The 169,396-nt window shown below is 64.8% G+C and carries 151 protein-coding genes and 1 pseudogene; 86 read left to right on the forward strand and 66 right to left on the reverse strand.

Annotated elements, in window-relative coordinates; all coding sequences use genetic code 11:
• The 3 genes from CAG34_RS28905 to CAG34_RS17220 all read left to right on the forward strand — a co-directional run.
• Nucleotides 1-2,053, forward strand: a 2,053-nt coding sequence (locus CAG34_RS28905) for a T6SS effector BTH_I2691 family protein (RefSeq protein ID WP_305880216.1), incomplete at its 5' end; no start/stop codon positions are given.
• 91 nt (nt 2,054-2,144) lie between these two features.
• Nucleotides 2,145-2,816, forward strand: a complete 672-nt coding sequence (locus CAG34_RS17215) for a DUF6708 domain-containing protein (protein ID WP_256573561.1) — start codon at nt 2,145-2,147, stop codon at nt 2,814-2,816.
• A 401-nt stretch (nt 2,817-3,217) separates the two neighbouring features.
• Nucleotides 3,218-3,772 (forward strand): DUF6708 domain-containing protein, encoded by a 555-nt coding sequence (locus tag CAG34_RS17220; RefSeq protein WP_256573562.1) that lies wholly within the window; start codon nt 3,218-3,220, stop codon nt 3,770-3,772.
• A 25-nt stretch (nt 3,773-3,797) separates the two neighbouring features.
• Here CAG34_RS17220 and CAG34_RS17225 read toward each other — a convergent pair whose 3' ends face one another.
• The gene (locus CAG34_RS17225) at nt 3,798-4,691 is read right to left on the reverse strand and encodes a DUF2950 domain-containing protein (protein WP_085591415.1); all 894 of its coding nucleotides are present in this window, start codon (nt 4,689-4,691) and stop codon (nt 3,798-3,800) included.
• The gene (locus CAG34_RS17230) at nt 4,688-6,151 is read right to left on the reverse strand and encodes a DUF3300 domain-containing protein (RefSeq protein WP_085591417.1); all 1,464 of its coding nucleotides are present in this window, start codon (nt 6,149-6,151) and stop codon (nt 4,688-4,690) included. Before CAG34_RS17230 ends, CAG34_RS17225 begins: the two co-directional genes overlap by 4 nt.
• 297 nt (nt 6,152-6,448) lie before the next feature.
• Here CAG34_RS17230 and CAG34_RS17235 point away from each other — a divergent pair, with 297 nt between their 5' ends.
• A complete protein-coding gene (locus CAG34_RS17235) occupies nt 6,449-6,694 on the forward strand; it encodes a hypothetical protein (RefSeq protein WP_025338909.1) in 246 nt (81 codons plus the stop codon).
• A gap of 11 nt (nt 6,695-6,705) precedes the next feature.
• Here CAG34_RS17235 and CAG34_RS17240 read toward each other — a convergent pair whose 3' ends face one another.
• A complete protein-coding gene (locus CAG34_RS17240) occupies nt 6,706-7,365 on the reverse strand; it encodes a VIT1/CCC1 transporter family protein (protein WP_085591419.1) in 660 nt (219 codons plus the stop codon).
• Nucleotides 7,366-7,487: 122 nt separating this feature from the next.
• Here CAG34_RS17240 and CAG34_RS17245 point away from each other — a divergent pair, with 122 nt between their 5' ends.
• Both CAG34_RS17245 and CAG34_RS17250 read left to right on the forward strand, forming a co-directional pair.
• On the forward strand, nt 7,488-7,739 hold the full coding sequence (locus CAG34_RS17245) for a hypothetical protein (RefSeq protein WP_025338907.1): 252 nt from the start codon (nt 7,488-7,490) through the stop codon (nt 7,737-7,739).
• An 81-nt stretch (nt 7,740-7,820) separates the two neighbouring features.
• Entirely contained in the window at nt 7,821-8,540 is a 720-nt protein-coding gene (locus tag CAG34_RS17250) for a TorF family putative porin (protein WP_025338906.1), read from the forward strand.
• On the opposite strand, the gene CAG34_RS17255 is transcribed toward CAG34_RS17250, so the two are convergent.
• Together CAG34_RS17255 and CAG34_RS17260 are read right to left on the reverse strand one after the other, a co-directional pair.
• Nucleotides 8,537-9,409, reverse strand: a complete 873-nt coding sequence (locus CAG34_RS17255) for a DMT family transporter (protein WP_085591421.1) — start codon at nt 9,407-9,409, stop codon at nt 8,537-8,539. The two genes, CAG34_RS17250 and CAG34_RS17255, sit on opposite strands and share 4 nt — an antisense overlap.
• Nucleotides 9,410-9,517: 108 nt before the next feature.
• Nucleotides 9,518-9,928: a RidA family protein gene (locus tag CAG34_RS17260; RefSeq protein WP_025338904.1), complete on the reverse strand. Its 411-nt coding sequence runs from the start codon at nt 9,926-9,928 to the stop codon at nt 9,518-9,520.
• A 227-nt stretch (nt 9,929-10,155) separates the two neighbouring features.
• Between CAG34_RS17260 and CAG34_RS17265 the strand changes: the two genes are divergently transcribed.
• The gene (locus tag CAG34_RS17265; RefSeq protein ID WP_085591423.1) at nt 10,156-10,482 is read left to right on the forward strand and encodes a hypothetical protein; all 327 of its coding nucleotides are present in this window, start codon (nt 10,156-10,158) and stop codon (nt 10,480-10,482) included.
• A gap of 44 nt (nt 10,483-10,526) precedes the next feature.
• Here CAG34_RS17265 and CAG34_RS17270 read toward each other — a convergent pair whose 3' ends face one another.
• Nucleotides 10,527-10,739 (reverse strand): PLDc N-terminal domain-containing protein, encoded by a 213-nt coding sequence (locus CAG34_RS17270; RefSeq protein ID WP_013972488.1) that lies wholly within the window; start codon nt 10,737-10,739, stop codon nt 10,527-10,529.
• Nucleotides 10,740-10,962: 223 nt separating this feature from the next.
• Entirely contained in the window at nt 10,963-11,433 is a 471-nt protein-coding gene (locus CAG34_RS17275) for an FAD/FMN-containing dehydrogenase (RefSeq protein ID WP_085591425.1), read from the reverse strand.
• Nucleotides 11,434-11,594: 161 nt separating this feature from the next.
• Between CAG34_RS17275 and CAG34_RS17280 the strand changes: the two genes are divergently transcribed.
• Nucleotides 11,595-12,602, forward strand: coding sequence for a GlxA family transcriptional regulator (locus tag CAG34_RS17280; protein ID WP_025338901.1), 1,008 nt, complete (start codon nt 11,595-11,597; stop codon nt 12,600-12,602).
• A gap of 151 nt (nt 12,603-12,753) precedes the next feature.
• Here CAG34_RS17280 and CAG34_RS17285 read toward each other — a convergent pair whose 3' ends face one another.
• Both CAG34_RS17285 and CAG34_RS17290 read right to left on the reverse strand, forming a co-directional pair.
• Nucleotides 12,754-13,437, reverse strand: coding sequence for a TetR/AcrR family transcriptional regulator (locus CAG34_RS17285; protein WP_025338900.1), 684 nt, complete (start codon nt 13,435-13,437; stop codon nt 12,754-12,756).
• Between the two features lie 139 nt (nt 13,438-13,576).
• Nucleotides 13,577-14,461 carry a hypothetical protein gene (locus tag CAG34_RS17290; RefSeq protein ID WP_085591427.1) on the reverse strand — a complete coding sequence of 295 codons (885 nt, stop codon included), beginning with the start codon at nt 14,459-14,461 and terminating at the stop codon, nt 13,577-13,579.
• A 193-nt stretch (nt 14,462-14,654) separates the two neighbouring features.
• Here CAG34_RS17290 and CAG34_RS17295 point away from each other — a divergent pair, with 193 nt between their 5' ends.
• The 5 genes from CAG34_RS17295 to CAG34_RS17315 all read left to right on the forward strand — a co-directional run bounded on the left by CAG34_RS17295 (nt 14,655) and on the right by CAG34_RS17315 (nt 19,999).
• Complete coding sequence (locus CAG34_RS17295; protein ID WP_025338898.1) at nt 14,655-15,635, forward strand: aliphatic sulfonate ABC transporter substrate-binding protein; 981 nt, start codon at nt 14,655-14,657, stop codon at nt 15,633-15,635.
• A gap of 16 nt (nt 15,636-15,651) precedes the next feature.
• Complete coding sequence (locus CAG34_RS17300; protein WP_085591429.1) at nt 15,652-17,043, forward strand: LLM class flavin-dependent oxidoreductase; 1,392 nt, start codon at nt 15,652-15,654, stop codon at nt 17,041-17,043.
• Between the two features lie 106 nt (nt 17,044-17,149).
• The gene (locus tag CAG34_RS17305) at nt 17,150-17,986 is read left to right on the forward strand and encodes a bifunctional allantoicase/(S)-ureidoglycine aminohydrolase (RefSeq protein ID WP_013972924.1); all 837 of its coding nucleotides are present in this window, start codon (nt 17,150-17,152) and stop codon (nt 17,984-17,986) included.
• A gap of 160 nt (nt 17,987-18,146) precedes the next feature.
• Nucleotides 18,147-18,746 carry an START domain-containing protein gene (locus CAG34_RS17310; protein ID WP_085591431.1) on the forward strand — a complete coding sequence of 200 codons (600 nt, stop codon included), beginning with the start codon at nt 18,147-18,149 and terminating at the stop codon, nt 18,744-18,746.
• Nucleotides 18,747-19,063: 317 nt separating this feature from the next.
• The gene (locus CAG34_RS17315) at nt 19,064-19,999 is read left to right on the forward strand and encodes a LysR substrate-binding domain-containing protein (RefSeq protein WP_085591433.1); all 936 of its coding nucleotides are present in this window, start codon (nt 19,064-19,066) and stop codon (nt 19,997-19,999) included.
• Between the two features lie 133 nt (nt 20,000-20,132).
• Here CAG34_RS17315 and CAG34_RS17320 read toward each other — a convergent pair whose 3' ends face one another.
• Both CAG34_RS17320 and CAG34_RS17325 read right to left on the reverse strand, forming a co-directional pair.
• Nucleotides 20,133-21,551: an amino acid permease gene (locus CAG34_RS17320; RefSeq protein WP_085591435.1), complete on the reverse strand. Its 1,419-nt coding sequence runs from the start codon at nt 21,549-21,551 to the stop codon at nt 20,133-20,135.
• Nucleotides 21,552-21,894: 343 nt separating this feature from the next.
• The gene (locus tag CAG34_RS17325) at nt 21,895-22,317 is read right to left on the reverse strand and encodes an Lrp/AsnC family transcriptional regulator (RefSeq protein WP_012272037.1); all 423 of its coding nucleotides are present in this window, start codon (nt 22,315-22,317) and stop codon (nt 21,895-21,897) included.
• A gap of 187 nt (nt 22,318-22,504) precedes the next feature.
• On the opposite strand from CAG34_RS17325, the gene CAG34_RS17330 reads away from it, so the two are divergent.
• Both CAG34_RS17330 and ctlX read left to right on the forward strand, forming a co-directional pair.
• The gene (locus tag CAG34_RS17330) at nt 22,505-23,557 is read left to right on the forward strand and encodes an ornithine cyclodeaminase (RefSeq protein ID WP_085591437.1); all 1,053 of its coding nucleotides are present in this window, start codon (nt 22,505-22,507) and stop codon (nt 23,555-23,557) included.
• Nucleotides 23,558-23,582: 25 nt separating this feature from the next.
• Nucleotides 23,583-24,521 (forward strand): citrulline utilization hydrolase CtlX, encoded by a 939-nt coding sequence (gene ctlX, locus CAG34_RS17335; protein ID WP_178076941.1) that lies wholly within the window; start codon nt 23,583-23,585, stop codon nt 24,519-24,521.
• A gap of 242 nt (nt 24,522-24,763) precedes the next feature.
• Here ctlX and CAG34_RS17340 read toward each other — a convergent pair whose 3' ends face one another.
• Together CAG34_RS17340 and ggt are read right to left on the reverse strand one after the other, a co-directional pair.
• The gene (locus tag CAG34_RS17340; RefSeq protein ID WP_085591441.1) at nt 24,764-25,645 is read right to left on the reverse strand and encodes a LysR substrate-binding domain-containing protein; all 882 of its coding nucleotides are present in this window, start codon (nt 25,643-25,645) and stop codon (nt 24,764-24,766) included.
• Between the two features lie 70 nt (nt 25,646-25,715).
• Nucleotides 25,716-27,506 (reverse strand): gamma-glutamyltransferase, encoded by a 1,791-nt coding sequence (gene ggt / locus CAG34_RS17345; protein WP_085591443.1) that lies wholly within the window; start codon nt 27,504-27,506, stop codon nt 25,716-25,718.
• Nucleotides 27,507-27,623: 117 nt separating this feature from the next.
• Here ggt and CAG34_RS17350 point away from each other — a divergent pair, with 117 nt between their 5' ends.
• Complete coding sequence (locus CAG34_RS17350) at nt 27,624-28,274, forward strand: ankyrin repeat domain-containing protein (RefSeq protein WP_085591445.1); 651 nt, start codon at nt 27,624-27,626, stop codon at nt 28,272-28,274.
• A 139-nt stretch (nt 28,275-28,413) separates the two neighbouring features.
• Here the strand turns inward: CAG34_RS17350 and pobA are convergent, their stop codons facing one another.
• Nucleotides 28,414-29,601 carry a 4-hydroxybenzoate 3-monooxygenase gene (gene pobA / locus CAG34_RS17355; RefSeq protein WP_085591447.1) on the reverse strand — a complete coding sequence of 396 codons (1,188 nt, stop codon included), beginning with the start codon at nt 29,599-29,601 and terminating at the stop codon, nt 28,414-28,416.
• A gap of 172 nt (nt 29,602-29,773) precedes the next feature.
• Here pobA and CAG34_RS17360 point away from each other — a divergent pair, with 172 nt between their 5' ends.
• From CAG34_RS17360 to CAG34_RS17370, 3 genes are all read left to right on the forward strand, one after another.
• Nucleotides 29,774-30,652: a helix-turn-helix domain-containing protein gene (locus tag CAG34_RS17360; protein ID WP_085591449.1), complete on the forward strand. Its 879-nt coding sequence runs from the start codon at nt 29,774-29,776 to the stop codon at nt 30,650-30,652.
• Nucleotides 30,653-30,852: 200 nt separating this feature from the next.
• Nucleotides 30,853-31,251 carry a MerR family DNA-binding transcriptional regulator gene (locus CAG34_RS17365; RefSeq protein ID WP_013972930.1) on the forward strand — a complete coding sequence of 133 codons (399 nt, stop codon included), beginning with the start codon at nt 30,853-30,855 and terminating at the stop codon, nt 31,249-31,251.
• A 19-nt stretch (nt 31,252-31,270) separates the two neighbouring features.
• On the forward strand, nt 31,271-32,170 hold the full coding sequence (locus CAG34_RS17370) for a hydroxymethylglutaryl-CoA lyase (protein WP_085591451.1): 900 nt from the start codon (nt 31,271-31,273) through the stop codon (nt 32,168-32,170).
• Between the two features lie 532 nt (nt 32,171-32,702).
• On the opposite strand, the gene CAG34_RS17380 is transcribed toward CAG34_RS17370, so the two are convergent.
• Nucleotides 32,703-33,221: an MgtC/SapB family protein gene (locus CAG34_RS17380; RefSeq protein ID WP_013972932.1), complete on the reverse strand. Its 519-nt coding sequence runs from the start codon at nt 33,219-33,221 to the stop codon at nt 32,703-32,705.
• A 236-nt stretch (nt 33,222-33,457) separates the two neighbouring features.
• On the opposite strand from CAG34_RS17380, the gene CAG34_RS17385 reads away from it, so the two are divergent.
• From CAG34_RS17385 to CAG34_RS17405, 5 genes are all read left to right on the forward strand, one after another.
• Nucleotides 33,458-33,697, forward strand: a complete 240-nt coding sequence (locus CAG34_RS17385; RefSeq protein WP_085591453.1) for a DUF3203 family protein — start codon at nt 33,458-33,460, stop codon at nt 33,695-33,697.
• A 121-nt stretch (nt 33,698-33,818) separates the two neighbouring features.
• Nucleotides 33,819-35,222 (forward strand): cytochrome c oxidase accessory protein CcoG, encoded by a 1,404-nt coding sequence (gene ccoG, locus CAG34_RS17390; RefSeq protein WP_085591455.1) that lies wholly within the window; start codon nt 33,819-33,821, stop codon nt 35,220-35,222.
• A gap of 50 nt (nt 35,223-35,272) precedes the next feature.
• Nucleotides 35,273-36,682 carry a GntR family transcriptional regulator MpaR gene (gene mapR / locus CAG34_RS17395; RefSeq protein ID WP_025338884.1) on the forward strand — a complete coding sequence of 470 codons (1,410 nt, stop codon included), beginning with the start codon at nt 35,273-35,275 and terminating at the stop codon, nt 36,680-36,682.
• Nucleotides 36,683-36,739: 57 nt separating this feature from the next.
• The gene (locus CAG34_RS17400; RefSeq protein ID WP_085591457.1) at nt 36,740-38,395 is read left to right on the forward strand and encodes a PAS domain-containing sensor histidine kinase; all 1,656 of its coding nucleotides are present in this window, start codon (nt 36,740-36,742) and stop codon (nt 38,393-38,395) included.
• A 63-nt stretch (nt 38,396-38,458) separates the two neighbouring features.
• Entirely contained in the window at nt 38,459-40,153 is a 1,695-nt protein-coding gene (locus CAG34_RS17405; protein WP_085591459.1) for a response regulator, read from the forward strand.
• 9 nt (nt 40,154-40,162) lie between these two features.
• On the opposite strand, the gene CAG34_RS17410 is transcribed toward CAG34_RS17405, so the two are convergent.
• Nucleotides 40,163-40,909 carry an SDR family oxidoreductase gene (locus CAG34_RS17410; protein ID WP_085591461.1) on the reverse strand — a complete coding sequence of 249 codons (747 nt, stop codon included), beginning with the start codon at nt 40,907-40,909 and terminating at the stop codon, nt 40,163-40,165.
• Nucleotides 40,910-40,985: 76 nt separating this feature from the next.
• Nucleotides 40,986-42,002 carry an FAD:protein FMN transferase gene (locus tag CAG34_RS17415; protein ID WP_085591464.1) on the reverse strand — a complete coding sequence of 339 codons (1,017 nt, stop codon included), beginning with the start codon at nt 42,000-42,002 and terminating at the stop codon, nt 40,986-40,988.
• Between the two features lie 250 nt (nt 42,003-42,252).
• On the opposite strand from CAG34_RS17415, the gene rsxC reads away from it, so the two are divergent.
• The gene (gene rsxC, locus CAG34_RS17420) at nt 42,253-43,653 is read left to right on the forward strand and encodes an electron transport complex subunit RsxC (protein ID WP_085591466.1); all 1,401 of its coding nucleotides are present in this window, start codon (nt 42,253-42,255) and stop codon (nt 43,651-43,653) included.
• A complete protein-coding gene (locus tag CAG34_RS17425; RefSeq protein ID WP_085591467.1) occupies nt 43,650-44,600 on the forward strand; it encodes an RnfABCDGE type electron transport complex subunit D in 951 nt (316 codons plus the stop codon). Before rsxC ends, CAG34_RS17425 begins: the two co-directional genes overlap by 4 nt.
• 47 nt (nt 44,601-44,647) lie before the next feature.
• On the opposite strand, the gene CAG34_RS17430 is transcribed toward CAG34_RS17425, so the two are convergent.
• The 5 genes from CAG34_RS17430 to CAG34_RS17450 form a co-directional block, all read right to left on the reverse strand.
• Complete coding sequence (locus CAG34_RS17430) at nt 44,648-46,183, reverse strand: DHA2 family efflux MFS transporter permease subunit (protein ID WP_025338877.1); 1,536 nt, start codon at nt 46,181-46,183, stop codon at nt 44,648-44,650.
• Nucleotides 46,180-47,373 carry an HlyD family efflux transporter periplasmic adaptor subunit gene (locus tag CAG34_RS17435; protein WP_085591469.1) on the reverse strand — a complete coding sequence of 398 codons (1,194 nt, stop codon included), beginning with the start codon at nt 47,371-47,373 and terminating at the stop codon, nt 46,180-46,182. Before CAG34_RS17435 ends, CAG34_RS17430 begins: the two co-directional genes overlap by 4 nt.
• A gap of 30 nt (nt 47,374-47,403) precedes the next feature.
• Nucleotides 47,404-47,877 (reverse strand): MarR family winged helix-turn-helix transcriptional regulator, encoded by a 474-nt coding sequence (locus CAG34_RS17440; protein ID WP_025338875.1) that lies wholly within the window; start codon nt 47,875-47,877, stop codon nt 47,404-47,406.
• A gap of 225 nt (nt 47,878-48,102) precedes the next feature.
• Complete coding sequence (locus CAG34_RS17445; RefSeq protein ID WP_085591471.1) at nt 48,103-48,741, reverse strand: response regulator transcription factor; 639 nt, start codon at nt 48,739-48,741, stop codon at nt 48,103-48,105.
• Between the two features lie 6 nt (nt 48,742-48,747).
• On the reverse strand, nt 48,748-50,154 hold the full coding sequence (locus CAG34_RS17450; RefSeq protein ID WP_085591473.1) for a sensor histidine kinase: 1,407 nt from the start codon (nt 50,152-50,154) through the stop codon (nt 48,748-48,750).
• A gap of 195 nt (nt 50,155-50,349) precedes the next feature.
• Between CAG34_RS17450 and CAG34_RS17455 the strand changes: the two genes are divergently transcribed.
• The 3 genes from CAG34_RS17455 to CAG34_RS17465 all read left to right on the forward strand — a co-directional run bounded on the left by CAG34_RS17455 (nt 50,350) and on the right by CAG34_RS17465 (nt 55,174).
• Nucleotides 50,350-51,972: an acyl-CoA synthetase gene (locus tag CAG34_RS17455; RefSeq protein ID WP_085591475.1), complete on the forward strand. Its 1,623-nt coding sequence runs from the start codon at nt 50,350-50,352 to the stop codon at nt 51,970-51,972.
• A gap of 135 nt (nt 51,973-52,107) precedes the next feature.
• On the forward strand, nt 52,108-53,877 hold the full coding sequence (locus tag CAG34_RS17460; RefSeq protein WP_085591477.1) for an acyl-CoA dehydrogenase C-terminal domain-containing protein: 1,770 nt from the start codon (nt 52,108-52,110) through the stop codon (nt 53,875-53,877).
• A gap of 289 nt (nt 53,878-54,166) precedes the next feature.
• Nucleotides 54,167-55,174, forward strand: coding sequence for a FecR family protein (locus tag CAG34_RS17465; RefSeq protein ID WP_085591479.1), 1,008 nt, complete (start codon nt 54,167-54,169; stop codon nt 55,172-55,174).
• 13 nt (nt 55,175-55,187) lie between these two features.
• Here CAG34_RS17465 and CAG34_RS17470 read toward each other — a convergent pair whose 3' ends face one another.
• Nucleotides 55,188-56,507 (reverse strand): Na+/H+ antiporter family protein, encoded by a 1,320-nt coding sequence (locus CAG34_RS17470; RefSeq protein WP_025338869.1) that lies wholly within the window; start codon nt 56,505-56,507, stop codon nt 55,188-55,190.
• A 518-nt stretch (nt 56,508-57,025) separates the two neighbouring features.
• Here CAG34_RS17470 and CAG34_RS29500 point away from each other — a divergent pair.
• From CAG34_RS29500 to CAG34_RS17505, 8 genes and pseudogenes are all read left to right on the forward strand, one after another.
• Nucleotides 57,026-57,991: pseudogene (locus CAG34_RS29500) on the forward strand (HAMP domain-containing protein); the annotation flags it as partial.
• 102 nt (nt 57,992-58,093) lie between these two features.
• A complete protein-coding gene (locus CAG34_RS29505) occupies nt 58,094-58,849 on the forward strand; it encodes a methyl-accepting chemotaxis protein (protein ID WP_370290277.1) in 756 nt (251 codons plus the stop codon).
• Between the two features lie 105 nt (nt 58,850-58,954).
• The gene (locus tag CAG34_RS17480; protein ID WP_085591483.1) at nt 58,955-59,971 is read left to right on the forward strand and encodes an ABC transporter substrate-binding protein; all 1,017 of its coding nucleotides are present in this window, start codon (nt 58,955-58,957) and stop codon (nt 59,969-59,971) included.
• Nucleotides 59,968-60,816: a proline/glycine betaine ABC transporter permease gene (locus CAG34_RS17485; RefSeq protein WP_003260645.1), complete on the forward strand. Its 849-nt coding sequence runs from the start codon at nt 59,968-59,970 to the stop codon at nt 60,814-60,816. Before CAG34_RS17480 ends, CAG34_RS17485 begins: the two co-directional genes overlap by 4 nt.
• Nucleotides 60,817-60,973: 157 nt before the next feature.
• Nucleotides 60,974-61,837 carry a LysR family transcriptional regulator gene (locus CAG34_RS17490; protein ID WP_085591485.1) on the forward strand — a complete coding sequence of 288 codons (864 nt, stop codon included), beginning with the start codon at nt 60,974-60,976 and terminating at the stop codon, nt 61,835-61,837.
• Between the two features lie 236 nt (nt 61,838-62,073).
• Nucleotides 62,074-62,991: an AEC family transporter gene (locus CAG34_RS17495; protein WP_085591487.1), complete on the forward strand. Its 918-nt coding sequence runs from the start codon at nt 62,074-62,076 to the stop codon at nt 62,989-62,991.
• A 35-nt stretch (nt 62,992-63,026) separates the two neighbouring features.
• Nucleotides 63,027-63,638 (forward strand): cell wall hydrolase, encoded by a 612-nt coding sequence (locus CAG34_RS17500; RefSeq protein WP_085591489.1) that lies wholly within the window; start codon nt 63,027-63,029, stop codon nt 63,636-63,638.
• A 217-nt stretch (nt 63,639-63,855) separates the two neighbouring features.
• Nucleotides 63,856-64,707 carry a CAP domain-containing protein gene (locus tag CAG34_RS17505; RefSeq protein WP_025338862.1) on the forward strand — a complete coding sequence of 284 codons (852 nt, stop codon included), beginning with the start codon at nt 63,856-63,858 and terminating at the stop codon, nt 64,705-64,707.
• 156 nt (nt 64,708-64,863) lie between these two features.
• Here CAG34_RS17505 and CAG34_RS17510 read toward each other — a convergent pair whose 3' ends face one another.
• Entirely contained in the window at nt 64,864-65,835 is a 972-nt protein-coding gene (locus CAG34_RS17510) for a GlxA family transcriptional regulator (RefSeq protein ID WP_085591491.1), read from the reverse strand.
• A gap of 106 nt (nt 65,836-65,941) precedes the next feature.
• Here CAG34_RS17510 and CAG34_RS17515 point away from each other — a divergent pair, with 106 nt between their 5' ends.
• A complete protein-coding gene (locus CAG34_RS17515) occupies nt 65,942-66,553 on the forward strand; it encodes a LysE family translocator (protein ID WP_085591493.1) in 612 nt (203 codons plus the stop codon).
• A 162-nt stretch (nt 66,554-66,715) separates the two neighbouring features.
• Here CAG34_RS17515 and CAG34_RS17520 read toward each other — a convergent pair whose 3' ends face one another.
• Both CAG34_RS17520 and CAG34_RS17525 read right to left on the reverse strand, forming a co-directional pair.
• On the reverse strand, nt 66,716-67,915 hold the full coding sequence (locus tag CAG34_RS17520; protein ID WP_085591495.1) for an MFS transporter: 1,200 nt from the start codon (nt 67,913-67,915) through the stop codon (nt 66,716-66,718).
• Between the two features lie 105 nt (nt 67,916-68,020).
• Complete coding sequence (locus CAG34_RS17525; protein WP_085591498.1) at nt 68,021-68,926, reverse strand: LysR family transcriptional regulator; 906 nt, start codon at nt 68,924-68,926, stop codon at nt 68,021-68,023.
• 117 nt (nt 68,927-69,043) lie between these two features.
• Here CAG34_RS17525 and CAG34_RS17530 point away from each other — a divergent pair, with 117 nt between their 5' ends.
• The 3 genes from CAG34_RS17530 to CAG34_RS17540 all read left to right on the forward strand — a co-directional run bounded on the left by CAG34_RS17530 (nt 69,044) and on the right by CAG34_RS17540 (nt 73,413).
• On the forward strand, nt 69,044-69,394 hold the full coding sequence (locus CAG34_RS17530; RefSeq protein ID WP_046615410.1) for a cupin: 351 nt from the start codon (nt 69,044-69,046) through the stop codon (nt 69,392-69,394).
• Nucleotides 69,395-69,600: 206 nt separating this feature from the next.
• Entirely contained in the window at nt 69,601-72,018 is a 2,418-nt protein-coding gene (locus CAG34_RS17535) for a glucose/quinate/shikimate family membrane-bound PQQ-dependent dehydrogenase (RefSeq protein ID WP_085591500.1), read from the forward strand.
• 126 nt (nt 72,019-72,144) lie between these two features.
• Entirely contained in the window at nt 72,145-73,413 is a 1,269-nt protein-coding gene (locus CAG34_RS17540; protein WP_085591502.1) for a carbohydrate porin, read from the forward strand.
• Nucleotides 73,414-73,535: 122 nt separating this feature from the next.
• Here CAG34_RS17540 and argE read toward each other — a convergent pair whose 3' ends face one another.
• Nucleotides 73,536-74,696 carry an acetylornithine deacetylase gene (argE, locus tag CAG34_RS17545; RefSeq protein WP_085591504.1) on the reverse strand — a complete coding sequence of 387 codons (1,161 nt, stop codon included), beginning with the start codon at nt 74,694-74,696 and terminating at the stop codon, nt 73,536-73,538.
• Nucleotides 74,689-75,366 carry a DUF1028 domain-containing protein gene (locus tag CAG34_RS17550; RefSeq protein WP_085591506.1) on the reverse strand — a complete coding sequence of 226 codons (678 nt, stop codon included), beginning with the start codon at nt 75,364-75,366 and terminating at the stop codon, nt 74,689-74,691. Before CAG34_RS17550 ends, argE begins: the two co-directional genes overlap by 8 nt.
• Nucleotides 75,367-75,669: 303 nt before the next feature.
• Between CAG34_RS17550 and CAG34_RS17555 the strand changes: the two genes are divergently transcribed.
• Together CAG34_RS17555 and CAG34_RS17560 are read left to right on the forward strand one after the other, a co-directional pair.
• A complete protein-coding gene (locus CAG34_RS17555; protein ID WP_025338852.1) occupies nt 75,670-76,989 on the forward strand; it encodes an NAD(P)/FAD-dependent oxidoreductase in 1,320 nt (439 codons plus the stop codon).
• Nucleotides 76,989-77,405 carry a RidA family protein gene (locus CAG34_RS17560; protein ID WP_025338851.1) on the forward strand — a complete coding sequence of 139 codons (417 nt, stop codon included), beginning with the start codon at nt 76,989-76,991 and terminating at the stop codon, nt 77,403-77,405. Before CAG34_RS17555 ends, CAG34_RS17560 begins: the two co-directional genes overlap by 1 nt.
• Before the next feature lie 158 nt (nt 77,406-77,563).
• Here CAG34_RS17560 and CAG34_RS17565 read toward each other — a convergent pair whose 3' ends face one another.
• The 4 genes from CAG34_RS17565 to pgm all read right to left on the reverse strand — a co-directional run bounded on the left by CAG34_RS17565 (nt 77,564) and on the right by pgm (nt 83,205).
• On the reverse strand, nt 77,564-79,969 hold the full coding sequence (locus tag CAG34_RS17565; RefSeq protein WP_085591507.1) for a TonB-dependent receptor: 2,406 nt from the start codon (nt 79,967-79,969) through the stop codon (nt 77,564-77,566).
• 66 nt (nt 79,970-80,035) lie between these two features.
• Nucleotides 80,036-80,980 (reverse strand): FecR domain-containing protein, encoded by a 945-nt coding sequence (locus CAG34_RS17570; RefSeq protein WP_085591509.1) that lies wholly within the window; start codon nt 80,978-80,980, stop codon nt 80,036-80,038.
• Entirely contained in the window at nt 80,980-81,489 is a 510-nt protein-coding gene (locus CAG34_RS17575; RefSeq protein ID WP_085591511.1) for a sigma-70 family RNA polymerase sigma factor, read from the reverse strand. Before CAG34_RS17575 ends, CAG34_RS17570 begins: the two co-directional genes overlap by 1 nt.
• Nucleotides 81,490-81,567: 78 nt before the next feature.
• Complete coding sequence (pgm, locus tag CAG34_RS17580) at nt 81,568-83,205, reverse strand: phosphoglucomutase (alpha-D-glucose-1,6-bisphosphate-dependent) (RefSeq protein WP_085591513.1); 1,638 nt, start codon at nt 83,203-83,205, stop codon at nt 81,568-81,570.
• 322 nt (nt 83,206-83,527) lie between these two features.
• Between pgm and CAG34_RS17585 the strand changes: the two genes are divergently transcribed.
• The 3 genes from CAG34_RS17585 (at nt 83,528) to CAG34_RS17595 (ending at nt 85,594) form a co-directional block, all read left to right on the forward strand.
• The gene (locus tag CAG34_RS17585; protein WP_075045003.1) at nt 83,528-84,175 is read left to right on the forward strand and encodes a DUF1345 domain-containing protein; all 648 of its coding nucleotides are present in this window, start codon (nt 83,528-83,530) and stop codon (nt 84,173-84,175) included.
• 79 nt (nt 84,176-84,254) lie between these two features.
• Nucleotides 84,255-85,055 carry an RHS repeat-associated core domain-containing protein gene (locus CAG34_RS17590; protein WP_085591514.1) on the forward strand — a complete coding sequence of 267 codons (801 nt, stop codon included), beginning with the start codon at nt 84,255-84,257 and terminating at the stop codon, nt 85,053-85,055.
• A 278-nt stretch (nt 85,056-85,333) separates the two neighbouring features.
• Nucleotides 85,334-85,594 (forward strand): DUF1652 domain-containing protein, encoded by a 261-nt coding sequence (locus CAG34_RS17595; protein WP_013972974.1) that lies wholly within the window; start codon nt 85,334-85,336, stop codon nt 85,592-85,594.
• Here CAG34_RS17595 and CAG34_RS17600 read toward each other — a convergent pair.
• The 9 genes from CAG34_RS17600 to CAG34_RS17640 all read right to left on the reverse strand — a co-directional run bounded on the left by CAG34_RS17600 (nt 85,591) and on the right by CAG34_RS17640 (nt 101,973).
• Nucleotides 85,591-87,681: a bifunctional diguanylate cyclase/phosphodiesterase gene (locus CAG34_RS17600; RefSeq protein WP_085591516.1), complete on the reverse strand. Its 2,091-nt coding sequence runs from the start codon at nt 87,679-87,681 to the stop codon at nt 85,591-85,593. The two genes, CAG34_RS17595 and CAG34_RS17600, sit on opposite strands and share 4 nt — an antisense overlap.
• Before the next feature lie 247 nt (nt 87,682-87,928).
• Nucleotides 87,929-89,416: an efflux transporter outer membrane subunit gene (locus CAG34_RS17605; protein WP_085591518.1), complete on the reverse strand. Its 1,488-nt coding sequence runs from the start codon at nt 89,414-89,416 to the stop codon at nt 87,929-87,931.
• The gene (locus tag CAG34_RS17610) at nt 89,413-92,520 is read right to left on the reverse strand and encodes an efflux RND transporter permease subunit (RefSeq protein WP_085591520.1); all 3,108 of its coding nucleotides are present in this window, start codon (nt 92,518-92,520) and stop codon (nt 89,413-89,415) included. Before CAG34_RS17610 ends, CAG34_RS17605 begins: the two co-directional genes overlap by 4 nt.
• Nucleotides 92,517-95,615 (reverse strand): MdtB/MuxB family multidrug efflux RND transporter permease subunit, encoded by a 3,099-nt coding sequence (locus CAG34_RS17615; RefSeq protein ID WP_085591522.1) that lies wholly within the window; start codon nt 95,613-95,615, stop codon nt 92,517-92,519. Before CAG34_RS17615 ends, CAG34_RS17610 begins: the two co-directional genes overlap by 4 nt.
• The gene (locus CAG34_RS17620) at nt 95,612-96,934 is read right to left on the reverse strand and encodes an MdtA/MuxA family multidrug efflux RND transporter periplasmic adaptor subunit (RefSeq protein ID WP_085591523.1); all 1,323 of its coding nucleotides are present in this window, start codon (nt 96,932-96,934) and stop codon (nt 95,612-95,614) included. The genes CAG34_RS17615 and CAG34_RS17620 overlap by 4 nt, the downstream gene beginning before the upstream one ends.
• Before the next feature lie 348 nt (nt 96,935-97,282).
• Nucleotides 97,283-97,783 carry a thiol peroxidase gene (gene tpx / locus CAG34_RS17625; RefSeq protein ID WP_025338839.1) on the reverse strand — a complete coding sequence of 167 codons (501 nt, stop codon included), beginning with the start codon at nt 97,781-97,783 and terminating at the stop codon, nt 97,283-97,285.
• A gap of 166 nt (nt 97,784-97,949) precedes the next feature.
• On the reverse strand, nt 97,950-99,230 hold the full coding sequence (locus CAG34_RS17630; RefSeq protein ID WP_085591525.1) for a serine/threonine transporter: 1,281 nt from the start codon (nt 99,228-99,230) through the stop codon (nt 97,950-97,952).
• A 295-nt stretch (nt 99,231-99,525) separates the two neighbouring features.
• On the reverse strand, nt 99,526-100,722 hold the full coding sequence (locus CAG34_RS17635; protein WP_085591527.1) for an amino acid aminotransferase: 1,197 nt from the start codon (nt 100,720-100,722) through the stop codon (nt 99,526-99,528).
• Between the two features lie 225 nt (nt 100,723-100,947).
• Complete coding sequence (locus CAG34_RS17640; RefSeq protein WP_085591529.1) at nt 100,948-101,973, reverse strand: Ldh family oxidoreductase; 1,026 nt, start codon at nt 101,971-101,973, stop codon at nt 100,948-100,950.
• A 143-nt stretch (nt 101,974-102,116) separates the two neighbouring features.
• Between CAG34_RS17640 and CAG34_RS17645 the strand changes: the two genes are divergently transcribed.
• The 11 genes from CAG34_RS17645 (at nt 102,117) to CAG34_RS17700 (ending at nt 114,802) form a co-directional block, all read left to right on the forward strand.
• The gene (locus CAG34_RS17645; protein ID WP_085591531.1) at nt 102,117-102,989 is read left to right on the forward strand and encodes a MurR/RpiR family transcriptional regulator; all 873 of its coding nucleotides are present in this window, start codon (nt 102,117-102,119) and stop codon (nt 102,987-102,989) included.
• Nucleotides 102,990-103,011: 22 nt separating this feature from the next.
• A complete protein-coding gene (locus tag CAG34_RS17650) occupies nt 103,012-103,764 on the forward strand; it encodes a transporter substrate-binding domain-containing protein (protein WP_085591534.1) in 753 nt (250 codons plus the stop codon).
• Nucleotides 103,765-103,909: 145 nt separating this feature from the next.
• Nucleotides 103,910-104,629: an ABC transporter permease gene (locus CAG34_RS17655; RefSeq protein WP_085591536.1), complete on the forward strand. Its 720-nt coding sequence runs from the start codon at nt 103,910-103,912 to the stop codon at nt 104,627-104,629.
• Nucleotides 104,626-105,336 (forward strand): ABC transporter permease, encoded by a 711-nt coding sequence (locus tag CAG34_RS17660; RefSeq protein WP_085591538.1) that lies wholly within the window; start codon nt 104,626-104,628, stop codon nt 105,334-105,336. The genes CAG34_RS17655 and CAG34_RS17660 overlap by 4 nt, the downstream gene beginning before the upstream one ends.
• Nucleotides 105,337-105,352: 16 nt before the next feature.
• Nucleotides 105,353-106,597, forward strand: a complete 1,245-nt coding sequence (locus CAG34_RS17665) for an FAD-binding oxidoreductase (RefSeq protein WP_085591540.1) — start codon at nt 105,353-105,355, stop codon at nt 106,595-106,597.
• Nucleotides 106,598-106,619: 22 nt separating this feature from the next.
• Nucleotides 106,620-107,402 carry an amino acid ABC transporter ATP-binding protein gene (locus CAG34_RS17670; RefSeq protein WP_025338831.1) on the forward strand — a complete coding sequence of 261 codons (783 nt, stop codon included), beginning with the start codon at nt 106,620-106,622 and terminating at the stop codon, nt 107,400-107,402.
• A 420-nt stretch (nt 107,403-107,822) separates the two neighbouring features.
• Nucleotides 107,823-108,632, forward strand: coding sequence for a gamma-glutamyl-gamma-aminobutyrate hydrolase family protein (locus CAG34_RS17675; RefSeq protein WP_085591542.1), 810 nt, complete (start codon nt 107,823-107,825; stop codon nt 108,630-108,632).
• 415 nt (nt 108,633-109,047) lie between these two features.
• Complete coding sequence (gene kdgD, locus CAG34_RS17680; protein WP_025338830.1) at nt 109,048-109,959, forward strand: 5-dehydro-4-deoxyglucarate dehydratase; 912 nt, start codon at nt 109,048-109,050, stop codon at nt 109,957-109,959.
• Between the two features lie 104 nt (nt 109,960-110,063).
• Entirely contained in the window at nt 110,064-111,425 is a 1,362-nt protein-coding gene (locus CAG34_RS17685) for an MFS transporter (protein WP_085591544.1), read from the forward strand.
• A 77-nt stretch (nt 111,426-111,502) separates the two neighbouring features.
• Nucleotides 111,503-113,056, forward strand: coding sequence for a galactarate dehydratase (gene garD, locus CAG34_RS17690; protein WP_025338828.1), 1,554 nt, complete (start codon nt 111,503-111,505; stop codon nt 113,054-113,056).
• A 165-nt stretch (nt 113,057-113,221) separates the two neighbouring features.
• Nucleotides 113,222-114,802, forward strand: coding sequence for an aldehyde dehydrogenase (NADP(+)) (locus tag CAG34_RS17700; protein ID WP_085591546.1), 1,581 nt, complete (start codon nt 113,222-113,224; stop codon nt 114,800-114,802).
• A 169-nt stretch (nt 114,803-114,971) separates the two neighbouring features.
• Here the strand turns inward: CAG34_RS17700 and CAG34_RS17705 are convergent, their stop codons facing one another.
• Nucleotides 114,972-115,721, reverse strand: coding sequence for a FadR/GntR family transcriptional regulator (locus CAG34_RS17705; protein ID WP_024087290.1), 750 nt, complete (start codon nt 115,719-115,721; stop codon nt 114,972-114,974).
• A 203-nt stretch (nt 115,722-115,924) separates the two neighbouring features.
• Here CAG34_RS17705 and CAG34_RS17710 point away from each other — a divergent pair, with 203 nt between their 5' ends.
• Entirely contained in the window at nt 115,925-116,254 is a 330-nt protein-coding gene (locus tag CAG34_RS17710; RefSeq protein ID WP_023660807.1) for a hypothetical protein, read from the forward strand.
• A gap of 171 nt (nt 116,255-116,425) precedes the next feature.
• On the opposite strand, the gene CAG34_RS17715 is transcribed toward CAG34_RS17710, so the two are convergent.
• Nucleotides 116,426-117,346 carry a LysR family transcriptional regulator gene (locus tag CAG34_RS17715; protein WP_085591548.1) on the reverse strand — a complete coding sequence of 307 codons (921 nt, stop codon included), beginning with the start codon at nt 117,344-117,346 and terminating at the stop codon, nt 116,426-116,428.
• A gap of 41 nt (nt 117,347-117,387) precedes the next feature.
• The gene (locus CAG34_RS17720; protein ID WP_085591550.1) at nt 117,388-118,362 is read right to left on the reverse strand and encodes a quinone oxidoreductase; all 975 of its coding nucleotides are present in this window, start codon (nt 118,360-118,362) and stop codon (nt 117,388-117,390) included.
• Between the two features lie 452 nt (nt 118,363-118,814).
• Here CAG34_RS17720 and CAG34_RS17725 point away from each other — a divergent pair, with 452 nt between their 5' ends.
• Complete coding sequence (locus CAG34_RS17725) at nt 118,815-119,723, forward strand: LysR family transcriptional regulator (protein ID WP_085591552.1); 909 nt, start codon at nt 118,815-118,817, stop codon at nt 119,721-119,723.
• On the opposite strand, the gene CAG34_RS17730 is transcribed toward CAG34_RS17725, so the two are convergent.
• Nucleotides 119,724-120,242 carry a DMT family transporter gene (locus tag CAG34_RS17730; RefSeq protein ID WP_085591553.1) on the reverse strand — a complete coding sequence of 173 codons (519 nt, stop codon included), beginning with the start codon at nt 120,240-120,242 and terminating at the stop codon, nt 119,724-119,726. It abuts the gene before it with no gap.
• Nucleotides 120,243-120,446: 204 nt separating this feature from the next.
• Between CAG34_RS17730 and CAG34_RS17735 the strand changes: the two genes are divergently transcribed.
• Nucleotides 120,447-121,211 (forward strand): hypothetical protein, encoded by a 765-nt coding sequence (locus CAG34_RS17735; RefSeq protein WP_085591555.1) that lies wholly within the window; start codon nt 120,447-120,449, stop codon nt 121,209-121,211.
• Between the two features lie 4 nt (nt 121,212-121,215).
• Here CAG34_RS17735 and CAG34_RS17740 read toward each other — a convergent pair whose 3' ends face one another.
• Nucleotides 121,216-121,797 carry a hypothetical protein gene (locus CAG34_RS17740; RefSeq protein ID WP_085591557.1) on the reverse strand — a complete coding sequence of 194 codons (582 nt, stop codon included), beginning with the start codon at nt 121,795-121,797 and terminating at the stop codon, nt 121,216-121,218.
• A 226-nt stretch (nt 121,798-122,023) separates the two neighbouring features.
• Here CAG34_RS17740 and CAG34_RS17745 point away from each other — a divergent pair, with 226 nt between their 5' ends.
• Complete coding sequence (locus tag CAG34_RS17745) at nt 122,024-124,156, forward strand: TonB-dependent siderophore receptor (protein ID WP_178080890.1); 2,133 nt, start codon at nt 122,024-122,026, stop codon at nt 124,154-124,156.
• Between the two features lie 166 nt (nt 124,157-124,322).
• Nucleotides 124,323-124,622, forward strand: a complete 300-nt coding sequence (locus CAG34_RS17750) for a hypothetical protein (RefSeq protein WP_085591561.1) — start codon at nt 124,323-124,325, stop codon at nt 124,620-124,622.
• A 17-nt stretch (nt 124,623-124,639) separates the two neighbouring features.
• Here CAG34_RS17750 and CAG34_RS17755 read toward each other — a convergent pair whose 3' ends face one another.
• A complete protein-coding gene (locus CAG34_RS17755) occupies nt 124,640-125,452 on the reverse strand; it encodes a class I SAM-dependent methyltransferase (RefSeq protein ID WP_085591563.1) in 813 nt (270 codons plus the stop codon).
• 368 nt (nt 125,453-125,820) lie between these two features.
• A complete protein-coding gene (locus tag CAG34_RS17760) occupies nt 125,821-128,007 on the reverse strand; it encodes an OsmC domain/YcaO domain-containing protein (RefSeq protein ID WP_085591565.1) in 2,187 nt (728 codons plus the stop codon).
• A 347-nt stretch (nt 128,008-128,354) separates the two neighbouring features.
• Between CAG34_RS17760 and CAG34_RS17765 the strand changes: the two genes are divergently transcribed.
• The 4 genes from CAG34_RS17765 (at nt 128,355) to CAG34_RS17780 (ending at nt 133,586) form a co-directional block, all read left to right on the forward strand.
• Nucleotides 128,355-128,810: a (2Fe-2S)-binding protein gene (locus CAG34_RS17765; RefSeq protein WP_003259224.1), complete on the forward strand. Its 456-nt coding sequence runs from the start codon at nt 128,355-128,357 to the stop codon at nt 128,808-128,810.
• Nucleotides 128,810-131,059, forward strand: a complete 2,250-nt coding sequence (locus CAG34_RS17770) for a molybdopterin cofactor-binding domain-containing protein (RefSeq protein WP_085591567.1) — start codon at nt 128,810-128,812, stop codon at nt 131,057-131,059. Before CAG34_RS17765 ends, CAG34_RS17770 begins: the two co-directional genes overlap by 1 nt.
• Nucleotides 131,060-131,076: 17 nt before the next feature.
• The gene (locus CAG34_RS17775; protein ID WP_085591569.1) at nt 131,077-132,420 is read left to right on the forward strand and encodes a cytochrome c; all 1,344 of its coding nucleotides are present in this window, start codon (nt 131,077-131,079) and stop codon (nt 132,418-132,420) included.
• A gap of 146 nt (nt 132,421-132,566) precedes the next feature.
• Nucleotides 132,567-133,586, forward strand: coding sequence for an XdhC family protein (locus CAG34_RS17780; RefSeq protein WP_085591571.1), 1,020 nt, complete (start codon nt 132,567-132,569; stop codon nt 133,584-133,586).
• A 21-nt stretch (nt 133,587-133,607) separates the two neighbouring features.
• Here the strand turns inward: CAG34_RS17780 and CAG34_RS17785 are convergent, their stop codons facing one another.
• From CAG34_RS17785 to CAG34_RS17800, 4 genes are all read right to left on the reverse strand, one after another.
• Nucleotides 133,608-134,396, reverse strand: coding sequence for an ABC transporter substrate-binding protein (locus tag CAG34_RS17785; protein WP_085591573.1), 789 nt, complete (start codon nt 134,394-134,396; stop codon nt 133,608-133,610).
• Between the two features lie 166 nt (nt 134,397-134,562).
• The gene (locus CAG34_RS17790) at nt 134,563-135,204 is read right to left on the reverse strand and encodes a LysE family translocator (protein WP_085591575.1); all 642 of its coding nucleotides are present in this window, start codon (nt 135,202-135,204) and stop codon (nt 134,563-134,565) included.
• A gap of 50 nt (nt 135,205-135,254) precedes the next feature.
• Nucleotides 135,255-135,455, reverse strand: coding sequence for a DUF1289 domain-containing protein (locus CAG34_RS17795; RefSeq protein WP_012271937.1), 201 nt, complete (start codon nt 135,453-135,455; stop codon nt 135,255-135,257).
• Nucleotides 135,456-135,463: 8 nt separating this feature from the next.
• Nucleotides 135,464-135,781, reverse strand: coding sequence for a hypothetical protein (locus tag CAG34_RS17800; protein WP_025338810.1), 318 nt, complete (start codon nt 135,779-135,781; stop codon nt 135,464-135,466).
• A gap of 315 nt (nt 135,782-136,096) precedes the next feature.
• Here CAG34_RS17800 and CAG34_RS17805 point away from each other — a divergent pair, with 315 nt between their 5' ends.
• The gene (locus CAG34_RS17805; RefSeq protein ID WP_075044977.1) at nt 136,097-137,845 is read left to right on the forward strand and encodes a BCCT family transporter; all 1,749 of its coding nucleotides are present in this window, start codon (nt 136,097-136,099) and stop codon (nt 137,843-137,845) included.
• Nucleotides 137,846-138,013: 168 nt separating this feature from the next.
• Here the strand turns inward: CAG34_RS17805 and dddP are convergent, their stop codons facing one another.
• Nucleotides 138,014-139,360, reverse strand: a complete 1,347-nt coding sequence (gene dddP, locus CAG34_RS17815; protein WP_085591578.1) for a dimethylsulfonioproprionate lyase DddP — start codon at nt 139,358-139,360, stop codon at nt 138,014-138,016.
• Between the two features lie 260 nt (nt 139,361-139,620).
• Nucleotides 139,621-140,100, reverse strand: coding sequence for a VOC family protein (locus CAG34_RS17820; RefSeq protein WP_085591580.1), 480 nt, complete (start codon nt 140,098-140,100; stop codon nt 139,621-139,623).
• Between the two features lie 271 nt (nt 140,101-140,371).
• Here CAG34_RS17820 and CAG34_RS17825 point away from each other — a divergent pair, with 271 nt between their 5' ends.
• A complete protein-coding gene (locus CAG34_RS17825; RefSeq protein ID WP_025338806.1) occupies nt 140,372-141,022 on the forward strand; it encodes a TIGR04211 family SH3 domain-containing protein in 651 nt (216 codons plus the stop codon).
• A gap of 126 nt (nt 141,023-141,148) precedes the next feature.
• Here the strand turns inward: CAG34_RS17825 and CAG34_RS17830 are convergent, their stop codons facing one another.
• Together CAG34_RS17830 and CAG34_RS17835 are read right to left on the reverse strand one after the other, a co-directional pair.
• A complete protein-coding gene (locus CAG34_RS17830) occupies nt 141,149-141,421 on the reverse strand; it encodes a hypothetical protein (RefSeq protein WP_085591583.1) in 273 nt (90 codons plus the stop codon).
• Between the two features lie 106 nt (nt 141,422-141,527).
• Complete coding sequence (locus tag CAG34_RS17835; RefSeq protein ID WP_003259239.1) at nt 141,528-142,436, reverse strand: LysR family transcriptional regulator; 909 nt, start codon at nt 142,434-142,436, stop codon at nt 141,528-141,530.
• A gap of 124 nt (nt 142,437-142,560) precedes the next feature.
• Here CAG34_RS17835 and CAG34_RS17840 point away from each other — a divergent pair, with 124 nt between their 5' ends.
• Both CAG34_RS17840 and CAG34_RS17845 read left to right on the forward strand, forming a co-directional pair.
• Nucleotides 142,561-143,295: an SDR family NAD(P)-dependent oxidoreductase gene (locus CAG34_RS17840; protein WP_085591585.1), complete on the forward strand. Its 735-nt coding sequence runs from the start codon at nt 142,561-142,563 to the stop codon at nt 143,293-143,295.
• A gap of 16 nt (nt 143,296-143,311) precedes the next feature.
• A complete protein-coding gene (locus CAG34_RS17845; RefSeq protein ID WP_061551649.1) occupies nt 143,312-143,518 on the forward strand; it encodes a 4-oxalocrotonate tautomerase family protein in 207 nt (68 codons plus the stop codon).
• Nucleotides 143,519-143,674: 156 nt separating this feature from the next.
• Here CAG34_RS17845 and CAG34_RS17850 read toward each other — a convergent pair whose 3' ends face one another.
• Nucleotides 143,675-144,523 (reverse strand): LysR family transcriptional regulator, encoded by an 849-nt coding sequence (locus CAG34_RS17850; RefSeq protein WP_085591587.1) that lies wholly within the window; start codon nt 144,521-144,523, stop codon nt 143,675-143,677.
• Nucleotides 144,524-144,631: 108 nt separating this feature from the next.
• Here CAG34_RS17850 and argC point away from each other — a divergent pair, with 108 nt between their 5' ends.
• Nucleotides 144,632-145,573 carry an N-acetyl-gamma-glutamyl-phosphate reductase gene (argC, locus tag CAG34_RS17855; protein WP_085591589.1) on the forward strand — a complete coding sequence of 314 codons (942 nt, stop codon included), beginning with the start codon at nt 144,632-144,634 and terminating at the stop codon, nt 145,571-145,573.
• A 79-nt stretch (nt 145,574-145,652) separates the two neighbouring features.
• Entirely contained in the window at nt 145,653-146,339 is a 687-nt protein-coding gene (locus CAG34_RS17860; protein ID WP_025338801.1) for a GNAT family N-acetyltransferase, read from the forward strand.
• A 111-nt stretch (nt 146,340-146,450) separates the two neighbouring features.
• Here the strand turns inward: CAG34_RS17860 and CAG34_RS17865 are convergent, their stop codons facing one another.
• From CAG34_RS17865 to CAG34_RS17885, 5 genes are all read right to left on the reverse strand, one after another.
• Nucleotides 146,451-147,206: an ABC transporter permease gene (locus tag CAG34_RS17865; RefSeq protein ID WP_085591591.1), complete on the reverse strand. Its 756-nt coding sequence runs from the start codon at nt 147,204-147,206 to the stop codon at nt 146,451-146,453.
• A complete protein-coding gene (locus CAG34_RS17870; RefSeq protein WP_085591593.1) occupies nt 147,206-148,411 on the reverse strand; it encodes an ABC transporter substrate-binding protein in 1,206 nt (401 codons plus the stop codon). Before CAG34_RS17870 ends, CAG34_RS17865 begins: the two co-directional genes overlap by 1 nt.
• The gene (locus tag CAG34_RS17875; protein ID WP_025338798.1) at nt 148,398-149,219 is read right to left on the reverse strand and encodes an ABC transporter ATP-binding protein; all 822 of its coding nucleotides are present in this window, start codon (nt 149,217-149,219) and stop codon (nt 148,398-148,400) included. Before CAG34_RS17875 ends, CAG34_RS17870 begins: the two co-directional genes overlap by 14 nt.
• Nucleotides 149,216-150,280 (reverse strand): acyl-CoA dehydrogenase family protein, encoded by a 1,065-nt coding sequence (locus CAG34_RS17880; RefSeq protein ID WP_085591595.1) that lies wholly within the window; start codon nt 150,278-150,280, stop codon nt 149,216-149,218. Before CAG34_RS17880 ends, CAG34_RS17875 begins: the two co-directional genes overlap by 4 nt.
• A 99-nt stretch (nt 150,281-150,379) precedes the next feature.
• Nucleotides 150,380-150,940 (reverse strand): carboxymuconolactone decarboxylase family protein, encoded by a 561-nt coding sequence (locus tag CAG34_RS17885; RefSeq protein WP_003259243.1) that lies wholly within the window; start codon nt 150,938-150,940, stop codon nt 150,380-150,382.
• Nucleotides 150,941-151,042: 102 nt separating this feature from the next.
• Here CAG34_RS17885 and CAG34_RS17890 point away from each other — a divergent pair, with 102 nt between their 5' ends.
• The gene (locus CAG34_RS17890) at nt 151,043-151,954 is read left to right on the forward strand and encodes an AraC family transcriptional regulator (protein WP_085591598.1); all 912 of its coding nucleotides are present in this window, start codon (nt 151,043-151,045) and stop codon (nt 151,952-151,954) included.
• Nucleotides 151,955-152,082: 128 nt separating this feature from the next.
• Here the strand turns inward: CAG34_RS17890 and CAG34_RS17895 are convergent, their stop codons facing one another.
• Nucleotides 152,083-152,622, reverse strand: coding sequence for an Rrf2 family transcriptional regulator (locus CAG34_RS17895; protein WP_003259245.1), 540 nt, complete (start codon nt 152,620-152,622; stop codon nt 152,083-152,085).
• Between the two features lie 258 nt (nt 152,623-152,880).
• Here CAG34_RS17895 and CAG34_RS17900 point away from each other — a divergent pair, with 258 nt between their 5' ends.
• Nucleotides 152,881-154,083 (forward strand): NAD(P)/FAD-dependent oxidoreductase, encoded by a 1,203-nt coding sequence (locus tag CAG34_RS17900; protein WP_085591599.1) that lies wholly within the window; start codon nt 152,881-152,883, stop codon nt 154,081-154,083.
• A 234-nt stretch (nt 154,084-154,317) separates the two neighbouring features.
• Nucleotides 154,318-155,943: a methyl-accepting chemotaxis protein gene (locus CAG34_RS17905; protein WP_085591601.1), complete on the forward strand. Its 1,626-nt coding sequence runs from the start codon at nt 154,318-154,320 to the stop codon at nt 155,941-155,943.
• 151 nt (nt 155,944-156,094) lie between these two features.
• On the opposite strand, the gene CAG34_RS17910 is transcribed toward CAG34_RS17905, so the two are convergent.
• Nucleotides 156,095-157,501: a cytosine permease gene (locus CAG34_RS17910; RefSeq protein WP_025338792.1), complete on the reverse strand. Its 1,407-nt coding sequence runs from the start codon at nt 157,499-157,501 to the stop codon at nt 156,095-156,097.
• 317 nt (nt 157,502-157,818) lie between these two features.
• On the opposite strand from CAG34_RS17910, the gene CAG34_RS17915 reads away from it, so the two are divergent.
• The 10 genes from CAG34_RS17915 to CAG34_RS17960 all read left to right on the forward strand — a co-directional run bounded on the left by CAG34_RS17915 (nt 157,819) and on the right by CAG34_RS17960 (nt 167,202).
• Nucleotides 157,819-158,304, forward strand: coding sequence for a flavin reductase family protein (locus CAG34_RS17915; RefSeq protein ID WP_063913663.1), 486 nt, complete (start codon nt 157,819-157,821; stop codon nt 158,302-158,304).
• Nucleotides 158,305-158,379: 75 nt separating this feature from the next.
• A complete protein-coding gene (locus tag CAG34_RS17920; RefSeq protein ID WP_025338791.1) occupies nt 158,380-159,420 on the forward strand; it encodes an LLM class flavin-dependent oxidoreductase in 1,041 nt (346 codons plus the stop codon).
• A 322-nt stretch (nt 159,421-159,742) separates the two neighbouring features.
• Nucleotides 159,743-160,339, forward strand: a complete 597-nt coding sequence (locus CAG34_RS17925) for an amino acid synthesis family protein (RefSeq protein WP_003258678.1) — start codon at nt 159,743-159,745, stop codon at nt 160,337-160,339.
• 68 nt (nt 160,340-160,407) lie between these two features.
• Complete coding sequence (locus tag CAG34_RS17930) at nt 160,408-161,241, forward strand: alpha/beta fold hydrolase (protein WP_025338790.1); 834 nt, start codon at nt 160,408-160,410, stop codon at nt 161,239-161,241.
• Entirely contained in the window at nt 161,238-162,719 is a 1,482-nt protein-coding gene (locus CAG34_RS17935) for an aldehyde dehydrogenase (RefSeq protein WP_015270730.1), read from the forward strand. Before CAG34_RS17930 ends, CAG34_RS17935 begins: the two co-directional genes overlap by 4 nt.
• Nucleotides 162,720-162,732: 13 nt before the next feature.
• The gene (locus tag CAG34_RS17940; protein WP_003258675.1) at nt 162,733-163,218 is read left to right on the forward strand and encodes a flavin reductase family protein; all 486 of its coding nucleotides are present in this window, start codon (nt 162,733-162,735) and stop codon (nt 163,216-163,218) included.
• Between the two features lie 208 nt (nt 163,219-163,426).
• The gene (locus CAG34_RS17945; RefSeq protein WP_008100863.1) at nt 163,427-163,816 is read left to right on the forward strand and encodes a carboxymuconolactone decarboxylase family protein; all 390 of its coding nucleotides are present in this window, start codon (nt 163,427-163,429) and stop codon (nt 163,814-163,816) included.
• A 90-nt stretch (nt 163,817-163,906) separates the two neighbouring features.
• Complete coding sequence (locus CAG34_RS17950; RefSeq protein WP_013973031.1) at nt 163,907-164,653, forward strand: GntR family transcriptional regulator; 747 nt, start codon at nt 163,907-163,909, stop codon at nt 164,651-164,653.
• A 21-nt stretch (nt 164,654-164,674) separates the two neighbouring features.
• Nucleotides 164,675-165,238 (forward strand): NUDIX hydrolase, encoded by a 564-nt coding sequence (locus tag CAG34_RS17955; RefSeq protein ID WP_013973032.1) that lies wholly within the window; start codon nt 164,675-164,677, stop codon nt 165,236-165,238.
• Nucleotides 165,239-165,420: 182 nt separating this feature from the next.
• The gene (locus tag CAG34_RS17960; protein WP_085591603.1) at nt 165,421-167,202 is read left to right on the forward strand and encodes an ATP-binding protein; all 1,782 of its coding nucleotides are present in this window, start codon (nt 165,421-165,423) and stop codon (nt 167,200-167,202) included.
• A 3-nt stretch (nt 167,203-167,205) separates the two neighbouring features.
• On the opposite strand, the gene CAG34_RS17965 is transcribed toward CAG34_RS17960, so the two are convergent.
• Together CAG34_RS17965 and CAG34_RS17970 are read right to left on the reverse strand one after the other, a co-directional pair.
• Nucleotides 167,206-167,838, reverse strand: coding sequence for a LysE family translocator (locus CAG34_RS17965; protein WP_023660833.1), 633 nt, complete (start codon nt 167,836-167,838; stop codon nt 167,206-167,208).
• A 168-nt stretch (nt 167,839-168,006) separates the two neighbouring features.
• Complete coding sequence (locus tag CAG34_RS17970) at nt 168,007-168,621, reverse strand: LysE family translocator (protein WP_015270734.1); 615 nt, start codon at nt 168,619-168,621, stop codon at nt 168,007-168,009.
• A gap of 112 nt (nt 168,622-168,733) precedes the next feature.
• On the opposite strand from CAG34_RS17970, the gene CAG34_RS17975 reads away from it, so the two are divergent.
• A complete protein-coding gene (locus CAG34_RS17975; protein ID WP_015270735.1) occupies nt 168,734-169,186 on the forward strand; it encodes an Lrp/AsnC family transcriptional regulator in 453 nt (150 codons plus the stop codon).
• Nucleotides 169,187-169,396: the final 210 nt, after the last annotated feature.

A 169,396-nucleotide genomic window follows, 5' to 3' on the forward strand; every position in this document is an offset into this window, starting at 1 on the left:
GCAGTCGATGATCGACCAGGTTGGCGATCTGTATGCGCGGCACTATGCCAAGCGGGCGTTTCAGCAGATCGGCTACTACGACTATGACGCGACCTCCCCCGTTTCGGTGGAGTACTTCATCCAGATGATGGCCGCCTGCCTGGCCGGCGGGCCTACCGAAACCCTGCCGCAGGAGGGTCAGCCACTCGGGATCACCCAGCATATCTGGCAGCAGCTGCTGGAAGACGACCGCAGCCTGCTTTACCAGGCACTGCTGGCCAAGAACCAGAAGCTGATGCAGCAGGTGGCCAGCGCGCTGTCCGGGGACGACTTCGGCAAGGTGTACGACATCATCAAGGGCATCGCCGGCACCGCCGATGGCCAACTGCTGATGATCAAGCCGATACAGGATGCCGTTGGCCAGTTGCTGGCCGCGACCAACAGCGCAGGGAATGCGCTCAGCCAGCACCTGAGTGAACGGACCAAAACCCTGATCGGCCATGTGCATCGCTCGGCGTTTGCCCTGTTTGCCGGGCAGCAGGTAACGCCGCTGCGGGTGTCGCTGACAGTGGGCGAATACATGAGCCTGCTCAATGAAGCCCTGGAGGCGCGGACCGATGCGTTTCTGCAGCAGGTAGACAAGCAGTTCCGTGACCCACTGGGCCGCAAGGTGCGGGCCATGGTGCTAAGTGGGGCGATCAATATTGCGGCAGCGGGTAACCGTAGCCAGATGATCGAAGTGATGCTCTGGACGTTGGAAAGTGCTGAAAGTTTACAGGCGCGGCTGGTGCAGTTGCGCGAGGGTGCAGCCGGTGGCGTCGGGGCGCTGGTACGCAATGTTGCAATTGGTGCGGGTACGCTGCGTGCGCAGGTTTCCGATGGTTTGAAAATCAGCTCGATAGCCGCACAAAACATGGCGAGTGATGCTATGCGCAGCATGCGGGATGCGGCGACTAGTACCGGAAGTGTAGGCCTGCTCCTTACCTTGGGCAGTATATGGTTTCAGCAGGACAGCCTGGGCAAGAACTATCGAGCGCTGCATAAAACAAATACAAACAACCCGGAGGCGCTCGCAACAATCTGGTCATCATCGCTTGGGGTACTTGGGGCAAGTGTTGAAACAGCAGGTTTCACCATAGCGCTGGTACGTCCCAATCCAGAATGGCCTGGAACAATCACCAATTCATCGTTGGCAAGCAAATTAGCCAGGTATGGTGGTGCTATCACAGCTATGGCAGGCCTCATGGATGGAGCCCAGTATGCCTTTGCAACTTTCCGCACAATTGAAAATGGCGACAATACGGCCTCATCAAAATATCGTATTGCCAGCGCAACAGCGTTTCTATCGACATTTTCTGGAGTAGCTGTGGCATTCGGAAAAGCCGCTCTGCTCGGCCCCCTTGGCATTACGATAGTGCTAGTACTGGCCACATACACATTAGCCACAATAGCAAAACGGAAAGAGTCAACGCCTACGGAGCTATGGTCACGGCGCTGTAGATGGGGCATTCCAACAGCGCAACGTGCGTGGTCCGAAGCCGAGCATCTTGACGCTGCGATTGGAGCTCTCAATGCAGCAACTCTTGGTGTCCAGGCAGATGCTAGGGTCAACCTTAGCTTGGCATCGAATGTTCATCTTGATACTGCCGCTCCGGAAGGAACGATCATTAGCGATGGTCACGCGGTACCTGCAGTTTTCATGCTCGACTTCCACTTTACCTTACCAAACTATCAAACCAACCGATCTTACTATCGCTGGGAATTACATCTTTATCAATCCGGGTTACACGAAAACACAATAATCCTCTCAGGCGAGAGCGCACCAAACTCCGCACTAACGATCACACAACCCAGCAATGTAAATATTTTTCCACTTGACAATGACAAACGACACCAGAGCAAATTCGACAGCGAACGAGGAGTATTTACCACCCAATATTCCTTACCGCTGCATGACAACCACCACATTCGCGACATCAAATTCATCTTAGATTATCGCCCAAATAAAAATGACGATACAGGTAATGCACGCCTGGAGATCAAGGAAAATAAAATAAAAATCAAGGACCTCTGACAATATGAATCGCCCACTATTAAATCCACCTAGCCCACGCTGGATAAAGGACCTACCCACACCTTGTGAGTCGCCTACTGTAGAACCCCTCATGAAAAAACAAGCACCGAATCATCAGTGTGCAATCTACTTAGAGATCGCCCGACAAAGCACTACACCGCGATGTGCAAGCTCAATACTTACCGTGATACTATGCATTCCACTCACGCTCAATATTTATTTAATGCTCTCGTCACTCGACATCAAAAACCCAGAATCCATAATACATTCGACCCTTGAGCTCATGCTGATAACCTGGGGAGTTGCCACAGGAATTCTTATTGATACTACGCCACCACTCGACGAACCTATCAGATTCAACCGCCTCCGCCAAAAAATCTACGCCTACAATTTTATGCGCCAGTGGTGGAATCCTTTCGACATGGGCAAAATCGCAGCCGTGAGTTACGACTGGTCGCAAGTCCGAGCTGAATTGTGGGCACAAACCAGAAGTGGGCTCATTGTCAGATGGGGCGTCATGCTTTCAATCGTCGCACCGGGTACGAACAATGTTATCGATCGTTTCCACCTGAGTATGATGGGTACCGATGAGCTTACGTGGGCCTATATCTGCACCTACATGCAAGAAGGCCCCTCGGCACTACCCCCGCCCGGCACACCTAAAGACCATGACGATATTCTCTGGTGTGAGTTCGCCCTGCGCTTGGCCCCCCGAGTAGCGTGGCCAACGGAAATGGATCTGGAGTCGAGAACCGCCCCCTGAGGTTGGAACAGAAGGAAAGTGAAACAGTCATCAGTGATAGCAGTACGGTGGCCGTAGGCTTTGTACTGAACGCTTATCAATGGAAGCTGGACTTGCCTTGTTTATTGACCTGGTCCTGATTACAACTCAGCTCGAGCACAGATAACAATGAAAGAGAACAATATCAGATCTTTGGAGCACCTCAATTGGCCTCCCCATTACTAGTCCCTCCTTGCGCTGGCTGGAAGGAGGATCTGCCTGGCCCAGCCGCTCCTCCAGCCGTTGACAGGAATTTGGGCAGGCAGATACCAAACCATCAAGATACGATTTACCTTGAAGTACCTCGGTCCCCTATTTCACCTAGAGGTATCCTCTCGGCACTCTCCGTACCTGCGGCCATATTTACGCTGCAGGTTCCTCACATGATCTTCAAAAGTTGGAGTATTGGCAGCATAGAGCTAGTCATCATTGGAATTCTTGTACTGTTCCTTGGCGTCTGGTGTACGTTTTTTGGATACCAAGTTGATATATGCCCCCCTCGCGACCTACCCATCAGGTTCAACCGTGCACGCCAGAAAATCTACGCCTACAACTTCAAACGCCAATGGTGGAACCCCTTCGACAAAGGCAAGGTCGTGCCGGTCAGTTATGAATGGTCCCAAGTCCGCGCCGAGCGCTGGTCACAAACCGGCGCCCTGCCAAACGGTGGGGTCATTTTCAAATGGGGTGTCATGCTGTCCATCGTCGCGCCGGGCACGAACAACGTCATCGACCGTTTTCACCTGAGTACGATGGGTGCCGACCAGCATGCCTGGGCCTACATCTGCACCTACATGCAGGAAGGCCCCTCAGCCCTGCCACCACCCGGCCCCCCCAAGGATCACAACGATGTGCTCTGGTGTGAGTTCGCCCTGCGCCTGGCACCCAAAGTGGGCTGGCCAGCTGATATGGACCTTGAATCGCGAACCGCACCTTGAACCGGCCACGGCGGGTGCGCCTCACTCAATCTCCCGCCGGCACATCCACCACCTTCCAGCTGTCATCCGGGTCGAAGCGTTTCATCTCCTTGGCCAGTTTGTCCCCGTGCGGCCCGAGGTCTTTCTCGAACACCTCGCCGTCATGGCTGATCATGAAGCTCATCACCCCGGTGTCATCGTACCTGGCCGGCCAGGCAACCATGGCGAAGCCACGGCTCATCTGGTTGCCGATCAGGTAGCTGTAGGCGCCGCCGGGGGCGGATGGGCCCTGTGCATCGAGGATGCGGAAGTGGTAGCCATACCAGGCGTCGCCGACCATGTCCTGGCCGAACAGCGGGCCCAGCGGGCTGACCTGGCCATCGCCGTCGTCGTCCCAGTACAGCCCGTCATGCTTGCCGGGCTCGCTGAATATCTTCTGCGCGTATTCCAGCGCACCGTTGCCGTTGTGGTCCTGGCTGGCATAGTCCATCTGCGCATCGTGGTAGGCCAGCATCGACTGCATGGCGCCCAGCTCGTTGCGGCCAATACGCCGGGCGCGGATTTCAGAGCTGCCGGCCTTGAGGTCGAAACGCCAACCCTCGCCGCCTTTGGTCAACGGTATGGGCAACGTCCAGTGATCACTGCCCACCGCGAGGATGGCCTTGCTCGCCCCCGACATGTCGATGCTGTGCTGCGCGCGATACTGCGCCAGGAACGTGTCCACGTCACTGCGTTGCACACCGCCGCGCGGTATGTAGGTACGCCAGTCATCGCCCAGCAACCGGGCCAGGCGGGCTTCATCAGGTTTCTCCTCGCCCAGCGCCGCGACAAAGGATTCCACGGCCTTCTCCGGTGTCGGGAAGACTTCCTGCGCAGCGGCCAGGGTTGACCCGGCCATACCGGCTGCGATTACCAGTGCCGCTATCGATTGACGGTTCATCGACGGCCACCTCCCCCGCGGCGTGCGGGCGCACTGGGCCGGGAAATCTGGTGCCCGGCGGCACGCGATGCGCTCGGGCGCTGGGCGAACGACTGGCTGGTGCGGCCACGGCTGGCCTGCGCGCTGGTGCGCGAGGGTGAACGCACGCCGTCGAAGGCATTGTTACGCGCCCGGCCGGCGGTATTGGAAGGCCGGTTTTGCGCAAGCTGCCGCCCCTGGCCTTCACCCTGCCTGCGCTGGTTCACCTGGTTGTTCTGCTGCCGAGCCTGGGTGTTGCGGGTTTCCTGTCGGCGGTCGGTCGCCCGCGGGTTGTCGCTACGAGGCTGCATGCGGTTGCCGACCGAATTGCCCGCCTGCGCCTCGCGCATCTGCTGGCGTGCCTGGCGGTTACTGGTGGCCGGCCGTTCGATGCCGGCCCGGTCCATCGACGCCCTCGCCTTGTCCCGCGCCTGGGCGCGCTGGGCGTCATCGCCGCGGAAGGCAGTACGCTGGGTGGCACCGTCCAGCTGGCGACCGTACTGCTGGCGGCTGCGGGAGTCGCGGTACGGCACGCCGTCGCGGTTGGCGGCGTTGTGCTGCCATTTGTTCTGGTTGTTGGTGATGCGGTTGTTGGCGTTGATGTTGTTGTAGCGGTTGACGTCGATGTCGATGTCGTTGTTGCCCCAGTCGCAGTCACCCCACAGCGAGGCAACGATCGCCACGCCGGTACCGAAGGCCAGGCCCGCCACCAGCGCGGAACCGGGGTAGTACATGGGCGGTGGCGGGTAGTACGCCGGCGGCGAAGCCGGGTAGGCCCAGGTGCCGTAGGTGGTGGTCGGGTTGTAAGTGGGCACATACACCACTTGCGGGTCGGACGGCTCGATGATGATGGTGGTGGGCGGGCTGCTGGCCGTAACCACCTGGGTGCTGCTACCGCTGGAGGCCGGTGCCGGTGCCGGGGCGGTCTGCACGGTCACGTTCTGGTACTGGTTGCTCTGCAGGTTGCCGGCGGCCTGGGCCTGGTGACGCAGGCGCTGCACGCCGCCCATGACATCGTCGGGCTGCGCGAGGAAGGCGTCGCCCAGCCGCTGCACCCAGACCGGGTCCTGCCCCAAGGTTGCCAGCACCTGCGGGAAGGCCACCAGCGCTTGTACGCTTGGGTCCCAGGGTTGATTCGCCACCTTCTTGACGGCATCGTCGCCGGTGGCCTTGGGGTTGGCCTTGGACCAGGTCACCGCTTCGCTCACCTGCCCCGGATAAGTGGAGGCCATCAATACCTGGGCCAGCAGCGCATCGGGGTACAGCGCGATGGGCGCGAGCATCTGGTCCAGTTGCTCCTGGGTGAACACCGGGTCCTTGGCCGCGACCGTGTCGGCTTGTGGTGCCGGGTCGGGGGCAGGTACGTCTTCTGCCAGCACCAGGCCGGGCGTGGCGCTCAGATACAGGATTACCGACAGGACCGCTGACAGTGGGATGCGCATCGCTTCTCTCCATGAGATCAGACCGCGTGGATTAAGGGTAGCAATGGCGATGCTTTTGGCCAGATGTGCGGGCGCAAACTTTTCGCGCTCTAAAGGTGAGGGTGGTTGCTGCTTTTGAATCTATATCAGGGCTGGGCTGAGATCTGTAATTGACTGTACCGGCCCTTTCGCGGGCACGCCCGCTCCCACAGGGCCACCACAGGCTCGAACATTGTGGAGTACCTGTGGGAGCGGGCGTGCCCGCGAAGAGGCCGGCGCATGCACAAGACCGTATCCAAAAAAAAGGAGCCCACCCTGATGAACACGCCCCGCCTCATCGCCGTGATCATGCTGGCCGTGCTCTGCACCTCGGCCTGGGCGGCCACCGACCGTGCCGAACGGCGCCGCGAGGCCCGCGATGTGCGGCAGGAAACCCGCCAGGACGCGCGGCAGACCAAACAGGACTGCCGCCACGCCGACCAGCAAAGCAACGCCGGCTGCCGACAGGACAAACGCCACACCAAGCAGCAAGGCCGTGAGCGCGCCCGCGACATAAAATATTGAGCGGGCGGTGCTCAGCCGCCCAAGGCGATGATCGCCAGGATCAGTGACGCACCGACTACCGCCAGGACCACGCCGGTCAACAGCGTACGGCCACCGGAATAGCGTGCCAGCAGCCAGCCCGCAAGGAAGAGCATGGCCAGGGCGACCAGGTTCGATACACGGATGGCCGTACCGGTGGTCTCGATCAGCAGGAACGGAATGACCATCGGGAAGGTTGCCAGTACCACCAGCAGGAAAGTGGCCAGGGCAGCCTTGAAATCATCCAGCCCCAGGCGTGCCGGCAGCGGGCGGCCAGCATCACGCAGCATGCACCCGCGCAGCATCTCCAGCCCGTCTTCATCCAGCGCCAGGCCGATGCGCTCTGGCAGCGTATCGGCAATCAGCCTGCGCCCCTGGGTGATATCACCGGCTTGCAGGCGGGCCAGCAAGGTCCGGCTGCGGGTGCGTTCGGTCCAGGTACGCAGCAGGTAGATGACGGCATCGGCCAGGCCCCAGGCCAGGTTGCAGCCGAGCGCGGCAATCAGCATCAGCCGCGCGTCTTCGCGCCCTGCGGTGGCCACGCTCAGCGAGCCGATGAAGGTCATCGCCATCAACAGGCCGAAGATGACTTCGGTGATCCGGTCGATCGGTTCCAGCACGCCCCATTTACGCGGTTGCTCGTCTTGCCCCATCGCACCCTCCCAGGAACCATCGATAGTCACTATCGAGAATGGCAATTTCTGCCGAACGACATGGCCGAATAACCTAGCTCCATCGACTCGCCGCCCACCACCCCGGCCCCTGGAGCTACCTGATGAACACCTTGGCCCGCCTGCTGTCCGCCACCCTCGCCGTTATTGCCATCGCCATCATCAGCGGCTGTGCCAGCCACCCCGAACTGCGCCCTTACACCGCCGAAGAAACCCGTCAACTGCAACTGGAAGCCTTGCAGCGTCGTGGCCTGTCGCTGGACGACTACGAGCAGCAACGGCGGGTAATCCAGCGTGCCGGCAACCTGCCTGTGGTGACCGAAGCTGCCGACGCCGACCGTTCGACCAAAGGCTGAGTGGGCTAGTCAGCGGTTCCCTCCCGTTACCTGCACAGGTATGCTCTACCGCTCAACCGCAAGCCTTCCAGGACGGAGACCATGACCAGGCCCCTTCTGTTGCTGAGTGCTGCACTGCTGTTCAGCCCCATGCTGCTGGCCCAACAGATAAAACGCGAACTGGGCGGGTTCGACTTCACGCTTGGCACCACCCCCTCACGCAGCATGGCCCAGGGGCTGATATCGCCCAGCGCCATCGGTGCATTCCACGGCGGCCTCGACTTCAGCCACCCCAGCGGCTGGTACCTTGGCCAGTACGCCCCGAGCATGGGCGTGACGCCCGACTCCACCCTGCGGCTGGACAGTTACCTGGGCTACAAGCACCAGTTCGACAGTAGCCTGGGTTACGAGGTGGGGTTGATCCATTATAGTCAGCCAAACATCTCAGGCCCCGACAGCTATGCCCTGTACGGCGGCGTTTCGGTGCTGGGCAGCCGTTTCGGTGGAGCGCTGCGCAACAACCCCGACAACCGCACCGGCACGCTATTCGCAGACTTCGGCCAATTGCCACTGTTTGACGTCGACCTGAGCGTCAAGCTCGCCCATCACCGTCTGGGGACGCCATTCACCATTGGTGATGGCAGCCAAGTGAATGCCTTTTCCGATTGGTCGCTGGAGCTGTCCCGGCCCTGGCTCGGCATCGACCTGAACCTGATCTACAGCAACTCCAACCTCAGTGGAGGCGGGTGTGATGCGTACTCGGGCATCAACACCTATTGCAACAGCATGGTCACGCTCAAGGCGCAACGCAGTTTCTTTTAACGCCGTGGCGCCAGCGCCAGGGCGATACCGCCCAGCACCACCACGCAGGCCACCAGCAAGCGCAACGACAATGGCTCGCCGATCAGGCCAACCCCGCCCAACGTCGCAATCACCGGGACGCTGAGTTGCATGGTCGCCGCCTGCTGCGCGCTGACTTGCCTGACCACGCCGTACCACACGGCATAGCCCGCACCCGAGGCCAGCACACCGGAGCCCAGCGCATACAGCAAGCCGAGCGGGCTCAGGTGCAAGCCAGCGCCCAGCAACAGCATCGGCGCCAGCAGCACCAGGCACGGCAGGCTCCGGGCGAAATTGCCGGCAGTGTCGGCCAGCGGCCTGGGTGAGCCTTTGCCCAACAGCGTGTACACGCCCCAGGCCACGCCGGACAGGGCCATCAGCAAGGCACTGGCAAAGGGTGGCGCCGCGGTACCGGGCAACAGCAGCACCAGCAGGCCGGCGAAGGCGATCAGCATGCCCAGCAGCATCCGCGCGGTGATAGGTTCGCCTTTGTACCAGGCAAAGCCGAACATGGTGATCTGCACCGCGCCGAACAGCAGCAACGCACCCGCGCCTGCGCCCAGCTGCAGGTACGCCGCAGAAAACAGGAACGCGTACAGGAACAGTGCCAGGCCGCCGCGCCAGCTGCCCCCCATGGCAAGCGCGGGTTTGCGCAGGCGGATCAACAGCAGCAGAAACAGTGCACCACTGGCCAGGCGCACCACGGTGAAGGATGCCGGGTCGATGGCCCCGTCCTTCAGCGCCAGCCGGCAGAACACCGAGTTGGCAGCGAAGGCCACCAGGCTGAAAAGCGCAGGCCAGACCCAGGCCCGGGCCTTGCGGTCGGTGAGCGTGGTGGTGCCGCTGCTCATGGTGTGGTCACCTCTGAGATCAATTGTTGTCATGGCGGCCATGCTGGTAGGGCCAGCACCGATATACAACATAGTATTTATCTGACGCCACCACCGAATCGCCCGGACCTATACCGCTGCCACCGCCTCGATCTCCACCAGCATGCCGTCCAGCGCCAGCCGGGGTACCGGTATCAGCGTGCAGGTCGGCTTCATGCAAGGGCCCCAGGCCCTGTCAGCCTCGGCTACCCACTCACGCAGGCGCGTTTCGGAATGCTCGACGATCAGCAGGGTCAGCTTGAACACCTGGGCCAGGCTGGCGCCTTTCGACGCCAGGGCAACCTCCAGGTTGGCCAGTGCCTGGCGCGCCTGCTCGGCGAACAGCGGCGACAGCTGCCCGTTGCGGCCCTCCCCGCCCTGGCCGGCGATGAACAGCAGGCGGCTGTCAGCATGCACCTCGGCGACATGGGAATAGGCATTGCCGCTGGGGTCGTACAGGCCTTCGGGATTGCTCAGCTGAAACGCGGTTGAATGGCTCACGGTAAACCCTCGATCAGTTGGAAGAGGGACGGAGTATCGAACCTTGAGTTAACTCGAGGTCAAGTGCGGTTTTCAGGGGCGGGCTTGCCCGCGAAACAGGCGTCGACTGTAGGACGTTTCGCACAGCGCACGAGCTTCCGTGAACCACGCGTTCATATGCGAAGCGGCCGTCAGGCGCTAGATTGCGAGGCCCGGCATGGAGGCCTGTACGTAACAAGGATAAAGCGATGAGCAAATACAATTTTCAACTGGCCTACACCATCAAGCCAAACAACCCTGCCCGAGATGAAACCGATGCGGCGCAGGCCCGTCTGCACCTGCGCGAGAAAATTGGCCTGGACACCGTCGAGCACATTGAGACCACCCTGCTCGGGATGGTCACACTCAAAGGCGCCACACTTGCAGAGCGCAAGCGCGAAGCCGAAAAGCTGCTTCACGACTACATCCATGAAGCGCTCAAGCAACTGCGTGTGCTGTCGACCGTGAAGTTCTACGGTTGCCTGATGGTGGACGGGCTGGGGTCAGCCATTCGCTTCGACATCCTGCCCAAATGAACAGCGATGGCATCAGGCGCCCCCGCGCCTGATGCCGCGCACCGTCATTTTTCCTGCAGTACCGCCCTGCCCTTCACCGCCCGAGGCCCGCGCCAGGCCCAGAACAGCAAACCGGGGAATGGCGCGTAGACCACGAACACGATCCACAGCATCTTGCGCTCGGCGCGCCGGTCACTGCCGATGATGTGCCAGATGGCCCAGATTTCCAGCAGGATCACAAAGGCCGCGACGATGATCCAGATCGTTCCGATTTCCATAGCGCTCTCCCATTTGGCATGTAATGGGTTGGGTTGCAGAGGCTGCCGAGGGTTCAGATTGATTTGGCTGGCGGCATGGCACCGCGGCCCGTTGTAGGAGCGGCCTTGTGTCGCGATGGGCTGCGCAGCAGCCCCAGGATTTTTGCCCTACGAAAGACCGCAGGGGGCTGCTTTGCAGCCCATCGCGACACAAGGCCGCTCCTACAGGGTGCAGTGACAGCTCTCAATGCCGTGGTGCAGTCTCCAGCGCCGCCTTCAACGCCGGCGCATCGGCAAAGGCCCGCTGGCTCACCAGCGTACCCTGCTCCAACTGCAACCACTGCACCTGGCCATCCTGCCCGGGATAACGGCTGGCCACCCGCCCGTCACGGTCCAGCAGCACCCGGTAGTTGTAATCGCGCATGGCGGGGATGGCGAACAGCTTGCTGATCAGTGCCGGCATGCGCCGGATATCGGCAACAAACACCGCATCGCGCGCTTCCAGGTACCCCTTGGGCTGTTCGGCCAGCGCCGCCTTCACCAGCTTGGCACCGTCCATGTCGCGCGCCACCAGCAGGATGTGCGTACCGGCGCCGAGGCTATAAGCCTGGTCGTGCTGGTCGAGCAGCGTCCACGGCGCAAGCTTGTCGCCCGGTTCCAGGGCATTGGCCAGCAATGGCATCAGGCAAAGCAACAGGGCAGCGGCGTACTTCATCAAGGGTATCCTCAGTCACGGGAGCATCAGCATAGCGGCAACCGGCCAAGCCAGACAGGTTGCCTGAACACGACCTGGAACACGACACGGCCACCCGGGAGATTGTCTTTCCCCCGGCCACCCGCCACACTCTCGAGGCCAGCCAGGAAGCGGAGTCCAGAGTGCCCACGCCACGCCAGTTCAGCAAGAAGACCAGTACCAGCAACATGCTGCGGCTGAAGTCCACCAGCGCCAATGCCCAGGCCCCCTATCGGGTCGATTTCGTATTGCTCGAACACTTCTCGATGGCCAGCTTCACCGTGGCCATGGACGTGCTGGTCACGGCCAACCTGCTGCGCGCCGACAGCTTCCAGTTCACCCCGCTGTCGCTGGAAGGCGACCGCGTGCTCAGCGACCTGGGGCTGGAGCTGGTGGCCACCGAGTTGTCCGCCGAGGCGCTGAAGGAGCTGGACCTGCTGGTGATCTGCGGCGGCCTGCGCACGCCATTGAAGTACCCCGAGCTCGACCGCCTGCTGGGCGATTGCGCGGCCCACGGCATGGCCCTGGGCGGGTTGTGGAACGGCGCGTGGTTCCTCGGCCGCGCCGGGGTGCTGGACGACTATGGCTGCAGTATCCACCCCGAACAGCGCGCCAGCCTGTCCGAGCGCAGCCCGCAGACGCGGATCACCCCGGCCAGCTTCACCCTCGACCGCGACCGCCTCAGCGCTGCCAGCCCCAATGGCGCCATGGAGCTGATGCTCGGCCTGGTGCGCCGGCTGTATGGCGACGGCCTGGCCGAAGGCGTCGAGGAAATCCTGTCGTTCTCCGGTGCCCGCTACCGCCAGGTCGGCCCAGGCGCGAAGAAATCCATGAGCCTGCACCTGCGCACCATCGTCGAACTGATGGAGAACAACCTCGAGGAAACCCTCAGCCTCGACCAGCTGGCCGCCTACAGCGGGCGCTCGCGCCGGCAGATCGACCGCCTGTTCCAGGCCCAGCTGGGCACTTCGCCGCGGCGTTACTACATGGAGCTGCGCATCACCAAGAGCCGCCGCCTGTTGCAATATTCCGACCTGTCGGTGATGGAAGTGGCAGTGGCTTGCGGGTTTGTTTCGGTGTCGCACTTCAGCAAATGCTACGCGGCTTACTTTGGCTACCCGCCGTCGCGTGAGCAGCGGTTGGGCGAGTGAGCACGGGAAAAATGTCAGATATGTATGGCCTGGACGGGCCTTTTCGCGGGCGCGCCCGCTCCCACAGGATCACCACAGCATTCAAGGCAGATGCAGTACCTGTGGGAGCGGGCATGCCCGCGAAGGGGCCAGCCCAGGCACTGGAAAACCTTCAGGGGCGGCGCTCGATCTGGATGTACCGCAACACCGCATCACAGATCATGGCCTTGTGACGCAGCTTGACCTGCTCATCGGACAGGTCGATCTGGAAGATCTCGCCAAAGGTATGGCGGTTCGAAACCCGGTAGAAGCAGAACGAGCTCATCAGCATGTGCAGGTCGATGACCTCGATGCCGGCGCGGAACACACCTTCCTGCACCCCACGTCGCAAGGTACTGCCCAGGGCCTCGAGCACCAGGCTGCTCATTTCGCGAATCGCCGGCGACTGCTTGACGTACTCGCCGTAGTGGATGTTTTCGGTGCAGATGATCCGCACGAAATCGACGTTGCGGTCGTGGTGATCGAAGGTGAACTCCACCAGCCGGCGAATCGCCTGCTCGGCCGGCAGCGACTCCAGGTCCAGACTTTGCTCGGTCTTGCGGATGTCGCCGTACAGCTTGATCAGGCACTCGCAGTACAGCTGCTCCTTGCTGCCGAAGTAGTAGTAGATCATGCGCTTGGAAGTGGCGGTGCGCTCGGCGATGGCGTCGACGCGGGCACCGGCCAGCCCTTGCTGGACGAACTCGTTGATGGCGGCCTGGAGGATGTCCTCGCGCGTTTTCTCGGGGTTGTTCTTGCGCGTCTTGCGCCCCCCTTCGGTTTCAGGCTGGCCGAGGCTGACTACGGAATCACTCATACCCACTCACAGGCTGTTTATTGGAATGGAGGGATTATCCGCGAGCGCGGCCATGCAGGGAAGCGCGCTGTTGGTCGGGTAGCCATCACCCGCGGCAGCTGCCCACCCGCAAACGGCCTCTGCCCAGCCAGGCGCGGGGTCAGTCGCGCTGGGCGGTATTGCGCTCCAGCGGCGGGGTCAGGTGCAGCACACGGTTGCGCCCGCCTTCGGCCAGCAGGTAGCCGCCCTTGCCATCGGCAACGATCGACTGCGGCGCCTTGAGGAACGACAGCACGGTCTGCCGCGTGCCGTCGGCGCCGATGCGCAGCAGCCGGGCCCGGTGAGTGTTGTCTTCGCTGATCCACAGGCCGCGCGGGTCGCAGAACAGGAACGTCGGGTTGCGCAAGCCATCGACCACCACCGGGTCCCGGCCATCGTCGGACAGGGCGCGGACCTTGCCGTTGGCCTTTTCGGTATACAGCAGACGCCCGTCGCTGCAGCGGGTCAGGCCTTCGGTTTCGGTCAGGCCGGAGCGCAGCACATCGAGCTGGCCGCTGCGCCAGTCATAGCGCATCAAACGGCCATTGCCCTTGCGGTCCTCGATGGCGTACAGGTGCTCGCCGTCGTTCCACAGGCCCTGCACGCTCTCGCCATCGAACAGCCGCGTGATCTGGCCATCGCGGGCCAGGCTCACCGGGGCAAACCCGCCTTCCTGGCTGAACACCCAGCCTCCCTGCGCCGCCACCATGCCGTCGGGCTTGGACAGGTTGTCGATGACCACCACCCGATCACCTTGGGCGGTGATCCTGAGGATGCTGCCACGGCCATCGTCCAGTTCGCGGCTGACCAGCAGGCTGCCATCGGCTTGCGGCAACAGCGACGCGGCCTTGGTCACGTCGCGGTGCAGCACCTCGACGCCCCAGCCGGAGGCGGCCTGGACCGGGTAGAAACTCTGCCAGGCAAAGAAGCCCAGGGTGGCCGTGAGCAGGCCGGCGGTGGCGGCCAAGGCGATGCGGGTGCTGCGCTTGCGCAGGATGTGCGACATGTAGGGCTCCTCGGAAATGCCGGGGAGCCTAGCAAGCGAATGTGAAAAAAATGTCGTGGACCAACCATTACAAAACAAAAGGATATAAAAATAACAAAACAATCTAACATACAGGAATATAAAAATTGAAAGCCAAACGCCACCTCCTTAGTCTGGGCACATCGTTTCCCTTCCAGATCAAGGAGCAATGCCCATGCCCGCCCGTGCCTTCTCCCCCCTGCGCCGCCTGTTGATCGGCGGCTTGCTGGCCAGTGTCGCCAGTACCCTGTTGCCTTGGTCCCAAGCCCTGGCCGACGAGGCCAGGACCCTGCGCATCGGTTACCAGAAGTTCAACAGCATCAACATCCTCAAGGGCAGCGGCGCCCTGGAGAAGGCCCTGGCACCGCAAGGCGTGAAAGTCAGCTGGCACGAGTTCGCCGCCGGCCCGCAGTTGCTCGAAGCCTTGAGCACCGGCGCCATCGACCTCGGCCATGCCGCCGACGCACCCTCAGTGTTCGCCCAGGCCGCAGGCAAGCCGGTAGTGTACCTGGCTGCCGAGCAACCCTACCCACGCGGCATCGGCCTGGTGGTGCGCGAGCAGGACCACCTGGCCAGCGTGCAAGACCTCAAGGGCAAGCGCGTGGCCACCGGCCGCGGCTGGAACGCCCAATACCTGCTGGCCGTTGCCCTGGAACAGGCCGGCCTCAGCTACCAGGACATCACCCCGGCCTACGTCAACAACGCCGCCGATGCCGTGGCTGCCCTGCAATCGGGCAGCGTCCAGGCCGTGACCCTGTGGGACCCGTTCCTCGCCGCGGCAGAAAGCCAGCCGGGCCTGAAGAACCTGCGCGACGGCAGCGGCCTGTCCAACAACCGCACCTTCTACCTGTCCACCGCCAGCTTCGCCGACCAGCATCGCGCCTTGCTGAAGACTTTCTTCGCCGAACTGGGCAAGGTCAGCCAGTGGGCCAATGCCAAGCCTGCGGAAGTTGCCGCGCTGCTGGCCCCGCAACTGGGGATCAACGCCAACGTGCTGCAAGTTGCCAGCGAGCGGCGCAACTACAACGCCGTGGCCATTACCCCGCAGATCGTTGCCGAGCAACAGAAGCTGGCCGATACCTTCCAGGGCCTGGGCCTGATTCCACGCAAGCTGCAGGTGGCCGACGCGGTCTACCCGGCTTCCGTATTGCCTTGAGCGGAGCGCGCCCACCATGCCCCGCCCGATTCGCTTCAACGCCTTCAGCATGAATGCCGCCAGCCACCAGTCCCCCGGCCTGTGGCGCCACCCGCGCAACACCAGCGTGGCCTTCAACCGCCTGGGCTACTGGACCGACCTGGCCCGCCTGCTCGAACGCGGCCTGTTCGATGCCCTGTTCATCGCCGATGTGCTGGGCATCTACGACGTCTACCAGGGCGGCCCCGAAGCCGCCCTGCGCGGTGGCGTGCAGGTGCCGGTCAACGACCCGCTGCTGCTGGTGCCGGCCATGGCCGGGGTTACCGAGCACCTGGGCTTCGGCGTCACCTTCTCGCTCACCTACGAACACCCCTACCCGTTCGCCCGGCGCATGTCGACGCTCGACCACCTGAGCAATGGCCGGGTCGGCTGGAACATCGTCACCGGCTACCTCGACAGCGCCGCACGCAACCTGGGCCTGGCGCGCCAGCTGGGCCACGACCAGCGCTATGACCTGGCCGAGGAATACCTGCAGGTGCTGTACAAGCTCTGGGAGAAAAGCTGGGACGACGATGCGGTGCTGCTGGAGCGTGACAGCGGGCGCTATATCGAACCCACCCGGGTGCACCCCATCAACCATGTGGGTGAGCACTTCCAGGTGCCGGGCATGCACCTGTGCCAACCTTCGCCGCAACGCACGCCGGTGCTGTTCCAGGCCGGTGCTTCGGCACGCGGCCAGCAGTTCGCGGCGCGGCACGCCGAATGCGTGTTCATCAGCGGGCCGACGCCCACGGTACTGCGCCGCTACGCCGACGGCATCCGCCAGGCCAGCGAGGTGGCCGGGCGTGGCCGGGACGAGGTGCTGATCTACGCCCAGGCGCTGTTGATCGTCGCCCCTACCCGGGAGGAGGCCGAGGCGCGCTTCGCCGAATACCGCCGTTATGTCGACCTGGACGCCGCCCTGGCGCTGCTGTCGGGCTGGACCGGCATCGACTTTGCCGGCCTCGACCCCGATGCGCCCATCGAATACGTCGAGAACGATGCCGGCCGCGCGGCCCTGGCCGCCTTCACCGCCGCCGACCCGAACCGCCGCTGGACCGTGCGCGAGGCTGCCGAGTTCGTTGGCCTGGGCGGCCGTGGCCCGGTGCTGGTGGGTGCTGCCAGCGAGGTGGCCGACCAGCTGGAAAGCTGGCTGGACCAGACCGGCATCGATGGCTTCAACCTGACCTACGCAGTGCAACCGGACGACCTGGCAAATGTGGTCGAGCTGCTGGTGCCGGAGTTGCAACGCCGTGGCCGCTACCCGCTGAGTTATGCCGAAGGCACCTTGCGCCACAAGCTGTTCGGCCAGGGCGACCGCTTGCCGGAAGGGCACGCTGGCCGGCAGGTTCGCATTCAGCCGGCAAATACCGGGTATTCCAACATTTAATTTGTGGATGGCGCACACTCGACCCTATTCTGTCGCCACATCCCCTGCGCCGCACCGGCCGGTGCGGTTCACGGCATGGGGAGAGAACAACAAGTCGAGATCGTCCATGTCGAACCATTCGTACTTCGCCCCCCACGGTGGGCACCCGGCTCAGACCGAGCTGCTGACTGACCGTGCCATGTTCACCGAAGCCTATGCCGTCATCCCCAAGGGCGTGATGCGTGACATCGTCACCAGCCACCTGCCGTTCTGGGACAAGATGCGCATGTGGGTCATCGCCCGCCCGCTGACCGGTTTTGCCGAAACCTTCTCCCAGTACATCGTCGAAGTGGCCCCGGAAGGCGGCAGCGAACGCCCTGAGCTGGACCCGAACGCCGAAGCCGTGGTGTTCATCGTCGAAGGCGAACTGGACATCACCGTCGAAGGCAAGCACCACACCCTGGTACCGGGCGGCTACGCCTTCCTGGCCCCGGGCGCCGAGTGGAGCCTGCGCAACAACAGCAAGTCCAACGTCACCTTCCACTGGCTGCGCAAGCACTACCAGAAGGTCGAAGGCCTGGACGTTCCCGAGTCGTTCGTTACCCACCGTGACAACGCCACTGTCATCGAGATGCCGGGTACCGAAGGCCGCTGGGTCACCACCCGCTTCGTCGACATGGCCGACATGCGCCACGACATGCACGTGAACATCGTCACCTTCCAGCCGGGCGGCGTGATCCCGTTCGCCGAGACCCACGTGATGGAACACGGCCTGTACGTGCTGGAAGGCAAGGCGGTGTACCGCCTGAACCAGGACTGGGTCGAAGTGGAAGCCGGCGACTTCATGTGGCTGCGCGCCTTCTGCCCGCAAGCCTGCTACGCCGGCGGCCCAGGCAAGTTCAGCTACCTGCTGTACAAGGACGTGAACCGTCACGTGCACCTGACGCTCAACCCTAAGCGTTGATGCATTGGGGGCGCTTTGCGCCCCTTTCGCGACACAAGGCCGCTCCCACATAAGTACGGTGTACGCCGAACCCTGTGGCAGCGGCCTTGTGTCGCGAAAGGGCTGCAAAGCAGCCCCATTAGCCGCATACTGAAAATCCTGCCCCCGCGCGGTACCAGCCATGAACCGCTGCCTGCTGCTCGCCGCCCTGCTGCTCTGCCCCCCCGCCCCAGCCGCCGATGACTGGAACCTGGCCTACGACCGCGAAGGCATCCGCGTTTACCTGAGCGCCGCCCCCGACTCGCCCTACCAGCAATTCCGTGGTGTCAGCACCATGAAAGCCAGCGTTCGCACGCTCACCGACCTGCAGGAGAACCTGCGGGTGGCCTGCAAGTGGCTGTACGCCTGCGCCGAGATGCGCTTGCTGGATGTGCAGGGCGAAAACACCTGGGTGTACCTGACCACCAACCTGCCGTGGCCGACAATGCCGCGGGACATCGTGCTGAAGGTCACCACCGAACGCCTGGACGACGGCACGCTGTTGCGCCACCTGAGCGCCGAGCCAGACAGGATCCCCAAGGTAGATGGGCTGATCCGTGTGCAGCAGCTCAACGGCGAGTGGCGGATGAAACCGCTGGGTGAGCGCAGGACCGAAGTGACCTACCAACTGCAGGCCGACCCTGCGGGGGATGTGCCGGGGTGGCTGGCCAACCGGTTTGTGGTGGATGCGCCAGTGGTGACGTTGCGGACACTGCGAGCGGTGGCCGAGCGCCAGCCCTAGAAAATATTGAAAACCTGCACCGGCCTCATCGCCGGCAAGCCAGCTCCCACAGGTACAGCGTTGCTCTCGAGGTTGTCGCTGTACCTGTAGGAGCGGCCAACTTTTAGAATTTGAGCAAGACAGTTGCTCCCACAGATACTGTGCAAAGCTCGAGGTCGATGCAATCGAGGTGGGAGCTGGCTTGCCAGCGATGAGGCCAGAACAGGCAACACAAGACAGTTGCTCCAACGGCCCTTTCGGGCTACCGCCATCGCGCTTTTTCTGCCACTGTGCCCGCGCGGCGCGGACCAGCGCGCCGCGCCTGGCCAGGACGTCACATGAAAACACAAGAAAATGGCAACACGCACAAAGGCTACCGGCGCATCATCCCGTCGATGACCGCGCTGCTCGAATTCGAAGCGGTAGCCCGCCACACCAGTTTCACCCTGGCCGCCCAGGAGCTGGGCGTCACCCAGGCCGCGGTCAGCAAGCAGGTCAGACAGCTTGAAGAAAACCTCGGCCGCCAACTGTTCCAGCGCCTGCACCGCGGCATCCGCCTGACCAGCGAGGGCCAGGCGCTGTACGCGGTGGTTTCCGATTCCATGCAGAAGATCGCCTCGGTCTTCGACCGCCTCAGCGAAGGCGACAGCGAACAGGAACTGGTGCTCAGCTCCACCGCCACCTTCTCCCAGTTGCGGGTGATGCCGCGCCTGGGCAGCCTGCGCAGCGCCCTGCCCCAGGTGCGCCTGCGCCTGGCCACGCAGATGTTCACCGGCGACCTGCGCAACCACGATGTCGACCTGCTGGTGCGCTATGGCAATGGCCGCTGGGAAGACGGCATTGCCCTGCACCTGTTCGATGAAGAGATCTTCCCGGTGTGCTCGCCGGCCTGGCTGGCGCACAACCCGCTGCCGGACTCGCTGGAGGCGCTGTACCGGGCCGACCTGCTGGATGCCGATGCCACCACCGAAGGCTGGATGACCTGGCCCACCTGGTTCCGCGCTCTGGGCGGCAACCCGCCGAAGCTGCACTACAACCTGCGCTGCCAGCTGTATACCGACACCATCCAGGGCGCACTGCATGGGCATGGTGTGGCACTGGGCTGGGGGCGCATGCTCGACCACCTGCTGGCGTCCGGCGAACTGGTGCGCCTGACCGACCTGGTGGTGCGGCCGCGAGAGGCCTATTACCTGGTGGTGCCTCACGGGCGCACCACTACCCCGACCATTCTGGGGCTGGTGGACTGGCTGCGCGATACTTTGCCTGCCAGCTGAACAAGTAACTGGGGCCGCTTTGCGGCCCATCGCCGGCAAGCCAGCTCCCACAGGTGGACCACAGCCCTTAAACCTGCGCAGTACCTGTGGGAGCTGGCTTGCCGGCGATGGGCTGCACAGCAGCCCCAAAGTGCTAAGCGGCAGTAGCTGCCTGCGGCCGAGCACAGGCCCTGGCTCTGCGCCGATAGGCCAGCAACAGGCCTGCGTACCACAGCGGCGTCACGTACAGCGCGGTGCGGGTGTCCGGCTCCAGCGCCAGCAGGCATAGCACGAAGATCAGGAACAGCTGCGACAGCGCAGCGGTGACCTTGCCACCAGGCAGCTTGAACGTCGACTGCTCATGCGCCTGCGGATCCTGTCTGCGATAGGCGAAGTAGGACAGCAGGATCAGCGACCAGGTAACGATGATCATCACCGCGGAAATGGTCGACACCAGGGTGAACACGGTCATCACCTCGGGGATCACGAACAGCAGCGTCAGTGCAATCGCCATGCACACCCCCGAGAACACCAGCGCGCGCACCGGCGTACCCGAGCCCGACAACCGCCCGAACGCCAGCGGTGCCTGCTGCTGGTGCGACAGGCCGTAGAGCATCCGCGAGCCGGAATACACGCCGCTGTTGGCCGACGAGGCCGCAGAGGTCAGCACCACGAAGTTGATGATGCCAGCGGCAGCGGGCAACCCACCCAGCAGGAACAGTTCGACGAACGGGCTGCGATTGGCCGGCACATTGGCCCAGGAGATGACACTGATGATGCACACCAGCGAGCAGATGTAGAACAGCAGGATACGTATCGGGATGGTGTTGATGGCCTTGGGCAAGGTCCGCTCCGGGTCCTTGGCCTCCGCGGCTGCGGTGCCGATCAGCTCGGTACCGACGAAGGAGAATATGGCGATCTGGAACCCGGCGAGGAAACCGAGGATGCCATGCGGCATGACCACGCCCGGGGCCACCAGGTGGCTGAACGAGGCGGTCACCCCGGCCGGCGAGGTGTAGGAGGTGGCGACCATCACCAGGCCGGTTACCACCAGCAGCACGATGGCCACGATCTTGATCAGGCCGAACCAGAACTCCACCTCGCCAAACGCTTTCACCGCCAGCATGTTCAGCCCCAGCAGCAGGAACATGGTGGCGAATGCCGGTAGCCAGGTGGGTACATCCGGGTACCAGTACTGCACGAACCCCGCCACTACCACCACATCGCCCACCGCCGCGACCACCCAACTCAGCCAGTACGACCAACTGAGGATGTAACCGGCCCTTGGCCCCAGGTAGTTGTGCACCAGGTCGGCGAACGATTCCATCTGCAGGTTGGCCAGCAGCATCTCGCCCATGGCCCGCATGACGCAGAACACGAAAAAGCCGATGATGGCGTACACCAGGATGATCGACGTGCCGGACAGCGCAATGATCTTGCCCGAGCCCATGAACAGGCCGGTGCCAATTGCGCCACTGATCGAAATAAGCTGGATATGCCGGTTTTCCAGCCGGCGCTTGAGCACGCGGCCATCTTCCGGAACTGCGCTTTGCGCGTTGCACGTTTGCTGCATAGTTGACCTCTTATTCTTTTTTTGTAAAACCTCAGCGCCCCGCGCCGCACCAGTTAGTTGGTACTCAAGTGCAGGCTTTTAGTCATTCAAGACTGTCGAAGCGTGGGTATTGACACAGATGAAGAACAGTTCCCGATGCAACTTCGCAGCGGGCTTACTTATTCTATTGAAACGCACCAGAGTGGCGCGCCCGATACAGCCCCGCGAAAGCTGTTTCATTCTGCCAGCGGCCCGGGTCAAGCGGAACGCTACAGAATGCACACAGCCAAAGGGATTTTGTGCAGTGTGAAAAGCCTGGGTGACAGTTTGCACAATGCACCTGCCACAAGGCCTGACCCAGCGGTCACATCTTGTAGGTCGAGAGCAGGATGCTGGTCTCGGTGTTTTCGATGTGCGGTATCGAGCGGATGGTGTTCAACGCCCGGTCGAAGGCCTCGAGGGTGTCGGCACGCAGCTCTGCCATCAGGTCCCAGCGGCCATTGGTGGTATGGATGGCCACCACGTTGGGATGCCCACGCAGCGCGTGCTTGACCTCTGCGGCGTGGTGGCCGCTGATGCCGATGCTGGTGATGGCCCGCACACCCTGCTCCAGCGCATCGGAGCGCAGGCGTACCGTGTAGCCAATGATCACGCCCTGCTCTTCGAGCCGGGTGATGCGGTTTTGCACGGTTGCCCTGGCTACCTTGAGCTTCTTCGCCAGGGTCAGCACGGGGGTGCGCGCGTTGTCCCGCAACAGCGCAATCAGTTCCCGATCGATAGTATCCATGGATGCCTGCCAAATAATCAGATTGCTATTTTGGGGTGGCAGATTGTCTAGAAAGTTGATGAAACTGGCAACCTGCTCTCTTCATCTTGACGCAACCTTTCATCAAAATGTTCACGCCACTTCAACAATCTCAAGCGTTCACCCCGCAGGCCACTGGAGTGAAAGCGCAATAATAAGGTGCAAGAGCATGACGTATTTCATTGATGTTCCAACCATGTCGGACTTGGTACATGACATTGGCGTAGCGCCGTTCATTGGCGAACTGGCCGCAGCCATTCGCGAAGATTACAAACGCTGGCAGGAGTTTGATAAATCCGCGCGTGTTGCCAGCCATTCGGAAGTCGGCGTGATCGAACTGATGCCGGTCGCCGACAACAGCCGTTATGCCTTCAAATACGTCAATGGCCACCCGGCCAACACCGCCCGCGACCTGCATACGGTGATGGCCTTCGGCGTGCTGGCCGATGTCGATACCGGCTACCCGGTGCTGCTGTCCGAACTGACCATCGCCACCGCCCTGCGCACTGCGGCCACCTCGCTGATGGCAGCGCAGGCGCTGGCCCGGCCGAACTCGCGCAAGATGGCGCTGATCGGCAACGGTGCGCAAAGCGAATTCCAGGCACTGGCCTTCCACAAGCACCTGGGCATCGAAGAAATCGTCGCCTACGACACCGACCCGCAGGCCACCGCCAAGCTGATCGCCAACCTCAAGGAATACAGCGGCCTGACCATCCGCCGCGCCGGCTCGGTGGCAGAAGCGGTGAAAGGCGTGGACATCATCACCACGGTGACCGCCGACAAGGCCTACGCCACCATCATCACCCCCGACATGCTCGAGCCTGGCATGCACCTGAATGCCGTGGGTGGCGACTGCCCGGGCAAGACCGAACTGCATGCCGATGTGCTGCGCAGCGCCCGGGTGTTCGTCGAATACGAGCCGCAAACCCGCATCGAAGGTGATATCCAGCAGTTGCCGGCGGACTTCCCGGTGGTCGACCTGTGGCGTGTGCTGCGCGGCGAGACCGAGGGCCGCCAGAGTGACGCCCAGGTCACCGTGTTCGACTCGGTGGGCTTCGCCCTGGAGGACTACACCGTACTACGGTACGTACTACAGCAGACCGAAAAACGCGGCATGGGCAGCAAGATCGACCTGGTGCCTTGGGTGGAGGATGACCCCAAGGACCTGTTCAGCCATACCCGCGGTCGCGCTGCCAAAAGCCGCATCCGACGCGTTGCCTAACCCTGCTCCCAACCTGGTATTTCACATGGCATTTCCAACGCGTTCCATTCAGGCACCTGCAGCAGTGGTCATGGTCAGGCCGCATGCCTTCACCCCCAACCCGGAAACCGCAGCCGACAACTCGTTCCAGCGCAGCAACCCCGACATCGCCGCCCAGGCCCTGGCCGAGGTGGCACGCGATGAGGTCACCCAGGCTGCCGGGAGGCTCGAGGCCGAGGGCGTGCGGGTGCATCTGTTCGACGACTTCGGCGAGCACAACACCCCCGACTCGGTATTCCCCAACAACTGGTTTTCCACCCACCCCGGGGGGCACATCGCGATCTACTCGATGTACTCGCGCAACCGCCGCCGCGAACGGCGCGCCGATGTGATCGAGATGCTCAAGCACGAGTACCGGGTGCAGGATGTGATCGACTATTCGGGGCTGGAGCAGGACGAACTGTTCCTTGAAGGGACCGGCGCCATGGTCTTCGACCACCTGTCGCGGGTGGCCTACACCGCGCGCTCCAACCGCGCCGACCCGATTGCCCTGGAGCGCTTCAGTACGCACTTCAACTTCGAGCCGATGGTGTTCGACACCGCCGATGAACAAGGCACGCCGATCTACCACACCAATGTGCTGATGTGCGTGGCGACGGAGTTTGCGCTGGTGGGTTTTGGCACCTTCACCAACAAGGTGCGGGCCGAGGAAGTGCGCATGCGCCTGCTTGAGTCGGGCCGCGATGTGATCGACCTGAGCAACCGGCAGATCAGCCAGTTCGCCGGCAATGCCATCGAACTGTCCGGGCGTGACGGGCGCATCCTGGCGCTGTCACGCAAGGCCTTCGACAGCCTGACCGGCGAACAGCGCCAGCGCATCGAACGCTCGGCGCGGCTGGTGCCACTCGATGTGCCGACCATCGAGATGGCAGGGGGCTCGGTGCGCTGCATGATTGCCGGGATTCATTTGTCGCCCAGAAGCTAGCGTTGATGCTGCAATTTTTTGGGGCTGCTGCGCAGCCCATCGCAGGCAAGCCAGCTCCCACCTCGACCGCATTGGCCTCAAGCCATACGCAAACCCTGTGGGAGCTGGCTTGCCGGCGATGAGGCCAGGACAGGCAACACAAGACAGTTGCTCCCACCGTGACCGCATTGGCCTCAATGCCATACGCAAACCCTGTGGGAGCTGGCTTGCCGGCGATGGGCCGCAAAGCGGCCCCAACCCTGTCAGATCCCGCCACCCGCAAGCAATTGCGTCATCACCTCGGCCAACGCCTTGACCATCACATCCGCCGTCGGCCGGTGGACGATGACGATTTCATAGCTGTCGACCTCCGGCAACCCTTGCCCTGCCCCCAGCACCCGGTGCTCGCCAGTGGCCGCCCGTGGCGGCAGCAGGCTGATACCCATGCCATCGGCGACCGCTGCCTGGATGCCGCTGAGGCTGGAGCTGGTGAAGCTGATGCGCCAACGCCGGCCCATGCCTTCGATGGCGGTGATCATGTCGTCGCGGTACAGGCCGCGGGGCGGGAAGGTCACCAGCGGGATCGGGTCCAGTTCGAAGGCGGGCGTGCGCGCGCTGTCGATCCACTGCAGGCGCTCGGGCCAGCAGGCCACGCCTTCGCGGCTGTTGCGCCGCTGCTTGAGCAACACCAGGTCGAGCTCACCGTTGTCGTAGGCCTGGCTGAGGTCGCGGCACAGGCCGCTGGTCACTTCCAGCTTCACCTGCGGGTGCAGCCGGCTGAACGCCGACAGCGCATTGGTGGTACGCCCGCCCACGAAGTCCTCAGGCACGCCAAGGCGCACGGTCATGCCAACCATCGCCCCGGCCAAGGCTTCGAGCATCTGGTCGTTGAGGGCCAGCATGTGCCGGGCATAGCCGAGCAGGGTCTGCCCGGCGTCGGTCGGCAGCACGTCGCGATTGCCACGCACCAGCAGACGGTGGCCAACCATATCCTCCAGGCGGCGCACCTTCTGGCTGATAGTCGATTGGGTGGAGTGCAGGCGCGCAGCAGCCGTGGTGAAGCTGCCGCAATCGGCCACCACGACAATGGCACGCAACAGGTCGAGGTCGAACAGGGCCCTATTCGATTTCACGCTGATGGACATCTTGATATTCAACTTCTGAATGACAAGACTGACTTCTATCACGCCACCTGCTGCACCGCAACGCGCACTGCTAGTCGCCGACTGCCACGCCTTCGCGCCGAGGGTCGGCACCACCCGACCAACCCTCGCCACTGCGCAGGATAATCTGCATGCCACTGGTCATGGTCATCGGCGTCACCTCATGCCCCCAGGCTGCCAACTGGCGGATCAGTGCCGGGCTGGCCAACCCCGCCTCTACCTCGGTGCCGGCATTGCGGCTGCCGAAGTTGGGCAGGCCGGCGGCCTGCTGCGGGTCGAGCTGCCAATCCAGCAGGCCGATCAGCGCCTTGTTCACGTAGCCGATGATCTGCGAGCCGCCGGGCGAGCCCAGGCTGGCCACCAGCTCGCCGGAAGCTTGCGAGAACACCAGGGTCGGCGCCATGGCCGACAGTGGCCGTTTGCCCGGTTGCACCCGGTTGGCCACAGGCTTGCCTTGTTCCCGGGGGATGAACGAGAAGTCGGTCAGGTGGTTGTTGAGCAAAAAGCCCTTGACCATCAGGTGCGAGCCGAACGCTGCTTCCACCGAAGTGGTCATGGCCAGGGCCTGGCCGCGGTCATCCACCGCACTGAGGTGCGAGGTGGATATGCGCAGCGGCGAGCGGTCAGGCGCCAGGGCCAGGTCGGCCCCCTGCGGCTGGCCCGGGCGGGCGCGTTTCATGCTGTACTCGCCGACCTGCGCAGCGCGGCTGGCCAGGTACGCGGAGTCGGTCAGGGCCTTGAGCGGCACCGGCACGTAATCGCTGTCGGCCAGGTACTGGGCGCGGTCGGCATAGGCCAGGCGCTCGGCCTCGGCAACCAGGTGCACGGCCAGCGGCGGGGCTTCCAGCCCGGCAACCGACGAAGTGCGCAGCGGCCGCATGGCGGCAAGGTCGCGCTGTGGCGAAGCCCGTTGCAGTGCCTCCAAGATGCCCAGGGTCTGCAGCACCGTCACCCCGCCCGACGACGGCGGCGGCATGCCACAGATGCGCCAGGCCTTGTAGGGGCCGCACAGCGGCTCGCGCATCTTGGCCCGGTATTGCTGCATATCCTGCAACGACAGGTAGCCGGCATTGGCATGGCTGCGCACCTTGGCGACGATGGCTTCGGCGATCTCGCCGCTGTAGAACACTTCGGGGCCGTGCGCGGCAATCTGCTCGAAGGTTTGCGCAAGCTCGGGGTTGCGCAAGGTAGCCCCCACCGCCAGTGGCTTGCCCTGTTCATCCAGGAAGTAGCGGGCCATGGCGGGTGAACGGGCAATGAACGGGTCGCCCGCCACCAGCGTGTGAAGGCGCTCGGAAACCGCGAAACCGTTACGTGCCAGCGCAATGGCCGGGGCGAACAGGTCGCTCCAGGGCAGCTTGCCGTGCTGCTCATGGGCCAGCTTCAGGGCACGCAGAACTCCCGGTACGCCCACCGAACGCCCGCCGATCTGCGCCGCCCTGAATGGCATCGGTGAACCATCGGCCTGCAGGAACAGGTTTTCCGTCACCGCCGCCGGGGCTGCCTCGCGGCCATCGAACGCCTGTACGCGCTGCCCATCCCAGTAGAGGATGAACGCCCCGCCGCCAATGCCGCTGGATTGCGGTTCGACCAGGGTCAGCACCATCTGCATGGCGATGGCCGCGTCGATGGCGCTGCCACCGGCGCGCAGCATCGCCCGCCCCGCCTCGCTGGCCAGCGGGTTGGCGGCGGCGGACATGTGCCGGCTGGCATGCACCGGCTGCAGGCCAGTACGGTAGCCGGAGGCCAGTTCCGGTGGTGCGGGCAGCACCTGGTCGGCACAGGCCCAGCCACTGGCAGCTACCAGGCACAAGGCGCCCATCAGGGGGGTGGAGAATGTCATCGTTATGCTTCCTGCCATTACCTATTCAGCAAGGCACTGTCTGTCATGCGCAAACTTAACTTCAAGCCCTGGCATGTTTTTTCTAGGATGCGGGCAGGTCATCGAGGAGCCTGCCCCATGCGTTCACTACTTGCTGCGATGCTGTTCGCCCTGTGCACCAGCCTTGCCGCCCACGCCGAGAGCACTGCCATGGACAACCGCCTGCACAACGCTGCCCGTCACGATGATGTGCGCACCCTGCAACAACTGCTGGCACAAGGTGCGAAGCTGGAGAGCCGAGACGAGCAAGGGCGCACTGCCCTGCTGGTGGCTACCCACGGCAACCAGGTTGCGGCCGCGAAAGCGCTGATCGAGGCCGGTGCCGATGTGAATGCCAAGGACAACATCGACGACAGCCCGTACCTGTATGCCGGGGCGCGAGGCCTGAACGACATCCTGCGGCTGACCTTGAGCCACGGTGCCGACCTCAAGAGCACCAACCGGTACGGAGGCACTGCGCTGATACCCGCCGCCGAACGCGGGCATGTCGAGACCGTGCAGTTGCTGATCGATGCCGGGGTGGACGTGAACCATCTCAACCGCCTGCACTGGACTGCGCTGCTGGAGGCGGTGATCCTCGGTGACGGCGGGCCGCGGCATGTGGAGATCGTGCGCCGGCTACTGGCGGCCGGGGCGGATCGGCAGATTGCCGACAAGGATGGGGTGACCGCGATGGAGCATGCGCGGCAGCGGGGGTATCAGGAGATGGAGGCGTTACTGGCCCGCTAGGCAAGGTTGCATGGCACGGGCTTCGCCCGTGATCGCCGGCAAGCCAGCTCCCACAGGGATAGCGCCTGGCTCGAGGCCGATGCGGTCGAGGTGGGAGCTGGCTTGCCGGCGATGAGGCCAGGACAGGCAGCACAGGACCTCAGGCCACTTCTTCGAACGGCAGCCCTACATAGTTCTCGGCAATGTTCACCAACCCCGCCGGCGAGGTCAGGAAGTACTCGCGGTCGGCCTCCTGCATCTTCTGGTCCCAGGCGTCCTTGTGGCTGCCGAAGTCATGCAGCAGCTGGGTCATGAACCAGCTGAAACGCTCGCCTTTCCACACTCGGCGCAGGGCCAGCGGCGAATACTGCTGCAGCAGGTCGGTGCGCCCTTCGCGGTACACCTTGACCAGGATGCGGTACAGGTAGTTGACGTCCGATGCCGCCAGGTTCAGGCCCTTGGCGCCGGTCGGCGGGACGATATGCGCGGCATCCCCGACCAGGAACAGATGACCATACTGCATCGGCTCGACCACCAGGCTGCGCAGCGGCGCGATGCTCTTTTCCAGGGCCGGGCCGGTGACCAGGCGCGCAGCCACGTCTGCGGGCAATCGTGCCTTCAGCTCCTCCCAGAAGCGCTCGTCGGACCACGCCTCCACCTGCTCTTCCAGCGGTACCTGCAGGTAGTAGCGGCTACGGGTGTGCGAACGCTGGCTGCACAGCACGAAACCGCGTTCGTGGTGGGCGTAGATCAGTTCGTGGTTGACCGGTGGCGTGTCTGACAGCATGCCCAGCCAGCCAAACGGGTAGACCCGCTCGTACTGTTTGAGGATGCCTTCGGGGATGCTCTGCCGCGAGACACCGTGGAAGCCGTCACAGCCGGCAATGTAGTCGCAGTCCACCCGGTGCACCTGGCCGTCTTTTTCATAGGTCAGGTAGGGCCGTTCGCCCTTGAGTTCGTGCGGCTGGACATTGCTTGCCGAATAGATGATCGGCGCACCGCTGGCTTCACGTGCCTGCATCAGGTCACGGGTGACTTCGGTCTGGCCGTATACCATCACCGTCTTGCCACCGGTCAGGGCCTTGAGGTCCAGGCGTTGACGCCGCCCGCCGACCAGCAGTTCGACACCCTCGTGTACCAGGCCTTCACGGTCCATGCGCTCGGCCACACCGGCTTCACGCAGCAGGTCGACCGTGCCTTGCTCCAGCACCCCGGCACGGATGCGGCCAAGCACGTATTCGGGCGCCTGGCGTTCGACGATGACCGTATCGATACCGGCCTTGTGCAGCAGTTGGCCCAGCAGCAGGCCAGACGGACCTGCACCAATAATTGCGACCTGAGTTTTCATTGTTGTTGTCTCTGTGCGGACGATGCCGGCCCTGGACTGGCAGTGGGGCGGCATCTGCTGTTAGGGTTTGCCCTTGCATTTTTACTGGCAAAAACAGCCATTGAAGTGTGCTATTCCATGCATAACCTGCACTTTTACAAAAAACGTTCGATTAACGGACAGGCCTGCACGCATGAAATCCACCCTCCCCGGCGTCCCCTTGTTCAAGCTGTATGGCGAAAACCAGGCCTGGCCCGGCACCGACCTGCTGCACTGCGAGTCGATCCCGGCGCGCAGCCGTTTGCACCACTGGGAAATCAAGCCGCACCAGCATGCCGAGCTGTTCCAGTTGCTGTATGTGCAACGCGGCCGGGCCGAGGTGGAGGTCGAGGGGGTGCGCAGCGCCATCAGCGAAGCGGCGATCCAGGTGGTGCCGCCGATGACCGTGCATGGCTTTCGCTTCAGCGCCGATATCCAGGGGCATGTGCTGACCTTCGGCACGGCACTGGTGGCCAACCTGGAGCAGCGCCTGGGTGCGCCGCTGGCGGTGCTGGCGAAGGCGGCGTGTTACCCGCTGGGCCGGGACCGGGTGCACCTGCGCAGCCTGATCGAGACCCTGCAGCAGGAGTACCAGGGCAACGCCCCGGCGCGGGCGGCACTGCTCGAGGCGCTGGTGACGGCGCTGATGGTGTGGATCAGCCGCCGCCAGCAGTTGGGGCAGGCGCCGCGCAACCGCGATGAACGCGACCGCCAGTTGCTGGGGCAGTACCTGCGCCTGGTCGAGGCGCATTACCGTGAGCACCTGTCGGTGGAGGACTTTGCCGCGCGGCTGAATATTCCGAGTTTGCAGCTGAACCAGCTGTGCCGGGCGCTGAGTGGGCAGACCGCGCTGCAGGTGGTGCACCAGCGGTTGCTGCTGGAGGCGCGGCGCAACCTGATCTATACGCGGATGAGCATCGGGCAGTTGTCGGATAGCCTGGGGTTTACCGACCCCACCTATTTTGCCCGGTGGTTCAAGCGGTTGAGTGGGCAGACACCGAATAGGTATCGCAGGTCGGGGTTGTCTGAGTAATTTTTTCGCCTGTGCTGGCCTCTTCGCGGGCTTGCCCGCTCCCACAGGTATTGCATTGGCCTTGAGGGCACCGCTGTCCCTGTGGGAGCGGGCAAGCCCGCGAAAAGGCCGGTTCAGGCAACACACATCCTGCGCCCCTGCTTGACGTATACGTCAACCTGCCCTCAGGATACCCGCGTACCCCCACGCCGAGCCCCAGCATGAGCACCCAGACCTACAGCATCTCCGACCTGTCCCGCGAGCTGGACATCACCACCCGCGCCATCCGCTTCTATGAGGAACAGGGCCTGCTCAGCCCCGAGCGCCGTGGCCTGGAGCGTATCTATTCGGCGCGTGACAAGGTCAGCCTGAAGCTCATCCTGCGCGGCAAGCGCATCGGCTTTTCGCTGGCCGAATGCCGTGAGCTGATCGAGCTGTACGACCCCTCCAGCGGCAACCTCAAGCAGCTCAACAGCATGCTGGCGAAAATCGCCGAGCGCCGCGCCCAGCTGGAACAGCAGATGCTCGACATCCACCAGATGCAGCTGGAGCTGGACACCGCCCAGGAGCGCTGCGAACAAGCCCTGGCCGCCACCCTGAACAACAAAGACAACCGCTGAACGCCACAGGAAACCCGCCATGTCCTTGCCCAAACACGTCCGCCTGGTCGAAGTAGGCCCCCGCGACGGCCTGCAGAACGAAGCCCAGCCCATCAGCGTCGCCGACAAGGTGCGCCTGGTGGACGACCTCACCGAGGCGGGCCTGGCCTATATCGAAGTGGGCAGTTTCGTCTCGCCCAAGTGGGTGCCGCAGATGGCCGGCTCCGCCGAAGTGTTCGCCGGTATCCATCAGCGCCCGGGTGTCACCTATGCGGCGCTGGCCCCCAACCTGCGCGGTTTCGAGGACGCCCTGGCCGCCGGCGTGAAGGAAGTGGCAGTGTTCGCGGCCGCCTCCGAAGCCTTCTCGCAACGCAACATCAACTGCTCGATCAGCGACAGCCTCAAGCGCTTCGAGCCGATCATGGAAGCCGCGCGCAACCACGGCGTGCGCGTGCGCGGCTATGTGTCGTGCGTGCTCGGCTGCCCCTATGAAGGCAAGGTCAGCGCCGAGCAGGTCGCCCCGGTGGCCCGAGCCCTGCACGACATGGGCTGCTACGAGGTATCGCTGGGCGACACCATCGGCACCGGCACCGCCGGCGAAACCCGGCGCCTGTTCGAGGTGGTCGCGGCGCAGGTACCGCGCGAGCAACTGGCCGGGCACTTCCACGATACCTATGGCCAGGCCCTGGCCAACGTGTATGCCAGCCTGCTCGAAGGCATCAGCGTGTTCGACAGCTCGGTGGCCGGGCTGGGCGGCTGCCCCTATGCCAAAGGCGCTACCGGCAATATCGCCAGTGAAGACGTTGTGTACCTGCTGCAGGGGCTGGGCATTGAAACCGGCATCGACCTGGACCTGCTGATCGCCGCCGGCCGCCGCATCAGCAGCGTGCTGGGCCGCGACAACGGGTCGCGGGTAGCGCGGGCGCGCAGCGCGCAATAAGTCATACGGGTGTCACATTGGCGTGGGTGAAGTGTTACCGCCCCCACGTTTTGCAGCAAAAAATCGGGTAACAGGGAAACAAATCGGCAGAATTTCAGGCCGGTCGATTTCGACCAAAATCGCCAAGTGCTTGATTTTAAAGGGTTTGCAAAAGTTGGCACGCACCCTGCTATATCTCTGGTACAACAACAAAAAGAATGTGACACCCAATAAAAACAACAGGTAACGGCTCTGACATAACAAGAACAACACGGCAGAGGCGTAGCAAGCAGATTTTTTTGGAGTCGACACGCTTTTCAGGGGTACGCCCCGCGGTCTGGCACAGAACAATAAAACTACCTCCAGGTAGCGGCAGCCAGGTTCGGATCAGCAATGATGAAGGCAGGTCAGCGCTCAAAAAAATACGTTTGCTCTTGACCCCGCATGGGGGTCGCCCGCAACACCAGGACAGGCTGACAAAAACAACAACAGGCCGGTCCCAATAATAAAAAAAGAGCAGGCAACAACGCTTTGAGGGGAGCTTCGGCTCCCCTCAGTGCTTCCTGCCCTCTTCCTCCTCCTGCTTTCCCTCATCCTGCCCTTCGAGCTTGTCCACCAGCAACGGCATCGTGCCCAGCACCAGCAGGGCCAGTATCGTGCTGATCAACGCCGTGGCTTCACGGCCCATGCCGGCTGCCGTACCGATGGCGGCGGTCATCCACAACCCGGCGGCAGTGGTCAGGCCCTTCACATGGCTGGCGTCCTGGCCGTTACCCTTGAGAATGGTGCCCGCACCCAGAAAACCGATACCGGCGACAATGCCTTGGATCACCCGGCTCAGCGCCTGCTCATCGGCCCCGGCCATGCTCGGTGCCAGCACGAACAGCGCAGCGCCCAGCGAAACCAGCATATGCGTGCGCACCCCGGCGGCCTTGCCCTTGTGCTCGCGCTCGAAGCCCAGCACGGCGCCGAGCAGGGCTGCCATCAGCAGGCGTACGAGGATTTGCGTGACCTCGCGCTCGTCGGTGATATCGGCGAATTCGGCCTGGATTGCTTGCCAGATGAGGTCCATTGCGTTGTTCCCATGCTGAGCATTGTGTTGTCAGGCCCGGCCTCTTCGCGGGCACGCCCGCTCCCACAGGTGTTTCTCAGATCCCTGTGGGAGCGGGCGTGCCCGCGAAGAGGCCAGGCCTGCCATCTGCAAGGGTTGACCCCCGAACAAATGACAAAGTGCCGTTCAGCTTGCTGATGCAGCAACCCTCCCCTCAGCACGGTCCACCCTGTAACCACCCTCAGGAGGACCACCCCATGCCCGTTGAAATCGACGAAACCACCCGCCGCTGCACCCTGATCGCCGAAGACCTGCGCCTCGAGGGTGATGGCCCGTCCATCGAAATCGTCACCGACGAACAGCTGCGCATGTCCGTGGCCCTGCTCGCCGGCCAGCGTGTGCCCATCACCGAAGCCGAGGCCGATGCACTGACCGTGGCGGGTGCGGTGGATAGCCGCAGGCATCTGAAGGCCAGCACGCCAGGCTCGGTAATCTGAGGCCTGGCGGGGCCTGCCCGGAAATCTGATACGGTTTTTATCGCAAAATCTGAGCCTGTGCTGATAACAGCCTCAGGGCCATAGTGCTCATGCCTGATCGAGGCCTGATGAGCACCGAGCCATGAACGATAGAATCCCTTTCACAGAGATCGCCACCGCCCCAGCCAGCCCCCAGCCGCGCCGCGCCGACAATGGCATCCATACCCGCAGCTTCACCGGGCTGTACCGCAACCTGCGCATCGGCTTCGCCGGCGCCCTGTTCGTGCTGTTCTTCGGCACCGCCTGGCTGAACTGGAACGGCCGCCAGGCCGTGCTGTGGGACCTGGGCAACAGCAAATTCCACATCTTCGGCGCCACCTTCTGGCCGCAGGACTTCATCCTGCTGTCGGCGCTGCTGATCATCTGCGCCTTCGGCCTGTTCGCCATCACCGTGTATGCCGGCCGCGTGTGGTGCGGCTACAGCTGCCCGCAGAGCACCTGGACCTGGCTGTTCATGTGGTGCGAAAAGGTCACCGAGGGCGACCGCAACCAGCGCATCAAGCTGGCCGCCGCGCCCTGGAGCCTGAACAAACTGGCCCGGCGCACGCTGAAGCACAGCCTGTGGCTGGCCATTGGCGTGCTCACCGGGCTGACCTTCGTCGGCTACTTCACCCCGATCCGCCCACTGGCCGCGGAACTGTTCACCTTGCAACTGGACGGCGTGGCGCTGTTCTGGGTGCTGTTCTTCACCGCCGCCACCTACATCAATGCCGGCCTGCTGCGCGAAGCGGTGTGCCTGCACATGTGCCCCTATGCACGCTTCCAGAGCGTGATGTTCGACAAGGACACCCTGGCGGTCGCCTATGACCCGCGTCGCGGCGAAGCCCGTGGCCCGCGCAAGAAAGGCAGCGACCTCCGCGCCCAGGGCCTGGGCGACTGCATCGACTGCACCTTGTGCGTGCAGGTGTGCCCTACCGGCATCGATATCCGCGATGGCCTGCAAATGGCGTGCATCGGTTGTGCGGCGTGCATCGATGCCTGTGACGGGGTAATGGACAAGATGGGCTACGCCCGTGGCCTGATCGGCTACAAGTCCGAACGCAGCCTGCAAGGTGGCAGCACCCATTGGCTGCGCCCGCGCCTGCTGGGCTACGCCGCCGCGCTGGGGGTGATGATCGCGGCGCTGGTAGTGGCCTTGCAGCTGCGCCCGATGGTGTCGCTGGACGTGATCAAGGACCGCGGCCTGTTCCGCGAGAATGCCCAGGGCCAGATCGAGAACATCTACCTGCTCAAGGTCATCAACAAGACCGAAAGCACCCGGCACTACCAGCTGCGCCTGCTGGACGCCGACGGCTTCAGCCTGCAGGGCAAGACCTCATTCATGATCCCGGCCGGTGAAATGAGTGAACTTCCGGTGTCGGTGGCGATGCTCGCCGAGCGCCCGGCCAGCAGCTCGCAGACGCTGAGCTTCGAGATCGGCGAGCGCGACGACCCCGCCATCCGCAGCGTGGCCCACAGCCGCTTCGTCGCACCGCTGAACCGTTGATCCCTTACACTGACTCCACCTTGCCTGCCAGGCTTCGACAGAAGGCCAGAATGAAACGCTACGAACGCTTTGCCGACGACATCGCCGAACTGATCCGCTCCGGGGTGCTGGGCCCCGGCCAGCGCGTGCCCTCGGTGCGCTATGCCAGCCAGACCCACGGGGTCAGCCCGTCCACCGTGTTCCAGGCCTACTACCTGCTGGAGCGGCGCGGGCTGATCCGCGCCCGGCCGCGCTCGGGCTATTTCGTCAACGCCCACGCCCCGCGCCAGTTCAGCGAGCCGCAGGCATTGCAGCCGGTCAGCGAGTCCACCGATGTCGACGTCAGCGCGCTGGTGTTCTCGATCCTCGACTCGATCAAGGACCCCAACACCGTGCCGTTCGGTTCGGCCTTCCCCAGCCCCGAGCTGTTTCCGCTGCAACGCCTGTCGCGCTCGCTGGCCAGCGCCAGCCGCAGCATGGACCCGCGCATGGTGGTGACCGACCTGTCACCCGGCAACCCGCAGCTGCGCCGGCAGATTGCCCTGCGCTACATGGTTGGCGGGCTGATGCTGCCGATGGAGGAGCTGCTGATCACCAACGGCGCGCTGGAAGCCCTGAACCTGTGCCTGCAGGCCGTCACCCAGCCCGGTGACCTGGTGGCCATCGAAGCCCCCGCCTTCTATGCCTGCCTGCAGGTACTGGAGCGGCTCAAGCTCAAGGCCGTGGAAATCCCTGTGCACCCGCGCGAAGGCATGGACCTGGGTGTGCTGGCGCAAACGCTGGAAAAGCACCCGGTCAAGGCCGTGTGGTGCATGACCAACTTCCAGAACCCGGTGGGCGCCAGCATGCCGGAGGCGAAAAAGCAGGCACTGGTGGAGCTGCTGGCGCGTCATCAGGTGCCATTGATCGAAGACGACGTGTACGCCGAACTGTACTACTCGCAACAGGCACCCAAACCGGCCAAGGCCTTCGACACCCAAGGCCTGGTGATGCACTGCGGCTCGTTCGCCAAGAGCCTGGCACCCGGCTACCGCATCGGCTGGGTGGCAGCCGGGCGCTTTGCGCAGAAGATCGAACGGCTCAAGCTGATGACCTCGCTGTGCGCCTCGATGCCGGCCCAGGCGGCCATCGCCGACTACCTGCAGCACGGTGGCTACGACCGCCACCTGCGCAAACTGCGCTATGCCCTGGAAGGCCAGCAGGCCAACATGCTGGCGGCCATTGCCCGGCATTTCCCGGCGCAGACGCGGGTCAGCCAACCGTCCGGCGGCTACTTCCTGTGGCTGGAGCTGCCCGAACAGATGGACGCCCTCAAGCTGTTCCACATGGCCCTGGCCCAAGGCATCAGCATCGCCCCCGGGCCGATCTTCTCGCCCACCCGGCGCTTCGGCAACTGCATCCGCCTGAACTACGGCAGCCCCTGGCACGAGGATGCCGAACGGGCCATGGAAACCCTGGGGCGGATCATCCGCTCGTTCTGATGGCTGCTGCCCCGGTGGGCGACTATAGTTGCCCGATCCGCTCACCGGGCCCTCGCCATGCAAGCAGATTCGCTCCCGTCATTGGCACAGCTGCAAGCGCGTGTCGCAGAACTGGAAGCTCGCCTGGCCGAGCGCGACGACACTGCACAGGCCCATATCCAGCTGCTGGGCGAACTGCTCGACAACAGCCTGGCCAACGTGTTTGCTGCCGACCGCAGCATGCGCCTGATAGCGATCAACCGCATGGCCCGGGAAACCTTCGAGCATTACCGTGGCTTCGTGCCGCAGATCGGCGATTACGTGCCACAGTTCCTGCTCAACCAGCCTGACATCATGGGCCGCCTGGCACCGGTGTGGCCACGCGTGCTGGCCGGCGAAGCCTTCATCGACACCATCACCCTCGGCCCACCTGACGCCCCCCGCCATTACGAGATTCGCTACCACCCGTTGCACGATGCGCAGCAGCAAGTCCAGGGCGGGTACCTGTTCGCCTATGACATCACCGAGCGCGTGGCCGAGCAGGAGCGCCTGCGCCAGGCCGAAGAAGCCCTGCGCCAGTCGCAGAAAATGGAGGCGGTCGGCCAGTTGACCGGTGGCATCGCCCACGACTTCAACAACTTGCTGGGCAGCCTGCTTGGCGCACTGGAACTGGCAGAGCAACGCCTGGCCCAGCAACGCTTTGCCGACACCGCCCGCATGCTCGAGCTCGGCCGCAGCAACGCACTGCGCGCCACAGCCCTGGTGCAGCGGTTGCTGGCCTTTTCGCGCCAGCAGACGCTGATGCCACAAGCGGTGGATGTGCAGCGCCTGGTCGCCGACATGCATGACCTGATCCGCAGTTCGACCGGCCGGCACATTGACTTCCAGGACCGCACACTGGCTGCCCAATGGTCGATCCGCATCGACCCGCAACAGCTGGAGAACGCCCTGCTCAACCTGTGCATCAACGCCCGTGACGCCATGCCGCTGGGCGGCACCCTGCGCATCGGCTGCGAAAACGCCGATCTCGCAGCGGCCGAGGCCAAGCGCCTGGACCTGCCGACGGGCCAGTATCTGCACATTAGTGTCGAGGACACCGGCATGGGCATGCCCAGTGAAGTGCTGCAACGCGCCCTCGAACCCTTCTTTACCACCAAGCCACTGGGCCAGGGCACCGGCCTGGGGTTGTCCATGGTTTATGGCTTTGTCCGCCAGTCCGGGGGGCAGTTGCTGATCGATAGCGTCACCGGGCAAGGCACTTGCATTCACCTGTACCTGCCCCGGGACCGGAGCGCTCCCGCAACCGGCAATGACGAGCCAGCCGCATCCGCCACCGCGCCCCTGCAGGCGCGCGGGTGCCGGATCATGCTGGTGGAAGACCAACCGGCCTTGCGCCTGGTGCTGGTCGAAGTGCTGACGGAGCTGGGCCACCAGGTGCAAGCTTTCGAGGGCGGCCACTCGGCGCTTGAGTCGTTGCAGGAAGGGCCGCCACCGGACTTGCTGATCACCGATGTCGGCCTACCTGGGCGGGTTGACGGTTACCAGCTTGCAGAGGCCTACCAAAACCTTGTGGAGCATGCCCCGGTATTGCTGATTACCGGCTACGACGCTGCCGATACGGTGCACGTTGCCCGGCCCGACAGGCGCACCGAACTGCTGCACAAACCCTTCGACCTGAGCACCCTCGGCGAACGGATCGAGCGGCTGCTGGGCATTGCGCCACACCCGCGTTGACTGGCTATTCGCCTGTTGCCGAACACGCTAAAGTCTGGGTTTCATCCACTGTCGGACGTCGGCATGCCCTCCCGCGACCTGCTTTCACTGCGCCAACAAGTCGAAGCCCTGCAGCAACAGAACGCGCTGCTGGAAGCCCGCCTGGCAAGCCATCAGCAACACGACCAGGACTTCTACCGCTCGCTCTTCGACACCATGGACGAGGGCTTCTGCATCATCGAGTTCTTCGACGGCCCGCACGGCCCGCTGAGCGACTATGTGCATGTGCTGGCCAATGCGGCCTATGCCAAGCACGCCGGCATCCCCAACGTGGTCGGGCAGAAACTGCGCGAGATGGTGCCCGATGAGGCCGACGATTGGGTCGCTCGTTATGGCGCGGTGCTGCGCACGGGCGAGCCGCTGCATTTCGAGCAGGAGCTGGTCGCCACCGGCCATGTGTTGTCGGTGACCACCTTCCGCGTAGAGCCGGCCGAAAAGCGCCAGGTGGCAGTACTGTTCAAGGACGTCACCGCACGCCGACGGGCAGAGCAGGCCCTGCAGCGCCTGAACGAGGAACTGGAACAACGGGTGGATGCGGCACTGGCAGAACAGGCCAAGGCCGAGGAAGCCCTGCGCCAGGCACAGAAGATGGAAGCGATCGGCCATCTCAGTGGCGGCATCGCCCACGACTTCAACAACCTGCTGGGCGGCATCCTCAGTGCCCAGGAGCTGATGCTCCAACGCTTGGAGCAATCCCGTTTCGACGCCCTGGAGCCGTTGCTGAAGCTGTCCAGCGGCTCGGCGCAGCGGGCCTCTTCGCTGGTACACCGGCTGCTGGCATTCTCTCGTCAGCAGACCCTGCAGCCCTGCTCCACGCAGGTGGCCACGCTGGTGGGCGGCATGGAAGAGCTGCTGCGCCGCACCATCGGCCCCTCCATCACCCTGACCAGCCAATTCCCCTGCCAGCTGTGGCCGACCTTCATCGACCCGCCGCAACTGGAAAGCGCCCTGCTCAACGTGTGCATCAATGCCCGCGATGCCATGCCCGCTGGCGGCGTGATCGATATCCTCGGTGACAACCTGCTGCTCGACGACCAGCAAGCCCGTGCACTGGAACTGACAGCTGGCGAATACGTGCGGCTGAGCGTCAGCGACAACGGTAATGGCATGTCGGCGGAGGTGGCCGAGCGCGCCGTCGACCCGTTTTTCACCACCAAGCCGATGGGCCACGGCACTGGGCTGGGCTTGTCGATGACCTATGGTTTCGTGCGCCAGTCGGGCGGGCAGCTACGGGTGTTGTCGACACTTGGCGAAGGCACCCGCATCGAGCTGCTGCTTCCCCGCCACCACCAGCACCCCGAAGCCCCCGCACCCAGGCCACCGCGCACATTACTGGAAAAAAGCAGCGGCGCCACGCAGCGTATCCTGCTGGTCGAAGACCAGGCCGCCTTGCGCGTGGTCGTCTGCGAGGTGCTGGAAGAACTGGGTTATCGGGTCGATGCATTCGAGAACGGCCCGGCCGCCCTCGCCCACCTGCAAGCTGGCGAGCGGCCAGACCTGCTGTTGAGCGATATCGGCCTGCCCGGCGGCCTGAATGGCCGCCAGTTGGCTGAGCGTTGCCGCGAGCGCCACCCCGACCTCAAGGTGCTGTTCATCACCGGCTACGACGAAAGCGCGGCGCTCAGTGACGGCCAGTTGCTGCAAGGCACTCAGGTGCTGACCAAGCCGTTCGAGCTGGAAGTGCTGGCCGAACGGGTACGCACGCTGCTGGAGGATTGACCGGCGCGCTCAGCGCCCGCCGCCCAGGTCGATGAAGCTGCCGGTGGAGTACGAGGCTTTGTCCGAGAGCAGCCAGAGGATGGCCTCGGCCACTTCCTCGGGGCGCCCGCCGCGGCCCATGGGCAAGCCGGGCTCGAGCTTGCTGACCCGGTCGGGGTCGCCCGACAGCGCGTGGAAGCCGGTATGGATGTAGCCTGGCCGCACACCATTTACCCGCACACCCTCGCCTGCCACCTCCTTGGCCAGGCCAATGGTGAAGGTGTCGAGGGCGCCCTTGGAAGCGGCATAGTCCACGTATTCGTTGGGCGAGCCCAGGCGTGCGGCCACCGACGACACGTTGACGATGGCCCCGCCCGGCCCGCCGTACCTGCGTGCCATGCGCTTCAGTGCGTGCTTGGCGCAGAGCATGGGGCCGACGACGTTGGTCTTCATGACCTTGAGCAGGCGGAATTCGGACATGTCCTCGACCCGGCTTTGCTGGCCGATGGTGCCTGCGTTGTTGACCAGCGCGGTGACCGGGCCGAGTTCTTCGTCCACGCGCTGGAACAGCTGGATGACTTCATCCTCGACACTGGCGTCGGCGCGTACGGCGATGGCCTCGGCGCCCAGGGCGCGGACCTGGCCGAGGATGTGCTCGGCGGCCTGGTCGTCGGTGTGGTAGTTGATGCAGATGCGGTAGCCCTGGCGGGCGGCCAGCAGCGCCGTGGCGGCGCCGATGCCGCGGCTGGCACCGGTGATGACGATGACTTTCTCCATGGGTCTGCCAATCGTTTGGAAAGGGAGCATCGACAATAGGGGAAAAGGCTGCGCGTGGGAATGACCTTTCCTTCTGCTACTGCCTGGGCGTGCCCTGCTGGGGAAACAACGTCTCGAATCGCGGCGTCGCCCGCGCAACGAAACCCAGCCCCTGGTGCATGATGAAATAGGCAGCTATTTCATGCCGCTCGGCAAAGGCATAGCCTTCCTCCGGGCCGAGCACCATCAACAATGTATCCAGGGCATCGGCACGCAGCACCGAAGGGTCGACCACCGACACTGCCGCCAGCGCGTGCTTGACCGGCCTGCCGACACGGGGGTCGAAGGTGTGCGAATAGCGCTGGCCACCTTCCTCGAAATAGTTGCGGTAATCGCCGGCAGTGGCAACGCCGTAGCCATCCAGGGCGATGGCGCGCTCCACTTGCTGCTCGCCCCCGCCACTCGGTACCTCGAGGGCGATGCGCCAGGGCGAGCCATCCGGCTTGCGGCCGACACCCTTGAGTTCGCCGGTGATCTCGACCAGATAGGCCTGGATACCCAGGGCTGCAAGCCGGTCACCCACCCGATCCACTGCATAACCGGCGAGCATGCTGTCGAAATCCAGCTGCGCCGCCACATCCTTGCACAGCTTTTCTCCATCCAGGTGCAAATGCTGCAGGCCTACCCGGGCCTGTTCTCGCGCCAGCGTGCTGGCGTCCGGCACCTGCCTGCCTCGTGACTGCGGGCCGAAGCCCCAGAGGTTCATCAATGGCAAGACCGTCAGGTCGAAAGCACCGCCACTCTCGCGGAACAGGGACACACCGTACACCAGCAAATGCTGCATCTCTTCCGGCACTGCCTGACAGGCGCCGGCCGGCAGAGCGTTGAAGCGGGCAACCACGGAATCGCCGCGCCAGTTGGAAAACTGCTTGTCGAGCGCCTCGAGAATCCTCTCGACTTCGGCCTTTACCTGCTGCGCGCCGGGCGCCTGCGCAGTGGGTACGTACTGGATCGAATACGTGCTGCCCATGGTCGGCCCGCCAAAGCGTTCGATCCTTTCGCCGCAGCCATACAGCAACGTCACCAGCATCACCAGCAGGCTCGCGCGCATCATTCGACACCTCGCCAACTCTGGCCGCCCGTTCGCGGCGCAGGCTATTTCACCAGAATTGCGAGATGGCAATTGGCCTACCGTTCATCAGCAAACCTGGTCAAAAACCGAACAAAATCCTCATTGAGCACTCTGATCTGCGCGGGTGATCAATCATCCCCCTCCCTTTCCGCTTAACGTCCCGGAAGCAATAAAACCATCATGCGCATAAGCGCATAGGGGCGTTCTTTGCCCAAAAATTGGAGGACAGTAAATGTCTAGCCATTCGTTGCAGAGCGTCGAACGCCTGCAGAGCCGCATCCGCGCCCAGCGTCAGCCGCAACAGAAACCTTTCTGGCGGCGCCTGCTGGCCATCGCCTCATCTTCTCAGCGTAGTTGGCATGGAGGGATCGAGCTCAGGGGATACAAGGAACTGTCCAACGCCACGCCGGTTGCTCCGGTCGCAATCGGAAAAATCCAGCTGGCGATCCCGCTCGGGCGGGGTCGGCGGTTTGTCCAGCCTTGCGTGCAGCCGGGGCAGTACGTGCGCAAGGGCGAAGTGATCGGTATTGGCGACAACACCACCGCTTGGGTGCACGCCAGTACCTCCGGCATCGTGGAACGGATCGATCACGTCTTCGCGGCCGACTCGGCCGAGCCGGTCATGGCCGTCATCCTGAACGCAGATGGCCTGGATGAGTGGCTCGAACGCCCGGCGCCGGGCCTGCCGCAAACGCCAGAGGCGCTGGTCGAGCGCGCATTGCAGATGGGCATAGTCGGCCTTGGTGGTGCGGGTTTCCCGACTGCCCTCAAGCTGGCCGGCGCACAGCAGCCCGATCTGCTGCTGATCAACGGTGCCGAATGCGAGCCCTTCCTTACCTGCGATGACCGCCTCATGCGTGAGAATGCCGAAGCGTTGATCGAGGCCGCCGACTATGTCGCCGCGCTGCTGGGAATAACGACAACCCGTTTCGGCATCGAAACCAACAAGCCGGAGGCGATGGCCACGTTACGTGCCGCCGCTCGCCAGGCGCACACCCGGGTCGAGATTTGTCCGCTACCGGAGCGTTACCCGGCAGGTGGGCAGCCGTTGATGATCAAGAGCCTCAGTGGCCGCAACCTGGCCCCGGGGAGCCGCCCCGCCGATATCGGCGTGCTGGCGCTGAATGTCGCAACCCTCTACGCACTGGGCCGGGCCGTCTTCCAGGGCGAACCACTGACCAGCCGCGTGCTGACACTGACCGGTGACTGCGAGCGCCCGGGCAATGTGCGGGTGCCGGTGGGTTACCCGGTCAGCGAACTGCGCGCGATTGCTGGCGCGTCCCCCACTGGGCAGCTGACCCAGGTCGGCGGCCCGATGATGGGGCAGCCGCTACCGAACGCCAACGCCTTCGTCAGCAAGACCAGCAGCTGCCTGATATTCGGCGCCGAGCGCTACCTGCCAGCTGCTCGCCCCGCCAGCAGTTGCATTCGCTGCACGCGCTGCGTGGATGTCTGCCCGATGTCGCTGCGGCCGCTGGACCTCTACGCTGCCGCCGAACGCCTGGACAAGGCCAGCCTGCAAGAGCTGCGCCTGGACGCCTGCATCGAATGCGGCAGCTGCAGCAGCATCTGCCCGAGCAATATCCCGCTGCGCGAACGCTTCCGCCAGAGCAAGACGGAGGTCCGCGCATGAGCCTGATACGCCACCCCATCCCGCAACGGCTGCGCACGGTGATGCTGCTGGTCGTCCTGTGCCTGCTGCCGGGCACCGTCCTGTATGCCTGGCAATTCGGCGTCGTGGTCTGGTTGCAGGCCTTCTGGTGCGTGCTGTTCGCCCTGGGCTTCGAAGCCGCCCTGCTGCGCCTGCGCGGGCATGACGTACGCAAAGGTTTGAGCGACCTCAGCTGGCTGGTGCTGGGCCTGATACTGGCTCGGGCATTGCCGCTGATGGTGCCGTTGTGGATGATCGCCCTGGCCAGCTTTGCCGCTCTGGCACTGTGCAAGCACGCCAGTGGAGGCCTTGGTCGCAACCGCCTCAACCCTGCCATGGTTGGCCTGGGGGTGGTTGCCATCTGCTTCTACCAGCAGTTGTACCCCGCGCCATCGAACCATGCCCCCTGGACCGCAGCCCTGGACGCCAAGGCGGTTCTGCTGCAACAGCTACAGTTGGCGCCACGCCTGGATCTCGATGCGTTCGCCGGTGCCACACAACTGGCGCAGAACGAGTTCACCCATGTCACCCACAACCTGTCGGGGTACGGCTACATTGCCGGCGGTTTGCTGCTGGCTTTGCTGCGGGTGATCCGCATCGAGATTCCGCTGGCGATGGTCACGAGCACGGTATTGCTGTGCATGGCCGCCGGCCACAGCCTGCAGGAAGCCGTGTACAACCTCAGCCTCGGCGGCTACCTCTTCACCGCCTTCTTCATCGCCACCGATCCGGTCACCAGCCCCAATACCCGCGCCGGTCGCATCCTCTTCGGCGTGACCGTCGGCACGCTGACCGAGCTGATTCGCGAATTCGGGCTGTATGCCGATGGCCTCTGCTTCGCCGTGCTGGCCGGCAACCTGCTGGTGCCGCAAATCGACCGGTTGGTGCTGCGCATGCAGCGGCCCTGGTACGCAGCAGCGAGTGCCTGACATGGCATTTGGCAAGGGCAAGAGCCTGGGCCTTGTTCTGGCCCGGCTCAATGCCCTGCCGACGCCGGCCCCGCCTTGGCGGTAAAGGGCGGTTTGGCGAACCACACCAGCAGGATCAACCCGGCAAACACCCAGGTCATCAGGGTGAAGTAGTCCACCGTCGACATCATGTACGCCTGCCCGTTGAGTATCTGCTCCAGCTGCGCATAGCTCTGCGGGCTGGCCCCGCCCAGCTGCTCCAGGGTATGCCGCGTGGCCGGGTCGAACTGGCTGATGTGCTCGCTCAGGTATGCATGGTGCTGGTCCGCCCGGCGAATCCAGATCCAGGTGGTCAGCGACGCCGCGAAACTGCCGCCCAAGGTACGCAGGAAGGTCGCCAGGCCCGAGCCATCGGCAATCTGCTGCGGTGGCAGGTCGGACAGCAGGATGCTCAAGGTCGGCATGAAGAACAGCGCCACGCCAATGCCCATGAACAGCTGCACCAGCGCCACATGCTGGAAGTCCACCTCGCTGGTGAACCCGGCACGCATGTAGCAGCTGCTGCCGATCGCCAGGAACGCCAGCCCGGCCAGCACACGCAGGTCGAAGCGGTGCGCGTACTTGCCCACGAACGGCGACATGAGCACCGGCAACAGGCCGATCGGCGCCACCGCCAGGCCGGCCCAGGTAGCGGTATAGCCCATCTGCGTCTGCAGCCACTGCGGCAGGATCAGGTTGATGCCGAAGAACCCGGCATAGCCCCCCACCAGCACGATGGTGCCGACGCGGAAGTTGCGGTGCGCGAACAGGCGCAGGTTGACCACCGGGTGACGGTCGGTCAGTTCCCAGATCACGAACACCGCCAAAAACACCAGCGAGATCAGGCTGCCGACAATGATGAACGACGACTCGAACCAGTCCAGGTCATTGCCTTTGTCCAGCACCACCTGCAACGCGCCAACGCCGATGACCAGCGTCAGCAGGCCGATGTAGTCCATCGGCTGGCGGCTGGTGACCACCGGCCGGGTGCGCATCTGCTGGCGCACCACGGCGGCGGCGAACAGGCCGATGGGCACGTTGATGAAGAAGATCCACGGCCAGCTGTAGCTGTCGGTGATCCAGCCCCCGAGAATCGGCCCGGCAATCGGCGCCACCACCGTGACCATCGCCAGCAGCGCCAGGGCCATGCCGCGCTTGGCCGGCGGATAGACGGCGATCAGCAAGGTCTGGGTCATCGGGTACAACGGCCCGGCCACCACGCCCTGCAACACGCGAAAACCGACCAGCTCCGGCATCGACTGGGCAATACCGCACAGGAACGAGGCCAGCACGAACAGCAGCGTGGCCCAGATGAACAGCTTCACCTCGCCGAACCGCCGGCTGAGCCAGCCGGTCAGCGGCAAGGCGATGGCGTTGCTCACCGCGAACGAAGTGATGACCCAAGTGCCCTGCTCGTAGCTCACCCCCAGGTTGCCGGAAATGGTCGGCAAGGCCACGTTGGCGATGGTGGTGTCGAGCACCTGCATGAATGTCGCCAGTGACAGGCCGATGGTGGTCAGCAGCAGGCTCGGTGGCGTGAACTGGGCAGCAGCGTTGTTGCTCATCGCTGGGCCGTCTTGCCGGTTGCGCTGTTTTCGTGGATCAGCCGGGCGATCAGGTTGTCGGCTTCGACCAGCTGGCGGTCATACACCTGGGTGGTGTAGCTGGCCTGCTGCGGTGGCTGCTGGGCCAGGGCCGGGCCGCTCTGGTCGTGCAGGTCGACCTCGACCACGGTGGACAGGCCGATACGCAGCGGGTGCTCCTTGAGCTGGTCGGGGCTGAGGTGGATGCGCACCGGCACGCGCTGGACGATCTTGATCCAGTTACCGGTGGCATTCTGCGCCGGCAACAGGGCGAAGGCGCTGCCGGTGCCGGCGCCAAGGCTGTCGACCGTGCCGCTGTACCTGACCTCGCTGCCGTACAGGTCGGCGCTGATCTGCACCGGCTGGCCGATACGCATGTCGCGCAGCTGGGTTTCCTTGAAGTTTGCGTCGATCCACACCTGGTCCAGCGGGATCACCGCCATGGTCGCGGTGCCCGGTTGCAGGCGCTGGCCCAGCTGCACGGTACGCTTGGCGACGTAGCCGGTGACCGGTGCCACCAGGGTGGTGCGGGCATGGTCGAGGTAGGCCTGGCGCAGGTCGGCGGCGGCGGCCATCACCTCGGGGTGCGAGGACACCACGGTATCGTCGACCAGCGCGCTGCTGGTGCTGAGCTGCTGGCGCGCACTGTTGACGGCGGCCTCGGCCACGCTCAGGTCATCGCGGGCATGGGACAATTCTTCCGCGGCAATCGCACCGCTGTCGGCCAGCACCTTGCGCCGGTTGAAGTCCTGGCGGGCCTTGCGCAGCTCGGCCTGGCGGGTTTCCAGCTGCGCCTTGAGCGCGTCGACGTTGCTGTACAACCCGCGCACCTGGCGCACGCTGCGCGCCAGTTTGGCTTCGGCGGACTGCAAGGCCACCTGGCTGTCGGCCGGGTCGAATTGCAGCAATACCTGGCCGGCGTGAACCAGGTCGCCGTCATCGGCACCGATGCTGGTGACGGTGCCGGTGACCAGCGGGGTGATCTCTACCACGTTGCCGTTGACGTAGGCATCGTCGGTGCTTTCGTGCCAGCGCCCGACCAGGCTGTACCAGGCCCAGGCACCGACGCCGGCAAGGATCAGCAGCAACACCAGGCCAAGCAGCCAGGCCTTGCGCTTGCGCGACGGTTCGGGCGCGGCGGAGGGAGTCGGGGTGTCTGCGGGAGTGGCCATGACAATACCTTGGATAATTCGTGACAGGGTTCAACGATCGCCGAAGCGGCGGATCGTCAACGGGTCGCCGGCAGCGAGCAGGACCTTGGCCAGCAGGCCTTCCAGGGTCTCGAGCTCTTCGGCTGCCAGCGCGCCGCACAACTCGTTCATGGCCGCCGCGCCGATTTCCGGCAGGCGGTCAGCCAGGCGCTGGCCATCGGCGGTAAGGGCCAGGCGCACCTGGCGACGGTCGTCGGCGCAGCGGTTGCGCACGATCAGCTCCTTCTGCTCGAGGCGGTCGAGCATGCGGGTCATCGACCCGCTGTCCAGGCCCAGGTAGCGGCACAGCTCGGCCGGGGTGTCCACCTGGTACTGGGTGACGATGATCAGCACCTTGAACTGCGCGGCGGTGACGCCTTCGGATTCAAGGTGCCAGTCGAGAATGCGGTCCTTGAGGATCGCCGCGCGGCCAAGCAGCATGCCGATGGCGCAGGTCTGGAAGTTTTCGGGGGAGAAATGGGCCATCGGAGGCTGCTCGGGCAATTGTGTAAAAATATTACTGCCTAGGCAGTGAATGTCAAAGCTTTGATTAGGTTGCTATGGAAAATTTCATGAATTGCTTAAGCACACCTAAAACCTGCGCGCCCTTGTGGGAGCGGGCATGCCCGCGAACACGGGCGAAGCCCGTGCCATCCTCCGCGGTGCCTGCTTCGCGGGCACGCCCGCTCCCACAGGGAACTGTGACTGCTGTCACTGCCGCAATCGCAGGCCCAGTGCCTCCACCGCCCCGCAGGCAATGGCCATGCCCACCAACTCCGCCAGGCTATCGGCCTGCAACCGCTTCATCACCCGCCCCCGGTACAGGTCCACCGTCTTCACGCTCACCCCCAGCCGCTCGGCAATCTCGCGGTTGCTCAACCCTTGGGCCAACGGCACGAACACATCGCGCTCGCGCGGTGTCAGGCCATCGATGCGCAGCTGCACCTCGGCCAGCGCCTGGTCGTCCTGGCGTGCCCGCCCGGCGCTCTCCAGCGCAGCCTGTACGCTGTCGAGCAGCAACTGGTCGTTGTAGGGCTTTTCGATGAAGTCGCAGGCGCCGGCCTTGAATGCCCGCACCACGATCGGCACATCGGCATGGCCGCTGACGAAGATCACCGGCAACCCCAGGCCACGCTCGCGCATCGCCTGCTGCACCGCCAACCCGCCCAGCCCAGGCATGCGCACATCCAGCAGCACACAGGCCGGCCCATCGTCGACGCAGGCATCGAGAAACGCCTGCCCGCCGGCGAACGGCAAGGCCTGCAAGCCCACCGACTGCAGCAGCCACACCGTCGAGTCGCGCATACCCTGGTCGTCATCGACCACATACACTTTCGCTTGCACCGCCATCTCCCCTTATCCCCTGCTGACCGCCAGGCGGCAGCACAGTACCAGACCGCCATTGTCACCGGCTCGCGCCCACAGGCTGCCGCCAAAGCCCTCGATCAGGCTGCGGCTCATGCTCAGGCCAAGGCCCAGGCCGTCGGCCTTGCTGGTGGTGAACGGCGTGAAGATTTCATCCAGGCGCTCGGGCGCCACGCCCGGGCCCTGGTCGGCCACCTCGACCAGCACGCCATCGCCATCGCGCGCGGCGCCCAGCAGGATACGTGACGGCCGCTCGCCATGCTGCTCGCGGTTGGCATCGATGGCGTTGCGCAACAGGTTCAACAGCACCTGCTCCAGCAGTACCCGGTCGGCATACACCAAGGGCAACTGCGCGCTCATGCGCAACTCGACTACCACCTGGTCACGCGCGGCCTCCCAGGCGCACAGGCGCATGGCTTCGCCGGCCACCTCGGCCACGTCCAGCGCCTGCAGGCGGCGTGGCCCTTTGCGCAGGAAGGCGCGCAGGCGGCGGATCACTTCGGCGGCATGGGTGGCCTGTTCGCTGATGCGTTGCAGGCCCTGCCCCACCCGCTCGCGGGCCTGCGGGTCGCGCTCCAGGCCCTGCAAGTAGCGCTGGCTGGCATTGGCATAGTTGACCACTGCGGCCAACGGCTGGTTGATCTCGTGGGCAATGCCCGAAGCCAGCTCGCCCAAGGTGGCCAAGCGGGCACTGTGCGCCAGGCTTTCCTGGGCTTCGATGCGCAGGGTGATGTCGCGGGACACGCTGACCACCTCCACCACCGCGCCGGTGTAGGTTTCGCGGATGGCCCGGCTGGCGATCTCGAACCAGCGGTAGCCGCCTGCGGCCTGGCGCACCCGGCAGGTCATGGTGTGGTAGCCGTCCTGGTCCAGCGCGGCGGCGGCCTGGCGCAGCACCTGCCGGCGCTCGCGCGGGTGCAGCAAGGTATGCACGGCCATGCCGCGCAGCTGCTCGGGCCACAGGCCAAGCAGGCGGAATGCCGCCGGCGAGGCATCGAGGAAACGGCCATCGGGGCTATGCCGGGAGATCAGGTCGGTGGTGTTCTCGATGATCAGCCGGTACAGGCGCCGGGCGCGGCTGGCCTCGCGTGCGCCATGGCGCTCGTCGCTGGCATCGCGGCCACGCGCCAGCACTTGCTGGCCCTGGTCGTCAGGGATGAAGCTCCACAGCACGATGCGTTCGCCGACCTGCACCTCGACATCGGCGATCGCCCGGCGCTGGCGCAGGCAGGCGCGCACCAGTGAGGCGCAGTTGCCCGGCAGCCAGCTGGCCAGTGCCGGGCCTTCATCGACCCAGGCCTGCAGCGCCGGGTTGAGTGCCAGCGGCCTGGCGTCGCCGGCCAGCATCAGGCTGGGTTGCGGGTCCTTGGCGAGCAAGGGATAGGCAGTGTTGTCCACGGTAGGCGGCTCGTTGTTATAGTAGTTTTACTATATTGCTATAGTCGATATTCCTAATACCATAGCGACTCGCGTAAAACTGCGACAAGGGGGAGCGGCCCACCGTCCGCCTCCCTGCACCCTGAACAGAGCTAACAATCAGCCACCGGGGGTCAAGCGCACAGGTTGTGCCTGCCTCCTCTACAGGATTACCGCATGTCGATCTATGCCCAGGGCCTGATGCCCGCTGCCGTCAACCATGTCGCCCTCACCCCGCTGAGTTTCATCGAACGCACCGCTGCCGTATATGGCGATTATCCGGCGGTGATCCACGGTGCCATCCGCCGCAACTGGCAGCAGACCTACCAACGCTGCCGACGCTTGGCCAGCGCCCTGGTGGGCCGGGGTATCGGCCGTGGCGACACCGTGGCGGTGATGTTGCCCAACATTCCGGCCATGCTCGAAGCCCATTTTGGCGTGCCCATGACCGGCGCCGTGCTCAATACCCTGAACGTACGCCTGGACGCCGAGGCCATCGCCTTCATGCTGCAGCATGGCGAGGCCAAGGTACTGATCACCGACCGCGAGTTCCACAGCGTCATCGAGGCGGCCCTGGCCTTGCTCGAGCACCCGCCATTGGTGGTGGATGTGGATGACCCGGAGTACGGCGAAGGCCGTGCGGTCAGCGAACTGGATTATGAGGCGTTCCTCGCCGAAGGCGACCCGGACTTTGCCTGGGAATGGCCCGATGACGAGTGGCAGGCGATCTCGCTCAACTACACCTCCGGCACCACCGGCAACCCCAAGGGCGTGGTCTACCACCACCGTGGCGCTTACCTGAACGCCCTGGGCAACCAGATGGTCTGGGGCATGGGCCATCGCCCGGTGTACCTGTGGACCCTGCCGATGTTCCACTGCAACGGCTGGTGCTACCCGTGGACCATCACCGCGCTGGCCGGCACCCATGTGTTCCTGCGCCGGGTCGACCCGCAGAAGATCCTGACCCTGATCCGCGAGCACCGGGTCAGCCACCTGTGCGGCGCGCCGATCGTGCTCAACGCCCTGGTCAACATGCCCGAGGCGGCCAAGGCGGCCATCGAGCACCCGGTGCAGGCCATGGTCGCCGGCGCCGCGCCACCCGCCAAGGTCATCGGCGCCGTGGAAGAGATGGGCATACAGGTCACCCACACCTACGGCCTGACCGAAGTCTACGGCCCGGTGACCGTGTCTGCCTGGCATGACGAATGGGATGAGCTGTCGCTGGAAGAGCGCGCACGGATCAAGTCCCGCCAGGGCGTGCGCTACCCGACCCTCGACGGCCTGATGGTCGCCGACCCGCAAACCCTCGAGCCGGTGCCGCGCGACGGCGACACCCTGGGCGAGATCTTCATGCGCGGCAACACGGTGATGAAGGGCTACCTGAAGAACCCCGAGGCCACCGTCGAAGCCTTCCGTGGCGGCTGGTTCCACACCGGTGACCTGGCCGTGTGGCACGCCGACGGCTATGTCGAGATCAAGGACCGGCTCAAGGACATCATCATTTCCGGTGGCGAGAACATCTCCACCATCGAGGTCGAGGACGCCCTGTACAAGCACCCGGCGGTGATGGAAGCCGCGGTGGTAGCGCGCCCGGATGAAAAATGGGGGGAAACCCCGTGCGCCTTCGTTGCCCTCAAGCCGGGCCGCGAAGACACCCGCGAAGCCGACATCACCAGCTGGTGCCGCGAGCACCTGGCCGGGTTCAAGGTGCCGAAGACCGTGGTGTTCGGCGAACTGCCCAAGACCTCCACCGGCAAGATCCAGAAGTACGTGCTGCGCGACCGGGCCAAAGCCCTCTGATCCAGTGGTGGCCTCTTCGCGGGCATGCCCGCTCCCACAGGGACTGCACCGGCCTCGAACCCTGTGCTTTACCTGTGGGAGCGGGCGTGCCCGCGAAGAGGCCAGCCCATGTTTCCATTATTCCAAGAGCCCCCGATGACCACCTACACAGCCCCCCTGCGCGACATGCGCTTCGTCCTGCATGATGTGTTCAACGCCCCGGCCCTGTGGGCCCGCCTGCCTGCCCTGGCCGAGCGCATCGACGCCGATACCGCCGATGCCATCCTCGAGGAAGCAGCCAAAGTCACCGGCCAGCTGATTGCCCCGCTCAGCCGCAACGGTGACGAGCAAGGCGTGCGCTTTGCCGCAGGCGAAGTCACTACCCCTGACGGCTTCCGCGAGGCCTGGCACACCTACCGCGAAGGCGGTTGGGTCGGCCTGGGCGGCAACCCCGAACATGGCGGCATGGGCATGCCGAAAATGCTCGGTGTGCTGTTCGAAGAAATGCTCTACGCCGCCGATTGCAGCTTCAGCCTGTATTCGGCGTTGAGCGCCGGCAGCTGCCTGGCGATAGACGCCCACGCCAGCGAAACGCTCAAGGCCACCTACCTGCCGCCCCTGTACGAAGGCCGCTGGGCCGGCACCATGTGCCTCACCGAACCCCATGCCGGCACCGACCTGGGGCTGATCCGCAGCCGCGCCGAGCCCCAGGCCGACGGCAGCTATCGCATCAGCGGCAGCAAGATCTTCATTACCGGCGGCGAACAGGACCTGACCGAGAACATCGTCCACCTGGTGCTGGCCAAGCTGCCGGATGCACCCACCGGTGCCAAGGGCATCTCGCTGTTCCTGGTGCCCAAGTACCTGGTCGAGGCCGATGGCCGCCTGGGCGCGCGCAACGCCGCCCATTGCGGCTCGATCGAACACAAGATGGGCATCAAGGCCTCGGCCACCTGCGTGATGAACTTCGATGGTGCCGTCGGCTACCTGGTGGGCGAACCGAACAAGGGCCTGGCGGCGATGTTCACCATGATGAACTACGAGCGCCTGTCCATCGGCATCCAGGGCATCGGTTGTGCCGAGGCGTCCTACCAGAGCGCCGCCCGCTACGCCAACGAACGCCTGCAAAGCCGCGCCGCCAGCGGCCCGCAGGCACAGGACAAGGCTGCCGACCCGATCATCCACCACGGCGATGTGCGGCGCATGCTGCTGACCATGCGCACCCTCACCGAAGGTGGGCGGGCGTTTGCCGCCTACGTCGGCCAGCAACTGGACCTGGCGCGCTACGCCGAAGACGCTGGCGAGCGCGAGCATGCGCAGCGCCTGGTGGCGCTGCTGACGCCGGTGGCCAAGGCGTTCTTCACCGACAACGGCCTGGAAAGCTGCGTGCTCGGCCAGCAGGTGTATGGCGGCCATGGCTACATTCGCGAATGGGGCCAGGAGCAGCGGGTGCGCGACGTGCGCATCGCGCAGATCTACGAAGGCACCAACGGCATCCAGGCCCTCGACCTGCTCGGGCGCAAGGTGCTGGCCGACGGTGGCCAGGCACTGGCCAGCTTTGCCGCCGAGGTGCGGGCCTTCAGCGTGGATGCGCCGCTGCACCGTGAAGCCCTGCAAGCGAGCCTGGCGCGGCTGGAGGCCACCAGCGCCTGGCTGCGGGCGCGGGCCGGCGAGGATGCCAACCTGGTCAGCGCGGTGGCGGTGGAATACCTGCAGCTGTTCGGGCTGACTGCGTATGCCTACATGTGGGCGCGGATGGCGGCGGTGGCATTGGCCAGGCGTGACGAGGATGCCGCGTTTCATGGGGCCAAGCTTGCGTGTGCGGAGTTCTTCTTCCAGCGGGTCTTGCCGCGGGGGTTGGGGTTGGAGGCCAGTATCCGGGCGGGTAGTGGCAGCCTGTATGGTTTGGAGGCGGCGCAGTTCTGATGAGCTGCTGGGGGCGCTGTGCGCCCCTTTCGCGACACAAGGCCGCTCCCACAGGTATCGCACCAACCCATCGGGCAGCGCTGTACCTGTGGGAGCGGCCTTGTGTCGCGATGGGCTGCAAGGCAGCCCCAACGATTTCAGCCATTGTTTTACCTGCGCGAAGGGTTCTCAAACGCTGGAAAACCATCACCAATCCGACGAAAACCGGCACAACTGATAGTCATTCGCCATTACCTCGGTTCTCGGGAGCCCTCCAGCAAGGGTAGAATGCGCAAAACCCGGAGCCGCAATGAACCACGACCGCCTCAATCCCAGCCCAGACGATGCCATCACCGACGCCGCCGCGCACTGGTGCATGCGCCTGCACGCCGAAGATTGCACGGCGGGCGAGCGCGAGGCGTTCGCCCGCTGGCTGGCGGCCGATCCGCGGCATGCCGAGGAATACCAGGCGATGCTGGAAATCTGGCAAACCGCCGACCTGCTGCCACGCAATGCCACCGTCATCGACTTCAACCCGCCCGTGCAACAGTCCGCACGCCCGCGCAACTGGCGGCCGCTGGCATCCGCTGCCGCGATCGCCCTGGCGGTGCTGCCGCTGGCCGGCTGGGTGGGCTGGGAGCAAGGCTGGCTGCCCAACCACTACCAGCACTTCGAAGCCGGCGCGCACATGCAGACCGTGCAGCTGAGCGACGGCAGCACGGTGCAGCTCAACCTCAACACCGAGCTCACCTACCTCAACTACAAGGACCAACGCCAGGTCACGCTCAAGCGTGGCGAGGCGTTCTTCAAGGTGCAGCACGACAGCAGCCACCCGTTCATCGTGCATGCCGGTCGCGGCCAGACCCGCGTCACCGGCACCCAGTTCAACGTGTGGAAGTACCAGGAGCAGGTCAAGGTCACCCTGGTGGAGGGTTCGGTACTGGTATCCAGCGACGGCAGCGCCGGTGGCTACCGCCTGGGCCCGGGGATGCAGGCCAGCTATCACAAGGGCGACTTCGAGCCGCAACTGGAGCAGAGCGACGACTACGGCAACAGCCTGGCCTGGCGCGACGGCAAGCTGGTACTCGACAACCTGAGCCTGGAACAGGCCCTGCCGATTATCAACCGCTACCTCGACGCACCGCTGTTGCTGGCCGACGCCAGCACCGGCCGCATCCGCATCAGCGGCATCTACAACACCCGTGAGGTGGGGCGCCTGGTCAACAACCTGCCCAAGGTGCTGCCGGTCTACCTGACCCGCAGCAAGGACGGCAGCACCGTGCTCAACCGCATCTCGCCGCCGCCCGACAAGGGCTGACGCCCTCCCCGTCTTACAGCGTCATCGCCGCCAACCAGCCGAACGCCAGCAGTGGCAGGTTGTAGTGGATGAAGGTGGGCACCACGGTGTCCCAGATATGGTGGTGCTGGCCATCCACGTTCAAGCCCGAGGTCGGGCCCAGGGTCGAGTCCGAGGCAGGCGAGCCGGCGTCGCCCAGCGCACCGGCGGTACCAACGATGCACACGGTGGCCAGCGGGTCGAAGCCCAGCTGCACGCACAGCGGCACGAAGATCGCGGCCAGGATCGGCACGGTGGAGAACGACGAGCCGATGCCCATGGTCACCAGCAGGCCCACCAGCAGCATCAGCAAGGCACCGACGCCCTTGCTGTGGTCGATCCACTGCGCCGAGGTTTCCACCAGGCTCTTCACCTCACCGGTGGCCTTCATCACGTCGGCAAAGCCCGAGGCGGCAATCATGATGAAACCGATCATGGCCATCATCTTCATGCCTTCGGTAAACAGGTCGTCAGTGTCCTTCCAGCGCACGATGCCCGACAGCGAGAAGATCAGGAAGCCGACCATGGCGCCGATGATCATCGAGTCCAGCCACAACTGGACGATGAACGCCGAGGCAATCGCCAGCCCGGCCACCAGCAGGGTCAGCGGGTTGTACTGCACGCTCACCTGCTCCACCTGCTCGATGCGCGCCAGGTCGTAGTCACGCTTCTTGCGGTAACTGATGAATACCGCCAGCAACAGGCCAGCCAGCATGCCGGCTGCCGGGATGGCCATGGCGTGGGTGACATTCACGCCACTCACGTCGACACCCGCGCGGGCAACGTTGGCCAGCAGGATTTCGTTGAGGAAGATGTTGCCAAAGCCCACCGGCAGGAACATGTACGGGGTGATCAGGCCGAAGGTGATCACGCAGGCGATCAGCCGGCGGTCGATGCGCAGGCGGGTCAGCACGTACAGCAGCGGTGGCACCAGCAAGGGGATGAAGGCGATGTGGATAGGCAGGATGTTCTGCGACGACACCGCCACCACCAGCATCAGGCCGACCAGCAACCATTTGACCTTGCCGCCATTGGCATGGCCCTGGCGGTCGATCATGGCCAGGGCGCGGTCGGCCAGGGCATGGGCCAGGCCGGACTTGGCGATGGCCACGGCAAAGGCGCCCAACAGTGCATAGGACAGGGCCACCGTGGCCCCGCCGCCGAGGCCGCCGTTGAAGGCCTTGAGCGTACCCTCGATACCCAGGCCGCCCACCAGCCCACCGGCCAGGGCCCCGATGATCAGGGCGATGACCACGTGCACGCGGGACAGGCTGAGTATCAGCATGATGCCGACCGCGGCGATCACTGCATTCATGGTTGGCTTACCTCATTGCGACAGAAAAAAAGCGCGCACTCTGAAGCAGTGGGCAGCAGATGTCAAAAGCGCCATGTTGCGGGGGATTACCAACGCCTCGCGCGGCCTGCGGATTAAATTGAACGTTTGAATAAAGAAAAGCCCGCGCCAGCCGACACATTCGTCAGCCACACTCTTATTACAAGGGACCCACCCCCATGCCTTTGCGACAACTTTCCATCCAGTGGAAGATCACCCTGCTCGCCGGTCTCTGCCTGGCCGGCATCGTCACCCTGCTCGTCGGCCTGTCGCTGTACCGCATGGACCACAGCTCGGACCTGGTCAAGGCCAGCAGCATGCAGATGCTGACCGAGTCGGCGCAGTCGCGCATCGAGTCGCAGGGCGAGGTGCAGGCGCTGAACATCCGCCGCCAGTTCATGGACGCCTACCAGTACGGCGCCGGTTTCGCCCGCCAGGTGCTGTTCCTGCGCGAGCAGGCGGAAAAGCGCTTTCTCGATGCCTTCGACCTGCGCGAGGACATGACCCGCCAGGTGCGCGCCGCCCTGCAGGCCAACCCTGATCTGCTCGGCCTGTCGCTGGTGTTCGAGCCCAACGCCCTGGACAACAAGGACAGCCTGTTCGCCGGCAAGGCGGAACTGGGCAGCAACGAAACCGGGCGCTTCGCCCTGTACTGGTCGCAGCCGCGTGTCGGCCAGCTGACGGCCATGGCCCTGCCCGAGCATGACATGGCCAACACCGAGATCGGCCCCAGCGGCCAGCCAGCCAATACCTGGTGGGTGTGCCCGCGCACATCCGGCAAGGTGTGCGTGGTGGAGCCCTACTTCTACGACATCGATGGCCAGCAGGTGCTGATGACCAGCATCGTCTTCCCGCTGGCAGTCGACGGCAAGGTGATCGCCACCCTGTCCATCGACATCAACCTCAACAGCCTGCAGGCCCTGAGCCAGGAGGCCAGCCGCAGCCTGTACGAAGGCCGCACCACGGTCGGCATCCTCAGCCCGGTCGGCCTGCTGGCCGGCTACAGCGCCGACGCCAGCAAGCTGGCCCAGCGCTTCGACCAGGTCGACACCGCCAAGGGTGCCGAACTGGTGCGCAAGCTGGCTGACGGCAAGATGACCATCGTGCACGACCAGCAGCGCCTGAAAGTGCTGGCCGCGTTCCGGCCGATTCCGGATGCCCAGCCCTGGGGCGTGCTGCTGGATGTGCCGGAAAACGCTCTGACCGGGCCGGCCGAAGCGCTGAAACAGGAACTGGACGCGCTGAACACCAGCGGCACCCTGCTGGAACTTGGCCTGGGCCTGGCGGCGGCGATTGCCGGCCTGCTGATGGTGTGGCTGATGGCCCGCGGCGTTACCCGGCCGATCCTCGGCGTGGCAAGCATGCTCAAGGACATCGCCAGCGGCGAAGGTGACCTGACCCGCCGCCTGACCTACCAGAAGCAGGATGAACTGGGCGAACTGGCCGGCTGGTTCAACCGCTTCCTCGACAAGCTGCAGCCGACCATCGCCGAGGTCAAACGCTCGGTGCAGGCCGCCCGCGGTACCGCTGACCAGTCTTCGGCAATTGCCACCCAGACCAGCGCCGGCATGGAGCAGCAGTACCGCCAGGTCGACCAGGTGGCCACTGCCTCGCACGAGATGAGTGCCACCGCCCAGGACGTCGCCCGCAGCGCCGCCCAGGCCGCGCAGGCCGCCCGCGACGCCGACCAGGCCACCCGCGAAGGCCTGGCGGTGATCGACCGCACCACCCACAGCATCGATGCCCTGGCCGCCGACATGAGCAACGCCATGGCCGAGGTGGAGGGCCTGGCGCAGAACAGCGAGAAGATCGGTTCGGTGCTGGAAGTGATCCGCTCGATCGCCGAGCAGACCAACCTGCTGGCGCTCAATGCCGCCATCGAGGCGGCCCGTGCCGGTGAAGCCGGCCGTGGCTTTGCCGTGGTCGCGGACGAGGTGCGCAACCTGGCCCAGCGTACCCAGGAATCGGTGGAGGAAACCCGCCAGGTGATCGAGGCTTTGCAGAACGGCACCCGCGAAGTGGTCGGGGCCATGGACAACAGCCACCGCCAGGCCCAGGGCGGCGTGCAGCAGGTTGGCCAGGCCGTCACCGCGCTGCAGCGCATCGGCCAGGCAGTGACGGTGATCACCGACATGAACCTGCAGATCGCCTCGGCCGCCGAGGAGCAGAGCGCAGTGGCCGAGGAAATCAACAGCAACGTGGCAACCATCCGTGATGTCACCGAATCGCTGTCGGGGCAGGCCAACGAGTCGGCGCGCGTAAGCCAGTCGCTGAACAGCCTGGCCAACCAGCAACAGGCGCTGATGGACCAGTTCCGCGTCTGAGTCACTTGCAGGCCGCTGCCAATCGCGTGCAGCGGCCTTCCTGCCGGGCCTGGAGCCGGTCGTCTACACTTGCGGCAACTCAGTAGCGCCACTCCAAGAGGCCCCATGAAAAAGATTCCGACGTTGCTGGCCGGCCTGCTGCTCGCCGTCGGCCTGGCCAGCACCGACAGCGCCGCCTCGGCAGAACGCACCACGCCCATCCGCTTTGGTGCCATCGGCTGGGAAAGCGGTGCCCTCACCACCGAGATCCTGCGGCTGATCGTGGAGCGTGGCTACGGCTACACCACCGACACCCTGCCCGGCAGCACCGTCAGCATGGAGGTGGCCCTGGCGCGCAACGACCTGCAGGTAATCGCCGAGGAATGGGCCGGGCGCAGCCCTGCCTGGGTCAAGGCAGAACAGGCCGGCCAGGTGTTCGCCTTGGGCGACACGGTCAAGAACGCCGAAGAAGGCTGGTGGGTGCCGGCCTACGTGATCGAGGGCGATGCGGCACGCAAGCTGAAACCCGTGGCGCCGGAATTGCGCAGCGTCGAGGACCTCAAGCGTTACCCGCAGGTGTTCCGCGACCCCGAGTCACCCGGCAAAGGGCGTTTTCTGAATAGCCCCAGCGGCTGGACATCCGAAACCGTCAACAGCCAGAAACTCAAGGCCTACGGGCTGAATGATCTCTATACCAACTTCCGCAGTGGCTCCGGGGCTGCAATGGATGCCGAAATCGGCTCAGCCATCCGCCGTGGCCAGCCGGTGCTGTTCTACTACTGGAACCCGACCCCTTTGATGGGGCGTTACAAGCTCATACGCCTGCAAGAGCCGCCGTTCGATGCCCAGGCCTGGGCCACCCTCACCGATGCCGGCAACCCCGAGCCCAAGGGCAGCAGCTCGCTGCCGGCCAAGTTGTCGGTTGGCGTATCCAAGGCCTTTCGCGAGGGCTACCCAGAGCTGGTGAGCGTGTTCGAGCGGGTCGACCTGCCCATCGACCGACTGAACAGCGCACTGGCCGACATGAGCGAAAAGCGCACGCCGCCCCGCGACGCTGCCCTCACCTTCCTGCGCGATAACCGCGAGGTGTGGAAAGCCTGGTTGCCTGCGGACATTGCCAGCAAAGTCGAGGGCAGCCTGTGAGCGGCGGCTTCCCCGAAGCCCTGCAATTCTCCTTTGCCGACAGCGTCAACCGGCTGGTCGACTGGCTGGTGCTGCATTACGGCGATCACCTGCGCAGCGTCTCGGACCAGTTGCTGCAACTGCTGGTCGGCCTGGAAACCCTGCTGCGCCTGATGCCGTGGTGGCTGCTGCTGTTGCTGATCGGCCTGCTGGCCTGGCATGCCAGCCGCAGCGTGCTGCGCAGCGCAGTACTGGTGGCGCTGCTGGCCCTGATCGGCATGCTCGGGTTGTGGGACAAACTGCTGCAGACCATGGCGTTGGTGCTGGTCAGTACCGGCCTCTGCGTGCTGGTGGGCGTGCCGCTGGGCATCCTGCTGGCTGCCCGGCCGCTGGCAAAGCGGTTGCTGTTGCCGGTACTGGATGTGATGCAGACCTTGCCGGCCTTCGTTTACCTGATCCCGGTGCTGATGCTGTTCGGCCTGGGCAAGGTGCCCGCCGTGTTCGCCACGCTGATCTATGCCCTGCCACCGCTGGTGCGGCTGACCGAACTGGGCCTGAGCCAGATCGACCCTTCGCTGCTGCAAGCCGCCCATGGCCTGGGGGCCAGCCGCTGGCAGCGGTTGCGGCGCATCGCCCTGCCGCTGGCGCTGCCGAGCATCATGGCCGGGCTCAACCAGTCGGTGATGATGGCCCTGTCGATGGTGGTGGTGGCTTCGATGATTGGCGCCCGCGGGCTGGGCGAGGACGTGCTGTCGGGGATCCAGACCTTGAATGTCGGCCAAGGCGTCGAGGCCGGGCTGGCGATCGTCGCCCTGGCCATGGTGATCGACCGGATCAGCCAGGCTTATGGGCGTGGTGGGCGTTGAGCAGTGCTGCCTGCCCCGGCCCTATCGCCGGCAAGCCAGCTCCCACAGGTACTCCACCGGCGTTGGCCATTGCGGCACCCTGTGGGAGCTGGCTTGCCGGCGATAGGGCCGGGCCTGACAATGCAGCTCTGTCAGCTTGAAACCGGACCTCACCCGCATGTCCCTCAAAGCCTTGCGCACCCTGGTGACCATCGCCCGCCACGGCACCTTCGCCCGTGCCGCCGACCTGCTCAGCCTCACCCCTTCGGCAGTGAGCCTGCATATCAAGACCCTCGAAGACGAACTGCAGGTGACCTTGTTCGACCGCAGCCGCAGGCAGGTGTCGCTGACCGAAGCCGGCCAGTTGGCGGTGGCCCGCGCCGAGAGCATCCTGGCTAGCTATGACGAACTGGCCGACGCCCTGGCCAGCGGCCCGAGCCTGCGCGGCCGCCTGCGCCTGGGGGCGATCCACACGGTGCTGGCGCGGCGCCTGCCCAAGGCGCTGGTGTGGATCAAGGCGCACCATCCGCAGCTGCATGTCAGCGTGGCCTCCGGCATGTCGGCCGAACTGGCACGGCGGGTGGAAGACGGCGAGCTCGATGCGGCGATCACCACCGAGCCGGTCAGCCCCTACCCGCAAAGCCTGGACTTCACGCCGTTGTTCGAAGACCGCTTCTGGGCCATCGCCAGCCCCGACCTGGCCGGGCTAAGCGTGCCGCAGTTGCTGGCCAGCCAGCCGTTCCTGCGCTTCGACAAGCGAGCCTGGGCCGGGCGGCAGATCGAGCAGGAGCTGCGCCGCCAGCATCTGCAGGTGAGCGAGCAGATGGAGCTGGACAGCCAGGAAGCACTGGCGCGCATGGCGGTGATGGGCCTGGGCGTGGCAATCATCCCCATGGCCGATGACGACCTGCAACGCTTGCCACCGGCCACCTGCCTGCCGTTTGGCGACCCGCAGCTGACCCGGCGGGTGGTGTTGCTGGAGCATGAGAAGAGCCAGCGGCGGCATTTGAGTGCGGTGCTGAAGACTGCGCTGGAGGCTTGAGATTGCCGGGGCCGCTGCGCGCCCCTTTCGCGACACAAGGCCGCTCCCACAGCGAACGCGTTGCATTTGAAGGCAGTGGCAAACCTGTGGGAGCGGCCTTGCGTCGCGAAAGGGGCGCACAGCGCCCCCAGAGCAACCATGCATTTTTCCTCAATGGTCAGTGCAGAAAACAACGTTTTTACAGATCGATCCGCACCAGTAGTCTGTGCCCCGTACCCGACCACGGAACGTCGATCATGCTCCACCTGCTGCTGACTACCCTGCTGCCGATCATCCTGCTGATTGCCCTGGGCACTTTCCTGCGCCTGCGCGGCTTCCTCGCCGATACCTTCTGGCCCGGCGCCGAGCGCCTGAGCTATTACGTACTGCTGCCGTCGCTGTTCCTCCATGGCCTGGCCACCGCCAACCTCGATGGCGTGCCGGTGCTGGGCATGGTCGGCGTGCTGATGCTCTCGACCCTGGCCGGGGCCGTGCTGCTGGTGCTGTACCAGGGCGCAATCAACCACGACGGTGCCGACTTCACCTCGGTGTTCCAGGGCGGCATCCGCTTCAACAACTACATCGGCGCCACCCTTGCAGCGGGTATCTACGGCAGCGCCGGCATCGCCCTGGCGGCGGTGGCCAACGCCGCCATCGTGCCGCTGGTGAACCTGCTTTGCGTGCTGGTGTTCGCCCGCTTCAGCGCACGCCATAGCTCACCGGCCACAGTGCTGCGGGCCATCTTCGCCAACCCCTTGATCGTCGGTTGCGCCGGCGGGTTGCTGCTGCGCGCCAGTGGGCTGGGCCTGCCAGCGGGTATCGAACCCACGGTCAAGGCCCTGGGCCAGGCCGCCCTGCCGCTGGGCCTGCTGTGCGTCGGCGCAGCCCTGGGTGGTGCCCGCCTGGGCCAGCAGGTGCGCCCGCTGATGGCGGCGTCGGCATTCAAGTTCCTGGTCATGCCGCTGACCACCTGGGGCTTGTGCCGCCTGCTTGGCCTGGGTGGCCAGGCAGCGGTGGTGGCGGTGCTGTTCCAGGCACTGCCGACCGCGTCATCTTCCTATGTGATGGCCCGGCAAATGGGCGGTAACGCACCGCTGATGGCCACCATCATCGCCCTGCAGACCGTGTTGGCCGCCGCCACCCTGCCTTTGGTGCTGATGCTCGCGCTTGGCTAGACTGTGAACCAGCCCACAGTTCGGGAGCTTGCATCATGCGCCTTTCGTGGATGGTGATCGGCCTGGTTTCGGCCCTGCTCGCAGGCCCCTTGCACGCGGCCGACACGGCCAAGGCTGCCGTCGCCGAGGACAAGGCCGAGGTGCTCGAGGAAAAAGTGGTGAATGACACACCACCCCCGAAAAAGGCCGAAACCCTCACACCGGGCGAAGCGCAGGCAGTGGACCCGGCCGGCCAGGCGCCGCTGGATGACAGCATCACCTGCCTGGCCCGCACCATCTACTGGGAGGCCAAGGGTGCCGACGCCGAAGACATGGCCGCCGTGGCCAACGTCGTGCTCAACCGCCTGGGCCACGATGGCTTCCCGGATACCATCTGCGGCGTGGTCAAGCAGGGTGTGGAAAGCAAGGCCTGCCAGTTCTCCTGGTGGTGCGACGGGCGCCCGGACCAGGTCGAAGAAGCGCAACGCTACGGCATTGCCAAGGAAATCGCGCGCAAGGCGCTCAACCAGCAGTTGAAAGACCGCACCGGGGGTGCCTTGTACTTCCATGACCGCAATGTGCGCCCGGACTGGGCCAAAGCCTACCGCCGGACGGCGCAGACCCGGCATTTTCTGTTCTACAAACCGAACCAGGCGGTGGCGCGCTGATACCCGCCGGGCGCCGGCCAATGGGCTGACAGCTGTGGTTCGATAAGAATGATTACCAACTGTTCGCACTTTTCCGATGATCAGTGGTCTACTCCCTCTTTTGCCGCCAACGAATGCCGGCGTTTTCATTGCTTTGCACGATCCCGGGCCAAAAGCCCCGGGCTTGTGTAGGATGAGCAGCGCAAACCACGACGCTGCCAGTCATAGGGAGATCCACATGCGCGTCCTGTCATCCGTTGCCGCCTTGTCGCTGGGCCTGGTCGTTTCGGCCGGGGCACTGGCTGCCACCGGCGAAGAGGCGCAACTGATCGATTCGATCAATGTCTACCGCAGCAAGGCCCAGCCCTGCGGTGGCGAAGCGTCGTTGGAGCTGCCGCCGCTCAACAGCGATACCCGCCTGGCGCTGTCGCCAGAGGGTACCCGCGACCTGCAGCAGGCCATGACCCGCGCCGCCTACCCGATGGTCAATGTGCAGGCCATCAGCCTGTCGGGGCCGCGTGATGCGCGCGCTGCCATGCATGCCATCGAAGAGAGCTTCTGCCAGGTGGTGCTCGACCCGCAGTTCGTCGATATCGGCGTCAGCCAGGAAGGCCGCGACTGGCGCATCGTGCTGGCCCGGCCGCTGCTCAGTGGCCGCCTGGGCGACTGGCAGGCCGAGGGGCAGAAGGTGCTGCAGGAGATCAACGCCGCGCGCAAGGTGCCGCGCCAATGCGGTGGCCAGCCCTTCGCCGCCGCCCCAGCGCTGAGCTGGAGCACGGTGCTGGCCGGGGTTGCCGCCAACCACACCCGGGCCATGGCCAACCAGAACTTCTTCGACCACATCGACAAGGATGGCCGCACCCCCGGTGACCGGGCAGAGCTGGCCGGCTACCTGTACCAGCAGATCGGCGAAAACATCGCCGCCGGGCGTGACACCGCGCGCAAGGTGGTCGATGGCTGGCTAGATAGCCCGGGGCATTGCGCGACGCTGATGAACCCGGACTTCCGCGAGCTGGGCGCTGCGTATGCAGTGGATCCGAAGAGTGACGCGGGGATTTACTGGACGGGGTTGTTCGGGACGCCGCAGTAGGCCCGCTCTCACAGGGCTGCACATGACTGATTGAATCAGCAGGGACCCTGTGGGAGCGGCTTTAGCCGCGAACACCGGCGCAGCCGGTGCCATGCACCGCGGTGGCTTCTTCGCGGGTAAACCCGCTCCCACAGGGTACGTGGACCGCTTGTGAATTCAGTTCTCTACGTAACAGCGCAGTTCAAGGGCCGTGCAACCAAACCGTCGCCGCACGCACTTGCCCAGGTAACTGGCATCGCCCAGGCCCACTTCATCGGCAATCTGCGCCAGGCTGTGGCTGGAATTGAGCAAGCGCCAGCGCGCCTGTTGCAGGCGCATCTCCAGCCACCAGGCCTTGGCGCTCATGCCGTGGCTGGCGTGAAACTGCCGGTCCAGCTGGCGCCGGCTGATGCCCAGCTCCGCCGCCAACTGCTCCACCGTCAACGGCGTCCCCAGGTGATGACGCATCAACGCCTGCGCTCGCTGCACCTGCCGCCCCTGCCCCGCCCCCAGCTCCAGCGAGCGCAAGGCATGGCGGCTATCGCGGGTTTCATCCACCAGCATGTCGGCCAGGCCCTTGAGCGCCCGGGCCCGCCCGCAGGCGCGTGACAACAGCGCGACGGCCAGGTCGATGGCCGCGGTGCCGCCGGCGCAGGTGATGCGGCTACCGTCGATGCAATACAGCTGCTCACTCAGTACCTGCAAATGCGGGAAGGCCGCACGGAATTCGGCTTCGTGGCGCCAGTGCACCACTACCTTGTGCCCCTGCAGCAACCCGCAGGCGGCCAACAGGAAAGCACCGTTGTCGACCCCCACCAGCTTGACGCCAGCCTTGCCGGCCTGCCTGAGCAAGGCCCGGTAGCGAGGCGCCAGCGCGGCAGTGGCCATGGCGTTGCGCCCGCCGAACACCACCAGGTAGTCGAAACTGGCCAGCTCGAGCTGGCCAGCGACGGCCTCGACCTGCACCACAGCGCCGCTGCTCGACGGCACCGGGTCGAGGGTCAGCCCTGCCACGGTCCAGCTGCAGTAGCGCTGCTGGCTGTAGTCCTCGTCGTCGGCGCTGAACCGCAACTTGTCGAGAAAGGCGCCGAACGGCAGCAGGGCAAAATCCGGTAACGGCAAGATCAGCAAGCGGATATCGGGCAGCATTGGCATCGCGTCCAGAAACGACCATTCAATGTCCGGATCATACCCTTGCCGGCCAAGGTCGGCGCCATAGACTGACGCCCTCCCCATCAACAAGGCATTCCCCACCATGGCACTCGACACCTGGCTCATCTACCTGCTGGCCAGCATCGGCCTGTCGCTGACCCCGGGCCCCAACAGCCTGCTGGCCCTGACCCACGGCGCCCTGTATGGCGCACGCCGGACGTTGTTCACCATCGTCGGCGGGGTGTTTGGCTTCAGCGCCCTGATCGCCCTGGCCATGTTTGGCCTCAGCGCATTGCTGCAGGCCTCGGCCTCGGTGCTGAGCGTGCTCAAGTGGGTGGGTGGCGCCTATCTGATCTGGCTGGGTATCCAGCTGTGGCGCAGCCCGGGTCTGCAGCTGGAACTGACCGCGCAAAGCGCGCGGCTGGGCAATACCGGCCTGTTCCGCCAAGGCCTGCTGTCGGCCATGGCCAACCCCAAGGTGCTGCTGTTCTACGGTGCTTTCCTGCCTCAGTTCATCGACCCGCAGCGTGGGTTGCTGCTGCAGTTCGTGGTGATGGCGGCAACCTTTGCCAGCGTCGAGTTCCTGGTCGAATACCTGTTGGCACGCCTGGCGTTTCGCATCCGGCCATGGCTGGCCAAGGGCGGCAAAGGCTTCAACCGATGCTGCGGCAGCCTGTTTGCCTTGATTGGTGTGGCGTTGCCGCTTGGGCGGTAGCGTCTGATACAGGCGTGTGCCGTTCTTTTTGTGGGAGCGGCCTTGCGTCGCGAAAGGGGTGCGAAGCGCCCCCACGATCTACGCATCACTTCAGAATTGCCGGGGCCGCTTTGCGGCCCTTTCGCGACACAAGGCCGCTCCCACAGGTGACCGCGCTAGCATTCAACCCCGGCGTGCTTTGGTCAGGAAGATGAGCAAGGCCACACCCGGCAACCCCGCCCCCACCAGCGCCACACCCTGCCAGCCAAACTGGCTGAACACCGCACTGGCCACCGCCGAACCCAGCGCCCCACCGAGGAAGATGCTGGTCATGTACACCGCGTTCAGCCGCCCGCGGCTGGCCGGGTCCAGCGCGTACACTTCACGCTGGCCGATGACCATGTTCATCTGCACCGCAAAATCCAGCAGCACGCCGGTCAGGCCCAGGCCGATCACGCTGTAGCCCGGCACCGTCAGCCCCAGCAACAGTGCCGCCGGTGCCAGCAACAACGCCAACAGTGAACCGGCCCGGGCATGCCCGGCATCGGCCAGGCGGCCGGCCAGGGGTGCGGCAACGGCGCCCACCGCGCCCACCAGGGCGAATACCGCGATCTGGCTCTGCGACAGACCATGCTCGGTTGCCAGGGCCATCGGCACCGCCGTCCAGTAAAGGCTGAACGCCGCGAACATCAGCGCCTGGTACAGCGAGCGCTGGCGCAGCAAGGGATAACGGCGCAGCAGCGTGAGCAGCGACAGCATCAGGCCGGCATAGCTGGCCTTGTGCTCGGGCACCCGCCGCGGCAAGGTCAGGGCCAGCAGCAGGATGATCGCCAGCATCACCCCGGCAGCGCCAATGAACACCGCACGCCAGCCGAAGTAGTCGGCCACCAGGCTGGACAACGGCCGCGCCAGCAGGATACCCAGCAGCAGGCCGCCCATGATGTTGCCGACCACCCGCCCACGCTGCTGCTCCGGCGCCAGGTGCGCCGCCAGCGGGATGAGCATCTGCACCGCCACGGAACTGAAACCGATCAGCAGTGCATAGCCGAGGAACAGCTGGCCCTGGCCGCTGCTGCTGGTGCCCGCCAGCAGCAGGCTGACGCAGGCCAGCACGGCGGTAGCCACCATCAAGCGGCGGTTTTCCAACAGGTCGGCCAGCGGTACCAGCAACAGCAGGCCCAAGGCATAGCCCAGCTGCGTGAGCGAAACGATCAGGCTGGCATGCTCGGTGGACAGCCCCAGGTCCGGGGCGATCAGGCCGACGATGGGCTGGGCATAGTAGATATTGGCGACGATCGCGCCGCAGCAGAACGCCAGCAGGGCGACCAGGGCCCGGCTGAGGCCGGTGGCTGCAGGCTGCGCGGCGGCAAGAGAGGGATTCATGCGAGTGTCCTCGGCAATGGCTGGAATATGCCGGCCACCTTACCCAGACGCACTCCTGGCGAGAATCCAGCGCTGGCGCAACAGGGCTTTGCGCACTGCGCAACACTAGGTGCTGCGCTGCAGCAGGTTTTCGCAAAAGTCGATAAAGGCATTCACCCGCCGCGAACCACGATGGTTGGGCAGGTACAGGGCGTTGATGCTGTCATTGGCCGCGCCGGGGCTGGCTTGCCAATCGGGGAACAGCCGTTGCAGGCGCCCGGCCGCCACATCCTCTTGCACCAGCCAGTCGGCCAACAGCGCGATACCGCTGCCCGCCAGTGCGGTTTCGCGCAACATGTCGGCATTGGCGCTGCGCAACGGCCCGCTCACGTCCAGTTCCAGACTGTCCTGCCCACGGGCCAGGCGCCAGGGGCGCCCTTTCTGCCCGTAGCGAAAGCGCAGGCAGGCGTGCTCGAGCAATTGCCGCGGATGCTCCAGCGCGTCGCGCCCGGCCAGGTAGCCCGGGCTGGCCACCAGCCAACGCTGGAAGCGACCCAGCTGGCGGCATACCAGCTCGTCATTGGGCGAGGGGTCGCCCAGGCGAATCGACAGGTCATAGCGCCCGTCAAGCAGGTCATCCAGGCGGTCGCTGAGGTCGATGTCCAGCTCCAGAGCCGGATGTTGCGCCAAAAACGGCCCCAGGTGCGGGGCGATGACCCGCCTGCCGAACTCCACCGGCAAGCACAGGCGCAGCACACCGACAGGCTCCTCGCCCCGGTCGGCGACACTGGCATCGGCCTCGTCCAGGGCCTCGAAAATACCCCGCGCGCGCTCGTAATAACGGGCGCCGGCCTCGGTCAGGCTGACCTGGCGCGTGGAGCGGTTGAGCAAGGTGGCGCCCAACGCCGCTTCCAGGGCATCGACCAGGCGCGTCACCGACGATGTCGCCAGCCCGAGCCGGCGTGCGGCGGCAGAAAAGCCCTGGGCATCGACGGTGGCCACGAACATCTTCATCGCCAGGAGTTTGTCCATTTGTTGCCCGTCTTCCAAATCCCGGAAAGGTCTTACAAACAGCCGGGCCGGTCAAGAAGCGCGGCGCACGGCAATTGCGTCCATAGTGGAACCACCCCCTTCCAAACGAGGTTTTCCATGATCCCGACCAACCTGCTGACCGCCCTGCCCCCTTGCGACCCCACCAGCGCCGAATGGGTCGACCAACTGCTCAGCCGCCCGGGCGTGCGCGTGGAACGTATCGTCTCCAGCGGCCAGGCCAGCCCGCCCGGTTTCTGGTACGACCAGGCCGAAGGGGAATGGATCGTGCTGCTCAGTGGCGCCGCCGGCCTGCGCTTCGAGCACGAGAGCCACACCCGCCTGCTGGCGCCGGGCGATTGCCTGGATATCCCGCCGCATTACCGCCACCGCGTGGAATGGACCGCCCCCGGCACCGCCACCATCTGGCTCGCGGTGTTCTACAGCAGCGGCACTCCGTGGCCGGCGTGAATCCGGTAATCGAAAATCGAACGCGGGTTACCCAGCCGACATGAACACCCTGTTTACTGCAATTTTAAACGCATGATCTAGACTTTTAGCCACACCTTGCAGAGTTCAGCCCTGCGACAATCCGCCCCACAAAATTATGTACCAACTTGTTAATTAGCAAGCTAAGAGATTACACTGCGCGCATTCCACCTGCTGAGATCCCTGGCATGAAAGAAACACCGCGCGCCTCTGGCGCCACAAACATCATCCTGATCGGCCTGGGCGTGATCATCGCCCTGCTCGGCCTCCTCCTGGCTGCGGGCGGCGTCAAGCTGGCCGGCCTGGGCGGTTCCTGGTACTTCCTGATCGGCGGCCTGGCCATGGCCATCGCCGGCGTCCTCATCGCTCGCCGCAAACCGGCTGGCGCCTGGCTGTACGCGGCGTTCCTGGTCGGCACTGCCATCTGGGCGCTGATCGACGCTGGCCTGGTGTTCTGGCCGCTGTTCTCGCGCCTGTTCATGTTCGGCGCAATCGGCATGGTGGTGGCGCTGGTCTACCCGCTGCTGGCCCGTGCCAATGGCACCAGCGCCGGCCGCGGTGCCTATGGCGTTGCCGGGGTGATGGCCGTGCTGCTGGTGATCGCCGCCGGCAACATGTTCGTCGCCCACCCAAGCGTCGCCCCCACCGGCAAAGGCCCGGGCATGACCCCGGTCGAGGCCGACAAGGCGCAGAAGGACTGGGCCCACTACGGCAACACCGAAGGTGGCAGCCGCTTCGCCGCGCTGGACCAGATCAACCGCGACAACGTCAACAAGCTGAAAGTGGCCTGGACCTACCACACCGGTGACGTGGCGCTCAGCGACGGCAACGGTGCCGAAGACCAGCTGACCCCGCTGCAGGTCGGCAACAAGGTGTTCATCTGCACCCCGCACAACAACCTGATCGCCCTCGATGCCGACACCGGCAAAGAGCTGTGGAAGAACGCGATCAACGCCCAGTCCAAGGTCTGGCAGCGTTGCCGTGGCATGGCCTACTTCGACGCCACTGCCGCCATCGCCCAGCCGACCCAGCCGAACAGCTCGCCAATCACTGCGGCCAGCGTACCGGCCGGTGCCAACTGCCAGCGTCGCCTGCTGACCAACACCATCGATGGCCGCCTGATTGCCGTCGACGCCGACACCGGCGAGTTCTGCCAGGGCTTCGGCAACAACGGCCAGGTCGACCTCAAGGCCGGCCTGGGCGATGTGCCGGACTCCTACTACCAGCTGTCCTCGGCCCCACTGATGGCCGGTACCACCGTGGTGGTCGGCGGCCGCGTCGCCGACAACGTCCAGACCGACATGCCTGGTGGCGTGATCCGTGGTTTCGACGTGATCACGGGTGAAATGCGCTGGGCCTTCGACCCCGGCAACCCGGAAGATCGCCAGGCGCCGCAGGGCGACAGCACCTATGTGCGCAGCACCCCCAACAGCTGGGCCCCGATGTCCTACGACCCGGCGATGAATACCGTGTTCCTGCCGATGGGCTCGTCGTCCACCGACATCTACGGTGTCGAACGCAGCAAGCTGGACCACACCTATGGCGCTTCGGTGCTGGCCCTGGACGCCTCCACCGGCAACCAGAAGTGGGTGTTCCAGACCGTGCACAACGACCTGTGGGACTTCGACCTGCCGATGCAGCCGAGCCTGATCGATTTCACCAAGGACGACGGCCAGTCGGTGCCTGCAGTGGTAATCGGCACCAAGGCCGGGCAGATCTACGTGCTCGACCGCGCCACCGGCAAGCCGCTGACCCAGGTCGACGAAGTACCGGTCAAGCCAAGCAACATCCCCAACGAGCCGTACTCGCCAACCCAGCCGAAGTCGGTGGGCATGCCGCAGATCGGCGCGCAGACCCTGACCGAATCGGACATGTGGGGCGCAACCCCGTACGACCAGCTGCTGTGCCGCATCGACTTCAAGAAAATGCGCTACGACGGCCTGTACACCGCGCCGGGCACCGACCTGTCGCTGAGCTTCCCGGGTTCGCTGGGTGGCATGAACTGGGGCAGCATTTCCACCGACCCGGTACATGGTTTCATCTTCGTCAACGACATGCGCCTGGGCCTGTGGATCCAGATGATCCCGTCGCAGAACAAGGGCGGCGCCGCTTCCGGTGGCGAAGCGCTGAACACCGGCATGGGCGCAGTACCGCTCAAGGGCACCCCGTATGCGGTGAACAAGAACCGCTTCCTGTCGGTGGCCGGCATCCCGTGCCAGGCGCCGCCATTCGGCACCCTGACCGCCATCGACATGAAGACCCGCCAGGTGGCGTGGCAGGTACCGGTGGGTACCGTCGAGGACACCGGCCCGCTTGGCATCCGCATGCACCTGCCGATCAAGATCGGCCTGCCGACCCTCGGCGGCACCCTGTCGACCCAGGGTGGCCTGGTGTTCATCGCCGGCACCCAGGACTTCTACCTGCGCGCCTACGACAGCAGCAACGGCAACGAAATCTGGAAGGCTCGCCTGCCAGTGGGCAGCCAGGGCGGCCCGATGACCTACGTCTCGCCGAAGACCGGCAAGCAGTACGTGGTGATCACGGCTGGCGGCGCGCGCCAGTCGACTGACCGTGGCGACTACGTGATTTCTTACGCCTTGCCGTAAGACCGCGTCGCCTTCATCGCCGGCAAGCCAGCTCCCACAGGATCGTGCCACCTGCAAAGGCAGCGCAGGCCTGTGGGAGCTGGCTTGCCGGCGATGAGGCCCTGAAAAACAACCTGAGATTCAGCAATGCCATCCGCAATTCGCATCACCCCCACCCTGCTGCTGGCCCTGGCCAGCAGCACCGCCCTGGCCGACGGCGACCTGATGACCCGCAGCACCCTGACCGGTGACTGGGGCGGCCTGCGTCACCAGCTGGAAGAAGACGGCGTCAAGTTCACCGGCGACTACAGCGGCGAAACCGCCTACAACGCCCACGGTGGCCTGCACCGCTCGGCGCGCTACTCGCAAAACCTGAAACTGGGCGTGCAGTTCGACCTGTCGAAACTGTATGGCCTGGACAACGGCGGCAAGGTCCAGCTGACCATCAACGACCGCCGCGGCAACAGCGCCTCGGAAGACCTGGTGGGCAACCGCCTGCCGATCCAGGAAAACTTCGGCGGCCTGTACACCCGCCTGACCGAACTGAGCTACGAGCGCACCCTGTTCACCCCGGCACTCAACGTCAAGCTCGGCTACATGGCCATGGGCAACGACCTGGGCGGCCTGGACAGTGGCATCCTGTGCAACTTCATGAACGCCGGCTTCTGCGGCCACCCGCTTAACATGTCTGGCGGCAGTGGCTGGACCAATTACCCCAATGCCCACCTGGGCGTACGGGTGAAGTACGACCTGTCGCCGTCCTGGCAGTTGCGTGTGGCGGCGTTCAACGTCGACCCGGAAAGCAACGGCAACTCCAGCCGAGCCTGGCACCTGGGCCCCAAGCACACCACCGGCACCGTGGTACCGGTAGAGCTGGTGTACAAGCTGCAAGGCGAACTGCCTGGCGAGTACAAACTGGGCTACTACTACGACAGCTCCGATGTGAAGCGCATCGGCAGCGACGAGGAAGTGTCCGGCCGTGGCGGCCACTATCTGCTGGTCGACCAGGCCGTGTGGAACGACCAAAGCTTGCCGGGCCGCAGCCTGCATGCCTTCGGCCAGTACTCGGCGTCGAGCAAGGCCGCCTCGCCGTTCACCAAGTGGTATGGCGCCGGCGTGGTGCTGTACAAGCCGTTCGCTGGCCGCCCGAAGGATACTGTGGCGCTGGGCTATGGCCGTGCCGTGCCCAACCCGCGTAGCCGCGACGTGCTGGAAGATGCCGCGTTCGATGCCGGGCAGCAGTTCCCCGATATCGACAGCGCCGAGCAGCTGGTCGAGCTGAGCTATGGCTACCAGGCCACGCCGTGGCTGAACCTGCGCCCGGATGTGCAGTACATCATCGAGCCGGGCGCGTTCTCCGGGAAGGACATCGACAACGCGCTGGTGGTTGGCCTGCAGGTCAAGGCTACCTTCTGAAACCTTGATTGGGGCTGCTCTGCAGCCCTTCGCGGGCACGCCCGCTCCCACAGGTACTGCACAGCCCTCGAGACTGACGAGATCCTGTGGGAGCGGGCGTGCCCGCGAAGAAGCCAGCGCAATCAACCCTGCCTGAGGTAATCCACCAGCCTCAGCAACATGGCATCACACCCCCGCAACTGCTCGACGCTGACGAACTCATCCGGCTTGTGCCCCTGGTCCATGCTCCCAGGCCCACACACCACAGTCGGGATGCCCGCCTGGTCGAACAGCCCTCCTTCGGTACCAAACGCCACCGTACCGAACTCATCCGAACCACTGAGCAACGCCACCAGGCCAGCCGCCTCGCTATCCGCAGGCGTGGCCAGCCCCGGATACGCACTCAACGGCTGCAGGCGAATGGCGCTGGCGGCATTGACCTTGCGCATGCGCGGCAGCAATTCGGCCTCGGCATAGGTTTGCAACTGGTCGGCCACTGCCTGCGCCTCGAACCCCGGCAAGGCCCGCACTTCGAAATCGAATTCGCATTCCGCCGGCACGATGTTCAGCGCCCTGCCCCCTTTGATCACACCAGTCTGCACAGTGGAGAACGGTGGGTCGAAGCGCTCGTCGTGATGCTCCGGCAACGCCAGGGCATCACCGATATCACCCAGCTTGCCGATCAGCTTCGCCGCATACTCGATGGCATTCACCCCATACGGCGCGTACGCCGAGTGGCAGGCCGCGCCATGCACCTGGCAACGCATCGCCAGCTTGCCCTTGTGCCCCAGCACCGGCTTGAGTTCGGTGGGTTCGCCAATCAGGCACAGCCGTGGCTTGTGCGGGCGCTGCTCGAGCGCGGCCAGCATCGAGCGCACCCCCAGGCAGCCGACTTCCTCGTCGTAGGAGAACGCCAGGTGCACCGGCATGCGCAACGGCTGGGCGAGAAACGCCGGTACAGCCGCCAGCACCGAAGCGATGAAACCCTTCATGTCGGCCGTGCCGCGGCCATACAGGCGCCCGGCGCGCTCACTCAGGGCAAACGGCTCGACTGTCCAGGCCTGGCCGTCCACCGGCACCACATCGGTATGCCCGGACAGCACCACGCCGCCAACATCCTGGGGGCCGATGGTGGAGAACAGGTTGGCCTTGGTGCCTTCCGGGTTATGGAACAGTTCGCTTTCCACCCCCAGCTCGGCCAGGTAGTCGCGGATGAAGCTGATCAGTTCGAGGTTGGAATCCCGGCTGACGGTGGCAAAGCCGATCAGCCTGGCCAGCAGCGCGCGGCTGGCAAATTCACTCATCGCCCGGCACCCCGTAGCTTGGCGCGGCAGTCGGGTTGAGGGCGCGGGTGACGTAGTCCTGCATCTGCGGCCGATACGCCTGCCACAGGCCATCGAGCACGCCGATCGGGTCGGCTTCGGCCCAGTCCACGCGCAGGTCCACCAGCGGCCAGGTCAGCTCGCCGGCAATCTTCAACGCCGCCGAGTGCACAGGCCCCGCCTCGCCGCCTGCGGCCATCGCCGCGTGCATGGCCGCCAGCAGGCGGTCGGCCAGATGCCCGCCGGCTTGTTCAAAGGCCTGCACCATCGCCTCGATCACCTGGGTCGAGGCCAACAGGTTGCCTGCCGCCGCACATTGCTCACCGGCGAGGGCGTAGTGCGTGCCCAAGGCTTCCTTGCCAGTGAACAGCGCCACCCGGCCATGGCTGTCGATCACCGTGAGCTGGCGGTACTCGCTCCAGCCATTGGCGCTCAGCACCCGGTCCAGCGCAGCGGCAGGCGGCAACTGGCCCTGTTCCAGGGCATCGAGAATCTGCGGGCCCAGCGCCGGCAAGGTGATGTTCTGGGTGGCGACCGCCCCCACACCGGCACGCACCCACGGGCAGCGGGCGCCCACGGCGATGCTCGAAGAGCTGATGGCGATACCGACCTGGCCGGTTTCCTGGCAACGACCGATGATGGAAAAAGTCATGTCATGGTTCCTGTTGTGCTGTGCGATACACGGCATTCTGGGTTGAACCTTTCGGCCGGCGAAACGACCTTTTTCCGAGGGTTTGCAGAGGAAAAAACTATGACCACGAAACGTTCGGAAAAACCCCGGCAAAGCTGCTGCGGGAACCGCTGCAGGCGGCAGGAATCAAGGCCTTCGCCGTTTTATCGGCAAGCCCCAGCTAAATACTATTTTCGCCATTTCCACGGCATCCCTAGTCTGGCCCCAGGCAACGGCGGTCCTCCAAACCGACCTGACAAAAACCGCCTGAACAAGGGCTCGGACATGACACTGAACAACCTCGAAATCGACACCCTCGTCGTCGGCGCCGGCCAGGCCGGCGTGGCCATGAGCGAACACCTGAGCAAGCTTGGCGTGCCGCACCTGGTGCTGGAGCGCAAGCGTATCGCCGAGGCCTGGCGCACCGGCCGCTGGGACTCGCTGGTGGCCAACGGCCCGGTCTGGCACGACCGCTTCCCGGGGCTGGAATTCAACCTCGACGCCGACGCCTTCGCCGGCAAGGACCAGGTGGCCGACTACTTCGAGCAGTACGTACGCAAGTACAACCTGCCCGTACGCACCGGCATCGAAGTGAAGAAAGTGCTGCGCAACAGCGACCGCCCCGGTTTTACCATCGAAACCAATGAAGGCGTGATTCGCGCCAACCGCGTGGTCGCCGCCACCGGCCCGTTCCAGAAGCCGGTGATCCCGGCCATCGCGCCGAAAGACAGCAACCTGCACCAGATCCATTCCGCTGCCTATTACAACCCCGAGCAGTTGCCAGAAGGCGCTGTGCTGGTGGTCGGCGCCGGTTCCTCGGGCGTGCAGATCGCCGAAGAACTGATGCGTGCCGGGCGCCAGGTGTACCTCTCGGTCGGCGCCCACGATCGCCCGCCACGCGCTTACCGCAACCGCGACTTCTGCTGGTGGCTGGGCGTGCTGGGTGAGTGGGATGCGGAAATCGCCAAGCCTGGCCGCGAGCACGTGACCATTGCCGTCAGTGGCGCCCGTGGCGGCCACACCGTGGACTTCCGCGCCCTCGCCCACCAGGGCATGACCCTGGTCGGCCTGACCCAGTCGTTCGAGAACGGCGTGGCGCGCTTCCAGGACAACCTGGTCGAGAACATCAACCGCGGCGACGAAAACTACCTGGCCCTGCTGGATGCCGCCGATGCCTACATCGAACGCAACGGCCTGGACCTGCCGGAAGAACCCGAAGCCCGCAAACGCCTGGCCGACCCTGAGTGCATGCGCAACCCGCTGCAGCAACTGGACCTGGCCAAGGCCGGCGTCACCAGCATCATCTGGGCCACCGGTTACGGTGTCGACTTCAGCTGGCTGCAGGTAGACACCTTCGACGCCAACGGCAAGCCCCAGCACCAACGCGGCGTGGCCCGCGAGCCGGGTGTGTACTTCCTTGGCCTGCCGTGGCTGTCGCGCCGTGGCTCTTCGTTCATCTGGGGCGTGTGGCACGACGCCAAGCACGTCGCCGGCCACATCGCCACGCAACGCACCTATACCGCCTACCGCGACCGCGAACAACGCGCAGCGGATGAGCAGCAACAACCCAAGATCAGCAACGTCAGCACCCTCGGAGCCCACTGATGCCTACCCATACCCGCATCCGCATGTTCAACACCAAGGTCACCTACCCCAACCAGACCCTGGACAACGACCTGTGCCAGGCGGTACGCGCCGGCAACACCATCTACGTGCGCGGCCAGGTCGGCACCGACTTCGAAGGCAACCTGGTGGGCCTGGGTGACCCACGGGCGCAGGCCGAGCAGGCGATGAAGAACGTCAAGCAACTGCTCGAAGAAGCCGGCTCGGACCTGTCGCACATCGTCAAGACCACCACCTACATCACCGACCCGCGCTTCCGCGAGCCGGTGTACAAGGAGGTAGGCAAGTGGCTCAAGGGCGTGTTCCCGATTTCTACCGGGCTGGTGGTGGCTGGGTTGGCCCAGGCCGAGTGGCTGATGGAGATCGATGTGATCGCCGTGGTGCCTGATTCGGTCTGACCGATCGGTCCAACCTGTAGGAGCGGCCTTGTGTCGCGAAAGGGCTGCAAAGCAGCCCCAGCAATTTCAGCTGTTGCGCATCAATCCTGGGGCCGCGTTGCGGCCCTTTCGCGACACAAGGCCGCTCCTACAGGGAATGCGCCAGCATTTAGAATGGGCTAGAAACCCACTGTCGCCGACAGCAGGTAGGTACGCGGCGTAGACAGCGTCAGCCCCGGCTCGCTGTCATCCGAAGCCCCGGCCGAACTCCAGTAGCGGTCGTCCAGCACGTTCTCGACACTGGCGCGCAACGTAACCTGGGTGGTATCCACCTTGAACGCATAACGCGCCCCCAGGTCGTAACGCTCCCAACCCTCGATCTGCTTGCTGTTGTTCTGGTCCAGGTACTGCGAGCTCGAGTGGATGCCCCGCGCCGTCAGGGTCAGGCCGTTCACCCCAGGCACGTCCCATTCGGCGCCGAGGTTGACGTTGTACTCGGGCGTGGCCGGCGCGCGGTTGCCATCGTAGGCGCCACCGATGGTGTCGGTCAGTTCGCTGTCGATGTACATCACCCCGCCCAGCACGCGCACGCCTTGCACGGGCTCGCCGAACACGCTCAGTTCGATACCGCGGTTGTCGCGCTTGCCATTGGGGCCGAACACCCGCGACGTGGGGTTGGTTTCGTAGGCGGGCTGGCGGATGCGGAAGGCACTGGCGGTAAAGGCGACCTGGCCCAGGTCGTACTTGGCCCCCACCTCGACCTGGCGGCTGGTGAACGGCGGAAAGATCTGGTCCTCGTTGACCGATGTCGACGGCGCGATCTTGCCCTGGCTCAGGCCCTCCATGTAGTTGGCATACAACGACAGCTGGTCGGTAACCTTGAGCAGCACGCCGCCCGAGGGCGACACCTTCTCTTCATCGTAGGCGGTATCCCCCTTGATACCGTCGCTCCAGTCATCCACCTGCACCCGCTGCCAGCGCGCGCCCAGGGTCAGCAGCAGGCGGTCGTCGAAGAAGCCCAGGGTGTCGGCCAGGGCCACGCCGGAAAAGCGGTTTTCCGTGTACACCTCAGGGTCGATGCGGGTTGGCGTGCCCGGTGTCGGCGTGGCCACCGGGTGGTAGAGGTTACTGGGCGCCGAGGCATAGCGGGCGCCGCCGTTGGTGAAGTCCATGTAGAAGTAGGTGGCGGCCAGGTTCAGTTCGTGGCTGACCGGCCCGGTATGGAACCAGTTGCGCACGCCGGCCATGGCGGTACGCACGGTTTCATCCCGGGTGAAGTCGCGCGGCTGCACGGTGAAGTCGCCGGCATCGTTGCTGATGGACACGTTGTGGCGCAGGAAGTCATGGTTGCTCTTGCGCGTACCGACCGCGCCATAGGCCAGCAGCGACTCGCTGATATCGTACTCGGCATGCAATGCACCGAAGGTGTCGTTGGTGCGCGCCTTGCTCCAGGCCTGGGCATAGTTGTGGCGTACGTCGTTGGCATCCGGCACCTTGGCATTGGCACCGACCAGCACCCGCTCCTGCGGTGCATCGGTATCGCGCTCGGTATGGCCAAGGTCTACCGAAAGCCGCAGGCGCTCGCCTCGAAAGTCCAGGCCCAACACCGCCATTTCACGTTCGACACGCTGGTGCTCCCATTCGGTATCGCCCGCCTGTTTCACGCCATTGAAGCGCACGCCGAACTGCTTGCCTTCGCCAAAGCGCCGGCCAACGTCCACCGCACCGCCTGCCTGGCCGGCCGAGGCATAGCTGCCGGTAAACTCGGTGAGCGGCTGGTCGCCGGCCCGCTTGGGCTGCACATTGATGCCGCCGCCGACACTGCCTCGCGGCGAAATGCCGTTGATCAGCTGGCTGGGGCCTTTGATGATGTCGACCCGGTCGGCCATCTCCATGTCGATCGAGTAGGTCGGCAGGATGCCGTACAAGCCGTTGTAGGCTACATCGCTGTTGAACAGGCTGAAGCCACGAATGGTGAACTGCTCGAAGCGCCCACCCGCCGGGTTGGTGGCGCGCACCGATGGGTCGCTGGCGATCAGTTCGCCCAAGGTCCGCGCCTGCTGGTTCTTCACCAGTTCGCTGGTGTAACTGGTGATGCTGAACGGGGTTTCCATGAAATCGCGCGTGCCGAGCAGGCCCTGTGAACCCTGACGGGCCACTTGGCCACCGGCATAGGGTTGCGTTTCGTTGCCTGCGGCCAGGCCACCGACGATGCTGGTCGGGGCGATTTCAAGCGCACCACCCGCCTGGGGTGCCGGCATCAATGTGAAAGCGCCCTCGCCCACCGGCAGCAGCTGCAGGCCGCTGCCGCGCAGCAGCTGGGTGAAGCCTTCGTCGACGCTGTAGCTGCCGGACAGGCCATTGCTCTGCCGGCCGTTGACCAGCGCCGGGTCCAGCGACAGGCTGACCCCGGCCTGGTCGGCAAACTGGGTAAGTGCCGCACCAAGGTTTGCAGGCGGCACCTGATAGCTGCGCCGGGCGGGTTCTTCGGCCCAGGCCGGTGCACACAACAACAGGCTCATGGCGAACAACGGATGTGCCGCACGCGCCAGTGGGCGCAGGCGGCTGGACATGACAACAGGCATTGAACAAGGCTCCCCTTTATTTGCTCCTACCGGTAATGACCGGTGAGCGAAAAAAAGGGGACAGCCTCATGCGCGATTTTCCCGCGCGGCCAGGCTCACCCAGTAACGCGTGCGCGTGTGCACCTGCAACGGCAGACTGGCGGCGAGCAAGGCCAGCACCCGGTCGGTGTCGTCGAGGCGGAACGTACCGGTCACGCGCAGGGCCTCCAGTTCGGGCGCCCAGCGCAGCACGCCGGGGCGGTACCTGCGCAGCTCGTGCAGCAGCTCGCCCAAGGGGCGATCCTCCAGCCGCAGTACCCCTTCGCGCCAGCCCAGCGGCCAGGCGTCCAGGCCGGTGACAGGGCCAACCCCGGCCACTTGCAGGCTGGCCTGCTGCCCGGCCTGCAGCAACAGTGCCGGGCCTTGCCGCGGCTGCAGGTTGGCCGTGCCCTTGAGCACCGATACCCGGCAAGCCTGATCGACCAGGCGCAGGCACACCTCGCCGGCATCCAGCGCGACCTGGCCATAGGGCACCTGCAACGTCAGGCTCAGATTGCCGGGCAACCTGACTGCCACTTCGCCACGCAGCAATGTCAGGCGACGCGCGCCCAGGTCGATATCCACCGCACTGTCGGTGTTCAACTGCACGAAAGTGCCATCGCTCAGCAGCACTTGCCGGCGTTCCCCGACCGCGGTGTGCATGTCGGCGGTCCAGGCCTCCAGCGGCAGTTCGCGGCTTGCCAGCCAGGCCGCCGGCAACAATGCCGCCACGCCCAGGGCCTGCTTGAGCAGCGCCCGGCGGCCGCTATCCGGGCGGTCCAGGGTGGCCATGGCCAATGCGCCGGGTAGCGCGGAAAAGCGCTGGCGCAACAGCAGTGCCTTTTGCCAGGCGTGTTCGTGCAAGGTGCTGCTGGTGCGCCATTGTTCCAGGCGCTGCAGGTCACCCTCGCTGGCAGCGCCAGAGTCCACCAGCGCCAGCCAGCGCGCAGCGGCCTGCAGTGCCTCGCGGGTTTCGGGGGAATGGCTGGTCATTACAGTTCGGCCAGCAGGCAATGCTCGTAGGCCTGCGCCATGTAGCGTTTGACCGAGCGCTCGCAAACGCCCAGGCGCTTGCCGATCTCGGCATAGCCCAGGCCCTCCAGCTGGCTCCAGAGAAAGGCCTTGCGTACCGGCGCCTTGAGGCCGTCGAGCAACTCGTCGAGGGCTTGCAGGGTTTCCAGCAGCAGCCAACGCTGCTCTGGCGAGGGCACATGCTGCTCGGGCAACTGCGCCAGTGCATCGAGGTAGGCTTGTTCCAGGCTGCGCCGCTGGTGGAAGTTGCTCAGCAGGCGCTTGCCCACGGTCAGCAGGTAGGCACGCGGTTCGCGAATGTCTGCCAGCGGCTGGGCGCTGGCCAGGATACGCAGGAAGGTATCCTGGCTGAGGTCGGCGGCATCCCAGGCATTGCCCATGCGCCGACGCAGCCAGGTTTCCAGCCAGCCGCGGTGTTCCCGGTACAGGGCAGGCAGGCTATGCTCCGGTGGCGGCGCGGCGTCGATCATGGGGAAGGCCCTGCGGTGGCGTAAATAAGATTAATTCTAATTTACACCATGCCGCAGAACCAAGCGGTTTGTTACCTGTCAGGCAATCGCCGCATCCACCAGCACCTGCGCTTCCTGCACCAGGCGCTGCAGGTGCGCCTCGTCGATGAAGCTTTCGGCGTAGATCTTGTAGATATCCTCGGTGCCCGAAGGGCGCGCGGCGAACCAGCCATTGGCGGTCATCACCTTCAGCCCGCCAATCGCCTGACCGTTGCCCGGTGCATGGCTGAGGATCTGCACGATCGGCTCACCCGCCAGCTCGGTCGACTTCACCTGCTCCGGCGCCAGCTTGCTCAGCAAAGCCTTTTGCCGGGCATCGGCCTTGGCTTCGACACGGGTGGCGAACGGCTTGCCCAGCGCCTCGGTCAGGTCGGCGTAGGCCTGGCTCGGGTTGCGCCCGGTGCGGGCAGTCATCTCGGCAGCCAGCAAGGCCGGGATCAGCCCGTCCTTGTCGGTGGCCCAGACCGAGCCATCGCGGCGCAGGAACGAAGCCCCCGCACTCTCCTCGCCACCAAAGCCCAACGTGCCGTCGAACAGGCCCTGGGCGAAAAACTTGAAGCCCACCGGCACTTCGTACAGCTCACGGCCCAGGCGCTGGGTGACGCGGTCGATCAGGCCGCTGGAGACCACGGTCTTGCCGACGGCGGCATCGCTGCGCCATTGCGGGCGGTGGCGGTACAGGTAGTCGATGGCCACGGCCAGGTAGTTGTTCGGCTGCAGCAGGCCATCGGGGGTGACGATGCCATGGCGGTCGTGGTCGGGGTCGCAGGCGAAGGCTACGTCGAAGCGTTCGCGCAGGCCGATCAGGCCCTGCATGGCATAGGGCGAGGATGGGTCCATGCGTATCTGGCCGTCCCAGTCGACGGTCATGAAGCGGAAGGTCGGGTCGACCTCGGTGTTCACCACTTCCAGGTCCAGCTGGTAATGCTCGGCAATTGCCGACCAGTAGCGCACCCCTGCCCCGCCCAGCGGGTCGACGCCCAGGCGCAGCTTGGCGCTGCGGATGACGTCGAAGTCGATGACGTTTTCCAGGTCGGCCACGTAGTTGCTCACGTAGTCGTGGCGCTGGGTGGTGGATGCCTGCAGCGCCTGGGCATGGTCCATGCGCTTGACGCCCGCCAGGTCAGCGGCCAGCAGTTCGTTGGCCTTGGCCTCGATCCACTTGGTCACGTCGCTGTCGGCCGGGCCGCCATTGGGCGGGTTGTACTTGAAGCCACCACTCTGCGGCGGGTTGTGCGACGGGGTGATGACGATGCCGTCGGCCAGGCCCTGCTGGCGGCCACGGTTATGGCAGAGGATGGCATGGGAAACAGCCGGCGTCGGCGTGTATTCGTCGTCCTTGGACAGCATTACCTGCACGCCATTGGCCGCCAGCACTTCCAGGGCGCTGGCGGTAGCCGGTGCCGACAGTGCGTGGGTGTCGGCGCCGATGAACAGCGGGCCATCGATGCCCTTCTCCTGGCGATACAGGCAGATGGCCTGGGTAATGGCCAGGACGTGGTACTCGTTGAAGCTCAATTCAAGCGAAGTGCCACGGTGCCCCGAGGTGCCGAAGGCCACCCGCTGGGCCGCCACGGCAGCGTCGGGGCGGCCGGTGTAGTAGGCGGTGAGCAGTCGGGGAATATCGACCAGCACGCTGGCCGGAGCCGGCTTGCCTGCCAAAGGACTGAGCGTCATGCAGAAACCTCGAGTTCAACGGATGTTGGTGTTGGAGCGTGCAGTTTACTGAGAGTTGCAATGCCGCGCGATGGGCGGCAGCAAAGAATCAGTGAGCACACCGCATACCCTGTGGGAGCGGCTTTAGCCGCGAAGAATCCAACGCGGTGCATGGCACCGGCTGCGCCGGTGTTCGCGGCTAAAGCCGCTCCCACAGGGTACTTGCCAGCCACCGCGGTGGCTGCTTCGCGGGCTCGCCCGCTCCCACAATGGACCCGAGCATGTCCCTCGTCTCTGTAATGACCGTCTAGAGTGGTACCCATACCCCCGAAAACGAGGCCCCATGGCTTTCCACCGCCTGACCCACACCCACCCGCGCCTGAGCATCGCCACTGTGGTCGGCCTGCTCGGCGCCTGGCTGATCCCTGCCGGCGACAGCGTTCAGCACATCCTCGCCGGCTGGAACCTTGGCGTGTGGCTATACCTGCTGCTGGTGCTCTACCTGAGCTTGAGCGCCAATGCGGAAAAGGTGCGCAAGATCGCCCGCGTCGAAGACGAAAACGCCGGCCTGGTCCTGCTTACCGTGTGCATCGCCGCCATCGCCAGCCTCGCCGCCGTCACCTTGCAACTGGTGTCCAGCCGTGGCCTGCAAGGCACGGCGCTGGCCCTGCACTACCTCTATACCGGCCTGACCGTGGCCGGCTCCTGGCTGCTGATCGGCTGCATTTTCAGCCTGCACTACGCGCGGCTGTTCTATACCGGACAAAACCACGAACCGCCGCTGCGCTTCACCGATGGCGAACGCAACCCCGATTACTGGGACTTTCACTACTTTTCGTTCACCATCAGCATGGCCGTGCAAACCTCCGATGTGGGCGTCGCCGGGCGGGACCTGCGGCGGGTGGTGCTGGCGCATTCGCTGGTGGGGTTCGTTTTCAATACCGCGATCCTGGGGTTTACCATCAACATCGCTGCGGGGTTGCTTGGCTGATGCAGCTATCAAATCTGTTAGTTGCAGCCTGTGATCCCTCAGCAGATTCTTGGTGGCATCAGGATCAAAGGGTTCAGTCATGAAATCAGCTAGATCGAAAAGTTTGCTCATTCAAGCTGATATCGCAAACAGTATCCTGGGGACGGCTGCAACCCCCTCCCGCCAGATGTATTCACCTTATGGGGTCAGTAAACCGGGTACATTTGAAGACATGTTAGGTTTTACCGGGCTTATCTATGACCCTGTTTCCGAGAGCTATTTGCTGGGAAATGGCCACAGGGCTTATAGCCCTTCCCTTATGTGCTTTTACCAACCAGACAGCTTTTCTCCTTTTCATGACGGCGGCATAAACTGTTACGCCTATTGCCAAAATGACCCTATAAATTTCACAGACCCGACAGGCCGTTTCAGAATGCCACGCCCACCAATGGCAAAGACTCGAACAGATAGCGTGTCGCAAGATCGCTTCCGCGCATCCCAAGGTTTTAATGGCCAACGCCCTCGCAGGGTTCAACAAAGGGCCGAGCGACGACGCCAACAAGGACAACGTCCGCAAGATCGCCCCCAAAGAGTGCCACAAGATAATCGCGAGGCCCCACCGCACCAAGGTCAGGAAATGAATCTTGCACAACTGGTGCGAGTGATGGATCACGCCGTGTTGCAAGCACGGAATATCGGCCGCCAAGCCATAAACACTCAACAAATCCACCCTTCTGAAGGGTTTCTCATGGTCATGGCGCTCGTCATGGCAGCATCCTCAACCGGGGAAACGGCCTTTACATGGATGACGACGGGAGCTATCAGGAATCCCATGGATACTACCCGTGCGGTGGCAAACTACTCGCCCGGTTATTCACCTCGTCCTCCTCCCGTGGGCTAAGTGGCAATGCCGCTCGTCCGAAAACATCGTGCGGTAGTGTCGATCAAAGTGGCAGAACCTGACGGGTTATCTTCCGACAACATGCCGGGAAAACGTTTGCCTTGCGGCCCTGCGCCAAATGCCCTCCATGACAAGGATGTGACCGCTGTCATGCATTAGCACATTTGTCGTATTTGCAGCCGAGAATACTCCGTGGCAGGTGCTATGGTTACTTTCCCGGCGGCCGCATCGATGTGGCCACCCGCTCACCACGTCCAGGTACGGACAAGGAGGCTGGCATGAACAAGATGACGTTCCCCAACGCCTGCCAGGTGATGCGCTGGCATTTCCACCCGCTGGGCTTCGAAGCCAGCATGGATGCGCCGCGCAGCATGGTCGCGCGGCTGTTCGACCGCGCCACCGGCGAAACCCTGCTGGCGATTGCCGGCATCCCCTGCTCGGCGATCATGGCCGCCGCCGATGTAGAGCGCATCATCGAGGCCGTCGAGGCGGAGATGGATACCTTCATGCCCGCCTTCACCTTGCGCGACGCGGTCTAGCCCGCTGCGGTACTTTCCTGGCGCATGGCCTGCAACTTGCCCATGAACTGCTCGGCCGGCACCGGCTGGCCCAGCAGGTAGCCTTGCAGCGAATCGCAGCCCAGGCGGGTCAGGAAGTCCTGCTGCCTGTCCGTCTCCACCCCTTCGGCGACGATGCGCAGGCCCAGCGCCTGGCCCAGCGCCACGATTGCCGAAACGATCGCCGCATCGTCGCTGTCCTGCTCCAGGTCGCGCACGAAACCGCGGTCGATCTTCAGCTCGTTGGCCGGCAGGCGCTTGAGGTACATCAGGCTGGAATAGCCGGTGCCAAAGTCATCGATGGACAGGTCCACGCCCATGTCGGACAGCCGCTGCAGCACCGTCAGGCTGGCATCGGCGTCGTGCATGGCGGTGGTTTCGGTAATTTCCAGGGTCAGGCAGTTGGCCGGCAGGCTGTTCTGCTGCAGGGCCCGGGCCACGCTCTCGACCAGCCCGGCATGGCAGAACTGGATGGCAGACAGGTTCACCGCCATGCGCCAGCCGTGGTGCCCCCGGTCCAGCCACTGGCGCATCTGCCGGCAGGCCTCGTTGAGCACCCATTCGCCAATGGGAATGATCAGGCCGGTCTTTTCCGCCAGGCCGATGAAACGGTCGGGCAGCAACAGGCCCTGCTGCGGGTGCTCCCAGCGCAGCAAGGCCTCGGCACCGATCGGCTGGCAATTCTGGGCATCGAACTTGGGCTGGTAGTGCAGGCGGAACTGACGCTGCTCCAGGGCCTGGCGCAGGTCCTGCAGTAGCTGCAATTGCTGGCGGGCGTTGCTGTTCATCGACACGTCGAAGAAGCTGTAGCCATTCTTGCCGGCGCTCTTGGCGTGGTACATGGCGGCGTCGGCATTGCGCAACAGCTCGTGCTGGTCCTGGCCATTGCCCGGGTACAGGACGATGCCCAGGCTCGCCGTCAGCTGCAGGTCATGCTCGGCCACGCGGAACGGCCGTGATACCAGATTGACCTGCTTGACCGCCACATCCATGGCATCGTTCGGCTCGCGCAGCTGGACCAGCAGCACGAATTCGTCGCCGCCGATGCGCGCCAACGTGTCCTGGCTGTGCAGGTGCCCGCGCAGGCGTGTCGCCACCGCCTTGAGCAGCAAGTCGCCGACGTGGTGGCCGAAGGCATCGTTGACGGGCTTGAAGCCGTCCAGGTCGATGAACATCAGGGCGAAGCAGCCGCCCTGCTCCGCTACCTTGGCGATGGCCTGCTCGATGCGGTCGGCCAGCAAAGTACGGTTGGGCAGGTCGGTGAGGGTGTCGTGCAGGGCCAGCTGGGTCAGTTCCTGGTTGGCCAGGGTCAGCGAACGGGCCAGCTCGGCGGTGCGTGCCTCCAGGCGGGCGTCCAGCACCGAGGTGAGCAAGGCCACCGCCAGTACCGCCAGGGTGGTGATCAGCACCAGGTAGACCAGGCCGTCGCCTTGCAGGCCTCCCCCGGCCAGCGCACCGCAGAAGCTGCCTTCGGGGAAATTCGCCGCGGCCATGCCGGTGTAATGCATGCCGACGATGGCAAAGCCCATCACCACCGCCGCCAGGCCGCGAATCTGCCGCACATAAGGGGTGTGCGCGCGCAGACGGAAGGCGATCCACAAGGCCGCTGCCGAGGCGCCCACGGCAATCAGCAGCGAGGCCCCGAACAGCGTCGGGTCATAGTCGATGCCCGGCAGCATGCGCAGCGCGGCCATGCCGGTGTAGTGCATGCAGGCGATGCCGGCGCCCATGATCAACGCGCCAAACGCCAGCTGCTGCCACGGCAGGCTCGGCTGGCTGACCAGCCACAAGGCAAAGCCCGAGGACAACACGGCAATCAGCAGCGAGAACGCGGTCAGGGCAAGGTCGTAGCCCAGGTCGATGGGCAGGCTGAAGGCGAGCATGCCGATGAAGTGCATCGACCACACGCCGATGCCCATGGCCAGCGCGCCACCCCCCATCCACAGGCAGGCAGCCCGGCCTTTGGCCGTGGCGATGCGGCCGGTCAGGTCAAGGGCGGTATAGGACGCCAGGATCGCCACGCACAGCGAAATCAACACCAGCGAAGAGGAGTAGCTACCGGTCAGCATTGGGAGTTCCAGCGACGGGACGGGAGGCCCGGAAAAAGCTGACGATTGTACTCAAGCTTAGGCGAAACGCACGGGGTTTTTGCGAATGGGAATGGATCCAAAGCCCGCATGGGGCTGCTGCGCAGCCCATCGCCGGCAAGCCGGCTCCCACCTCGACCGCATCGACCTCAGGGCTTGCACAGTACCTGTGGGAGCCGGCTTGCCGGCGATGAGGCCGGTACAGCAATTCGCTGTACTAAAGGCCCAATCAATCCTGCTCGGCAAACGCCTGTTCCGCATCCCAACCACCACCCAGCGCGGCAACCAGCTGCACGCTTGCCACCAGCCGCCCCTGCAGCAGGTTCAACACACTGCGCTCGTTGCTCAGCGCCGTGGTCTGCACGTTGACCACATCCAGGTAGCCGATCAGCCCGGCGCGGTACTGGTTCTCGGTCAGGCGCAGCGACTCGCGAGCGGCATCCAGTGCCTCCTGGCGCACCACCGCCTCATCGCCATACACCTTCAACTGCACCAGCAGGTTTTCCACTTCCTTGAAGCCGTCGAGCACGGTCTGGCGGTACTGCGCCACGGTCTGGTCATACACCGCCACCGTGCGGTCCACCTCGGCACTGCGCTTGCCGGCGTCGAACAAGGTCAGCGCCAGCTGCGGGCCCACCGACCAGTAGCGGTTGGGCAGTTCGATCCAGTTGCTGAAGCTGCTGCTGGAGTAACCGCCACTCATGCTCAGGCTCAGGTCCGGGAAATACGCCGCCCGCGACACGCCGATGTTGGCGTTGGCAGCCATCACGTTGCGCTCGGCCGCAGCGATGTCCGGGCGTCGCTCCAGCAACTGCGAAGGCAAGGCCACCGGAATTTGCGGCAGCGCCGGAATGGCCTTGCTGTCGGCCAGGGCGAAGTCCGCCGGGACCTTGCCCAGCAACACGGCAATGGCGTTCTCGAACTGCGCGCGCTGCCAGATCAGGTCGATCAGGTCGGCCTGGGTGCTCTTTAGCTGGGTGCGCGCCTGGGCCACCGCATCCGGGCCGGCGACGCCGGCGCGGTACTGGTTTTCGTTCATCCGCAGGGAACGTTCATAAGCTGCCACGGTGGCTTCCAACAGGCGCTTCTGCTCGTCGATCACCCGCAACTGCAGGTAGTTCTGCACCAGTTCCGACTGCTGGCTGAGGCGGATCGAGGCCAGGTCGGCCAGGCTGGCTTCGGCACTGGCTTCGTTGGCATTGAGGGTTTCGCGCAGCTTGCCCCACAGGTCGATTTCCCAGCTGACGCCGAGCTGGGCGTTGTAGGTGTTGCGAATGCCGCTGCTGTTGTTGGACAGGCTCGAGCTGGAGCTGCCGGTGCCCTGGGCCGAGCGGTTCTTGCTGACGCTCAGGTCCAGGCTGGGGAACAGTGCCGCCCGGCTGCTGCGCACCAGCGCCTGGGCCTGGCGGTACTGGGCCTCCGATTGCGCCACGGTCTGGTTGCTGCGGTTGAGCTCTTCGACCAACGCATTGAGCCCGGCATCGCCGTAGATTTCCCACCAGGCGCCGCGGGCGATGGCATCGGACGGCGTGGCCTGGGTCCAGCCTTCGGCATGCTTGAACTGCGCCGTGCTGCTCAGCTCCGGGCGGTGGTAGTCCGGGCTCAGGGTGCAGGCGCTGAGCAAGGCGACGCACAACCCGGCGCCGAGCAGGCGCGAGCCACGCCCACGGGTCAGCGTCTGCAGGGCGCGGTGAAGTGGGGTCTGGGCAAAAGTCATAGCGGGGTTTCCAGGGCGGCGTCGGTGCGCACGCCACGCCAACGGTTGAAACGGTGACGCAGGCGGTCCAGGTACAGGTAGACCACCGGTGTCGTGTAAAGGGTCAGGATCTGGCTGAACACCAGGCCGCCAATGATGGTCAGGCCCAGTGGCTGGCGCATTTCCGCGCCTTCGGCGCTGCTCAGCAGCAGCGGCAAGGCACCGAGGATGGCCGCCAGGGTCGTCATCAGGATCGGCCGCAGGCGCAGCAGGCAGGCCCGGCGGATCGACTCTTCCGGTGTCAGGCCCTGGTGGCGCTCCAGCTGCAAGGCCAGGTCGATCATCAGGATGGCGTTCTTCTTCACCACGCCGATCAGCAGGAACAGCCCCAGCAGCGAGATCAGGCTGAACTCGCCGCCGGTGACGTACAGCGCCAGCAAGGCACCGACGCCGGCCGAGGGCAGTGTCGAGAGGATGGTCAGCGGGTGAATGTAGCTTTCGTAGAGGATGCCCAGCACCAGGTAGACCAGCACCAGCGCGCCAAGGATCATCAGCGGCTGGCCTTCCTGGGTCTTGGCGAAGGCATCGGCGGTACCACCAAGCTTGGCGATCACTTCCTCAGGCAAGCCCAGCTTGGCCACCGCACGCTCCAGCGCCGCCATGGCCTGGTCGGGGCTGTAGCCTTCGGCGACGTCGAACGCAATGCTTTCGGCGGCGAACTGGCCTTCGTGGCTGACCCGGTCGTTGGCCAGGCTGTTCTCATAGTGGGCGATGGTCGACAGCGGTACGCGGGCACCGTCGGCGGTTATCACCTGCACCTGCTCGAGGGTGCTCGGGTCCCAGGCGTACTTCGGGTTGATCTCCAGCACTACCTGGTACTGGTTGAGGCTGTCGTAGATGGTGGAGATCTGGCGCTGGCTGTAGGCGTTGTTCAGCACCGTGGTGACCATGTCCATGTCGATGCCCAGGCGCTTGGCCTGGTCGCGGTCGACCACCAGGGTCACCTGCTGGGTGCCGGCACCGTCGCGGGCGTCGATGGCTGTCAGTTGTGGCAGTGCGCGCAGCGCCGCCACCACTTTCGGGAACCACTCGCGCAGGGCCGCCAGATCCCCGCTCTGCAGGGAGTAAAGGTACTGCGAGGAGGTCTGGTCGCGGCCCCCGCCGCCCAGTTGCAGGTCCTGGTCGGCCATCAGGAACAGGCGCCCGCCGGGTACCTTGGGCATTTCCTTGCGCAGGCGTTCGATCACCTTCTGGGCGTCGAGCTTGCGCTCACTGATCGGTTTCAGGCGCACCAGCACAAAGGCATTGTTGGTCCCGCTGTTGCCCCCGATGAAGCCGGCAACGCTCTGCACTGCCGGGTCGGCCAGCAATGCGCGGCGATAGATCTCCATTTTCGGTTGCATCACGCTGAACGACAGGCCGTCGTCGCCACGGATGAAGCCCATCAGCTGGCCGGTATCCTGCTGTGGCATCAGCGTCTTGGGCACCACCACGTACAGGGCGATGTTGATGCCGATGGTGGCCAGCAGGCTGATCAGCGTCAGGCGCTTGTGGCGCAAGGCCCAGCCCAGGCTTCGGTCATAGGCATCGACCATGCGCTGGTGCAACTGGTCGCTCCAGGGCTGCAGGCGGTTCGGCTCGGCCTGGTGCGGCTTGAGCCAGCGGGCGCACAGCATCGGCGTGAGGGTCAGCGACACCACCAGCGACACGATGATCGCCGCCGCCAGGGTGATGGAGAACTCCTGGAACAGGTTGCGCACGATGCCGCCCATGAACAGGATGGAGACGAACACCGCCACCAGCGACACGTTCATCGACAGCAAGGTGAAACCCACTTCCTTGGCACCCAGGAAGGCCGCCTTCATCGGCGGCTGGCCGTCCTCGATGTGCCGGGAGATGTTCTCCAGCACCACGATGGCGTCGTCCACCACCAGGCCGGTGGCAAGAATAAGCGCCATCAGCGACAGGTTGTTGAGCGAGAACCCGCACAGGTACATGACCGCGAAGGTGCCCACCAGCGACACTGGCACCGCCAGGCTGGGGATCAGCGAGGCCCGCAGGCTGCCGAGGAACAGGTAGACCACCAGGATCACCAGCACCACGGCGATCAGCAGGGTGTGCTCGGCTTCCTTGAGGGTTGCCTTGATCACTGGCGAGCGGTCCATGGCCACGTTCAGTTGCACGCTGGCCGGCAGCAGCGACTGCAGGGCCGGCAGCTGCGCCTTGATCTGGTCGACCGTTTCGATGATGTTGGCGCCGGTCTGGCGGTTGACCACCAGCAGCACCGCGCTCTGGTCATTGAAGAAGCCGCTGTTGTAGCGGTTCTCGACACCATCGGTGATGGTCGCCACGTCGGACAGGCGCAGGATGGTGCCGTTCTGCTGGCGGATCACCACGGGCTCGTAGTCCTTGGCGCTTTCCAGCTGGTCATTGGCGCGCACCTGCCAGTTGCGCTCGGCGTCCTCGACAAAGCCCATCGGCCGGCGCTGGTTGGCGTTGGACACGGCAGTACGTACTTCATCCAGCGACAGGCCGTACTGGTTGAGCAATTGCGGCTCCACGGCAATGCGCACTGCCGGCAACGAACTGCCGCCGATCTGCACCTCCCCTACCCCGGGCACCTGGGCCAGGCTCTGCGACAGGATGGTGTCGGCCAGGTCGTACAGCTGGCCCTTCTGCAGCACGTCCGAGGTCAGCGACAGCACCATGATCGGTGCCTGCGACGGGTTGATCTTCTTGTAGGTGGGCATGCTGCGCATACCGCTGGGCAGCAGGTTGCGGGTGGCGTTGATCGCCGCCTGCACCTCGCGCGCCGCACCGTCGATGTCGCGGCCCATCTCGAAGCCGATGATCACCCGTGTGGAGCCCTGGTTGGAGCTGCTGGTCAGGGTGGTCACCCCGGCAATGCTGCCCAGCTTGCGCTCCAGCGGCGTGGCCACGGTGGAGGCCATCACTTCCGGGCTGGCGCCGGACAGGTTGGCCGACACCACGATCACCGGGAAGTCCATCTGTGGCAGCGGCGCCACCGGCAGCAGGCCGAAGCTGACCCCGCCCAGCAGCATGATCGCCAGGCTCAACAGCATGGTCGCCACCGGGCGACGGATGAAAGGACCGGACAGGTTCATGCCTCGGCCTGCTTCACGTCAGTGGCCGGGCGCCAGCGGCGGGCCAGGCGGTCGAAGTACAGGTAGATGACCGGGGTGGTGAACAACGTCAGCACCTGACTGACCAGCAACCCGCCGACCATCACCAGGCCCAGCGGCTGGCGCAGCTCGGCGCCGGAACCGGTGGCGAGCATCAGCGGCACAGCGCCGAACAGCGCGGCCAGGGTGGTCATCAGGATCGGCCGGAAGCGCAGCAGCGCCGCCTGGTAGATGGCATCGCGCGGGCTCATGCCCTGCTGGCGCTCGGCCTCGAGGGCGAAGTCGATCATCATGATCGCGTTCTTCTTGACGATGCCGATCAGCAGGATGATGCCGATGATGGCGATCATACCCAGGTCGTTGCCGCTGATGAGCAAGGCCAGCAAGGCGCCGACCGCCGCCGACGGCAGGGTCGATAGAATGGTCACCGGGTGGATGTAGCTCTCGTACAGCACGCCCAGCACGATGTACATGGTCACCACCGCCGCCAGGATCAACAGCAAGGTGCTCGACAGCGATGCCTGGAAGGCTTCCGCCGCACCTTGGAAGCGGGTTTGCACGCCCAGCGGCATGCCGATGTCCTTTTGCACCTGCTCGATCACCTGCACCGCCTCGCCCAGCGAAGCGCCGTGGGCCAGGTTGAACGACAGGGTCACCGCCGGGAACTGGCCGATGTGGGAAATGGCCAGCTGGGCCTGGCGCTGCTCAATGCGCGCCAACGCCGACAGGCGCACCTGGCCGCCATCGGTGGCCTTGACGTGGATCGACTCCAGCGCCTGCGGGCCGATCACCGCCGCATCCTGCGACTGCAACACCACGCGGTACTGGCTGGCCTGGGTGTAGATGGTCGAGATCTGGCGCTGGCCGAAGGCGTCGTACAGGGCGTTGGTGATCTGCGACACGCTGATGCCCAGGCGGCTGGCCATGTCGCGGTCGATCACCAGGTACACCTGCAAGCCCTTGTCCTGCAGGTCGCTGGCCACGTCGGCCAGTTCCGGGCGCTGCTGCAGCGCCTGCACCAGCTTGCCGCTCCACTGCGCCAGCAGGTCGGCGTCCGGCGACGACAGGCTGAACTGGTACTGGGTACGGCTGACCCGGTCTTCGATGCTGAGGTCCTGCACCGGCTGCATGAACAGGCGGATACCCACCAGCCGGTCGACTTGCGGCTGCAGGCGGTTGATCACCTCGCTGGCAGTGACATCACGCTCGCCATGGGGCTTGAGGTTGATCAGCAGGCGGCCGCTGTTGAGCGTGGCGTTGTCGCCATCGACACCGATGTAGGACGACAGGCTCTGCACCGCCGGGTCCTGCAGGATCACCTTGCTCAGGGCCTGCTGGCGTTCGCTCATGGCGGCGAACGAGGTGGACTGCGGCGCTTCGGAAATGCCCTGGATCACCCCGGTGTCCTGCACCGGGAAGAAGCCCTTGGGCACCACCATGTACAGGAATACGGTGAGCGCCAGGCTGGCCACGGCCACCAGCAGCGTCAGCGGCTGGCGCTTGAGTACCCACTGCAGGGCGCTGCCGTAGTGCCTGATCAGCCAGTCGATCCAGGCGCCACTGGCGCGGTAGAACCGGCCCTGTTCCTCTTCCTTGGGCTCACGCTTGAGCAGGCGCGCGCACATCATCGGCGTGAGGGTCAGCGATACCACCAGGGAAATCAGGATGGCCACCGCCAGGGTAATGGCGAACTCGCGGAACAGGCGGCCGACCACATCGGCCATGAAAAGCAGCGGGATCAGTACCGCAATCAGCGAGAAGGTCAGCGAGATCAGGGTGAAGCCGATTTGCCGGGCGCCCTTGAGCGCAGCCTGCATGGGCGTCTCGCCCTCCTCGATGTGCCGGGAGATGTTCTCCAGCATGACGATGGCGTCGTCGACCACGAAACCGGTGGCGATGGTCAGGGCCATCAGCGTCAGGTTGTTGACCGAGAAGCCGGCCAGGTACATCACGCCGAAGGTGCCGATCAGCGACAACGGCACGGCGATCGACGGAATGAGGGTGGCACTGAAACGGCGCAGGAACACGAACGTGACCATAACCACCAGGGCGATGGCGATCAGCAGTTCGTGCTGCACATCCTTGACCGCGGCGCGGATAGTCTGGGTGCGGTCGGTGAGCACCGAAACATCGAGGCCGGCCGGCAGGTTGTCGGTGATCGACGGCAGCAGTTCCTTGATACGGTCGACCACTTCGATGACGTTGGCGCCCGGCTGGCGCTGGATGTTCAGCAGCACCGCATGGTTTTCATTGGCCCAGGCAGCCAGGCGCTCGTTCTCCGCGCCGTCGACGATTTCCGCGACGTCCTTCAGGCGCAGCGGTGCACCGTTGTTGTAGGCCAGGATCAGGTTGGCGTATTCCTCAGGGGAGCGCAGCTGGTCGTTGGCATCGAGCATTGACACCCGGGTCGGGCCATCGAAGTTGCCCTTGGGCTGGTTGACGTTGGAGGCGCCGATCAGGGTGCGTACGTCCTCCAGGTTCAGGCCGTTGGCGGCCAGGGCATCGACGTTGACCTTGATCCGCACCGCCTGACGCTGACCGCCGGCGATGCTGACCATGCCCACACCGCTGATCTGCGCGAGCTTCTGGGCCACGCGGGTATCGACCAGGTCGTTGAGCTTGGGCAGCGGCATGGTCTTGCTGGAGATGGCCAGGGTCAGCACCGGGGTGTCGGCCGGGTTGACCTTGTTGTACACCGGCGGCGCCGGCAGGTCGCTGGGCAGCAGGTTGCTGGCGGCGTTGATCGCGGCCTGCACCTGTTGCTCGGCAACGTCCATGTTCATGTCGAGGTTGAAGCGCAGGGTCAGCACCGAGGCGCCGCCGGAGCTGGTCGAAGCCATCTGCTCCAGGCCCGGCATCTGCCCGAACTGGCGTTCCAGCGGCGCGGTAACGGCGCTGGTCATGACCTGCGGGCTGGCACCGGGGTACAGGGTCATGACCCGGATGGTCGGGTAATCCACCTGCGGCAAGGCGGAAACCGGCAGCAGCTTGTAGGCGATCAGGCCGGCCAGGACGATGGCCAGCATGCTCAGCGTGGTGGCAACCGGCCGCAGGATGAACAGACGCGAGAGGTTCATGCGCCCGCCTTGCCTGCTGCGCTACCAGGCTGTGCTTTACCGGGCTGCACATCACCAGTGCTTGCCGAACCCTTGGCTTCCTGGCCTTGCAGGTGCTGGCCCGGGGTGGTCGGCACCTGCGAGCTGTCTTCGACCACTTCCACCTTGGTGCCTTCGCGCAGGCGGTCGGTGCCTTCCAGCACCAGGCGGTCGCCGGCCTTGAGGCCCTCGAGAATGACGCTGTTCTCGCCGTCGCTGGCGCCAACCTTGAGCTTGCGGATATTGACCGTGTTCTGGTCATTGACCACGTAGGCGAAGGAGCCGTCATTGCCGAACTGGATGGCCGCCGCCGGGGCCATGGTCACCTGCTTGAGGGTGTCGGCCAGCAGGCGCACGTTGACGAACTGGTTGGGGAACAGGGCCAGGTCCTTGTTCTCGAAGCGGCCCTTGAACTTGAGGGTGCCGGTGGTGGTGTCGATCTGGTTGTCGATGCTGCCCAGCACGCCGGTGGACTGCAGCTTGCTGTCACTGCGGTCCCAGGCCTCGACCGGCAGGCTGGCGCCGCTGCGGTAGCGTTCCAGCACGGTGCTCAACTCGGTTTCCGGCAGGGTGAAGGCAACGCTGATCGGCTCGGTCTGGGTGATCACCACCAGCGCGGTGGTGTCGTTGGCGGCCACCAGGTTGCCCAGGTCGAGCTGGCGCAGGCCCACGCGGCCGTTGATCGGCGCGCGGATCTGGGTGAAGTCGAGGTTCAGGCGGGCGTCGTTGACCTGCGCCTGGTTGGTCTTCACCAGCCCCTGGAACTGCGCCACCTGCGCTTCGGCGGTGTCGAGGGTTTGCTTGGCGATGCTGTCCTCGGCGTACAGGCCTTTATAGCGGGCCAGGTCGACCTGGGCGTTCTTCAGTTGCGCCTGGTTCTGCGCCAGGGTGCCTTCGGCCTGTTGCAGGGCGATGCGGTACGAGCGCGGGTCGATCTCGGCGAGCAGGTCGCCGGCCTTGACCTGCTGGCCTTCCTTGAAGTGGATCTTGACCAGCTCGCCAGCCACGCGGCTGCGCACGTTGACGGTGTTGGTCGCGGTGACGGTGCCCAGGGCCTTGTAGTACAGCGGGAAGTCACCCACCCGCACCGGCTCGACGCGCACCGGCACCGGGTCGCTGGAGCCGCCGAAGCCCGGGCGACCGCCCATCATGCCCATGCCCTTGCCACCGCGCCCGCCACCGGCTTCTTTAGGCGCAGGCGCCGCTGCGGGCCACAGCCACCAGGCCAGTGCAGCCACCAGCAGCAGGATCAGCAGGCCTACGAGCCAGCGACGAGGGGAACGGGGATTGGACGCTTGCATGGGTTGAACGAACCTTGTTCGGAATGACGACTTGGGGAGGATGAACGATAAGCACTGGCATCGTTTTAGCAAAGCGCCTTTACCAGAGGCTTACCTTTGCCTGACGTTGCCAAGGGGTTGAACTTTAAATGAAAACGGCCCGGAACGCGTTCCGGGCCGTTTACAGGGTGTTGCTTGGAGCGGTGGCGGGCTGAAAGGTTTCGGTTGCCTGTACCGGCCCCTTCGCGGGCTTGCCCGCTCCCACAGGTACAGCACAGGTTTCAAAGGCTGTGACATCCCTGTGGGAGCGGGCAAGCCCGCGAAGGGGCCGGTACAGGCGATAGACGCCCGCCCTGCCCCACACAACCCTTACTTCAGCACAGCCAGCGCTGCATCGTAGTTCGGCTCATCAGCAATTTCGCCAACCAGCTCGCTGTGCAGCACCTTGTCGTTTTCGTCCAGCACCACCACGGCACGGGCAGCCAGGCCGGCCAGCGGGCCATCGGCAATGGCCACGCCGTAGTTTTCGAGGAACTCGCGGCCACGCAGGGTCGACAGGTTCTTCACGTTGTCCAGGCCTTCGGCGCCGCAGAAGCGTGCCTGGGCGAACGGCAGGTCAGCGGAGATGCACAGCACCACGGTGTTGGCCACATCGTTGGCCTGGGCGTTGAACTTGCGCACGGAGGTAGCGCAGGTCGGGGTGTCGACGCTCGGGAAGATGTTCAGCACCTTGCGCTTGCCGGCGTAGTCTTTCAGCGACTTGTCAGCCAGGCCTTCACCTACCAGGGAGAAAGCCGGAGCCTGGGCGCCGGTTTTCGGCAGTTCGCCGTTGACCTGAACCGGGTTGCCTTTGAGAGTCACTTGAGCCATGACGAAATCCTTATGCGGGGTTTGAAAAGGACACTGAGTTAAGCATGAAGGCGGCCGGGTGCCTATGGGGGCAGGTGAAATTGTTCTGTTGCCGGACAATTCTTGTGGACAAAAAAATGCCCGGGTGGCAACAAGCGACCCGGGCATTACTGTTGCAGATGGCGCATCAGCCCAGCAGGCCGTATACCACCGAGGTCAGCGCAACCAGGCCGACTACCACCACGAACACGTTGGAGGCAGCACCGCTGTACTTGCGCATGGATGGCACGCGGCGAATGGCGTACATCGGCATCAGGAACAGCAGCACCGCGAGGATCGGGCCACCGAGCGACTCGATCATGCCGAGGATGCTTGGGTTGAGGGTGGCGACGATCCAGCACACCACCAGCATCAGCGCGGCGACCACGCGGTCCAGGACCTTGGCGCTCGGGCGAGCACCGGCCTTGGTGATGATGCCCTTCAGGCCTTCGCTGGCGCCGATGTAGTGGCCGAGGAACGACTTGGCGATGGCCACGAAGGCGATCAGCGGTGCAGCGAACGCGATGGTCGGGTTGCTGAAGTGGTTGGCCAGGTACGACAGGATCGACAGGTTCTGCGCCTTGGCCTCGGCCAGCTGGGCGCTGCTCAGGGTGAGCACGCAGCTGAACACGAAGAACAGCACCATCACCACCATCAGCAGGTGGGCACGGCGCAGGATCTGGCCGCTACGCTCATCGGCATGCTCGCCGTAGCGGCGCTTCTGGTCGACGGCAAAGGCGGAGATGATCGGCGAGTGGTTGAACGAGAACACCATCACCGGAATTGCCAGCCACAGGGTGTGCAGGAAGGCCGAGGCCGGTGGCACCTGGGTGGCGCTGTCGAGAATGCCACCGGTCCAGTGCGGCACCAGGTACAGGCCCAGCAATGCCAGGGCGACGATGAACGGGTAGACCAGCAGGCTCATGACCTTGACCGTGGCCTGCTCCCCGCAGCGCACGATGGCCAGCAGGCCGAGGATCAGCACGAACGACAGGATGGCCCGTGGCGGCGGCTGCATGTGCAGCTGGTGCTCCATGAAGCTGGACACGGTGTTGGTCAGCGCCACGCTATAGATAAGCAGGATCGGGAAGATCGCGAAGAAGTACAGCACGGTGATCGAGGCGCCGGCGGTAATACCGAAGTGTTCCTTGACCACTTCGGTGATATCGCCGTCATTGCGCCCGGAAAGGACGAAACGGGTCAGCCCGCGGTGAGCGAAATAGGTCATCGGGAAGGCCAGTATGGCCAGGATCAGCAACGGCCAGAAGCCGCCAAGGCCGGCGTTGATCGGCAGGAACAGGGTTCCGGCGCCGATCGCTGTGCCGAACAGGCCCAGCATCCAGGTGGTGTCGTGACGCGACCAGCTGCCGAGGGTGGCGGGGGTCGATTCTGCAAAGCGTTGTTCAACGCTTGGGGCCTGCTCATTCATTCCGGGTGAAGCTCCACTCGCAAGACTGCAACAGGCTGAGAATGGCGAAATAGACGTTTCGCCCAACTCAACCGAAAAAGGGAGCGCGATTGTGCACGGAAAGGTTGCACTTGCGAAGCCCTTTTCCGAGGAGCGGTTGCACTTGTCTTTACAAGCGGATTGCAACCAGAGGCTGCATGCAGCCTGATCGCCGGCAAGCCGGCTCCCACACCGACCGCGCAGTGCTTGAGCCTTGCGCTATCTCTGTGGGAGCCGGCTTGCCGGCGAAAGGGCCGCAAAGCGGCCTTGTGCGGTGTTACTTCTGGACGGCGGCGAAGGCTTCGGCAACCCGTTGCAGGTTGGCCGGGCGCAGGCCGGACATGCATACGCGGCCGCTGTCGATCAGGTACACGCCGAACTCGTCACGCAGGCGGCGCACCTGCTCGACGCTGAAGCCGGTGTAGCTGAACATGCCACGCTGGCGCAGGAAGAACTGGAAGTCCTGGCCTGGCAGCAGCACTGCCAGGGCATCGACCAGCGCCTGGCGCATGTCGAGGATACGTTTGCGCATCACTTCGACTTCCTCGGCCCACTGGGCATTGAGGGCGGCATCGCCGAGCACGCCAGCAACCAGCTGGGCGCCGAAGTTGGGCGGGCTGGAGTAGTTGCGGCGCACGGTAGCCTTGAGCTGGCCGAGCACGCTCTGGGCAGTGGCGTCATCGTCGCAGACCACCGACAGGCCGCCGACACGCTCGCCGTACAGCGAGAAGATCTTCGAGAACGAGTTGCTGACCAGGCACGGCACGCCGGCGCGGGCCATTTCACGGATGGCGTAGGCGTCTTCCACCAGGCCTTCGGCGAAGCCCTGGTAGGCGATGTCGAGGAACGGGATCAGCTGGCGTGCCTTGACCACTTCAACCACCTGTTGCCACTGGTGCTGTTCCAGGTCGGCGCCGGTGGGGTTGTGGCAGCACGGGTGCAGCAGCACCACGCTGTTGGCCGGCAGGGTCTGCAGGGTGGCCAGCATGCCGTCGAAGTCCACGCCGCGGGTGGCCTGGTCGAAGTACGGGTAGGTGTGCACCTTGAAGCCGGCGCCTTCGAAGATGGCGCGGTGGTTGTCCCAGGTCGGGTTGCTGACCCAGACTTCGGACTGCGGGAAGTAGCGCTTGAGGAAGTCGGCACCGACCTTGAGGGCGCCGGAACCACCCACGGTCTGCACGGTGGCCACGCGCCCGCCGGTCACGGCTGGGTGATCGGCACCGAACAGCAGTGCCTGGATCGCCTGGCGGTAGCTGGCCAGGCCTTCCATCGGCAGGTACAGCGAGGCTTCGTGGCCCTGGCCGGCGATGCGTTTTTCCACCGCATCCACAGCCGCCAGTTGCGGCACCACGCCGGCCTCATCGTAGTACAGGCCGATACTCAGGTTGACCTTGTCGGCGCGCGGGTCGGCCTTGAAGGTTTCCATCAACGAGAGGATCGGGTCGCCGGCATAGGCATCGACATGTTTGAACACAGCGTGCAGCTCCTTGGATCAGGACAGTTCGAAAAGGCAGCCCTGAGCATACCCGGAGTGCGGGCTCAGGAACATCAACTATTGTGCAAGGTTGTCTATGCAACATTGCATGGCTGAGGATTGGCGCTGGATTCTTCGCGGGCATGCCCGCTCCCACAGGTACTGCACAGGTCTCAAGGGCGGTGATACCACTGTGGGAGCGGGCGCGCCCGCGAAGAGGCCGGGTCAGCCAAGCAGCTCTTTCAGGCCTTGCAACTCCTGCTCGGTCACCGCCACCCCCTCCTCCTCGGCCACCTCGCGCTCGCGGTAACGCCGCTCGCCCGGCATGCGCGTCAGCCCTACGGCCTGCATCTGCTCGACCAGTTCGCGGCTGCGCTGGGCAAACCGCTCGCCCTCGGCCTTGTTCGGGTCGATGACAATGATCAGCTGCCCGGTCCACGGCGTCTTCGCCCCCGGGTGCCCCGACCAGTCGAACTCCCAGGAAAAATGCCCGCCGGTCAGCGCCGCCGCCAGCAACTCGACCATCATCGACAAGGCCGAGCCCTTGTGCCCGCCAAATGGCAGCAAGGCGCCGCCTTCCAGAATCGCCTTGGGGTCGGTGGTCGGCTCACCATTGGCATCCACCCCCATGCCCTGCGGCAATTGCTGACCAGCGCGCGCGGCAATCTGCACGTCGCCATGGGCCATGGCGCTGGTGGCCATGTCGAAGACGATCGGGTCATGTTCGGCGCAAGGTGCGGCAAAGGCGATGGGGTTGGTGCCGAACAGCGGCTTGCGGGCGCCGTGCGGCACCACGCAGGTCATGCTGTTGACCACGCTCAGGGCTACCAGGCCTTCGTCGGCGAATGGCTCCACATCCGGCCACAGCGCGGCGAAGTGGTGCGAGTTGTGGATCGCCAGCACGGCGATACCAGCATTGCGCGCCTTCGCCACCAGAAGTTCACGGGCCGCCGCCAGCGCCGGCTGGGCGAAGCCGCCTGCGGCATCGACGCGAACATAACCGGGCGCCACATCGCTGACCTTCGGCGTGGCCTGGCCGTCGACCCAGCCACTGGCCAATGTCGAAACATAGCCAGGCATGCGGAACACCCCATGGCTATGGGCACCATCGCGCTGGGCGCTGGCGCAGTTGTGGGCCAGCACCCGGGCCACGCTTTCGCTGCAGCCATGGCGCTGGAAGATGCTCTGCAACAGGACCTGCAGCTCGGTAAAAGGCACACGCACGACGGTGCTGGTGGAAGGTGCGGACATCTGAAGCTCCTTGTTGGAATTGGAATGGCTACAGCGTTGCAACGACAAAAACTTTCCTGCATGTGACAGCTATCTGTCAAATGTTGACTTGATGACAGAAAACAGCCATTTTCTTTCGCAAGCCTTACCCCTGGAGCCGCAGCATGAGCCAACCGATCAAGCAACGCCTGGAAAACAGCCTCGAAGGGGCCGCTGCTTCGGGCCGCAAGATCGCCAGCTACATGCTCGCCAACCTGCATGAACTGCCGTTCCAGACCTCGGCCAGCATTGCCGTCAAGCTGGGCGTCAGCGAATCCAGCGTTGGCCGTTTCTGCCGCTCATTGGGTTATGCCCATCTCAAGGCGTTGAAGCAAGACCTGCAGAACGACCTGGGCGATGGCCCGTGGCTGGTGGGCGACCGCCTGCAAGATTACCGCCAGAACCAGGACGCCAGCGACAACGCCGGCAGCCTGGAGCTGGAAATCGCCGCCCTGGTGCGCGTGCACGAGTATCGCCAGAGCAGCGCCTGGCACAGCGTCGCCCAGCGCCTGGCAAGCAAGCAGCGGGTGTTCATCGCCGGCTTCCAGACCGAGCGCGGCATTGCCATGTGCATGAGCCACCTGCTGCAGTACCTGCGCGATGGCGTGCAGCTGGTGGATATCAGTGCCGGGCACTTTGGCGAAGTATTGCTGGGCCGCGCCGAAGACAGCGCCCTGGTGGTGTTCGAAGCCCGCCGTTATTCCCGCCATGCCCTGCTGTTGTGCCAGAAGGCACGCGAGGCTGGCATTGCGGTCACCTTGGTGACCGACCCCTTCTGTGACTGGGCCGATGCCAACGCCGACGAGGTGTTCCGCATCCCCACCGAGTTCAACCTGTTCTGGGAGTCCACCTCGACCATGCTGTCGTGGGTGCACCTGATGGTCAACGAGGTCTGCAAGAAGCTCGGACCGGATGTTGAAAAACGCTTGGAAGCAACTGCCGCTCTACATAACGAATTCGTCGGCTACACCTCGTGGTCGACGGGAAAACAACAATAGCAAGAGTGCAATGAGGTGCGAGATGAACAAGACCATGGCCTTGGTGGGTGCGTGCGCCCTGCTGCTGTCGGGTGCCGCCAGTGCCGAAACCCTGCGCTTCGCCACCGAGGGCGCCTACCCGCCCTTCAACTATGTCGACGCCAATAACCAGTTGCACGGCTTCGACGTCGACATCACCCACGCCCTGTGCGAGCAGATGAAAGTCGAGTGCACGCTGGTGGCCCAGGACTGGGAAGGCATCATCCCGGCGCTGATGGCACGCAAGTACGACGCAGTGGTCGCGTCGATGATCAACACCGAAGAGCGGCGCAAGAAGATCGCCTTCACCGACCACTACTACCGCACCCCGCTGACCGTCGCCGTGGCCAAGGACAGCAAGATCAGCGACGCCCAGACCACCTTCGACGGCTACACCGTTGGCGCCCAGTCGTCCTCTACCCAGGCCATCTACGCCGAAGACGTCTACGCCAAGGCCGGTGCCGACGTGAAACTGTACCCGACCATGGACGAAGCCAACGCCGACCTGGCCGCCGGCCGCCTGGATGGTGTGATTGCCGACAAATTCCCACTGAACGAGTGGATGACCAAGAACGGCGGGGACTGCTGCAAGATCCTCGGCGACGTGGCCAACACCAAGGCCGATGCCGCCATTGCCGTGCGCAAGGACGACGAAGCCCTGCGCCAGCGCCTGAACACCGCGCTGCAGCAGATCGTCGCCAACGGTACCTACCAGAAGATCGCCAGCAAGTACTTCGCTTTCGATATCTACAACTGACCTTCAAGGCCTCATTGCCTGACCGGGCCTCATCGCCGGCAAGCCAGCTCCCACAGGTAACTCACTGACCTGAAGAACAGCGGTGTACCTGTGGGAGCTGGCTTGCCGGCGATGAGGCCGGTAAGGTCAACACAAGGTGTTCGTCATGCTCGATCAATTGTCCTTGCTGTCCTTCGCCAGTGGAGGCTGGGGCCAGGCGCTGCTGGCCGGCGCGCTGGTCACCGTTTCCCTGGCCCTGGCCTGCCTGCCCATCGGCCTGCCGCTGGGCCTGGTCGTCGCCCTTGCAGCACGCTCGCGCAAGCGCTTGCCGCGCGCCTGGGCCACCACCTTCTCCACCGTGTTCCGTGGCCTGCCCGAACTGCTGACGCTGCTGATCATCTATTACGGCTGCCAGATCGCCGCACAGAAGATCCTCGCAGCCATGGGCTACCAGGGTGAGTTCCTGATCAATACCTTCCTCGCCGCGATGATCGCCTTCAGCCTGGTGTTTGCCGCGTTCTCCAGCGAGATCTGGCTGGCAGCCTTCAAGACCCTGCCCAAGGGCCAACTGGAAGCCTGCTCGGCGCTGGGCCTGAGCAAGCGCACCGGCTTCTTCAAGGTACTGCTGCCACAACTGACCCGCATCGCCCTGCCCGGCCTGTCCAACAACTGGCTGTCGCTGCTCAAGGACACCTCGCTGGTCTCCACCATCTCGCTGGTCGACCTGATGCGCCAGACCAACCTGGCCGTCAGCGTGACCAAGGAGCCGATGTTCTTCTATGGCGTGGCCTGCCTGGGCTACCTGCTCTTCGCCGTCATTTCCGGGCGTGTGTTCGCCTTCATCGAACGGCGCAGCAACCGCCACCTGCAAGGAGCACGCGCATGAGCTTCGAACAACTGCTGGCGCTGGTCCTCGACCCCGACCTGCTGGACCGCTACGGCCCGCGCTTCCTCGATGGCCTGCTGGTAACGGCCAAGCTGGTGGCGATTTCCTTCAGCCTGGGTGCCGTGCTCGGCCTGTTGCTGGCCTTGGCGCGCATGTCGCGCAGCCTGCTGCTGCAGCGCATGGCCGCCGGCTACGTGTACTTCTTCCGCGGCTCGCCGCTGCTGGCCCAGCTGTTCCTGCTGTATTACGGCCTGGGCTCGCTCAAGGGCTTCTGGCAGGACGTCGGCCTGTGGTGGTTCTTCCGCGAGGCGTGGTTCTGCACCCTGCTGGCGTTCACTCTGAACACCGCCGCCTACCAGGCCGAGATCTTCCGCGGCAGCCTGATGGCCGTCGCCCCCGGCCAGCATGAGGCGGCGCGGGCGCTGAACCTGAAGCGCTCGACCACCTTCTTCAAGGTGATCCTGCCGCAGTCGCTGCTGGTGGCCATCGGCCCGCTGGGCAACGAACTGATCCTGATGATCAAGGCCAGCGCGATCGCCTCGCTGGTGACCATCTACGACCTGATGGGCGTGACCAAACTGGCCTTCTCGCGCAGTTTCGACTTCCAGATCTACCTGTGGGCCGCCGTGCTCTACCTGCTGATCGTCGAACTGGTGCGGCACCTGCTGAAACACCTGGAAGCCCGCCTGGGCCGCCACCTGAACTGACCGAAGGATACGTTCCATGCATTGCCAGACCCTTGTCCTCGGCGCCGGCATCGTCGGCGTCAGCACCGCGCTGCACCTGCAGGCCCGCGGGCGCCAGGTGATCCTGATCGACCGCGACGAACCGGGCAGCGGCACCAGCCACGGCAACGCCGGGCTGATCGAGCGCTCCAGCGTGATCCCCTATGCCTTCCCGCGGCAACTGGGCGCGCTGCTGCGCTACGGCCTGAACCGCCAGCCCGATGTGCGCTACAGCCTGCTGCACCTGCCCAAGGCCGCCCCCTGGCTGTGGCGCTACTGGCGCCAGTCGGCCCCCGGGCGCCTGGCCGGGGCCGCCGCCGACATGCTGCCGCTGGTGCAGCGCTGCGTCGAAGAGCACGACGCATTCATTGCTGCCGCCGGCCTGGAAGGGCTGGTGCAGGCCAAAGGCTGGATCGAAGTGTTCCGTGACCCGGCGCTGTTCGAGCAGGCCAAGGCCGACGCCAAGGGCCTGAGCCGTTATGGCCTGCAGTTCGAAATCCTCGAATGCGGGCAGTTGCAGGCCCGCGAGCACCAGCTGGACGCCAGCGTGGTCGGCGGCATTCACTGGCTCGACCCCAAGACCGTGAACAACCCCGGCGCCCTCACCCGCGGCTACGCCACCCTGTTCACGCAGCGCGGCGGGCAGTTCCTGCATGGCGATGCGCGCAGCCTGCGCCAGGTCGACGGCCAATGGCGGGTAGACAGCCGCCGCGGCCCGATCACCGCCAACGAGGTGGTGGCCTGCCTCGGCCCGCAGTCGGCTGACCTGTTCAGCGGCCTGGGCTACCAGATCCCGCTGGCGATCAAGCGTGGCTACCACATGCACTACAGCACCCGTGACGGCGCGCAACTGGAGCATTCCATCTGCGACACCCAGGGCGGCTACGTGCTGGCGCCAATGGCCCGCGGCGTGCGCCTGACCACCGGCATCGAGTTCGACGCCAGCAGCGCGCCGGGCAACCAGATCCAGCTGGGCCGCTGCGAAGCCCTGGCGCGCAAGCTGTTCCCGGCCCTGGGCGAGCGCCTGGACGACACCCCCTGGCTGGGCCGCCGCCCGTGCCTGCCCGACATGCGCCCGGTGATCGGCCCGGCGCCGCGCCACCCGGGGCTGTGGTTCAACTTCGGCCACGCCCACCACGGCCTCACCCTGGGCCCGGTCAGCGGCCGGCTGGTGGCCGAACTGGTCACCGGCGAACGCCCCTTCACCGACCCCGCGCCCTACAGCGCGACTCGTTTCGACTGAACCCCTGCGGGAGAACAACAAGATGACCGCACCACTGAGCCTTGCCACCCTTGCCCCCGAACCCGACCCACGCCCGGTGCTGATCCGCATCGAAGGCTTGAACAAGCACTACGGCGCGTTCCACGTGCTGCGCGACATCGACCTGCAGGTGCGCGAAGGCGAACGCATCGTGCTGTGCGGGCCGTCCGGCTCGGGCAAGTCGACCCTGATCCGCTGCATCAACCGCCTGGAAGTGGCCCAGCAGGGCAGCATCAAGGTGGATGGCATCGACCTGGCATCCACCACCCGCGAAGCGGCGCAGGTGCGCAGCGACATCGGCATGGTGTTCCAGCACTTCAACCTGTTCCCGCACATGAGCGTGCTCGACAACTGCCTGCTGGCCCCCACCAGCGTGCGCGGGTTGTCGCGCAAGGACGCCGAGGAGCGGGCGCGCATGTACCTGAGCAAGGTCGGTATTGAAAGCCAGGCGCACAAGTACCCCAGCCAGCTGTCCGGCGGCCAGCAGCAGCGCGTGGCGATTGCCCGGGCGCTGTGCATGAAGCCGCGGATCATGCTGTTCGACGAGCCCACCTCGGCGCTGGACCCGGAGATGGTCGCCGAGGTGCTGGATGTGCTGGTGCAGCTGGCTGGCACCGGCATGACCATGCTTTGCGTCACCCATGAAATGGGCTTTGCCCGCCAGGTGGCCGAGCGGGTGCTGTTCCTCGAGGGTGGGCAGATCATCGAAGACAGCCCGCCGCAGGTGTTCTTCAACCAGCCGCGTACCGAGCGGGCCAAGGGGTTCCTGGCGCAGATACTGCACTGACACCTGTTCCGGCCTTTTCGCGGGCTCGCCCGCTCCCACAGGATCACCTCGGCCTTCGGGACCGGTGATCAACCTGTGGGAGCGGGCATGCCCGCGAAGAGGCCGGAACAGGCGACACCTTCATTGCACCGCTGCAAAGACCCAACTGCATCGTTAAATATTATTGACCTTAACCCCCGCCAAACCCACGCCACCACAGGCCCGCATCGGTTTCAGCCCCCAAAAACCGGTACATTCCCGGCCATCAAGCCCTGCTCCGTCGTTTGACATATCGAACGGCTCTGGCAAGCTATCTACAAGCCCCGACCGGAATCGTCGCCTCCGACGAGCCGGCAGTGCTCGGGGCTACAGGTTGCACCCATGGCCCCGCGCCGTGCACCTGCACAACAACGACAGGCCGAACCTGTCCCAAGGTGACATATGTCCAACAGCAACATTGGCAACAAGCAACCCTCCCTGCGCAAACCCGTCGTCCTGATGACCATGGGCAGCCAAGAGCGCAAAGGCCATGACTACCAGGTCATGACCCACAAATACATCACCCCGCTGGTCGAGTTTTCCGATTGCGTCCCGGTGCTGGTGCCCACCTGCTGCGGCATCGAAGACCTCGAGACCTATCTGGACATGGCCGACGGCGTGTACCTGACCGGCGCCGGCAGCAACATCGACCCGGCCCTGTACGGCCAGGAAAACGAGACCCCCGGCAAAGGCCAGGACCAGAACCGCGACCTGTTCGACATCCCGCTGGTCAAGGCCGCGATCAAGCGTGGCCTGCCGATCTTCGGCATCTGCCGTGGCATGCAGGAAATCAACGTGGCCCTGGGTGGCGACATCTACCAGAAGGTGTACGCCGAGCCTGGCTTCAACGACCACCGGGAAAACCCGGAAGACCCGGTCGAGGTGCAATACGCCCAGGTGCACGGCGTGAAGATCAAGCCGGACAGCTGGCTGCGTGACACCCTGGGTACCGACGAGATTCGCGTCAACTCGCTGCATGGCCAAGGCCTGCACAAGCTCGGCGCCGGCATCGAGGCCATCGCCCACGCCGAAGACGGCCTGGTCGAGGCGATCCATGCCCCGAGCATCTCGCCGTTCCTGTTCGCCGTGCAGTGGCACCCGGAGTGGCAAGCGGCGAAGAACCCGGATTCGATCAAGATCTTCCAGGCTTTCGGCGACGCTTGCCGGGCCCAGGTACGCAAGGCGCAGATCAAGCGCCAGCAAGCTGCCTGACCCCAGTTTCCTCTGCTTTGATCGCGGGGCGGCGCAAGGCCGCCCCCGTTTTCCCCGGTCACCCTCTGCTGGTCCCAGAACACTTCCCGTGGAAACGGGCGGCGGGCTTGTGCCTGTCTCCGCGATCTTTTTTCCTACCCACAAGAGATACGATGACTGATCGCGGTTAGCCTGCCATCGTTGTCTCGTGCATCCATTGTTGTCGCCTGTGCCGGCCTCTTCGCGGGCATGCCCGCTCCCACAGGGACCGCGGTGCGCTTGTAGGAGCGGGCGTGCCGGCACAGGCAATAACATTCCTTCCGCCCCTCCACAAAAAAATCTCCCAAAGGGACTAGTCATCGTACAAGTTGTACGATAACTTACCTCCAACGCAAAACAACACCCTTCACCCAAGCGCCACAGGATGCCAACAACAATGACTCCACAAGAACTCAAATCCATCCTCTCCCACGGCCTGCTGTCTTTCCCGGTCACCGACTTCAATGCCCAGGGCGACTTCAACCCGGCTGGCTACGTCAAGCGCCTGGAATGGCTGGCCCCGTACGGCGCCAGCGCCCTGTTCGCCGCCGGCGGCACCGGTGAGTTCTTCTCCCTGGCTGCCAGCGAATACAGCCAGGTAATCAAGACCGCCGTCGACACCTGCGCCAAGTCGGTACCTATCCTCGCCGGCGTCGGTGGCTCCACCCGCCAGGCCATCGAATACGCGCAAGAAGCCGAGCGCCTGGGTGCCAAGGGCCTGCTGCTGCTGCCGCACTACCTGACCGAAGCCAGCCAGGAAGGTGTCGCCGCCCACGTCGAAGCAGTGTGCAAATCGGTAAACATCGGCGTAGTCGTCTACAACCGCAACGTCTGCCGCCTGAACGCCGACCTGCTGGAAAAACTGGCCGAGCGTTGCCCGAACCTGATCGGCTACAAGGACGGCCTGGGTGACATCGAGTTGATGGTGTCGATCCGTCGCCGCCTGGGCGACCGCTTCAGCTACCTGGGTGGCCTGCCGACCGCCGAGGTGTATGCTGCTGCCTACAAGGCCCTGGGCGTGCCGGTGTACTCCTCCGCCGTGTTCAACTTCGTGCCGAAGACCGCCATGGACTTCTACAACGCCATCGCCCGTGACGACCACGCCACCGTGGCCAAGCTGATCGACGACTTCTTCCTGCCGTACCTGGACATCCGCAACCGCAAGGCCGGCTACGCCGTGAGCATCGTCAAGGCCGGTGCCAGGATCGCCGGTTACGACGCCGGCCCGGTGCGTACTCCGCTTACCGACCTCACCGCCGACGAGTACGAAAAACTCGCCGCGCTGATGGACAAGATGGGCCCGCAGTAAGCGCCGCCCGCGGCCTGCCAGATGCCGCGCCCGGAGTGGGCCAGCCCCACTCCGGTTACAATTCGTGAGCCCGCACAAAAATAACTAGTGGGAGTACTACCAGCATGCAAGCGACGAAGAAGACGCATGTGCGCTACCTGATCCTGTTCATGCTGTTCCTGGTGACCACGATCAACTACGCTGACCGCGCCACCATTGCAATCGCGGGCTCCAGCCTGCAGAAAGACCTCGGCATCGATGCCGTGACCCTCGGCTACATCTTCTCCGCCTTCGGATGGGCATACGTGGCTGGCCAGATTCCTGGTGGCTGGCTGCTCGACCGCTTCGGTTCCAAGAACGTCTACGCCTTCAGCATCTTCACCTGGTCGCTGTTCACCCTGCTGCAGGGCTTTGTCGGTGGCCTGCCGGTGGCCTGGGCGGTGGTGACACTGTTCACCCTGCGCTTTCTGGTCGGTTTTGCCGAAGCCCCGTCGTTCCCGGGCAATGCACGCATCGTCGCGGCCTGGTTCCCGACCCAGGAACGCGGCACCGCCTCGGCCATCTTCAACTCGGCGCAGTACTTCGCCACCGCACTGTTCGCACCGATCATGGGCTGGATCGTATTCAGCTTCGGCTGGGAGCACGTGTTCGTGGTCATGGGCGCACTGGGCATCGTGTTCTCCATGGTGTGGCTGAAGACCATCTACAACCCGCGCCAACACCCACGCATCAGCCCGGGTGAACTCGAGCACATCGAGCAGAACGGCGGCCTGGTGGACATGGACCAGAAGCGCGGCAACGACGGCCCGAAATGGGGCTACATCAAGCAACTGCTGACCAGCCGCATGCTGCTGGGCGTGTACCTGGGCCAATACTGCATCAACGCCATCACCTACTTCTTCCTCACCTGGTTCCCGGTGTACCTGGTGCAGGAGCGCGGCATGACCATCCTCAAGGCCGGCTTCATCGCCTCGCTGCCGGCGGTCTGCGGCTTCATCGGTGGTGTGCTGGGCGGGGTGATCTCCGACTGGCTGCTGCGCCGCGGCAACTCGCTGACCTTCTCGCGCAAGCTGCCGATCGTCTGCGGCCTGCTGCTGTCGACCACCATGGTGTTCTGCAACTACGTCGACGCCGAGTGGATGGTGGTCGGCTTCATGACCCTGGCGTTCTTCGGCAAAGGCATCGGCGCGCTGGGCTGGGCGGTGGTCGCCGACACCTCGCCGAAACAGATCGCCGGGCTGTCGGGCGGGCTGTTCAACACCTTCGGCAACATCGCCTCGATCACCACGCCGATCGTGATCGGCTACATCATCAGTGCCACCGGCTCGTTCAAGTGGGCCCTGGTGTATGTCGGCGCCAACGCCCTGGTGGCGGTGTTCAGCTACCTGGTGATCGTCGGCCCGATCAAGCGCATCGAGCTGCGTGAAAGCCCAAAGCCTGACGCCGAGCCAGTGGCCGGCGGCGAACTGGCCGGCTCGCGCCACTGAGTGAACACGCCCGCGTCGGCCAACCCGCCGCGGGCGGATGTACAAAAGCCTGAGAACCTGACAAGTAGGGCCCGAACATGCAGTTGATCGAACATTCCGACTCGCCCCGCTACGTCCGCCTGCACGACGACGACAATGTCGTGGTGGTGGTCAACGATGGCGGCCTGGGCGAAGGCGCCCGCTTCGCCGACGGCCTGACCCTGGTCGAAGGCGTGCCACAGAGCCACAAGGTGGCCACCGTAGCCATCGCCAAGGGCGAACCGGTGCGCCGCTACGGGCAGATCATCGGCTACGCGCTGGAAGACCTGCGCCAGGGCAGCTGGGTGCAGGAGAGCCAGCTGGCCATGCCGGCCGCGCCGGAGCTGGACAGCCTGCCACGCTGCGACGCCGTCCCGCAGCCGCTGCCGCCGCTCGAAGGCTTCACCTTCGAAGGCTACCGCAACGCCGACGGCACCGTCGGCACCCGCAACATCCTCGGCATCACCACCACCGTGCAGTGCGTGGCCGGCGTGCTGGAGCATGCGGTAAAGCGCATTCGCAGCGAGTTGCTGCCCAAGTACCCCAATGTCGATGACGTGGTGGCCATCACCCACAGCTATGGTTGCGGTGTGGCGATCAACGCGCGCGATGCCTACATCCCGATCCGCACGGTGCGCAACCTGGCGCGCAACCCCAACCTGGGCGGCGAGGCCCTGGTCATCAGCCTGGGCTGCGAAAAGCTGCAGGCCGGCCAGGTGATGCACGACAACGACCCGTCGGTGGACCTCAGCGACCCGTGGCTGTACCGCCTGCAGGACGCCAGCCTGGGCTTTGTGGAAATGATCGAACAGATCATGGAGCTGGCCGAGACCCGCCTGAAGAAACTCGACCAGCGCCGCCGCGAAAGCGTGCCGGCCAGCGAACTGATCCTGGGTATGCAGTGCGGGGGCAGCGATGCCTTCTCGGGCATCACCGCCAACCCGGCACTGGGCTACGCCGCCGACCTGTTGGTACGCGCCGGCGCCACCGTGCTGTTCTCGGAAGTGACCGAAGTGCGCGACGCCATCTACATGCTCACCTCGCGGGCGGAAAACCAGGAGGTCGCAGACGCCCTGGTGCGCGAAATGGACTGGTACGACCGCTACCTGCAGCAAGGCGCCGCCGACCGCAGCGCCAACACCACGCCGGGCAACAAGAAAGGCGGCTTGTCGAATATCGTCGAGAAGTCCCTGGGGTCGATCGTCAAGTCCGGTAGCGGCGCCATCCAGGGCGTGCTCGGCCCGGGCGAGCGGGTCAACCGCAAAGGCCTGATCTTCTGCGCCACCCCGGCCAGCGACTTTGTCTGCGGCACCCTGCAACTGGCTGCCGGCATGAACCTGCATGTGTTCACCACCGGCCGCGGCACCCCGTACGGCCTGGCCATGGCGCCGGTGGTCAAGGTATGCACCCGCAGCGAGCTGGCCCAGCGCTGGCCCGACCTGATCGACATCGACGCCGGGCGCATCGCCAGCGGCCGCTCGACCATCGAGGAGCTGGGCTGGGAGCTGTTCCACTACTACCTGGACGTGGCCAGCGGCCGCAAGCAGACCTGGGCCGAACAGCATCGCCTGCACAACGACATCACCCTGTTCAACCCGGCACCGATTACCTGATGACCCGGCTTCTCGACAGTGTCGCGATCCCTGTGGGAGCGGGCGAGCCCGCGAAGCAGGCAACCCGGTGTATGGCACCGGCTGCGCCGGTGTTCGCGGGCTCGCCCGCTCCCACAGGTCATGCGACAACCTGCCAGATTTTCTCTCAACCTACAGGAGCACCCCATGCCTGAAATCCTCGGCCACAACTTCATCGCCGGCCAGCGCAGCGCCGCTGGCCCGCAGCGCCTGCAGAGCCTGGACGCCAGCACCGGCGAGGCCCTGCCCTACAGCTTCGCCCAGGCCACCGAAAGCGAAGTGGACCAGGCCGCCAAGGCCGCGGCCGCCGCTTTCGCCGAATTCCGCCAGCTGGCCCCGGCGCGGCGCGCCGAATTCCTCGACGCCATCGCCGCCGAGCTGGACGAACTGGACGACGCTTTCGTCGCCATCGTCTGCCGTGAAACCGCCCTGCCCCCCGCCCGTATCCAGGGCGAGCGCGGCCGCACCAGCGGCCAGATGCGCCTGTTCGCCCAGGTGCTGCGCCGTGGTGACTTCCTCGGTGCGCGCATCGACCTGGCCCTGCCCGAGCGCCAGCCCCTGCCACGCGTGGACCTGCGCCAGATGCGCATCGGCGTCGGCCCGGTCGCCGTGTTCGGCGCCAGCAACTTCCCGCTGGCCTTCTCCACCGCCGGTGGCGATACCGCCGCGGCCCTGGCCGCCGGTTGCCCGGTGGTGTTCAAGGCCCACAGCGGCCACATGGCCACCGCCGACCTGGTCGGCTGCGCCATCCAGCGCGCCGCCGAGCGCACCGGCATGCCCAAGGGCGTGTTCAACATGGTGTTCGGTGGCGGCGTCGGCGAGTGGCTGGTCAAGCACCCGGCCATCCAGGCCGTCGGCTTCACCGGCTCGCTGAAAGGCGGTGACGCCCTGTGCCGCATGGCCGCCGAGCGCCCGCAGCCGATCCCGGTGTTCGCCGAGATGTCCAGCATCAACCCGGTCATCATCCTGCCGGGCGCCCTGGCCAAGCGTGGCGAAGCCATCGCCCGAGAACTGGCCGGTTCGGTGTGCCTGGGCGCAGGCCAGTTCTGCACCAACCCGGGCCTGGTGATCGGCCTGCAGTCGCCGCAGTACAGCCAACTGCTGGCCGAGCTTGGCCAGCACCTGAGCCAGCAGGCCGGCCAGACCATGCTCAACGCAGGTGGCCTGCGCAGCTACGTCGGTGGCCTGGAGCACCTGCACGCCCATGCTGGTATCGAGCACCTGGCCGGCCAGGCGCAGGCAGACAGCCAGGCGCGCGCCCAACTGTTCAAGGCCAATGCCCGCCTGCTGGTGGAGTCTGACCCGCTGCTGCAGGAAGAAGTGTTCGGCCCGACCACCGTTGCCGTGGAAGTGCAGGACAACGACCAGTTGCGCGCCGCCCTGCTCGGCCTGCGCGGCCAGCTGACCGCGACCCTGATCGGCGAGCCGGAAGACCTGCAGGCCTTCGCTTGGCTGGTGCCGCTGCTGGAGGAGAAAGTCGGGCGGATCCTGGTCAACGGCTACCCGACCGGTGTCGAGGTGTGTGATGCGATGGTGCACGGCGGGCCTTACCCGGCCACGTCGGATGCGCGCGGCACGTCGGTCGGCACCCTGGCCATCGACCGCTTCCTGCGCCCGGTGTGCTACCAGAACTACCCGCAGGCGCTGTTGCCTGAGGCACTGCGCGACGGCAACCCGCTTGGGCTGCGTCGTCTGGTGAATGGCCAGTGGAATGAGGGCGCGATCTGATCGCCCCTTGAAACCAGAAAGCCCCGCACATGGCGGGGCTTTTCTTTTGGCTGTACCGGCCTCTTCGCGGGCACGCCCGCTCCCACAGGTATTGCTGCACCCTCAAGATAAGGTGATCCCTGTGGGAGCGGGCGCGCCCGCGAAGAGGCCGGCACAAGCGACGAAGGCCTCAGGCCCCCTGCGCCTCGGCCTCTTCATGCGCCTGGCGCAAGCGCTCGCGGCTGTTGCTCAGGTGCATGCGCATGGCCATCTTCGCGCCTTCGCTATCACGCCGGGCGATGGCTTCGTAGATCGCCTCGTGCTCGTGCATCAGCCGGCTCATGTAGTGCGCCTGGTCATCGTGGGCCAGCCGCGCCGAGTTCAACCGGGTACGCGGGATGATGCTGGTGCCCAGGTGGTTGATGATGTCGGCGAAGTAGTGGTTGCCGCTGGCCTGGGCAATGCGCAGGTGGAACTGGAAATCCGCCGACACCGCATCCGTGGCGTGAGCAGCCCCTTCGTTGAGTTCGTCCAGCGCCGCACGCATGCCGGTCAGCTCTTCATCGCTGCGCCGCTGCGCCGCCAGGCCCGCCGATTCGATCTCCAGGGCAATGCGCAACTCCAGCACCGCCAATACTTCGCGCAGGGTGACCACGGTCGCCGGGTCGATACGGAAACCACCCGTGGCTGGCGCGTCCAGCACGAAGGTGCCAATGCCGTGGCGGGTCTCGACCTGCCCGGCGGCCTGCAGCCGCGAGATCGCTTCACGCACCACCGTGCGGCTGACACCCTCTTCGGCCATGATCTGCGATTCGGTCGGCAGCTTGTCGCCGCGCTTGAGCTGGCCGCTGCGAATGCGCTCGGTCAGCACCGTGACCAGTTCCTGGGCCAGACTGCGCGGCTTGCGCCGGGTCTTTGCCTGTACCTGCTGCTCTGTCATTGCCCTGTATTTCACCTTGAAAGACAGCGCTCATCATAGCGCAAGCAGTTGTACGATCACATACACGCAGTGCGGTATTTATTCGCTGGTTTGCACGCCACCAGTCGATTGCGAGCGACCATGGTCTGACGGCAAATTGCTGGCCCCCAGTGCCTGCTTGTGAAGGCAAACTTCGTTTTCCTTCAGATGCTTAGGACAGCAACATGCGAGTACTTCTAGCAACGATGGCAGGCTGCCTGCTGGCCACGCTCGCTTTCGGCGCCCAGGCACGGGCGCTGAGCCAGAACGATCGCCACACTTGCGGCTGGGGCGCGCAGATAGCCGCCGAGGCGCAGCAGGCCAAGCTTTCCGGGGTAACCCTGTATGCCACGCGCAAGAAGCTGCAGGCGCGCAAATTCCCCAAACCGTGGATGCGCATGACCGCCTTCGGCATTACCGAACAAACCTACAACAGCCGCTCGCGGCTCAAGCCTGCAGCGATCAAGCAGACCTATTACGAGCAATGCGTGCAGCATGCTGTAGCAAGGCGATAAAGCTCTGCAGGAGATTGCCCAGCCCTTTGGGGTACGCTGTGGGAGCGGGCGTGCCCGCGAATGCCACAACGCGGTGTATGGCACCGGCTCCGCCGGTGTTCGCGGCGGTTCGACGCCTCGACATGCCCGCTCCCACAGGTGCCCTGCTAATTCAATTGGTTATGTGCAATTCTATAGCCGCCATGGTGCGCCGGCCTCGAAGCGTGCTTCCAGCCACGCCTTGAAAGCCACCAGGGCGGCAGTGTTGAGGCGCGCGGTCGGCCTTACCAGGTAAATGCCTGCCGCCACATCCAGCTGCCATTGCGGCAGCACCCGCACCAAGCGCCCGGCGGCGAGGTCCTCGCCCATCAGCCAGTCCCCTCCCGCCAGGATGCCAACGCCACGCCGCGCCGCCTCCAGCAGGGCTTCGTTGTCATTGCTGCGCAGGCTGCCGGCAACCTTGACACTCACCTGCTGCCCACCACTCATCAGTCGCCATTCAGGAAAGCTTCGCAAGCCACTGAAACCCAAGCAATTGTGCCCAGCAAGATCCTCCGGTTGCCCAGGTGCGCCATGCCGGGCCAGGTACTCGGGCGACGCACACAGGATGCGCAGGTGATCGCACAGCTTCCTGGCCACCAGGCGGTTGTCAGCCAGCTCGCCAATGCGGATGGCGGCGTCGAAACCCTCGCCGATCAGGTCGACGAAACGATCGGCATACTCGGCCTCCACCATCACCTGCGGGTAGGCCAGCACGAAATCGGCCAGCATCCCGCTCAACCAGCGCCGGCCCATGGCTGCCGGCAATGCCAGGCGCAGGCGCCCACGTACCGTCGCCGCCCCCTCGGCCGCTTCCTGTTCGGCCTCGGCGATCAGCCGGTTGGCCTCGCGCACCTTGGCCACCAGCCGCTCGCCTTCATCGGTAAAGCGCAGTTGCCGCGTGCTGCGCTCCACCAGGCGAATGCCCAGGCGCACCTCCAGTGCACTCAGGCGCTTCGACAGCACCGTGGGGTGGCGCTCCAGCTGCCGCCCGGCAGCGGCAAACGAGCCCTGCTCGTGCAGCGCCAGCAAGGTGGCAAGTTCATCGGCGCGGCGGCTGTCGAAGGCATCCATGGCAAGGCTCGGCACAAGGCAGTAGTGGTGGAAGTCGGGTATCAGGCAGTAAGGACCAGCGCGCCCTCCGACTGCCCTTGCTCCAGGTCCCCGTGGGCCCTGGCCGCGTCGGCCAGCGGGTAGGCACGCCAGACCCGAGGCTGGATGATACCCTCGGCGACCGCCGCCAGCACATCGGCGGCGCGCTGCTGGTACTCGTCGACCGTGCGGGTGTGTGCTGCCAGCGAGGGCCGAGTCAGGTACAGCGAGCCCTTGGCGTTGAGCGTGGCAACCTCGATGGCCGCCGGCGCGCCGGAGGTGCCGCCGAACGACACCAGCAAGCCACGCACCCGCAGGCTGTCCAGCGAGGCTTGCAGCGACACCTTGCCGACACAGTCATAGGCCACGTCCACGCCCTGGCCCTGGGTCAGCTCGCGGACCTGGCCGGCCAAGGTTGCCGCGTCGAACACCAGCACATGGTGGCAACCCGCTGCCTGCGCCCTTGCCACACTCTGCGGGCGTGATACCACGCCGATCACCGTCGCCCCCAGGTGCCGCGCCCAAGGCGCCATCAGCTGGCCCAAGGCACCGGCGGCACCGTACAACAACACTTGGCTACCCGGGCCCACGGCATAGGTAGTCTTCAGCAAGTACTGCGCCGTGATGCCCTTGAACAGCACGGCGGCAGCGGCCTGGTCATCCAGCTGCGGCGGCAGCTTGACCAGGCGCTCGGCCGGGTACAGGCGGCCGCTGGCGTAACCGCCAACCGGGCCCATGGCATAGGCGACCCGGTCGCCCACCTGCACGTCATGTACCCCTTCGCCGACGGCAGCGACCCGCCCAGCCCCTTCCAGCCCCAGCCCGGAAGGCAAGTCCAGTGGGGCACCGCCCTTGCGCTGCAACAGGTCGAGCGGGTTGACACCCATGGCCGTCTGTTCCAGCCAGACCTGGCCGGGCCCTGGGGCTTGTGCTTGCAAGTGTTCAAGCTGCATGACATCGGCGGTGCCGGTGCTGTTGAGAACGATGCGGGTAGCCATGATCGAATCCTGTTGGATGGGTGTTCGAGTCAGGCTAATCAGGCGGGGAAAGTTGAACAATCAGGCGGAATGCAGATGATTTCTGCACCCCTTGCAGCAATTCGCTCAGTGCCTCAGCACCCGGTCAGCGCTACAGGCCGACGCTCGCCGGCAAAGAACAGCGGACGCAGGCGCACGCCGATCAGGTTGCCGGCATAGGGGCGCCCAGGCTACGCGGCTCGGGTGTTGCGGTTGCGGAAAGACCCATCGGAATACTCGGATAACAGTGAAACGGGTGGGGAGTATAACCCCAACGACTGACACGGTCCTTGTAGGAGCGGCCTTGTGTCGCGATGGGCCGCAACGCGGCCCCGACAATGTCAGCCATGATGCCGAAATCCTGGGGCCTCGACAGCCTTGGGCATTTGTTAAGCTGATGAAAACTGCCAGACACAACCAAGACCATTCGCACCATGGATGAACTACGCAAGATCGACCTCAACCTGCTGCTCGCCCTGCACGCCCTGCTGAGCGAAAAGCACGTGACCCGCGCCGCCCTGCGCCTGCACCGCAGCCAACCGGCGGTAAGCCACGCCCTGGCGCAGTTGCGCAAGCACTTCGACGACCCCTTGCTGGTGCGCCAGAACGGCCGCATGGCCTTGACCGCCCGCGCCCAATCGCTGGCCAAACCGCTGCACGACGCCCTGGGCAACCTCAACGGCCTGCTGGCCGCCCCACAGTTCGAACCGGCCAAGGCCCAGCGTCGCTTCAGGCTCTCGCTGTCCGACTATTCCTCGCGGATCATCCTGCCACCCCTGCTGCGCCACCTGCGCCAGGTCGCGCCCGGGGTGGACCTGGCCATCAGCCAGGCCAGCCGCGAAACCATGCTGGCCCAGTTGCTCGATGGTGAACTGGACCTGGCCCTGGGCATCTTCCCGGACCTGCCCCAGGCCATCACGGCGCAGCCGCTGTTCACCGACAGCTTCATCAGCGTTGCCGACCGCCAGGTGCTGCCGGCCAGCGGCGGCCTGCCCCTGGCCGACTGGCTGGCCCGCCCGCATGTGCTGATGGCCATGCACCCGGATGCCTTCGATGAAATCGAACGCGCCCTGGCCGCGCAAGGCCTGCGTCGGCGGATTGCCCTGGCCTTGCCGCACTGGAGTGCGGCAGTCGAAGTGCTGGCCGGCACCGACCTGATCCTGACCGTGGCCAGCCGCGCGGTGGGCTCGCTGCACCAGCACAGGACATTGCGCCAGTTCGAGCCGCCACTGGCGATTCCTTCGTTCGATTACCAGCAAGCCTGGCACAGCCGCAAGGACGACGACCCCGGGCATCGCTGGCTGCGGGAAACCGTGTGGGCGTGCAGCCAGCCGGGGCGCTGATCAGCCTTCCGGCTGTTTCACCACAGCAGTGGCACTGGCCGGCGTGCCTGATGCCCAGGTGCCCTGCACCAGCAGCACGCCGCAGAGGATCAGCACCACACCCGCCAACCTGGCCAGGTTGAGCGGCTTGCCCCCCAACCCCATCACCCCGAAGTGGTCTGCGACCACCGCCGTGATGATCTGCCCCGCCACCACCAGCACCAGGAAACCCGCGGCGCCCAGCCTGGGGGTGAGCGCCGCGGCACCGGCCACGTACAACGCCCCGAGCACACCGCCAACCCACAGCCACCAGGGCCCCTGCAAGGCCTTGCCCATGTCCGGCGCCGGCACCCTGAGGATCAGCAACGCGGCGATCACTACCAGCGAACTTACCGTCAATGACGTGAACGCACCCCACAACCAGTGCCCCAGCGCCCGGCCGACGGCGGCATTACCCGCAGCCTGGAACGGCAGCACGGCACCGGCAAGCAACGCCAGGGCAAAGGGAAGCACCAGAAGGCACAAGGTCTTGCTGAACATGGCAGTCCTCATTCGTGACAGATGTTCAGGCGATGATCGGAAAATTCCCTTTATCCATGGAAATCGAAAGTGTGCACGCATGCTATTCGCCACATGGATACCAGCCAATTGGGCTAGGATGCTGCCCAGCCTCGGCGCCCGCGGCCTGAGCCGGCGGGTTCACGGCTGAGGGCAGACCAAACCGTATGTGATGGAGCACATTCGATGAGAGATGAACGTAAAACCCTGATCGACCATGGGCAGTTGCCCACCCGCAACCTGGCCGAGTGCCTGGCAGTGGATCAAAGGACCTTGGTCAGTGCACTGGCGGGCCAGTTGCCCGACAAGCTGATCGAACAGCTGGCTACCTGCGCCGAAGAAACATGCTCGCAGGGCCTGTCAAAAAAAATCACGGGAATCGGCCTTGCCCTTGGGCAGTGGCTGGAACCCGTACCTGCGCCCCAGCGCCAGCAGGTGATGGAGCAGTGCAGCGCACACAGCTCCGATACGGTGCGCAGCTGGGCGGCCTTCGCCCAGGCGCACCTGTCGCGCACGCTCGATCTCGAAGCCGCATTGCTGGCCCAGCTGCGTTTTGCTCGCGATGAACATTTTGGTGTGCGCGAATGGGCCTGGATAGCCCTGCGCCCGCGCCTGGCTCAAGCGCTGGATGATGCCCTGGCCCTGCTTGCCCGACATGCCGGCGACAGCAACCCACTGGTACGACGCTTCTGTATCGAGGTGCTGCGCCCACGTGGCGTCTGGTGCGAGCACATCGCCGCACTCAAGCAAGCGCCCGAAGTGGCCGAGCCACTGTTGGTGCCGCGCCTGGCCGAAGCAGACAAGTATGCCCAGGACTCGGTTGCCAATTGGCTCAACGATGCCAGCAAGACTCGGCCCGATTGGGTGATGCAGCTGTTCGAACGACATCCGCCGTCATGCAAGGCATCACGGCGGATCCATGCGCGGGCAACCCGTAGCCTGCCCCAATGAAGGGTCAGCGCGAGGTTTCGACGCGCAGCACTTCGGTGTAGATCGCGTCGACCGTCTGGCCGACCTTGAGGTTCTTCATGCGTGCCTGCAGGTCAGGGTTCTCGACCTTGACCACCTGCAGCTTGCCCTCCGGCGGCAACAGGCTCACCTCATGCGTCTCGAGGTCGATCTTCTTGATCTGCGAGGTCACCTTGACCTGGCGGAACGCCTCGCCGCCCGGGTTGGGGTTGTCTGCCGTGGCGCGAATGGTACCGGACTCCTCAGTCGCCTTCGGTGCACCGCCCACCTCGGGATTCAGCACATAGGCCACCGCTCGGGTCACGTAAATGTCGACCTGGTCACCCACCTTGAGGTTGGGCAGCGCCTTGGCCTTTTCCGTGAGCTGGAAGGTCACATCCTTCTTGGCGTCAGGGCCTTTCACCGTGACCTGGCGGCTGGCCAGGTCGATGGCCGTGACCTGCGTGGTGACGTGGCTTTCCAGCGCCTCGCTACCAATGGGAATACCGGCAGCCTGCACCGTGAAGCTGGCGGCGGACGCCAGGGTGGCAAGGGCAACAGCACGAGCGAAAGAGCGAATTGGATTCATAGGCCTGCTTCCATGTGATCAAGACCGGATGGGGGCGTGAAATGTTCACGCGCCAACAAGCATAGCCCTTGCCTGGCACATTGCCGGCCCTCCCCCTTGCGACGCGTTTTGCCGTTTTTTTGCCACGAGCGCCCTTGCAACAGCAAATGCGAACTCTTTACACTTGCTTTACATTTACAAATCATTACTATTCGTGACCTTCAAATACAACAAAGAGTCACCTGTAATGGCAAAAAAGTCTGTTGCACCAGCATCCATTTCCATGCTGGGCCTGCTGGTTGTGCCTGCTGTTCACGCGGCTGTCCAACCTGAATCGCAGGGCTCCCTCGCCTTGCCCGCCACTGCCGTCACCAGCGCCTACGAGCAGCAAAGCTACAAGGCCAGCGAAAGCCGCAGCGCCATGAAGATCGACGCCCCGCTGCGCGACATCCCGCAAACCGTCAACGTCGTGCCCGAAAGCGTGATCAAGGACCAGGGTGCGCAGTCCATGGAAGACGTGCTGAAGAACGTGCCCGGCGTCGGCCTGTCCAACGGCGACGGCCAGCGTGACCAGGTGACCATTCGCGGCTTCAGCGCCATTGGCGACATGTACATCGACGGCGTGCGCGACGACGCCCTGTACTTCCGTGACCTGTCCAACATCGAGCGGGTCGAGGTGATCAAGGGCCCTGCCGCCGTGCTGTATGGCCGTGGCTCTTCGGGCGGCCTGATCAACAGCATCAGCAAGAAGCCGAGCTTCACGCCCAAGCGCGAAGTCGGCATGAGCTTCGACAGCGAAGGCAAGCGCCGCACCCAGTTCGACACCGGCTGGGCCGACCCGCAAAGCAACCAGGCCTACCGCGTGACCGGCGCCTTCGAAGACAGCGACACCTTCCGCGACGATGGCTACATCGACCGCAAGGCCATCGCGCCGTCGGCCTACTTCCGCCTCTCCGACGACCTGGAACTGAACCTGGGCGCCACCTACCTGTACGACAAGCGCCTGATCGACTTCGGCATCCCGGCGCTGGGCAACCGCCCGGTAGATGTGGACCGCGACAAGCGCTTCGGCTCCGGCGATGCCGACCAGGACTACGCCCGCAGCGAGGTGTTCTCGCTGACTGCCAGCCTGGACTACCGCATCAACGACGACTTCACCCTGACCAACACCAGCCGGTACTACCGCTACGACCTGGACCGCAACAACACCTTGGCCGACAGCAGCCCGACGCGCTTCGTCACCGCGCCTGACGGCGAACTGCTGGTGAAGCTCAACCGTGGCAACGTCGCCCGCGACGAGTACGGCATGTTCAACCAGACCGAACTCAAGCAGCAGGCGCAGCTTGCCGGCATGCAGCACAACCTGCTGTATGGCGTGGAGGTGGGCTTCCAGGACAAGCACCAGCGGGTGCTGAGCCAGAACAACGTGGCCCAGGTGCCGGTGTATCGCGACGCCCTGGTGCCGGTGCCGGAGCACGCCGCCAACCTGTCGTCCAAGGGCACCAACTTCCAGCAGACCACCGGCCTGTATGTGCAGGACATGATCGAGTTGAACGAGCACTGGAAGGCCCTGGTCGGCGTGCGTTATGACATCTTTGGCCAGGAGTACGACGACGACCGCGCGCAGAACGTAGACCTCGACCGTACCGACAAGACCTGGAGCCCACGTGCCGGCCTGGTCTACCAGCCGGATAACATCCAGTCCTACTATGTGTCGGTCAGCCGCAGCTACCAGCCTTCGGGCGAAGTGTTCGCGGTCAGCCCGACCAACCAGCACCTGGAGCCGGAAGAAACCACCAACTACGAAATCGGCGCCAAGTGGGACCTGCTCGACAGCCGCCTGTCGCTGACCGCAGCGGTATTCCGCCTCGAGCGCACCAACATGAAGACCGCCGACCCGGCCAACCCCAACCTGACCGTGCTGGCCGGCGAGCAGCGTACCGACGGCTTCGAAGCCACCGTCAGCGGGCAACTCACGGACAAGTGGCAGATCTACGCCGGCTACGCCTACCTGGATGCCGAGATCACCAAGTCCAACAGCAAGACCAACGGCGTTGCCAACGAAGGCCAGACCCCTACCCTGACGCCGCGTAACAGCGCCAACGTCTGGCTGGTGCGCACCCTGACCCCGGAATGGCGCGTGGCCGCCGGCGCCAACTACGTCGACGAGCGCTACACCGCACTCGACAACGTGGTGGTGATGCCGGGCTACACCACCTTCGACGCCGCGCTGCTGTACAGCGTGCCGCAGTGGGACGCCGCACTGCGCCTGAAGAACGTGTTCGACCGTGACTACTATGCCTCCGCGCACGGTTCGGTGGACCTGATCACCCCGGGTGCACCGCGTACGCTGGAAGCCAGCTTCAACTACCGCTTCTGATCGTTGCCCCAGGCGCAAGGCCTTGCCATGGTGCAAGGCCTTGCGCTGCATCTGGTGCAACGCAAGCGTTCACCGCTTCGCTTGAATGCAATATCCTGTGCAGAGTATGGCACCGGCCTTGCCGGTGTTCGCGGCGGGGAGTCATGCGCCTCGGTAAGGAGAGCATATGAGCAGTAAACCGATTCGCCCCTACATGTCCTGGGCGCTGACCACCCTGCTCGCCTTCAGCCTGGCACTCACCGCCGGCTGCTCCAGCAAAGCCAGCAAGGCCAGGTATGCGACGCCCGCAACGGGCTCCAACTGCTTCGCCAAAGCCGTCCCCACCACCGGCGAAGGCGGCCTCGCGTGGGGCAATACGCTGAGCATTGCCCGGCAGAAATCGCTAAACAACTGCGTGCGTTATGCAAGCCGGTCAGGGGGCACACCGAAGACGTGCCAGGTGGTGATGGCCAAGTGCAAGAACTGAGCACTTGGCCCGTGGGCTCAACCTCGAATGATCACCACTTCAAGGTACTCACTCGGCACCACCAACGACGACGTGCCGCCCACATTGCTTTCATTCAACAGTTGCGCCAGATCCCGCTCCAGCGCCCCGGCCGCCTCCGGCTCCAGCGAGGCAAACGCCTTGTGCACCGGCCCGTACCAGGTGCGGAACACCTCGATGAAATGCGCCGCCGAGCGATAGCGGAAATTGAAGTGCTGGCGGCTGACCTTCAATTCGCCCAGCGCCCCCTCGAACATCACGCGCAACTGTTCTTCATCACCCCAGCGTGAAGGCGGCAGAGCCCCGGCTGGTGGCGGTACATGCCGCCCGAGGGTCTTGAACATCTGCCCGACGAACCCTTGCGGGGTCCAGTTGGCCAGGCCGATCCGGCCACCGGGTCGGCACACCCGGCCCAGTTCACGCGCGGCCTGGGCCTGGTCGGGCGCGAACATCACGCCGAAGGTGGACAGCACCGCATCGAATGTTCCATCGCCAAATGGCAGCGCTTCGGCATCGGCGGTCTGGAACACCACATTGAGGTGCTCGGCCCGCGCACGTTCTTCACCGCGCTTGAGCAGCTCGGGCACATAGTCGGTGGAGGTGACACGGCAGCCGCGCCGGGCAGCAGCCAAGGTGGCATTACCGTTGCCGGCGGCGACATCCAGCACCTGCTCGTCCCAGCGCAGGTCACAGGCTTCGGCCAGGCGCTCGCCAACCAGTTGCAGGGTGGTGCCGATTACCGCGTAGTCGCCACTGGCCCACGCGGCTTGCTGGCGGGCTTTGAGGGCATTGGTATCCAAAGGGGTGCTCATGGTCTGCGCCTTCTTGTTGTGCGCGGCCGAGGTCCTTCTGGCGGTCAACGCGCCACGGATCGAGGGGATGGGAGCAAAACGCTACGCGCCTGGCAGGCAAAGCGGCAAGACAGATTGGGGATAGTGGCAAGAACAAAGCGCTATATGAAGGCTACCGGCCCAATCGCCGGCAAGCCAGCTCCCACCTCGACCGCATTCACCTCAAACCATCCGCAGTACCTGTAGGAGCCTGGCTTGCCGGCGATAAGGCCCTGATGAACAACACAAGACAGTTGCTCCCACCTCGACAGCATCGACCTCAAGTCATGTGCTGTACCTGTGGGAGCTGGCTTGCCGGCGATGAGGCCAGAATTGGAGCACTGCGGCTATCAGGCGAACTTGGCCCGGGCCGCGTGCAGCTTCTTGTAGCTTTCGATAAGGCGCAGGTGGCGATCGAGGCCTTCGAGCTTCATGCTGGTCGGGGTCAGGCCATGGAAGCGCACGCTGCCGTCCACCGAACCCAGCACCGCGTCCATGCGCGGGTTACCGAACATGCGGCGGAAGTTGGCTTCGTAGTCGTCCATTTCCAGTTCGTCATCCAGCTGCACCTCCAGCACCACGTTCAGCGCCTGGTAGAACAGGCCGCGCTCGACGGTGTTGTCGTTGAACTGCAGGAACGCTTCGACCAGTTCCTTGGCGTCCTCGAAGCGCTGTACCGCCAGGCAGATCAGCAGCTTCAACTCGAGAATGGTCAGCTGGCCCCACACCGTGTTCTCGTCGAACTCCACGCCGATCAGCGTGGTGATGGTGGTGTAGTCATCCACATCGCAGTTGTCCAGGCGCTTGAGCAGCAGCTTGAGGGAACGGTTGTCCAGGCTGTGCAGGTTGAGGATGTCGGCGCGGAACGACAGGGCGCGGTTGGTGTTGTCCCAGATCAGGTCCTCGACCGGGTAGATCTCCGAGTAACCCGGCACCAGGATGCGGCAGGCGGTGGCGCCAAGGTTGTCGTACACCGCCATGTACACTTCCTTGCCCAGGTCCTCGAGGATGCCGAACAGGGTCGCGGCTTCCTGCACGTTGGAATCCTCGCCGTGGCCGGAGAAGTCCCACTCGACGAACTCGAAGTCGGCCTTGGCACTGAAGAAGCGCCACGACACCACGCCACTGGAGTCGATGAAGTGCTCGACGAAGTTGTTCGGCTCGGTCAGCGCGTGGCTTTCGAAGGTCGGTTGCGGCAGGTCGTTCAAGCCTTCGAAGCTGCGGCCCTGCAGCAGTTCGGTGAGGCTGCGCTCCAGCGCCACTTCCAGGCTTGGGTGGGCGCCGAACGAAGCGAACACGCCGCCGGTGCGCGGGTTCATCAAGGTCACGCACATCACCGGGAACTCGCCACCCAGCGACGCATCCTTGACCAGCACCGGGAAGCCCTGCTCTTCCAGGCCCTGGATGCCGGCGACGATGGCCGGGTACTTGGCCAGCACCTCCTGCGGCACATCCGGCAGGCACAGCTCGCCTTCGAGGATTTCGCGCTTCACGGCACGCTCGAAGATTTCCGACAGGCACTGCACCTGAGCCTCGGCCAGGGTGTTGCCGGCGCTCATACCGTTGCTGAGGAACAGGTTCTCGATCAGGTTGGACGGGAAGTACACCACCTGCTGGTCGGACTGGCGCACGAACGGCAACGAGCAGATTCCGCGCGCGGTGTTGCCAGAGTTGGTGTCGTACAGGTGCGAGCCACGCAGCTCGCCGTCCGGGTTGTAGATTGCCAGGCAGTGCTCATCGAGGATCTCGGCCGGCAGCGCATCGCGCGGGCCGGGTTTGAACCACTGCTCGTTCGGGTAGTGCACGAACGACGCGTTGGCCAGGTCCTCGCCCCAGAACTGGTCGTTATAGAAGAAGTTGCAGTTCAGCCGCTCGATGAACTCGCCCAGCGCCGAGGCCAGCGCGGCCTCCTTGGTCGCGCCCTTGCCGTTGGTGAAGCACATCGGCGACTGGGCGTCGCGCACATGCAGCGACCACACGTTGGGCACGATGTTGCGCCACGAGGCGATCTCGATCTTCATCCCCAGCCCGGCGAGGATGCCCGACATGTTGGCGATGGTCTGCTCCAGCGGCAGGTCCTTGCCGGGGATGTAGGTGCTGGTGTCCGCCACCGGCATCAGCAGGCCCTGGGCATCGGCATCAAGGTTGTCGACCACTTCGATCACGAACTCGGGGCCGGTCTGCACCACCTTCTTCACGGTGCAGCGGTCGATGGAGCGCAGGATGCCCTGGCGGTCCTTCTCGGAAATGTCCTCGGGCAGCTCGACCTGGATCTTGAAGACCTGGTTGTAGCGGTTTTCCGGGTCGACGATGTTGTTCTGCGACAGGCGAATGTTTTCGGTAGGGATGTCGCGGGTCTGGCAGTACAGCTTGACGAAGTAAGCCGCGCACAAGGCCGAAGACGCCAGGAAATAGTCGAACGGCCCCGGGGCCGAGCCATCACCCTTGTAGCGGATCGGTTGGTCGGCGATCACCGTGAAGTCGTCGAACTTGGCTTCGAGACGGAGATTGTCGAGAAAATTGACCTTGATTTCCATGCGGGATTACCGTGATTTAAGCGTGCAAAACGAAATTGGCCGGCATTATCCGGGTTTTTCTGCCGGAAGTCCTGTTTGCCTGTACCGGCCCTATCGCCGGCAAGCCAGCTCCCACAGGAACTGCACATGACTTGCGGTCGATACGGGCGAGGTGGGAGCCGGCTTGCCGGCGATAGGGCCGACACAGACTTGCGCATTTCACCGAATTGCTTGCCTGATCCTCTGAAGCTGCCCCCGCCAGCAGACCAGCGGTCACCCCGCTGTGCTAGCGTTTCTGCACTGGGGAGCACCGTATTCCCCGATCAGAAGAAACCAAGCGACAGCAACCGTTGACGGGCAGGTGAACCATGGAACTACGCATCAACCAGAAGACCTACCAGGTCGAGGCAGACGCCGACACGCCCCTGCTGTGGGTGATCCGCGATGACCTGGGGCTGACCGGCACCAAGTATGGCTGCGGCCTGGCCCAGTGCGGCGCCTGTTCGGTGCTGGTGGACGGCAACGTGGTGCGCGCCTGCGTCACCCCGGTGGCCGGCGTGGTCGGGCGCGAGGTGACCACCATCGAGGCGATCGAGGCCGATGCCGTCGGCAAACGGGTGGTCGCGGCCTGGGTCGAGCACCAGGTGGCCCAGTGCGGCTACTGCCAGTCCGGCCAGGTAATGGCGGCCACGGCGCTGCTCAAGCACACGCCCAAGCCCAGTGACGCGCAGATCGAGGCAGCCATGGTCAACCTGTGCCGCTGCGGCACCTACAACGCCATCCATGCCGCCGTGCATGAGCTGGCCCAAGGGGAGAAGGCCTGATGAACACACCAGTCGATACCCCCGCCGAACTGCTCAAGCTGCAACTGGGCGAAACGGTCAACCTGTCGCGTCGGCGCTTTCTTGCCGGCACGGCTGTCGGTGCCCTGGTGCTGGGCTTCGGCCTGCCCATGGGGTCGGCCCGCGTGCAGGCAGCCGCCGCAGCAACCCCGGAGCGCGGCACCCAGGTGCCGGCGTTTCTGGAGATCCGCCCGGACGGCAGAGTGCGCCTGCTCAGCCCGTTCATGGAAGGTGGCCAAGGCCCCTTCACCGCCATGGCGCAGATCGTTGGTGAAGAGCTGGACGTCGACCCGGCCAATTTCGTGGTCGACAGCGCGCCGCCCGGCGAAGCTTATGTAGTGATGGAAAATGGCATGCGCATCACTGGCGGCAGCATGTCGGTGCGCATGAGCTACCCGACCATGCGCCGCCTGGGCGCCCTCGCCCGGGCCATGCTGCTGCAGGCGGGCGCCGAACAGCTGGGCGTGCCGGTCGAAGAACTCTCCACCACGCCGGGCCACGTGGTACATACCACGACTGGCCGCTCCATCCCCTACGATGAACTGGCCGGGCGGGCCATGGACCTGCCGGTGCCGGACCCGGCCAGCGTCAAGCTGCGCGACCCCAGCCAGTTTCGCTGGATCGGCAAGCCGGTACGTCGCCTGGATGCCTACGACAAGTCCACCGGCAAGGCTGTGTACAGCATCGATATCAAGGTCGACGGCATGCTCCACGCTGCCGTGCAGCACGCGCCGCGCCTGGGCATGACCGTCGGCAGCCTGCGCAATGAAGACCAGGTCAAGGCCATGAAGGGCGTGCATTCGGTGCATCAGCTGCCGGGTGCCGTGGCCGTGGTTGCCGAACGCTGGTGGCACGCCAAGCGCGCGGTCGAAGCCATCCAGGTGGACTGGAAGGAGCCCGCGGCCGACAGCCCGGTACGGCCAATGCCGGCCGACTTCTCCAGCGATGGCTGGCGCGAGCACCTGGCCACGGTCACGGGCCCGGCGCGCGACGACGAAAACCAGGGCGATGTGGCCGGCATGCTGGCCAGTGCCAAGACCCGGGTCGAAGCAACCTACCACAACCAGTACCTCAACCACGCCCAGCTGGAACCGCCGTCGGCACTGGCGCGCTTCAACCCGGACGGCACCCTGGAGGTGTGGCTGCCCAACCAGGCACCGGACATGTTCCGTGACGACATTGCCAAGCGCACCGGCCTGGCCCCGGCGCAGATCACCCTGCATTCGCCGTTGCTGGGCGGTTTCTTTGGCCGCCACTTCCTGTACGACTCGGCCAACCCCTACCCACAGGCCATTGCCTTGGCCAAGGCGGTCGGCCGGCCGGTGAAACTCATCTGGAGCCGCGAAGAGGAATTCCTCCGCGATGTGCTGCGCCCGGTCGCCGTGGTGAAGTTCCGCGCCGGGCTGGATGCCGACGGCCTGCCGGTGGCCCTCGAAGCCGTGAGCGCCACCGAAGGCCCGACCGAAGCCATCGCTGGCAAGCAAGGCGAAAAGCTCGACCCGACCGCGCTCGAAGGGCTGTCGGGCAAGTCCTACGCCATCGCCAACAAGCGCATCGCGCAGATCTACGTGAAAGGCCCGGCCATGCTCGGCTACTGGCGCTCGGTGGGCAACTCGCTGAACGACTTCTTCTATGAGTCGTTCCTCGACGAACTGGCCGACAAAGGCGGCAAGGACCCGTTCGAACTGCGCCTGCACCTGCTGCGCGACAACCAGCGCCTGACCAACCTGTTGCAGGCCGTCGCCGAACTGTCCGGCGGCTGGAAACGGGGGCCGTTCACCGCCGAGGATGGCAGCAAGCGAGCGCGTGGCGTGGCCATGGCCTCGCCGTTCGGCTCGGAGGCAGCGGTCATTGCCGAGGTGTCGATCGAGAATGGCCAGGTCAAGGTGCACGACATCTGGCAGGCCATCGACCCGGGCAGCATCGTCAACCCGGCGATCATCGAGCACCAGGTCAACGGCGCCGTCGCCCTGGGCCTGTCGCAGACGCTGCTGGAAGAAGCGGTGTACGTGGATGGCAAGCCGCGCGCGCGCAACTACGACCTGTACCCGATCCTGCCGCCGTCGCGCATGGCCAGGGTGCATGTGCGCATTGTCGAAAGCGGGGCGAAGATGGGCGGCATCGGCGAGCCACCGTTGCCCGCAGTGGCACCGGCGGTGGCCAACGCAGTCGCACAGTTGACCGGCCAGCGCGTGCGCAGCCTGCCATTGAGCCGCCATACCTTCAGCTGAGCACACAAGGACGCCCCATGACCCACCGTTTCGCAAGAACCGCTGGCTGGCTGGCGCTGCCGTGCCTGGTCGCGGCAGGCCTGCTGGCCTGGTACGTCACCCGCGAGCCCGCCTCGCCATTCGCCGATGCGCAGGCCACCACTGCCGACCCAGCGCTGGTCAGCCGTGGCGAGTACGTGGCCCGCCTCAGCGACTGCGTGGCCTGCCACAGCCTGCCGGACGGCAAACCGTTCGCCGGCGGGCTGGAAATGGCCACCCCGCTGGGGGCGATCCACGCCACCAACATCACCCCCGACCGCGACACCGGCATCGGCCACTACAGCCTGGCCGACTTCGACCGTGCCGTGCGCCAGGGCGTCGCACCCGGTGGCCGGCGGCTGTACCCGGCCATGCCCTACCCGTCCTACGCCAAGCTCAGCGATGACGATGTAAAGGCGCTGTACGCCTTCTTCATGCACGGCGTGCAACCCGTGCAGCAATCGAACCTTGCCAGCGACATTCCCTGGCCGCTGAACTGGCGCTGGCCCATTGCCATGTGGAACGGCCTGTTCGCCGCCACCACGCCATACGCCGACCAGGCCGGGCAGGATGCCCAGTGGAACCGCGGCGCCTACATCGTCCAGGGCCCCGGCCACTGTGGCAGCTGCCATACGCCGCGCGGCCTGGCCTTCAACGAAAAGGCCCTGGATGACAGCGGCAAGCCGTTCCTCGCTGGCGCCCTGCTCGATGGCTGGTATGCACCGAGCCTGCGTGCCGACCCCAACACCGGGCTGGGGCGCTGGAGCGAGGCCGAGATCGCGCAGTTCCTCAAGACCGGGCGCAACCGGCACGCGGTGGTATTTGGCTCGATGACCGAGGCATTCAACAACTCCACGCAGTTCATGAGTGACGACGACCTGGCCGCCATCGCCCGCTACCTGAAGTCGCTGCCCGGCGACCCGCAACGCGACGGTGAGCCGTGGCAGTACCAGGCCGAAACCATGGCGGCGCGGCTCGACAGCCCTGGGGCGCATACCTATGTAACCCGCTGTGCGTCGTGCCACGGCCTGGACGGCAAGGGCCAGGCCGAATGGATGCCGCCTTTGGCCGGCGCTACTTCGGCACTGGCCAAAGAAGACGCCTCGGCGATCAATATCACCCTCAATGGTTCGCAGCGGGTGGTGACGGCCGGGTTGCCCGATGCCTATCGCATGCCGGCCTTCCGTGAGCAGTTGAGTGACCAGGAAATTGCTGATGTGCTGGGTTTCGTGCGCAGTGCCTGGGGGAACAATGGCGGCGCGGTGAATGCGCAGGCGGTGGGCAAGTTGCGTGGGCATACCGACCCGGCCAGCAGTAGCCCGATCATTTTGCACATGCGCTGAAATGGGTAGTGCCTGCACCGGCCTCTTCGCGGGCTTGCCCGCTCCCACAGGTATGGCGGCGTCCTTCAGGACTGTGGGGTCCCTGTGGGAGCGGGCAAGCCCGCGAAGAGGCCGGCACAGCCAACATCAGGTTTAATGGAGTACCCATGGAAAGCATCGACCTGCTGGTCCTGCGCACCACCCGAGACTGGCTCGCCGCCGGCCACCGCACCCTGCTCGCCACGGTCGCCCGCACCTGGGGCTCCTCCCCCCGCCCGGTGGGCTCGATGATGGCCCTGCGCAGCGACGGCCGTGTGGTTGGCAGTGTCTCTGGCGGCTGCATCGAGGACGACCTCATTCACCGCTACACCAGTGCCTACGGCGGCCCCGGCATGCCCGGCGGCCTGCCCCAGGTGGTGCGCTATGGTGTCAGCGCCGACGAGGCCCACCGCTGTGGCCTGCCCTGTGGCGGTACCCTCGAACTGGTGCTGGAATTCGCCCCGTCGCTGCCACACCTCGAGCAACTGCTCGACGGCCTCGACGGCGGCAACCTGGTACGCCGTGGGCTTGACCTGCGCAGCGGCGAGGCCAGCCTCACCGCCACCACCACGCCCGAACTGTTCAGCTTCGATGGCCAGCACATGCTCAGCACCCTCGGCCCCGGCTACCGCCTGCTGCTGATCGGTGCCGGCGCGCTGGCCGAATACCTGGCGACCATGGCCCTGTTCAATGGCTTCAGCGTTTCACTGTGCGACCCGCGCCCCGAGTACACGGCAGGCTGGAACGTTGCCGGCGTCAACCACCTGGCCGGCATGCCGGACGACGTGGTCCGCGCCTTCGCCCCAGACCTGCGCAGCGCCATCGTCGCCGTCAGCCACGACCCCAAGCTGGACGACCTGGCCCTGCTCGAAGCCCTGCACAGCCCGGCGTTCTATATTGGTGCCATCGGCTCACGGCGCAACAGCCAGCTGCGCCGCGAGCGGCTGATCGAACACTTTGGCGAAAGCGAAGCGTCGTTGCAGCGCCTGCACGGCCCTATCGGCATTTATATCGGTAGCAAGACCCCGGCCGAGATTGCCGTCAGCGTCATGGCCGAGATCCTCGCGGCGAAGAACGATGTCACCCTGCCCGGCGCAGTCAGCGTGACCCGGGCCAAGGAAGCCGAGCAACTGGCCCGGTCCTTGTAGGACCGCATACCAGGCTGCTATTTATTGCCAACGCTCCAGGTTTTGCTGCAGCAGTTGCTCCGGCAACGCCCCGGCAACGATCTTTTCCATCTCCCTCGCCAGCGCCTCACGCAGCTGCGGCTGGTTGCAGGGCGAGTCATGCGACAGCGCCAGGTACAGCCCTTCGCTGGATATCGGTGGCTCCAGCACCTGCAAAGTGTCGGCAATCCCCAATGTGCGCGCCAGCGCCAAGCCGGGATACTGCTCGTACACCACATAATCGCTGCGCTTGTGCATCAACTTCTCGAATGCCTGCCTGGCACCGGGTACCGCTTCGAGGGTGAGGTTGGTCCTGGCGTAGTCGTCGAACTGCTGGCCGTGGCTGTTGTTGACCAGCGTGCCGCCTTTGCGCCCCTTCAGGTCGGCCCATTGCTTGTACGCAAAGGTATTGTCCTGGCGCACCCAGACAACGCTGGGGGTATGCAGGAATGCCGGGGCAATGAAGTCCATCTGTTGCCGGCGGGCCTCGGTCAGGAAATACCCAGCCATCAGGTCGATCCGGCCCGTGCGCACTTCTTCCTGGGCGCGCGACCACGGCCCGCCGTAGACCACCTCGATTTCCAGCCCCAACTGCTTGCCCAGGTACTTGAGCAGGTCGGCATTGGCACCGATCAGTTGCTCGGGGTTCTGCGGGTCGCGCCACAGGTAGGGGGGGTATTCCGGGTTGCCGGTGGCAGTCAGCCGCCGGCATTCCTCATGCGCTACCGCCGCCAGCGGCAGCAGCAGGCACGGCAACAGCAACAAGGCGTGGCGAAAGCAGCGCTCGATCATCGACAACCCTCGGCACATGTGACATCCGCAGACCCGGAGCGGTGGCCAAAGGCTGCCACATCCTGTGGTCGACTGCAGCACCCATCTGTGCGTGCTGTAGACAGTCTGGACCATGTATGGCCATCAGGTTGGCCTTTTATCGGCCAGAAGGAGCGGCCCTCGTACTTCAGGCCCCCTGCCGGCGCATCGCCAGGATCGCCGCGCCAAAACCGATGAAGGTGGTGCCCACCACCCGGCTGACCCAGCGCGACAGCAACGGCCGGGTCAGCACGCCCTTGGCCCGCGCCGCCAGCGCGGCATACAGGCTCAGCGAAACCAGCGACAACGCCACGAATATCCCGGTCAGGATCAGGAACTGCGGCAGCAGCGCCGCCCCCTGGTCGATGAACTGCGGGAACAGTGCGGTGAAGAACATGGTCGCCTTGGGGTTGGTCACTGCCGTGAGGAAGGCCGACTTGTAGAGCTTCAGCGGCGTGGGCCGGACCTTGGCCACACCCTCTGCGGCGCCCTGCGCCAGCATCGGGCTCTTTTTCAGCAATTGCCGCGCCCCCAGGTAGAACAGGTAGCCCGCCCCCAGGATCTTCACGGCGTTGAACAGCATTTCGGAACTGGCCAGCAGCGCGCCCAAGCCCAGCATGGCCGCAGCAGAAAGGCAGAACAGGCCCGAACCATTGCCCAGCGACGACCAGATCGCGCTGCGCTGGCCATGGGCCAGGCTGTTGTTGATGGCCATCAGGGTGGCAGGGCCGGGGCTGGCGATCGCGATGGCAGCGACCAGGGTAAAGGCAAACAGCGAGTGAGAATCCATTTTCAGGCTCGTCAGACAATCAGGAAAGGCCGCGCACAGGGTGCGCAGGTTCAGTCGGCATTCTGCCGCTTGGCCGCCTTCTTGGCGATAGCCTTCATCCGCGTTGCCGCCCGCTGCACGGTGGCCATCTTCTCGGGGCGTTTCATGCCCCGCCATTTGCGGATTTCGTCACGGGTGCGGCCGCAGCTCACGCACAGCTCGCTATTGAGCTGGCACAGCGAGACGCAAGGGTTGTCGATGTCTTTGGCCATGCCGCCACTCAGCCGGGCATTTCTGCCCGCGCACGCTCGGCGGCGCCGTGGAACACCTGGCGCACTTCCTCGGCCTTGACCTTGCTGACCGACCTGGCGGCCAGCAGCTCGTCGACCACGCGCAAGCCCTGTTCCAGGGCGGTGGCCAGTTGCTCGGGGTCGGAGGCGTCAGCGATATCACCCAGATAAGGAGCGATGAGATACACGTAACGGTCCTGCAGCTTGAGCGCTTCCAGCGCGTCGAGGGCTTTCTGGAACCGATCGGCAGCGGCAGGGCTCATGCTCAATTTATCGAAATGAATCAGGCTCACACGGTCAGTGGCCATTTGGACGAATCTCCGTTTCCTGGTACGGCCAGGCCCACAAGCAGCAGCGCTTCTACGGTGCTCGGATGTGCAGGCCCGGGGAATGCCCATCAGGGTACCAGAACGCGAAGCAGAAAGGGCCATCGCCCCCAGAACTAAAAGTATTTGGCAGGTCGCGTAATGGACGCCCCGGGGCGTTATCGGGACAGGAGCCGCCGTTTCGTGCACAGGATAATCCCGCCAGCAATCTCCCGGCCGAGGCAGTCATCGAACTCGGTAGCCCACACAACAACAAGCCTGCACCTGCAGGTAAGCCAGAAAGGGGCCTCATCATTCATGGCAAAGGAACACATCACCGAAACGCTCGACCTTGGCGTGACGGACCCCTCGAAAACCGCGGAAGCGCGCCAGGACCGGCGTTTCGAGGGCAAGCTCGACTGGATCGTCTTTGGTTTCACCAGCCTCCTGGCAATCGCTTTCGTCCTCTGGGGCTTCCTCAACCAGGCCAGCCTCGCCAGCAGCGCCTCCAGCGCGCAATCCTGGGTCATTCTCAACTTCGGCTGGTTCTTCGTGCTCACCTCCACGCTGTTCGTGGTGTTCGTGCTGTGGCTGGCGGCCAGCCGTTACGGCCGGGTCCCGCTGGGCCGTGATGGCGAACAGCCAGAATTCCGTACGGTGTCGTGGGTGGCGATGATGTTCAGCGCCGGCATGGGCATCGGCCTGATGTTCTTCGGCGTTGCCGAACCGCTGTCGCACTATGTGTCGCCACCGCCTGGGACGGCCGCCGGGCAATCCAGCGAAGCGATGCAGGTGGCCATGGCCACCACGCTGTTCCACTGGACCCTGCACCCCTGGGCCATGTATGCCATCGTCGGCCTGGTGATTGCCTATGGCACCTTCCGTCGCGGCCGCTCGCAGCTGATTTCCGCCGCCTTCCGGCCGTTGATCGGCAAGCATGCCAACGGCCCGCTCGGCCGCCTGATCGACATGATGGCGATCTTCGCCACGCTGTTCGGCTCGGCGGCCTCGCTGGGCCTGGGCGCGCTGCAGATCGCCGGCGGCCTGGAGTACAACGGCTGGATCGAAAGCCCCGGCAAGCTGTTCTACATCTCGATCATCACCCTGCTGACCATCGCCTTCGTCACCTCGGCGGTGTCGGGCATCGGCAAGGGCATCCAGTGGCTGTCCAACACCAACATGGTGCTGGCGCTGGTGCTGGCGCTGTTCGTGTTCATGGTCGGCCCGACCCTGCTGATGCTCAACCTGCTGCCAACCTCGATCGGCATCTACGTCAAGATGCTGCCGGAAATGATGGCCCGCACCAACGCCAGCGGCGGTGAGCAGATGAACAGCTGGCTGGCCGGCTGGACCGTGTTCTACTGGGCCTGGTGGATTTCCTGGACGCCGTTCGTGGGCATGTTCATCGCCCGCATCAGCCGCGGCCGCACCATCCGCCAGTTCGTTACCGGGGTGCTGCTGGTACCGAGCCTGGTCAGCCTGGTGTGGTTCACCATCTTTGGCGGCGCGAGTATCGACGCCCTGCGCGAGGGCGCCTTCCAGCTGGCCAATGGTGCGGTCAACAGCAACCACGCGCTGTACCAGTTGCTGGACAGCTACCCGCTGGCCTCGGCGACATCGGTGCTGGTGATGGTTCTGGTGGGTATCTTCTTCGTCTCCGGTGCCGATGCGGCCTCGCTGGTGATGGGCACGCTGTCGGAACACGGCACCACCACGCCATCGCGACGTACGGTGATCTTCTGGGGTGCGCTGACCGGTACTGTTGCGGCGATCATGCTGGCAATCGGTGACCCGCGCGACCCCGGCGAGGCGCTGACCGGCCTGCAGAACCTGACCATCGTCGTGGCCCTGCCGTTCGTGGTGGTGATGGTGCTGCTGTGCCTGGCGCTGTACCGCGACCTGCGCAAGGACCCGATGATGCTGCGCCACCTGCGCGGCAACGAACTGATCGAAAAGGCCGTGCTGTATGGCGCGGTGAAGCATGGCGAAGAGTTCTACATCGTGGTGCAGGAGAAGAAGACTTCGGCCAAGCCGGCGTCGGCAGAGGCCGAAGTGACCGGCAACTGATCGGGCAAGCCCGCTCCCACAGGGACCGCGTGAGCCGGAGCCTGCGCCGTACCTTGTGGGAGCGGGTTTACCCGCGAAGCAGGCGGCGCGGTGGATGGCACCGGCTTTGCCGGTGTTCGCGGCTAAAGCCGCTCCTACACGGGTACGGCGCAGGTTTCAGGTGCCCAATCAATCGCGCAGGAAGCTTTCCTCGAACGGGTAATGGGTCAACAGCTCATACCCGTCCTCGGTCACCAGCAACTGGTTCTCCAGCTTGATCCCGTCACGCCCGCCCACTTCGCCCACATAAGCCTCCACGCACAAGGCCATGCCCGGCTGCAGTTCGCCTTCGTAGCCATAGGACTCGAGGTCTTCCGGGTAACGAATGCTCGGGTACTCATCGCATAGCCCCACCCCATGGAACATCACGCCGTAACGCTGCGCGCGGCAGCTCTCGGGCAAGCGGTGGCCGTTGCGGGTGAGTTCGGTGAAGCGCACGCCAGGCTTGACCATTTCGGCGTTGACGTGGATGTGTTCATGGGCAATGCGATACAGGCGCTTCTGCTCTGCCGTGGGCTCAAGGCCACCGCAGATCCAGCTGCGCGACATGTCCACGCAGAAGCCATATACACCAATCAGGTCGGTGTCGAACGACAACAGGTCACCGTCACCGAGCACCCGCGGGCCGGACTCCTGGAACCAGGGGTTGGTACGCGGGCCAGAGCTGAGGATGCGGGTTTCGATCCATTCGCCGCCGCGGCGGATATTGCCGCTGTGCAGCGCCGCCCACACATCGTTCTCGGTGGCCCCGGCACGCATGGCCTGGCGCATTTCGGCCACCGAGGCTTCGCAGGAAGCCACGGCGCAGCGCATGGCGAGGATTTCGTCGGGGCCTTTGATCAGCCGAGCGAATTCGGTCACTTCCTGGCCATTGTGCACCTGCACGCCGAGCGCATCGAGGGCGCGCAGGCCGGCGACTTCGATGCGGTCCACGGCCAGGCGGCGGTTGTTGCCGGCATGGGTGCGCAGCAGTTCGTCGACCTGGGCGCAGAAGCGCCGGGCATGTTCCTCGGTGCGGTCACCGGTTTCGAAATAGAAGAACGAAGCGCCACTGCGCAGTTCGCTTACCAGCGGCAAATGCGCAGACAGGTGATCGCAGCCATGGAAGTCCCACAGCACCACATGGCCGCTGGCGGCGACGAAACAGGCTCGCGCGGGATTGTGGGTGGTCCACAGCTGCATGTTGGTGGTGTCGGTGGCATAGCGGATGTTCAGTGGGTCGAACAGCAGGATGCCACCGAGGTCGCGGGCCACCAGCTGCTCGCGGATACGCTGCAGGCGGTACTCGCGCATGGTTGGCAGGTGCGGCGCCTGCAGGCCGAGGGCAGCCCACTCGGCAAAGGCCAGCGGCGTAGGGCCGATTTCGGTGCGGTCGTTGTCGTCGACCGAACCGTCGGCCTTGAGCGCAGCGGCGCGCTGGCGCGACGGGTCGATACGGCGGGCATTGGCGGGGATCGAGAACGGCGATGTCATCATGGCGTGCGGATTTCCTGGTTCTTGTTGTCTGGAAAACAGCGATGCATCGGGGTTGGCGTACGCTTCATCGTGCGTTGATACGCCTGCTCATTCGATCAGTCCCTTTGAATGAGCAGCGGAGCCCCCAATTGCTACCCGAGTCTAGGGCGGGGCTGCGAGCCGATACATCGACATTTTCTAGGGCTTATTGATTACAAAAACTCATGGTCAAGCACGCCCACCCCGATCAGCCCCCGATCAAGATGCCTTCACTGCCGTAATCAGCCCTTCAACGCCGCCTCTATCCTGGCCACATCGATCTTGCCCATCTGCATCATGGCCTCGAACGCCCGCTTGGCCGCCGCCCGGTCGGGGTGCCCGATGGCTTCGATGAGGATGCGCGGGGTGATCTGCCACGAAATCCCCCATTTGTCCTTGCACCAGCCGCAGACGCTGGCCTCGCCGCCATTGCCGACAATGGCATCCCAAAAGCGGTCGGTCTCGGCTTGGTCCTCGGTGCTGACCTGGAATGAAAACGCCTCGCAGTGCGTGAAGGCCTTGCCTCCATTGAGCCCCACGCAGGGAATGCCCATGACGGTGAATTCGACCGTGATCACGTCGCCCTCCTTCCCCGACGGGTAATCACTCGGCGCCTTGTGCAGCGCGATTACCTTGCTGTCGGGGAAGACGCTGGCATAGAAGTTGGCTGCCTCCTCGGCATCATTGTCGTACCAGAGGCAGATGGTGTTCCTGGCAGTCATGGTCTTGCTCCATGAATGAATGTGAACTCCAGAGTCTAGCCCCGGCAAGCAGGGTGAATTCACAGGATCGACAAGGGGTACTCCACGACATTTGCTTCATTGGCAACGCAGCTGCGCCACGTCGGGTCCTGCAACATCCTGCAGACATTTCCGACGTCAGGTAGTGAACCCGCCTACAAAAAAACGGTCTTTCGCTGACGGTCAACTCACCGACCGGTTCATCGGCCCAGTCACCGGGCCTACTTTTGTCCTGTTTCAGCGAAGACCCAACATGCCCGATTCCCGCCCAACTGCTTCCGCCCTCACTGCCCTGCGCGGCGGCCTGATCGCCACCCTGGTGGCCCTTGCCGCACCGGTGCACGCCGAAGAGCCTGCCAGCGACGCACGCTGGGTCAGCGACAGCCTGAGCACCTACGTGCGCAGCGGCCCCACCGATGGCCACCGCATTGTCGGTACGCTCAAGTCCGGGCAGAAGCTGACCCTGATCGGCAGCCAGGGCAACTACAGCCAGGTGCGCGGGCAGAACGGCGATCTGGTGTGGATCCTCAGCAACGACCTGCAGTCGGTGCCAGGCCAGAGCGAGCGCCTGCCGCAGCTCGATGCCCAGGTCGCGGACCTGACCGGGCAGTTGAAGAACATCGACGACAGCTGGAAGAGCCGCGTGCAGGGCATGCAGGAAACCCTGGATTCACGCAAGAAACTGATCGACGAACTGGAGGCGCGCAACAAGGCGCTGAATGAACAGCTCGACCAGAGCCAGTCGCAGCTGCGCGATACCCAGGCCCGCCTGGGGGACGAGAACAAGCAGGTGATGATGCGCTACATGGTGTATGGCGGCAGCATTGCCGGCGCGGGCTTGCTGGCGGGGCTGATCCTGCCGGCGCTGACCCGTGGGCGCAGGAAGAATGATCGCTGGTTCTGACTGGGCTTTCCTGCACTGGCCTGTTCGCGGGCTTGCCCGCTCCCACAGGATTTCCAACAGGCTCAAGGCCTGTGCAATACCTGTGGGAGCGGGCGAGCCCGCGAAGAGGCCAGTGCAGGACTGCAGCTACTTCCCGCGCGCCTTGTTGTAGATGGTCTTGGCCCGGTCGGCGGAGGCCTGACACTTGATCATGTCACCCGCAGCCTGCCCTTCCTTGGCCTGCTTCAACAGCTCGTGGTAGTCGTGCGCCATGCCACCGTGCAGTGCCTGGCCATCGGTCCTCTGAATGTCTTCAAGCTCCTTGATCTTGGCCGCACAGTTGCTCACAGGGTCTGCGTGTGCGGCAAAACTGAGGACCGAGGCAATCACCAGCAAAGGTATGCATTTCGTGGATTTCATGGAGCGTTCTCCTGGAAAACCTGAAGGGTCGTCGAGATGACATTGGCTCGACGCAGCAAACAGCATAGTCGGCCATACGCCCCGGCGCCTCGGCTCAGCCCGGGGGCTATGCCCCCTCGGCAAACAGGAAATCGATGAACACCCGCACCCGCAGCGGCATGTGCCGGGCCTGGGGGTAGATCAGCATGAACGGCCGCGAGGTGCCGCCAAACTCGGCGAGCACTTCCACCAGTTCGCCACTGGCCAGTGCGTCCTGCACGGTAAAGCGGTAAGCCTGCATCAGCCCGCCGCCGTGGCGCACCAGCGTGGCGGTGGCAAGGAAGTCGCCCAGGCAGGTGAACCCACCCTGGGTTTCGATCTCCACCTGCTGGCCATCCTGAAGGAAGCTCCACGGCGGGCGGCGGCCACTGCTGGGCAGTTCGAACTGGATGCACTCATGTTGCAGCAAGTCGTGCGGTGTTCGTGGCGTGCCGGCACGGGCCAGGTAGCCCGGCGTGGCCACCACCACCAGTTCGGCATCTTCCAGGCGACGCGCCACCAGCCGCGAATCGGCCGGCTCGCGACCACGAATGGCCAGGTCGAACGGTTCCTCGGCAAAGTCGACGTTGCGGTTGCTGACATGCACATCCACCTGCACCTTTGGGTAACGCTGGCGAAACCGCGGCAGCAGCGGCAACAGCCGGTGATGAGCATAGGGCGTGGGGGCACTGATACGCAGGCGGCCGCTCGGCTCGACCTGCCCGCCCGTGACCTGGCGCTCGGCCTCGACCAGTTGCCCCAGTGCCTGCCGGCATTGCTGGTAGTAGGCCTGGCCGGCTGCGGACAGGCGCATCTGCCGGGTTGTGCGGACGAACAGGCGCACGCCCAGGCGCTCTTCCAGGCGCGCCACGCTGCGGCTGACCGCCGCCGGCGTAACGCCGGCCTCCGTGGCCGCGGCAGTGAAACTGCCGCTGTCGGCGGCCAGGCAGAACAGTTCCAGGCTGCCCAGTTGCAGATCGTCGAAATGGCGGGTCATGACGGCTCGATTGATTACATGATGTATCGATTGAAATGCCCCGCGCCTCATTTTTCAAGTGCTGATTGCAACCTACAGTGGCTTCACACCGAGCCCAGGGCTCACTTCACTGGAGATCATGCACATGAACACGCCACGCACCGTCATCATTACCGGGGCCTCGAGCGGCCTGGGTTTCGCCCTGGCCGAGGCCTTCCTCGAACGCGGCGACAACGTGGTCGGCAACGCTCGCAGCCAGGCCCGCCTTGAGCAAGCCGCCGCCCGCCTCGGCAACCCATCGCGCTTCATCGGCGTGGCTGGCGACATCGCCGAACCGGGCACGGCTCAGCGCCTGTTCGCCAGCGCCGAGCAAGCCTTTGGCGGGGTCGACCTGCTGATCAACAACGCCGGCATCTTCATTGCCAAGCCATTTGCCGAGTACAGCGAAGCGGATGTCGACGCCTTGGTCGGTACCAACCTCAAGGGGTTCTTCTACCCGGCCCAGGAAGCGGCGCGGGTCATGACCAGGCAAGGGCATGGGCAGATCATTGCCATCACCGCCTCCATCGCCTTGCAACCGGACACCCGCGTGCCGGCCCTGCTGCCGGTACTGGTCAAGGGTGGCCTGAACCAGGCGGTGAAAGGCCTGGCACTGGAACTGGCAGCCGGCGGCGTGCAGGTGAACGCGGTGGCGCCGGGGATCATCGAAACACCACTGCATGGCGGCAACACACAAGGCATGGGCGCGCTGTCACCCAGTGGCCGCACCGGCTTGCCACAGGATGTCGTGGATGCAGTGTTGTACCTGGCCGACTCACGCTTCGTCAGCGGCGTGATCCTGCCGGTGGATGGCGGTAGCACCGCTGGCACCTGGCATTAACAGAGGAGCGAGAACCATGCCCTATGTCCATATTCGCGTGACCGATGAAGGCGTGAGCGCTGAGCACAAGCGCCAGTTGATCGAACAGACGACCCGCATGCTGCAGCAGGTGCTGGGCAAGCCGCCGGCCAGTACCTTCGTGGTGATCGAGGAGGTGCCGACCGATAACTGGGGGGTTGGCGGGGAGACAGTGACCGCGGTGCGGGCCCGAGAGCGGGGGTGACCCCAGGGGCCGCCCCGCGGCCCAATCGCCGGCAAGCCAGCTCCCACAGGTACGGCGCTGCCTTCAGGCTATCGCTGTACCTGTGGGAGCTGGCTTGCCGGCGATTGGGCTGCACAGCAGCCCCTACTGGCGCAACCGCTCCAACGCCTGCAACACCTACCCCGTGGCCCGCTCCACCTGCCCTTCCCGGCAAGCAATGCCCAGTTGCCGCCACAACCCCGGCCGCAGCGGCCGGCGGGCGATGCGCCGGTCCAGCTCGGCCGACTCCCCCTCCTGCGGCAGCAATGTCGCCCCATACCCGGCCCCGACCAGGCTCTTGATCGCATCGTTGTAGTTCAGCTCGATTCGCGGCTCGGGGTACAACCCCGCTGCCGCGAACCACTCGCCGGTCACCCGCGAAAGCTGGGTGCTGCTGTCGTTGAGGATCAAAGCCCGCTGCGCCAGCCAGGCCGGCGTGACCTTGGCCGGTGGCTGCCAGTCGGCCGGCACGTAGGCCAGGATCGGGTCGCGCCGCCAGGGCGTAACCGCAAGCCCTTTGCCGGCCACCTGTGGCAAGGCCACCAGGCCGATATCCAGCGTGCCCTCGCGCAAGCGCGCCAACGAGGCCTGGGAGGTCAGTACCTGTACCTGCACATCGATCCTCGGGTGCACCGTACGCAAGTGCTCCAGCGCCTGCGGCAGCAGGTGGGCGATGGCACCGGTGGAAGCGCCCAGGCGCACCCGGCCGGTCAGGCCCTCGACCTGTCGGCGCACTTCATCCAGCGCCAGGTCGGCGTCGGCCAGCAGGCGGCGGGCACGGGCCAGCAGGGTTTCGCCGATGACCGTGGGCCGCACCTGGCCGCGGGTGCGGGTAAGCAACGGGGCGCCGATGCGCACCTCCAGCTCGGCCACGTGCAGGCTGATGGTGGGCGGTGCCAGGTTGAGCTGGCGGGCGGCTTCGGCAAAGGAGCCCAGGTCGGAGATGACCACCAAGGTGCGGAGGCGATCGAGGCTGATTTCGCGCATGGGCCAAACTCATTCAGAAAAGATGAACATATCGATCATCATATTCAAATTTTCTTTACCAGAGCCACAAGCGAGCATAGGCCATCCCTCCCCGACCGGACTTTGACCATGCACACCCCTGTTGTCTTCATCGACGGTGACCAAGGCACCACCGGCCTGCAGATCCATGCCCGCCTGCAAGGCCGAAGCGATCTGCGCCTGCTGACCCTGCCCGAAGCCGAGCGCAAAGACCCGCAACGCCGCCGCGAGGCAATCAACAGCGCCGACATCGCCCTGCTGTGCCTGCCCGACGATGCCGCCCGCGAGGCCGTGGCGGCGATCCACAACCCGCAGGTGCGGGTGATCGACGCAAGCTCCGCGCACCGCACCAGCCCAGGCTGGGTCTATGGCCTGCCGGAGCTCGACGAGCAGCAAGCCGAGCGCATCGCGCACAGCAAGCGCGTCAGCAACCCCGGCTGCTACCCCACCGGCGCCATCGCCCTGTTGCGCCCACTGGTCAAGGCCGGCCTGCTGCCAGCGGATTACCCGCTGAACATCCACGCCATCTCCGGCTATTCCGGTGGTGGTCGCGCCGCAGTCGAACGGCATGAACAGCCCGCCGCCGGCAAAACCCCGGCCCTGCAACTGTACGGCCTGGAACTGGCGCACAAGCACGTGCCGGAAATCCAGCAGCACGCCGGGCTGTCGGCGCGGCCGATGTTCATGCCCGGCTACGCTGCCTACCGCCAAGGCATCGTGCTGAGCATCCCGCTGCAGTTGCGCCTGCTGCCCGGCCAGGTCAGTGCCGAACAGCTGCAGGCCTGCCTGCAGCAGCACTACCAGGGTGCCCGCCACGTCCAACTGATGCCCCTGCACCAGCACGGCGCAGCGCCGAACCTCGACCCCGAGGCGTTGAACGACAGCAACGACCTGCGCCTGGCGCTTTACGCCAACCCTGAGCATGGCCAGGTGCTGCTGACCGCAGTGTTCGACAACCTCGGCAAAGGTGCCTCCGGTGCGGCGGTGCAAAACCTCGACCTGATGCTCGGTGCATTGCAGGTACAAGGCTGATCGGCAAAACCGGTTAGACTGTACAGCCCGCGCCCGCATGGCGCGGGCCGTCCATCTACCCGCCGGAGCCCGCCCCCCGATGTTCATCCTGAGCCGCCTCGACAGCGTGCCGCCTGAATCTTTCCAGAACCAGATCCGCGAACTGGTGATCCACCACGTCGGCGAACTGAGCAGTGTCGCCATCAGTGCCGACAACCCGCTGTACCCGCTGTACCAGTACGGCGTCGGCATGGAGGTGCACCAGTACCTGCAAGCACTGGACGGCACCCGCGGCCTGGCCGTGACACTGACCCTGGCGCTGGATGCCGAGGCACCGGACCAATTGCTGGGGTTTGCCCTGTCGCTGCCGGCCGAGGACGATGAACAGGCGTGCGCCCTGGCATTCCTGGCCGTGCGCGCCAGCCATCGTCGCCAGGGCATCGCCCGCGCCCTGCTGGGCGATCTGCAGGCACGCCATGCCTGCGTCGAGCTGAATGCCTTTGCCAGCCAGGTACCGTGGTTCGAGGCGATGGGCATGCAGGTGGTGGCCGCCAACGGGCCGCAGGTACTGATGAGCAGTACCGGGCGGGCTAGCGGCGCGCTGATCGGGCGGCTGGATATTGCGCCGATCTACCAGACGGCGGAAGTGATGCAGATCCATACCTACCTGCTCAACCAGCAGGGTGAGGATGCGATGATCGAAGCGGAACAGATGCGGGATGAGCGGCTGGACGAACTGACCGCTCAGGCCCAGGAGTGTGTACGGCAGCGCAAGACCGTGCATTGATCCAACGGCCTGTTCGCGGGCTCGCCCGCTCCCACAGGGATATCACAAGGCCAAAGGGCGGTGGGATACCTGTGGGAGCGGGCAAGCCCGCGAAGAAGCCCCACTGGCCCCTCAGCCATGCACCCAACGCCGATGCAGCCCACGCGCCAGGGCATCCAGCACAAACCCCAGCACCCCGATCAGCAGCACCATCGCCATCAGCTCGGAATACGCCAGCCGGTCGCGGGTATCGAGAATGAAGTACCCAAGCCCCGCACTCACCCCGAGCATTTCGCACGGCACCAGCACGATCCACAGGATGCCGATGGCCAGGCGCACGCCGGTCAGCACATGGCCGATCACCCCGGGCACGATCACCTTGCACAAGGTCTCCCGGCGCGTGGCACTCAAACTGCGGCTCAACTGCAACCAGCGCGGGTCCAGCTGCCTTACCCCGGCCGCCGTGTTCAGCAAGATCGGCCACAACGCGGCAAACGCCAGCAGGAAGTAGATAGGCTGGTCCCCCACGCCCATCAGCATCACCACCACCGGCATCCACGACAGCGGCGAAATCATGCGCAGGAACTGGAACGCCGGTGTGGTCGCAGCCTCCAGGTGCCGGTAGCTGCCCACCAGCAAGCCCAGCGGCACACCGATCAGCAGCGCCAGCAGCAGCCCGACCAGGATACGCTTGAGGCTGACCCAGATATGCCCGTACACCTCGCCCTGCCCCAGCAAATCGACCAAGCTGGCCAGGGTCGCTGCCGGCGAAAAGCGCGCCGACAGGCCATCGGCCTGGCCGAACAGCGCGACACCGGCCCACCACAACAGCAACAAACCCAGCAACCCGGCCAGCCCCAGGCCGGCATGAACGACATGCGTGCGCATCAGACCGCGAACTCCTCGCTACGCTCGAAGTTATCGGCAATGCCGAACACCGACGGCCCGCCAACGCTGGCGATGGCGTTGCGCACGAAGCGGTCGTCGACCAGGTCGCGGGCGGTCTGTGCCGGGTCCAGGCCGGCCAGGAACGCGCTGTCGCCCTCGATCAGGGTGGTTTTCAGGCGCTTGACCAGCTCTTCGGTGTAGCTGGGGAACGGGTAAGGCTGGAAATCGATGCGCTTTTCGTCCCACTGCTGGTGGCGAATGGCGCCACTGGCAATGTAACCGGCACGGTCCTCGGCGGCCGGGGCCAGCACTTTGCCGAGCACCGCTGGTTCATGCGGGGTGTACTTGTTGGGGCCGGCCTTGGACAACAATGCGGCGGCCTCCGCGCGGTGATCACGGGTCCAGTGCTGGGCCTTGACGATGGCGTTGACCACCTTCTGCGACCACTCCGGGCGGTTGTTCAGGTCGTGCTCGTGCATGAACACCACGCAGCAGGCGTGATTGCGCCACACATCGCCGGTAAAGCGCTGCACGCGGCCAACCTTGAGGTTCTCGGCCAGGGCGTTGAATGGCTCGGCGACGATATAGCCAGCGATGCGTTTGCTGGCCAGCGCCGGCGGCATGTCGGACGGCGGCAATACCAGCAGGTTGACTTCGTTGCCGGCCAGTGGCGCATTGGCCGGCTTCGACACCGGGGTCAGGCCGTTGTCGTTGAGCATCTGTTGCAGCACCACGTTGTGGATCGAGTACCAGAACGGGATGGCCACGGTCTTGCCGCCCAGCTGTTTCATGTCGCTGATGTCCGGGGCCACGGTCAGGCCTGAACCGCCCACGTGGTTCCAGGCCACCACCTTGGCCGGCACCTTGCTGCCGTAACGGGCCCATACGGTCATCGGCGACAGCAGGTGGATGACGTTGACCTGGCCGGAGATGAACGCCTCGATCACCTGCGCCCAGCTGCGCAGCAGCACCGGGCGCTCGGCCTTGATGCCTTCGGCCTCGAACAGGCCGTTGTTGTGCGCCACCAGCAGCGGTGTGGCGTCAGTGATCGGCAGGTAGCCGATACGCACTGGCGCGTCCGGCTCGGCGGCGGCACGCGCCTGCAGGCTCGACAGCAGCGGCAGCGCACCGGCAGCGGTGAGCATGGCGCCGAGCTTGAGGAAATCGCGACGCGAAGAAGAGGAACAGCAGTCATCCATGCACATGGACAGCCTCCGAGGGCAACGGGGTTGGGGTAGGTTCGACTGTGCGGCTTGCCCGCCGAAGGGTTTTGAGGATTTCGATGCGCAAGGCGCCCAGTTCCTCGACCCGCTGCGTCCGTGGTTGCGGCAGGTCGATGCGCCACTGACCGAGGGTATGCGCTGGGTGGTTGCCCAGTAGCAGGACCCGGTCGGACAGCAGCAGGGCTTCGTCGATATCGTGGGTGATCAGCACCGCCGCCGTGTTGTGGGTGGCGATCAGTTGCAGCAGCAGTTGCTGCATGTCGGCCCGGGTCACTTCATCCAGCGCGCCGAAAGGCTCGTCGAGCAACAGCACTTCGGGCTGGCGGGCCAGGCAGCGGGCCAGCGCGGTGCGCTGGGCCATGCCGCCGGACAACTGCGCCGGGTACTGGCCGCGAGCATGGGCCAGGCCCACGGCGGCAATCGCATGGTCGATGCGGGCGCGCCGTTCGGCGGCGGCAAGTTTTGGCTGGCGGGCGAAGTCCAGGCCGAAGGCGACGTTCTTCTCCAGGCTCAGCCAGGGCAACAGGCTCGGGTCCTGGAAGGCCACTGCCAGGCGTGGGTGCGGGCCCTGCAGCGGCTGGCCGTGCAGGGTCACGCTGCCACCGCGGGGCTGCTGCAGGCCGGCCAGTACCCGCAGCAGGCTGGACTTGCCGACCCCGCTGGGGCCGAGGATGGTCACCACTTCGCCGGGTGCCAGCTGCAGGTCGAACTGCGCCAGCACCGCCTGCCAGCCACCCTCGCGCGGGTAGCCCAGGCTGATGTCGCGGGCTTCGAGCAACACTTGGCTCATGCCGCGCCCGCCTGGCGTTGCAGTTCGGCGCGCAGTTGCACCAGGCTGGGCGTGACGATCGGCACGAAGGCCGACTCACGCCAGCGGCGGGCAAAGCCTTCACCGTACTCACTGAGGTAGGCCTTGCCACCACTGGCCTGCAACTCCAGTTGCACGGCGTCGGCAGCGCTTTCGGCCAGGGTGATGCGCAGCTTGAACAAGGCTGCCGGCTGCTGCTGGAAGCGGCCATCGAGCAGGCCTTGCTTGAGCTCGCTCACGGTGTTTTCCAGGCGCTCGCCGAGCACCTGGCGTGCTTCGTCGAGGAACGAGGCACGGCCATGCAGGTGTGCCTGCACTTCCGCCAACGCCCGCCGCGCCAGGCCAATGGCCATGCCGCACTGCAGCGCCAGGAACGCCGGGCGTACCCGGGGTAGGAACTCACGGGCATTTTCGTGCAGCAACCAGCCACGCTGCAATTGCACCTGGTGGAAGGCCAGTGCCGCGGTGTTGCTCGATTGCAGGCCCATCAGTTGCAGGTCGTCGGAGCGCTCCAGGCCCTGCGCGTCGGACGGAATGGCCAGCACGAACGGTGCACCACCGGCTTCGTCTTCGATAGCCGCAGCCACCACGAAGCCGCTTTTGCGCAGGTTGGTCACCCAGTGCAGGCGCCCTTCCAACTGCCAGCCATCGGCTTGCGGGCGCCCGCGCACCTGCAGCGCTTCGATGCCGGACAGGAACTTCATGGCATTGGACAGCCCGGTGGCGCCGGCCAGTTCGCCAGTCAGCAGGCGCGGCAACAGGTGCTCGCGAAGGGGCTGGTTGGGGCTGTGCAACAGGTATTCGATGAAGGCGCGCTGGCCCCAGCAGACGAACGCCGCTGCCAGCGAGCGGCTGGCGATTGCGGCGATGGCCTCGACCGCGTCGGTCACCTGCCCGCCCGTGCCGCCCAGGGCCGGGTCGACACCGACCCGCAGCAGCTGCGATTCGGCGATTTGCGCCAGCACCAGCTGCGGCTCGCACTGGCCGCGGTCAATGGCCTCGGCATTGGCATCCAGCCAGAGTCGAAATGCACAATCTTGCATGGTCTTGCTCCTTTGAAAACGCCGGGGCCGCTTGGCGGCCCATTCGCGGCACAAGGCCGCTCCTGCAACGATCGCGGTACGACCGGTGTCACGCGCGGATCATGCAGAAGGTTGCCAGCGGTACTTGCCGAGCTCGTCATTGAGCGGCGTCTGGGCGAACACATTAGCAAAGTTGCACAGGGTTGCGAGGCTCACGCCCAGAATCACCTCCAGGGCGTTGCCTTCGCTGAAACCGGCTGCGCGGAAGGCCTGGTAAGTGGCCTCGCTGACATTGCCACGGGTGGCGATGACTTCGCGGGCGAACGCGGCCAGGGTTTCATACCGGGCATCGGGCAGCTCGCCACGAGCACGCAGGGCATCGACCACCTCCTGCGGCAGCTTGGCCTTGTTCAGGGCCACGGCCGTGTGGCCGGCCACGCAGAAGTCACAGCCATGCTGGGTGGCGGCAATCAGCTGCACCACTTCACGCTCGGCCAGGCTCAGTTCGGCTTTGCCGTTGAGTGCCGAAACGGTCACGTAGGTTTCCAGCGCCGCCGGGGCATTGGCCAGCACGCCCAGCAGGTTGGGGATGAAGCCGGAATTCTTCTGGGCGTTCTCGAGGAACGGACGGGCCGCTTCCGGGGCGCTCTGCAGCGTGTGTAAAGTAATGCGCGAGGACATGGAGTGGTCTCCTTTGATGGGTGTCACTACAGTCTGTTGGTTATAAGAACTACCCTCCATATTCATCAGTCGCCTTTCCTTGCTCTTGAGTCTTTGCATTAGATGATTTCGTCCAGCCACCTTGTCGATTGGTTATTAGAGGGCCTGGAGCTCGATGCCAGCCTGTTCCATGTGGGCCGCTACTGCGGCGGCTGGCACGCCAGCACCCAAGGCATGGGCCGGGCCAGCTTCCACCTGGTGGTGCAAGGGCATTGCTGGCTGCACATCGACGGCCAGCCCGAAGCACTGCGCCTGGAGGCCGGCGATGCGGTGTTCCTGCTGCGCGACCTCGGCTATCGCCTGGCCAGCGACCAGGACCCGGCCAGTGCCTGCGCCCAGCCACGCCAGCCCATGCAGGCCATGGACGCCGATGCGGTCGATGGCGTGGGGCTGGTATGTGGTTTCTTCCACTTCAGGCCGGGCTTGTCGGCGCTGATCGTCGACGGCCTGGCCGACTGGATACTGCTGCGCGCCGATGAACCGGCCGGGCATGCGGCGCGGGCGTTGTTCGAGCTGATCCTGGAGGAATGCCGGCGCGCCACCGGGCCGTCACAGGCGTTGCTGGAGCGGCTGACGCACTTGTTGTTCCTGTATGTGCTGCGCCAGCAGGTGCATGCCGGGCAATCGCTGGGCGGGCTGGTCGCCCTCGCCCGGCAACCGGCGTTTGCCGGGTTGCTGGAGCAGCTGATCGAGCAACCGGGGCAAGCGTGGACGCTGGAAAGCATGGCCATCTGCACCGGGTTGTCGCGGTCGGCGTTTTTCAAGCGTTTCAATGAACTGGCGGGACAGTCGCCGGGGCAAGTACTGCTGGCGTTGCGCATGCGCCATGCCAGCCAGTTGCTGCGGGCTGGGCATACCGTGGAGCAGGTGGGGGCGCAGGTGGGGTATCAGTCGGTGGCGGCATTTACCCGGGCGTTCGCCAAGGCGGTGGGGGTGCAGCCGGGGGCGTATCGGCGGCAGCATGAGGGGCGCTGAACGCGTTATTTCTGTACCGGCCTCTTCGCGGGCTCGCCCGCTCCCACAGGTACCCCACAGATTTCAGCAATTGTGCGATTCCTGTGGGAGCGGGCAAGCCCGCGAAGAGGCCGGCACTGGCAGCAGATTCAGACCTGACTGACCGGAATATCCCCTGCCCCTTTGCCCTCCCGCCGCTCACCCATCCAGGCATTGACCTTCTGCCCGAACTCGGCCGGCGCCTTGCGCCCGAACCGCCGCGCCAGATCAAGGATGGTCTGCTGCGCCAGGGCCTCTTCCATGCGCTTCTGCGCACCCAGCATCACCGCATGGATTGCGCAGGTGCCCTCGGTCGCCCAACCCGGCGGCGAACCCTCGAACAGGCTGCAACGCTCGCGAACTTCGCGGCAGTCGAAGATCTTCTTTGGCCCATCGATGGCATTGACGATATCCAGCACGGTGATTTCATCCGACGGCCGCGCCAGCCGGAAGCCGCCACGCACGCCCTCGGTGGCGGCCACCAGTCCGGCACGGGCCAATTTGGTGAAGACCTTGGCCAGGTACTCCTGGGGTACACCCTGCAACTCCGCCAGGTCGCGCACGCTGGACTCACGCGAGTCGCCCCGCTCGTCCACCAGGAACAGCAGGCAATGGATACCGTATTCGACGCCAGCACTGTAGAGCGACATATCTATCTCCGACCAATCTTGTCGCAAATAATACGCCGATAGCATCCGCACCGCAAAGCGCAAAGCTGCCGCCGGTCGGCCTTGTTTTTCCCTTAAGCCCAGTAAATACAGCTATTCGAGCCACGAAATGGTGCGGCAGGGTGTCGGCCTGTTGGAAAAAAGACTTGCACGCACAAACTACGATCAATACAGTCGTAGTTATTCGAGAGGCACACAACCCGCCCTCGAAGCCCCTTTCGAACCTTGCGGAGCACCTTCATGAAATCGAACATCCTCATCATCGGTGCCGGCTTTGCCGGCGTATGGAGCGCCCTGAGCGCTGCGCGCCTGCTCGATCAGGCCCAGCGTGCCGACATCAACATCAGCGTCCTCGCTCCACAGCCTGAACTGCGCATCCGCCCGCGCTTCTACGAGGCCGACGTGCACGGCATGAAGGCCCCGCTGGGCGAGCTGTTCGAAGCCGTGGGCATTCACTTCATCCCGGGCAACGCCTACAGCATCGATACCGAAGGGCGCAGCGTCAGCTACACCGACGCCCAGGGGCACCGGCAACAGATCGCCTACGACCGCCTGATCCTTGCCGCCGGCAGCCAGGTCGCACGCCCGGCAGTGCCTGGCCTGGCCGAACATGCATTCGATGTCGACCAGATGGAATCGGCCATGCGCCTGGAACAGCACCTGGTCGGCCTGGCCGCCCAGCCCGCTTCGCCTGCACGCAACACCGTGGTGGTCTGTGGCGGTGGCTTCACGGGTATTGAAACCGCCACGGAAATGCCTGCCCGCCTGCGTGCCATCCTCGGCGCCAGTGCAGCGGTGCGGGTGGTGGTGGTCGACCGCGGTGCGCAAGTTGGTGCGGCGCTGGGCGCGGGTATCACGCCGTCGATCATCGCCGCCTGCGAACAAGCCGGGGTCGAGTGGAAGGCCGGGGCCTCGGTGGTAGCGGTCGATGCCGGTGGCGTTACCCTGGACAACGGTGAGCATATCGCCAGCAACACCGTGATCTGGACCGTTGGCGTGAAGGCCAGCCCGCTGACCGCACAGGTTGCCGGCGAGCGCGACAACTTCGGCCGGCTGAAAGTGGACAGCCACCTGAAGGTGCTGGGCCAGGACCATGTGTACGCCACGGGTGATACTGCCTGGGCCGCTGTCGACGAACTGGGCAACCACGCCCTGATGACCTGCCAGCACGCCATCCCCATGGGCCGCCACTCCGGCAACAACGCCGCGGCCGACCTGCTCGGCCTGCAGCCGGTGGTGTACCGCCAGCCCAAGTACGTCACCTGCCTGGACCTGGGCGAATGGGGCGCGACGTTCAGCGAGGGTTGGGAGCGCGAACTGAAGCTGCACGGCCAGGAAGGCAAAGACCTCAAGCGCCAGATCAACTCGGTGTGGATCTACCCGCCAGCAGCTGATCGCGCCCTGGCACTGGCCGCTGCTGACCCGCTCATCGCGATCGTCTGACCGCAGCAATCTGATAAAACCGCCACCTGATGGCGGTTTTGTCTTTTGATGTCATGACATGAAATGACTGTTCGAAAATGATGGCCATATGGCATCATTCAAATCAAAAAGAATTCAAGAGGGTGAGGCACACAACTGAATCCGCAGCGCTTCCAGAGCCTGGCGCCACACCCGGTGACCCGGCCATCCGCCCAAGCTCCTGAGGGCCTGCACGCCACCGTCAAGGAGCATGTCATGCAATTAAGGAATTTGAAGATCGGCATTCGCGCTGCCTGCGTGTTCGCCCTGTTGGGTATCCTGGTCCTGTTCATGGGCCTTGCCGCACTTTATGAGACCCGGCAGATGGACAAGGCCACGGACGAAATCCGGGTCAACTGGATGCCCGCCGTGGTGGCCCTGAGCGAAATCAGCAGCAACCTTGGCCGCGCCCGCGCCCTCACCCTGCGTACCGCACTGGACGACAACCCCAGCGAACGCAGCCGCAACCTGCAGTTGCTCGACGGCACCAATGGCAAGATGAAGGATGGCCTGAAGGCATACGAAGGTACCATCACCGCCGCCGATGACCGCGCCCTGTTCGACACCTTCAATAGCGCGCACCAGCAATACCTCGAGCTGCAGACACGCGTGCTGCAGGATATTGTTGCTGGCCGCATGGAAGACGCCAGGCAGCAGATCAACGGCCCCCTGACCCAGCGCGCCGACAGCATGATGCAGGCCATGGCCGCGCTGATCGCCTACAACGGCAAAGGTGCCGAACAGGCCTCGCAGCGCAGCAGCGACGTGGCTGACGAAGCGTTCACCGCGATCATTGTCTCGCTGCTGGTGATCATGCTGGCCCTGGTCGCCATTGCCACCGTGCTCACTCGCAGTATCGTCGTGCCGCTGGCCGATGCGGTGAGCGTGGCCGAACGCGTGGCGACCGGCGACCTGACCCAGGACATCCGTGTAATCGGCCACGACGAACCAGCCTTGCTGCTGCGCGCCCTGGGCCGCATGCAGGGCAGCCTGCGCGACACCATCCGCAAGATCGCCGCCTCGTCCGACCAGTTGGCCTCGGCTTCGGAGGAACTGCACACCGTCACCGAAGACACCAGCCGCGGCCTGCACCAGCAAAGCGCGGAGATCGACCAGGCGGCCACCGCCGTCAACCAGATGACTGCGGCGGTCGAGGAAGTGGCGAACAATGCCGTCAGCACCGCCGACGCCTCGAAGGGCGCCGACCAGACCACCCGTGATGGCCGCGACCGGGTCAACCAGGCGCTGGCGTCCATCCAGCATCTGGTGGCTGACGTGACCGGAACCTCGACCGAGATCGAACAGCTGGCCAACAATGCCAACGAGATCAGCCGCGTGCTGGACGTGATTGGCGCGATTGCCGGGCAGACCAACCTGCTGGCGCTGAATGCCGCTATCGAAGCGGCCCGCGCCGGCGAGGCGGGCCGTGGCTTTGCCGTGGTGGCCGATGAGGTACGCGCCCTCGCCCACCGTACCCAGCAGTCGACCGCCGAGATCGAGCAGATGATTGCCGGGATCCAGAACGGTACCGAGCGGGCGGTGACGGCGATGCACAGCAGCCAGGGCCGCGCCAGCGGCACGCTGGAGGTGGCGCAAGGCGCCGGTCAGGCGCTGGAGGTGATTGCCGAGGCGATTGCCTCGATCAACCAGCGCAACCTGGTGATTGCCAGCGCTTCGGAGGAACAGGCGCAGGTGGCGCGGGAGGTGGACCGCAACCTGGTGAACATTCGCGACTTGGCCATGCAGACATCGGCGGGGGCCAACCAGACCAGTGCGGCGGCGCAGGATCTGTCGCGGTTGGCGGTGGACCTGAATGGCCTGGTGGCGCAGTTCAAGGTTTGAGCTGAAATAGCCGGGGCCGCGTTGCGCCCCTTCGCGGGCACGCCCGCTCCCACAGGGTTAGTGCAGCCTGCAAGGGCAACATGAAACCTGTGGGAGCTGGCTTGCCGGCGATGGGCTGCAAAGCAGCCCCTGTTACAGCAACGCCAATCTGTCAGTCATTGACACTCACAACCCGCCCCGCCTTCTCGGCAGCCTTGCCCCGGGTCGCCAGGCAGTAATACAGCGGCACCGTCACCAGCAAGCCGAACAGCCACGACAGGTCAGCCCCTTCGACGATATTGGAATACGGCCCCACATACAGCGACGTATTGGCAAACGGCAGCTGCACCAGGATGCCGCAGGCATAGGCAATGATCGCGTGGTGGTTGAAGCGGCCATAGATGCCGCCGTCGGCACTGAAGATCGAGGCGATGTCGTACTGGCCCTTCTTGATCAGGTAGAAGTCGATCAGGTTGATCGACGCCCACGGCACCAGTACCAGCAGCAATGCCAGGATCAGGCCGATGAACTGGCCGATGAAGTCCGCCGAGGCATTCAGCGCGACCATGCCGCAGCCCACCAGAATCACCGCAGCCAGCACCACCCGCACCTTGATGCTCGGCGTCCACTCGGCGATGAAGGTCTGGATCGCGGTCACGATCGACAGCACCGCGCCATACAGGTTGAGGGCGTTGTGGCTGATGATGTTGAGCAGGAACAGCACCATCAGGATCGGGCCCAGCCAGCCGGTGGCCTGCTTGACCGCGTCCATCGCATCGGTGCCTTCCGGCACGCACAGCACCGCCACCGCACCAAAGCTGAAGCACAGGATGGTGCCCAGGGTAGCGCCGAAGTAGGTGGCCCAGAACGGCTTGGCAATGCCCACTTCACGCGGCAGGTAGCGCGAGTAGTCGGAGGTATACGGCGAGAAGCTGATCTGCCAGATGGTACCCAGCGACACGGTGGCGATGAAGCCCGACAGGTTGAACGCGCCACGGCTAAAGAAGTCGGCCGGCAGTTCCTGGGCGAACATCATGATGAAACCGGCCAGCAACGCCGAACCCATCACCCAGGTACCGATGCGGTTGAGGATGTGGATGAAGCGGTAACCGATCACGCCAATGGCGGTGGCACTCAGCGCACCGATCACGATCGCGCCCGGCATCGGCACGCTCGGGGTGATGCCGTGGATGGTCTTGCCCGCCAGGACGATGTTGGAAATGAAGAAACCGACATAGATCAGCGCGGTGAAGAACACGATCAGCAAGGCGCCGTAGCGGCCGAACTGGCCACGGCTCTGCACCATTTGCGGAATGCCCAGCTGCGGTCCCTGCGCAGAAGCAAGGGCAATGACCACGCCCCCGACCAGATGGCCCAGCACGATGGCGACCAGGCCCCATAACAGGTTCAGGTGGAACACCTGGACCACCATGGCGCCGGTGACGATGGGCAGTGGCGCGATGTTGGTACTGAACCAGAGGGTGAACAGGTCGCGCGCCTTCCCGTGGCGCTCGGCAGGTGGAACGTAATCGACCGTGTGATTCTCGACAAACTGGTGTTGCGACGACGGTTGGGACATAGGATTCAGCTCGAAAGGTCGTTTTTATCTTTGTAAGGAAACCGCATCTAGGCGGCCTCTCAGCTGCGGACCATATTATGGTATTCCAAACTTTTGACAACACTGATCCGTAGGAAAAAACGCCCACTGATCCGCTCGCGCAACCCCTGCGGCAAACCGCCTCACTGCTCAAAGCCACGGTATACGCGGGCTTGAGCCGTTCATCGCGCAATACCCTCGCTTGAAAATTCCGCTTGCAAAATAGGTATTACGGTATACCATCAGACACATCAACGATAAAAACCGCGGACCACCGCAGCCCTATAGAGGTACACCAGATGATCGACGCAACCGTCTACAAGCATGTCCTGGGCTCCTTCCCGTCCGGCGTTACCGTCATCACCACCCTGGACGACGATGGTTCGGTCGTCGGCCTGACCGCCAGCGCCTTCTCCTCCCTGTCGATGGACCCGCCGCTGGTGCTGTTCTGCCCCAACTACACCTCCGACTCCTACCCCGTGCTGATCAAGCAGAAGCGCTTCGCCATTCATCTGTTGTCCGGTGAACAGCAGGCCGAGGCCTATGCGTTCGCCAAGAAGGGCAAGGACAAGGCCAGCGGCATCGAGTGGTCCCTGAGCGAACTGGGCAACCCGATCCTGGCCGGTGCCACCGCGGTCATCGAATGCGAACTGTGGCGCGAATACGAAGGTGGCGACCACGCCATCATGGTCGGCAAGGTGCACAACCTGATCGTCCCTGAAGAGGCGCCACGGCCGATGGTGTACTGCCGCGGCAAAATGGCCAGCCTGCCGGCCTTTGCCTGAAGCCTATTCTGAATCGAGACCGCTGGTGCCAACCCTGCCTGGCGCCAGCCCCTTTCAAGCGTTGAGGAAAGCCCCATGAAATTTTCGTTGTTCGTGCACATGGAACGTTGGGATGAACAGGTCAGCCACCGCCAGCTGTTCGAAGACCTGACCGAACTGACCCTGATGGCCGAGAACGGCGGTTTCAGCACCGTGTGGATCGGCGAACACCACGCCATGGAATACACCATTTCGCCAAGCCCGATGCCGCTGCTGGCCTACCTGGCTGCGCGCACCGACAAGATCCGCCTGGGCGCCGGCACCATCATCGCGCCGTTCTGGAACCCGATCCGCGTGGCGGGCGAATGCGCCCTGCTCGACGTGATCAGCAATGGCCGCATGGAAGTGGGCCTGGCGCGTGGCGCCTACCAGTTCGAATTCGACCGCATGGCAGGCGGCATGCCGGCCACCGACGGCGGCAAGGCCCTGCGCGAAATGGTGCCGGTGGTGCGCAAGCTGTGGGAAGGCGACTACGCCCATGACGGCGAAGTCTACAAATTCCCCACATCCACCAGCGTGCCGAAGCCGTTCAACGCCACCCCACCGATGTGGATCGCCGCCCGCGACCCGGACTCGCACAACTTCGCCGTGGCCAATGGCTGCAACGTCATGGTCACCCCGCTGATGAAGGGTGACGAGGAAGTGCTGGACCTGAAGAACAAGTTCCAGGCTGCCCTGGACAACAACCCGGGCGTGCCGCGCCCGCAACTGATGGTGCTGCGCCACACCCACGTGCACAGCCCGGCCGAGCCGGAAGGCTGGAAAGTCGGCGCCCAGGCCATCTCGCGCTTCTACCGCACCTTCGATGCCTGGTTCGGCAACAAGACCACCCCGGTCAACGGTTTCCTTGAGCCGAGCCCGGAATCGAAGTTCGCCGAAGTGCCGGCGTTCGAGCTGGAGAACATCCGCAAGAACACCATGATCGGCACGCCGGAAGAGATCATCGCGCGTATCAAGTACTACCAGGAACTCGGCGTCGACGAGTTCAGCTTCTGGTGCGACAACAGCCTGCCCCACGCCGAGAAGAAGAAATCGCTGGAGCTGTTCATCAAGGAAGTGGTGCCGGCGTTCGCCTGATTTCCCATTACCTGAAACATTGCGGGACGCGCCCGCTCCCGTGGGCCCTGTGGCCCGCGTGAGCGGGCTTTTTTTTGAAGCCTGCACCGGCCTCTTCGCGGGCTTGCCCGCTCCCACGGGGACAACACAGGCCATGAATGCCGTGCGATCCCTGTGGGAGCGGGCGAGCCCGCGAAAAGGCCAGCACAGAAACCACAGGAATCAAGGCATCAGGCCACCTTTCGTCCCCTCGCAAGAGAAATTTCCAGCCACCTCTTGCACAACAAATATTATGGTATACCATCAGACAACAAGAGCTGATAACCCTCACCAGGAGCCACCCATGAGTTTCGAAATCCGCAAGATCGTCACCTACTCCGAAGAGACCCGCATCGAAGGCGGCAAGGCCACCGACAAGCCGGTGACCATGGTCGGCCTGGCCGTCGTGATCAAGAACCCATGGGCCGGTCGCGGTTTCGTTGAAGATCTGAAGCCGGAAATCCGTGCCAACTGCTCGGACCTGGGTGCCCTGATGGTCGAGCGCCTGACTGCAGCCATCGGCGGCGCCGACAAGATCGAAGCCTACGGCAAGGCCGCAGTCGTCGGTGCCGACGGCGAAATCGAACACGCCTCGGCGGTGATCCACACCCTGCGCTTCGGCAACCACTACCGCGAAGCGGTACAGGCCAAGAGCTACCTGAGCTTCACCAACAAGCGCGGCGGCCCGGGCACCTCGATCCAGATCCCGATGATGCAGAAGGACGACGAAGGCCTGCGCTCGCACTACATCACCCTGGAAATGCAGATCGAAGATGCCCCGCGCGCCGATGAAATCGTCGTGGTCCTGGGCGCCTCCGACGGCGGCCGCCTGCACCCGCGCATCGGCAACCGCTACATCGACCTGGAAGAACTGGCTGCCGAAAAAGCCAACGCTCAATAACAACAACCAAGACGGGCCGGGGCGTGGCGTGCTTACCCGCCGCGCCCGACCTTCAAGGAGCGCCCTCCATGATTCAGCCTGTCGCTGAACGCACACCCGCCGGCACCAGCTACCTGTCCGTCGGCCAGGGCCAACCCGTGGTACTGATCCACGGCGTGGGCCTGAACAAGGAAATGTGGGGCGGTCAGTTCGTTGGCCTGGCCAACGACTACCGCGTCATCGCCTACGACATGCTCGGCCACGGCCAGAGCGCACTGCCGGCCGCGGACATCGGCCTGGAAGGCTATGCCGCCCAGCTCGCCGAACTGCTCGACCACCTGCAGATCGCGCAAGCCACCGTGATCGGCTTCTCCATGGGCGGCCTGGTCGCCCGGGCGTTCGCCCTCGGCTACCCGCAGCGCCTGGCCGCACTGGTAGTGCTCAACAGCGTGTTCAACCGCACCCCCGAGCAGAGTGCCGGCGTTATCGCCCGCGCCGCCCAGGCTGCGCAGCTGGGCCCCGACGCCAACGTCGACGCCGCGCTCGACCGCTGGTTCAGCCGTGAATACAAGGCTGCCAACCCGGCGCAGGTCGCCGCCATTCGCCAGGTGCTGGCGAGCAACGACCCGCAGGGCTACCACACCACTTACTCGCTGTTCGCCACCCAGGACATGTACCGCGCCGCCGACCTGGCCAGCATCCAGGTGCCGACGCTGATCGCCACCGGCGAACTCGACTCGGGCTCCACCCCGGCCATGACCCGCCAGCTTGCCGCCAGCATTCCTGGCGCGCACAGCGTGGTCCTCGCCGAGCAACGGCATATGATGCCGGTGGAAGCACCGCGTGAAGTCAACAAGATGCTGCTGGACTTCCTCGCGCAGGCCCGCACCCTCACCGAATCCGCCAAGGGGATTGTTGCATGACCCTCGTTCGTTTCCAGATGTGCATCGACGGCCAATGGCGCGATGCCCAGAGCGGCAAGACCTTCGACAGCCTCAACCCGGCCACCGCCCAGGCCTGGGCGCAACTGCCCGACGCCGACGAGGCCGATGTGGAGCTGGCCGTGCAGGCCGCCCAGCGTGCCTTCGACAGCAAGGAGTGGCGCAGCATCACCGCCACCGCGCGCGGCAAGCTGCTGCGTCGCCTGGGTGACCTGATTGCCGAAAACAAGGAACACCTGGCCCAGCTGGAAAGCCGTGACAACGGCAAGCTGATCCGCGAAACCCGCGGCCAGGTCGGCTACCTGCCAGAGTTCTTCCACTACACCGCAGGCCTTGCCGACAAACTTGAAGGCGGCACCCTGCCGCTGGACAAGCCCGACCTGTTCGCCTACACCGTGCACGAGCCGATCGGCGTGGTCGCCGGGATCATCCCGTGGAACAGCCCGCTGTACCTCACCGCAATCAAGCTGGCCCCGGCCCTGGCCGCCGGCAACACCATCGTGCTCAAACCGTCCGAGCACGCCTCGGCGACCATCCTCGAGCTGGCCCGCCTGGCCCTCGAGGCCGGCTTCCCGGCTGGTGTGGTCAACGTGGTCACCGGCTACGGCCCCAGCACCGGCGCGGCGCTGACCCGCCACCCGCTGGTGCGCAAGATCGCCTTCACCGGCGGCGCCGCCACCGCCCGCCACGTGGTGCGCAGCAGCGCCGAGAACTTCGCCAAGCTGTCGCTGGAGCTGGGCGGCAAGTCGCCGAACATCATCTTCGCCGACGCCGACCTGGACAGCGCCATCAACGGCGCCGTGGCGGGCATCTATGCCGCCTCCGGGCAAAGCTGCGTGGCCGGCTCGCGCCTGCTGGTGCAGGACGAGATCTTCGACGAGTTCGTCGAACGCCTGATCGCTCGCGCCAAGCGCATCCGCATCGGCAACCCGCAGGACGATGCCAGCGAAATGGGCCCCATGGCCACCGCGCAACAGCTGGCCGTGGTCGAAGGCCTGGTGGCCGCTGCCAAGGCCGAAGGCGCCAAGCTGCACATGGGCGGCAAGCGCGCCGAAGTCGAGGGTGACGGCTGGTTCTACGAGCCGACCCTGTTCGAGTGCGACAGCAACTCGATGACCATCATGCAGGAAGAGGTGTTCGGCCCGGTTGCCGCGGTAATCCGCTTCAAGACCGAGGAAGAGGCCCTGGCCATCGCCAACGACTCGCAGTTCGGCCTGGCCGCCGGCATCTGGACCCGCGACCTGGGCCGTGCCCACCGCCTGGCCCGCGACGTGCGTTCGGGGATCATCTGGGTCAACACCTACCGTGCCGTGTCGGCCATGGCGCCGATCGGCGGGTTCAAGAACAGCGGCTACGGCCGTGAGAGCGGCATCGATTCGGTGCTGGCCTATACCGAGCTGAAGACGGTGTGGATCAACCTGTCCACCGCGCCGATGCCCGACCCGTTTGTGATGCGCTAAGAGGTAGCACAAGATGATTGAACCAGGCATCTACAAAGACGTGATGGGCTCCTTCCCGTCCGGCGTCACGGTGGTCACCACCCTCGACGCCGACGGTGGCATCGTCGGCATCACCGCCAGCGCGTTCAGCGCGCTGTCGATCGACCCGGCGCTGGTGCTGTTCTGCCCCAACTACGCCTCCGACACCTACCCCATCCTGCGTGACAGCAAGCAGTTCGCGATTCACCTGCTGTCCGCCGACCAGACCGCCGAGGCCTATGCCTTCGCCGGCAAGGGCAAGGACAAGGCCAAAGGCATCGACTGGCACCTGAGCGAGCTGGGCAACCCGCTGCTGGCCAAGGCCACGGCGATCATCGAGTGCGAACTGTGGCGCGAGTACGACGGCGGTGACCACGCGATCATCGTTGGCGCGGTGAAGAACCTGGTGCTGCCGGCCGAGCCGGTGACCCCGATGGTCTACCACAAGGGCAAGCTGGGCGCCCTGCCGCCCCTGGGCTGACCTTGAGATCGCCGGGGCTGCCGTGCAGCCCATCGCCGGCAAGCCAGCTCCCACAGGGATTCCACAGGCCTGTGGCCCTTCGCTGTATCTGTGGGAGCTGGCTTGCCGGCGATGGGCCGCACAGCGGCCCCTGTTTCACCCTTTTTTAGGGGCCGCGTTATCGTCTCACCCTCGGTTGCGTCCCCTGTTTTATTCCGGAGTACTGCACATGAGCAATGAAAAGTACGAAAAAGGCCTGCAGATCCGCACCCAGGTGCTGGGCGAAGACTACGTCAACCGCTCGATCCAGAACGCCGACGACTTCACCAAGCCGTTGCAGGAGCTGGTCACCGAATACTGCTGGGGCCACGTCTGGGGCCGCGAAGGCTTGTCGCTCAAAGAGCGCAGCATGATAAACTTGGCCATGATTTCCGCGCTCAACCGGCCCCACGAGCTCAAGCTGCACATTCGCGGCGCCTTGCGTAATGGCCTGAGCCGTGAACAGATTCGCGAGATCCTGCTCCAGGTCGGCATTTATTGCGGCGTGCCCGCGGCGGTGGACAGTTTCCGCCTGGCCCGCGAAGCGTTCGCTGAAGCCGATGCGGAGTCAACCCGTTAACACCGGGCTGTTCGAACCCACGCAAGGAGCACCCAAGGTTCGTGGTGCTGTTGCGGTTGCGGCCGGGCAGCCTCTTTAAGAGCGCACTTGATGAAACGCCAGCCACTCGACGACAGCTTCAAGGTCAACCGCAACCCCGTTACCCTGCGCGAAATCGTGCTCGACAAGCTGCGCGCCGCGATCATGAACTTCCACCTGCTGCCAGGCGACCGCCTGGTCGAGCGCGACCTCTGCGACCGCCTCGGCGTCAGCCGCACCTCGGTGCGTGAAGCCCTGCGCCACCTGGAATCCGAAGGCCTGGTGGAATTCGCCGACGCCAAGGGCCCGCGCGTGGCCATCATCACCCTGGAAGACGCCCGCGACATCTACGAGCTGCGCTGCGTGCTCGAAGGCCTGATCGTGCAGCTGTTCACCCTCAACGCCAAGGCCAAGGACATCCGCGCCCTGGAACGCGCGCTGGAGGTCAACCGCGAAGCCCTCGAGGAAGGCGAACTGCAACAGGTGCTGGACTCTGTACAAGGCTTCTACGATGTGCTGCTGGAAGGCTCCGGCAACCAGGTGGCGGCCCAGCAGCTGCGCCAGTTGCAGGCGCGCATCAGCTACCTGCGCGCCACCTCGGTGTCGCAGGAGAACCGCCGCGGCGCCAGCAACCGCGAAATGGAAAAGATCGTCGAGGCGATCAAGAGCGGCGACCCGCTGGTTGCCCACCAGGCCTCGGTCGACCACGTCCGCGCCGCCGCCAAGGTGGCCCTGGACTACCTGCGCCAGAAGCAGGATGACAACGTCAAGGTGCGCGAGATGGTCGAGCCCCTGGCCTTGAAGGACCCACGCATATAAGCCACCCACAGGCCACCGATCATGCCCAACGCCCCGCGCTACTGCCCGCACTGCACCACGGAACTGGCCCGGGGCGTTCCCACAGGCGACACCCACGAACGCCTGCACTGCACCGGTTGCGGCTACATCCACTACATCAACCCGAAGATCATCGCCGGCTGCATCATCGAGCGTGATGGCAAGTACCTGCTGTGCCAGCGCGCCATCCCGCCGCGCCCCGGCACCTGGACCTTGCCGGCCGGGTTCATGGAGGCCGGCGAAACCACCGAGCAGGCGGCCCTGCGCGAGGTCTGGGAAGAAAGCGGCGTACGCGCCGAAATCGTCTCGCCGTACTCGATCTTCAGCGTCCCGAAGATCAGCGAGGTCTACATCATCTTCCGCGCCATCGCCACCGAGGAAACCGGGCAGTACGGGGCGGAAACGCTGGCGTACAGGTTCTTCGAACCGGACGAGATCCCATGGGACGAAATCTACTACCCGGCAATCCGGCAGATTCTCGAGCGCTATATCCTCGAGCGGCAGGCCGGGGTTTATGGCATCTACATGGGCAATGACGACACTGGCAAGGTGCACTTCATTCGCTAGCCTGGGCCGGCCCTATCGCCGGCAAGCCAGCTCCCACCTGCACCGCATCGACTTCATGTCATGTGCAGTCCTGTGGGAGCTGGCTTGCCGGCGATAGGGCCGGTACAGCCACCAAAAATTCTCGCCAAACGTCTATGCTGGATGCACCCTTAAGGCCTTACGCAAAAGGACCAGCAGAGCACATGGCAAAATGGCTAGACGGCGGCGGGCTGATGGCCGAGCGCATCCGCAACCACGATTGGGCCGCCACCACACTGGGCCCGCTGCAGCACTGGCCCGACTCGCTGAAAACCAGCCTGGCCCTGTGCCTGGCCTCGCGCTTCCCGCAAGCCGTGCTCTGGGGCCCTGACCTGCTCACCCTGCACAACGACGCTTTCTCGCAGATACTCGGGCAAAAGCCCTCGGCCCTGGGCATCCCCTTCCGCGCCGTGTGGCAGGAAGCCTGGGCCGACATCGGCCACATGGCCAACCGCGCCCTGGCCGGCGAGGCGGTGTACATCGAAGACTTCCCGCTCGTCATCGACCGCAACGGCGGCCCCGAACGGGCCTATTTCACCTTCTGCTACAGCCCCATCCGCGACCACGACGGCAAGGTGCTGGGCATGCTCGATACAGTCACCGAAACCACCGCCAGCGTGCTCGCCAACCAGCGCCTGAAATTCCTCGACGACCTGGGCCGTGCCGTGGCCGACGCCACCGACCCGGACCAGATCCTTGCCACTACCACGCGCATGCTGGTCGAGCACCTGCAACTGTCGAGTTGCGCCTATGCGGTGATGGAGCCCGACGAAGACGGTTTCACCATCTGCGGTGACGCCGTGGCGCCCGGCTCGCCGCATCTGTTGGGCCGCTATCGCTTGCAGGATTTCGGCAAGCTGGCGCTCGGCCGCCTGCGCAGTGGCCTGCCGTTGGTCATCCAGGACAACCTGAGCGAGCTGTCCCCCGAGGAAGCTGCCACCTTCCAGGCCATCGGCATTACCGCGACCATTTGCATGCCCCTGATCAAAGGCGGCCGGCTGACCGCGCTGATGGCCATCCACGACAAGGCGCCACGGGAATGGACCCACTATGAACAGGCGCTGATCAGCGAAGTCACCGAGCGCTCCTGGGCGCATGTCCAGCGGGTGCAGGCCCACACCGAAGTGCGCGAGGCCATGGCGGCACTGGAGGCGCTGAATGCCACCCTCGAACAGCGCGTCGACGAACGCACCACCCAACTGCTGCATACCGAAGCCGTGCTGCGCCAGACCCAGAAGCTCGAAGCCATTGGCCAGCTGACCGGCGGCGTGGCCCATGACTTCAACAACCTGCTGACCATCATTCGCTCGTCACTGCATTTTCTGCAGCGCCCCAACCTCGACGCACAGCGCCGCGAGCGCTACCTCAAGACCATGTCCGACACCGTCGACCGCGGTACCAGGCTGACCGGCCAGTTGCTGGCCTTCGCCCGCCGCCAGGCCCTGAGCCCGCAAGTGTTCGAGGCCGGGCCCCGGCTGGAGGCCATGGCCGACATGCTCGACACGGCCACCGGTGCGCGGATCCAGGTCGAGCTGCAGTTGCCGCAGGCGCCTTGCCATATCCGCGCCGACATCAACCAGCTGGAAACCGCGGTAATCAACCTGATGCTCAACGGCCGCGATGCCATGGCCGGCGAAGGCACCTTGCAGCTGCGCCTGCAGGCCGACCAGCGCCTGCCCGCCCTGCGCGGCCAGGCGCCACAGCCGGGCCAGTTCGCGGCGATTTCGGTGAGCGACAGCGGTGTCGGCATTGCCGCCGAACTGCTGGAGCGCATCTTCGACCCGTTCTTCACCACCAAGGCACCAGGTGAAGGCACCGGGCTCGGGCTGTCGCAGGTGTTCGGTTTTGCCAAGCAGTCCGGGGGCGATGTGCAGGTGAACAGTGTGCCGGGCCAGGGCACCACCTTTACCTTGTACCTGCCCCAGGAGCCGCCGCCTGAGGCCTAGCGGTCAACGCCGTCCTTCGGCCAGCATGCGCACGGCCAGGCCCGCCAGCACCGTACCCATCAGCCAGCGCTGAACCTGCTGCCACAGCGGGCGACCGGCGAGGAATACGGCGATCGACCCGGCCATGATCGCGATCAGTGCATTGACCGAAACGCTGATGGCGATCTGCGTCGACCCCAGCACCAGCGACTGCAGCAGCACACTGCCATGCCCCGGCTCGATGAACTGCGGCATCAATGACAGGTACATGACGGCGATCTTGGGGTTGAGCAGGCTGGTGGCAAAGCCCATGGTGAACAGCCGCCGCGGGCTGTCGGCAGGCAGGTCGCGAACCTGGAACGGCGAACGGCCACCAGGGCGCAGCGCCTGCCAGGCCAGGTACAACAGGTACAGCGCGCCACCGATGCGCAGCGCGTCGTAGGCAAAAGGCACGGCCATCACCAGGGCGGTGATGCCCAGCGCGGCGCAGAACATGTAGATGACGAAGCCCAGGGCCACACCACCCAACGAAATCAGCCCGGCCTTGCGGCCCTGGCAGATCGAGCGGGAGATCAGGTAGATCATGTTCGGCCCTGGGGTCAGGACCATGCCGAGGCAGATCAGGGCGAAGGTGAGCAGTTGCGTGGTTTCGGGCATGGGGCACATCCTGGTTGTGCGTTGAAGTGCTGCGAGTTTATCCGAGGCTTTGTCTGTCGTCTGTACTGGCCTCATCGCCGGCAAGCCAGCTCCCACAAGTACCCCGCATGGCTCAGGCCCGGCATTGAACCCGTGGGAGCTGGCTTGCCGGCGATGAGGCCAGTGAACTCAACTTATTTGACCCGCTATCAAGCCCAGGGCCACCGTGATCATCGCCACCCCCGACACCCGCCCGACCAGCTTCGCCGCCCCCGGCCGGGTGCTCAGCACGGCTTTGGCGCCATAACCGACCAGCGAATAGATCACCAGCGAGCTGCACAGGTGCACCAGGCCCAGCAGCAAGATCTGCAACGGCACCGGCCAGCTCGACTGCGGGTCGGTGAACTGCGGCAACAACGCCAGGAACAGCAAAAACACTTTCGGGTTCAGGCCACTGACGCAAAACCCTTTCAATGCCCAGCGGGACCCCGACTCCCCCGCACCATCCTGCCCGGCCGCCGGCAATGCCGGGCTCAGCAGCAGGTTGCCACCCAGCCACAGCAGGTAGCTGCACCCCGCCAGGGTCAGCAAGGTCAGCGCCAGCGGGTGGCCGGCCAGCAGGCTGCCGACCCCGGCCGCCACCACCAGGGTCGCGAGGAAATGCCCCGACAACATCCCCGCCACCGCGGGCATCACCCAGCGCCCGCGCATGCCGGCCGAAATGGCATAGGCCCAGTCCGCGCCCGGGGTAATCACGAACAGCATCGACACGGCCCAGAACGCCGTCAGAACACTGAGAGCCACTTGAATCTTCCTTTTTCCACTGCTTTGGGATGACGAAAGATTACGGATTCCGCCGAGGGATTTTCTTTCGTATATTCCCCAACAGCCCTCAATTACTGGAAGATCCTTCTCGATGGACAGGACTGATCGAAAAATCCTTGCCGAACTGCAAAAAGACGGTCGGCTATCGGTGACCGAGTTGGCAGACCGTGTGGGGCTCAGCCTGTCGCCCTGCCATCGGCGCTTGAAGGCGCTGGAGGAATCAGGGGCGATTCTTGGCTATCACGCCCGCCTGGCGCCGAGCGCCCTGGGGCTGAACTTTGCCGCGCTGGTGTTCGTGACCCTGCGCGAAGTCACTCGCCAGCCGGTAGCGGACTTTGAAGCGGCGCTGGCCGAAATCCCGCAGATCGTCGAGGCGCAGCGGCTGTTTGGCGACCCGGATTACCTGCTGCATGTGGTGGCCAAGGATTTGCCGGCGTTCCAGAAGCTGTATGACGAGCAGCTGACCAGCATTCCCAATGTGAAGCGGTTGAGTTCGACCCTGGTGATGAAAGAGGTGATTCAGGATCGGTTGTTGCCGATGTAGCGTTGTTGCCTGTACCTGCCCTTTCGCGGGCACGCCCGCTCCCACAGGTGCACCACAGAACCTGAAAGCTGCGCCGTACCTGTGGGAGCGGGCAAGCCCGCGAAAGGGCCGGTACAGGCAACCATTCAGCTGCCCTGAAAATGCGCACACCGCACCACCACCGCCCACCACAAACTACCTGCCACCCCGCCAGCCCCTCTAGCCCAAGCC

It is taken from the genome of Pseudomonas sp. B14(2017) (assembly GCF_002113255.1).
Classification (GTDB): domain Bacteria; phylum Pseudomonadota; class Gammaproteobacteria; order Pseudomonadales; family Pseudomonadaceae; genus Aquipseudomonas; species Aquipseudomonas putida_Z.

Excerpts from the sequence above, each read along its gene's own strand:
- CAG34_RS17860 (WP_025338801.1), top strand. The coding sequence starts at position 145,653 with ATGTTCATCCTGAGCCGCCTCGACAGCGTGCCGCCTGAATCTTTCCAG.
- CAG34_RS17380 (WP_013972932.1), bottom strand. The coding sequence starts at position 33,221 with ATGGACCTCATCTGGCAAGCAATCCAGGCCGAATTCGCCGATATCACC.
- tpx (WP_025338839.1), bottom strand. The coding sequence starts at position 97,783 with ATGGCTCAAGTGACTCTCAAAGGCAACCCGGTTCAGGTCAACGGCGAA.
- CAG34_RS17350 (WP_085591445.1), top strand. The coding sequence starts at position 27,624 with ATGCGTTCACTACTTGCTGCGATGCTGTTCGCCCTGTGCACCAGCCTT.
- CAG34_RS17560 (WP_025338851.1), top strand. The coding sequence starts at position 76,989 with ATGCCTACCCATACCCGCATCCGCATGTTCAACACCAAGGTCACCTAC.
- CAG34_RS17530 (WP_046615410.1), top strand. The coding sequence starts at position 69,044 with ATGATCCCGACCAACCTGCTGACCGCCCTGCCCCCTTGCGACCCCACC.
- CAG34_RS17495 (WP_085591487.1), top strand. The coding sequence starts at position 62,074 with ATGCTCCACCTGCTGCTGACTACCCTGCTGCCGATCATCCTGCTGATT.
- CAG34_RS17655 (WP_085591536.1), top strand. The coding sequence starts at position 103,910 with ATGCTCGATCAATTGTCCTTGCTGTCCTTCGCCAGTGGAGGCTGGGGC.
- CAG34_RS17930 (WP_025338790.1), top strand. The coding sequence starts at position 160,408 with ATGATTCAGCCTGTCGCTGAACGCACACCCGCCGGCACCAGCTACCTG.
- CAG34_RS17950 (WP_013973031.1), top strand. The coding sequence starts at position 163,907 with ATGAAACGCCAGCCACTCGACGACAGCTTCAAGGTCAACCGCAACCCC.
- CAG34_RS17320 (WP_085591435.1), bottom strand. The coding sequence starts at position 21,551 with ATGCAGCAAACGTGCAACGCGCAAAGCGCAGTTCCGGAAGATGGCCGC.
- CAG34_RS17275 (WP_085591425.1), bottom strand. The coding sequence starts at position 11,433 with ATGAAGTACGCCGCTGCCCTGTTGCTTTGCCTGATGCCATTGCTGGCC.
- ggt (WP_085591443.1), bottom strand. The coding sequence starts at position 27,506 with ATGACATTCTCCACCCCCCTGATGGGCGCCTTGTGCCTGGTAGCTGCC.
- CAG34_RS17710 (WP_023660807.1), top strand. The coding sequence starts at position 115,925 with ATGCGAGTACTTCTAGCAACGATGGCAGGCTGCCTGCTGGCCACGCTC.
- CAG34_RS17440 (WP_025338875.1), bottom strand. The coding sequence starts at position 47,877 with ATGGCCCATTTCTCCCCCGAAAACTTCCAGACCTGCGCCATCGGCATG.
- CAG34_RS17615 (WP_085591522.1), bottom strand. The coding sequence starts at position 95,615 with ATGAACCTCTCGCGTCTGTTCATCCTGCGGCCGGTTGCCACCACGCTG.
- CAG34_RS17290 (WP_085591427.1), bottom strand. The coding sequence starts at position 14,461 with ATGTCGCACATCCTGCGCAAGCGCAGCACCCGCATCGCCTTGGCCGCC.
- CAG34_RS17520 (WP_085591495.1), bottom strand. The coding sequence starts at position 67,915 with ATGAATCCCTCTCTTGCCGCCGCGCAGCCTGCAGCCACCGGCCTCAGC.
- CAG34_RS29505 (WP_370290277.1), top strand. The coding sequence starts at position 58,094 with ATGGAGCAGCAGTACCGCCAGGTCGACCAGGTGGCCACTGCCTCGCAC.
- CAG34_RS17920 (WP_025338791.1), top strand. The coding sequence starts at position 158,380 with ATGAAATTTTCGTTGTTCGTGCACATGGAACGTTGGGATGAACAGGTC.
- garD (WP_025338828.1), top strand. The coding sequence starts at position 111,503 with ATGCAGTTGATCGAACATTCCGACTCGCCCCGCTACGTCCGCCTGCAC.
- CAG34_RS17720 (WP_085591550.1), bottom strand. The coding sequence starts at position 118,362 with ATGGCTACCCGCATCGTTCTCAACAGCACCGGCACCGCCGATGTCATG.
- CAG34_RS17505 (WP_025338862.1), top strand. The coding sequence starts at position 63,856 with ATGCGCGTCCTGTCATCCGTTGCCGCCTTGTCGCTGGGCCTGGTCGTT.
- CAG34_RS17750 (WP_085591561.1), top strand. The coding sequence starts at position 124,323 with ATGAGCAGTAAACCGATTCGCCCCTACATGTCCTGGGCGCTGACCACC.
- CAG34_RS17435 (WP_085591469.1), bottom strand. The coding sequence starts at position 47,373 with ATGGCCACTCCCGCAGACACCCCGACTCCCTCCGCCGCGCCCGAACCG.
- CAG34_RS17455 (WP_085591475.1), top strand. The coding sequence starts at position 50,350 with ATGTCGATCTATGCCCAGGGCCTGATGCCCGCTGCCGTCAACCATGTC.
- CAG34_RS17675 (WP_085591542.1), top strand. The coding sequence starts at position 107,823 with ATGTCCAACAGCAACATTGGCAACAAGCAACCCTCCCTGCGCAAACCC.
- CAG34_RS17595 (WP_013972974.1), top strand. The coding sequence starts at position 85,334 with ATGAACAAGATGACGTTCCCCAACGCCTGCCAGGTGATGCGCTGGCAT.
- CAG34_RS17285 (WP_025338900.1), bottom strand. The coding sequence starts at position 13,437 with ATGAGTGATTCCGTAGTCAGCCTCGGCCAGCCTGAAACCGAAGGGGGG.
- CAG34_RS17470 (WP_025338869.1), bottom strand. The coding sequence starts at position 56,507 with ATGAATGCAGTGATCGCCGCGGTCGGCATCATGCTGATACTCAGCCTG.
- CAG34_RS17880 (WP_085591595.1), bottom strand. The coding sequence starts at position 150,280 with ATGCAAGATTGTGCATTTCGACTCTGGCTGGATGCCAATGCCGAGGCC.
- CAG34_RS17890 (WP_085591598.1), top strand. The coding sequence starts at position 151,043 with ATGATTTCGTCCAGCCACCTTGTCGATTGGTTATTAGAGGGCCTGGAG.
- CAG34_RS17780 (WP_085591571.1), top strand. The coding sequence starts at position 132,567 with ATGGAAAGCATCGACCTGCTGGTCCTGCGCACCACCCGAGACTGGCTC.
- CAG34_RS17775 (WP_085591569.1), top strand. The coding sequence starts at position 131,077 with ATGACCCACCGTTTCGCAAGAACCGCTGGCTGGCTGGCGCTGCCGTGC.
- CAG34_RS17550 (WP_085591506.1), bottom strand. The coding sequence starts at position 75,366 with ATGACTTTTTCCATCATCGGTCGTTGCCAGGAAACCGGCCAGGTCGGT.
- CAG34_RS17730 (WP_085591553.1), bottom strand. The coding sequence starts at position 120,242 with ATGTTCAGCAAGACCTTGTGCCTTCTGGTGCTTCCCTTTGCCCTGGCG.
- ccoG (WP_085591455.1), top strand. The coding sequence starts at position 33,819 with ATGAACGATAGAATCCCTTTCACAGAGATCGCCACCGCCCCAGCCAGC.
- CAG34_RS17245 (WP_025338907.1), top strand. The coding sequence starts at position 7,488 with ATGAACACCTTGGCCCGCCTGCTGTCCGCCACCCTCGCCGTTATTGCC.
- CAG34_RS17410 (WP_085591461.1), bottom strand. The coding sequence starts at position 40,909 with ATGGAGAAAGTCATCGTCATCACCGGTGCCAGCCGCGGCATCGGCGCC.
- CAG34_RS17870 (WP_085591593.1), bottom strand. The coding sequence starts at position 148,411 with ATGTGCATGGATGACTGCTGTTCCTCTTCTTCGCGTCGCGATTTCCTC.
- CAG34_RS17665 (WP_085591540.1), top strand. The coding sequence starts at position 105,353 with ATGCATTGCCAGACCCTTGTCCTCGGCGCCGGCATCGTCGGCGTCAGC.
- CAG34_RS17865 (WP_085591591.1), bottom strand. The coding sequence starts at position 147,206 with ATGCGCACGCATGTCGTTCATGCCGGCCTGGGGCTGGCCGGGTTGCTG.
- CAG34_RS17715 (WP_085591548.1), bottom strand. The coding sequence starts at position 117,346 with ATGGATGCCTTCGACAGCCGCCGCGCCGATGAACTTGCCACCTTGCTG.
- CAG34_RS17835 (WP_003259239.1), bottom strand. The coding sequence starts at position 142,436 with ATGACCCGCCATTTCGACGATCTGCAACTGGGCAGCCTGGAACTGTTC.
- CAG34_RS17265 (WP_085591423.1), top strand. The coding sequence starts at position 10,156 with ATGAGCAAATACAATTTTCAACTGGCCTACACCATCAAGCCAAACAAC.
- CAG34_RS17630 (WP_085591525.1), bottom strand. The coding sequence starts at position 99,230 with ATGAATGAGCAGGCCCCAAGCGTTGAACAACGCTTTGCAGAATCGACC.
- CAG34_RS17915 (WP_063913663.1), top strand. The coding sequence starts at position 157,819 with ATGATCGACGCAACCGTCTACAAGCATGTCCTGGGCTCCTTCCCGTCC.
- CAG34_RS17805 (WP_075044977.1), top strand. The coding sequence starts at position 136,097 with ATGGCAAAGGAACACATCACCGAAACGCTCGACCTTGGCGTGACGGAC.
- CAG34_RS17875 (WP_025338798.1), bottom strand. The coding sequence starts at position 149,219 with ATGAGCCAAGTGTTGCTCGAAGCCCGCGACATCAGCCTGGGCTACCCG.
- CAG34_RS17305 (WP_013972924.1), top strand. The coding sequence starts at position 17,150 with ATGTCGAACCATTCGTACTTCGCCCCCCACGGTGGGCACCCGGCTCAG.
- CAG34_RS17845 (WP_061551649.1), top strand. The coding sequence starts at position 143,312 with ATGCCCTATGTCCATATTCGCGTGACCGATGAAGGCGTGAGCGCTGAG.
- CAG34_RS17745 (WP_178080890.1), top strand. The coding sequence starts at position 122,024 with ATGGCAAAAAAGTCTGTTGCACCAGCATCCATTTCCATGCTGGGCCTG.
- CAG34_RS17785 (WP_085591573.1), bottom strand. The coding sequence starts at position 134,396 with ATGATCGAGCGCTGCTTTCGCCACGCCTTGTTGCTGTTGCCGTGCCTG.
- CAG34_RS17620 (WP_085591523.1), bottom strand. The coding sequence starts at position 96,934 with ATGCAAGCGTCCAATCCCCGTTCCCCTCGTCGCTGGCTCGTAGGCCTG.
- CAG34_RS17460 (WP_085591477.1), top strand. The coding sequence starts at position 52,108 with ATGACCACCTACACAGCCCCCCTGCGCGACATGCGCTTCGTCCTGCAT.
- CAG34_RS17700 (WP_085591546.1), top strand. The coding sequence starts at position 113,222 with ATGCCTGAAATCCTCGGCCACAACTTCATCGCCGGCCAGCGCAGCGCC.
- CAG34_RS17270 (WP_013972488.1), bottom strand. The coding sequence starts at position 10,739 with ATGGAAATCGGAACGATCTGGATCATCGTCGCGGCCTTTGTGATCCTG.
- CAG34_RS17840 (WP_085591585.1), top strand. The coding sequence starts at position 142,561 with ATGAACACGCCACGCACCGTCATCATTACCGGGGCCTCGAGCGGCCTG.
- CAG34_RS17295 (WP_025338898.1), top strand. The coding sequence starts at position 14,655 with ATGCCCGCCCGTGCCTTCTCCCCCCTGCGCCGCCTGTTGATCGGCGGC.
- CAG34_RS17365 (WP_013972930.1), top strand. The coding sequence starts at position 30,853 with ATGAGCACCCAGACCTACAGCATCTCCGACCTGTCCCGCGAGCTGGAC.
- CAG34_RS17570 (WP_085591509.1), bottom strand. The coding sequence starts at position 80,980 with ATGACCAGCCATTCCCCCGAAACCCGCGAGGCACTGCAGGCCGCTGCG.
- CAG34_RS17465 (WP_085591479.1), top strand. The coding sequence starts at position 54,167 with ATGAACCACGACCGCCTCAATCCCAGCCCAGACGATGCCATCACCGAC.
- CAG34_RS17910 (WP_025338792.1), bottom strand. The coding sequence starts at position 157,501 with ATGTCCCAACCGTCGTCGCAACACCAGTTTGTCGAGAATCACACGGTC.
- CAG34_RS17640 (WP_085591529.1), bottom strand. The coding sequence starts at position 101,973 with ATGTCCGCACCTTCCACCAGCACCGTCGTGCGTGTGCCTTTTACCGAG.
- CAG34_RS17955 (WP_013973032.1), top strand. The coding sequence starts at position 164,675 with ATGCCCAACGCCCCGCGCTACTGCCCGCACTGCACCACGGAACTGGCC.
- CAG34_RS17250 (WP_025338906.1), top strand. The coding sequence starts at position 7,821 with ATGACCAGGCCCCTTCTGTTGCTGAGTGCTGCACTGCTGTTCAGCCCC.
- CAG34_RS17235 (WP_025338909.1), top strand. The coding sequence starts at position 6,449 with ATGAACACGCCCCGCCTCATCGCCGTGATCATGCTGGCCGTGCTCTGC.
- CAG34_RS17795 (WP_012271937.1), bottom strand. The coding sequence starts at position 135,455 with ATGGCCAAAGACATCGACAACCCTTGCGTCTCGCTGTGCCAGCTCAAT.
- rsxC (WP_085591466.1), top strand. The coding sequence starts at position 42,253 with ATGTCTAGCCATTCGTTGCAGAGCGTCGAACGCCTGCAGAGCCGCATC.
- CAG34_RS17705 (WP_024087290.1), bottom strand. The coding sequence starts at position 115,721 with ATGACAGAGCAGCAGGTACAGGCAAAGACCCGGCGCAAGCCGCGCAGT.
- CAG34_RS17255 (WP_085591421.1), bottom strand. The coding sequence starts at position 9,409 with ATGAGCAGCGGCACCACCACGCTCACCGACCGCAAGGCCCGGGCCTGG.
- CAG34_RS17945 (WP_008100863.1), top strand. The coding sequence starts at position 163,427 with ATGAGCAATGAAAAGTACGAAAAAGGCCTGCAGATCCGCACCCAGGTG.
- CAG34_RS17740 (WP_085591557.1), bottom strand. The coding sequence starts at position 121,797 with ATGAATCCAATTCGCTCTTTCGCTCGTGCTGTTGCCCTTGCCACCCTG.
- CAG34_RS17770 (WP_085591567.1), top strand. The coding sequence starts at position 128,810 with ATGAACACACCAGTCGATACCCCCGCCGAACTGCTCAAGCTGCAACTG.
- CAG34_RS17850 (WP_085591587.1), bottom strand. The coding sequence starts at position 144,523 with ATGCGCGAAATCAGCCTCGATCGCCTCCGCACCTTGGTGGTCATCTCC.
- CAG34_RS17300 (WP_085591429.1), top strand. The coding sequence starts at position 15,652 with ATGCCCCGCCCGATTCGCTTCAACGCCTTCAGCATGAATGCCGCCAGC.
- CAG34_RS17555 (WP_025338852.1), top strand. The coding sequence starts at position 75,670 with ATGACACTGAACAACCTCGAAATCGACACCCTCGTCGTCGGCGCCGGC.
- CAG34_RS17645 (WP_085591531.1), top strand. The coding sequence starts at position 102,117 with ATGAGCCAACCGATCAAGCAACGCCTGGAAAACAGCCTCGAAGGGGCC.
- CAG34_RS17885 (WP_003259243.1), bottom strand. The coding sequence starts at position 150,940 with ATGTCCTCGCGCATTACTTTACACACGCTGCAGAGCGCCCCGGAAGCG.
- CAG34_RS17385 (WP_085591453.1), top strand. The coding sequence starts at position 33,458 with ATGCCCGTTGAAATCGACGAAACCACCCGCCGCTGCACCCTGATCGCC.
- CAG34_RS17725 (WP_085591552.1), top strand. The coding sequence starts at position 118,815 with ATGGATGAACTACGCAAGATCGACCTCAACCTGCTGCTCGCCCTGCAC.
- CAG34_RS17800 (WP_025338810.1), bottom strand. The coding sequence starts at position 135,781 with ATGGCCACTGACCGTGTGAGCCTGATTCATTTCGATAAATTGAGCATG.
- dddP (WP_085591578.1), bottom strand. The coding sequence starts at position 139,360 with ATGATGACATCGCCGTTCTCGATCCCCGCCAATGCCCGCCGTATCGAC.
- CAG34_RS17825 (WP_025338806.1), top strand. The coding sequence starts at position 140,372 with ATGCCCGATTCCCGCCCAACTGCTTCCGCCCTCACTGCCCTGCGCGGC.
- CAG34_RS17790 (WP_085591575.1), bottom strand. The coding sequence starts at position 135,204 with ATGGATTCTCACTCGCTGTTTGCCTTTACCCTGGTCGCTGCCATCGCG.
- CAG34_RS17330 (WP_085591437.1), top strand. The coding sequence starts at position 22,505 with ATGACGTATTTCATTGATGTTCCAACCATGTCGGACTTGGTACATGAC.
- CAG34_RS17370 (WP_085591451.1), top strand. The coding sequence starts at position 31,271 with ATGTCCTTGCCCAAACACGTCCGCCTGGTCGAAGTAGGCCCCCGCGAC.
- CAG34_RS17310 (WP_085591431.1), top strand. The coding sequence starts at position 18,147 with ATGAACCGCTGCCTGCTGCTCGCCGCCCTGCTGCTCTGCCCCCCCGCC.
- CAG34_RS17500 (WP_085591489.1), top strand. The coding sequence starts at position 63,027 with ATGCGCCTTTCGTGGATGGTGATCGGCCTGGTTTCGGCCCTGCTCGCA.
- argC (WP_085591589.1), top strand. The coding sequence starts at position 144,632 with ATGCACACCCCTGTTGTCTTCATCGACGGTGACCAAGGCACCACCGGC.
- CAG34_RS17445 (WP_085591471.1), bottom strand. The coding sequence starts at position 48,741 with ATGGCGGTGCAAGCGAAAGTGTATGTGGTCGATGACGACCAGGGTATG.
- CAG34_RS17895 (WP_003259245.1), bottom strand. The coding sequence starts at position 152,622 with ATGTCGCTCTACAGTGCTGGCGTCGAATACGGTATCCATTGCCTGCTG.
- CAG34_RS17960 (WP_085591603.1), top strand. The coding sequence starts at position 165,421 with ATGGCAAAATGGCTAGACGGCGGCGGGCTGATGGCCGAGCGCATCCGC.
- CAG34_RS17685 (WP_085591544.1), top strand. The coding sequence starts at position 110,064 with ATGCAAGCGACGAAGAAGACGCATGTGCGCTACCTGATCCTGTTCATG.
- CAG34_RS17760 (WP_085591565.1), bottom strand. The coding sequence starts at position 128,007 with ATGGAAATCAAGGTCAATTTTCTCGACAATCTCCGTCTCGAAGCCAAG.
- CAG34_RS17940 (WP_003258675.1), top strand. The coding sequence starts at position 162,733 with ATGATTGAACCAGGCATCTACAAAGACGTGATGGGCTCCTTCCCGTCC.
- CAG34_RS17315 (WP_085591433.1), top strand. The coding sequence starts at position 19,064 with ATGAAAACACAAGAAAATGGCAACACGCACAAAGGCTACCGGCGCATC.
- CAG34_RS17360 (WP_085591449.1), top strand. The coding sequence starts at position 29,774 with ATGAAATCCACCCTCCCCGGCGTCCCCTTGTTCAAGCTGTATGGCGAA.
- CAG34_RS17510 (WP_085591491.1), bottom strand. The coding sequence starts at position 65,835 with ATGCTGCCCGATATCCGCTTGCTGATCTTGCCGTTACCGGATTTTGCC.
- CAG34_RS17415 (WP_085591464.1), bottom strand. The coding sequence starts at position 42,002 with ATGATGCGCGCGAGCCTGCTGGTGATGCTGGTGACGTTGCTGTATGGC.
- pobA (WP_085591447.1), bottom strand. The coding sequence starts at position 29,601 with ATGAAAACTCAGGTCGCAATTATTGGTGCAGGTCCGTCTGGCCTGCTG.
- CAG34_RS17905 (WP_085591601.1), top strand. The coding sequence starts at position 154,318 with ATGCAATTAAGGAATTTGAAGATCGGCATTCGCGCTGCCTGCGTGTTC.
- CAG34_RS17425 (WP_085591467.1), top strand. The coding sequence starts at position 43,650 with ATGAGCCTGATACGCCACCCCATCCCGCAACGGCTGCGCACGGTGATG.
- CAG34_RS17605 (WP_085591518.1), bottom strand. The coding sequence starts at position 89,416 with ATGACTTTTGCCCAGACCCCACTTCACCGCGCCCTGCAGACGCTGACC.
- CAG34_RS17755 (WP_085591563.1), bottom strand. The coding sequence starts at position 125,452 with ATGAGCACCCCTTTGGATACCAATGCCCTCAAAGCCCGCCAGCAAGCC.
- CAG34_RS17925 (WP_003258678.1), top strand. The coding sequence starts at position 159,743 with ATGAGTTTCGAAATCCGCAAGATCGTCACCTACTCCGAAGAGACCCGC.
- CAG34_RS17325 (WP_012272037.1), bottom strand. The coding sequence starts at position 22,317 with ATGGATACTATCGATCGGGAACTGATTGCGCTGTTGCGGGACAACGCG.
- CAG34_RS17965 (WP_023660833.1), bottom strand. The coding sequence starts at position 167,838 with ATGCCCGAAACCACGCAACTGCTCACCTTCGCCCTGATCTGCCTCGGC.
- CAG34_RS17220 (WP_256573562.1), top strand. The coding sequence starts at position 3,218 with ATGATCTTCAAAAGTTGGAGTATTGGCAGCATAGAGCTAGTCATCATT.
- mapR (WP_025338884.1), top strand. The coding sequence starts at position 35,273 with ATGAAACGCTACGAACGCTTTGCCGACGACATCGCCGAACTGATCCGC.
- CAG34_RS17735 (WP_085591555.1), top strand. The coding sequence starts at position 120,447 with ATGAGAGATGAACGTAAAACCCTGATCGACCATGGGCAGTTGCCCACC.
- CAG34_RS17765 (WP_003259224.1), top strand. The coding sequence starts at position 128,355 with ATGGAACTACGCATCAACCAGAAGACCTACCAGGTCGAGGCAGACGCC.
- CAG34_RS17575 (WP_085591511.1), bottom strand. The coding sequence starts at position 81,489 with ATGATCGACGCCGCGCCGCCACCGGAGCATAGCCTGCCTGCCCTGTAC.
- CAG34_RS17515 (WP_085591493.1), top strand. The coding sequence starts at position 65,942 with ATGGCACTCGACACCTGGCTCATCTACCTGCTGGCCAGCATCGGCCTG.
- CAG34_RS17650 (WP_085591534.1), top strand. The coding sequence starts at position 103,012 with ATGAACAAGACCATGGCCTTGGTGGGTGCGTGCGCCCTGCTGCTGTCG.
- CAG34_RS17660 (WP_085591538.1), top strand. The coding sequence starts at position 104,626 with ATGAGCTTCGAACAACTGCTGGCGCTGGTCCTCGACCCCGACCTGCTG.
- CAG34_RS17610 (WP_085591520.1), bottom strand. The coding sequence starts at position 92,520 with ATGAACCTGTCCGGTCCTTTCATCCGTCGCCCGGTGGCGACCATGCTG.
- CAG34_RS17670 (WP_025338831.1), top strand. The coding sequence starts at position 106,620 with ATGACCGCACCACTGAGCCTTGCCACCCTTGCCCCCGAACCCGACCCA.
- pgm (WP_085591513.1), bottom strand. The coding sequence starts at position 83,205 with ATGACGCTCAGTCCTTTGGCAGGCAAGCCGGCTCCGGCCAGCGTGCTG.
- CAG34_RS17535 (WP_085591500.1), top strand. The coding sequence starts at position 69,601 with ATGAAAGAAACACCGCGCGCCTCTGGCGCCACAAACATCATCCTGATC.
- CAG34_RS17565 (WP_085591507.1), bottom strand. The coding sequence starts at position 79,969 with ATGCCTGTTGTCATGTCCAGCCGCCTGCGCCCACTGGCGCGTGCGGCA.
- CAG34_RS17430 (WP_025338877.1), bottom strand. The coding sequence starts at position 46,183 with ATGAGCAACAACGCTGCTGCCCAGTTCACGCCACCGAGCCTGCTGCTG.
- CAG34_RS17400 (WP_085591457.1), top strand. The coding sequence starts at position 36,740 with ATGCAAGCAGATTCGCTCCCGTCATTGGCACAGCTGCAAGCGCGTGTC.
- kdgD (WP_025338830.1), top strand. The coding sequence starts at position 109,048 with ATGACTCCACAAGAACTCAAATCCATCCTCTCCCACGGCCTGCTGTCT.
- CAG34_RS17525 (WP_085591498.1), bottom strand. The coding sequence starts at position 68,926 with ATGGACAAACTCCTGGCGATGAAGATGTTCGTGGCCACCGTCGATGCC.
- CAG34_RS17975 (WP_015270735.1), top strand. The coding sequence starts at position 168,734 with ATGGACAGGACTGATCGAAAAATCCTTGCCGAACTGCAAAAAGACGGT.
- CAG34_RS17480 (WP_085591483.1), top strand. The coding sequence starts at position 58,955 with ATGAAAAAGATTCCGACGTTGCTGGCCGGCCTGCTGCTCGCCGTCGGC.
- CAG34_RS17225 (WP_085591415.1), bottom strand. The coding sequence starts at position 4,691 with ATGAACCGTCAATCGATAGCGGCACTGGTAATCGCAGCCGGTATGGCC.
- CAG34_RS17830 (WP_085591583.1), bottom strand. The coding sequence starts at position 141,421 with ATGAAATCCACGAAATGCATACCTTTGCTGGTGATTGCCTCGGTCCTC.
- CAG34_RS17900 (WP_085591599.1), top strand. The coding sequence starts at position 152,881 with ATGAAATCGAACATCCTCATCATCGGTGCCGGCTTTGCCGGCGTATGG.
- CAG34_RS17215 (WP_256573561.1), top strand. The coding sequence starts at position 2,145 with ATGAAAAAACAAGCACCGAATCATCAGTGTGCAATCTACTTAGAGATC.
- CAG34_RS17240 (WP_085591419.1), bottom strand. The coding sequence starts at position 7,365 with ATGGGGCAAGACGAGCAACCGCGTAAATGGGGCGTGCTGGAACCGATC.
- CAG34_RS17600 (WP_085591516.1), bottom strand. The coding sequence starts at position 87,681 with ATGCTGACCGGTAGCTACTCCTCTTCGCTGGTGTTGATTTCGCTGTGC.
- argE (WP_085591504.1), bottom strand. The coding sequence starts at position 74,696 with ATGAGTGAATTTGCCAGCCGCGCGCTGCTGGCCAGGCTGATCGGCTTT.
- CAG34_RS17935 (WP_015270730.1), top strand. The coding sequence starts at position 161,238 with ATGACCCTCGTTCGTTTCCAGATGTGCATCGACGGCCAATGGCGCGAT.
- CAG34_RS17820 (WP_085591580.1), bottom strand. The coding sequence starts at position 140,100 with ATGACTGCCAGGAACACCATCTGCCTCTGGTACGACAATGATGCCGAG.
- CAG34_RS17405 (WP_085591459.1), top strand. The coding sequence starts at position 38,459 with ATGCCCTCCCGCGACCTGCTTTCACTGCGCCAACAAGTCGAAGCCCTG.
- CAG34_RS17340 (WP_085591441.1), bottom strand. The coding sequence starts at position 25,645 with ATGTCCATCAGCGTGAAATCGAATAGGGCCCTGTTCGACCTCGACCTG.
- CAG34_RS17585 (WP_075045003.1), top strand. The coding sequence starts at position 83,528 with ATGGCTTTCCACCGCCTGACCCACACCCACCCGCGCCTGAGCATCGCC.
- CAG34_RS17590 (WP_085591514.1), top strand. The coding sequence starts at position 84,255 with ATGAAATCAGCTAGATCGAAAAGTTTGCTCATTCAAGCTGATATCGCA.
- CAG34_RS17490 (WP_085591485.1), top strand. The coding sequence starts at position 60,974 with ATGTCCCTCAAAGCCTTGCGCACCCTGGTGACCATCGCCCGCCACGGC.
- CAG34_RS17540 (WP_085591502.1), top strand. The coding sequence starts at position 72,145 with ATGCCATCCGCAATTCGCATCACCCCCACCCTGCTGCTGGCCCTGGCC.
- CAG34_RS17230 (WP_085591417.1), bottom strand. The coding sequence starts at position 6,151 with ATGCGCATCCCACTGTCAGCGGTCCTGTCGGTAATCCTGTATCTGAGC.
- ctlX (WP_178076941.1), top strand. The coding sequence starts at position 23,583 with ATGGCATTTCCAACGCGTTCCATTCAGGCACCTGCAGCAGTGGTCATG.